This window comes from Runella sp. R5_40 (genome assembly GCF_057652295.1).
This window is the reverse complement of the sequence record NZ_JBYFCH010000010.1, coordinates 1-211,491: the sequence shown is the minus strand read 5'-3', so window position 1 is coordinate 211,491 and position 211,491 is coordinate 1. Positions and strand designations below refer to the sequence as shown.

Sequence of the window (211,491 nt, the reverse complement as noted above, 5' to 3'; positions counted from 1 at the left end):
AACCTGCTTTGAAAGTAGTGGCACCTTCGATGATAACTCCATAATAAAAGGAAAAGGGTTTGGTGAGCTCTCACCGCTACCGAAGGCTTCGTTCAACAGCGCCTTCATGGCTTGGCCTTCGGCCACCACGAAAGCTTAGTTATTGGTGGCAGTAATAATTCAGTTTAAAAAGGTAAGTTGTACTTTCCGTACAAGGCTTTATTTTCAATACTTTTAGCAAAAAGAGGTGTTTCTTCATGGTTGTGAGCGTCAGAAGCCAACTGTCTGTCGTGTGCTGCCTGCGAAAGAAGTATCCCGTGCTTATTGATGAACTCTAAAAATTGGGGTGTGGCAGTAGCATGGATGGTGTTGGTAAATTTTGAGGTTGAGTCATCGATTTTTTCTGCCCTCAACTCCCACAAAACCTGAACTGTCGAACGTCCATTAGCCGTAATGGTATCAGAAATGGATAGCATCCTACAATAATCTGGTTGGTAAATTTTAGCTACATAATGCTGTATAACCAAAGCTGTCCCAACATACTCAACATTTATAGACATGGGTTCACCCTCAAAGTTGGTCGTATTTCCAGCCGCAATATGATTTACGGAACAACGTTGATATTCTGAATCGGGTAAATTCAAAAGCCAGTCTGCGATGTTAATTTTCTCAATTGGTGCATTAATTACGGCAGAAACCGTTGAGGCTGATAATGCATTTTTGGGCGTTTGTATAATTTCCATTTTTGTTTTTTATTTTACTAATGTTTATGATAATTGAATGTCCTGATTATTGCCACCAACTCTCAAATATGCGAAAGTTTTGTAGTACTTTTTGTGTTTATTTGCCTTTTTTGAAGAATCTATTAGACTTTAGATGTCGTATTTATTTTCATCGCAGTCCATAAAGACTCATCCATCTCACGGGCAAAACGACAATATCCGTAACATTCCACCCAAAACGCATTTAAAAGCAAAGGCGGGCGTAAAAGCAAAAGGCGTATGCCGCTTTGTAAATATATCCCAAAGATTAGTTGAATTCAAAACTAACTGCCTAATTCCTAAAAGTTTTTTAAAATTGCTGAGCAGGGGTAGGTTTGTGCCATGGGTGTTAGACCTTTCCTTCGTCGAGGTGACAAAAGTTGGGGGTGACAAAGTTTATTCTTTGGAGGTGGTGCCTAGTAGCAACGGAAGCATAAACGCGTTTCGTCCTTCGGGTTTTACGGAGGGGAGGAGGGTTAGGTACGCAGGTTGGTGGTATTTTTGGGAGGCCAACGTAAAAATAGCCGCGCTGTGTTCGTACGATTTGGGTTTAATCTGCTGGTACGTCCACGCTTTTTGCCCTTCTACAAAAGGCACCAAAAAGTCAACGCATTTGCGAATCCCCTTCCCGTCGGGCGTTTCGTGCGTCCAAAGGTCGATGTGGAGGTGTTCGGCCAGCCGCGCCAAGGTCATAAATCCCCACAAATTCATGTTGGTATAGTTCCACGACAAGGTTCTTGCCAATTCGTGCGGTTGGCTACCGTCGGGTTTCCATTGGCTTACCATCCGTTCTTTGGTCACGGCGAGCTGCTTTTCGGCCAGGTCGCGGCGGCCACATGCCAAGGCAAGGGCGACGAGCTGCACGTCGTAGTACGTCCCGTGGTTGTTGTGTTCGTCGGCTTCGTCTTTGCCCAAGTCGCTGGTCATCAGCCATTCTAGGTACGACGAAAACCATTTGTTGAGCCCCTGCTGCGCGGTCCCGTCCCAATGTTTGGAACCCGCCAACAGCGCCGACGCGTCGCAGACTTTGCCCAGTTCGCGGGTTTCGATGATGCCAATTCCACGCCCGTTGTTTACCCCAGGAATCCCCTGTCCGTACTTCAAATGCGGGTTCATGCGGGTTTCAGGGTTTAAAAACCACGTTTTGAGCAGTTTTGCCGCCAATTCGGCGTACTTTTCTTCGCCCGAATAAAAATAGGCTAACCCCAACAACTCCGACTCCGCCATGAGTTTATCAAAATGGTCGTGGTCGGTAATGCCATTGATTTCGGGGTTTCGATCCCCGTCGCGGCGAATGTAGGGCTTGCCGTCGGCTTTGGTAGGGTCGGGCCACCAATACGGCGCCTGCGACATGTAGTCGTGTTTATCGCCACTCGGCGGCAACGGGATTTTGTCCATCACCGAATACACCTTGTTGTTTTTCACCAATTGGTCGGCTTCCTGCATCAACTGCCGATAGGCGGCGGCGAGGGCGGGGTTTCCTGCCTTGCGTAATTGCTGGTTATGGGTCAACATTTTGGCGTCTATCAAGAGGGTTGCAGGCGTTTTTTGTCCCCGAACGACGGAGTAAAGGGTGACCAATAGGAGGATGAAAACAAGGCGGTTGGGCGTCATCGGAATGGAGTTAATGGACATACATACCATAAAAAGCCGCAGATGGGTTTAAAATACCTTCTTACTGGTATTTTTGATAACCGACGAATATCCCCTAATTTTAGCGCCGAATCCTAAACATCATTCCATGATTTCTATTTCCAAATGTAAGGTGGCAATCGTCGTGCTTGCCGCCGCCGTATCCACTTTTGCTGTTGCACAAACCTCCAAAAAGACCTCAGGAAACCCCATTTTTGATGGCTGGTACGCCGACCCAGAAGCCGTTATTTTGGGAAAAGAATACTGGATTTTTCCAACTTTTTCGGCCAAATACAAAGACCAAGTGTTTTTGGATGCGTTTTCGTCGAAGGACTTGGTGAACTGGGAAAAGCACCCGCGTATCATCGACACCACGGCCGTAAAGTGGGCCAAAATGGCGATGTGGGCGCCTTGTATTGTGCCTAAAGACAATAAGTACTTTTTGTTTTTTGCGGCCAATGACATTCAAAGTTCGGAACGAAAAGGGTTTGGCGCCAACAACCCCGATAAAGACGATAAAATCGGCGGGATTGGCATTGGGGTAGCGTCGCGTCCCGAGGGGCCGTACAAAGATTATTTGGGCAAACCGCTCATCAATCAGTTTTACAACAAAGCGCAGCCCATCGACCAAGCTGTTTTTAAGGACAAAGATGGCCAATATTACATCATTTATGGTGGCTGGGGGCGCTGCAATATCGCCAAGCTAAAAGATGATTTTACGGGACTTGTGCCGCTCGAAAACGGCGAAATGGTGAAAGAAATTACGCCCAAAGGCTACGTAGAAGGGCCCATTATGTTTATTCGGAACGGGAAATATTACCTGATGTGGTCGGAGGGAGGCTGGACAAACGGCACCTACAAAGTGGCGTACGGCGTAGCGGACTCGGTTTGGGGGCCGTTTGAGAAAAAATCAACGATTTTGGTTGCCGACGAAAAAGTGGCAACGGGCGCAGGCCACCATTCGGTGATTAATATCCCCAAAACGGACGATTGGTACATCGTTTACCACCGCCGTCCTATTCCCAATAAAGACCGCGACCACCGCGTTGTCTGCATCGACCACATGTATTTCAACGAAGACGGCACCATCAAAGACGTAAAAATGACGTTTGAAGGGGTGGAAAAACGGAAGTTGAAGAAATAAGTGGTTAATTAGGAATGACGAGTTAGGAATTACGAATTACGAATCGTTCGCTCCTAGTTTCTAACTCTTAATTCCTAATTCTTTTGTCACTCTTTATAAAATACCCTTTTGACGCGTTCACTAATCCCCGTTAGGATTTCGTACGAAATGGTGCCGATTTGGTCAGAAAGCGTGTAAATGGGAAGTTCTGGCCCAAAAATAATGACTTCATCGCCTTCCTCCACCTGTACGCCCGTACTATCCACCATGGTCATGTCCATGCAGACGTTACCAACCACGGGGCACAAAGCACCATTGATCAGCACTTTTCCAACCCCTTTGCTAAAACGGCGGTCGTAGCCGTCGGCGTAACCAATGGCAATCGTGGCAATCGAGGAGGCTTTTTCCAATACGCCCGTTCGGCTGTAACCGATGGTTTCGCCTGCGGGCAAATGTTTTACTTGGGATACGACCGTTTTAAACCGTCCAATTTGTTGCAACAAACGCTGTTCTTGACGATTGACCTCCACGCCGTACAGTCCAATTCCTAGCCGAACCATGTCAAGTTTATAATCGGGAAAACGAACAATCCCCGCCGAATTGAGAATATGACGCAGGGGGCGGTACCCCAACGCCGCCTCAAGCTGTGCCGCACCTGCCACAAAACGCTCGTATTGGAGACGTGAAAAATCGTTGTGAATGGCTTCGTCTGCTCCCACCAAATGGCTGAAAATGGACGCTACTTTTAAGGTAGGATACTGCGCCAACCGCTCGATGAGGCGAGGTAAATCAGCCTCGGTAAACCCAAGACGGTGCATTCCCGTGTCGAGTTTGAGGTGAATGGGCAAGTGGGCAGCCGATGGTTTTTCGGTGATAAATTCGAGCCATTCGGCCAAGATTTTGTGGCTATAAATTTCGGGCTCCAACTGACATTCCAACAACTTATCGAAGGTCGAAAGCGACGGATTCATGACCATAATGGGAAGTTCAATCCCGTTTTGGCGAAGCGTAACTCCTTCGTCGGTGTAGGCAACGGCTAAGTAGTCAACGCGGTGAAACTGTAGCAGTTGTGCGACTTCGGCGCTGCCACTTCCGTAGGCAAACGCCTTCACCATGACCATGATACGGGTATCGTTGCCCACCCGATTGCGGTAAAAATTGAGGTTGTGGGTAAGGGCATCGAGGTTGATTTCTAGCACCGTTCCGTGAACGCGCTGCTGTAGGCGGTTGACAATCCGCTCAAACTGAAAGGGGCGAGCGCCTTTGATAAGCACAATCGCGTCTTTAAAAGCATTGGTATCTAAGCTGCCCAAAAACTCCGAAGTGTTCGGGTAAAAGTCGGCAGGGATGCTGATGAGGTGCGCATTACGAGCAAACGCATCGCCAATGGCAACGAGTTTTTCTACCCCTTTTTGTTGCAAAAGGGTATTGATTTGGGCGTACAACTCTTCTTCTTTTTGTCCCGTTTGAAGCAAGTCAGAAAGAATCGCGCATTTGTGCGGGCGTTGTTCTTGCTGGCCCAGAAAATTAAGGGCAATGCTTAGGCCAACGAGGTCGTTGTTGTAGGTATCGTCAATCAAATAACATTCATTGATGCCTTCTTTGAGTTCAAGCCGCATCGAAATGGGCTTTAAACGGGAAATTCGCTGACGGATTTCGCCCGAAGGAATGCCCATTTGAAGCATCAGAATCAAACAATGAACGAGGTTTTCGACGGAAGCATCGTCGGTAAACGGCACTGAAAAGAGTTGGTCGTCAAACTTGTTCACCTCCGATTTCATGACGATATACGTCTGGGTAGCGTCTTTGTGCCAATCCACGTTGACGGTACAGCTTTCCGAAGTTCCCCAGCTTATTAATTCACAATTGGGGTTAACGGGCTTGAGTATCAGTCTTATTTCTTCGTCAATGTCGGCATAATCAGCCCGATAAATCAGTTGCTGACTTTGGGTAAACAACCGAAGTTTTTCCGTCGCTTTTTGTTTGCGACTGCGAAAGCCTTCGTCGTGGGCGGAGCCAATGTTGGTAAAAATACCGATGGTTGGGCGGATGATTTCTTGCAAAGCCTTCATCTCGTGCGACTGCGAAATACCCGCCTCAAAAATGCCAAGCGTATGATTTTCATTGAGTTGCCAAACCGAAAGCGGAACGCCAATTTGTGAATTGTAGCTTTTGGGGCTTTTGGCAATCCGAAAATCGTTGCTCATCAACTGGCTCAACCATTCTTTGACAATGGTTTTTCCGTTGCTTCCCGTAATACCAACCACTGGAATCTCAAACTGGGCGCGGTGGCGTTTGGCCAGTTCTTGGAGGGCTTTGATGCTATTGTCAACTTCCCAGATTTGGGCATCTTCAAAACTTTCTAATTGGTCGGTAAGGGCATTGGTGAGGGCTTTTTGCTCGACCACAAATTGCCGTACGCCTTTTTGGTACAAATCACCGAGGTAGTGATGACCATCGTGGTGCTGCCCTTTGATGGCAAAAAAGAGCGTCTGATTCGGAAACACCAATTGACGGCTATCGGTCAGCAAATAGGTAGCTGAAGTTTCAATGGGTGTATGTAAGAACGTGGTGGTTGTCATTTTCAATAAAAAAAGTAATGCGCCAAAATTAACGTTTCTCTGAATCACCTTTTTGATTATCTTTCGAATAAATTACACTTTACCCAATGTCGCCCGAAAATTATCTATCTAGCAAGGATGCTACTTTGGCGTCTATTATTGAAGCTACTCCTACTTTTAAAAAAACGGATTGGAACAAAGATTTGTACTTGGCACTCTTGGAAAGCATTGTTTCTCAGCAGATTTCGGTCAAAGCTGCGGATTCGATTTTTGCCCGTTTTAGGGCTTTATTTCCAGAGCACTATCCACATCCCGACCTGCTTTTAGCTCAAACCGACGAAGAGCTACGAAGTGCAGGGTTGTCGTTTCAGAAAATCAATTATCTCCGCAATGTGGCTAGGTTTTCGCTCGAAAAAGGCATGGATTATGCGCATTTGGACACGCTGACGGACGACGAAATCGTTGATTATTTGATTCCAATCAAAGGCGTTGGGCGCTGGACGGTTGAAATGCTGCTGATGTTTGTGATGAATCGTCCCGATGTGTTTCCCGTGGATGATTTGGTGATACGCCAAAAAATGGTGAAAGCGTATCAACTGACCGAAACAGGACGACCTTTGTACAAACAATTGCACGAAATTGCCGAGCAGTGGCGCCCGCATCGCACCTTGGCTTGCCGCTATTTGTGGCGCTGGCAGCCAAACGCGAACTAGTTTGGTCTGTTTTTTGAGGGGAAATTAATTTAAAGAAAAACTCATCGAAACTATGGAGGTAAAAATCTTGACCAGTAGTCAATATTTCAGGCTTTTGATGTTGATTTATGGAGTCATGCTGTTAGCGCAGGTGGGAACGGGAGCGGTCTTCTTTTTTTTAAGAAGCACCCAAGAGGAAGTGATGCAAAACAATGCCGAACTGGGCGAAATCTTTCAATATTTGATACCAATTTTGATTTTAATGCCCTTTTTGGGGTGGTTTTTGTCAAAAAGTACGTTGAAAAAATTGAAAGAAAATGATCCACTTTCTGATAAACTTCGCACGTATCAAAGTACCATTTTGGTCAAATATGCCTTTTTTGAAGGGGCTTCTTTGTTTTCGCTGATTGCTTATTTTTTGACGGGAAAAAACATGTATTTGGGCATAGCAGCGGGGTTAGTGTTGTTTTTTTTGAGTCAAATTCCAACGCCCAAGCGATTGTCTGCTGAAGTGCCCTTATCGCTCATCGACGAATCGAAATTGAACGACCCCGACGCCGAAGTGGCCGAAGTGCCACTGAAGGATTGAGGATTTGTTTGTACTTTTGTCCGCTATGACGCGTCGAGTAACATCATCTACACCCCAAAAACGTCCCCTTCCGCCCGTTGGGTGGGCCATTTTGGTGGGGCTTCTTGTGCTGATTGGCGGAGGAATTTGGTATTATAACCGCCTGAATATCAATCAATGGAGGCATGTGTCGAAATTAGGGATTCGTTTGCCCATGAAATTTCAAATTCATGGTATCGACATCTCAAAACACAACGGTCGCATCGATTGGAACAACCTTCGGGCGATGCGGTTTGAAGACATTCGCCTGCAATTTGTCTATGTAAAGGCCACCGAGGGAACGTCATTGATGGACAAAGATTTCAAAACCAGTTGGCAAAAAGCCGATGAAGTGGGCTTGTACCGTGGTGCGTACCATTTTTATATTCCGTGGAAAGCACCAGAACCGCAGTTTGAAAATTTCAAAAAAATGGTAAAACTAAAGCGCGGGGATTTGCCTCCTGTGCTTGATTTTGAAATTGGAACCAATGTCTATACCCGCGAACAAGTCGTTGCCAACGTCGCTACGTGGCTTCGGTTGGCCGAAAACTACTACGGTGTTCGCCCTATTATTTATACCAATGCCGACTTTTATCGCCGCTACATCAAAGGAAATTTGGATAAGTATCCCCTTTGGATTGCCGATTATTCGGGTTGGACGCTCGATCGCTACGACGATGCCCGCATCCATTTTTGGCAACATTCAAAAAGTGGCTACGTCAACGGCATTCGCGGTACGGTTGACTACAATGTTTTTTTAGGTGAAGTCGAAGACCTGAAGCAGCTTTGTGTAAAGTAAAATAGTTAAGAAATAAGGTTCTCAAGGTACTTATATCCGCTTCCCGTATTCAACATAAGTATGTTTTCTGAACGTTGAATTTGCTGGGTTGCCGTCAATTGTTGAAGGGCAACAAAAAGAGCAGCTCCTTCGGGGGCAATGAGTAACCCTTCGGTACGGGCGATTTCCTTGACGGCAGCAACCATGTCAGCGTCTGAAACGGCGATAGGGCAACCGCCCGATTCTCGCATTACTTCCAACATCAATGTTTCGGCAAACGGTTGAGGCACAGCTAGTCCGTTGGCCAACGAAGCCTTGCCCTGATACTGAGAAGCGTTGGGTTGCGTATTTTCCCACGTTTTAACGACGGGGCAGCAGTTTTCGGCTTGTACGGCGTACATACGCGGAAGTTGGGCGTCTTTCGCAATCCAGCCCAAGGCTTTGAGCTCAAAAAAAGCCTTCCAAATGCCAATCAGGCCCGTTCCGCCGCCAGCAGGATAGAGAATAACGTCGGGCAATTGCCAGTTTAACTGTTCCGCAATCTCGTATCCCATCGTTTTTTTCCCTTCCAACCGATACGGTTCCTTCATCGTAGAAACGTCAAAATAAGGGGCTTTGCCTTTCATCTCGGCTACTTTTTTACCACAATCGTTGATGAGGCCATCGACCAAAACAAGTTCGGCCCCGTACAGTTCGCATTCGTCTTTGAACACCTGTGGGGTGTGGCGTGGCATGACTACCGTTGCTTTGATGCCCGCACGGGCGCAATAGGCTGCCATAGCACCCCCTGCGTTTCCTGCGGTGGGAATGATGCACGATTCGACGCCAAATTCTTTGGCTTTTGAAATGGCCATGCTCAAGCCTCGTGCCTTAAACGACCCCGTTGGGTTGTTGGATTCGTCTTTAAGAATCAATTGTTTATAGCCGTACTGACTTGCCCATTTCTGTAATGGTAATAGGGGCGTTCCACCTTCGCCGAGTGATACGATATTGTGGTCATCAAAAACGGGAAGCATTTCACGATAACGCCAAAGCGTATGGGGCCTAGTTGCCAACAGGGAAGGAGACAACGGCGCCGAATAGTCGTAAGTAGCCCACAAAGGTTTTTGACAACAGGGCGAAAAGGTAGCAAGATGAGAGGACGAATAGACTTTCTGACAATGGCTACATTGCAACGCAGCAACCCGACTTACGGAGGTGTGGGAGAGGAGCATGGTGGTTGTTTTTCGACAAAACTACTACCCCAAACCTCGCGGTGGAAAGTCAGATTTTTGATAGGGTATTCTAAAAGTTGATACCCTGCTGGCAATGTTTGATGAACAGTCGCGGGAGTTTGTGGTTTTCTGCCCCTTGGCGCTGGACGATGTAAAAATCACGGTGAATGTTCAAGCCTGGAATTTCAATTTTGGTTAACTCCCCGTTTACAAGTTGTTTTTGGACAGATAATTGAGGAAGAAAGGCTAATGAGCCATTTTCTAAAATGAAATTTTTAAGCGCTTCCGTTCCGCCAATGACCGCTTGAATGGGCAATTGGGGAAGTGCAATTCCTTTATTTTTTAACGCATCAACCACTACGGCGAGCGTTCCTGAGCCTTTTTCGCGAACCGCAATGGGCGTACGAAGGAGTTGTTCCAACGACAGGGTGGTTGTTTTAGCGAATGGGCTATTGGAGGCACAGACGGCCACTACCTCGTCGCGAAGCCAGAATTGGTAAGAAACCGAGCTAAGTTTGTGGGCTCCTTCCACAATCCCTACATCTACTTCGTGGTTGAGCAAGGCTTTTAAAATATTGTCTGAATTTCGATTAATAAGCTGTAACTGAATGTTAGGAAATGCTTGGCGGAAAGAAGAAAAAATACGCGGCATGAGATAAAGTGCGACGGTGGTACTTGCCCCAACAACGAGCGCACCTTTGGCGTCGGATTGGTTACGAAGTGTCGAAATTTCGAACTGCAATTCTTGGTTTAACTGATGGGCCTTGGTAAGAAAATCAACCAAAATATGGCCTTCTTCGGTCAGACTAATGCCGTTGGTTTTACGTTCAAACAAGGCCACTCCATAGACCCCTTCCAAGTTTTTGATGTGTTTGCTCACCGAAGGTTGCGATAAGTAGAGCTTTTCGGCGGCTTTAGAAAAGTTGAGTTGTTTGGCTACTTCCAACAATACAAGGTGAGCAAAGTCAATCATGGCATTTGAAGATTTGTTGCCAAAGAAACGCAAAAAATAGGCTCAGTTGTTACAAATAAATTTGTAACTCAGCTTGTTTTTATGGTCGGTAGCCAGCTACTTTGTTTTTTTTAAATGGATACACAATTAGAATTTTCTCATGCTCAAAGCCCGCAATATCGTTCGTAATTATGGTAATCTGCCTGTATTAAAAGGAATTGACCTCGATATTCATCAAGGCGAACTGGTGACGATTGTAGGGGCTTCGGGGGCGGGAAAAAGCACGCTTCTTCAAATTGTAGGAACCCTCGACCGACCCGACGGCGGACAAGTTTGGATGGACGATACCGACGTTTTTGCGTTGAAAGAGAAAGAGTTAGCCGCATTCAGAAACCAAAAAATAGGCTTCATTTTCCAGTTTCACAACCTTTTTCCTGAATTTACGGCCCTCGAAAACGTGTGTATGCCTGCTTTCATCGGGGGAAAATCGCCCGAAGCTGTAATTAAAAATCGAGGGGGCGAATTGCTAGAAATGTTGGGGCTCAAAGACCGTATGCAACATTTGCCTTCGCAGTTGTCGGGCGGGGAACAGCAGCGGGTAGCCGTGGCGCGGGCGCTTATTAATAACCCTGCCATTGTGTTTGCCGATGAGCCAAGCGGAAACTTAGACTCAAAAAATGCCGAAGATTTGCACCAGCTTTTCTTTAAACTTCGTACCGAATTGCGCCAAACGTTTGTGATTGTAACCCACAACGAACACCTCGCCGACTTGGCCGACCGTAAGTTAGAAATGGCCGATGGCCTTCTCCGTTTGTAGCTTAAAAGTAAAAACTATTGTTCTCCGCTTAGCTGAAGCATGGCTTTGCGAATGGCTTCATTTTTGCGTTTGCGTTGCAATACAGTAGGAGCAGCCATCCGTTCTTTGCAGTCAAACGAAGGACAACGTTCGCACGTTTCGTTGACTTCGCGTTTGGGGATGTCGGCATTGTTCAAAAACTTAATCTTCGCCCGCACATTATTGTCCAATCGAATACCCATGGAAACGCTTACGTTGAGGTTGGGAGTTGGAGACATCGGCTTGGCAAAAGCTACCACAAAGTATTCGTCTTGGGTGTCCATGTAATGCGAAATCTGCATTCGGCACAAGGTATGTTGGTACTGGCTTTTTGACTGTAAATCAGCGAGTTCCTGTAAAATCGTCAGCGCTACCCAGCGGCGGCAGTAGTGTTCGTCGCGTACGGTATGGGGGTTGTGTTTGCGAGCGATGTGCATTTCTTTGGTGAGGTCAAAACGATTTTGACCCGCAAAATTGTTGAAACGCAAAAAGAACAATTGGCTGATTCCAAAGTGCTTAGGGAGAATATTGCTCAGTCGATAGCAGAAAGACTCGGGGGTACTGTGGAAATATTCGATTAGTTGGACGAGGGCTTCGCCGTCAAATTGGGGTTGCTCAAAAAAGTGACTTAGTTTTTTGGCAAGCACCTTTCCTTTGATAATGATTGCACTCGCAAAATACGAGGCTTTGTAGTTATTCAGAAGCTGCTCAAACGACTCGGCTTCCACTAAGTGCGTGGTATTGAGGCGGTTCTTGAGCTTCATGTATTGGTAGCCTAGTTCCCGACCATAAATAAAAGCGCGCTGATTGGCGTCGAGTTGGGGGCTTATAAGTAAGCGTAATTTATCACCTCGCGGAACCAACATCGACCGAATACCGATGAGTTCGGGGTATTTTTTTTCGTCAATAAATTGAATTTCGTAGGGGTAGTTTTTAACCAACAAATCAGCCAAGTATTTGTCGTTCAAAATCAACTCCTCGGGGACATGGTAGTGGGCCAAAAACTGCTCAGCTTCTTGTTCCAAATCCTCAAAATAATTGTCGTACATCTCTTGGTACGTGCGCAAAGCCGAGAAGTAAAATTGCTCAACCGACATGTTGTAGTTGCGGGCAATTTCGATCAGCGTTCCGATAAAAGCACTGAGCTTCGTGGGGGCATCGGAGAGCATTTCGAGCAAGTCGGCGGGATCGATGCCAAACAAATCTAAGGGAAGTTCGGTCAGGATATTTGACTGAAGCAGCTCCGAAATAGGTTCTAATTTTTTACTGAGCTTAATCGAAACCAACGAATCATATTCTACTTCAAGGGCACGTGAAAGTGCAATGATTTTGTCAGATTTAGGGTATTTTTTCCCTTTTTCAATTTCATTGATGTAAGAAATAGAAAGCCCCGTGCGCTGTGACAAGTCGCTGAGAGACAGTGATTTGTCGAGGCGAAGTTGTTTTAGTTTAAGTCCAAAAACGAGGCGAATATTATCTTGGTTCAGTGGCACTTGATGAGCGGATGAGTAAAACATGAGGAACTCGAAAACCTGGGCTTCGCTTTCCTATTGATTGATTTGGGTAAATTTAGCACTTTTTCTTTAATCGCCATAGCCGCCGCCCCCTGGGGTTTCGATACAAAGCGTATCGCCCGTATCGACATCGATGCTGCAAATCCCCGCCAACACTTCTTGCGTTCCGTTGGTACGGGTCAGGGTTTGCTGGCCTACTTTGCCATTTTGTCCTCCCGCCAGCCCATAAGGAGGCACAACGCGGTGCTGGGTAATGAGCGTCACGCGCAGCGGAGCCAAAAAGGCCACTTCGCGGATGATTCCATCACCACCTTTCCAGCGTCCTTCCCCGCCCGAATGCGTCCGAACAGCGAAGTTTTTGAGACGGACAGGATAGCGCCGTTCGAGTTCTTCGGGGTCGGTGATGCGGGTATTGGTCATGTGTTGGTGAACGGCCGAACGGCCGTCAGCACCTTGGCTGGCACCTGTCCCGCCGCAGATGGTTTCGTAGTAGCCAAAAGCACTATTTCCAAACAAAAAGTTATTCATTGTACCTTGACTACAAGCCGATAACTCAAAGGCTTTGAGGAGGGTATCCACCAATCGTTGGCTGACTTCGGTATTGCCCCCCACAACGGCGGGGCATTCGGTGGCTTCATCGCTAAAAATAGGATGCAAAAAGCTGTTTTCGGGCAAACGAACCTCTACGCCTTGCATTAATCCTTCATTGAGCGGGATGTTTTTGTTGACCAGCAGACGAAGGACGTACAAAATGGCGCTGTAAATGATGGAGACGTTGGCGTTGAGGTTGTTAGGGTGGCAATCGGAGGTGCCCGTAAAGTCAAACACAATTCCTCCCGCTGCGTTTGGCTGTATTGACACCTGAATGCTATGCCCGTCATCGAGCGATTCGGACGCCTCAAAAACGCGGTTTTTATACGGTAAAAAAGCCTGTTGGAGGGCTTCAAAAGCGTTGCTTTTCAGTAATTTCATGTACCGATGGACCTTTGCCAAACCATGCTGCTCGACCAGCTGTTGGAGCGCCCATTCGCCCGAGCGAAGGGAAGCCAAAGCGGCGTTGATGTCGGCAATATTTTCGGTCAAAGCGCGGGTAGGGTAGGGCGCATTGGTAAACAGTTCGGTAACGGTTTCCCACTGCATTTCACCATTTTTAACCAAATACGTGGGCAATAAAACAACTCCTTCTTCCACCAACGAGGTTGCATCGGGAGGCATAGAGCCTGGCGTTTTTCCGCCTATTTCGGCGTGGTGGGCGCGGTTGATGGCATAGCCGATGAGTTCGCCTGCGGGGGTAAAAATCCCCGACAAAAGGGTCACATCGGGCAAGTGAGAACCGCCGTACTTGGGGTGATTGGTGATGATGACATCACCTACGCCAATGGTGATTTTTTCGCGAACCAGCCGCGCGCAAACGCCCAAACTCCCCAAATGCACAGGAATGTGCGGGGCATTGACCAACAACTCGGCATCGGCATCTAGCAACGCACACGAAAAATCAAGGCGTTCTTTGACGTTGACTGAAAACGCCGTTCGCTGAAGCTGTGCGCCCATTTCCTCCGCAATCGCCATAAAACGATTGGTAAATAGTTCTAATTCAATGGCTTCACTTTGGGCGTCAACGACACTGTTCCGTTGTCCCACCAAAGTGACTACTACGTCAGCGGTGGGCGTGAAGACGGCTTGCCAACCTTCGGGGATAAAACTGGTAGAAGTAGTATTGAGCAATACCGCAGGCCCCGAAAAGTAATCGCCTGGGTTCATTTGATTCCAGTCGTAAGCAGGGTATTTTGCTTGGTGAATGGGGCTGGCAAGTTGTTGTAAGTGAGCGGTTTCGGTTTGCACTTGGCGGGGGGCTTTTTCCGAAACAACAACTTTGATGCTTTCTACCTCAATGGTCAGGTTGTTGGGACAGTAGCCAAACAAACGGCGGTATTTATCGTAAAAATGTCCTTCAATTTCGTCTAAAGTAAGGGCTTTCTGTGCGGCGACGGCGACCTCTATCGTACTTTCTTGGCCTTTGAAACGTAAATACAACAAAGCGAGTGCATTTTCTTTGTCAACCAGTTCCGTACCGTCTTGCTGGAGAAGCTGAGAACCTTGTTCCGTGAGGTAGGTCAAACGGGTAAAAAGCGACTCGTTTATTTCGCTTAAAGGTAAAAGTACTTGCTGAGTAACAATGCGTTGGGCAGAAGCTTGTCCCATCCCGTAGGCACTCAAAAGCCCCGCATCGTAGGGGAGAATAACGGTTGAAATACCGAGAATTTCGGCCAACTGGCATCCGTGCAACCCACCTGCTCCTCCAAAAGTAAGTAGCGGGTATTCTTTAGGTGAAAAGCCTTTGGCAACCGAAATACGGCGGATGGCCTCGGCCATTTTTTCGTTGGCAATTTGTTCAAATCCCCGCAGCAATTCTTCTTCCGAAATTAGTTGCTGATTTTTGGTAAAAAGCTGGTGTTGAATGGCTTGAAGAGCTTCCTTGGCTTTGTCAAGACGAACGGGAATTCCAAAGCGAGAAGTGTCGAGTTTGCCTAAAAGTAGGTTGACATCCGTGATGGTCAATGGCCCTCCTGCACCGTAACAAGCGGGGCCAGGATAAGCACCTGCGCTTTCGGGACCGACGCGTAGTTGATGCCCGTCGAATCCGCAAATGGAACCACCGCCAGCCGCCACGGTTTCGATGGCGAGGGTGGGATTGTGGAGTTCGATGCCTTCGATTTTGGTGATAAATTCTAAATCCAATTTTCCGTCAAAACGCGCGGTGTCAGTGCTGGTTCCACCCATGTCAAAGGTCAAACAGCGTTCAAAACCAAGGCGTTTGGCAATGGCCGCCGCGCCTACCATTCCGCCCGCTGGGCCGCTTAGGAGGCTGTCTTTGGCCTGAAAACTTTCGGCGCTTACCAAGCCACCCGCGCTGGTCATTACCCTGACCGAGTGATTGGAATGGACGCTGTTTTCTGGGCGAAAAGAGGCAGTAATGTTGTTTAAATAATCCGAAAGAATCGGTTGTAGGTAGGCGTTGACGAGGGCCGTTTGGGTACGTTTTAGGTAATTAATCCCCGCGTATAAATCGGTTGAACTACTGACGTAGCGGTGGCCTTGCGCCAAAAAGTGACGTTGGACAGCTTGTTCGTGCGCTGGGTTTCGGTAACTGTTGAGGAAAGAAATAGCAATGGATTCACCCGCGTTTTTCTTAGAAACAGGCAGTGTCAGTGCTTCTATTTCAGTGCCTGAGGCATCGAGTCGTTCTTCAACCTCAACCACTTGCTGGTACAAAAGCGTGGGTTCAGGAATGGCAATTTGAAACAAATTGGGGCGTTGTTGTGTCCCGATTCGTAGTAAATCTTTGAACCCTTTGGTCACAAAAAGGGTGACTTTTGAACCTTTTCTCTCCAAAAGCGCATTAGTGCCTTTGGTCGTGCCAAGCCGCATCGACAAGGGTGGAAAAGCGCTGCCGAGCGGCGTTTGCGTCACAATCCTTGTCGCCAATACAGGCGCTTCTTCGTGGGTTGTAATTTCAAAATCGACGGAGTCGCCATCCAAGTAAAGGTCATGAGAAAGCGTTAGTACATTGCCTTCAACCGCCGTTATGTGGAGAAAATCGGTTTGACCAACGATTCGGAAGGAAAAACCAATAATTAATTCAGGGGGAAATGCCCAAGATGAGGAAATTTGGACTTGATGAGAGGCTACTTTTTGTTCAATTCTACCTCGTAAAAAGCTGCTACTAAGTACTTTGCTTCGGAGAAGGTCTTGAGAAGGAGTAAGCGCAAGGCAGTCGGTAAAAGTACCGCCTGTATCAATCCAAATGTGCCACATAATGAGGGGGGTATTTAAAATAACTTCCCGAAAGTAGGCTCACTTTCGGGAAGTTTAAAGGATGATTCTGATAAAAAATTACTTTCTTTTTCGATGTACTTGCCCTTGCGTGAGCCAAAGAAATAAAACGGTGACACTTACCAAATAAATCACGTTGCGGGAGTCAACCAAACCACGCCCCAAATCGGCGTATTGTTGGTCGAGCGAAATCCACGAAATGGGATACGACAAAGAACCCCAAAAATCAAGTTTGGCCACGGCGCCTATGCCCGCAAAAAGTAAAAAGCTGATAAAAACGCCTAACACAAAAGCGACGATTTGGTTGTCGCTCAGGGAAGACGCCCATAGTCCAACGGCGACAAAAACAGCAGCCAATAAAACCAAACCAATGTATGAACCAAAAACGGCGCCAGAGTCCACATTTCCCACAGGGCTACCTAATTGATACACCGTGATGTAGTATAAAATGGTAGGAGCTAGGGTGAGAATAATCAATACCCAATCGGCTAAAAACTTCCCAATAACAAGGTGCCAATCGCTCAATGGTTTGGTGAGCAACAACTCTATCGTCCCGTTGCGAAACTCTTCAGCCAACGACCGCATCGTAACGGCAGGAACAAGAAAAAGCAAGACAAAAGGAGTAAGGTTAAAAAACGAAGTCAGGTCGGCATACCCATAATTGAGGAGATTGGTGTCGGGAAATACCCACATCAATAGCCCTACAGCGGTCAAAAATACCGCCATGACAATATAGGCCGTCAGCGAGCTGAAAAAGGCATTGATTTCTTTTTGGAAAATGGCAAACATTAGTAGCTAATTACGAATTGGGAATGAGGAATTACGAATGGAGGTCTTTTTATTCAAAATCAAAGGGTTTATCTTTTTTCATAATGGCAGAAACGATCAATGAAATGATGAATCCCATAAGGATGGCCATAAAGATGCCAATTGCGAAAGTGATGCCAGGTGTTGAAAATTTGGAGCTCATTTCTATCGCAGCATCAATCTGGGCATCATCCATGCCACGGTTTTCTAAGTCTTCTCTGGTTTTATCCAGAATTTGTTGGCGTAAAGTAGGATCCACAAATTCGTTGTAAATATAGTTGTAAACACCTGCTAAGAAACCACCAATACCCGACAATAAGGTTCCGATACCAAGACCTTGGCCATAAGACATAAAACCACCATTTTGGGTGCGAAATTCTTTCATTCCCATGACCATCGCAAGTATAGGAATGATGATGCCCAGCCAAGCAAGTCCTGGGTTGGTTACTTGTCCAGTTACATAAATAAGGGTACTAAAAATCATTGAACCAATTCCTGAAATAGCGCCCCATTTTAAGGCGGCGCGGGCTGTAGTAGGTTGTTGTTCCATAAAGTAGCTTAGTTTAGTGGTAATTAATCTTGAAGTTTGCGTTTCAATTCAAAACTTTCTCCTAAATACAAACGACGCACTTGTGGGTCGGCGGCGAGTTCTTCGGGTGTTCCCTGTTTTAAGATTTTACCTTCAAACAACAAATAGGCGCGGTCGGTGATGGAGAGGGTTTCGGATACGTTGTGGTCGGTGATGAGAATGCCGATGTTTTTGAATTTTAATTTTGAAACAATGGTCTGAATGTCTTCGACGGCAATGGGGTCAACGCCAGCAAATGGTTCATCGAGCAAAATAAATTTAGGGTCAACGGCCAGACAACGCGCAATTTCCGTCCGCCGACGTTCGCCACCCGACAGTACCATCCCTTTGTTTTTACGGACGTGGGTAAGGCTAAATTCTTCCAGCAGTTCTTCACATTTGGCTTTTTGGTCGGCTTTGCTCAGGTTGGTCATTTCAAGGACGGCGATGATGTTTTCTTCGACGGTCAGGGTTCTAAACACAGAAGCTTCCTGCGCCAAATAGCCAATGCCCAAGCGCGCACGCTTGTACATGGGCAAATCGGTGATTTCTTTATCGTCGATATACACATGGCCGCTGTTGGGTTTGACCAGCCCCGTTGCCATGTAAAACGATGTCGTTTTACCTGCGCCGTTTGGTCCCAATAATCCAACAATTTCACCTTGCCCAACTTGGTAGCTGACGTTGTTGTTAACAAGGCGTGAACCGTATTTTTTTATCAAATTTTCTGTTCTGAGAATCATAATTTTCTGTTCAACCTTCTTCAAATCGTATGTCTTTCAAATACAACTGTAACGTCGTCTTATCGCGAAACGTATTTTCTTCGATGGTATAAGCGATTGAAAATGGCTTGCCCGACATAAGTTTTGGGTAAAAATCGACCATGCCAAAGCCAATCGCAGTGTATTTGGTGGGGCCTTGCGGACTGGGCTGAAACACTTCCAATTTTAAATGCTTTTCCTTCATCAACGTCGGATTTCCGCTCATTCTCACTTGGTGACTCGCAAATACGGGTGTCATGTTTTCGGGACCAAAAGGTGCCATCTGCTTGACGATGCCGTAAAATTTGGGCGTAATGGCGTTGAGATCCAAATCCATATCAATCTCAATCAGCGGTGTAAGTTGCTCTGGGCGAATGCGTTCACTTACAATGTCATTGAACTTTTTGCGGAACGCATCAACGTTTTCAATGGGCAACGAAAGCCCTGCGGCAAAGGTATGACCTCCAAATTGTTCTAATAAATCGGAGCAGGCTTCGATGGCTTCATACACATCAAATCCAGGGACGGAGCGCGCCGAACCCGCCGCTTTGCCGTGCGAATTGGTGAGGATAACCGTTGGGCGGAAAAAATGCTCGATGCAGCGGCTCGCCACAATTCCCACGACGCCTTTGTGCCAATCTTCCTTATAAAGCACCGTACTGTTGGCCGATAGCATCCATTCATCTTCACGAATCATGTTCAGGGCTTCGTCGGTAATGCTGGTGTCAAAATTTCGGCGGTCGCTGTTGTGTTGATTGATTTCTTGGGCAAATGCTTCGGCCTCCGTTTTATCTTTTGACAAAAGAAGTCGAACCGCCTCTTTGGCGTGTGCAATCCGCCCAGCGGCATTGATTCGTGGCGCTAGTCCAAAAACCACACTGTTGATGTCGAGTTCGTTGCGCAGTCCTGCCAGTGCCACGAGGGCATTGATGCCAGGTCGTTTGTGTTTATTAAGCTCTTTAAGACCCAAAAAGGCCAACGCACGGTTTTCTCCCGTAATATGCACAATATCAGCGGCAATGCTGACGACCAATAAATCAAGTTGTTGGTACAAAACCTCTTCATCCCCCATTCCTTGTTCGCAAAGGGCTTGTAAGAGTTTAAACCCGACGCCGCAACCCGTCAATTCTTTGTAAGGATAAGGGCAATCTTCACGTTTGGGGTCAAGAACGGCCACCGCAGGAGGAAGATGCTGGTCGGGGCGGTGGTGGTCACAAATGATAAAGTCGATGCCGCGACGTTGGGCTTCGGCTACTTTATCGGCCGATTTGATGCCACAGTCGAGCGTTACAATGAGCTTAACCCCTTGTTGTTCGGCATAATCAATTCCTTGCCACGACACCCCGTACCCTTCGGTATATCGGTCGGGGATGTAGTATTCGAGCTGTGTGTAGTATTTTTTGAGAAAACCATAGAAGAGCGCCACCGACGTAGTGCCGTCCACGTCGTAATCTCCATAAATGATGATTTTTTCGTTGTTTTCAAAAGCACGTAATAATCTCGCTACGGCTTTGTCCATGTCCTTCATTAAGAAAGGGTTATGGAGGTGAGCGAGCGAAGGTCTAAAAAAGTCTTTGGCTTCGTCGAAAGTCGTAATACCACGTTGCACAAGGAGTTGTCCCAAAAATGGATTGACATTGATGGATTTGGCAAGGGCTTCCGCTTGGATTTGTTGCGATTCTGAAAGTGTCGTTCGGTATGTCCAACGTTTGGTATTCATAGCTTGCAAAGTAACGAAAATATAGTCAATTCCGTTTAGGTACCCCAGAATCTATTCCGAGTTGTTTAGATATTTTTAACATTCCCTTGCCAAAATAGGTAAGGGTTTTTACATTTGCTTTACAATGAATCCTGACCTCAAAAAATACCTCGCTCGACTTGCCTACTTACGTAGCGCTTGTTCATTTGTTCCCTAACGAGCAAGGTTAAAGCCCCTCTGTGGGCAATTCTTTTTCTTCCCAATTTCATTCCAAAAATCAACAAACTACCATGCAAAATGTATTAATCATTGGCTTGGGGAAAGTAGGCTCATTGGTGGCTACTTTGCTCCACAAGCGTTTTAATGTCAAAGGGTTAGATAAGCGCAAGCCTAGCCGAAGCTTTGCTTTTGAGGTGATTGAAGGCGATGTAACCGACGAAGCCTTCATCGAACGTACCTTGTCGGAATTTGACGCCGTTGTATCGTGTATGCCTTACAACCTCAACTTGCCGATTGCGCGGGCAGCCTTTAAAAACGGTATTCATTATTTTGACCTCACCGAAGATGTTCCGACCACAACGGCAATCAGAGAAATGGCCGACACTCACCGTGCTGTGATGGCGCCGCAATGCGGATTGGCGCCAGGGTTAATTGGAATTGTGGGGGCTGATTTAGCCAAACGTTTTGAGCGTTTGCGTGATATTGAGCTTCGGGTGGGAGCATTGCCAAGGTACCCCAATGGGTTGCTGGGGTATTCTTTTACGTGGTCGCCTGCGGGAGTTATCAACGAATACATCAACGACGCTGAAGTGATTCAAAACGGCGAGCGCAAAATGGTGTCGTCGTTGGATGGTATCGAAGTCATTAACATCGAAGGGCAAGAGTTTGAGTCGTTTAGCACGTCGGGAGGGTTAGGAACCATGTGCGAAACCTACCTTGGAAAAGTGGATACCCTCAACTACAAGACGATTCGTTATCCAGGTCATGCCAAGCTGATGCGCTTCATGCTGTACGAACTAATCCTGAAAAACAACCGTCAGCAGTTGGAAGAAATCTTGACTGCGGCCAAACCACCCGTCAAAGAAGACGTCGTGTATGTCTATGCCGTTGTGGAAGGTTGGCAGGCCGAGGGGCTTGCGCGCGAAGAGTTTTATCGGGCGTATCATCCCATAGAAATAGATGGCGTACATTGGCGGGCTATCTCGTGGACAACGGCGGCTTCGGTAGCGGCAGTGGTAGAGATGGTAGCCGATGGCACATTGCCGCAGCAGGGATTTATCAAACAAGAAGAAATACCATTTGAAGCTTTTTTAGCGACTACCAATGGTAGCTTTTTTAAAGAGCGATAATGCGTATTTAAAAATATAGTGTCTTATAAGTGACTTTCAGATAGAGAGTTCCGTATATGATTGTAAAACGTTAATAAAAAACCATTTCTAGATTCGAGATAAAAACCTCATGACAAAAAAAATAAATCGTCAGACTGCACTTCGTGCCTTGGTTGGAGTAGGCGGAACACTCCCCGTGTTGGGACAAGAACGTTCCAAAAAAGAGTTAAAAGAGTTTCAAGAAGAGTTTAGCGTGGCCTGGCGCCGTTCGCTCGACTATTCGTTGACGATTATTGGGCAAATGCCCGAAGAGCATTTGGACTTTCATTATACCCCCGAAGCCATGACTTTTCGCGGGCAGTTTGTGCACTGTATTGTATTTACTGCCATGCAATTTGCGGGAAGGTTCGATATCCCTAACCCTTACGATACCAAAAATGATTGGCAAAAACTATCAAAAGCCCAACTCATCGAAGAAATGAAGGGTTTTTATGCGTGGGTTGAAAAGGTCGTTGGCGAACTTCCCGCCGACCGACTTGCTCGTCATGAAGGGTATGCAGGTGGAAAAATTCAAGCGTGGCGTTTCTTCTACGCCATGGAAAACCATATTATTCACCACCGCGGACAAGCGATTTGTTACTTACGCCTGAAAGGTGTCACTCCTGAAGGATACGTAGGTTGGTAGGTATAATCTTGGTATGTTAAACCTATTAAATTGATTTTTAGTAGGTTTAATTATGAATTTTTAGTATAGTATGTATATATGTATAGTATTTTATTTAACCATTAATTACCCATGAACCAAAGCTTACTAAAGTTCCGCCAAAGAATAAAGCTAACCGTTGCGTTGGTTTTGTACGTTCAACTCGTGTTTTCCCAAAACTTAGTGGTTTGGGAATTATCAGGAGCGACGGGGAGTCAAACAAGTAATACCCCTTCAACCCTTACAACTGGGATAAATTCGGGTCTCTTAAACCGTGGGGCAGGTATCACAGCCGTTACAAATTCGGGGTCTATCAATGCCAATGGCTGGTTTAGTTCTACTGCGACAACCACATTGACCGATGCGATAACCAACAACGATTATTACGAATTTAGCCTCACCATTGCTGACGGATATAAAGCAAAACTGACGGGGGTTGGGCTTGTACTTCGCTCATCAAATACGGGGCCAAACAAAGTCACTTTACGAAGTAGTATTGATAATTTTGTGACGGATTTGGGAAGTGCAATAGTGACCACCGAACCTCTTTGGGAAACAATTACTTTTGCCAATGCGCTGACCAATGTTGCGGGTACGATTACCTTTCGACTATATGGTTATGGTTCGGCAGCTAATGCGGGCTCAAATCCTGGATTAACAGGAACGCTACGAATTGGTGCAGGGGCAATTGCGGCTGATAATGATTTGATAATCGTAGGAACGGTTGCCCCAACCGTAAGCCTGGCAGCCAGTAGCACTTCGGGAAGTGAAGCGGATAAAACTGAAATAACCTTGACGGCAACAACCAACTCTAATGTAGCAGGCGACCAAACGGTGGAAGTAGCTGTTTCGGGAACGGGAGTTACAACGGGCGACTACACATTGTCGGCAACCAAAATAACGATTCTGAATGGTAAAAACTCAGGAAGTATCACCTTCAAAGTTGTCGATGATTTTATTGCAGAAACTACCGAAATCGCCACTCTTACCGTCATCAATCCTTCTTCGGGGGTTAGTTTGGGAGAAACCACTTCGCAAATGATTACGATTACTGACAATGATGTTTCAGGTATTATTTTGACAGAATCGGGAGGTTCTACGAAGGTAAAAGAGGTGGCAGAAACGGATAGTTATACAATAGTGCTCAAAAGTGAACCTATGGCGAATGTTACGATTAACATCACTCCTGGAGGACAAACCACTACCAATCCTACAAGCGTTGTTTTTACACCTGCCAACTGGAATGTTGCTCAAACAGTCACAGTTACGGCGGTGGACGATGCCCTGATTGAGGGTAATCATACGGAAACAATTACCTATACAACTAGCAGTGAAGATGCAAATTATAATGGAGTTGTTATGCCAGCAATGACGGTGACAATTGCGGACAACGATGAAGCATTTAATTGTCCAACATTGATTGCTTCAAGCAGTACAAATGTAGAAATATGTTCAGGTGACAATTCGACGGATGTTTCCTTGACTTCCACTCGAAATGATTTGGATGTAAAACTTGTCTATTTTACCTCGGTACAGACAGGTACATCTATGTATTCGGGAGGTACTTCGCTCGGGAGTTCGTTGACGCCTACAGGAGCAAGTTCGCCCTATCTTCTCAGTTTTAATGACTTGACTTTTCCAGTCAATTCGACGGGGGCTGCTGTTAACTATTACGTGTATGCCATTCTTGACATAACAGATGCCCAGTTGACCGAAATTGCATGCCGACCTTACCTTTCTTTTGAAATAACAATCAAGCCTCTGGTGACAGCTTCGGTGGTAATTTCATCGGACGATTCAGATAACAGTATCATTGCAGGAACAACTGTAAACTTTACGGCAGTAGCAACCAATGGAGGCGATGCTCCGAGTTTTCAATGGAAGAAAAATAACCAAAACGTAGGTACTTCTAGTACTACTTATACGGATGCGCAACTGGCAGATGGTGACGTCATTAGCTGCGTTTTGACGAGCAATGTTACTTGTGCCGTTTCTACTACGGCGACCAGTAATGAAATAAGCACGAAAGTGATTCCTGCTGAGGTGGTGTGTGTGCTCCCAACGGCTTTTGAAGTAACTGGTGGGGGGAGTTTTTGCGCTGGTGGAGATGGCGTTGAGATAGGGTTAGCTAATTCTGAAACGGGAGTAAAATACCAATTAAAGAAAGGAGATGATAATGTAAACGCCCCCATTGAAGGCACAGGAAGTGCAATTTCGTTTGGAAAAATAGCGATTGCAGGAACGTACACCGTTGTCGCAACGCGCACAGTCGGCGGATGTTCAGCCACTTTTTCAACCAAAACAGTGACAATTGAAACAACACCAACTCGTTTTACCGTAAGCGGAGGAGGAAGTTATTGTGCAGGAAATGAGGTAGTTATTTCATTGAGTAATTCGGAAACAGGTGTTTCGTATTCGTTAGTCAAAGATAATGCGGTGATTTTAAGCTCAAATGTAGCTGGCACGGGCAAAGGAATAAAGTTTGCAGGAGTGGCGACGAGTGGAATATATACCGTTGAAGCATCATTGGGCAATTGTAACATTGGTATGGAAGGAAGTGCGGCTATCGTGTTCAATGAGCCCATCAATGCGAGTATTTCGGGAAACAGTGAAGTTTGTAAAAATTCACCGTCACCATCGGTAACTTTTTCAGCGACGGGTGGAACGAGCCCATATACTTTTGTTTACTCGCTCAATGGAGAACCAAACCAAACGACCACAACTTCAACGGTATCAGTCCCAACCAGCACTACAGGGGTATTTACCTATACGTTGGTAAGTGTGACGGATGCCAATGGTTGCACTGGAACAGTGAGTAATACAACTGCCAAAATTTCGGTGGTGGGTGCTCCTCGCATAATTCTTTCTGTGCAACAAACGACTGTTAATGAAGGAACTTCTCACGTTTTTTGTGATACCGATTCGAATCCTGTGAACCTTTTACAGTTTACGGTTTCGGGTTTGTGCGTTTCGGGTTCGTCTGTTGTTTGGCGTGTGCAAGTTGGCAATGGCGCTTGGAGCGATTGGTCAGGCACCTCACCAGCTTCCCAATTGTCGAATAACCAACCTTACCGTTACCAAGCCGCCTGTGATATTAATTGTCCAGCTACGTTTACAAGTCCAATGGAGGTTACAATCAACCAGCGTGCTTCTGTTCCTCAAGCGGTTTCTCTGACGGCGGATGGTGTCAACGTTGCGGCTGGTGAAACCAAGGAAGTGTGTAGCTCGGCCAGCCAAGGGCTATTATTTCATGCCACTTGTGCGGTTGGAGAGGTGGTTGTTTACTCAGTTGATGGGGGTGAGTATAGCGCCACAATCCCAGCGGCTTTGATAGACAATCAGTTTCATAATTACCGTGTGCGTTGCCGAAAATCGGACGGAACGGCTTCGTGCGTTGAAAGTGAGTCGGGGGTGATGCGCTTAAAATTGGTAGCGATTCCAGCGGCGCCAACTGCGGCACTGTCATCAACCGTAAGCTGTCAAGCGGGCGCAAATTTTAGTGGACAAGCTTCGTGCGGAAACCTAAAAACGGTATGGTACAATGCCCTCACGGAGGCTGCACTGCCTAACCTTCCTACGACGATTCCAGCGGTGACTACTTCGTATTATGCACGCTGCCAGACCGAAAATGGGTGCTTGAGTGGAAAAAGTAACGTCGTAACATTCACCGTAAACCCAGTTCATATTGCTCCAATCGTAACGGTAAGTCAAGCCTCGGTTTGTATGGGGACTACTGTGACTGTCTCGGCCAATTGTCCCGCTGGCAGTAGTACTTTTTGGAATACAGGCGTGACATCGCCAAGTTTCGACGTATCGTTTAACAACGTAACAAAGCAGTCTTATTGGGCCAAGTGCATTTTTGAAGGAGGTTGCCAAAGTTTGGAAAGTGCGCATCAGGACATACGCTGGAATGCTTTTGTGTTGACGCTGATTAACCTAGGCCAAAGTCAGTCGGCAGTAAAGCCAACAAACAACCGCGATGACTGGAAAAGTAACTTCATTGGCCGTGATGGTGGGGCAGAATTGGAGCAAAGTACGCAGCAAAATCCGACGTTGTATTTTGTCGAAAATACCAATAAAACCACGCCTCGTTACTGGACAATCAACGTGGATGCTTGTGGCTTAGGTACAGGTGGCTCATTGACTTTTGATTTGTTGGCAACGCCAGAAATGGGCGTCATTCGTTCGTACAATACCCATGAAAACAATGCCCCGTACTTTATGTATGCCAACCGCGAAGGCTGGACGGAGCTTTACGGACCCAATCATCCCGCGTATGGTTTTTATGAGGACAATGGAAGTGGCGGGAACGTTTATGACGCTGGGCTACCGAAAGGTTTGTACAAATTGAGTGTGCGTTATTGGGACATGAAAGGCTGGGGAAGCATTTATCCTGCTACCCGTAAGCCACAAGGCAACGTGTTGGCGTATCAGGAATATTGGTTCAGGATTCAGTCCAAAGATGGAGTAGGTGTGGGAGGAGCGCGGACAGCGGATAGTAATCAGCAGGTAGCAGTGAGTGAAGGGGCAAAAAGCAAGGGGCAAATGGCAGGGGGCAAGGAGCAAGCATTTGCTACTGTTCTCCCCAATCCAGTCACAAATATCCTCCGCCTTCAGGTGCAAGACCGCAAGGGACAGTCGGTGCAAACAACACTGACCGACGTTTCGGGCCGTGAAATTTTGAGTCGTCAATTTGTGCCTGATACCAATAATCACCGTGAAGAAATGGCTACTGAAGGACTTGAGTCAGGAGTTTATTTCTTAAAAGTTGTTGCCAACAATCAACAAACTACCCTGAAAGTGGTGAAGATGCCGTAAAAGAGTTGGATTTTACCAAAATGAATTAACAAGGCCCGCTACGGCGGGTCTTGTTGTTATAAAAGCTCGGTTGGGTCAATGAGCCTGTGTTTGATGGCAAAAAGAACCAAACCCGCTGAGTTACGAGCGCCTGTTTTTTCGAGCAAATTGTTGCGATGCCCATCGACAGTACGAACGCTAATAAAAAGTTGGTCGGCAATTTCTTGGGCAGTTCGTTGTTTACAAATGAGGCTAAGTACTTCCATTTCCCGCGACGTAAGGGTAGAAGGGATGTTATCGGTGAGCGTAATTTTTTGACGCTTGTTCGTCAGCCGATTTTTCATGGCGTTCAGAAACGCCTCATTGAAGTAAAAATCTTTGTCAATAACTGTCCGAATGGCTCGTTCTACTTCTTCAGGTTCAACGTTTTTGAAAAGATAGGCATTTACCCCCAGTTCCATCAAATGAGTTACAAAACGGTCTTCGCCATAAACCGAAAGTATAATTATTTTGATCGAAGGATAGTGTACGTGGAGGAGCTTGGTGGTTTCAATTCCATTCAACTCAGGCATCGACAAATCAAGCAAGACCACGTCGGGAATGGGTTCAAAATTTTGAAGAGAATCAAGTAGAATACGGCCGTTATCAGCCTCTAACACAATCGAAATATTCTCAAAAGTATTGATAATTGACGCCATTCCGCGCCGAAAAAGTACTTGGTCGTCGGTAATGGCTACGCGAATGTTTGCCATAGAATTAGTATGCGGAAAGAGGAACGTTAACGGTCACTTTGGTCCCTTGATTGGGTTGGGTAATAAACTGCAATGTACCATCAAACATACGGGCACGAGTTTCGATATTTTTAAGACCTAAGCTTTTTTTGCGATACGCCTCGTCAAAATCAAAACCGCGCCCGTTGTCGATGTAAAGTAGGGTAAGTTGGGTGTTTTGCTTTTGAACTGTAATCTGAATTTGAGTTGCTTGTGCGTATTTAATGGTATTATTGAGCAATTCTTGCACAAGTCGGTACAACATCAAGTTGAGCGAAACGCTGGCTTCAGGAATGTCCTCAATTTGCCAGTCGATGTCGGCCTCAGTCAGTTCAAGCGATTTTTCGCACAACCCTTCGATGGCATAACTCAATCCAAACTCTTCTAATCCGCTGGGGAGTAGGTCGTTAGAAATACGTCGAACGCTATCAATGGTTGCGTCAATCAGTTCTTTGTATTTTTTGGTTAAGGAAACGATTTCGGGCGAAATTTTTGACTCAGCAGGCATTTGGCCTACCAACAAGCGCATGGCCGAGAGTGCAGCCCCAATTTCGTCGTGCAAATCACGGGCAAGCCGTTTTCGCTCCGACTCAATCCCCTCCAACGTACTGTTGATGAGTTCTTGTTGGTATTTAAGTTCCATTTTTCTATAGTTTAATTCTTGACGAAATAGACGGCGTTGGTAAAGTACAATAAACCCTACCACGCAACCTACCAGTAAAATCATCACAAACGACCCACCGAAAATAGCAAGGTATAAATCTACTTCTGATGAGGACTGTTCCATAAACCTATTCCAATTAAGATGTACAAAAGGGCTATCAGGCACGAATGTAACCCCCACGACATGTAATTGAAAGCTTTATTTTCTTTTAAAATGACGTTGCTTAGGATAAACAAAACGAGGTTGCCCGCAAAGTAGAGCAAGAAACCCGTGTTTATCCAAAAAATGGGTTGTTGAGTAGGGTTTTTAGAACTAAGTTCAATCAATAGTTTGTAAAAACATAAAAGCGAAAAAATAATCACCAAAAGGGCTTCTAATCCCCGAGAATAGGTGTTGAACTCCGTGATTTTTTGAATAAACAAGGAGTTCAACACAGCAAATCCCGTAAAGAAAACCATCAAACTAGGCACTAAACGACGACTATAGAAATAGCCAAAAAAGCTAAAATAAAATAACGCAATGAGGTTAAATTCTAACACAGTATATAAATGAAGTATGGGTAAATTGGTGCCAAATACTTCACTAAACCACGTGGCAGTTAACTCCGTTAAAAGTCCAAGACCTAGAAATGCAATGACGTACGTACGTTCTTTCTTAATAAATCTATATCGGTAAAGTGCAATTCCGATTGGAAATATCAAGAAGTAAATCGTATGATAGAGCATCCATGTCAAGAAATCTTGTATCATTTATTTTATAGCTAATTTTTAATCGCAAGATGAGCCATCAGGGGCTGGTATAAAAAGAGGGCTTTTGGGGTCGCAAATAGGCGGACAAGGGCGACTCACATCGAAAACTTGGTAATCACCTCGAACTTCTTTCCCTGTAGCTATATCATAGACTGTTTGCTCTCCAATCAAATCAATGATGACATCTTTGTCATCGCCGTCATAATCTTTAATGGTTGTTCCTTTTACCGCTGCACTTGCAATGATAATACAAGGTTCATATCCAAGTTTTGTGTCAGGGTTTGGTTTGAGTCCAATATAGATACGGGCATATTCGGTGTCAGGTTGAGCAAGGGCTTCAACAAAATCGGCGCGGCGAACTACAAATGCGCGTATGTCTGAAGGTTTAAAATCAGGGTCATTGGCAGGGTTAGCATTGATCCAGTTTGATACCCACGACTGGGCGTCGGCTAGGGGTACTGCTACTGATTGCCATTCGTTTTCTTGGTCTTTGGTTACGTGCGTACTCATGAGTCTTTTTTTAAGTTGAGGGATGATTGATTGAAAAATCTAAATATAAAGAAAACGTACAAATCTAGGGGCTTCCCCAGCTAGAATTATAGGTAAAAATGCCTGTTTTTGGTATATAGGTAAAATTACGGGGTTGGTATAGGTTAAAATGCCCGTTTTGAAAAAAGGGTATTTTAACGGATACGGAGGCGGCAGATGTTTTTCAATTTTGTATCGGCTTAAACAACTAAGTCATGGTTAATTGCTCAACATAATTTTACCCAACGTTATGAAAAACTCTTCAAAATTTTAAACTATTAACTTTTCACGTTATGAACTACACATTTAACAAGACCACTTTTCGGTCGTTTTATCCTGATTGCGAAGAAACCAATGACGGTACCGCAATTGAGTACAAAGTGGAAGACTCAAACTATCGGGTTTATTATCCAACCAATGTCGTTAAAACATCAACGACGATGCAAATGACGGTTCAGCTTGACCATATCAGGGGAGGGGCAACCGATGACCACGTGATACTTGTCCTCAATTATGACGATAAAGCCCATTTATCGAGCGTAAGTTATACGTGGGAAGCTGGAAATGACGGGTACCAAATTCCAGAAACACTCATCAAGGCCGTCGATATTGCCTTCGACGTAGCGGGTTTACTGGGTGCTTTTGAAACAGCAGGAATTTCGGAAGAAGTAGCCGAAGGAACAAAAGAAGTATTCGACGTATGTTGCAAAGCGTACAACGATATTTCCAAAATTGTGGTGAAATGGAGTGACAATGGAGGACGTATGTACTTCATCCCTGTGGTTTGTCACAGTATCATTCGCCTCACTAATTCGGTATCAGTTTAATTCACCCTTAACTTCCTATTGTCATGAACTTCAACTATGATACTTTTAGCTCGACTTTAGATACCTACGATGACGTAGATGTAAAACATAGCAGCACAAACCATGGCTGGTTTTACAAAGATTCAAAAGATGATTCTGATTTTAACTTGGTGGTAGAATACTCGTACGACGATGATCACAACTACCGTACGTGGCGCCAAGAATTGACCAAGATGGAAGGCAATTCTGGCCTGTTGGTTTCTACCAAAATCGACCATATTCGCGGAGATAACCAAGACGACCATTTGATCTTGATGGCCTGCTACAACGCCGTTGGAGTGATTTGTTATGCTCAGGCGTTTGTGCAAATGAAAAACGAAGACCCCATTCAAACCGATATTATCACAACAGGTGACATTCCTGATCAAATTCACGACCAAATACAGGCGCACATCAAAGACGATTATGGTATTAATGGAAGTACCGATGGTCGCAAAAAAATTCCACACATAGCCAAAGTGAATCTTTACAGCATGGCGGCGGCAGTTAGTGTTTAATTATCAATTGGTTTCATTTTTATCTTTACTCAACGTTATGGCAAGTTTACAAGACAGTACCCCGTTTCAAAACGTGGTGTTTAAAGCATCGCACAATTCGTACGATCGGAAGGAAAGCCTTTCAGAACAACTCACCTTGAAATCTCCCATCTATCAATGTGGATGCAGAGGGATAGAACTCGACATTTGGCGACATTCAAGTGATTCGATGAATGATGGGTATTTTACCGTGAATCATGCGACGAATGGAGGGCCAAAATTATCTGTTTGTTTGGATCAGTTATCAGATTGGCATACCAAAAACCCTGACCACGATGTAATTTGGGTCATGTTGGACATCAAAAGTGACCAAGGTGATGAAGGGCTATTTCCAGATGAGATAGATAATTATCTGACAACCTATTTTGGTCGTGAATTGATAAAAACACCACACGACCTTTTTCCAGGTTTAACAGATTCCAACAAACTCTCAGATGTAGTCCAGGCACAAGGCTGGCCCACCCTTGGCTCGTTAAAAAATCATTTTATCTTTTGCCTGAGTGGCAACGAAGATTGGAAGAAAGTCTATTATCGAAACAACCGTTCGCAGCGTATCTGTTTTGCCGATTGTGACAACGCAGACCAGCTAACTGTTCCAAATTCAAGGGTTGTTTATAACGTAAAGTCAGGCAGCGGAAAACAAGCTGATTTTAATGAGTTGATGCAGAAAAAAATCTTAATTCGCGTCTATGACGTGGATAGTGAGGGTGATTGGGACAAGGCAATGGGCATGGGTGCTAATATTTTAGCGACCGACAAAGTGTCAGATTACTCTTGGGCGGAGGTATCACCACGGGATTTATATGCGGCCCAAACGCATTTGTAGAAATAGTTAACCGTTTGCAAAAAGCGACTTGGAGAGATTTCAAGTCGCTTTTTGCGTTTATTGACTTCCAGTGCTTATTTCAAAGGGCGTAGGTAATAGTATTTTCGCAGATTGATTATGATGTAAAATGTAAAATAGTATAGCTTTTGAAAGAAATTCCAGTTAAAACAACGTCGATAAACTGTTGCCCAATGGTACTGCGCTACTTTCCACTTATTCCATGATTTGTTGTGGGGATGTAAACGATAGAAAGCCAAGGGGATGTCGATGCCATAAAAATGATACTTTGTTTGTTGCAAAGTTTTGGCCCACAGCACATAGTCTTCCTGAAAAAAAAGATCGGTTGGAAAATATAAGTTACCTACTTTGTTTCTGTCGTACATGACTGTCAGGCAGCCGATGGGGTTAGAATAAAAAAAATCGTGGTATTTTATGATCGGTTTAACTTTCAGAATGTGAGGATGAATTTGGCCTTCGTGGTTAAATGTTTGATAAGAAGTAACGCACAAGGCATGGTTATTTTTTTGCATGAACTCATACTGAATTTCTAATTTTTGGGGTAGCCAGCAGTCGTCAGCATCTAAAAAAGCAATATAGCTACCAGCGGCATGTTGGGTGCCTAAGTTGCGCGCTCCAGCTGAGTATAATTTCTGGTGACTACAAATAAGTCTGATTCGGGAGTCATTTTTGGCGTATTTTTGGGCAATTTCAGTTGTTCTGTCGGTCGATACGTCATCGACAATCAGCATTTCCCAATCTTGAAATGTTTGGGCAATGACGGAGTCAATGGCTTGTCCTAAGTATTTTTCACAGTTATAAGCTGCTGTAATGATAGAAATCATTGGTCAAGAGGTAGGGTAGGGGTGTTATGGATTACAGCTTCAAAATCATCAAAATATAAGTAAGGCGTAACGACAAATACTAGAATGACGATGAAGTTGAAGTAGCTACACATATACGTACTAATCATTGTATAAATAAAGCAAAGGCATAATCCACGGTAGGTAGGATTATTAAATTCTTTTTGAAAATGGTTAATTTTATTGAAAGTAGAAACATAAAACCACATAAATAACAAAAATCCCCAAATCCCGAATTCGGAAGCAATCTTAGCGGGTAAAAATTTAACAGTAAAATGGGCATCCAACTGCATCCTTTCAGATAATAGTGGATTGGTGAGCATATTGGGGAAGTAGTCGGACATCAGTTGTGGGAAAATGTAATAGAAACTTTCTCCGCCAATTCCTAAAAAAGAAGAATCATAGAGCGACAGAAAACCCAGTAACGGCGTGCCAAAACGTTCGAGAAAAGAATAATCTTCTTGTAGCCAATAAGTGAGTCTATCGGCACTAAAGCTACTTAGCAAATCACCTACGATACTGAGGTGATGAACCGTGTATTCGATAAGAAAATAATCTCTAAGTGAATAGGCTAACCCGATAAAAATAAGGCCAATGCCCACGTTAGAAAATAACCTCCGAAAATTGATTTTTGTGCAAAATAGCCAGTATATAAATAAGCTACCAATAAATGCTACGTACCCAATCGAGGAGCTTATCAACAAAAATAATACGAATAAAACGGTTAGATAGATACGTCGAAAGGTAGGGTTGTCGTGATAAAACGAATAGACCCAAAAGAGAACAATTAGTACATAAGTTGCCGCGTGGGAGGCTTCGGTAGTGGTAAGTTGCGGACGGTCGAGTAAGGGGCGATAGCTGAATAAACTGGTAAATAAATTGGCAATGGGCATGGGTAGCAGCCCTTGAATAGCAAAAAACTGAACGTAACCAATGCCAATTGGAAGAACAGAAGATAAAATGAGGCTATAGGTCAGGAGTCGAATAACTTCAGTGGTAGAAAACCGTTCGAGCAAACCTTTTAAAAAATGGCGGCAAGTAGCAATGGTAATCACTGATAAGGTGCCTGTGATACAAAACTTGAAGAACCCCCGAAAATCGTGGTAAACAAAGTAGGCTTTAGCAAAAGTGAATAGTAGGAGTACCAAGAGTCCTAGCCATACACGGATTTCAAAGACAGAAATACTTCTGGATTTTAATTTTTGTAAAATCCAGTAAACCAGCAAAATAACGGTAGATAGGGGTCTGTTTTCGTTGTTGAGTGGTAAAAGTGGAAAGCCATCGACTGAAACGAAGAGAATTGCCCACACAAATAGTTTTTCTAATTGTGTCAGTTGTGTCCGCAAATAAGCTAATTGGTAAAGCAGTTCTCTCATTAACACCCTTTTAACTAGTCACAGCTTTCAACGTTCGGACCATAATGGCGGCCATCGTAGTCAAACGTAGATACCATGATTCTTTCCACGAAAAGTACCGTTCTATTACTTTCCAACGTTCAATGTTACTTTTCCGTATTCCTTTGGTGGTAAAACCCTCGAACATAAAATTGGCTAAGTATTTTGGAGCACGGACAAAGACGCTTGGGGTGATGGTCCACACTCTTAGGTAAAATTCATAGTCGGCTACGTAACGATAAGACGTGTCATAGCCCCCAAAAGTACGGTAAATCTCGCGGCCAATGAGCGTCCCTTGGTGACAAATACCATTTTTTCGGTTAAAATTAAATTCAGCTTGGCGGTGTATCCTTTTGGTGGAATTTAAAAAAAATACGACCCAGTCGCAGCAAATGATTTTGTTATTCACGTTTCCCTGTGCCCTTTGGACCATTTCTTCAATGGCATTGGGTTGAAGAAAATCCCCAGCATTTAATAGCAAGATGGCATCACCCGTACTCATTTGTATGCCTTTGTTCATCGCATCATAAATTCCCTTGTCTTTTTCGCTGACCCATTTTGTAATGCTTGTTTCGTACTTTTTAAGTATATCCAAGGTCCCGTCGGTCGATTGTCCATCAATAACAATATACTCAATGTTTGGGTAGGTTTGACTTACAACACTCTGAATAGTGGTCGTCAAATGTGCCGCGGCATTGAGACAAACGGTGACAATACTTATGCGAGGCTCTGTGGTTTGGGTAGGAAAACTCATACGTTGCTTACTTTATGGCCGTAGTTCATATACCGTTAGTTGCTCTGTTTTGGGCTTTTTGTTTGGGGTTCGGTATGTGGAAATGACAGATGTTGGATTTTGGTATATGATTTTGCCAGTGCGGTAGTTGCGGTGTTGTATCGAAAGTGGAAAAGATAACGGTTTATTTTTAAACTCTAGTGCATAAACCGATGGACAATCGCAGACATCAAGGCTATCGCGAAAGATACGACGAGGGGCATGGACAAGATTTATCCTTTCTTGGGTATATAAACACGCATTTGTAGGAAGGATGCGATCAAGTGCCCGAAAGTCGTCATATAGGGGCAAAAAACGATGGTAAAAATGTGTGCGCTGCGCTGTAGTAAGTGGAAAAGGTCGTAAATTGTACAAATACAAGTACGTCATGCCGAGATAGGGAAGTACAGCTACAAAAATTAAACCTGCTTTGAGGTAAAAATATGTTGGTTTTGTAGCCCATTGTGGCAGAGAAAGTAGGGTTGCTATGAAAAAACACAACGGTAAATTCCCCCAAAAGCGTGGGCTGTAAAGCAAGTCGAATTTGTACAGAATCAATAAAAATAAAATGGCGATGAGGTACATTTTAATTTTATCACGCCGAGGGTAATTGCTCCAACCAAACACAACAAACGAACCCAAAACAAGGTATGGAAAGTGCAACAGTGCGGTTTGAGTATGTTCTAAAAAAGTAGGAGTATTAACGACTTCTGCTTGTAAAGTTGAAGCAAGTAAGTGCTTGTCTATGAGTGTAGTATCGAAGTATTGAGATAAGATTAAACCGAAAGGTGAATGGGTTTGTGCATACGTCCAAATGACGATAGGTAGGTAAAATACCAGGGTTGGCCAAAGGAGTAACAACAGATTCCGAACAGAAAATTGTTTTTGTTGATACAATTCAAAGATTGCTGCTAAACCAACCAACGCCGCATAAGGTGCAAGCGACATTTTTGCACCCAGAATTGCGGGTAAAAGTAAACCAATTCCGCTAAGCAGACTTTTAACCGACTGCGTTTGGGAAAGTTGCGAAAAATTAAGGGTGAGATAAAAGGCTGCAAATGCGGCTAAATCTCCAAAATGATGGCTTCCTGCGGAAGTAAAAACCAAGCGATACATGCCTAAGCAAGACAAAGATAAACCTATGCTTATCCAAAACACAGGTGTTTCTGCTTGGCGCATCCATTGGTATATTGACCAGAGAAATAATCCCAAAAAGCAAAAACTTACCACATTGGGGGCATCGGTAAACCCAAGACTGACAAGCGGAACTTGCGAAAAATTGTAAATAAGATGCGGAGGAATGGCGGCTTCCCAAGGTTGGCGATAGAAAATAAGTCCACCATCCATCACAATTCGTTGCGCCACCAACTGATGATAAAACAGTTCGTCAATTTTGGTAGAAGGCAACAAGGCGTATATGAAAATGGGCAATAGACAAATGAAACCAACGCCAGCTAAGATTAATTGTGGGGTTGAAAAGGTAATTTTTGAGGTTGTAAAATAAAAACTAAAGCGGCTTACTGAATAGGCAAGACCCGCCGCGAGCATTCCATACAGCACGTTGATTGCCAGAGGCGTTAGCCAAAAACCAAAGGCGAGCAACTGAACAGTAAGACTTACGGCTAAAAAACCCAAAATAACCGCAATGATTTGTTTTAAGGGAGTGGGTAAATAAATCCCAAACAAATCTAAAAAGGCTAAACCCCAGCCATAAACCGCCCAAAAAAATGCCAGTCCAACCAAAAAGTTGCTCAAAAAAAAGTATTGCTCAAGGTACAGAAAGGAGGGCATGGAGGATTTATTCTTTTCGCGCGATGAAACTGTACAATTTACCTGACAAGTGTTCTTGTCGGAACATCAATGCTTGCCAACCAATATCGACAAGCCATTGCTGATTAGCAAAAATACGACCTATTTTGTTGCCAATGAGGTCAGAGAGGCGCTTTTTATTCCAGGGGTCATAGTTGATGACCGATTGGGAAGGGCTTAAATCTTCCACAATTTGCATGGATGCTTTGGCAAAAGCCTCGCGGTATTCAGTCAGGCGGAAAGCGTTTTCTCCTCTGTAAAAACCGTGCAAAGGGTGTTTTTTTAAAAAATTTTGCTTGTCTTTTTCGTCCTTAATGACGTGGTCGCGTGTTGTAAAAAGCAGCCCTTTTGGTCGAAGTACCCGAGCGGCTTCTGCCAAAAATTTGGGTAAATGGTGGGCATGGTGCATGACTTGACGACCATAAACGATGTCAAATGTCTGAGTATCAAAAGGTAATTCTTCGCCAAATGCTTCGACAATTTGCACATTTGATAATTTATACATAGTCACCAACGTTTTGATAGCCCCACTTCCCACCATTGGGCTTGGATCGGGCTCAAGGGCAACGACCCGAAAACCTTCGAGGGCAAAAGCAATACTCGCAATGCCATTGCCAGCGCCGATGTCTAAAAGATACGGGTTAGGAATAGGGCAATAATGCCGAATTAAACGCAAAGTTTCTTGGAATTCAGCACTTTGACGAAACCGTTCTACATTGACGCCCAGCTCGGGGAGAATGTAGGTATTGGCTACAATCTCGGCAAACTGTGGGTTGCTTTGGATGTATTCGATGGTTTCGTGCCAAGTCATACGTTGTTACAAAAATTTGATTTTATTGAGGGCAAAAAAGGTCATTTTGAGCAAAAGCCACCCGTGTTTGAAGCGAGAAATGTTGGTTTCGCCGTACGTTCGGGCACGATAACGGATGGGGACTTCAATAAATTTGAGGTTGAGTTTTGCCGCCCCGAAAATGAGGTCAAAGTCGCCAAATGGATCAAAATCACCAAAATAAGAACGGTTGGCCGCCAGTTTGAGGTAGTTTTCTCGCGTCATCACTTTCGTGCCACAGAGCGTATCTTTCAAACGTTGACCTAATAACCAAGAAAAAGCAATGCTAAAAAACTTGTTGCCCAGTAGGTTGAGGGTTCGCATGGCTTCTTTTTCCATCGGATACACGAGCCGCGTTCCGTTGATATATTCTCCTTTGCCTGTAGCAATGGCTTCAAAAAATTTGGGCAAATCTTCGGGGGGAACCGTCATGTCGGCATCCAAAATCATCAGAACGTCGCCCGTAGCTATGCTGTATCCTTTGCGAACGGCATCTCCTTTCCCTTTACCTTCTTGTTGAATCCATTTTAAAGGTACTTGCCCCTGGTATTTTTGGCAAATACGTTGAATTTCACCCCAAGTATCGTCGGTCGAATTGCCTTCTACGAAGATTATTTCGGTTTCTTTCCCCATCTTGGGGGTACGTTGTACGAGCGCTTCGATGTTACCCTTTTCATTTCGGGCAGGAATCACCACGCTTACAGTCAAGTCTTCAGCCGCTTTGAATGGTTTTTTGACACTTCGAGCGACCAAAAATGTGACCAATCCAAAGAAGTTAAACAAGGGTAAATTGCCAACGTATTTGTTTAAAAACCACGATACCAAAGGAATATACCGAGGGAAAATAATTTTTTTTGTTTGCCGAACAACGTCAAAATTTGCCAACGTCAACAAATTGGCTATGTCGCTAATATCAAGCCAATTCTGGCGTTTTTGGGGCATTTTGAGGCCAATAATTTCGGCAAAACGCAACAACGGCAACCAAAAAAAATTGGTATAACTAATGATAACTCGGGTTTGGGGAGAACATGCTTTTTGGACTTCCTGAAAGACTTTTTGAACGTCGCCAAAGTACCCAATGGTGTCGCTAATAATCACATAGTCAAAGGTTTCGGTCAGTTCGAGTGCTTCGGCATCCATGTGAAAATAATCGTGCTGGCCACGGTGTTGGCGGGCGTATTCAATCATATCTTTCGAGGAGTCAATACCAACGCCACGGCTTGGTTGTAGCTTTTCGAGCAAATACCCCGTGCCGCAGCCTATTTCTAAAATAGAGGCATTGGAAGGAATGACAAATCGAAGATATTGAATGAGGCAGGTATAATAGTAACGATTTTGTCGTATCCACTTCTCGCGTTCTTCGCCACTCATTTGTAGTGTTGATTGTACCATACAGCGTCTGCTAAAATCAAAAATTGAGGGTGCGGTACGGTCGTATAACCCTCTTTTTTGGGAAAAATGTATTTTTTGTTCGTTTTAAGGTCTTTTTTCTCGTAAATATACAAATATGGCCGCGTCAAAATGCGCAAATCATAACTCCATTCGTTGGCATATACATTCTGAAAAATCCCTACATACTCAGCGGGGCATACGATTTCGCAGCCTTTGGGGAGTTTTTGGGCCAATTCATACAGCACCTTTGCGGGGCTTTGGGCATAGGGTTTTGTACCGAGTCGATTGTTGTGAATAAACAAGAAATTCTTTTTGATACTAAACATTTGACCGTGAATTGACGAGGCGTTACTGACGGCCATTGGGGTGATAAAAAACTGAAAAAGCCCCGCCCAAAGCAGCCATTCGCGCTGATTGGAATGGGGTTGGAGCTTGGCTTCGACCAGCCGAATGGTCATAAAAACGTAACAACTCATCATAAATGCCCACCAGCTTCCGACGCGTGCAGGGTAGCGAATACTCATGTTGGGTTCGGGGAAATACAACATGCCTTCCACAAAAAAAACGGTGAGTAACACAAAGCAAAACCCTAAAAAAACGCCGATGATGACTTTCGGTTGGGGAATAACCCGCCACCAAGGAATGAAAAGTAAACAAGCCGCAGCCAACGTTACACTTGAAAAAAAAGCAACTAAACTAATGTAAACGACCGTCATGGAGATAGATGCTTTTTTCTGAATGAGCAAAACAGCTTGTCCCAATCGACTAGGGTGGGGGCCATTGAGGTACGACAACCACCACATTCCTGCAACAAAAACAACGATTGAAATTCCAACGATGAGGTAGTTATTTCGGTTGAAAAAATAACGAGGCCATTTTTGGGTCGGATGTTGAAGGAGGTTTGATAACACCGAAGCAAACAGCGTCACTCCACAAAGCAAAACCACCGCAGTTTCTTTGATAGAAAGTGTCAATACCCCCCAAAAAGCGACTTCTATCCATTTGCGTCGGGCTAAACTGAGCGAAAAAAGGCCCAACAGGGGCAAAAAATATTGCTCAGGATGCCAACCATAATTGTCCAAATATACGTGATAGGCAAGTGGCCCTACGCCAAAAAGAATAACGATAAACCAGTCATTAAGCCAGTTTCTTGTGCGGATACTACGGTAGAATTTGAGAAAAAAAGTGGCTAAAAGCCCCAAATAGATAAGAAATAAGCCGTAAAGCCCCGTAAACTTGGTGACAAAGCCCGTCAACAGTATAAAATAATAATTGTGGTGAAGCCAGTGAGAACCGTAATAGGTATCAAACAATATGGGTCGTCCTTCCAACCAACCACGGCTCAATTGGAGGGCAATCAGTCCATCAACGAAATTTTCATTTAGGTACTGAAATTGATACACCTTTAAATAAAACCAGCCCAAAAGTATCGCAAACGGAAAGCCAACAATGAGGTAGTTGAGAAGTTTACGAAAATTGGATAACGGCATTGAAACAAGAGCTTAGGCGATAAAAAAGCGAATCTAAGAGTTAATCTTGAAAGATTTTTACAAAAGTATTCGCAAATGTTGAAATACGTTGCTCAAAATCATCAAAAGTAGGTTTTGGTGCAATGGTATTATCCAAAAATCCTTCCATTAATCTGATTAATTCATCAACATCATCGGGAGAAAAATAAAAGCCACGTTCTTGCATTTGTTCTTGGTGAACATCAATGTCCGACAAAATTAACTGAACTTGGAGGGTTTTTGCATCTTCCACAACGGTACTCCAACCCTCAAATTTACTTGGCTGGACTACCGCAATAGATTGGCTCATTAAGTAAAGCTGATGCGTTCGAGGGATAACTCCAAGAAAACGAACGTAGTCTGACAGCCCTTTTTCGGTGACAAAATCTTTGAGTCCTTGTACAAAATTGGTGACTTTATAATCTTCTTCTTTGCCCGTAAAAACAACGATAAAATCATTTCGACGTTGCTTGAGCTGCTCAAGGGCTTTCAGTACTACCCAATGATTTTTATGGATGTAGAATTGATTAGAAACAATAAAATAGCGTTTGGGAACTTGGTAAAGCTCCGTAATTTCGTCAAATGACAAATTCTGCGGACGCTCAACTTGCGAAACAAAACGCAAAATATGAACGGGTAAGCTGGCGGGAACGGCGTAAAATCGTTTGAGGTGATTGTAAGCGTCTTGGCTTGATAATACCAGCGCATGTGTGCGTTGTAACAAACGTTTTACGCGGAGTTCGCGAAAAAAAATATTGATTTTAGAGAAATACTCGGGGTAAAATCGGTGCTGAAAGTCAGGAAACCATGAAACTACTTTACTCGAAAGGGCGGGTTTTCCCAGTGGAAAATCCATGAGCGGATAGATACCTTTGAGTTGATATTTTTCGATAATATCTCCAATGAAAAAATTCTTACGCGAAAGCCACGATTTTACGTAATTGAGGTAATTGTTAGCGGGAGCTTTATGATAAACGTAGGTAACGTAAGGGTAGGAGATAAGGGCTAGCGAACTTTCGACTTTATGATCGTAAAAGACAAAAATATGAGGGCGACGCGCGTCGGGAAGGCTGTTCAATGAATTGATGATGTTGATAAGGTAATAATGACCTCCAATCCAGTCGGTAGCAAAGTAGGTAAATAATATTCCGATGCGTGTTCGATTCGCTAACTCCATTCTATCTTTATTTTGACGACTAGGTTTGGAAGTCGTACATTTTTGCCAAAATATCTTTCAGCGCATCTTCGATGGTGAAAAATAGTTGGGTATTAAACTCCGTCAATACTTTTTGATTGTTGCCAATTTGGCTAATTCGGTCGTATTTTCTAATTTTCTCAGGGTCAATCTCAATTGAAATGGGTTTGTTCATCAACACCCCAATTTTCTGAACAATTTCCTCAACTGAATATTCGACCGAAGTACAAACGTTATACACTTTCAGCCCTTTTCTGGGAGCAGAGGTGGCCATCAGCATGAGCAAATTGGCCGTATCTTCTACGTGAATATAATCCCGACGGCTTTTTATATTTCCAAGCTTGACAATCGCATGACTTTCTTCGGGGTCAATTTGCCGTAAAATATCGGGAATCAAATGGGCATTAGGGTCATTGGCTCCGATGGTATTAAACAAACGGGCAATACACACATCGGCCTCAGTACGCTGCTGATAAAAGCGAATCTGTTTTTCATTTGTAAATTTCGACAAAGAGTAATTATCAAACGGATCAACGGGCGTTTCATCCTCATTCAAGATTGGGAAGTCGGGTGAATACACCGCACCTGTGGAGGCAAAGACCAATTTTGAAACCTGGTGTTTTTCTATGCTAAGCAGGAGGTTTTCAGTACCGATGACATTGACCTCAAGCGCATAATTACGTTCAATTTCACAAGTGGGGACGTGGTGAATGGCCGCCAGATGCACAACACAGTAGGGTTTGTAAGCCCCAATAATTTCATCTAATGCCGTGGCATCTCGGACGTCGAGGTTATAATTGGTAACATTTGGTAACTGGACAAATGGAAGATTACTGGTCAAATTATCAATCACAACGACTTGAAAGCCATTTTCAGACAGCATTCTTACCAACCGACTCCCGATAAACCCTGCCCCTCCAGTAACCAGTATTGTGTGCTTCATTAGAAGATATTAAAGTATCGCATGTACTAACCTACGTTCAACAGGGTTGGCCAAAAGCTAAGAATTGGTGGATAACCGCTTTAAATTTTGAATAATGTCCTGAGTGTAGGTCAACTGATTTGCAAATTTAGCAGTTGAATTGGATAAAATCGCCTTTTGGAGTGTTTGATTGTTGAGGACGTTTACACTATTTTCAATAAATTCCTGCCAATCATCAGGTTGTTCACTTTTTAGAATGACCGAATTTACCATGTTTTCGCCATAGTTCGCGATTTCGCCAACGTTTCTCAGAAAGCATAAGAGCCCAATTTCCATTGCTTGCACAGTAGAAATCGACATGCCTTCATAATCACTCATAAGTACAAATGCGTCGTATTGAGAGAGTAGATTTGGAGTTTCTTCAAATGGGCATATTCCTTTATACTTAATGAGATTGTTGAGATTTAATGCGTTAATATATTTACTTAAAGACTCCCAAGTCTGATTATCAGGGCCAAATATGTCTAGTGATATGTTTAATCCTCTTTGTTTTAATTCATTGATAAATTTTACTGATAAATCTAATCGTTTCTCCTGGGATACTCTTCCCAGAAATATGAATTTAAATTCTTTTTTTTCCTTTTGTGATTTTATTTTTGGAGTATAATGCTGTAATAAAAAACTTATTTTTTTTGTTGTTTTTTTTGAAGATAAATATGGGGAAATAAATTTTAACGTTGATTGAGAGTCTGCCCAAATCTCACTGGCAAACTTTAGGCCAATCAATATTCCTAAACGATCAAGTAAATGAGCAAACTTGGCACTATGTAGTATAACAATAGAATGTGACGGATTTAGCAGGAGATTTAGTACTCCATGGAATAAATGAGCTTTCCAAAGTGAGGATAGTATTATTGGGTATTTAGAGTTTTTTTTTATCATTACTAAACATTTGCATAAATTAGTTATAGAGTTTATCTGGAATGTTTTTTTTAAAATTTCCGAATTTAGTTTAGATAAAATATCTGGTTTAATACTCCCAATACAGATTAGAGTAAAGTCAAAGTCAATATTCAAATCATTTAATGAAGATAAAATGGCAGTTTCTACTCCTCCAATCTCTAGATTATGAATTATATGAATAACTTTTATTTTTTTCATGTGTTTTTATTGGTTTGATACTCAGCTAAAGTACCAATGTACGTTATGAAAGCACATATAAACCAGTACCAAGGGTACCAGTAATTACTAATAAAAAAGTAGTGCAAAATTCCTAATATAAATGAGTAGAACAAAAAGAAATTTAGAGGAAATATTATGTTTCGGATATTTAAAAATACTACCCATAGAAAAGAAATGAAAATTAAAAAGCCAATAATACCAGACTCAAAAATGAAGGTTTGGTACAGAACTAAGAAGCTGTCTGAGTCGGCTTCCATACCCGCACGCAGGTAGCCAGAAGGGCCATAGCCAATTAATTTATTAACAATCGGGGCTTTAGTAAAATATACCTGAAATAAATAAGATCTTAAAGAACGATCATCCATCGAGCTACTATTGTTAGCTTTTTGGTCAATGTCAAGCGCAAGCTGTGTGAGAATAGGAAAATAATTATCCAAAATAATGGCAAAACAAAGTAATAATATTCCTGCAAAAATAATTTGAGGTAAGTAAGTTAATAGGTGTTTTCTGAAATACCCAAACGAGATAAATAAACCTATAGGTAACGCAAAAAAAGCTGCAGTACTAAACGTAATTATTATGGTTATAACAAAAATTAAAACGATAACAACTTTAAGACTTTTTGAAAATGTACACTGATGAGAGAAGTACAAATAATACGCAGCAATTGGTAGAAATAAATCAACCATAAATGCAAAATGTCCAGGCTCTTCTGATAGTCCACGGGCACGAATAGATTTAAAAATATCTCCTAGAGCTAGTGCATTCATCTTCTCAACAGAAGGATGTGGTATTATTCGGTCAAAATCAATCTGAAATACATTTTTTGCAACAAATTCAACAATAGCAAATAGGCACGAAAATAACAAAATCCAAGTAATAAGCGTAGCTATTTTGTTTGGATTTAATTTGTCACTATTTAAATTTAATAAAAATAATGAACTTATATAAAAATTTATAAATGTAGCAATGTAAGCAAAAAGGTGATTTATTGATTTGCCAAAAATAAAGCTACTAGGAGGGGAAAGTATATCGTTAATGAAAAAACTTAAAGATATAAATAGTAAAAAAAAAGTAATTAATAAGACGGGCTTTCTATTTGGAATGCTTATTTTGTTTCCTGATATAAAGAAAATTAGTAAAAAAAAAGTGCAAAAACTGCTAATTATCAGCGGCCAAGACAAGCTGCTACTGATACAAAAAGCACTTGTAAAAGGCATTGATATTAGATAAATATTAAGGAGTAGCTTTTTCAAGACTTTGTTGTTATGCGGGCTTTTACTTTGTTTTAAATTTAAAAATCTTGGCCAAAGGGAATCGCCGATTGAGGATTAAATAATAGAGCCAGCTGGTATATTTTATTAAAATTAAAAATGAAGCTTGGCGTTCTTTTATATATTTTTGAATAATTTGAAGCCTTTCTTCATCCATTTTTTTAGCTAATCTATTCGTAATTGACCCTTCATGATCTCGAAATACTGTGAAAGATTGTGGAATATTTTTTACCTTGTAAGCTTTTGTAACTCTTAAAAAATAATCATAATCAGAAGCGTAACGATAATTCAAATCAAAATAGCCAATAGTATCAATTACTTCTTTGAGTAAAAAAGTAGAGGGTTGAGGCATGAAGGTACAGTGACCTGATGCCAATAGTGTGGAAAAATTGGTAGTAAATAACTTGATTTTACGAAAATTATTATTTTCTTTTTTTATAATGTTTCCATAGTAAGCCCCATATGCTGAACCATTTGCTGAATAGTATGCAGCGACCAGACTGACTACTTTTGGAGATACGAAATAGTCGTCTGAATTAAGAGACATCCAAAGGTGTCCTGTTACTTTGGTTAAACCTTTGTTGATGGCATCGTACATATTTTTGTCAGGTTCACTTTGCCAAACACTCAAATGGGATTCATATTTTTTTATAATATCAATTGTTTCGTCATTACTTCCGCCGTCAATGATTATATATTCAATATGAGGGTAGTCCTGCCCGATAACCGAAAGAATTGTTTCTTCAATTGTAGCAGCACTATTGTAACAAACAGTAATTATACTAATGAGTGGTAGGGTCGACATTTATTTATTTTAAAAATACGTACGGATGTACTTCTATTATAAACGTACAAAAAAACCTTCCATTTCGTACATTTGACCAGTATTATAATTGCGAAAACCGCTCATAATTGAGTAAAGGACAAAACCTGATGAACGAAGTTTGGCAATAATTTCTTCAAGATATGGACTTTGTTCGTAAGAAGGGGTCACGGCAAGTTCAATTTGTACAACTTTAGCACGTTTTAAGGTTTCATTTGCCCCTTGTAGTACTTCACGTTCAAATCCTTGAACATCAATTTTTAACCAAAGGTCGTCTTGCCATTTTTGAGTAGCGAGCAAATTGTCTAGTGTATTAATAGTTACCATCTCTGTATTTACAACAGCAGTGCCAGCTTCAACTTCTACAGTATGGCTATAGACTTTTCGCAGAGAGCTACTCACAGAATTTTTGGATATATTTATTGGCAATGTACCTTTGGAGTCACCAACAGCACTTTGAATTACGGTCCAATTTGGATTATTTTGGCTATTTTTCAATAGAATATTGTAAGATGAAGAAACAGGTTCGAACGAGATAATTTTACCGCTATAGTTGTTTTTTTTGAACAGTTTCCTAGCAAACTGTCCTTTATTAGCACCTACATCTATAATAGTTTTAACATTGTATTTACTTAATAAGTAATCAACAAGCGCTATTTCTGAATTAGACGGATTGTAATATTGAAGGTGCAAACCAAAAATACGGAAAACTGACTGTGTAAAATCAATAAGTGTACTGCGAAAGTTATTTGAAAAATTGCTCATAGAGTCGAAAATCTAATAAATTATTTAAATCGTAGGTTAGCGAACCGTAATCGTATTTCAAGAATAAAGGGAGTATTTTTGATTATCCAAGCAAGCCATCCAAGGTAGATGATACAATAACAAACCAAAATTATAATCCAATGCGAGTAGTTTCTTGATAGAACGTAATTAGCAATAGAAGCTCCTGCTATTAAAATAATTAATGAAATAAAATAGCTTAAATCACCATCAAAACGAAGAATTTGAAAATTAAGCTGATTTTTTTTATGAAATAGGTATATAAGAATTACAGAGCTAATTGTTAAGCTTAAAGACCAGGCGCTGACTACACCATAACCTTTAAGAAAATACCCACCTACAATTCCAAAAATTACATTTAGAGAAGCTGTCGCGATATGCTGAATAATATTATGACGGAGTTGGCCAACTCCCATATTGCTAATATAAGCAGGTACACTGAGTGTATTAAGATACCAGCCAATAACAAGTGTATATATACTTAGAACAAAAAAAGTTTCAATTTTCCCAATCCAAATCAATGAAATGAATGGTGCAAAAAAGTAAAAAAGGAAAAGAAGCGGAGTACTAGCGATTGCTAGCAAGCGGAACATCAGAGTATATAGGCGCTGAAAGTTGTTGGCTGAATTGATAGATGTTTCAACTATTTTAGGAACCATTACTTGGTTAGCGGTTACTATTATACTTCGGATTTGTGTCACAAGTCGATTAGCCATTTCATAAAAACCTACAGCATCTAGAGAGCTATATTTGGCCAAAAAAAACTTTGTAATAGGATCATATAATAGTGTAGTAATAGATGCAATTTGAGATTTAATAGAGTATTTAAAGAATTCAATGAATAATTTTTTATCAAAATGACTACTTAATATAAAAGGTGTTTTAAGATAATAAATTATTAATAAAATACTGCCTACTAAAATGAAAAGCGTATATATGAGATGGGCAATAGCAATACCCCATAAGCCTTTATGTAAAAAGAAATAAGCTGCAATAAATAAACAGAAACTAGCCGAAATGTTTAAAATAGAACGTAAATAGTTTGCTTGAAAACCATCTAGTGTAAATAAGAATACATTAGCAATGTTTAATAACCAAAAAGCCCCTAAAGCAGTGGGGAAAATTTCCAAAGCTGTTGCTGCTTCAGAAGGTGAGGAAATTAAGAAATGAAAAAGCCAAGTAGCATTAAAATATAATATAATACAGATTGCGAAATTTAACAGAGCAGTTATCCCAATTGACATTGTGATGATAGAACGTGCTTTTTGCATATCTGTTTGTACGTGTGCTTCTGCGATGAATTTCACGATTCCGACAGGAACTCCGCTGTTTGCCATAGCAGCAAAGTAGGTAGTTGTCCAAATAATAGACCAAATACCGAGTTGTTTAGCGCCTAACTCTCGAACCCATATCCCATAAAGAAAAAAATAGGTAAGTCCTGAGAAGACAACTTGCCCGACTGTAGAAAGTGCATTAATGAAAAGCCGGTTGTGCATGTAAAATCTAATTTAGCTCCAAATTTTTAAAGTGTTATTTTTTAATATACTTATGGCAGTTCCTATGATTATACCAATTAATCCAAAGCCTAAAACAATCAGAGACCGTTTCGGCTCACTCCTTGTTAAGGGGATTGTCGCAGGTTCAAGTGTTTTAAAAACGGGGGTTTCTTCTTCCACACGAATTTTTGCTTGTTCGTACTGCTGAGATAAGTTATTGTATAGATTTTGGGCTAACATATAGTCTGCTTGCAAACGTTGTTCTTCTATCTTTGCTGTTTGAAGCGCTAAAAAACGATTTTGATCTCTAAACTGTGCAAGTTTTGCCTCGGCATTTTGGTAACGTTTTTTTGCATCCGTAACTTGTTGCCCTAAAAATTGAACTTGATTTCGTGCTTTGTCTGTTCGGTAACTCGTAACATAGTCTTTTAAGTAGTCAACAGCTTTTTGGGCTGCTGTGGCTGCTACAACTGGGTCAGGCATTTTGGCATTGATAGCAATAACTCCTGTTTTTCGGTCAAAGGCAACATTTACACGTTTTTGTAAATCAGTTACTATTTCCTGTTGTGCTTTTGTTAATTCAAATGCTTTGCTTGATTTTTTAGGGTCTAATAACTCTTGTTGAGTTTTCGATGAATTACTAAATAGGTCTGAAGCCCATGTTTTATTTTTGAGAATCAAATAACTTTCAATAGTCATTGTTTTTTTAAACTCTGAAACATACACAGTTTCTTTAAGTAGATACAATGAAAAAGGAAGGCTTTGCAAAATATTCGGATACAAATCTGGTCGAACTGCATCTGTCGAACTCATTTGATTTAAGTCTATCCCAGCTAATCCAGCTAATGCACTTAGGCCGCCCATTTTTCCTAAAGCACTTGTTGATTGAAGCTCAGGCATTAATTGAGTCTTTGATTCAAATTCCTTTTGAGCTAAAAGTGCATACACTACTCCGACAATTGCTAGAGAAATACCCCATATAGCAATTGATTTTTGATTTTTTTTAAAAAAAGATATTATATCCGTGATACTGATTTCAACATCTGCGGATGATTTAATAGGTTGGCGATCGTCAGTGTTCATTTATAGAATCAGAAACGTTAGATAATTTGCTCATTTAATTACGAAGAATCGTAGCGAGAGCAATAATCAATGTACTCGTAAAAGACAAAATAACGGGAGCTGTAATATCCGAACGTTTGTCATCAATTGGTTTAAATGGTACGTATATCGTAGCACCAGGTTCTACTTTTGGATATACTTTAAAGAAAATGAACTTATGAGTTCTTTGTGTAAAACCGTTAGCATAAGTAATAAACGCCCGTCCACGCTGAGCTCGTTCATCATACCCTCCAGCTTGTGAAAGATAATCTCTGAAGTCATATCCTTTTGTAAAGTTAATGGAAGAAGGGTTAAGAACTGCCCCTCCAATACTTACGATTTCAGAGCGTTTTGGAACAATGAGTGTATCTCCGTCTTCTAGCGTAATATTTCCTTCTACTGAAGGATTATTCATAATTTGAGCAATATCAATCCCGATTCGAGCACCTTTCCGTTGAAACAAGGCGCCAGGTAAGTAACCTGTAACTTTGATTCCTCCTGTACGCTCAAGAAGATTGGAAATTTTTTCATCGGTATTGACAATGGCATACGTACCTGGGTAATTAACTTCTCCCATCACGTGTACACTTCGTTGCTCCTCATAGTTAGGAGCTTTTCGGATATACACAATATCGAAAGGCTGTAGTTTGAATTTGGAGTCTTCTGGCGATAAATTGAGCTTGGGGTCAATATTTAACCGTATGATTTCAACCTTATATTCTCGGTCAGAGTTTAACTCTTTTACCCGTCGTGCGATTTCAATACGAGAACCAATGGCTCCCTCTGTAAGGCCGCCTCCAATAAGCACCAAATCTGCAACTGTCATTCCTTCTGCATAAGGAGCATCTCCTTCACTATTGGTTTCTCCTAAAAGAGTCACAAAAGCTTCTTCACGTAGCTCTTTGATAGTTTTGATGACAATACTATCTTGGCGTTGTAACTCAATATCAGGAATTTCTCCTTTTAATATCTTGTTAATGTCAACAGAAACAACCTGTGGTTCACCGTTTTCTTTTTCACGAAAAATAACAGCTCGGTTTCTAAAAGCATTTTCTTTGAGCCCATCCGCTTTTTTTAGGAGTTGTCCAAATGTTTTGGTTTCTGGAGTAAGAGCATAGTCGCCAGGGCGAAATACCGCTCCTTGTATTTGAACGCGATTTTGATAACGATCAAGAAGGATTTTTCCCACTTCAATCCTGTCGCCATTTTGAAGTTTAAAATTCTTTAATTCTCCTTGAGGGATATTTAATACTTCGATTTCACGATCTGTCGGCCTACGACCTGTCACGTAGGCTCTGTAAGCCATACTTGTAAAGCCACCAGAAAATTGAAGTAATTGCTCAAGAGATTCGTTTTCTTTAATTTCGTAGATGGCGGGGCGTTTAATTTCTCCATCCAATTCAATTCGATTGGTAAAAAACGGGACTTGAATAATGTCTTGGTCTTGCAGTAAAATATTGTCAGCCTGTTCGCCTGTTAACAAGAATTGATAAAGATCAATCGTTCGGACTACTTTGTTGTTTCTTAAAACTCGGATATTTCGATAAGTCCCCATGCTATCTGGTCCGCCACATAGATACAAGGCATTGAATGCGGTCGCCAAAGAAGAAACGGTATATGAGCCAGGCTTTACAACTTCACCGATAATACTCACTCGAATGCTTCGAATATTGCCCAAGTTTACAACGGCATACGTGCCTCCCCCCGAATTTAAACCCGAATAAGCTTGACGTAGGCGAGAGACAAGACGTTCCTTCGCCTCTTCAATAGTCAGTCCACTAACATATACGGGTGCGAGATTTAAAACTTTTACTGTACCTTCTGGACTAACTTTTAAACGATAACTGTCAGAGGCATTGCCAAAAATATCTATAACAAGTTCGTCATCAGGGCCAAGTTGATAGTTCTTGGGTGTGGCGATACGTAAGTTGGGTTCAAATGTAAGGTCAGTGCTTTGAAAAAGCTTACTACCAAAAATTTCAAGCTTTTTGGGCTTAACTTGTTTCAACGTATCTTCATCTTCCTTTTTCTTTTTAAGGATTTCTCGTTTGCTAAGGTCGCCCAATTGTTTACGTCCGTTGAGTTTAGAAGTGGTATCAGAAAGGTCTTTTTTATCTGCCGTAGTTTTTTTAGTTTGCGCTTCCGAAATGCGTTGTCGCATTCGAGCGATATCTGAAAGGGTATAACCCCGTTCAAGGGCAGCTTGCTCAATTTGCATTTCGGAAAGGCCACTGGCTTGAGCTCTACGATAAAATTCTAAGACTTGGTCATCGGAGAGTTGGTTAACACTGGTCGAAGTCGATTTTTGACTTTGGGCAAAAAGATTAAACCCTATGAAGAATAGAAAAAAAGAGAGTATCCAAATTCTCTCAGTTACTTTCGATAGTTGCATACAACTCGTATTTTGATCATCTACTTTGGAAGTAGAATAGGAAAACTTCCAAGGTTCAAAATTAGGGAAGACTAATTGCATTGCCAAACTTCTAAGTAAGATTTTGGATTTTGCTAAGTTGAGTAAATGTTAAATTTAGTAACTTTTTGAGAAATTACAACCAATGAAGGAGTAGTGATTTGAATAAGTGTTACATAATTAAGTGAAAAACACCAAGAAAGATTAGGGTGCAAGCCTTAAATCATTTTTCTTTGATTGATTTTTGAAGGTAAGTAAAAAACATGAAAATAATACAAGTAATCACGCTCGGTCACGAACTCTATGGAGCGCAAAGACACGTTTTAGATCTTTGTGAAAGTTTGAAGAAAGAAGGGCATGATGTGATTTTGTTGACTGGAAATACTGGAAAAATGGATAGTTATGCACGTGCTATCGGAATTAAAACAATTCAGCTAACACATCTTAAACGTTCGATAAATCCATACCATGATTTTTTAGGGATTATTGAATTAGCAAAGATTTTTATAAAATTAAAACCTGATGTTATAGCATCTCATTCTAGCAAAGCGGGAATCTTGGTTCGCTTAGTTGCATGGTGGCTTAGAATACCTAACACATTCACAGTACATGGCTGGTCTTTTGCCGAAGGTAGTGGTTTTTTAAATCGAAAAATTTATCAATTCATTGAAAAAATAATTGGAAAAATTTCTTGTAAAGTTATTGTAATTGCAGATGCAGACCGCCAATTTGCTCTCAAAATGGGTGTTATTGATGCCAATAAGATGAAGCTGATTTATCACGGAATTAAAGTCCCAAATGATGTCAGCGAAGTAAATCGGGAGCAAAATGCACTCTTTACGATGGTTATGTCAGCTAGATTTCAATCACAAAAAGACCATGAAACGCTGATTTATGCTCTTGTTCCGTTGAAGCATTTGCCTTGGCAGCTTTTTTTGTTGGGTGACGGTGTGCTGCTCGACGAAATTAAGCAGAAAGTAGAGGAATTGGGACTAGGAGATAAAATATATTTTGAGGGTGCAGTTGATAATGTCACTGAATATCTCCAGAAAGCCCATTTGTTCCTACTAATTACAAATTGGGAAGGGCTTCCGCTGTCGATACTAGAAGCAATGGCGCATAGTTTACCTATTATTGCAACTGATGTAGCTGGTATTAAAGAAGAGGTTTGGCATGGCAAAAATGGGTTTTTGGTTTCTAGAAAAGATAGACAGGAAGTAACAGAAGCAATAAGAACACTTTACTTTGACCGAGGTTTGAGAACTGAGATGGGAAAAAAATCGAAAGAAATATTTAATTTACGATTCAGAATGGATTTAATGACGGAGAAAACAATTGAATTGTATAGAGAAATACTCTAGCCATATAGATTTTTGGGGAGAGAAAAGAGGCTACTACCAAAAAGGGCGACTTCATTACTGAGTCGCCCTTTTTGGTAGTAGTTAAACGTGTTATTTTTTGATTTGTTGTTTCAATAGATTGTTTTCAGCTTTTAATGCTTTAACTTCTTTATTGAGTTCAATCATATAAAGTGTCAACTCTTCAATTTTTTCCATCAATTTTGCCGAGGTCTTAGAAACGTCTAGTCCGTTACTCGCCATTTCATCAGCAGATGGAACGTTTGGTAAGTGGTTATTTGCCTTGATAAATGTTTCTACTTCTTCCAAAGGGGCAAGTTTATAATCAGGAGCAAAAACATAGTCAGCCCAATCAGATGAATTACGAAGAGCTACTTTGAGTTTTTCTGTTAGAATTCCATCTTGTACATACAAGCGATATGCACCAGCAGTGAAACTACTCGGTAAGCCAAGACCCCCAGCGCCCGCACCTGCAGGTGCTGTATCAAAGTCACCAATTGCCAAATAACCAGTAGTTGTAGGAGTTGGCGAACCAGGAGCTGCTTTTACGTTAAATTTAACCCATGGTGCTGTTGAGTGAAAGCTACCTTTGACAAGTGGGTTAGCAGTTTCATTGTTCGAGATATAAAGCATATTACTGCCAGTCTCAAACTCACCCGATCTAAAACCAATGAACACATTACGATTTCCAGCTATGTTTCCAGCCCCAGCACGTCCCCCGATGGCAATATTTTCACTACCACCTTGGTTTGCCACTAAAGCCTGACTACCAAGTGCAACATTTCGATTTCCATCTATATTTGCCTTTAACGCTTCAAAACCGAGGGCAGCGTTAGCATCCCCTACAGTGTTACTTTTAAGTGCGAAAGTACCATATGCCATATTAAAGCTACCAGAGGTATTGCTATACATAGATTCTTGACCCATAGTAGTGTTAGAGCCTCCTGTATCGTTTGTATAGAGAGTTGACGCCCCAATTGCAGTATTCCCACCACCTTTATTGTTAAAAAGTGACGCAAAGCCAATTGCAGTATTATTGGAACCGCTGATATTATTATAAAGTGCTGCTCCACCGACTGCTACGTTATATGAACCAGTCGTTGTTGCCTGTAAAGCTTGATTTCCCTGTGCTAAGTTATTTACTCCATCACCACCAGAAGGAGTAAGTGCAACACCCGCACGATAACCAAATAATGTATTTCCAAAGTTGAAGTCGATTAAACCAGAACGCAGGTTATTTACTTTAAAAACCAACGAAACACCATTCGTACTACCAATGAAGTCTGTTCCGTCAATGACGTTTCCTTGTTTGTCCCATGTCCCTACTGAACTAGTCTCTCCCAGACGTGCGCTGGTAGGTAACCAAGCTGTACCATTGTATAAATAAGTACCAATCGCTTTGTCGGTTTGAAATACAATCAAACCAGCTACTGGATTTGAAATGGCATCACGTTGAGACTGAGTCATTCGAGGTAACAAAAGACCTTTTGTGGTTGAACTCAAGTCAAGGATAGCTGATGGGTCTGGACTTTTTGTACCAATACCAACATTTCCCGATTGCTGGGCCAAAGCTCCCAATGAGCCCATTGCCAATGCTAGAGTAAGCAGTCTTTTCATATAATGTTTGCAGTTAATTGGATAGATTTCTGTTTTTCGAGACGAAAGTTAGAACATTGTGAGCGAATTAAAAAGGTGTTTGCACAAAAATTATCTAACGGTACTTTTTGTGCCCTATATAATTGGTACTTTTTGATTAAAATTTTAAGATAATTTTCTTTCTGGAAATGACCGTTAGATAATTTTTGGCGAACTCTGTAGGTAACCTCAAAAATCTAACTTATTTTTGGCTAATTGATGTATCAGTTAAACGCTTGAAACCGATTATGAAAAGATTTTCTATAGCAGTTGCAGGATGCTTGGTGACGTTGGCGGCACAGGCACAGATGGTTTCGTCAACCGATGTTACAGTAACATCTGGGGTGATAATGACCGTCAACGAGGAATTAACCAATACGGGTACGTTTCAACTTGAGGGTGATTTACACCTTCGTAAAGGGGTAATGAACCAAGGGCAGATGGTTCTTAATGGCCAAGTCGTACTTAATGGAAACGGTACTCAGTCGCTTCAAAGTATGACCCCACTTCAAATGAACGCGCTTGTATTAGGCCAAACTGGCAAAGTTCTTTTGAAAAGTCCGCTGCAAGTTAACAACCAGTTGGTGCTTGGAGATGGTATTTTAGAGAATTCTGAGTCGGCATTATTGATGTTGGGCTCATCTGCGAAAGTGATTGGAGGCTCAAACAACTCCCATATAAAAGGATACATGGTGAAACAAGGAGCTGAGGCATTTCGTTTTCCTGTTGGTGATGGAAGCCGTCTGCAAGCTTTTTCAATTTCCAAACCAGCATCATACGAAGAAATTCAAGTAGGATATGTTCGTCAACGCCCAGAACGTTTATCTACTAAGCTCTCGGCAGAAGTAGAGGAGTTTGGAAGTGATAGTTACTGGTCAGTTAAAAATGCAACAGAAACCAGTGTGCAAATAACTGTACCCGCTGATGATAGCCGTTTTCAGTTGTTGCAGATGAAAAACAATCAGTGGGCTGTGAATCCTAGCACGCTTTCTACAAATGCAGTTTCTTCGGAAGCCGTTTTGAAAGGTACAAGCTATTTTACTGTAGGTTCTCAGCGGGCTGAATTGGCTGGCAAACCAGAAATTGGCGTTTTTCCAAACCCTAGCAATGGTGTGTTTGAAGTTAAATTAAAAGGTTTTGGTGCGGACGAGACAGTTGCCTTGGACATCGTTGATATTACTGGTAAAACCATTGTGAAACAAGAAGGACAAGTAAAAAGCCTGAAAACCAACTATTCATTGGATAAAGATGCGGCAGGTACTGGTAATTATTTCTTGCGCGTTGTAAGACCTGAAAAAAATCAAGTATTTAACGAGAAAGTTTCTATCAATCGCTAAGTACATACTTTTGTAAAATTTTGTTGAAAGGGCTTCATACTTATACCGTATGAAGCCCTTTTTTACGATAATCTCCCACTAGCGTGGTATTTTTCGTTAGTTTTGGGGCAAAATTTTGTGATTACCCATGCCCCTGACACTTCCCATTTTCTTAATCATGGCCCTTTCCTCGGTAGTAGTGGGGGTCTATTTAGAACGTAAAATATCAGCCTTTATCCAAGACCGCATGGGGCCTATGGAGGTAGGGAAATGGGGCTTGTTGCAGCTTATTGCTGACTTGATGAAACTCCTTCAAAAAGAAGATATTGTTCCTGCTGCTGCTGATCGTAAGCTGTTTTTGCTGGCCCCTTTAGTGATATTTACGGCTATTTTTGCAGGATATGCGGTGCTCCCTCTAACCCCTGACTTGCAAGGTTCGCGGACTGCGATAGGGCTCTTCTTTCTGATGACTATTATTTCGGTGGATGTGATTGGTATCTTAATGGCAGGGTGGGGGTCAAACAATAAATTTGCTCTCTTTGGGGCGATGCGTTCTGTAGCACAAATTGTCTCCTACGAAATTCCCCTTGGATTAGTTATATTGTGTGTAGTAATGACTGCACAAACGCTCGATTTACAGGCGATTAGCTACCAGCAAGGTGTATATTCTGATGAGCCAGTGTATTTGTTTGGGCTGAAATCGCTAGGAATTGATATTTCTCAAGTCGGCGGTATATTAAGTTGGAATATTTTTCGTAACCCGTTTCTATTTTTAGCGTATATCGTCTTTTTTATTACCACTTTGGCAGAATGTAATCGAGCACCTTTTGATATCCCAGAAGGAGAGTCTGAGTTAGTTGGTGGTTTTCATACGGAGTATTCGGGGATGCGCTGGGCGTTGCTGTTTTTGTCTGAATATGCCATGATGCTCTTGGTATCGCTTTTGGGGGCAATTTTGTTTTTAGGTAGTTGGAATACTCTTTTACCCAATATTGGACCAGTACGGCTGGCAGATTGGACAAGCGGAGCACCTGGAACTATTTGGGGGAATTTAACCGCGGGGTTTTGGTTGATACTAAAAGCTGGTTTTGCGATTTTACTGCAAATGTGGGTACGTTGGACGTTTCCCCGACTACGTGTCGATCAGCTTATGTTTTTGTGTTGGAAGGTATTAACACCCGTTGCGCTTGTGCTTTTCTTTATTTGTGGCGTATGGCGTTTAATGATGGTGTAGTGGTGTTGGCTGCTCACAACCAACACACACCTAGTTGACAACCAATGATTAGTCTTCCCAAGCGAAAGAACGTTCAACTGCTTTTTTCCAACCTTTGTATAGCTTAGACTTGCGGTCTTCGGTCATTTGAGGATTCCAAGTTTGGGCTACACCCCAGTTTTGACGTAAATCGTCGAAGTTTTTCCAGTATCCAACGGCTAAACCTGCCGCATAAGCAGCACCCAGCGCCGTTGTTTCGGTAACTGCTGGACAAACCACAGGAACATTGAGCATGTCGGCTTGGAATTGCATCAAGGTCTGATTGGCGACCATTCCTCCATCGACGCGAAGGGATTTTAGCTCAATGTTTGCATCTCTTTCCATGGCTTCCATCACATCTAACGTTTGGTAGGCAGTTGCTTCTAAGACAGCCCTTGCAATGTGATTTTTATTTACGTAGCGCGTCAAACCTGCAATAACACCGCGCGCGTCGGCTTTCCAATAAGGAGCATATAACCCAGAAAAAGCAGGTACAATATAAGCTCCTCCGTTGTCTTCAACGGCTTTGGCAAGCTCTTCTACATCGCTACTTTTTTGAATCATGCCAAGGTTGTCGCGTAGCCACTGAACAAGTGCACCTGCAATGGCCACACTGCCTTCAAGTGCATAACAAACAGGTTGATTACCAAATTGATATGCCACGGTGGTCAGTAGCCCTTGGGTTGAAACTTTTAATTCGGTGCCTGTATTTAAAAGCATGAAACAGCCCGTACCGTACGTATTTTTAGCCTGACCAGGCTCAAAACAGGTTTGGCCTACCAATGCAGCATGTTGATCTCCGAGGTCACCTGCAATGGGGACATTGGGCAAAACATCCAAAACTACATTTCCATAGACTTCACTGCTACTTTTAATGGCAGGTAACATTGAGTGAGGAATCTCAAAAATTGATAACAGTTCGTCATCCCATTGTAGTGTTTCGAGGTTCATCAACTGTGTTCGGCTGGCATTGGTAACGTCCGTCACGTGGGTGCCTCCGTTGGCTCCCCCCGTGAGGTGCCAAATGAGAAACGTGTCCATGTTTCCGAAAATGGCATCACCTCGCTCTGCATCCTCGCGAAGGCCAGCGACATTATCTAGCAACCAACGAAGTTTTAAACCGCTAAAATAAGTTGCTAACGGAAGTCCAGTTTTGGTACGAAAACGGTCTTGGCCACCATTCTGGGCAAATTGGCTCACCAGCTCACCAGTACGAGTATCTTGCCAAACAAGCGCATTGTAGTAGGGCTTTCCTGTTCGGCGATTCCAAACGGCGGTAGTTTCGCGTTGGTTGGTAATGCCCACCGCGGCGATGTCGCTGGCTTGAATCGAAGCACTTATGCGTGCTTGAGCAATAACTTCGAGCGTGTTTTTTCTGATTTCTTCTAGGTCGTGCTCTACCCAACCTGGTTGAGGATAAATCTGTTGATGTTCTTTTTGACCTACTGAAATGATATTTCCTTGTCGGTCAAAAATAATACAGCGGGTACTTGTAGTACCCTGGTCAATTGCGGCTACGTATTTTGACATTTGGTTAAAGGTTTTACCCTATAAACTTATACAAACTTTCGATACCGAAATAGCAACAGTATAAAAAAGCTAGGCAAATGATTCCCAAACTACTCAGTTTGAAGAGAAGCGTGGATCGAGCTTGTAAATACGACAGCCCGGTATAGAGCATGGCTAAGAGACTAAAAAATGATTGTAAAAATAACCGCCCATGAAAACAAGACCAGGCATCGTATTTGAATCCAGCAATCAGTACCAAAGCTACACTCATGAGTAATAAGGCCAACCAAGTCGTTTTTTCTAGCGCACTGATGGCTTCATTGCTGGATAGAGTTGAAAAAGATGTCAAAAATTGAATTGATTGAACGATTAAAAGCCACAAGCCAAGCAAAATAACTAGGGTAGGGATGAGCGCAACTAGGTAAATTAGACTCCCGATGTATTTAAAATTTGTTTTTACGCCCAAGTCGTAATCATTTTCAAGGTCGGCGTATTTGTACCAAAAAGTAGCATACATCACGATGGGATACACGTGTATTAAATCAAAATCACGGTTATAAATCGTAGGGCTTTTCATCAATTTTGGTAAATTGAACGCATAAAAACTTTTTGGCCCTTGGTACGTTTTTTGACTATTTAAGGGGAAAATATCCATATTGTGTACAACGGGACGGCCTTCATAGTACCAGTTTTCGGCAAATTTATACCCTCCAATGGCGAGGGTAAGTATCCCAAAGATAGTGAGACGAGAGATAATTTGTTTCCAATCTATCTTTAAAATATATAGAGTTAGTGCAATGACTCCAAACACTACAGGGACAAATGCTAAAAATGTGCCTTTGGCTAAAAGCCCCAAACCAAGGGCAAACGCTAACCAATATTCTTTTTTCCTTGAAGGTGCTTGAAAGTATTTTGAAAGTAGCCAAAAGCACCATGTCCCAAGCAAAAACGAAAGGCTGTCGTTTGTGACATATAACGAAAAGGTAATGTAAGAATGAAGGAATATCGCCAACAGAAAACTTATGTTCAGAATCAGGGTATTTTTAAAATAATGTTTCCCTAATAAATACAACAAATAAAGATTAAGAGAGGAGATTAAGACAGAGAGTAATTGCGTTATTTTTTGGTTTGTTAGGCTATCAAATGCAAAGAAAGGTTGGGCCAATAGGTAATAGAGAGGAGGGTGCATAGCACAAAAAACTTCTCTGGTGATTGGAAGTCGATGATGGGTTGCAATGAAATTGATAATCTCTCCGTGGGCATCAGCACCATAGGGAGAAAGCGTAAAATACAAAACGATTCGTAGTCCTATCCCAAACCAAAGTAAAAATTTGAGGGTTTGGGCACGTTTAAAAAATGAAATTAGCATCTGAAATTTGGTAAAATAATCATTAAGCGCCTACTTAGTTAGCTTCTTTGGGTCTGTTGGGGTGCAAAAGTAAGGAATCGTCGCAGGTATTTTGCACTTTTTTCTTGCAAAACCCGTTATTTTGGTAGAATTTCGCAGGCTTTTTGCACATGTTTCACCAAACACCCTTTTTATGCTTCTAAGGCAAGATGAAAAGCACTTACACAAACTTAATTGAGCAGACGTTTGAATTTCCTACGCTGGAGTTTAACGTCCAAAACGATGAGCTATCGTTTAATAATGTTCCCCTCATGGATATTATTCGCCAGTATGGTACTCCTTTAAAACTTACCTATCTGCCCAAAATTGGCGAACACATTGGTAACGCCAAACAATTTTTTAAAAACGCTTTCAAACGTTTTAACTACAAAGGGTCATATACGTATTGTTATTGTACCAAGTCCTCCCATTTTAGTTTTGTGCTTGAAGAAGCCCTCCAGCATAACATTCATCTCGAAACTTCCTCGGCATTTGACATTCCGATTGTGCGCAATTTGTACAATACAGGAAAGATTGCCAAAAGTACGTACATTATATGTAATGGGTACAAATTGCCAAATTATCAAAAGGCTATTACTGAGTTAATTAACGAAGGTTTTAACGTTATGCCTGTACTGGATAATTTGCGTGAAATTGACTATTACTCAAAAAATGTAACGGCAGAGTCGGTGAATTTTGGGATTCGGATTGCGACAGATGAGGAGCCAAATTTTGCTTTTTACACCTCTCGTTTGGGCGTTCGGTATGCTGATATCAATGAGTTGTACAAGGAGAAAATTCAGCATAATCCTAAGTTTAAACTGAAAATGTTACACTTCTTCATTAATACGGGTATGAAAGATACTGCCTATTATTGGAGCGAGTTGACACGCTTTATGTTTAAATACTGCGAATTGAAGAAAATCTGTCCTGATCTTGATTCAATTGACATTGGTGGTGGTTTGCCAATCCAAACTTCATTGCAATTTAACTACGATTATCAGCAAATGATTGACGAAATCGTGGAAAATATTCAGTGGATTTGTAATAAAAACAATGTACCTGTTCCGCACTTGTTTACTGAGTTTGGGAGCTATACAGTGGGAGAAAGCGGAGCCGTTATTTACCAGATTATTGACCAAAAACTCCAAAATGACAAGGAGATGTGGTACATGATTGACGGATCGTTTATCACACATTTGCCCGATTCGTGGGGAATGAACCAAAAATATATTATGTTGGCGGTAAATAATTGGGATAATCCCTACCAAAAAGTAAATATTGGAGGTCTCACCTGCGATTCTCAGGATTTTTACAACACTGAAGCACATAGCGCTGACTTGTATTTGCCCGTGTTTGACCTTGAAAAAGAAGAACAATTCGTAGGATTCTTTCATACAGGAGCTTACCAAGAATCATTGGGTGGATATGGTGGTATTCAGCACTGCTTGATTCCTGCCCCTAAGCATGTGTTGGTTGATCGTGATGAACAAGGAAATATCGTTACGCGTCTGTTTGCGGATCAGCAAGGAAGTGATAGCATGATGTCAACCTTGGGATATGCACGCAATGAAGAATCAATACCCCTCAACCCTGCTGAGATGGACATGGAAGCAGTGGAAGAGATGGCGCATAGTTGACAATAAATTCGGCACGATTTTCGTAATAAGCTACATAAAACACCAAGAGCAACTTATTTCGAAGTTGCTCTTGGCTAAAGATTTACAAAATACCATGAAAAAACTACTTTCCTTCGCACTAATAATGCTCGTTTTGGGCGCTGCCAGCTGCAATCGTAAAGGATATTGTCCTGCGTACGACAGTTCGGTAAAGGTTCAGAAAAAAGCCTAAGACACCGAATGTAATACCAATTGAGTGGCGGCTAAGAAATTAGTGGCAAATTGGTCTCCTGCTGATTCTTGAGGATTCGTACCTAAATGAATGGTGCGAACTCCTGCGCGCTTGCCCGCTTGCATGTCGCGGGGGCGGTCGCCAACCATCCACGAATGGTTGGGGTCAATATCATATTTAGCCATTGCTTTTTCAAGCATCAACGACCCAGGCTTTCGCATCAGCGAATGACTGTCAAAGTCGGGATGATGTGAGCAATAGTATAAGTCATCTAGTAAATGCCCACACTGTTGTTGAAAGTGGTTGTGGCATTGCCATACCGCTTCTTTTGTATATAGCCCTTTGGCTATACCAGCTTGGTTGGTAATGACAATCAACAGATAGCCAGCTTGTTTCATCTGTTGTAGGCCCTCGATTACCCCATCAGGAATAACCATTTCTTCTGGACGATATAAATAACCGTCTAAATCTTGGTTGAGCACTCCGTCTCTATCCAAAAAAATGCACTTCTGTTTCATAAATCTTACGGTGTATCAATGCTTGAAAATAATACTATTAGATGATTTATTTGTAAAATACGTAGTTATTTTTTTGTAAAAATTTATTAAACGGTTATTGATAATTTTATAAAAGTTGTTTTTTGTTTTGTTTTATAGAATAAAAATCCCTATTTTTTAGAAAATACTTCCGCAAAATCATTACATTTGCAGTATAATATTTGTTTGCCAGTTTTTAAAAATTAGCTTCACACATGAAATTAGACCAGATAGACCGCAAGGTTTTGGATATTTTGCAAGCGAATGCAAAAATTACCAATGCCCAACTTTCTAAGGAAATAGGTCTTTCCCCTGCGCCCACCCTTGAGCGTGTTAAAAAACTTGAACAACACGGGATCATCCAGAGCTATCACGCTCAATTGGACCGTGAAAAAGTTGGTCTTGGCGTAACGACGTTTATCCAAGTTACTTTGGTGGGCCATAAAAGAGATGTGACAGAGTCGTTTGTGAAGAGGGTAAATGAAATTCCAGAAATCATAGAATGTCACCACATTACGGGCTCGGGCGACTTTTTGTTGAAAGTAATTTCAAAGGACATTGCGTCGTACCAAAAGCTGCTTCTTGAGTGTATCAATGAAATTGAAGAAGTAGCCAATACCCAAACGATGGTGATTTTATCGACCTTCAAGGAAAGCAAAGTTTTGCCAATTCCGTACTAGTTTCTCTCTCTTTTAGAGGCAATACAAGAAGCGGGGCCATCAGCCCCGCTTCTTGTGTATGTGCCGTACAAGCTAAATCAATAACTTATGATAGCACTGAAAGATTTTAATGTATTGCTTATCAGGCTTTTTCTGGGATATTTGTTTACTTCATCGGGCCTATGTAAACTTACCGAAGGGCATTTTGGCCAATTGATTGGCCCACCATTGTTGATTCAGCAACTGACCCCGCACGGATTACGTACTTTTGGCTTTTTTATTGCTACTTCTCAGGTAATAGTGGGGGCGTTGGTCATGTCGCAGCGGTATTCGGTGCTAGGGCTTATTATGCTTGTACCAATGAATTTGGGAATTTTGATGGTCACAATTTCCCAAAATTGGCAAGGAACTCCCTACGTTGATGCAGTTTTTACATTGTTAAACCTAGCGGCCTTGTTGTACGAATGGCACAGCCTGAAGTTTTTGGTGCTACCTGAGCAAACCTCGTTGTTGTTTCCTCCAAAAACAAATGTATTTTTCCCCGAATGGAAAATGCCAACCTTAGGCATTCTGTTCTTCGTTGTTGCTTGTATTTTAAGTCGTTTTAATGTAGTGGTGACGAGTAGTATAGCCACTATAGCTTATGGCTTAATGTATGTAAATGTGTTTGGAAATGAGTCAGTTAAGTTGCTACAGCGCTTGGTTCTCGGAATGTCGTTTGTTGCGATAATGACTTTTACGTGGGTAGGGCTTTTTCATAAATCGCTGCCTTTTAATCCCATGATTGCCATTGGGTTTGCGGTGCTGGGGACGATGGTTTCGTACTCGATTTTGATTATTGGAACAATGGTAGGTAATTATAAAATGAGCCAAAAATAAATGCACGCGGAGTGCTTCGGCGTGCATTTAAGACTTATTTTCTTGAAGATGGCAGCAGTCTGACTATCGTCTGACTGCTGTTTGGCTATCCGTCAGACGGTAGTCAGACGCGTATTAATCTCGCTAATTCGGTCTGACTGTCGTCTGACCTTTAGCTGAGACGAGCCAAGGCTTCTTGAATAGTGACAATTTTAGCGTCGGCATCGGCTAGTTTTTGACGTTCTTTTTCAACGATGTCTGCTTTGGCATTTTGTACAAAACGTTCGTTTGAAAGTTTAGCTTCTACCGATTTTTTGAAACCAAGCGTATATTCGAGTTCCTTCTGAAGGTTTTCGCGTTCGGCTTCTATGTCAAGTTCACCTTCCAAGTTGACAAAAAACTCGTCGGCTTTTACCAAGAACGACATGCCTTCTGCTTTGCCCGTTGTGTAACTGATGTCCGAAATGTTCGCTAACTTCACAAGCAGGCTTTCAAATGGTTGGTAAAGTGCTTGATTTTCAGTTTTGATGGTCAACGGCAGCTCTGTTTTAGGGCTGATGTTTTTGGTGCTGCGTAGGTTGCGAACGTTGGTAACAACCTCAAAGAAAATCTCAAAATTAGCCAACATCGTTGCATCAAATGGCGCAACTTTGGGGAATTCGGCTACGCAAAGGCTTTCTTTTTCGCCGCGTGGGCGGATGTCTTGCCAAATTTCTTCGGTAATAAACGGCATGAACGGATGCGTCAACGCCATCAATTTATCAAAAAAGCCGATAGTTGCCTCAAACGTAGCTTGGTCGATAGGTTGTTCAAACCCAGGTTTAATCATTTCGAGGTACTGCGAGCAGAAGTCGTCCCAAATGAGTTTATAAATCACATTGAGTGCATCTGACAAACGGTATTTACTGAATAAATCGTGTACTTCGGCGATGGTTTGGTTCAATTTTGCCTCAAACCACGCAATGGGGAGGGCAGCTACTTGACCGCCTTCATTGGAAGAGGGGGTAACTGTCCATCCTTTTACCAAACGGAAGGCATTCCAAATTTTGTTACAGAAATTACGCCCTTGCTCACACAGTTTTTCGTCAAAAAGAAGGTCGTTTCCTGCTGGCGAACTGAATAGCATTCCCGTACGAACTCCGTCGGCTCCGTAAATATTAATTAAGTCCAAAGGGTCGGGTGAGTTTCCTAACGATTTAGACATTTTACGGCCTTTCGCATCACGAACAATCCCTGTTAGATAGACATTACGGAATGGTAACTCGCCTTTAAATTCATACCCTGCAATAATCATCCGTGCTACCCAGAAAAACAAAATCTCAGGTGCTGTCACGAGGTCGTTGGTAGGGTAGTAGTAGTTAATGTCTTCGTTGTTAGGGTCTTTCAAGCCATCGAAAACCGTAATCGGCCACAACCACGAGCTAAACCACGTATCTACTACGTCGGGGTCTTGGGTCAAATCTTCTTCCGTGAGGGCAAACAACTGGTATTCGTGCTGTGCTTTGCGTAGAGCTTCGCGTTTGGTTTTAGCTACAATCACGGTGCCATCTTGGAGGTAATACGCAGGAATTTGTTGCCCCCACCACAACTGACGGCTGATATTCCAGTCGCGAACGTTCTCCATCCACACGCGGTAGGTATTCTTAAACTTAGGCGGTACCAACTGAATATTGTCGTTCATTACGTTTTCGAGGGCTGGTTGGCAAAGCTCTTTCATCTTCACAAACCATTGCAACGACAAACGAGGCTCAATCACAGCGTTGGTACGTTCTGAATGTCCTACGTTACTTTTGTAGTCTTCGATTTTTTCAACAAAACCCGCTTCATCAAGAAGTTTGATGATTTTTTTGCGTGCAATAAAACGGTCTTCACCTACCAAAATCTGGGCTTTTTCATTGAGTGTACCGTCTTCGTTCAAAATATCAATGATGGGCAAGTTATGTTTAAGCCCCAATTCATAGTCATTTTGGTCGTGCGCAGGAGTTACTTTCAAACCACCCGTTCCAAAATCCATCGTAACGTATTCGTCGGTAATGATTGGAATTTCGCGGTTGATGAGAGGAATCAATGCTTTTTTACCGTGTAGGTGTTTGTAGCGTTCATCGTCGGGGTGAACACAAATGGCCGAGTCAGCCATGATGGTTTCAGGGCGAACTGTTGCGATGATGATGGCGTCGTCACTGTCCACTATTTTATACCGCAAATAACACAATTTGGTCATTACCTCCTTGGTCAATACCTCTTCGTCCGAAACGGTTGTTTTGGCTTGAGGGTCCCAGTTGACCATGCGGTGGCCACGGTAAATGTATCCTTTATTATAAAGGTCGATAAACGTATCAATAACGGCATCGTACAAAGAGGGTTCCATCGTAAAACGTGTACGATCCCAATCGCAGGATGCACCTAATTTACGCAACTGCTGAAGAATGATGCCGCCGTACTTGTGCGTCCATTCCCACGCATATTCGTAAAATTGGTCGCGGGTCAAGTCGCGTTTTTGAATCCCTTTTTCTTTGAGCATGGCAACCACTTTGGCTTCGGTCGCAATCGAAGCGTGGTCGGTACCAGGAACCCAGCAAGCCTCTTTTCCTTCCATGCGCGCTTTGCGGACAAGGACATCCTGAATGGTATTGTTGAGCATGTGCCCCATGTGTAAGACCCCCGTTACGTTGGGCGGAGGGATGACGATGGTATAAGGCTCTTTGTCAGGATTGGGCTTTGAATTGAAATAGCGGTTTTCAATCCAATAGCTGTACCATTTGTCTTCGATGTCGCGCGGATTGTAGGTTTTTGAAATCATGTTTGTTGGTTTATAAGTAACCCCACTTAAATCGTTCTTAAAAAAGGGAGATTTAAGTAATGATAATAGTTAATTTTAAAGCGTTTCAATTGTGGTAACAGGAAGACCTGTGGCAATGGCAATTTGTTCGTTGGAAAGACCAAGATTTTTAAGATTTCGAGTGGTTTGCAACACTAACTGTCTTTTCTCTTCCTCCGCCCTAGCTCGCTCTTCCGCAATTCCTTCCGCAATTCCTTCGGCTCTGCCTTCAGCTCTGCCAATATCAATCCCATCCATGACTGCGGTGTCGATGACACTTCTTTCAATGCGTTTGTTTTCGATGTGTTTGAAGTACGCATTCTGCTCGGCTTCGGGGAGGTTTTGTATTTTTAAATATTCTGCCACCTCTTTTAGTCCTTTTGCCTTAGAGTTATTGAGAACTTCGTCATTTTTAAGGTAATAAATCCATTCATCAAGGGTGTCTTTGGCCAAATCATTAAAATTGTTGATTTTGATGACATAGAACTCTGGGAAAAGTTGATAAACAGCCTCTTTTTCAAATAATTCCTTTTGTTTGGCAGAAAGCTCTAATAAGTCGCCTTGATGGATGCCCACAAAATCAGTTTTTCCGTAATAGACGTAGTCCTTTCCTTGCCCTAAATCAAAATAGACGATATTGATTGAATATACTTTTTTGATTCGACTGTACCTTTCGCCCAGTCCAAGGTACTCGGTGGTCACTCTAGAGACTCCGTAAAGCATTCGTTGGAAATAATCAACCTGCTTGTTGTTTTGGATTTCGAAAATGACCAACTCTTTCTTACTATTCAACGCCAAAATGTCCACCCGATTGAACTTATCCTCGTAGCTCTCTTGATTTGACTCACTTTCGAGAATTTGCTCAATGATGATGTCCTCTTTGAGAAGTTCAGACAAAAATCCTTCCAAAATCACAAAATTGGATTTTTGACGAAGGAGGAGTTTCATAGCCCAGTCAAAACGAATCAGCGGCTTGGTTGTCATTCTATTTTTTTTGCAAAAGTACGGAAAAATCCCCTTATCCCTGTCAGCGCCTCAAACGCGGGTGTACGAATAAATGCAGGGTTTAGTAGTATTCCTTTTAAAACACATAGAACATATTAGTATGAACACATAGAAAACATAGAACATAGCTTTGTTTTCTATGTGAAAACTCTATGTGAACTATGTGTTCAACTTCACCCTGCTTTTTAATCTTCTCGGCCTTCTTTTCGGTTGGCGTCGGCCATTCGGACGATTTTAGGACTGAATTTTGCCAAAACCTTCACCAAGTCTTGTTGGGCCGCAATCACCGTTTCGATGTTTTTATAAACCATCGGTGCTTCGTCTAAGTCCCCGCCAATCAATTGGATATTGGTCTCTTCTAAAATCTTATTGAGTTGATGACGAGTAATGTTCTCAAACGCTTTGGTTCGTGACATGACTCGCCCCGCTCCGTGAGAGGCCGAGTTGAGTGCGGTGTTGTGCCCTTTTCCTCGTACGACAAATCCTGGCTGCGTCATCGAACCTGGAATGATTCCGAGGTCGTTGGGACCTGCAGGCGTGGCTCCTTTTCGGTGAACAATTACCTCTTCGCCGTTGGAAAGGGTTTCTTTCCAAGCGAAATTATGGTGATTTTCGACCATTTTTAGGGGCTTTTCTCGCAATTCCCGCGCGATTTTTGCGTGAATTTCGTGGTGATTGGCCGAAGCATATTCGCCCGCCAAATTCATCGCAATCCAGTACTCTTGTCCTTCTTCGGTGTTTAAGTCGAGCCACGCCAAATGCGCCGCTGACTTTGGCAAACGCGTTTTTTGCATGGCGAGTTTGGAGTAGTAATTTGCAACTGTTCCTCCAAAACCTCGCGAACCCGAGTGCGACAACAAAGCTAAATAGTTGCCAACGGGTAGGCCGAGGAGGTCGTCTTGTTCAAAGACTTCCACAACGCCCCATTCGACAAAGTGATTACCCGTACCCGACGTTCCTAACTGACGGTAAGCTTTGTCTTTCAGGTCGCGGATGATTTTGGTCGCTCGCCATTCGGGCAAGTCCATCACACTTTCGTCAAACTTTTTACCCGTTTCTCCCCCCATTCCGAATTTGGTATTTTCGACCAACGTTCGTTTTAATAAATGAGGTTCTCGTTTAAAAAAATCGGCAGGTAAGTCGAAAATCGACATACACATTCGGCAGGCAATGTCCACCCCAACTGCGTACGGAATGACCGTTTCTGGATGGGTGGCCAAAACGCCGCCAATCGGCAAGCCGTAGCCTTGATGGGCATCGGGCATAAGCGCCCCCGCGATAGAAATCGGCAAACTCGCCGCCGTTTTCATTTGGTCTAATGCCCCTTGTTCGATATGCTCCCGTCCAAAAATGGCGTAAGACAACGGTGCTTCACGCAAGTTGAATTCTGTAACTTCTTGTTTTTCAGAAGTATTTAACACAAATGCAGGTTCAGGTGGTGGTAAAAATGACTTACCTGTTTCCGAAAGGGGAATAAACACCTTTTCCTTTTGCAAATCGTAAATAGACTTGGCTAAATTGGTTACTTTGTTTTTGGAGTAGGCAAACTTTTTAGGGTTTTCCAACATTCGAGCGAAAAGCTCAAATACCTTTTCTTTGGGATATTCGGCATGTTGGTGAAGCCCGTTGGCAATTCGCAAAAACGTAGTATGCAATGAGGCTGGAATGTCAGCCAGCACTAAGATTTCTTCGATGGTGAATAAACTGTTCATCTGAATAGTTTTGAAAATTTGAAACTTGTTGGGCCAGTTATTCCAAACAGGAGAAGGTAAATTGTTAAGAAAAAAATGGCACAAAAAAAGCCCGACTGGGAAGAGTCGGGCTGGGTATGTTGAAGGAGGAATTTCGCTCTAAAACACATACTTGCCGACTCGCATAGCATCGCTGACGCAGAAGCCTGCGACTTTGCTGATTGCTATATTTTGCGAATACCGTAGCATAGTTGTGTTGGTTAAAATTTGTGCCACAAAATTAGGAAAAACAAAATTGTATTTTCCAATGATTTGTTGGATTTATTTTTTTTGAGTATTTTTTTATTTTATTAACCTTCAGATAATCAAAGGTTTGGTAGGTTGTTAAGATGAACATTAGCTTGCTCCAAGATGGCCTGTTTTTCAGCGTTGGACATTTTATTGAGCAATTGATACATCATCCCAATTCGCGGATTTTTCTCCAACAGCGCCCGATTTCGCTCATAAAAATGCCAGTAAAGGCTATTGAATGGGCAGGCTTTTTGGCCAATTTTTGATTTTTTATCGTAAAAACAAGACGCACAATAATTGCTCATTTTATCGACGTAGTTGGCCGAAGAGACGTAAGGTTTAGAACCAACTATCCCTCCGTCGGCGTACTGGCTCATGCCTCGGGTATTGGTGATTTCTACCCATTCGATGGCGTCTATGTAAATGCCCAAGTACCATTGATCTACCTCGTCGGGGTGGATGCCTGCCAAAAGCGCAAAGTTGCCCGTAATCATCAGCCGCTGGATGTGGTGTGCGTAAGCATAATTGAGACTTTGACCGATGGCATGTTTGAGGCAATTCATCTTCGTTTCACCCGTCCAAAACCAATCGGGAAGCGGACGCTCGTGTCCAAAGTAATTGAGTTGCTGATAATCGGGCATTTTGGCCCAATAAATCCCGCGCATGTACTCGCGCCAACCTAAAATTTGGCGGACAAACCCTTCACATTGCTCAATACTGACCCGCTCGGGATGCTTTTCCCAGTACGCAACGGCGGCGTTGACCACCTCCGCAGGGCTGATCATTTTGGTGTTGAGCGAAAACGAAAGTTTGGAATGAAACAACGACCAATGGCCCGTGTGCATGGCATCTTGGTAATTTCCAAAATGGGCAAAAAGAAAAGTTAGAAAAAAATCAAGGACTTCGAGAGACTGTTTGCGGGTCGTGGGCCAAGGAAAACGGTCGGCGAGGGGAGTGCCCAAATACCGAACTCCTGCGCGGTCAATTTCCTCCAAAATATCCCGATAATCGTGCGAAAACGCATGACTAGGAATTTGAACTGGGTTGCCCTTGAACGGTTTACGGTTGTTGCTGTCGAAATTCCAACGCCCACCAACGGGTTCAGCGCCCTCCATCAGCACTTGGTGTTTTTTGCGCATGGTTCGGTAAAAACTTTCCATGAGGTAGTTTTTTTTTGAACCAAAAAGCTGCGTCACTTCCTCGCGGGTCGTGTAAAAATGTTCGGTGTCATAGACTTTACTCTGAATGTTAAGTTGCTGACGGTAAGTGGTTAGTTGTTGGTCGAGGCGGTATTCGTCGGGGAGTTGGTACTCAAAACATTCGATGCCATTTTGCTCAATAAGCCAGTCAAGATTTTGGGTCAAACTTTGCGTATTGTTGGGGGCATTGATGCGTAAATGAACGACACGGTGCCCTCGTTTTTGTAAATAAGCTGCAAAATTGTACATGGCTGCAAAAAAGCCAATGACTTTCTGGACGTGATGCACCACATAATCGGTTTCTTGTCGCAGTTCCATCAGCACATAAAGCGTATCGGGCGAAGCCTGAGTGTACCAACTGTGCTGATAATTGAGCTGGTCACCTAAAATAAGTCTAAGTGTTTTCAAGGGTTTTCTTGTTTCGTTGACTGCGGCAGCGGTCGCTGCAATACTTCACTTCTTCCCATACTTTTTCCCATTTTTTGCGCCATGTAAAAGGCCGACCACACACGAGGCAGGTTTTGGTAGGTAAGTGTTGTTTTTTCAAGTTGAAAATGAGTTTTGATGTTTCAACCTTTGGTGGAGGAAATTGTTTGAACGAATCCCAAAAAAGAACGGCAGGAGGAAAATCCCTGCCGTTGCTTTGATCAATTAGACCGTAAGAACTTACTTTACCCACATTATACTTTCTCTCTTACGATAATAAGTCTATCGAATTCTCGTGTTAGGTTAGATGATATTTTACACACAAACACTTAAAAAAATACACACAAATACTTAAAAAAACCGACGCTCAACAAACGGACGTCGGTTTTATTTCTTTCAACTATTCTTACTGTATAAGAAAACCATTACGTCACAAATGTACGGTGGCAATGCTTAAAAAGTCATTAAGAACTTACTAAATTGTCGTTAGTTTTTGAATAAGGAAGCACGATGGTGAAAATTGTCGTACGAGTAGCTTGGTCTGAGGATACATGAAGCCAGCTTTCGTGCAATTTTATGATGCGTTCTACCAACGATAGCCCTACCCCGTAGCCTTTGATGTGCGAGGCACCGTCTCGTCGATAAAAAGGTCGAAAAATAAGCTTCATTTCTTCAGAGGCGATTGTCTCACCTGTATTTTGAAACTCCAATTGAATACCTTCTTTGGTGAAAAATACGTGCACATTGACGTGGGAATTGTCCGAAAATTTACAACCATTTTCCATCAAATTCACAAAGGCAGTTTTGAGCAAATGCGGGTTGCCGTTGACCAATAATTGGTTTTCGCTACTGATGTCTTCGTCAAATTGGACGGTAATTAGGTAGTTGGGCTCGGCAGACAACAAAAGACTGCGTGCGTCCCAAAGCACTTCATCTATGCGAACTTCTCCGTAGAATATACGCTGAGATTCGTCGTTTACTTTGGCTAGGTCGAGCAGGGTTTCGGCAAGGTGACTAAGTTCGCGGATGTCTTGTCGAACAGAGACGATAAGTGATTGATAATCAACGGTACTCCTTTCCTTGAGCATCGCTACATCAAGCTGGGTTCCCATGCGCATAAGTGGGTTTTTTAACTCATGCGACACGTTCGATATGAAAAGGTTTTGGAGCCTAAACGCTTCGGACAAACGGCCTAATAAATCGTTGAAGGTGAGGGTCAGTTGTCCAATTTCATCTTGTGGATTTTCGACCGTAAGGGGTTGGTCAAGTTGGTTGGGAAATAGCTGTTTTACTTGGTTGATAATACGCGTAATGGGCGACATAGCTCTTCCCGAAAAGTACCATCCTGCAAAACCAAAAAGAATAACTTCGAGCAAATAAAGCCACACCAAGATTTGGCTAAGACTTTCTAGGTTTTCCCTGCCCCATAAATCTTCTGCTCCAATGATGGTTGTTACGCCGCCGTACGAATCGGCAAAAAAAAGTCCCAGTGCTAATTGATGATTTAGGGTAAGTCGAACTTTTTTCTCCTGACGAATGCGGTTTAATAATTCAGGGGTAATTTGATAGGTAATTGTGTCGTTGTTGGTGTAAATTTCTTGGTTTTTGGCGTTGTAAACGACTAATTTTTCGTTAATAAATACATCGTAATTTGACTTGTCAATAATTCTGAGTAGGTCGGAACTTACTTCGTTGACCTTCATTAAAAGTTCAGTCGTTGTTTGCGCTTTTTTTTCTAAGCGGTCAAAAAATTCCTCTTCTACGTATTCGACTCTTAAAAGATAAATAGTTAAAAAGGTGATGAGTAAAATACTTGATACCAGTACCGTGAACTGGACGGTAAGTCGTGTCCTGATGTTCATTATTGGTCAAGTTTTAAAACATAGCCAACGCCGTAAACAGTGTGAATAAGCTTTTCCGAAAAATCTTTGTCAATTTTTTTTCGGAGCAATGTGATATACACCTCTATGACGTTGGTTCCTGTATCGAACCGAATGTCCCAAATTTTCTCCGCAATATCAACTTTCGTCAAAACCCGCCCCGTGTTTTTAAGCAAATATTCAAGCAAAGAGAACTCTTTGGCCGTTAGGTCGATACGTTTTCCTTGCCTTTTGACAATTCGGGTGTCGATATTCATTTCCAAATCGTGGTAGGACAGGGAAGTGGAAGAGGTAATGGGAAACGAATCGGAAGTGCGGTTGAGTAAAGCACGAACGCGGGCCAATAATTCCGAAAAATCAAAGGGTTTTACCAAATAATCATCGGCACCTGCGTCAAACCCCATTAATTTTTCTTCGATTGCGCCCAAAGCCGTAAGCATCACAACTGGGGTGCGAATGCCTTCTTGGCGAAGTAATTTACAAAATTCAACGCCGTTGAGCTCGGGCACGATGACATCCGTAATGATGAGGTCATAGCTTGACCGCTTGGCTAAAAGGTGGCCAATTTTGCCGTCGTAGGCAATATCAACTTCATAGCCATTTTCTTCTAGTCCCTGACGGATAGATTGTACCGTTTTTACATCATCTTCAACAACTAATAGCTTCATACACAGTTGAATGGGTGGTGAATTGGCCTGCAATTAAACAAATAATGCTTAAAAAGTCATTAAATGACCACTTGACCTTCGGAGGGCTCTCCAATAATTTGGTGTTGGTGATGGATAAAACGATAGCCCGAAAGCCACGCAAGCAGCGAGTCAAACTGATGTTGGTGGCGCGGATATTCGTTAAAAAGTACGCTGGGATACTTTGAAGTAAGCAAATCGCAAAGGTTTGGAAAGTCAATTTTAGCCAATTTTTTGTGGTATTGGTTTTTTAATTCGAGTTGAGCTAGGGCTTTTGGATATACTTCATATACCGAAAGGGCATGTTTTGTAGTGAGCGTTTGCCGCAATTCCATCGCCCTTGCTGTGAGGCCGCCCAAAAACATCGGAGACATGGCTTTGAGGGCCATATCGCACTGCCGATAATGGAAATTGGTGCAGCCTTGTTGCTGCGTATAAACTCCTGGTAATGAGAGAGGCGCGTCGATAAAGACGTGTTGAATGGAGGATGGTTGAGGTTGTTCAATAAAGCGTATGATAAACGCATCGGCATCGCGGCGGTCGGCATCGTAAAACTGAAGCACCTGTCCGTCGTGGTGACAAATGACAGTATTGCCTGACGTTTTTGAGCCGTAATCAATTCCAATCCAGTGAGTTAATGTCATCGTTTTGAAACTTTGTTAAGACTAATGCTACGCTGACGAGAACAATGGAAACGGTCTATTTCGTCGGTGCGTAAGGATTGGTGTTTGGTGCTGCGGCCGTTCATTCGTTTGCGCCACATTTCAAAACTACTTCGTTTCATGTGGGTACGCATGGTCGCAATCACTTCTTTTTCTTTTAGTCCAAACTGTGCTTCGATGGCTTCAAAAGGAGTTCGGTCTTCCCAGGCCATCTGAATGATTCTATCAATATCTTGTTCAGTCAACATGCTTTTTTAGGAATACAGCGGATGAGGTTAGATGAAATCAAAACATAGTTTATGGATATTTTGTTTGAAAAAGCCGTTTCGGCGCGCCGTTATTAGTATAGTTTGTTACTGGAATTTTGGCACGCTTGTTGATGACACGCTAGGCACAGTTCGAAAAGTTGTAATCGAAAGCCAAAGCCGTCGAATGAAACATTATTTCTATAAAGCCATTGCGTTGATAGTTTGTTTGTTAGCTCTTTCAGTTAAAGAGTCTTATGCACAACTTGTCAATAGCTTCACGAGCGAAAGCCCCGCCATTACTTGCCAACCCAACGGCGCCGAAACCGTCGTCACCATTACCAATGGCAGTACAGCCCTGACCAACGCGACCATTACGATTCAGTTGGGTGTGGGCATTCAAATGATTCCAACTTCCACGCAGTCCTTGCAAGGCCCAGCGGTGGTCGGAACGGCAGTGAACTTAAATGCACCTAACTTTACGGTAGCTTCTTGGCCTGCCAATACGACTTTGAAGTTTTCGTTTCGGAAAAAGGCCGTATGTGCTGCGCGTGCCCAAAAAATCAGCGGCGGTGGTTTCCAAGATGTGATTTCTATTAAAAATAGCAGCGGAACAACCCTCTCCATTTTAGGGACAAAAACGGTTAATTATGACGTGATTTATGCGTCGTTGAGCATCACATCGGCCAATACTTCACCCGTCTCGATTAATCCTGGACAAACCGCTACCCGTAGCATGACCATCAGCAACGGGTCATTTGGGCAGTTAGAGGAGTTTCTTTTTGCCGACATCACCAGCGCTGGCAAGTTTACCTACAGCGATTTTCGCATCAACCCCGCCAATACCAACATCAGTATTCCCGTGTCGGCCATCAGCACGACGGGCGATTCGGTAAAAGTAGCTTTCAACAAGGCGTTGATTAAATTTATTGGCGACGGGGATGAAGCGTTTGAATTGAATGAAAATTTTGTTTTACAATATAAAATCACCGTAAACCCTTGCTGTCCAGCCAGTACTGTGACGTCGAAACTCATTGCGCAATGGGGCTGCGACGGGCAAATTTGCCAAACAGCCACTGACAATACCCCCTCAATTTCGGTCACAAGCGTGCAGCCAACGTTGACATTTTCAACCCGAACGACCACGCCGCGCTGTTTTGATACCCCCGCCAAACAAACCATTGTGGTGGCTAATACAACGGCCTATGCGGCCACCAACGTAAAAGTGCAGTTTGGAACGGTAAACAGCACTCCTAATTTTGACAATACCCAGCAACTGTATTTAGCAGGGCCATATTCCTACCGAATCAAAAATTTTGGAACACCCCAAACGGCGACGCCTACCCAATTAGCTACGGCAACCAATGCCTGCGCCCCCGCTAATTCCCCGTCACGAATGGAAATCACTATTCCGACAATAGCACCTGGCGATACGGCTTTCATTGATTTTTATACCGTTTCTTGTTGTATTGCTACTTGTAACGCGGCTTACACGCCTCGCCGTTGGGGGTATTCGGGTACTTACAGTGGTGCTTGTGCGACCACAACTTACACGCGCACGATTCAGACGGGACAAAGCGAAAGTTATACTGCCAATACTTTTACGTTAGATTCACCTTTGCAAATCTATGATGGTCAAACGTTTACGATGGAGGTACTTTCAAACAGCAGTAGTATTCCTTCAAACTACAACACCGCGCCTGCCTATTTGGAATACAAATACACGATTCCTGACGGTTTTCTGTTTTCGGGAAATGCCGCTGACTTTTCGTTCATTGATGCAGGAGGGGTGACTCGAACGCCCAACTTTTTCAATTATACCGCGGGAGTGCTTACGGTGCGCTTCAATGCCCCCATTAGTTTTAGCCAAACCCGCGCAAGGGCACTTCTAAAACTCACCGCTAAATGCGGAACGGCGGGAAATAAAACGATTAGTTTTCAATCTCAATTTATAACTGACCCAAGTTGTACAACGGGCTGCGGGGCTTTGCCGCCGCAGTGTTCGAGCATTGTCACCGAATTGCTGTGCCCAGGCGGTAGCTGTACGCATGGAATGAACTGGGCGCTGTACGACATCCGACGCATAACAACGGGTAGCCCCGATAACAATAACGACAGCAGTCCCGATGCCACAGGAAACCTTGATTTGGCAAAATTAGACCGTTTTGTGGTCGGCGACACCCTTCGTGCCATCTATGCAGGAAGGGTAAAAACGTCGGCAACCATCCCTAGTTTTACTTACGGATACGCTACGGCTTCCATCACCAATGCCGACGAAATCGCCGACGCGCGTTATACCGTCCAAATTATTCGAGGAGCTAATTCTTATACTTGTACCAACCTCTCGGCAACGGTAACAGGGACGACGACCAAGGTATTTACGTACGATTTTAGCACAACTACCTTGATTTCAAGGTCGTGTTTACCCGCAGGTTTTACATTTGCCAATGGCGATTCGGTGGTGGTAACGGCTAAATACATTGCCAATAACTTAACTGCCAATTCGTCGGTAGAAGAAGTGTTGGACATTACACCTGAGTTTTATGTAGCCAATGTCGTAACTCCAACGGCTGCTCAAAAGTACCAATGTGGAACGCGCAAAGGGCGGATGCGGCACTTTGATATTTTTAACAGCACTACTACTTCCAATACCAATTTGAACGGTTGTGGCAGTTTTACGTTGGTCAACAACTTCAATTTTAGCGTTGGAACTTCTACCAGCACCACTGCAGGTGCTAACATTTTTACCAACGAATACCGCATTTTCCAAGTACCCGCTACTTCCAAAACGCTGGCTTCGCCTGCTACTTATACCATTAATAAAGTCGATATATCGTTGACTCGCTCGGTAGGGTATAACACCACGACGACCAACATTACCATCCCAAGTTCTTATTATTTTTATTCGGGAGATACCCTGGTTGTCAATCTTCAGCAACTTTTTGTGAACGGGCTTTTGCCTTATCCCGAAGAAGGCTACGCTTTCCGCGAAACCCTCACGCTTACGCCGATTGGGGCGGCAGGTTACGTCAATTCTTCCAGCTCAATTCGGACTTTTACGCAATACCGAAATTTGTCACCACTTTCGTCTTTGACGGGAGCGACTGTCAACAGCACTACCTTGAGTAGCACAGTAAGCTACAATGCGCCTGTCTTAAAATTAAGTACTTCACAACCTACGGTCAATGCAACGTCGAGTTCGGTGTCGTGGGATGTGGTGGTGAGCAATACCTCCACCTTGGCCGATGCGCCGTTTCCGTGGCTGACAGTTAAGAGCAAAAACGGGACGTTTGTTTTGACCCAAGTCCAAGACATTACGGGTACGGCGGTTACTATTTCTCCCAATGCGGGCGGAATTTATCAAGGAAACTCAACCATATCGCGGAACGGAAGCAGAAGATACCGTATCACGGGGACTACCAATTTTTGTGGAAGAGATACCATTCAAGTTTTCACAAGTTGGTCATGCTTAGGGCTTTCCAGTGGCACCACTTTAGGGACTGTTCCTTATGTTTCCGACTCATTATCGCTTTATTACGAGGTAAAACCTTCTCAGATTTCGGCTACCGTTACCAAAGCCACTGGGCCTTTCGACATGTGTCAGCCGTTTGAGGTAGAGGTACGCATTGTGTCGGGGCAGCCTACTTCGGTCAATAGTATTTTAGCTAACTTGGAGTTGCCGACCAACAACGGAAAGATTGGGTTGGATTACATTGCGGGGTCAGGCACGATTGAGTATCCCAAAGGAACAACAAAACGTATTTTCAGTACGGCAGGCGATAACTTGATTATTGCAGCCCAAAATGCCCAAAATTCGACCTTGCCGTTTGATTTGGGCGTCATTGACCCTACCAATTTTGGTACAGGAAAAAGCTTATCAGGGGTTGGGTCAGCTCCCAACAACGAAGCCGTTATTCGCTTTAAACTTCAACCTAATTGTGATTTATTATCTGGACAACCCTTTGGATTGCGGGTGTATGGAAAAGACCCTTGTGCGAATCCAGCATTAGGTAATTCAGAATACGTTCAAGGATTTGCGGTCAATATTCGGGGGGCAAATACCCCTTACAAAACGCAGGTGAGCCTCTCATTACCTTCCATTAATGCCTGTGCCAATGTTAATTATCCGATTGGGGTAAGCGTTTTAAATTTGGGTTTGTCAGCCACCAACGACAGCGGTTTGGTGGAGGTACAACTTCCTGTGGGTTATTTGCCCGTAGCGGGTTCGGTGGTATGTAGTTCAAGTTTTTGTCCGCCCAATTTGAACAGTTACACGGTGGTAAATTTGCCCAACGGTGGTAAATCACTGACGTGGCGGGTGGCGGCTGGAATGCCCATTGGAGGTGCCATGAATTTTACGTTCCAAGTGCAGGTAAACTCTTCAACCTCTTGCAACACCGAGCAAGTGGTTGCCCAAACTTCCTTGCCATTTGACGTATTTTGTGGAACAACGCTTTGCCCCGATTTTAGGGTACTGACGGGGCTGATTTCGGATACTATTTCGGTCAAAAAGGCCAATTTTACGTACGTTTCTCACAGTATTGCCTTTACGTGTAGTAGTGCGACGGGGCAATTTAAGTTTAAAAATACGGGCGCTCCCGTAGCCGCTGGAAATGCCACGACTGTGGAGCTTTACCAAGACAAAGATAAGAGTGGCACTTATACGGCAGGCGACGTTCTGCTGCAAACCTATTCGACAACGCAGGCCATCGCCACCAACGAAACCATGACGTTAAGCGGGGCTATCCCTTATTCAGAACCGATTCCGTGTCCGTTAGTCGTGTTGGTAAAAGGCTGTGCCTGTACGACTTATCAAAAGAATTTGGGGGGTGATTTTAAATATGAAAACGCGGGTGCCGATGCCATTACTTGTAGCAATGCCCCCGCCCAACTAGGTTGTAGCGCAGGTTTGGCGGGTTATACGTACGAATGGACGCCCGTAGGTGCGGCTTTGCTCAGTGAATTGAGCAGTACGACTGTGGCCAACCCAACTGTAACGGTGGTCAACAACGGTACGACGCCAATCGTTCGTAAATATTTACTAAGCACCACCCACGCGAGCGGTTGCGTTACGACCGATGAGGTGCAAATCACCATCAATCCCGCACCTGTTGCCTACGACGCGACGCTCGAAAAATGCGACGACGGAGACGGTCGAGTTGATTTTACTTTGACCAATGCCAACGCCATGGTAACGGGTGGTCAGGCCAATATGCAGGTAACTTATTTTGCGACTCGGGCCAATGCCGTTGCCAACGTAAGTCCTTTGGGAAATACGCGTTCGGCAGTGAATGGAGATTCGGTTTTTGTGCGCGTTTCAAGGCTCAACGAAAACTGTTTCAGCGTTGGAAAAGTGACGTTGGTGGTCAATCCTTTACCTGCTGCTTCGGCAATAGCGACGAATGCTTCTTGTTTTGGAACAGCTACGGGAAGTGTTAATTTGACGCCAACGGGTGGAACGCCCAATTATACCTTCTTGTGGTCAAACGGAGCTACTTCAGAGGATATTAGTAACGTCGCCGCAGGAAATTATTCGGTGACCGTGACGGATGCCAAAGGATGTGCCGCCACGACGTCTGCCACCGTAGGGCAGCCTTCTCAGTTGATAGCTTCAATCGCTCGAACTCCCATTACATGCAATGGTTTAACAAACGGTAGCCTCAATTTGACGGTAACGGGCGGAACACCCAATTATACCTTTGCGTGGTCAAATGGCGCAACGACCGAAGACGTATCGGGTTTATCTACAGGTGTTTACAGCGTCACGGTGCGCGATGCCAACGGATGTACGGTAACCCAAAGCGATACCATTACGCAGCCAACCGTTCTGCAATTGTCAACGACGCAAGTAAACGTAAAATGCAACGGTGCCGCAACGGGACAAATTGATTTGACCGTCACGGGTGGAACGGCTCCTTACACCTACCAATGGAGCAATGGTGCAACAATCCAAGACATAACGAGTTTGTCAGCAGGTACTTATACAGTTACTGTAACCGATAAAAATGGTTGCCAGAAATCGACTCAAGTGAGCATTACTCAGCCTTCTGCTCTGGCAAGTAGCAAGGCAGTGACTAACGTAAAATGTTACAACGAAAACACGGGTGCCATCGACTTGACCGTCACGGGAGGCACAGAACCTTATACCTACGTGTGGGATTCGGGACAAACGTCGCAAGACATCATAAGCCTGAAAGCGGGTACGTACCGAGTGACCATCACAGATGCCAACGGATGCGTAAAACGTGATTCGGCTACCGTGACTCAAGCGCCTTCTTTCTTTATTTTTGGCAGCCAAACCAACGTAAAATGTTTCGGCGAAGCCACAGGAACCATTACCCTTGATGCCGTTGATGGTGCAACGCCTCCTTATACCTATTCGTGGAGTAATGGGGCCACAACGCGTAATTTGACCAACTTGGTAGCGGGAGATTATACCGTAACCGTGACCGACGCCAATGGTTGTACGGTTAAAGGAAGTAATCAAATCAGCCAACCTGCGGAGCTAGTGGTGGGGGTTACGTCCAACGATGTTACCTGTCCGAATGGCTCTTCGGGTACGCTCATTTCGTCGGTATCGGGAGGGGTAAAACCGTATCGATACGAATGGAAAAACGCCAGCAACGCCGTGATTGCGACTACGCCCAACGTCTATGGCTTGCCCGTTGGAAGCTATACCCTTACGGTAATTGATTCAAATAACTGTGTAAAACAAACGGCCTCAACGACCATCAGTCAGCCACCATCTTTATCAGCCCAATACGAAACTACTCCTGTGTCGTGTTCCAATGGGAACAACGGTACCATTACTGTCAATGCCAGTGGCGGAACGGGGACACTTACCTATACGTGGTCAGATGGCGGAATGGGGGCAACCCGTACGGGCTTAGTGGCTGGAAAATATTCCGTAGAGATTTCGGATGCCAATGGCTGTAAAATTACGGTATCGGACATTGAGATTACCCAACCTTCGGTACTTGCTGCGTCAGGAATTAGCATTGCCACCAAATGTTACCAAGGGGCCGACGGACGCATTGACTTGACGGTCACGGGAGGAATGCAACCTTATACTTTTGGCTGGTCAAATGGAAGCAGCATCGAAGACCCGCAAAACTTAGCAGCGGGGACTTATAATGTGACGGTGCAAGATAACAAAGGCTGTACTGTAACGACTTCCGTAACGGTTTCGGAGCCTACGCCTTTAGACGTAACGATTGTTCCCCAAAACGCCACTTGTGCGGGAAGCAGTACGGGACAAGCCAACTTAACCGTAACAGGTGGGACGGGGCCTTATACGTATTTGTGGTCAACCAATGCCACCACCGAAGACGTAACGGGCCTAGCGGCAGGCGTTTATACCGTCAATATAACGGATGCCAATGGTTGTAAAACCAACGGACAAACGACCATTGCGCAACCTGATTCCCTCAAAACGTCGGCCACGACCGAACGCGTAAGTTGTTACAATGGCAATGATGGGAAGGTGGATTTGACCGTTCAAGGTGGAACGTCGCCTTATACGTATCTTTGGTCGTCGGGTGCAACGTCACAAGACTTGACGGGCGTAAAAGCAGGTTCGTATTCGGTGGTAGTGAAAGATGCCAACCAGTGCGAAACTACATTGTCGGTGACGGTAACTCAGCCTGATTCGTTGCACATTTCGTTTACCAAAAACGATTCCCAGTGCCGCAGTAAAAACGACGGAAAAATTTCAGTTTCGGTAACGGGCGGTATAGCACCGTATCAATACGCGTGGTCAAACGGAGCGACAACTGCCCAACTTCAAAACTTGGAGGCAGGTTCTTATACCGTTACTGTCACGGATTCTAATCTTTGCCAAAAACAACTGACGATTACCGTAGCCCAACCTGATTCGTTAAAAATTGAAACGCTGTTGACAGCCGTCAACTGTTACGGAGGTACCGACGGTAAAATCGACGTGAGTGTATTTGGAGGCACGCAACCTTACACCTATGCGTGGTCAAACGGCGCTACTTCTCAGGATATTTTGGCCACCAAAGCAGGAAATTATACCGTGACCGTCACCGACGCCCAAGGCTGTGAAAAAGGAGTCAATGTGACCCTGACGCAGCCCGATTCGTTGCATATTTCGGCAGTGGTGCAGAACGTTCACTGTAAAAATGGCACCGATGGTAAAATCAATTTGACTGTTACAGGAGGTACTACTCCTTATCAATACACTTGGTCGAACGGAAAGACGACCCGAGACATTGAATTGCTGGCCGTAGGCACTTACTCTGTCACGGTGCAAGATGCCAACGGTTGTAGTGCCGTTTTCCAAACTACGTTAACCGAACCTGATTCCTTGATAGTGACTTTCCAAGCCGCCCCAATTTTATGCAAAGGAGCGACCACCGACGTCAACGTAAGTGTGCGCGGTGGAAAAGCACCCTACACCTACCAATGGGCGAACGGAATGACGGTGGAAGACTTATTGGCAGCCAAGGCAGGAACGTATTCGCTGACGGTGACGGACTCGAATCTGTGCGTTAAAACGTTGCAGTTTGTCCTTACGGAACCCGACTCGCTTAAAATATCGGCCACTGCCCAAAGCGTAAGCTGTAAAGGTGGAGCCACAGGAAGTATTGATTTGTTGGTAACGGGTGGCACGATGCCTTACAGTTATGAATGGTCAAATGGTGCGGTGGTTCAAGATCTTGCCAACCTCAGCGCGGGCTCTTACAAAGTAAAAGTGAAAGACGCCAACGGTTGTTCTGATAGCCTGACGGTGGTCGTTTCGGAACCTGACCCGTTGAAAGCGACTTATGCTTCCAACGATGTAAAATGCAAAAACGATAACACAGGTCGCATCGACATTACAGTGACGGGCGGTACTCTTCCTTACAGTTATACTTGGTCAAACGGAGCGGTAAGCCAAGACGTTTCGAGCCTTGCAGGAGGGGTTTACACGGTGGTTGTGACCGATAAAAACGGTTGTAGCACCGACCTGCGCGTAGTGATTGGTGAGCCAGATTCGTTGAAGCTGTCGCTCTCTCCCGAAAACGTGACGTGTAAAGGACTAAGCTCAGGGACGATTTTATCGACAGTTTCGGGCGGGACAAAACCGTATCAGTATTCGTGGTCGAACGGCTCTACTTTGCCAAACGTCTATGGACTGCCCGCAGGAACTTATACCTTGACCGTCGTGGATAGTAACAACTGCGTAGTATCAGCGTCCGCAACCCTGGCCGAACCTGCCGAATTAGCTCCTAACGCTGAAATCAAGCACGTATCGTGTTTTGGTGGAAACGACGGCAGCATTGATTTTAACGTTCAAGGCGGAACGGGCGTTTATACCTATTCGTGGTCAAACGGCGCAACTACCCAAGACATCACGAACCTGAAAGCAGGCGTATATCGCTTGACGGTGAAAGACGAAAACAATTGCTCGATTGACATTAATTTCACCATCACCCAGCCTAATAACCCACTTTCGTTGACCTTAACACCTACTGCACCTACCTGCCACGATGGCGAAAACGGTAAAGTAACGTTGACCATTGCGGGTGGAACAACGCCGTACAAGGTACGCTGGTCAAACGGTGCTGAAATGTGGGACATTGCTGATTTAAAGAGTGGTTGGTACAAAGTAGTGGTTTCGGATGCCAACGGATGTACGACTACCGACAGTGTTCAACTGGCAAATCCTGCTTTGTTGTCGTTGGTGGCCAAGGGCGATACCGTTTGCGAAGGTGATACCGTGAAGCTTTCGGCTACGTATGACCCAATGGCACAAATTAGTTGGACGGGGCCTGTGGGATATGCTTCGGGCAATCCTAACCCGATGATTATCAATTCGCAATTGTACCAAGCGGGAACTTACGTAGCAACCGTGACCAAAGGGGAATGTTTTCGCACTGATACGGTTCAGGTGGTGATTCACCAGCGCCCGTCGGTGATGGTGATTTATGCGGGCTGCATTCCTAATTCGTACGAAATACGGGTGCAAGTTTCTCCTAATGCCCAATTTTCATCCGATGAAGGAACGGTCACGTACGAGGGCGACAACAAGTACTACATTCGTAATATTCCCAACAACAAGATAGCCACGTTTACGGCCACCAATCAGGCAGGATGTTCGATGTCTCAAAAAGTGGATCGTACCATTTGCGACGCCAACCAGCCAAGTCCATGTACCAACAATCCTGCGGGACCTAACGCGGTTATTTGCGAGCCAACCGAAACACACCAATTGCCCAAACCCACCAATAGCCGTTATTGGATTGCGTCGGCATCGAATCCAAGTTCGGCCTTCGCAGATACCACGGGCTTAGTGACGGGCATGACGGCCAATGGCCAATACCGCTTTATTTTGGTTTCTCCGTTGGATAACTGTACCGATACGGTAAGCATCACCCGCAACGCTTTACCGACGTACCAGTTGGTAGCTTCCTCGCCCCAATGTGCGGGCGACAGCGTGGCGGCCAAAGGATTTATTCAGTTGAAAAATTTCGCAGCTACTTCGCAGTACGGGTTGACGGTTGGCAATGTATATGATGTCAACCAAACGCCTGCGCCAATCCCTGCCGATGGTTTGGTGTTGAAAAATGCAGGCAGTGCCACGGCTGATATAACTTATACGTTGAGGGTTTATTCAGAAACGGGCTGTTTTGTGGAAGAAAAGATAGTGTTGAAAAAAGCGCCAGAACCGTTGGTGTTGGTATTGACTCCGCAGGTGGTAAATTGTACAACACCTCAATCGGGAGCCATCAACTTAGAAGTGTCGGGTGGAACGTCGCCGTATAGTTATGTATGGTCAAATGGCGGGATTACGCAAGATTTGGTTTCTATTGCTAAAGGGAAATACAGCGTAACAGTGACTGATGCCAACGGCTGTGTAAGGAAAGATAGTGTTGAAGTAACAGGCCCAACGTTACCGACGGTGGTTGCTCAAGGAGATACCGTTTGTGTGGGTGAAACTATTCAATTGTTGGCCACGGTGAGCGATGGTGCAGTTATCAGCTGGACTGGCCCTGCCAATTTTACTGCATCTATAGCAAACCCCGTGCGTCTCAATGCGCAGCTAACGCAGGCAGGGAAGTACATCGTAAAAGTGACGGATGGCTATTGCGAACAAAGCGATACGGTGGAGGTGGTGGTAAATGAATTGCCATCGTTGACGGTAGAATCGGCGCAATGTTCGTTGACGAGTTATTCGGTGCGGGTAAAAGTAACGGCGCAAAGCACGTTGCAGTCAAGTTTGGGAACGGTTACTTCGGAAGGGAACAACACGTTTTTGATTTCCAACATACCGATTGCGCAAACGGCGAGTTTGACGGTGAAATCGGCAAGCGGTTGTACGTTTGTCAAGCAAGTGGATCGTACTTTGTGCGACGCTAATCCACCGCAGCAATGCGTTGATAACCCAGCAGGCCCCAACGTGAGGATGTGCGAACCTACTTTTACGTATAGTTTACCCAAAGCCAGCAACGGCCGCGTATGGAGTGTCGTGGGTGGAAATCCGTCGTTTACAACGATTGACAGCACGGGTTTGGTGAAAGGGTTGAATAAAACGGGTACGTACCGATTTGTCTTAATGTCAACGCTTGAAAATTGCGTGGATACGGTAAGCATTACGCGGTTGGCTGCGCCGACATTTGGCGTCTTGTTGTCTCCTCCGACCTGTGCGGGCGATAGCGCGAAAAAGGACGGCTATTTGCAAATTACAGGCTTTGACCCAACGGCTACGTTCGGACTTACAGTAGGAGCCACTTACGATGAAACGGTGGTTCAGCAGCCGATTCCTGTCAATGGAAGGTTGTTGGAAGCGATTACTAATCCAACGGCGGCGGTTACTTACGTGATTCGAGTAATGACGGTCAACGGTTGTTTTGCCGAAAAGAAAGTAGTTTTGCAGCCAGTAAACTGTGAATGTCCTGAAATACCTTGTGTACCGTTACAGATGCAACGGAAGCGGAAGAAATAAAATTAACCTCCCGAAAGTTCTAAAATTAACCTCCCGAAAGTTTTAGAACTTTCGGGAGGTTGGTTGATTTACTTCTCAATTACAATATCATACTTCTCCAACAACCCCGCCACACCCAACAGCGAGAATTTCGCTTTTTTGATTTTGTTGGTTTCGGGATTTATCACGTAGTTGTACGACGACCTAAAATCGGCCTTTTCAAGCAAAGTACGGTCAAAACTGGCAAGTTCAAGGTTGCAATTGTTGAAAACCGCCTGAGTCAAATCACATTCTACAAAATCAACCCCTTGGAGTTGGGTATCTTTAAAGTGCGTTTTTTTGATTTTTGTCCGAAAAAACGAGGAGTGGTTAAGTTGGCAGCCTTCAAAAGAGAAAGAAAGGCCAAAACCATTGCAGTTGTCGAATCGTAGTCCCAAAAGCTTACAATCTTTAAAAATCACCCCATTCAAGGTCGTATTTTTTAGATTTGCCATGCTCAAGTTGCAGCCTTTAAATTCGCAGTCGATGAATTTTATGCTTGATAAATCGCCGTCCGCAAAAAGGCAATTTTGAAACACACAGCTTTCGTATTCGCCTTTGGGAAGAGGTGTTTCGGCGAAGTTTTGTTTATCAAACAATTGGTCTTGTATGTAGCTTTCTTGCATAGTGGCAGACTTTCCAAGTTTTGTCCCAAAAATAGACTAAAATCGTATGCCAAAACAATATTCTTATCTGTGAAAAATATTGGGGTCAATCTGTGGGCAAAAGAAGTTGAAACTCAAATGGGAACTTTACTGCTTTTATCCAACTTAATTTAACATACGGTTCAACGTGTCAAAGCAGTGATGCAAAGAACCATCAAGAAACGTCCTTGTCAAACGTGAAAAATAATTTCTCTCCTTCTTCCTCAGGCTTACTTAGTATGTTGTTTGCGGCATTTTGCTTCTCGGTTTCGGGAGCTTGTACGCGGGTGTTAGGCAAGCACATTAGCTCCGTCGAACTGGTTTTTTTTCGGAACATCATTGGCGTTCTTTTTGTGCTGTTTAGCGTTTTGCAACGGCCGTTGGTACAGACGGGAGGAAGGCTGGGATTGCTTGTTTTTCGAGGGATTATCGGAACCTTGGCGCTGTATTTGTTCTTCTTTGCCGTGACCAAGATTGGCTTGGCCGAAGCCATTACCTACCAGCAATCGTACCCCGTTTTTTTGGCACTAATTGGCGTTTTGTTCTTAAAAGAAAAACTATCAACACCCGTTTGGTGGGCTATTTTTATTGGATTTTCGGGCATTTGTTTTATTTTTTTGCCGCAGTTTCACACCGATTTTTTGAGCCTAAAACACCACGCCCTCGGTCTTACCAATGCCATCATGACGGCCTTGGCATACATGAGTATTGCGCAGTTGGCAGGGTATTACGACTCCCGCAGCATTGTACTGTCGTTTATGCTTTCAGGGATTTTGATGCCAATGCTTTCACTCGGATTGGGTGAAATGGTAGATGCCCCCGAATGGTCGTTTCTCATCGCAAAATACGTGCAACCTGCGGGTACCGATTGGCTGTGGATTGCGTTGTTAGCAATTTCTGCTTTGTTGGGACAAATCTTTTTAACCAAAGCTTTTACGTATGGTAAATCGGCGGAAGTGGCAGCTATTGGTTATTCCAACATCGTTTTCTCGGTCATCTTCGGCATTTTTCTTGGCGATGCACTACCTGCCACGTTGAGCTGGTTTGGGATTGTGTTAATTATCGTTTCGGGAATATTGATTGCCTTTCAGAAAGGGAAAAAAGTGGCTCACTAGAATTTACCTCAGCAACGGTTTGGCTTGTAACGCCTGTACCAGTGAAGCCACCGCAAGTAGCCCATACAACGCCGCGACAACGACAGTGGCTTTGGTGTCTTTGAGTAAATAAAAGGAAAGAATGGGCACCACTTGCAAGGCGTGCATCCCGATAAAATGAGCAACCCGAAGGTCGCCGACGGTTTTGCTCCACCCCAACACAAACAAATTGGAATTGTCGTTGTAGGCACCTACGCTGTGGTTGAGGCGCGAACCCATCGCAAAGCCCTCAAATGCAAAAATCACAAACAAAAGAATACCCAACCGAATGGCCCACAGATAGTGGAGTGGGAGGGTAGGGAACTCCTGCTGCAAGAATAACCAGCCGATGTAAGCCGTGTAAACGGTGGTGGCGCTGGCGGCGATGGCCATCAATCCGTACAATAATGAATAGATTGGGCTGCTGACGTTGTAGTGCGACAACTGACCTTTGCTTGCCTGAAAGGCAATGTAGAAGAGTTCAAAACCAAGCAATAAAACGGTAGTCCAGTTGAAAAGCGATAAGTTAAATTTGGGTAAATAGTAGCAATACCAAGCCATCGTCCATGCGTAAGCTCCAATGGATAAAGCGAATTTCAAAGGTTTGTTCCACGCGTTTACCTTAAAAACTTGAACTGCAGTCACTTGGCTAAGGACCAAAAAGGCCAACGTCAGTAGGTTGCAGATTAAGCCAAAGTAAAAGAGCGTTTCGTTGCGCGATTTGAGTTCAGTAAGGAAGTTCATGGGAGTGAAAATGACGTTTTCAATGCCAAAAATACCGCATTTGCCAACGTTAGGCACGTCAATAGGGGTTCAACCAGCAGATGCTGTCGGGGAAGTGTATTTTTAGGCCGTTGAAACGTGGGTAGTTTATTTCTTCTCAATATCTCCGTGACCTTTGGCGTAAATGGCCTTATTTTTATCATAAAAGGCGTAGTAAAGGCGATAGGTTTTTCCTGCTATTATTTGGGGGTCAGTAAAATCAAAAGCGGCTGCGAAATTGGGACTTTCAAGCCGAAAAGTTCCTTTACGAAGCACATTTACTTGTTTATCCACCAGAATACACTTCATAATAGTAGGTTTACTGGAAGAAACGATAAAAATAAATTGAGAAGTGGCAGGATTGGGGTAGGCGGAAATTAAATTGATGGTGCCTACTTCGTTATTGACGGCATAGTTTAGGGTGTCTGAAAAGTTAAACTGCGACGAAACTAGGGTTGGCCAACTGCTTTCGGTAGTCCAGTCATCATTATCAGCCGTTCCAATCGGGCTGCCAAACTGATTTCTTTGGGTAATCCCCGAGATGGTGATGGTTTCAGGCGCGTCTGATTGGGATTGGCAAGACCATTCTAAAAAACTGAGGCAAAAAATGGGTAATCGAGCAATTTTCATAACAGTGTAATTCTATTCTTTTTTAATAGAAACGACGGGCAGATGAATTCGGTATTTTTGAGCAATGATTCGGACAAAAATTACTACAATCGCGGCGATGAGTTGGGTAAAACTGGTAGAAAAACCCACTTGAAGCCCCGCATAATAGACCAATCCACCCGCAACGCAGGCCAAAGCGTAAATGTCTTTGCGCAGCAAAAGGGGCACTTCGTTGAGCAATACATCGCGAATGACGCCGCCAATCGACCCCGTGACGGTGCCCATGACGATGCACACCCAAAATGGCAAGTCCATGGCAAAACTTTTACTAATCCCCACCGTAGTAAACAGCCCCAAGCCAATGGCGTCGAATAAAAACAACGCCCGCTGCCACTTGAAAATGTGGTCTTTGAACAAAAGTGCTGCCACCAACGCGACGCCCGTCATAACAAAATAGTGGCTCTCTTGCATCCAAAATGGTCGAATACCCAGCAACACATCCCTGACTGTACCACCCCCAATGGCCGTAACCAGCCCAATGAGATACGCTCCAAACCAATCCACTTTTTTGTTGGAAGCAAGTTCGATGCCACTGAGGGCAAAAACAAACGTGCCAATAAGGTCGATGGAGGTGAGGAGAAGCGTGTTGGGGGGAAGCATTTTTTTAGTGTCGAGTGTCGAGTGCAGAATGTCGAATTTTGTGCTGAGGGTTGTTGAATTGTGCCGAGGGTTGCTCACAACCTGATTTGAGTTGTGTTGAGGGTTGCTCACAACCCGATTCTAGCGCACTAAAGTATCCCTTTCTCTAACTCCTTCAAATAAATAAAATCGGGGGATTTTACGCCTGCTTCTTTTCGGATTTGTACCAATTTAGGAGACTCAAAAAAGGCTTTGGCGTTTTCTAGGCTATTCCAAACGGAGAAGTGGACGATTTTGTTGGCGTCGTTTTCGTACTTTAAGACTTGGTACGATTGCTCGCCCGCTTCTTTTCGGATGCCTGCGGCTTGGTCAAAGATGACTTTCCAAGCATCATAGTCGGCTACTTCGTGAATGATTAGGACGTATTCCATGAGTGAAGATTAAAGGTTGTGGTATGCAGATGGTCAAATATACCGTTTAATTTTATTTTGTTCCAAAAACTGCGGCTAAAAGCAAACTCAATAAACCGATAATATTGGCAATTTGACGGTACTGAAAAATGGTAAACCATTGTTCTCGGACGCTTTGCCAGTTCGCAGGAATCGTATGAACAGACCAGCTGTTGATGACATCATTAATCGGTAAACTGCCTTTTAGCGTGAGTAAAATATCGGCAATTAAAGCGACAAAAGCGATGCTTGCACTGATAAATAACCAAGTTTTGGGGGTTTGAATGGTGAAAATTACCAGCAACAGATTGGCCAATAACGCGGTATAAATCACATATTTGAAATTGGCTCTCATCAGTGTATCAGTCAGTTTTCTGATTTCGAGGTATGATTCCGCATTCAGACCTAACTGTAATTGTTTTAGGGAAAGAATGTACATAAAAGTTTGGCTTGCAATAATGCTGTACGCCAACATGGTGATGAAGAAAACGATTTTTGCTGCCATTTTTTATTGAATTTTTAGATTAAATCACTCTTTTTAATGAACATACTCCCGATAATAATGAGCCAAATGAGCCAAAGTGTGCTACCAAGAAACCCAGCCAAATCCCACACAGGAAAACCGTTGATAACGGTTGCAAATAATTCGGCTTGTGCCAAAAGATAAATCACCGAACTTACTATTCCCAACACATTGACCCATTTGGGCATTAGTTTTAGTTTTGAAAATGCGTAGGTCATCATCAATGTCCAAGTAATGGTAAAAAGTTGCCCAAGATGTTCGCCCAAAATCACCCCGCCAAACTGATGAATGGTTTTGAAAGACACAATAGCCGCCGCTTTGGTAGCTTCGTCCGTAGCATTCACAAACGTATCGGAAAGAACGGGTACTACAAAAGTCCATCTCAATAAACCAATCATTTGCACCACCAATCCAATTATGCCAATCGAGGTAGCTGTGCGAACTGACGGAATTTTATTCTCCAATTTTTGACCCATCATACTATACGCAGGAATCAGCGGCAAACCCGTAACGGCAAACGCAAACCAAGTCCAGATTAACGAATTGCCACCTTCGTAAAATCGTTGTAAAACGCTTGCGGTATCTTTTCTCAAAATATCGGGATAATCAAAACTCATGGTGAGCATTGTGTAAGGAATGAGCAATGCAACGGCAGCTATAATCAGTAAAATACCGATTGTTTTTGAATTATTTTTCATAGACTTAAAAGAAAAATGAATAACTAATACCTGGTGTTGGATTAATTTTTAAATCGTGGCCTTTAGAAGCGACTGCTATTCCGCCGATGCGCAGGTTAAGACCTTTCCAAACCATCCATCGGAAACCAGCTTCCATTCCCAACGCATTTTGGTCTTTGTAGTCTAAATTGATGCCTCGTAAATACGAAACGCCTGCATAAAAAGAAGAAGGATTTTCTTTTTTACCAACGGGTAAAAACCAAGCAGTAACGCCTGTTTTGATGAATTTTGTGGTAACGCCCGATTCAAAAGCAGTGATGTAATAACCCGCGTGAACCGAAATTTGTTTGTGACGATATTCTACGCCAATAGAAGGATTTCGGAAACCATTAATGCTGATTTCATTGTTTGAAAAACGGCTTTGCGAGAAAGCGACAGACGATAAAAGAAGTGCGAATAATGTAAAAAATACTTGTTTCATTTTGATTTGCATTTTGATTGTTAATTGATGATGCAAATTTCCTGATTCAAGATTTCTTTCTACTAGACAAATGTCCAAAAGCGAAAATCAGCGGATTTTATTTCTAATTCGGCTCAAATGTCGCGGTGTAACGCCCAGCATCGACGCCAAATGTTGTAGCGGAATGTGTTGCAAAAGGTGCGGTTCGGTTTTGAGAAGTTTTTCGTAGCGTTGTTCGGCAGTAAGCACAATCAAATCGTGACGGCTTGCATCGATGCCACAAATACTGGCTTCTAACAAACCGATGTAGAAATCCTTGAAAGCTGGAATTTCGGCCACCAACATTTTTAGGTTGGTCTTAGAAACCAAGCTAATGCTGCTGTCTGTTAACGCTTTTACGTTTTCGAGGGCAGGTTTTTCGCCGATGAAACTATACACCGACGCAAAAAAAGTATTTTCGATAGACACATACGAAGTTACTTCTTCGCCGTCTTTGATGACGTAGTATTGAAACATTCCACTTTCTACCAAACCGATGTGTCGGCTTATTTTGCCTTCTTCCACCAGGAAATCGTTCTTGTTGAAATGCCGCAATTCAAAGGCGTTAAGAATTTTTTCAAGGTCTTCCCCCGAAAAACCAAGTGACTCGAAATAGGATTGTACTTTTCGCATAACTTAAATTTAATGGGGGAAGTGGTGAATTAGTATCAGTAATTCTCTTTAAGTTTTCGCATCAAAAGCCGCACGCCTTGTTGGGTGTCGGGGCTGAACGAGTTGGTAAAAATAAGGTAAGCTTTGTTTTTGAGTCGGTCGATGTGGGCAATGGTATAGTAGGTGCCAACTGTACCCGAATGAGTCGAAAGTTCGTTGCCGTTTTCGTAAATGTTGTACCAGCCGAGGGAGTAATTTTTAATACCCTTGTGAATAAACTGATAGGTGGCAGGAGCGAGGTAGTTTTTTTTGCCACTTAGCCCTTGCAAATTCAGTTGGATAAACTTGACGTAATCGGTGAGACGCATGTTGATGTCCCCCGCAGGTTCCGTATAGTCCAAATGGTAATCGAAAGTGGAGGGGACAGGCTGCAATTTGCCGTTTTCAAAGCTGTGTCCCCACGTATCTTTATGTTTCTGATTTTCGGGCCAAGACAATTGGACGTTTAGCTTGAGTTGTTTGTTCAATTCTTCGTCCACCAACTGCTCCCAACTTTTGGCAGTTACTTTTTCCAGCATCAGGGTCGCTAGGGTATAACTTGCGTTGGAATAAATAAAGGGAGTATTTTCGTCTATTTTTACGGGGTCGAGGGTAAGAACAAAGGCCCCAAACTGCTTCCTTTTTTGCGGATTTGTCCCCTTAAAAGCGGGAATTACGGGGTCATTTTCTCCCTGAAAAGGCAAAATTCCTGCTTTGTGTGAGAGTAAGTCCTGCAAAGTAATGGCGGCATAGGCAGGTTTACTTTTCTTTTTCCATTCGGGAAATACCTCAAAAAACTTCATTGTCCATTTTAGCTTGCCTTTTTCCACATACTTGGCAATGATAAAAGCCGTCATGGCTTTGGTGTTGGAGCCAATGTGGAAGCGGTCGGCTAGGGTAGCCGTGTCGGTGAGTGCGATAGAATGCCTTCCCAGTGCGGCGATTTCTAAGGTAGAATTAGCATCGACGACGGCATAGTTAATTTCGGGAATGTGGTAAGCTTTGCGGATTGAATCGGCAAAAGAAACCGTTTTTTGGGCTAAGCCACAAGTGGCACTTAGCAAAAAGAAGGCAGCGATTGCAATTTTCATTTTGGTTCTGTCGGCTGTTTTCTGTTCCACATTGCAAGTTACGGACGAATGATTAAAAATTAAACCCAAAATGAAAGCCTGGTTCTCCCCAGACGAATTTCGACCATTTATCATCCAACTGTTTGAATCCATCAGGTAATGTTGTGTGATAAGCACGGTGGGTAATGGCAATGGAGGGTTGAATAAAAAACTTGTCCTTGAAAAGTTTGATGTGATAACCAACGCGGTAGGTGTTGAAAATCTGAAAGCCATTGTCAATGTTTTTGCCGTCAGTATTCACGAATTTTTGCAACGTTGGCATGACATTCAGTTCGGCGTATAACCCTTGCCACAAAAAACGTTGGTACGCCACCGAAACGCCATATTCACGAACATACCCTGGGAATTTTTCTTCTGGTTTTCCGTAGGCTTTGTTTAAAAAGGGGTGAATCCCATTCGGCCAAGCATATTTCCATGTTTTTGGTTCTAAGGTAATTACATCTTTTCCCGTAATACGATAACCAATGTTGAGTTGGGCAAAGTTGGGGGGATTGGTCGTGGCCAAATTGCCCAATAAAAATACCGTACTGCCAACAAACCACTTTTTATAGGTGTTTTCTTGGTTGGCATATTGTGCCTTCACCTGTGAACTAATTACGAGCACTAAGGCGAGTGCAATCCATAAATTTTTCTTTTGCATGTCTGTTTTCATTTGTGTTAAACGATGCTGCAAAAGTAGAAGTAGGGATTGCCTAACCTCGTTCACTTAAGTTAAGAAATACATCTCAGCTTTTGTCTTTTTCTGTAATTCTGGCGCGTAGTCGGCTCAACGATTGGGGTTTAATACCCAAATAGCTGGCTAATTGGTGTTGTGGGACTCGCTGAATCAGGTCGGGTCTTTTATGGAGTAAGTTCAGGTAGCGCTGCTCGGGGGAAGAAGTCTTGAACTCGTCAAAGTCTATACGTTGTTTGGCCAACAATTCTTCCGATAACATCCGACACATGATTTCAAACTTAGGAAACTTGCTGTTGACTTCTACCTCCATGTCCGAATTTGAAACGGTAAGAATGCTGTCTTCTACGCAACTGACGTAATAGTCGGATGGCATTTTGTTTATCACGCAAGGAGGCGTTAAGGCTTCCATTTCGGTGTAGAAAGCAGTGGTTTTTTCTTCCCCGTCCAAAATATAATAGCTTCTAATACAGCCTTTTAGTACGAAGTAGCTCTCTTTCGATTTTTGACCTTCCTTGAGTAAAATCGTCCCCTTCTTGACAGAGTGAAAGAGGTCTAACGAAAGCAGGACGTTTTTTTCATCGTCGGTCAGAGTGATGTATTTTGAAATAAAGTCAAACAGGGTGTTTTTCATGATTTGGCTGTTGCTATTGTTGGTTATACTTGGTGCAAAGGCGTTGCATTTATCCATTCGTTGACAATCTCTATCAATTCCGATTTTCCATTTTCGATGTCCTCCAGACTTTTGAAAGTTATAATTGCGCGGTCATTTTCTTTCCAGACCAACCTCTTACTTTTATTCGCAATTAGTTTGTCTTCAGGCTGTGCTTGTTTGCTTACACCTCTATGAAAAATCAATTGAACTTGTTTCGTGGGAGGTTGAATTCTCATTGTAATTCTATCCGCATTGCCAACGCAGTAGTTGGGGCCATTCCATTTTATATTTTCTGTTAAATCTGGATTTGCAGATAAAAGGTAGTTTCTTAATTCCTCTATTTCTTCTCTGAACGGATGATTTTGCTCGTCCAAGAATTTTGTTACTTCAGTATTTTTCATTTTGTTAATGCCTTATCTCTTACAGAATACGCTAAGGTAGTTTAATTTGATTATTTTCCGATAGCGCGAGTGTTCCACTCGTGCTTACTATCCCAAGGCTTCTAGCCTAGGTTAGGAACCGAAAGGCTAGAAGTTTGTTGATAAAGGCCACTTGTGGGGGGCACGCGGTATCGGAGGTTGGGAGCACTCACTGCCAAGCTAGCCGCTCGCCCGAGTTCCGTTCAATCCCAAACACTTTCAGGAGTTTCATGGCGTGGTTTTCAGCTACTACGAAACCTTAATTATTGGGCATAGTGCATTTTGTCCTACAACTTGTCGATTTCGTCTTTTGACAAGCCTGTATATTTCATTATTTTGTCAATAGGCTCTTTGTCTGATTTCATTAATCTAGCCATTTCAATTTTTCCTTCAATTTTTCCTTCAACTTTTCCTTCGCCAAAAGCGGTGTCAATAACACCTTTTAAGTCTCGATACGTTTTCAAACTGTTTTCATAATTGTCCAATTCAGCTTGGCCAAACTTGGCAAGTTCTGCTTTCTCAAAGGCTTGGATAAATACTTCATCCTTGAAAATTGTTGGAATGGTTTGAAAATCCTCCAAATGCTTGATAAAATACAACCACTTGTCCAAACGGGTCTTTAACTCATCTTCCTTCTGTTTGAAATTAGGCATTTCAAGGTAGATATAGGTCAGCTTGTTATAAAAAGTCTTACCGTTTTGATTTTTCAACTTGATGGTATGAACAACTTCGCTTTTTTTAGGTTCATTTTCGTAGTTGTCAAACGTAAAGTCAAGAATGCCAACACAATAAACAGCTTTTAGATTATAATTCCAGTCACCTTTTTCGGCTTGTTCTCGAATAGGGAAAGTCGAATAATAGATAGTCCTTTCCTTAAAATAATTTTGTTTTGCTTTTTGTAGTTCTACAATGAATTTTTCGCCCTTTTCGTTTTCACAATAGATGTCATAAATAGCTTTACGGTCAGCGTCGGTTTGTCCTAAATGTTCTGTATTTTTAAAGTTCAGGTCAACGATTTTGCTGGTTTGAGGCAAAAGAGCGTTCAAAAAGTCAATCAATAATGGTTTACTTGCTTCTTCTCCGAAGATTTTCTTAAATCCAAAGTCAGTAAAAGGGTTTACATATTTTGCTTTCATCGCTTTATCTACAATTAGTAAGCAAAGATAACCAACTTTCTGATAGCGCGAGTGTTCCACTCGTGCTGACTATCCCAAGGCTTCGAGCCCAGGCTGACAGTCGAAAGGCTTATAAAGGCCACGTGTAGGATGCACGCGGTATCGGGGGTTGGGAACACTCACTGCTATAGCTGGCCGCTTCTTGCTCCAGAGGAACCAAATCTTCGTAGAAATAAATAATTTCCATCTCCTAAAGCCCCGTCGGTGCGGCCGACGGGGTTTTAGGGAGGGGTTTATTATTTTTCCTACTACTACAAATGTTTTGCCTCTCCGAGGCTGTTTTTTTTAATGCGTTTAACCTATTAAAATAGATAATTCACTATAAATACCAAAAGAGCATTTGTAATGCTCTTATAGTGAGGTGTTTTTCGATTGTGCAGTAGCGACGAATAAACCCAAAATGCGCAGCCCTTTTTCATCCCGTCCCAACCAGCAAGTTGGGGCGGGATGTTCCTTTGTCCCCTAACACTCAGCTACTTTTTCCCCATGTTCTGCCTAATCACAAAGGAATTGTTATCAGGGTCGCAGAAGAAAAAGAAAAGGTCAACGTAGCCTTCGTCGGAGGTGTTGGAAATGATGTATTTGTCATCGCCTTCGCCACCGCCCATTGGCATCACTACCACCCCTTGCTGGAGCAAATCCTGTAAAGTCGCCTTTATATCGTCCACGATAAAACTCGGCACCGTGCCGTTGGCAGGCATGGATGGATAAGGCGCGTCAATGTCTTTGTACAGCCCAATGGTGAAAGTCCCTCCCTGTGCGCAAGGGGCATTCATTTCGACATAGGAATTGGTGCCGTAGGTGCCTCCGTCGCTGATGGTATAGCGTTCATCCACGGTAAAGCCAAGCACATTCTCGTAAAATGCCCGTGAGCGCAGCACGTCGCTGACTGATAGTTTGGTGACTAATTGTTGTAATTGAAAGTTCATAGTTGGGTAGTGGGTTGCACAAATTCATACGACGGCCCGATGGTGTAGCCATCCTGCCCTGGGAAAGGCATTTCGGCGAGTTTTTGGCAAGCAAGCCGCAAATCAAACATAAGTCCGATGGTGTTATTGAGGTTCTCGGGATGGCCGTTGAAAGTTTGGTGCAGCCCAAAAAGTAGGTTACTGTACGTTTGATTAAACGAGTCCAACAACCGACGTTCTTCGGAGCCTTCGGGCAACATCTCCGCTTTGGTGTTGGGGTACAACGGAAGCACGTTCGAGGGGTCAAACGGGATAGCGGGTCCCGTAAACGAATAACCGTTGGGGGCATTGGGGTCTCTGACGAGTTCTCTGCCTTTGTACAATTCCTCAAACTTATAATAGTGGGCGAGTTCGTCGTCGGTGCCCAACGGCGACACTTCGCTTCCTTCGCCTTGTTCTACGATGACGTTGATGGCATTGATGGCGTCCGTTTTGGTCAGGATGGGGTAGAGGAGGTCGGAAGAGAAAAAGCTGGAAGTCACTTGTTTGGCGGGATTGCCAGGCAATTCGTCGGGGGCGAGCTCGGCTATTTTGGCCTGCAATGCCCGATAAAAATCGCCGATGGTTTTGTAGGTAGCCTCGGTCGCTGCCAGTGCCATGGTTTTAAACTCGATGGGGTTTTCGGGTTCTTCAATTTCCATAAAAACGTTTTGTACCACATCGAGGGAGTATTTTTCGATGCCCACAATGAGCGAACCGCCAATGCCCATGGGTAAATGCGTGGGGTAATTGGGGACAAAATCGGGGCGTGAAATGGCGGGGCATCCGCCCACGGCATTGAGGATGTTGGCCGCAATGGTCATGTGCAACATCTCTTCAATCACAATCGAGTGGATGACCTTTCGGATGTCAGACTCGGTATTGGCCTTAAACGAAAACAACGCGGTTAGGTACGGAGGAATGGTGGAATGTTCCAACTCAATGGCATTTTGCAGCATCGGAAAAAGCTCCGCTAAGCTTTTGGCATTTTGAACCGCACTTACAAATTTTGGACTTATCTTGAGCATGATGGTTTTTCAGGTTTAGAATTCAAACAAATTGGTTAACGCTGGGAAATTAATCAAAGAGCCATTTTTGGCTTTGGTGGCCTCGGCCAACTTTTGTTGCTGCTCAGAAGGCGCTGCTGTATCGAGCTCGGCGTTGGCGTCAACGCTTTTCAGTTTTATTCCTTTGGCGGCAGCGGTGGTGGGGTCATCAACGATGGGGTTGTCCAACCACTTCAAAATTGTGAGTCGTTTGGTCTCTGATAAGTCCCGCGTGGCAGGCATGTAGATGGGGTCGTGGATGTCGCGGGTAAAGGCAAATTTCAAGATGTCCTTTTTGGCAATCATTGCTTGTGGATCAGCAAAATTGATGAAGTACTTGCTCATGATGGGGTAGAGGTTGGCAAACTGCGTCATCATGTCCGAAATGTCGCTCCAAGTGGGGGTTTCGGGGATGGGGAAATCGTCCCGTAAATGGATAGAAATAGACATGGGCGCGGCTCCAGGAATGGCGCTGTCGGGTTGCTGATTGGCCAAGGTGTAGTCCAATAGGTAGATTTGCCCGTCGATATACACCCGTGGCGAATGGATGCTGTTGCCCGTGATTTCGATTTGGGCCATGCCTTGGGCGTTGGTTTGGCACGAAGGCGCAAAACTCAACCCGTCCTGAGGTTTGTTGTTGCCGTAAGTAATAGAAATCGGGGGCGAATTTTTGTCTTTGGGCGTATCGGGCGTGGGCGGCTCCATCGTAATCGTTATTTCGGTTTGCGGTAGCGGCTGTCCGTACTGATACGCGTAGAGGTTGACCGTCACTTTTTGGTTGGTGTCGATGCGCTGCACAAAATTATCGGCGCGGCACACGATGCCGTCAATGGCTTCACGGGCAATCAGCAGGTATTGGGTAGAACTGCTACCCGCTGCTACGAGAACCAACTGGTTGTTTTTCAGGTTATTCACTACGTCTGCCGACAGCAGATTGAAATCGACAATGCCGCAGGTGCTATTGAGCCAAGTGGAACCTTGTTGGTACGGGACTTTGCCAATGATTTCAAGCTGACTGCTGTCGATGAGTACGTTTCTGATGGCGGGCGGGTTGGTAAGTGGTTGCTTGCTGACCGCCAAGTAGAAATCATTGGTCGTATTGATGGTTCCGATGGAATCGGCAATGGGAAACGAACCGCCCAAGTCAATCGACAAGCGGGCGTTGGCAGCATCGAATAGAAAATTGGAACCGCCAAAGACTTGGCCTCGTTGATAAACCCCGTACAATCTCCGCGCGGGGGCAAACAAATCAGGCTCATTTTCAAACCACGGGCCGATGCTTCCCAGAATTTTTCCGAGCGAAAAGCGCCCGTCGGCGTGGGCGTAGTAGTAGCCAAAGCCGTTGAGGTTGATGCTGATTTTGTTTTGTTGGGTTTTGGCCTTCAATGCCATCAAAATGGGTGATTTTTCGGCCAATTTTCCGTACTTGACGTCTTCCAGCACCGACGTCCACGAAGCACCCATGGGTTGACCGTTGGGTTGTCCGCCGTTGGTTTGTCGGCGTTGCAAATCTCGAAAACCCGTGGGTTTGATTCTTCCTTCGAGCAACAACTCATTGTGGGCCGAAAGGATTCGGAAAGTCACGCCCCAAAGCTCCGACACCATTTGTTGGTCGGGGTCTAAGTCCACCATTTTGCCTGAGTTTCGCCCTTCGGCGCCCGTCACTAGCTGCCCAATGATGCCATCCAAGGCAGAGTCGGTAATGATCGTGCCGTTTTCGTTGGTGGCTTGCTGAATCGTGCAGTTTTGAAAGCCAAAGGTAGCACCGCCTTCGGGGTTCCACCAGCCGTTGGTCGCTCCTTGCCCAGGAAGCTGAAAGCTCGACTCAAACGTAGCGTTGTTGTAGTGCTGCGTGTCGTTGTTGACGGTGGAAACATCCGAGGAAAAGTCTCCAGAGAATACAATTCTAGGGAAATGTAAATAAGACATGTTTTTTTGGTTATTGGTTATGGGAATTACGAATGACGGGGGGGAGTCCATAGTCGATAGACCATAAGTTTTAGTCCACGGTTGATAGACCATAGTCCATGGTTTTTGGTCGATAGACTATAAGTTTTAGTCCACAGTTGATAGACCATAGACCACGGACTATCCAATATGGGACTATAAACCACGGACTATCGACCATCGACCACGGACTATCGACCATGGACTATCGACTATGGACTATTATAAAAAGTTTGTTTGGGTTCTTTTTCATAAAACGTTGTTAAAATAAATTAGGGAAAATGCCCGTGAGGGCGGGGAATGTGCATAGGCGTATGTAAGCCTAAGCGAGTAGTACGGGTTTTTTCTAACGTTGTTGTGTTGAGTTTTTTTACAGTGCTAATATAGAAAAGCTTTTTGAATAAAAAAACATATAACTACAAAGAATTTGCCGCCGAGGTGGGAATGGGGATGGCTATTTCTTTCTACGAAGATACAGATGTTTTCTCGTCCGCTATTTTCGGTATTCTTATGTTTTTTGGACTTATAATAATGTAATTTGTTTTCTTTCCACTGTCTTCTGCTTTCAACATTTCTTTTGCGACCAAATCTTGCAAATCACGTAAAGCTGTGTCTGAGGAGCATTTGGTAAGTTTGGCGTAAGTGGATGTTCGTAAAAATCCCACTTCTTTGCCGTAATTGTCATACAGATAATTGATTACAAGTCGTTGTCTGTCGTTAATATTTGTTGACTTGTGTTGGTCCCAAAAGTGTGCTTTGTCCAAAATGATTTCCAAATTTTGCTCACTTGCCATTAACGCCCTTTCAAAACAGCCGAGAAACCATTCTAAATATAGTGTGATGTCTGATGTTCCTTTTTGTGCTTTTTCAATAATGTTGTTATAGTGTTTATGTTCTTTGAAAATTTGGTTTGATAAGCTGTAAAAACGAATTTTACTATTATCGCTTTTTGCTAACCACATATCTAAAATGGCCCTCGCTATCCGTCCGTTGCCGTCATTAAAAGGGTGAATGGTAACAAACCAAAAGTGAGCAATGATAGATTTCAGAACCAAATCCAACCTTTTTTCACTATTCAACCAATTTAAAAATTGTTCCATTTCGTGTGGAACTCTGTCGGCTGATGGTGCTTCAAAATGTATTTTTTCTCTGCCAAAAATGCCCGAAACAACCTTCATACCCCCTGAACGATAGTTGGCAACATCAATTTGCTGGTAACCGCTAAAACCTGTTTGAAAAAGTGAGTGATGCCAACCTAAAAGGCGTATTTCTGTGAGTGGTTTGTCGAAATTTTGGGTAGCATCCAAAATAACATCAACAATCCCTTCGATGTTTCGGGGTGTCTGTACAAAATCAGCATTTTCAATACCTAATTTTCGGGCAATAGACGAGCGAACAAGTTCAGGATTTATAAATTCACCTTCAATTCTTGATGTATCTACAACCTCTAAAATAAGCGATTCTAAAGTGGCACGTTCTATAAAATCGAATCCTAAACTTTCCATACGACCCAATAAACGTCCTTGTAAATGCCTTACAGAGGCCAAGACAGGCGATAACTTGTCGTTATCCCAAACAAAGTTTGTCCAATTTTCTCTTTCGTGTATGTACATAATTACCGCCGCAAAATATGCGGTGAAAATAGGGCTTTTACACCGCAAAACAATTTTTTGCTTCTAAAATGTTGAATTTAGCACTTCACTTTCATAGTAAAATTGAGCATGACAAAAAAGAATACTGATATGCTACAAGAAAATACGCTCATCCATCGCGCCATTGGATAAGTGCTTGATTTTAAAGGGATAGTGTTTTGTACGTAGTGTTTCGATACTTGGCCGCAGCTCAAGTACGTCCAAAGGAAATTCCATACAACTGCTAGGCTAGCCGCCCGCCCGAGTTTCGTTCAAGACTGGGCGCTTTCGGGAGTTTCATGGCGTGGCTTTCAGTCGCCACGAATGCTTAGTTATTGGGGGTTGTGCTTTTCTTTGCCAGCCAAGTGCCAATTAGCAAAAAAGTCCATCAAGTGTTTATTTTGATGTAAGTCTTTGCTTTACAGATTTAACAAAGTCCACCGAAACACCAGCAATGTCCGCAATTTGTTCAAGACTATAATTTAGTTTTGTCAAAAGGCTTTCAATAATTTTCTCCTGTCCACGAAGATAGAGAACGTCTCTTTCTTCTTTGATGTATTCTGCGATGCTGTCCATAGGTCCACTTGATGGGCGTTTTTTCTTTTTGGCTTCCATGAAGCAGAGTTACTAAAAATAGTAAGTGTATTAATTGGCTTTAGTATCCACTGGTGGCACGAGCGGGACATACACGCTATCAGCGTAGTTACACACCCGACGATAACTCCATAATAAAATAAAAAGGTTTGGTGAGCACTTACCGCTAGGCTGGCCACCCGAGCTTCATTCGAGACTGGGCGCTTTCTGGAGTTTCATGGCGTGGCTTTCAGCCACTATGAAACCTTAGTTTTTGGTAAAAGTATTTTAAAAAGGCGAGCCATCTAACTGTTCATTATCTTCAAGAATGTTGTTTGTCGATTTCCAGTTTGTCGTATTTTGTGAATTATCAGTTTCTAATCTTTTACAATAGCCACACTTTTTAAATCCTAAAGCTTCTAGTAAATTTTCAGCAAATTGAAGTTCAGGATTAAGTTTTACACGATAGTATTCTAGTAAAAGTTTTTTAATTGGAAGTTTAAACTTCATGTGATAGTCTTTCAGGAACTCTTTTACTTCTTCGTTAGAATACCTAGTATTGTTATTGAATTGCTTGTCAGTAAAAGCAGAACCTGAACTCTTTCCAAATGCCTTTAATAGTGTTGTGTTCTTGGGGTTAGCGTAATAAAATTTACCAGCATCTTTAAGTAGTTTGTCAATTTTTTCTTCTAATTCTCTTAATGAATAGTTCTTGAATTCATCGAAACCAGAATTTTCATAATTTATTGCTTTTGGATTGTATGTTATTCCAAATGCCATCTGTAACCTCACAACAAATATATCTGGCTTTTCTAGTAAATAAGAACTCTGCTTGAACCATTCACGAAATCTTTCAATTTCTGCTTCCCCTCTCTCTTTAATTTCATTAGGTAGTTCAAAATTTCGAAAATCGGAAGATAATCGTTCGCATTTGCTGTCTGTATGATATGCTGGCTGCTGCTCTTTATAAACATATTTCTTTGTGTCGTATGCTACAATAGGGTCATAGATTTCATTAAAATACTTTTCTGGGTCTTTCATTAATTCTTGAACTGCCAACAAACAATTTTCTTCATACTGGCCAAATATGTAAATCTTGGCCTTGTATATTTCTCCATCAAGTTTCACTTTTTTGAAATTATTCCTTGCTACGATTCTATAGCTGTTATGCGATGTTATGTATGCCATAGTATTTCTGTTAATGGTTTGGATTTTCATGAATAGAGTGATGCTAAAACCAAAATTTTTTGTCTACCATGTCGCTCAATAGTATTCCTATTTATGAAATTATTCTGTTTAGATTGCCTTTTTTTAATACTATTTTTATTGTAGTTATATTTTGAATTTTATTTTGTCAATAGGAATTTTTAAATTTCCACAAGCTTTCATTGCGTGAGGAAATAAATTCATAAAATCTAATGTAAAAAATGTATCATTAAAATAAAAATCAACGCTAGAAGAATATGCATAAGTTGAATGTTTTTTAAGTATTTCTTTACAATCATCTTCTCCATATTTTTCTATCATTTGAAATAAAAAATTTTCCAAGCTAGAAAAATCACTATAGTCTAAAATGTCGTATAGAGAAATTTTTCTTTCTGGTTTAAATGCAAAATTTATACTATAAATATAATGATTTGGGTAGGCTCCACCGAAATAATCAATACGTCGGATTGTCATACTTAGAAAGTTTTCATTTAAAGTATGAATATTGTAGCCCACATCAAGATAAAAATCTATCTCATTATCTCTTGATATGGAATAATTATTATCCTCAGTTACAAAAACACGGATATCACTTATGATTGAATATCCTAATTGTTGAACAAATGTATTGATGAAATTATTATTGAAGTACTTGTTTTCATTGAAAAATGGTATTTCAAAGGTGCTATTAATATTTAATTCTTGATTAATTTCTAATGGGATTTGTATGGTTTTAATAATAGTAGAACCTTCTACCTTCCGTCTGAAAAAAAACATTCCTCCTTTGTCCCCTGAATTTATCAAAGAGCCAAACTCGGGTGTTTGCGCCCTTTTTTGACTAAACTTCAATATTGTTTTTTCGGAAAGTTGGTTGAATGACAATGTTTTTGAAGTATTTTCCTTTAATACATTTATTAAAACTGTATTAAATGGACTATTTTCAACTCCGTCGCTAACCTTTTCTAATCCTCCCGAAGTTAATGCTTGTCTTGAACACTTTCCTTCTAAAACTGTTGTACCACCACCTCTATTTAGTTCAAATATTGCACCTGAAAAACAGCTATCTGAGATTAAAGCAATATGTTTTGCAGGTGAGGCATTAAAGAATTTTAGTAAGTCATTAAGATTGAACCAAGTTGTAACATCACTCTGTTTTGAGTCATAGCATAACCAATACGTTGTTCTTAAAATGGGATTGAACTCGCCGTGTCCAGCGAATAATAAGAGTATATTGTCTGAATCCAAAGAATTGATAAACTCATTATATAGTTCTTTGTACAAAAATGATAGTGTAGTTTGTTCAGGCCTTGTGAATAGTTCAATTGAATCAAACTCATATAAATTTGTTAATGTATCTATAAGTAAGTTGATGTCTTTCGAGCAGTTTTGAAGATTCTTAATTGACGAGTCAAAATATTCATCTATTGCAATTGCTATTATCTTGTTCATTTTGGTGAGGTGAATAGTTGCAGCTAATTTCTAAATACATGAAATTTTTGTCGTACTTTTTGTATTGTCCACTCCCTTCTTCCGCTCAAAAATACCCGTACAGATAAAACAAAACAATGCCTTTCGTTTTGTTTCACCAAAAACTTATCAAACGGTCATGCGAGGGTAAAATAGGGTAAGGTACTGGTAGGTGATAAATTTCATAAAACGTTGGCAATTATTTCAACCACTCTTGCATCCCTCTTTGGCGGATGTTTATGTTGGTTTGTAAATACGTACTAAAGGGTAGCCGCTCTAAAAACTAATCGTCTAATTCCTAAAAAATTTTTCAAACAGGGTGAGTGGAGTAGCAGGGGGTAGGTTAACTCCCCCCTACCAAACCGTCATTTCGCCCACAAGTGGCTGGGCGAGGAGGGTTTTGATGCGGTCGGGGTCAGTTTCTTGGCCAAAAACCCACATCATTTTGGTGATGGCGGCTTCGGTGGTGATGTCAGCGCCGCTGATTACCCCAATCTTGTCAAACCACGTACTGGTTTGGTAGCGTCCTTGCATCACGCGCCCGCCGTCGCACTGCGATACGTTCATAATCACCACGCCTCGGTCGGTAGCGTCTTTGAGTTCTTGCAAAAACCACGGCAGCGTAGGGGCATTTCCTGCGCCAAAAGTCTCCAAAACAACTCCTTTTAGGTGGTTAATCTCCAAAATCGAGCGTACTACGTTGGGCGTAATGCCAGGAAACAGCTTGAGAATCGCCACGTTTTCGTCGAGCGTGGGGCACAGTTCAAAAATACTGCCCAAGGCGGGCGTGGCAATGTAGGGGAGGTGGTACTCAATCGTCACGCCCACTTCGGCCAACGGCGGGTAATTGTCGGAACGAAAGGCGTTGAATTGCGAGGTTTCTTTCTTTTTGGCGCGGTTGCCACGGAGCAGCACATTCTGAAAATAAATGCACACTTCGGGGACCATCGGTTGGCCGTTGTGCTGCGCCGCCGCAATCTCCAAGGCCGTAATAATGTTTTCGCGGGCGTCGGTGCGGGCTACCCCGATGGGCAGTTGCGCACCCGTCAAAATCACGGGTTTTTGGAGGTGTTGGAGCATAAAACTCAGCGCCGAGGCGGTGTAGGCCATGGTGTCGGTACCGTGCAAAATCACAAAACTGTCGTAAAAATCGTAGTTGCGCCGAATCAACTGCCCCAGCTCTACCCACACGTCGGGGCGCATGTTAGAGGAGTCCATGATTTGCTCCAAGCTGGTAAAGGTAATCTCAAAATCGAGGCGTTTGATTTCGGGGAGTCGGTCCAAAATCTGCTCAAAATCGAACGGGACAAGCTGCCCTTTTTCATAGACCATTCCTAGGGTTCCCCCCGTATAAATAACCAAGACCGAAGCCCGTGGGCGGTTGGGCAGTACTGGATTGATGGTGACGGTTTTGTAAGAAAACATGATAGCGAATGACGAGTTGATGAATGACGAATGACGAATGAAAACGTGCTTACATTTTTAGCGCATTTTCGGTGGTTTGTTGGGCAATGGTCTCGACGCTTACCTGCATCAAATCCGCGACGCGCTGCGCAATGAGCGGGATGTAGGCGACTTCGTTGCGCTTGCCTCGGTAGGGGACGGGTGCTAGGTAGGGGCAGTCGGTTTCTAAGACGATGTGCTCTAAGTCGATGTAAGGGAGGACTTTGTCGAGACCGCCGTTTTTGAAGGTTGCTACGCCTCCCACGCCTAGTTTAAAGCCGAGTTCGATGGCTTTTTGGGCTTCTTCCAACGTACCCGTAAAGCAGTGGAAAATGCCTTTGAGCTGCGGATTGGCTACTTTTTCTATCAGTTCCACCACTTCCCAAAAGGCGTTGCGGCTGTGGATGTCAATCCAGAGGTTGTGTTTGAGGGCGAGGCCGCACTGTACCAAAAAGGCTTCTTTTTGCTGTTCGACAAAGGTTTTGTCCCAGTACAAATCCATGCCTATTTCGCCAATGGCGACAAATTTTTGAGCGGAGGGGCTTTCCTGCGCTTTGTTAAGCCACTCTTCAACGATGTATAATTCTTGCTTAAAATCTTCTTTGACGTAGGTGGGGTGTAGGCCCATCATGGGCAAACACACGTTGGGGTATTGCTCGGCCAAGGCCATCATGCCGTCGATGGTCGTGTGGTCGCAGTTAGGCATCCATATTTGCTGAATACCTGCTTGAAACGCCCGTTCGAGCATGGCTTCGCGGTCGTCGTTGAATACTTCGTCGTAAATATGTGCGTGGGTTTCTATCATTTTATAAGTTGTAATTTTTTTAGTGTCGAGGGTAGAGTGTCGAATGGAAGGTCGAGTGTAGAGTGCAGAATGTCGAGTGTTTCTAATCCACGTTGGGTTGTAAGCAACCCTCCCCACGGAATGTCAGGTTGTGAGCAACCCTCCTCACTAAAACTCGACATTCTACATTCGACATTCAAAAATAGTTTCTTCCTTTCCACTGGGTGTTTTTGGTTGTATAAAAGTTAATCAGCATGGTAAAGTTCATTCCGAGGTGATAAAACCAGAAAAACGGTGCTCCCAGCATCAGCGTGTTGAGCTGCAACCAACTGAGGCTACCCACAAGCCAAGCGGTGGTAAAAACGTAGCTGGCAAAGGTTAAAAAGAGGGCCGTTTTTGGGAAAAAGAGGGCTAAAACGAGCAAAATTGGAATCAGCAGGCCGTTGAGATAGACCCCAATCCGCTGTCCCCACGGCAGCGACATGGCTCCGTACATCCAGCGTTTGCGTTGGATTAATAATTCTTGAAAGGTCGGAACAGGCTTTGAAATCGTCAACACGCGGCGGTCGAAAAGTTGTTCAAACCGAAAACCCTTTTCCAAAATAGCCCTGAAAAGTGCGTAATCTTCGGTGATTGAAAACGGGATGCCTTCGTAGCCACCCACGGCGTCGTAGGCTTGGCGAGTGGTGGCCATGTTGTTGCCCATGGCCGTGACGGGGATGCCAAACAGGCCAAAAAGCCGCATGAGCGAGAGGTAAAAAAGCCACTCCATGCCCTGAAAGACCCCTAACCCCCAATGAGGAAATGGAGGTATTTGCATGGTGGTGATGCCCGTTACTACCCCCACGTTGGGTTTAAAATGCCGCAGCATTTCTTGGATCCAATCGGTAGGTACTTCGATGTCGGCGTCGGTAAAAAATAGGTACTCGCCCGTGGCATGGTGCGCGAGCTGGGCCAACACGTTGGTTTTTCCTTTTAAATTAGGGAGGGTATGGGCGATGCTAACTAATTTAAAATGAGGCTTGTTGTGAATAAAGTTGCGAACAATGTCTGCCGTTTCGTCGGTCGAGGCATCGTCGCCCACGAGCACTTGGAGGTGCGATTTGGGGTAGGTCAGTGCTTCAACCGACTGCAAGCATTCGAGGATATTGGTTGCTTCGTTGCGTGCTGCAATGAGAATGGAGACTTTCTTCACAAGTTCGTTTTTTCGGCAAAGGTAAACGACTGTCGTGGAACAAAAGTGAAGGATTTCGGATTTATGTATTCAATCCTCTCTAAACCATCCTTAATGTACGAACAAACAATGAAAACAAATAGACTTATCAATTCAATTAAAAAAAGTGCGCTTTTGGAGCGCGAAGAACAGCGGGTAGAACTTGGTTTTGGAACGCAGCTCACTGGTTTACAGGGCAGATTGGTCAATCCCGATGGTAGTTTTAATGCCAAACGGGTCAACGTGTCTTTCTGGGCGTGGGCTGATATTTTTCACCGACTGACGTTGTTGTCTTGGCCGCGTTTTTTTGTGGTTGTTTTTCTCATCTACTTTGTGGTTAACTGCCTATTCTCGCTTCTTTACTTGGTCATTGGGGTCGAAAATTTGCAAGGTATTCACGGGACGGGCGTGGTGGATAAATTTTGGGGAGCCTTCTTTTTTAGCGCCCAAACGCTCACGACGGTAGGATATGGGCACGTATCGCCTGCGGGATTGATGGCAAGTGCTTTGTCGTCGGTCGAGTCGCTGGTGGGGGTGTTGGGTTTTGCCATTGCGACGGGTTTGGTTTATAGCCGTTTTTCTCGCCCTGTTCCTAAGATACTATTTAGCCAAAATGCTATTTTTGCACCTTATCTCGACATCAACGCGTGGATGTTTCGGATGATTAACGAGAGTCCCAATGAGTTGGTGGACGTGAACGTGTCGGTGTCGTTATCGCGTTTAGAAACCCTACCGTCGGGGCAGCGAACGCGTAAGTATTATCCGTTGAAACTGGAGCGAAACCAAGTAAATTTTTTCCCCATGCACTGGACGCTCGTTCATCCTTTGACGGAAGAAAGTCCTTTGTACGGCGTCACCGAAGAAGGGTTGAGAGATTCGGATACGGAGATACTGGTGTATATTCGCGCTACGGAGGAAACATTTTTGCAGCCGGTTCATGCCCGCTACTCGTACCGATACGAAGAGATTACGTGGGGGGCTAAATTTAGACCCATGTTTGACGGCACCAAAGTGGACGGGATTGTCAGGGTGGATGTCCAAAAAATTCATGAATTTGACAAGGTTTCTCTCAACTAACGCTTTTAACAAACAAACGAATGAGCACCCCTACCGACCCTAAGCAGGAGAAACGTTTTACCTCTAACTATGCCAAATATTCGGGCATTGCGTTCCAAATGTTGGGCACAATAGGCTTGGGGGTGTATGCTGGATTGAAGCTCGACGAATGGTTGGCCTACAAGTTTCCACTTTTCACGCTGGTGCTTTCGTTGGGTTCTGTAGGGGCTTCTTTATACCTTATGATTGTGCAAGTAAAAAGCGAATAAGAAATTATGCTTCGGACAATATTATTTTCTGCAATTATTGGAATTGTATTTTTTACAGCCGAATACTTTGGCTTTGGTGCCATTTTGCCAAAAGAAAAATGGTTTATTTTAGCCTTCTTTTTTACGTTATCTATCCTTCAGCACAGGATATTATCCTTTGGTTTTCAGGACGATAACGACAAATTTGTGCAGTTTTATTTGGCATCGGCAGTGATAAAGCTGATTTTGTGTATGGTATTTGTTGCCGTATTCGTCTATTTGCAAGTAAATGAGGTAGTTTCGTTCATCATTACCTTTTTTGCATTATATTTATTTTATACTTGCTTTGAAGTTGTCGGAATGTATCGTAACTTGCGCCGCGATTTGAAACCGTAGAGCAATAATGAAACATATTTCAATCCGTCTATTTGTACTTTTCTTATTTTTAGCGGCCATCGTATCGCCGCAAGTAATGGCCGAAGAACCTCACAAACACGGTGAGAAAGAGAAATTTAACGCAGGTGAAATGATTATGCACCACGTGGCAGATGGCCACGAGTGGCATTTTGCAACCATCGGTCACACGCACATTTCAATTCCGCTTCCAGTCATTATTTATGACGAAAGCAAAGGATTCAAAGTTTTCTCTTCAAGCCACTTCTACCACAGCGAAGACGGTACGTACGAAGGATATAAACTAGAGCACGAACACATCACGGCATTGGACGGCTCACACGTGAAAGATTTCTCAATCACAAAAAACGTAGCATCGTTGATTCTCAGCTTTGTTTTGTTGTTGACTATTTTCTTGACAGTTGCCAAGTCGTACAAGGAGCGTACAGGAAAATCGCCAAAAGGTTTGCAGTCGGTTCTTGAGCCCATCATCATTTTTATTCGTGATGAAGTGGCGAAAAGCAACATCGGTGAAAAACACTACCGTCGTTTTACGCCGTATTTGTTGACCTTGTTCTTCTTTATTTGGATCAACAACTTGCTTGGTTTGTTGCCAGGTGGCGCCAACTTGACAGGTAATATTGCCGTGACGATGACGCTTGCGGTGATTACGTTCATCGTTGTCAACTTCAATGGTAAAAGCACGTATTGGACGCACATTTTTGCCATGCCAGGCGTTCCAAAATGGATGTTGATTATCCTTACTCCCGTAGAAATTGTTGGTTTGTTCATGAAACCATTCTCATTGATGGTTCGTCTTTTTGCCAACATCACGGCGGGTCACATTATCTTATTGAGCTTTTTGAGCATGATTTTCATTTTTGAAAGTCTTGCAGTAAGCCCAGCGGTTGCCATCTTCTCTACCTTTATCAACCTTATTGAGTTGTTGGTAGCGGCTTTGCAAGCGTACATTTTTACGGTACTTACAGCTTCGTACATCGGTGCAGCCGTAGAAGAGCATCACCACTAATTTTTGTAAACTTTATTTTTTCATATATAATCAATTACAATCATGTTGCTTAACATTTTGCTTCAAGAAGCCGCTCAGAGCAGCGCATCACTTGGTTACATGGGTGCCGCTATCGGTGCTGGTCTTGCTGCTATCGGTGCAGGTTTGGGTATCGGTCGTATCGGTAGCTCAGCTATGGAAGGTATCGCTCGTCAGCCAGAAGCTTCTGGAAAGATTCAAGGTGCTATGTTGATCGTTGCGGCCTTCGTTGAAGCCGTTGCCCTCTTCGGTGCCGTTATCGCCTTGTTGGTAGTTTTGTTGAAGTAATTCATCGTCCTACCAAAAGTGGTTTCTTGACCGTTGTGTACATTAGGTACCAGCATCCGTTAGTAACTGCTTAAAGATAGACCATTCTCCAGTTGCAAGCAGTAGGCAAGCTTCTGGAGAATGATTAGTAAATAGAAACTCATAAGCTATTTCAATATCATGGAATTAGTAACCCCCCAACTCGGCCTCATATTTTGGCAATTAGTATTCTTCGGAATTTTGTTGTTCTTGTTGGCTAAACTTGCTTGGAAGCCAATTTTGTCAAGCTTGAGCGAGCGCGAACACCAGATCCAAAGTGCTTTGGACTTGGCTGAAAAGACGCGCGCCGATATGGCAAAATTGCAAGCTGACAACCAACAATTGTTGGCAGAAGCCCGCGCAGAACGCGATAGCATCTTGAAAGCAGCAAAAGAATCTGCGGATCGTATCATTGCAGAATCTAAAGACAAAGCAACAGTAGAAGGTAAGCGTATCATCGAAGATGCCCGCGAAACCATCAGCAACGAACGTGCTGCCCTTGTTGCCCAAATGAAAAAAGAAGTTGTTACCATTTCGCTTGAAATAGCAGAAAAGGTACTTCGCAAAGAATTGAGCGATAAGTCGGCACAAGAACAACTTGTGGCTGATTTGGCAAAAGAAGCTAGACTTAACTAAGCGCCGAAACAAATGTCTGAATCTACCGTAGCTTTACGATACGCTAAGTCATTGATTGATTTAGCAGAAGAAAAAAATGTAGTGGAAACTGTTTATAAAGACATGGTTCTTTTTAAAACCGTTTCCGACGATAATCGTGGGTTGATGTTGGCGTTGAAAAGCCCCGTCGTTCGCCATGATAAAAAACTCGCTATACTTAAAGGAGTGTTTCAAGATAAAGTAGATCCAGTTTCTTTTGGTATCTTCAATATCATCACTCACAAAAACCGTGAAGGTATCATGCACAGCATTGCCGACGCATTCATCAAATTGTACGATGAGCGTAAAGGCATTGTGAAAGCCTACATCACTTCTTCTACTGCATTGACGGATGCGTTGCGTAAGCAGTTCATTACGATTGTGGCAGAAGCTACTGGTAAAACAGTAGAGCTGGAGGAGAAAGTGGATGATAAGTTAATCGGAGGGTATATCCTTCGTGTAGGCGATCGCCAGGTAGATGCCTCGATTCGTAAACAACTGAATGACTTGAAATTAAAGTTACTCAATTAAGGTATTTTTTTATCTGCTTAGAGTGACAGAAGCCCTCTCTGCTTTGCGGAGAGGGCTTTTTTTTTGCTACATTTCGTCAAAAATAGCTTCGATGGCTTCGGCCAGTGCTTCGTCTTTTTCGGTGACTGTATTGCCCGCGTCGTGGGTAGTAAGCTCAATCGTTACTTTGTTCCAGACATTGGACCACCATGGGTGATGGTTCATGGCTTCGGCTACTTCGGCTACCTTGGTCATAAATGCAAAGGCTTCTTTGAAGTCTTCAAATTCGTATTCACGAACTAGCTTGTTGTTTTGTTCTATCCACATATCATTTATTTTGTTAAGAAACTGTATCATTAACGGGGTTGTGAGCATTTGAGTGCCTCTGGTTTCTCAAAACCAGAGGACATTGCGCGCTTCACTGGGTTGTGAGCAACCCTTTTTGAGGTTTTGAGAAACCTCAAGCACTTTTGAGTGCCTCCCTATGTGCCACTGGTTTCTCAAAACCAGAGGACATTGCGCGATTCATTGGGTTGTGAGCAACCCTTTTTGAGGTTTTGAGAAACCTCAAGCACTTGTTTGTGCCACTGGTTTCTCAAAACCAGTGGACATTGCGCGCTTCACGGGGTTGTGAGCAACCCCTTTTTGAGGTTTTGAGAAACCTCAAGCACTTGTGAGTGCCTCCCTATGTGCCTCTGGTTTCTCAAAACCAGAGGACATTGCGCGATTCATTGGGTTGTGAGCAACCCTTTTTGAGGTTTTGAGAAACCTCAGGCACTGTTGAGAAACCTCAAGCACTTTTGAGAAACCTCAAGCACTACAGCACTATAGTGTACTTCTAAATAATTTGATGGAAATGGCGATGAGAATTAACCCAAATATTTTGCGCAATACGTCAGTGCCCGCTACGCCCAATTGTCGCTCAATCCATGCCGATGAACGCAGTACCAGGTAAATAAAAACAAGGTTAATGAGGATACCAACAATGATATTTATCTCTTGGTAAGCAGCTTTGAGCGACAGAATGGTCGTCATAGTACCTGCCCCCGCAATCATGGGAAAAGCAATCGGAACGATAGAGGTGGCATTGGTATGAACGGCATCGTGTTTGAAGATGTTTCGCCCAAGAATCATTTCAAGACCAATCAAGAATAAAATCAGGGCACCTGCAACGGCAAAGGAGGCAACATCAACGCCAAAAAGCTTCAAAATTTCTTTCCCAACGTACAGAAATGCAATCATCAAGCCGCCCGAAACTAGGGTAGCTCGGCGGGCATTGATGCTGCCTGCCTTTTTTCGGAGGTCGATGATAATGGGAATTGCCCCCAAAATGTCAATGACAGAGAATAGAATCAGCGTGACTGAAACGACCTCTTTGATGTTGAAGGAATACATGGAAATGGTTTTTGTGATGATGAGAAACAAAGATAGTACATTATTTTGCCGTTTATCCTTGAATTTTACCGTTTCAGTGAGTTTTGAAAATATTTTAGCCAAGTACCTTGCATCGCAAAGTACCTTATATTAGCTTTGTACCATGGATTACCAATTAACAGCCAATTGAAAACAAAAAAGGAAGTGCTGAGTGATAAGTGATAAACGATGAGTGATAAGCTGAGGCAAACTACTCATCACTTATCACTCTTAACTCATCATTCTAACAAATTCAGCCATGACGTTTAATCAAAAAATTCCAAAACATGACAGTAGCATGAATATTGAGAACGCTCAAGTGCAAATGCGAAAAGGGATTCTAGAGTTTTGCATTATGCACATCATTTCTCGCGGCGAGGTGTATGCCTCGGATATGCTTGATGAACTCACCTCCGCCAAAATTATGGTCGTTGAGGGAACGCTTTACCCGTTATTGACTCGCCTCAAAAATTCGGGTTTGCTCGACTACAAATGGGTAGAGTCGCAGTCGGGGCCGCCACGTAAATACTACGTACTGACCGAAACGGGGAAAAAGTTTTTGGACGAAATGCAGCAAACGTGGAACGAGCTTTCGGACTCGGTCAATACGATTGTGCAGAAAACGCAGCATTTGGAGAACGAAAACAAAGAGTCATCTACTAACTAGATTTGCCATGAAAAAGACTATCAGCATCAACATCGCCGGTCTGATTTTTTATATTGAAGAGGACGGATACGATAAATTAAAAAATTACCTAAACTCCATTCAGAAGTATTTTTCGTCGTACGAAGACAGCAAAGAAATCATTTCTGACATCGAAGGCCGCATCGCCGAAAAGTTTTTAACCAAACAAAAATCAGCCGAACAGCAAGTAATTGCCCTCGACGACGTGGAGCAGCTTATCAAAAGCATGGGTACCGTTGCCGATTTTGAGGCCATCGAAGAGGAGGAAGACTTGGCGGATACAAAAGAAACGGTGGAAACTGCGGGTGAACCAAAACGCGAAAAAACTACCACCGAAGCTCCATCGGTGCCATATGCGCCCAAAAAACTCGTAAGAGACACCAAACGTAAATTGCTCGGTGGCGTTTGTGCAGGCATTGCCCACTATTTCAATACCGATCCACTTTTGATTCGTTTAATCTTTTTGTTCTTCTTTTTGGGGCTTCCCGCTGGAGGTGGCATGATTGGAGACGAAGTAGCAGAGATATTTGGCCCGATCAGCGGATTTATTTTTATTGTTTATATCGCGTGTTGGGTGGCTTTTCCAGGGTCAACAACGCTGGAGGAAGACGTAAATTTGAAGAAATTTTACCGCGACCCCGATAAAAAAGTAGTAGGTGGGGTAGCCTCTGGGGTAGCCGCTTATTTTGGAGTGGACTTGGGTGTGGTTCGGTTTGCGTGGGTGTTGAGTATCTTATTGTTTGGCTCGGGGTTGTTGTTGTACATCGTTTTATGGCTCATTACCCCGAGAGCCAATACGTTGACCGAAAAAATGGAAATGACGGGCCAGCCTATTACGCTCGAAAACATTGAAACAAACGTCAAAAAAGCCCTTCAGCCTGAACAACAAAAAGAAGAAAGTATTTTAACAAAACTGTTGCTTTTGCCTTTTCGTGCCATTGCGGCCATTTTTAGTGGATTGACGCCCTTGATGCGATTTTTGGTAGTGGTAATGCGCATTTTTGCAGGTTTAATTTTAGTAATGGTGGGCGCAAGTGCGCTGATTGGTCTTATCACTGCGTTGTTTGCTGTGCTGGGCTTAGGAACGTGGGATTTTGGGTCGATTGATAGCGATTTTATGCCGCTCAACTTCTTTTTTGGTGAAGTAACCCCCGTTGCTTACGTGTTTTTGTTCATGGCGATTGGCGCTCCTTTTGCAATTATTGCATGGTTGGGAGTGTCGTTGTTGACCAAAGAAAACAAATTTACGGCTTCTATTTGGCAAACATTGCTCGGTCTGTTTTTGGTGGGAATCATCGGAAGTACCGTTTATGGCGTACGATATGGCTCAAACTTCCGTCGGAATGGTAGCGTAGAAAAGGTGCAAACCTACAAACTTCCTGCTAACCCTATTTTGCTGGAGTTGAATGACAACGGCGACAGCGATAATTACAACAATACACACCTTGATTTGGATGGTTATGATGGAACAGAGGCAAAGCTTGAGCTTGAATTTCGTTCGCAAGGACGTTCGCGTCAAGATGCGGAGTTTAATGCCTCCAATATCCTTTACAACGTAAAACAAAGCGACTCTTCGATTGTGTTTGATGAAGACTTTATGTTGTCAGACAAAGCGCCGCGCTTTAGAGGCCAAAACGTGAGAATGCAATTCTATTTGCCTTACAATAAGGCGTTTAAGATGACCCGCGATTTTTACAACCACTTTTGGGGAGTTCGTCAGCGCAGCCAATACGAATATGATTTGGAGGTAAATAATGAAATATTCAAAACGTTGAAGTGGACTATTAAATCAGACTCAGGCTTGGTTTGTCTCGATCGCCCCATTTTAAAGGAAGAACACGATGGAAGTTACGGTGATAATGATAGCCACATTGATGAAATCAGCGGGGGAATCGAATCTGGATTGAACGATGCGTTTGATAAATCGTTTGAGGCTAGGGGGGAAATGGTAAAACAATTTGACCTCAGTGGTTTTGACAAAGTGCGAGTAGGTGGGGCATTTGTGGTTAAGATAGAACAAGGAACTGAGTTTAAAGTAACTGCCGATGGCCGTGAGGAAGATTTGGATGAGGTTGAAGCCAAAGTAAATGACGGGGTTTTGAAAATCGAAAATCGTAAAAAAGCTAAACTGTTTGCAAATAATAAGCGGGTGGGTATTACCATCACGATGCCTAAACTTGAATCGGTGGATTTGTCTGGGGCAACGTTGACCAAAATAACAGGATTTACCAACAGTAACGATTTGAAAGTAGAGATTTCGGGTGCGTCAAAAACCTTGATTAATGTCAATGTAAAAGAACTGAAGCTAGATGTTTCGGGAGCATCTAAAGTGGAACTCCACGGTAGAGCCAATACCCTTGAGGCTGATTTGTCGGGTGCTTGTACGCTTGATACCGAACAAATGCAGATTCAAAATGCCAACGTGGAAGCGTCGGGTGTTAGTAAGGCAAACTTAGGGTCGATTCCAAACCTTCAGTCGTCGGCGTCGGGAGCAAGCCGCATTCGTCGCCAAGGAGAATAAAATATCATTTTTGTAGTGTGGGAGGGATGGCCGTTGGTCATCCCTCTTTTCGTTTGTTCAGATGGGCAGACCATTTTGCTAAAATAAATCTAGGAATTACTATTTTAGGCATTTTTTTTGTGGAGAGAGGCAAACTCCATTAGAAACATGTTGCTTGATGGGTTTTTGAGGGTATTTTACCTAAAAAGCCCCAATAGGAAATAAAGGTAAGACTTGGCATTTTTTTTGATGGAGATTTAAGATAGTTTTGACTTGGTCATAACCAACCTATAGATATGTTAGATAAATCAAGATATTACTGGGCGGTTCTAGTGATTTTACTAGGAGGTGTCGCTCTGATTGACGCGTGCCGTCCAAGAGGAGGAGACGACGTAGAACCCATTGACTCTACTGCCTTGTCTTCGTGTATTTTACTCAACGAAAAAGTGAATGGAATTTTACTGCGTACGTACGAATTCGACTCAACCCGCCGCTTAGAGCGAATGGTTGAGTATGCGGGGATTGAACCAAACAATAGAATTATCAAAAGATATACTTTTGAATACACTTCTAAAACCCGACTCATTCGTATTCGGGAGACAAATTTGGCTGTCAAAGACAATAGCTTTATTTATGAATTGGACTACGACCGCGACTCCAAATTGAAAACAATTCGGCCGTTTAGGGTCTATAATTCGGGGCCTAAGTTGGAAGATTCGTTGAAAATTACCTACGGAACCAACAATCGAATTTCGGAAATAAAGTCAAGAACAGGACTTACGTCAAAGTGGGAATACGATACAGCGGCTAACGTCAAAAAGTGGTTTATTCGTAAGCCATTGAGCCAAACAGATAGCTTGGTGGCCGAGTACGGTTCGTACGACGACAAAGTAAATATTTATGCGTTTGCGGAAGGAATGCAGGTAGTTAATCTGCTTAATGGGCGTCCTCACAGCCGAAGAAACCCGTTGACGTACGTGACGGGGGGGCAGAGTGTGGAAGTTTCGTATCAGTACAATACCAAACGGGTTCCGACGCAGGTAGTGATGAAATTTAAATCAAGCGACAATACACTTCGAGAAACGGTGTATTTGTATGAGTTGAATTGTAAATAATGGTTGGAGTTCGGAATGAGCGAATGGATAGATTGTCATTCACTCATTCCGAACTCGACAGCATTTTACTTCATATTGGTATAGACGTTCTGAACGTCGTCGTCTTCCTCAATCTTCATAATGAGCTTTTCAACCTCAGCTGCTTGTTCTTCGGTAAGCTCTTTCATCTCCGTCGGAATACGCGTAAATTCTGCACCTTTCAGTTCGTAGCCTTTTTCTTCCAAGTATTTTTGAAGGGCACCAAAGGCCGTAAATTCGCCATAGATGTTGATTTCATTGGTTTCTTCGTCGATGAAAAGTTCTTCGGCGCCAAAATCAATCAATTCAAACTCCAATTCTTCCAAGTCAGCACCCGTATTGGCGATTTTGAACACGCATTTGCGGTCAAATAAGAAATCAAGCATTCCCGAAATCCCCAAAGAACCGCCAAGTTTGTTGAAATAGCTACGTACGTTGGCAACAGTTCGGTTGTTGTTGTCGGTGGTGGCTTCAATCAAAATCGCAATTCCGTGTGGGCCTTTTCCTTCCAAAACTACCTCTTTATAGTCTTCTTGGTCTTTAGAAGTAGCCCGTTTGATTGCTCTTTCTACGTTATCTTTAGGCATATTTGCCGCCTTAGCGTTTTGGATGATTGCCCGCAAACGTGAGTTGTTTTGAGGGTCAGATCCACCTGCTTTTACGGCCATTACAATATCTTTTCCGATGCGGGTAAACGTCTTAGACATCATCCCCCAACGCTTTAGCTTACTAGCTTTACGGTATTCAAACGCGCGTCCCATTGGGTAACTTTATTTTATTGATTAGAATTTAGATTAGCATTATTGGGCAATCTCTTACAACTCAAGTAATACTTGGTTTCTTAGAATGTCGTCCATCGTTTCGCGTTCACGAATTACATGGGCTTGCCCGTTATAGACGAGTACTTCCGCAGGGCGATAGCGGCTATTGTACTGGCTACTCATGGTAAACCCGTATGCGCCTGCATTGAGCAGTGCCAGAATATCCCCTTCGCGGACTTCGTTTAGTTCTCGGTCTTTGGCAAAGGTATCTGTTTCACAAATGTATCCTACGACGTCGTACGTGCCTTTGCTTTCCGTTTCAGGGTTTGACACGTTGACAATGTGGTGGTAAGCATCGTACATCATTGGACGAATAAGGTGATTTAACCCCGAATTTACCCCTACGAAAGTACGTCCAGGGGCTTGTTTTACCATGTTGGCATGTACCAAAAGCACCCCAGCTTCACTTACCAAAAACTTCCCAGGCTCAAACCAAAGTTGAAGCTCTCTACCCAGCGTTTCGCTCAGTTTTAAGAAGGCTTCGCTCAGTTTTGCGCCTAATTCGGGCATATTAGTCGTGTAATCGCCTTCTTTGTAGGCTACTTTAAAACCACCGCCTAAATCTATGATTTGAAGATTTGGGAAAGAATGAGCAAAGTCAAAAATCACATCGGCAGCTTTCACAAAAGCTTCGGCTTCTTTGATGTCCGAACCAGTGTGTTGGTGAAGTCCAACAACGTTGATATTGTATTTTTCGACGATTGCTAAAATTTCATCGCGTTGACGAATATCAATTCCAAATTTAGAGCCTTCGTGGGCGGTCATTATTTTGGCGTTTCCTCCTGCGGCGACGTTCGGTTTGATACGAATCATGCAAGGCACACGATTGCCGTAGCGTTGGCCAAATTTTTCGAGCACATTCAAGTTGTCGAGGTTAATGATAGCGCCTGTTTCGACGGCCGCCTCGATTTCGTCAAACGAAACACCGCTGGGCGTAAACGTGACTTGGGTGCCTTCAAAACCCGCATGAAGGGCTAGTTGAAGCTCTTGGGGAGAAACGACGTCGATTTCAACCCCGTTTTGGCGCATAAGTTTCAGAATCGAAACGTTGGTGAGTGCTTTACACGCAAACTTAATTTTAAGCTTGACGTTCGGGAAAGCACTTTTAAGCTCGTCGATTTTTTCAACGATTTTGTTGGCGTCATACACGTATAGCGGTGTGCCAAATTGCTGTGCAATGTCAAGAACAGCTACGTTTTGAATCTGGTATTGGTGGTTGATAATCTGCATGGGCTGAAATTTCGAGCCGCAAAGATAGTGGATGCCAGTTGCTTTGTCAAAAAACAAATCTTTCATAAAATGTTAAACTCAGCAAGCGGCGACCAACAGGTGTTTGTATTAACTTGCACCAAAAATACGCCTAATCATGATAAAAAAATCTTCATCACTCCTAATCTGTCTTTTTATTGCGCTTCGTTCCCTTGCGCAAGTTCAATCGGGTCCCATGGTGGGTTATTCCGAAATGCGTGAAGTTTTGCTTTGGGTTCAGACCAAACAAGCAGCCAAAGTAAAATTTATGTACTGGGAACAGGGCAATCCTACCCAAAAAATGAGTACGGACGAATTGTTAACCCAAAAAGACAAAGCGTTTGTCGCGAAACTAATCGCCGACCAAGTTCAGCCTAGTAAAAAGTACGATTACGAACTGTGGGTTGATGGTAAAAAAATGAGTTTTAGCTATCCACTTTCGTTTCAAAGCCAAACGTTGTGGCAATGGCGCACCGACCCACCTGCTTTTAAATTTGCCTTTGGAAGTTGCGCTTATGTCAATGACGCCCCCTACGACCGCCCTTCGGCTTATGGTGGTGATTATGACATTTACACTGCTATATACCAACAAAAACCCGACTTTATGGTATGGGGTGGCGACAATACGTACCTACGCGAACCCGATTGGAACACCCGCACGGGTGTGTTGTACCGCAATACCCACACGCGTTCGTTGTCGCAGTTGCAGCCTTTGTTAGCCTCTACCCACAACTACGCCATTTGGGATGACCACGATTTTGGGCCAAACGACTCTGACCGTAGTTTTGCTCTTAAAAACATGACTTCAGAGGCGTTTCGTTTGTTTTGGGGAAATCCCAATTACGTTTTTGAAGGAGCTTGTACCAGCACTTTTGAGTGGGGAGATGCCCAGTTTTTTATGTTGGACGACCGCTGGTTTCGTTCACCCAATAACCGAAAAGACGACCGAACGTATTTTGGGGAAGCGCAACTCCGTTGGTTGATTGATGCCTTGGTAGGAAGTAAAGCGACGTTCAAGTTTATCGTTGCAGGTGGACAAATCCTCAATACGGCCGCTTTGTTTGAAAATTATGCAACGTATGGCGAAGAGCGGGCGTTGTTGCTTCAAAAAATAGCCGAGGCTAATATTCCAGGCGTATTGTTTTTAACTGGCGACCGCCACCACACAGTGCTTCACCGTTTGAATCGTTTTGGTACCTATCCATTGTACGATTTTACAGTATCTCCGCTGACATCGGGGGCGGGAAAACCAGCCGATGCTGAAAAAACAACCGAAACGTACGTAGCAGGTACCAATGTAGAGAATAAGCGTAATTTTGGTATGTTTGAAATAACAGGGCCAGAAAAAAATCGTGTACTAAAAGTAACAATTTACGATGCCAAAGGAAGCCAACAGTGGCAACGCGAAATCAAAGCGAGTGAATTGAAATAACAGAAAAGAGACCTTCCAAGATGTTAAAACTTGGAAGGTCTAAAAGATACAAAAAGATGGATTTAAGAGTAGCGCTGATTCAAACCGATTTATATTGGGAAAATGCAACGGCCAACTTGGCTTCAATGGAAGAAAAAATAGCCAACATCACCGAACAAGTGGATGTCATCGTTTTACCCGAAATGTTTACAACGGGTTTTACGATGAATCCTGCTTCGGTGGCCGAGCCCATGAACCTGACTACCACCAAGTGGATGCAGCAAATGGCCGCGCAAACGGGCGCAGTAGTGACGGGAAGTTTTGTCGCCAAAGAAGGAACAAACTATTTTAATCGACTGCTTTGGGTAGAGCCAAACGGTGCATACGACCATTATGACAAACGACATTTGTTTCGAATGGCGCGGGAGCATGAGTCGTACGAGGCTGGTAGTAAGCGTATTATCAAAGAATGGAAGGGCTGGAGAATTTGTCCGCTGATTTGTTACGATTTACGTTTTCCCGTGTGGTCGCGCAATGTAGCCCTCCAATACGACTTGCTGCTGTACGTCGCCAACTGGCCCGCTGTTCGTAGCCATGTTTGGAATACGCTACTTCAAGCTCGTGCCATTGAAAACCTGAGTTATGTTGTTGGAGTCAACCGCATTGGCAATGACGGGAATGGTATTCCACACACAGGCGACTCCGCCGTAGTTGATTTTAAAGGGGAGGTATTGGAGCGGACATCAGGGGAGGAACGCATTATTATTTATACATTACAAAAAGAATCATTGACTGCTTTCCGAACGCGTTTTCCCGCGCATTTGGATGCCGATGAGTTTGTTATACGTTTATAAACATATACCATTACCGCTAAATAAATTTACATTTTTTTAGCATAAGTAAAAGAGAGGCATTGTGTATCTTTGGTATCTAAAGTACACAATGCCTCTCTTTTTGTGCTTTTGCAGTGCCATTTACACATTCTATAAATCAATTTTTTCAACCTCTTCCCATTAACTTTAACAAGAAAAAGTATGGACAATTTTTCTACTTTCCGATACGTCTGTCGGGTCGCTCTTTTAACGATGACTCCCAAAAAGGAGATGCTTATATGCTTGTTGTTTTCTCTATTAAGTAGTATTGCTTTTGGGCAAACTCGAACATGGGACGGGTCGGATAGCGATGATTGGAATACTGCTGCAAACTGGAGTGGGAATGCTATTCCCAATTCTTCAAATAATGTGGTTATTCCTGCTGCTCCTTCAAATCAACCTAAAATTAGTGCTACTGCTAATGCGAGAACAGTCGAGGTACAAAGTGGAGCTACCTTAACGATTACATCTACGGGAACGCTTACGACCAGTAATTATAGGTTGATTGGGATTATTTCAGCCTCGGTTCACAATTTGGGGACAATTAACAATGAGGGCAATTTTATTCTAAGTATTTCGGGAATTGTAGGACTAGGCTTTAGAAATGTTGGAACGTTAAATAACAAAACAACGGGAGAATTAAAAATTGATAACTCGACGGTGAGTGGATTTACAACTGAAAGTGGGAGTACAGTCAATAATGAAGGGAAAATAGCAATAGGAAGTACTGGAAATATTGGTGCTACGGGGATTTTGATTGGTGGAAGTAATACTTTTAATAACAAATCAACAGGAACGATTACCATCGACCGAGCGGTGACAAATAGTATCAGCAACGGCTCGACGCTGACTAATGAGGGTACTATCAAGATAGGGTCAATTAACATTGGCGGATTGGTATCTGTCCTTAACACTGCTACATTTACTAATAAGGGTATCTTAGAAATAGACCGCGCTACGACTAATAGTATTAGCAATACAACAAATACCTTCACAAATGAAGGCACCATAAAACTAGGGGCAAATAACGGAAGTGGTATAACTGCTTTGTCAAACACTGCTACGTTTAATAATAAACCCACCGCTTCCATTTTGATTGACCGCGCGTCCCTTTCAAGCTTGTCTAACCTTCCTGGTGGTACTTTTACAAACGAAGGAAGCATTACAATCGGTGGAACAAACAGCGGTTCGCCAACGGGTATTGTAAATTCCTCCACTTTTAACAACACGGCGGGTGAAATAAAAGTGGATAAAACGACCCTTGTTGGGCTTTCAAACTTATTGGGGACGTTTACAAACGCCGCTAAAATTACGATTGGTAGTGCTGATGACGTCGGCGCAACAGGTTTGGCCAATACGGCTACTTTTAATAATAACTCAGGTGGTGAAATCAGTATCGACCGTGCAACAGGGAATGCCTTAAACAACCTCGCAGGAACCTTTACGAATAAAGCGAAAGTTGTCATAGAAGCGTTGGCTAGTGTGGCAGGAACGGGCGTTAACAATGCTTCTGGAGCTACTTTCGACAACAATGGTTGCGGTGCTTTGTTAAAATTAGTGTCTAATAGTGTGATTGCCAACGCAGGAACGTTTTCCAATTCAGGGCAAATAATTGAAAATGCGAGCGGAAACAGTGCCATTAGTTCCAATGCTGGAATTGTTCAAAATTTCAACGGTGGCACTTTTACAATCGGTTCAGGAACTCCTGTCTTTGCTACGGCTGCGACCAACCTCACAACCTGTGTACCCACCAACGGAATCGTTGATATTACGGGCTTGCACGCCTCTACAAGTTATACGGTAACTTCAACCAGCGGCCCAACGGTCAATGTAACAGCCTCCAGCGATGCTACGGGCAAGTTGTCCTTGACAGGTTTGGGAGCAGGCACCTATGCCCTTACGTTGAGTGGTAGTTGCGTTCCAGAAAATATATCGTTTTCGGCTACATTGACGGCTCCAGCTAATCCAAGTTTATTTACGGTAGCAGGTAGTGGTAGTTTTTGCCCCAATGGACTAGGTTTAGAAATTACTTTAAGTGGTTCGGCAACAGGGGTGAATTACAAACTCATGGAAGGCGTAAATTTAATTTCTACGGTGGCAGGAACAGGGAATCCGCTTTCATTTGGAAATATCCTTCAAGCGGGTACTTACACTGTAGAGGCCGTAAACGCAACGACGAACTGTTCTTCGACGATGACGGGCTCGGCTGTTTTAGTGGCGTACTCCATCCCAACGGCGACAATTTCGGGAGCAACAACCCTCTGTAAAGATGCAACTGCACCCGTTATTACTTTTACAGGTGCCAATGGGTCAGGGAATTATACGTTTAAATACACAATTAATGGTGGTTTAACCCAAGAAGTAACTACGAGTGGAGGAAATACGGCTACGGTGACTGTGCCCACCACCACTGCGGGCGTTTATACTTATACTTTGGTCAGTGTGAGTGACGCAAACTGCGGACAAAACCAGACGGGAGATGCGGTAGTGACCATTAATGGCAAGCCTACCATTAACCTGTTGTTGAATACCCAAACATTTATCGAAGGATCAACAACTGTTCTTTGCGATGCTGATGCAAATCCAGTTAATAATTTGTTATTCTCGGTGGCTACTTCTTGCGTAACGGGCACATTGATGTGGCGTACTCAGGTAGGAAATGGTGCTTGGGGCAGCTGGAGTTTAACCCCACCTGCAACTCAACCATCGGATGCCGTTGCGTATCGTTATCAAGCTTCGTGCGACGTAGCTTGTTCATCAACTTTCTCAGGTATAATCAATGTGGCAGTGCAGTATCGTGCTGCCGTACCTCAAAATGTTTCGATGGTGGCAGACGGAACAACCATTGCGGCGGGTGAATCAAAAAATGTGTGTGATATTGAAGGAAATACCCTCACTTTTAACGCAACTTGTGGGGCGGGAGAAATTGTTTTATATTCTGTTGATGGAGGTGATTATTCGTCGGTTGTGCCTACACAAATGGCAGATGGCGCAGTACACAATTACCGTGTTCGTTGCCGTAAATCAGACGGGACAATTTCTTGTATTGAGTCTGAATCGGCGGCGATGAGTTTGCGTCTGACGCCTGCTTTGGCGGCTCCTACGGTGAGTATTAGCCCAATGAACGGCTGTGGAACACCAACGGCAATGACAGGAGTTACTTCTTGCGGAGCGCTTCAAACAATATGGTATGATGCTACTACCCAACAGGCCATTAGCTCATTACCCGCACAAACCCCAACGGCTACTACTTCCTATTTTGCGCGCTGTCTATCGGCAACAGGTTGCCTAAGCATGGCAAGTAATACGGTCACTTTTACTTATTTCTCTACAACCACCGCTCCAGTAGTAACTGTCAGTTCAGATATCGTATGTGCTGGAACAGAAGTAACGGTTTCCTCTAATTGTCCTGCTCCTTCGGTGGCATTTTGGAACACGGGTGTTAAGGAAAGTAGCTTTAAAGTGGCCTTTAATAACGTGATTAGTCAGTCATATTGGGTAAAATGTATTTTCCCTAATGGTTGTGAAACGGCTTCTAGTACGCCCAAAGAAGTGCTTTGGAAAGCGTTTGATATTACCATTATTAACGTTGGACAAAGTCAATCAGCAACCAAGGAAGATAATAAATTAGCATGGGCGGGTCAATTTCTTACACCTGATGCGGGGCCATCGTTAGACAAAAGTTTGCAAACGAACCCTACGGTTTACTTCACTGAGCGGGTTAATAAAATGGCCCCCCGTTTTTGGACAATCAATGCGGAAGTATGTGCATTGGGGACAAGCGGGTCGTTGACGTTTGATATGTTGTTGACACCAGAAACTGGAGTACCGCGCTCTTTTAATACCCACGAAAACAACGCGCCTTATTTTATGTATGCTAATCGCGGGGGCTGGACAGAATTATATGCTCAAAATCACCCAGCGTATGGTTTTTATGAAGAAAATGGAAGCGGAGGTAACAAATATGATGAAGGGCTTCCGAAGGGCTTGTACAAGCTAAGTGTGCGTTATTGGGATGCAAAAGGGGAGGGTAGTATTTATCCTTCAAAACGCCTGCCTGTAGGAAACGTATTAGCTTACCAAGAATATTGGTTCAGAGTGGTTTCGGAAGAAGGGCCTGGCAAAGGAGCCGCGCGACAAGGGGTAATAACATCCGATAATGGTACATTGGCCGAAGTGATGCCTAACCCAGTGAAGAATGTTCTACAGGTGCAAATCAATGACAGCAAAGGCCAAACGTTTGACCTTCAGTTTACGGATATTTCAGGCCGTTTGATGCAATCAAAAAAGATTGTTGCTGAAACAAACCAACACAAAGAAACCTTGGATGTAACAGCACAGGGGGCTGGTATGTATTTCTTAAAGGTAGTAGGAGCTACAAAAAGTCAGACATTGAAAGTCTTGAAGATTGATTAAAAATGGAGAATAATAAAAAAAGGAGCTGCCTAGGCAGCTCCTTTTTTTATGCTAACTCCTGCAATCGTTCGACGGAATAGGCCGTGGGCTTGTCCGCAAAGAGGACTTTGGTTTTGGCCCAAGTTGTTTTGAATAATTCAGAATCTCGGTACGCATTTAGGGCAGCTTCATCGTCCCAATAACTGTATGTTAGATAAACATTGGAGTGGTTTAAGTCGCGTAAAAGCTCTAGTCGATGGCAGCCTTGACGGGCTCTGATTTTTTCTTTTGATTGCTCAAAAACGTCTAAAAAATCAGCCACTTTTTCAGGCTGAAACGTCATTCGTACGATTCGGATAAGCATATTGATTCTATATTGAGGAAGTTATTTTCCACGATACGCGGCCTTGCGTTTTTGCAAAAAAGCCATAATTCCTTCCGCTGCGTCGTGCGTGCGGCCAAGTTGGTCTTGGTGGGTTGCTTCAAGCTCAAGCATTTGGTCGAGGGTAGAATACATGGCCTGGTTCATCACTTGTTTCATCGCCCCAATGGCTTTTGTAGGAGCATTTTGGTAATAAGAAACAATGTCGGCAAGTTCTACATCTAGCTCGCTAGCAGGCACAGCTTTGTGAATCAGTCCAATCTGAGCGGCTTCTATGGCAGATACTTTTCGACCAGTACTGGCTATTTCAAAAGCCTTTTGCATTCCGACCAATCGAGGTAAAAAGAAGGTAGAGCCAGCGTCGGGCATGAGGCCGATATTGACAAAAATTTGACTTAAATATGCTTCTTCGGTGGCTATAACAAGGTCGCAGGCCAAAGCAAGCGAACAGCCAGCCCCCGCCGCTACGCCATTGAGCCGACAAATGACGGGTTTGGGCAATGACCGTATGGCTAAAATAAGCGGGTTGTAGTTTTGTCGTAACGAATCCCCAAGGCTATTGGCGCCCCCCATTCCTTCTTTGAGGTCGGCACCCGAACAAAATGCTTTATCGCCAGCGCCTGTTATAACCACCACACGTACTGTTTCGTCGGCGGCTGTAGTTTCAATGGCGCGTGTCATTTCTTTTAACAAGCCTGCACTTAAAGCATTGTAAACTTGAGGGCGATTGAGCGTAATGCGGGCAACGCCATCGTTTACTTCGTAGGTTAAATTCTCAAACATGGTTTTTAGGTTTAGGATGAAGCAGAAAATACGTAAATGTAATAATCTCAGACAAACCACCAAACAGTTGCTAAACTTACCACCAAACCTAGCAGAACGCCCGCGCTAATTTGAGCAGGTGTGTGGGCATTGAGGTGAAGGCGTGCACTCATTAAAAGTCCTCCCAGTACGATTAACCCTAAAAGAGGATAGAGGAGAATGTGTTCTCCAAATTTGATAACTATACCAAAAGTAGCACCCAACAACCCACCAAAGCCAGTGCCGTGCGCGCTAATTTTCCAGTTTAAACTTATAATGGCGACCAAAGCGATGGAAACCGTTACACTGGCGAGAACGATGCTAATTTGGGGGGCTAACTCTGACAATTGGGCGAGTTGATACCGAAAAAAATACGTAGCAAAGCCGTAAAGCAACACTGTAATAAAATACGGAAGGCGTCGGTCGGCAAGATTATCTAAGTGGAGACTTTGAATATAACCTGCTCGGTATAAATAGTAAATTCCTAAGGCAGGAATCACAAAAGTAGTCATGCCCACAAACCCCAAAAGGGTAAGGCGAATGGGCGGGGAGAACATATCGACGCCAACAACGGCTGGTGTGGTAAAAAACAACATGCCCAACAATAACGTGGGCATCAGAAGTGGATGAAGCAGAACCGAAAGAGACTTAGCAAGTGGCGTATTCAAAGCGAATGTATCTGTTTATTGCCGACCTTTATTTTGATTATCACAAAGGTAACGAATAACAGACGATGTCACTATAATTGTTTGCGTAATCGTGCAACAGGTATGTTGAGCTGTTCGCGGTATTTGGCCACCGTTCGACGGGCAATGTTATAGCCTTTATCGTTAAGAAGTTTCTCTAACTTATCGTCCGAAAGCGGATTGCCTTTTGGTTCGTGGTCAATCAAATCTTTCAGAATAGACTTCACTTCACGGCTACTTGCGTCTTCGCCGTACTCAGTCGAAATCCCTTCAGAGAAGAAATATTTCAACGGATATACCCCAAATTCTGTTTGGACAGCCTTACTGTTGGCCACGCGCGAAACCGTCGAAACGTCCATTTCGATACGTAGCGCGATGTCCTTCAAAATCATGGGTTTTAAGCGGGTTTCGTCGCCATCTAAAAAGAACTCATATTGGTACTGTAAAATGGCATTCATGGTGCGTTGAAGCGTATTTTGGCGCTGTTTGATGGCATCAATAAACCACTTTGCGGCATCGAGTTTTTGCTTCACAAAAGTGACGGTCTCTTTGATATGTCGGTTGGATTTGTCGCTTTTGTCGTAGGTATCCAGCATTTCGGCAAAAGACCGACTTATGCGTAGTTCTGGTGCATTTTTTGAGTTGAGGTGTACTTCAAGCTTGCCGTTGTTGTTGTGAATCCAAAAATCGGGCAAAAGATATTGTGCTAAGCCGTCTTCGCCTTCTACTGAGCCAGGTTTTGGGTTTAGTTTTGTGATGAGCGAAATGACGCACTTCATTTGGTCGTCATTGATACCGAGGCGTTTTTGAATTTTCTCAAAATGCTTTTTTGAAAATTCATCAAAATAATCCTCAATGATTTTGATGGCATAGTTAACATAGATGTCCGAAGCATTTTTACGATCAAGCTGGAGCAACAAACATTCTTGCAAATTGCGGGAACCAATGCCTGGAGGGTCAAATGTTTGGATTTTTTTCAACACAACCTCCACTTCTTCCACCGAGGTATAAAACCCTTGCGAAAGGGCCAAATCATTGACAACAGCTTGCATAGAACGACGGATATAGCCATCGTTTTCGATGCTTCCCAACAATTGTAAGCCGATGACCGACTGGCGTTCATTGAGTTTCAAATACCCAAACTGTTGCTGTAGCGCATCTTGTAACGTATTGATGGTAGCAATTGGTACCTCCCGATCATCCTCTGGGAAGTTTCCATCGCTATACATTTTATAACCGCCATATTCGTCATGGTTGAGGTAGTCGTCAAGACTAATGTCATCACGGGTCGAATATTCGTCATCATATTCACTGTCAGATGAATCATCATAGATGTCATCTTTCTCGTTCATTTCCTGTTCTAACCCCTCTTCCAATGCTGGATTAATCTCCAACTCCTCCTCAATTCGGCTCTCTAATTCTGCCGTCGGAATTTGGAGCAGCTTGATAAATTGTATCTGCTGCGGCGAGAGCTTTTGTTGTAATGTTTGGTTTAGGCTTAACTTCTGCATGATAGAGTGGGGTTATAAAGCTTGTTCCATGCGATGTTTTTTGGATTATCGTCTGTTTACAGAAATAGCCTCTATCAACAGTCGTGCCAAAACTACATTTAACTTCTTTTTTTTGGTTGATTTTTAAAAAATATTTTTTGATTTAACTTTTTTTGGGAAGAAAATTATGTCTTTTGGGAGACGAGATAAATGATGTAAGTTGCTAGTAATGAGCATTTTGTGTTTTGGTATATATTTTACTGAATATTTGGTAGTTTATTGGACGTAAAGAATGCCAAAAAGTGACAAAGCCAAACACCTTTTTGGATGTTTGGCTTTGTAGAGGGGTAAAAAATGGTAATAAAAAGGCGCTTATTCGACCACGATTAAGTGATTTTTTTTGCCTTTAGAAACCAACAAAAATTTATTTTGTAACAACTCAAATGCAGGTTGTGCATTGGGGTCAGCGACTTTGGTTTTGTTGATGCTTACAGCGTTTCCCTGGATAGCCCGCCGTGCCTCACCCTTCGATGCGTATATTTCGTTGTTGGTTACTACCGATACTAAATCAGTGACGTTAGTACACTCAGCCAATGCGGTTGCGCTGATGACACTTTGCGGCACTCCATCAAATACCGCTTCAAATGTCAGCATATCCATGTTTTGAAGCGTTTCAAGGGTTCCTTTTCCAAAAAGAACTTCAGAGGCAGCTACTGCCATCTCATATTCTGATAATGAGTGAACTCGAATGGTCACATCCTTTGCCAAAGCTTTCTGCATAACGCGTAGGTGAGGAGCTTGGGCGTGTTCGGCTTCAAAAGCCTCTATTTCATCCTTTGTGTAAAGCGTAAATACGCGGAGCAAGCGCGAGCAGTCAGCGTCGGCGCAGTTAAGCCAAAACTGATAAAACTGGAAAGGAGAAGTTTTGGAAGAATCCAGCCAAACGTTTCCACTTTCGCTTTTTCCAAATTTTGTTCCGTCCGATTTTGTCACCAAAGGAGTTGTCAGAGCAAAAGCACGGTATTCGGCGGTTTCGTCGTTGTTATTTTCTTTTCGACGAATCAATTCTGTACCCGTCGTAATATTTCCCCATTGGTCCGAACCACCCATTTGCAAACGAACATCGTGGTGTTTAAAGAGCCAATAAAAGTCAAACCCTTGGAGTAGCTGGTAGCTAAATTCGGTGAAAGAAATGCCTGTTTCGAGGCGTTTTTTTACGGAGTCTTTCGCCGACATATAATTGACTGTAATATATTTCCCTGCTTCCCGTAAAAACTCAAGGAAACCAATGTTTTTGAACCAGTCGTAGTTGTTTACAATTTGGGCTGAGTTATCGCCGCAGTCAAAATCCAAAAACTTTTCAAGTTGTTTTTTGATACAAGACTCGTTGTAGCGAAGCGTTTCTTCTGACAAGAAAGCGCGTTCGGCGGCTTTTCCTGAAGGGTCGCCCACCATTCCGGTAGCACCTCCCACCAGAGCAAATGGCTTATGTCCGCACAACTGGAAGTGTTTTAGGAGCATAATAGTTGCCAAATTTCCGATGTGCAAAGAGGACGCTGTGGGGTCAAAACCAATATAGGCAGAGGTAATTTCTTTTTGGAGTTGTTCTTCTGTGCCAGGCATCATGTCGTGGAGCATACCACGCCAACGCAATTCTTCGATGAAATTCTTAGTCATTTTCTTGCAATCTTGACGGCTTATCTGTATTTTAGAGCCGCAAAAGTACGGGGATTTTTGCTTTGGTTGGCAAAAATGTTATGTTCTATCCACATCAATCACATAAAATAACAATCATGTTATCTCTTCAAGCTTGTTGTAAACGTCTTTGGTACGTATTTTTTCTATTCTTAGGTTTATCAAATGGATTACGTTCTCAGAACATTCCTGACGATAATTTTGCATTTGCTATACGAATAGCGTGCCCCACCTGTATAGATAGTAATGATAATCTGTTGGCACCTGCTCAGAATATAACTTTGCTTGATATGCGTTTGAAGGCCATTACTGATTTGACGGGAATTGAAGGCTTTACTAATCTTCGAACGCTTTATCTTGGTGAAAATTTGTTAACGGTATTACCAAGTTTGCCGCCGAAGTTGACTTACTTAGACTGTGAAGGTAATCAGCTGACTACCTTGCCCGCATTACCAAGTTCGATTTTTAATTTATACTGTAACAATAACCAACTTACAAGCCTCCCAGCTCTTCCGAGTGGGCTGGCTTATATAAATGTTAGTAAAAATAAATTGGTTAATTTACCCACATTACCAACTAGCCTAAAAGTTTTAGACTGTTTCAATAATTTATTGACTGCGTTACCAGAGTTGCCCAAAAGCATACAGAGTTTAAATTGTTCTAATAACCAAATCACGTGCCTTCCACTTATCCCTGCTTCGCTTCAGACTTTTGTGTATTCAGGAAACAGCATCACTTGTTTTCCGAATAAAACTAATTTAAATAGACCATTATCCGTTTGTGGATTACCTGACGCCAATTTTACACTTGCCATTCGAGATGTGTGTCCAGCGTGTCTTGATGCTTGTTTTAGATTAGTGAAGTCTGTTGTCGATACGTTAACGTCATTGAACATTTCCAATCATAATATCACTGATTTAACAGGAATAAACACTTTTAAATCGTTAAAAAGTCTTAACTGTTCAAAAAATCAACTTATTTGTCTGCCATCTTTACCATTAACCTTGACAACCTTGCAATTAGATGCTGATAAAATAAGCTGTATCCCTAACGGAAATGCAAACTTAAAAGTCTATGATGCCTCAGGAACGCTAATAACAACACTAGCTGCTTGTGATCGATTTATTCCTGATGAAAATTTTGCACAAGCTATTAGATACCAATGTCCTACATGTATAGATGATTGTAATAAACTTTTACCTTACGTTCAAACAGTCACGAGTCTAAACTTAAACTTAAGCAACTTTAAAATTAAAGACTTAACAGGAATTGAGTGGTTTACGTCACTTCAATACTTGGATTGTTTAAATAATCAACTAACATTCCTCCCAGCATTACCAAGAGGTCTAATTATACTTAATTGTGACAATAATTCATTGACGAGTTTACCCCAGTTACCATTGGGCTTAAGTGTGTTACGGTGCGAAAATAATCAACTAGAAGAATTGCCCCCACTACCTTCTCGTTTAACGAACCTCTTTTGCTCCAATAATCGATTGAGAGCTATACCTACATTACCTAGTAATTTATTGGTGTTAGCTTGTAACAACAATAAAATTACCCAACTTCCAGTTCTGCCATCAAGTTTAACGGGGTTGTTTTGTAGGAAAAATAATTTAATAACTTTGCCAAGTTTGCCTTCTAAACTTAATGCCCTGAATTGCCTTGAAAATTCACTTACATGTTTACCAATGCTTCCATCTTCTTTGGTTCAACTTTGGTTTGATATGGATAAGATTAAATGTTCTCCAAACACGGTCAGTGGATTGACAATTTATGATATAAATAACACTGCTGTACCAGCTCCACCACTTTGCCCAGCCTCAGTAGTTCACTCGTCTGGTACAATCCCTAGTGGCAATTATGTTGCGATGCAAACCGTGGAAAGTGGCGTAACAATATCGTCTGGAATTACAAGTTACCATGCGTCACAGTCGATCGTGTTAAAGCCTGGTTTTCAGGCAGTAAATAATACTACTTTTTCCGCAGAAATCCGAAAGTGTAATTAAAAAAAAAAAAACGAAGGCTTTCTTGGTGGTTTCTATTAACTTAGCCAATGCAATCGCATTTTGAGGGGCTTAGATACTCTATTTACAATTATGAAACAGCTTTGTACATTTTCAGAAAAATTAATTCGGCCAACTTTTGGTAAACTTTTTCTTCTGTTTTGGATGGTGGGTGCTTGTGCATACGCACAAATTGCAGTTCCAGATACCAATTTCGCAAATGCTATACGAAGTGCTTGTCCAACGTGTATTGGCAGTGATAATAAATTGTTGCCACCCGCAGCAGACATGAAAGGGCTAGATGTATCTAGCAAAGGCATCAAAAACTTAGAAGGAATTCAGGGTTTTACTTCGCTAGAAACGTTGATTTGTATTACGAATAGCTTAACCACCTTGCCGCCGCTTCCTTCTACACTAGTTTCGCTCTATTGTGATTTGAATAACTTGACGAGCTTGCCGACTTTACCTTCGGGGTTAGTCATGCTGAGTTGTAAGTTTAATAAATTAACCGCACTTCCATCGCTTCCTGGGTCGCTGACTCAATTGGCATTTAATAATAATGAGGTCGCCGTTTTACCTGCCCTGCCATCTTCCATGATTTATTTGGACGCGAATCGCAACAAATTAACATCGCTTCCAACGCTTCCAGCAAGTTTGCGGTATTTTAGCTGCACAGGCAACGAACTTACATCATTGCCAAGCTTGCCATCGGCACTTGAATATTTGAGTTGTTCAACCAACAAACTGACCGCTATTCCAACGTTACCATCGGTCTTGACTACATTTTATTGTGCCGATAACCTATTAACATCCTTACCCCAATTGCCTGCTAGTTTGACGCAGGTGCTGAACTGTGCCAAAAATCAACTCACAGCCCTGCCTGCTTTGCCTGCGGGCTTAAAAGAGATTGATTGTGGATTTAACGCACTTACGACACTTCCTACATTGCCGACAAGTCTCAATACTTTGGTGGCTGAAAATAATCAAATGTCTAATTTGCCGCCTTTTCCTGCGTCATTGTCAGTCGTTTATATTAAAAATAATCGTTTGTTAAGTTTGCCAGCTTTGCCCGAAAGCTTGTACTTTTTGAATATTCAGAACAACTTACTTACCTGCCTTCCAGAGTTGAAAAATGGCTCAATGTATTTATACATAGATGCGGATAAGATTACTTGTTTACCAAACATACCTGCCAGTATTATTGTATTTAATGCTTTGAGTATTCCAATTCCAACTCCGCCTGTTTGCCCAACTAACATTAATCATCCAACTGGATCAGTAGCGGCAAACTCGTATGTAGCAAAAGAAAAAATAGAAAGTACAGCTACACTCTCGTCGGGTAAAACAAATTATTTTGCTACCCAATCCATCACTTTAAAACCAGGTTTTGTGGCTTCGAATGCGACTACATTTTTGGTAGAGGTGCGCACGTGTAAGTAGAGAAATCTAAACTTTGGGGAATGGTGTAACAAATTGAACGTTATGAGATTACATTTTGTATTCCTCCTTTTTCTGGGACTATTTATACCTGTTTCAAAAAGCGAAGCACAAATAGTCCCAGACTCCAATTTCGCCCAAGCAATACGTATTGTTTGCCCTGATTGTATTGACAGCACAAATAAACTTTTGCCAGCTGCGGCAAATTTGAAAATTTTAAATGTTTCAGAGAAAAATATTCGCAGTTTGGCTGGGTTAGAGGGATTTGCTGGATTGGAACAATTAATTTGCAACGCAAATCAATTAACTAGCCTACCTGAATTGCCAACTACATTAGAATGGCTATTTTGTAGCAACAATAAAATTACGCAACTCCCAAAGCTTCCTGAATCGCTGCAACTACTTTTTTGTGCAGGAAATGAATTAGAGACCATACCAACTTTGCCTACTTCATTAATACGTTTAATATGTGGTAATAACAAGTTAAAGGCATTGCCTGAAAATCTTCCTGCTACACTAGATTTGATTGACTGTAGTAGAAATCAAATTACACACTTGCCTCAAATGGATTATATTCCCTATTTAAGATTTTTAACCTGCAATAATAACCAACTGAAACAGCTACCTAAACTATCTCAATTGTTTACGCTGAAATGCGCTAATAATCAATTAAAATCATTGTCTCGGTTGCCCGATACCATAAGAGAATTGGACTGTAGTAATAACCAAATCTCTTTTTTAACCAATTTGCCTAGGGTAGGGATATTGTTGAATCTTTCTTCTAATCAATTGACTTGTTTGCCGACTATCCACGTTGAATATTTGTTTAGACTTACCATTGATACAGATAAAATAAAGTGCCTTCCTAATGATTTAGGCACTATTGTAGTGACAAATCGTGAGGGAGTGCAAGTCCCTACTCCGCCCGTATGCCAAGAAAATTTGACCCATGCCACTGGAAATTTGGCAGCAGATACGTACGTCGCAACCAAGAAAATTGAAAGCGCTGCCCTGCTTCTTGAAGGGACTACGAGGTACCACACAACACAATCGATTACCTTAAATCCAGGTTTTTCAACGGCTGCTACCACGACGGCTGCTACCACCACTTTTGTGGCAGAATTACGTACGTGTAATTGAGCTAAACAGTGCCAGCCGAGGAGTAAAACACATTTTCCAGTCGCATTATTTTTCTGTTAATTTTGGTATAGATTTTCAATTCACCGAAATTTCTACTAATTTTACGCGGCAAATAAGGAATCGTTTATTTGCTATGCTCTCAGACACATCCAAATTCCTCTACGAGGCCCTCACGTACGACGACGTTCTGCTCGTCCCTGCTTATTCCGAAGTGCTCCCGCGTGACACAACCACGCAAACACAACTCACTCGAAATATTCGATTGAATGTTCCACTGTTATCTGCTGCTATGGATACCGTTACTGAATACCAATTGGCCATTGCCATGGCGCAAGAGGGAGGAATCGGGATTATCCATAAAAACATGACTGTTGAAGCCCAAGCTGCGCAAGTACGTAAAGTAAAACGCTCCGAAAGTGGGATGATTGTTGACCCTATTACATTGAACGAAGACGCTACCTTGCGTGATGCGCATCGTATCATGTCGGAGTTCAAAATCGGGGGGATTCCTGTGGTTGATAAAGACAGTAAATTGATTGGTATCATCACCAACCGCGATTTGCGTTTCCAAAAGGACTTGACAAGAGGTGTAGTAGGAGTGATGACCAAAGACAATCTTATCACGGCAAGAGAAGGTATCACGCTCGAAGAAGCTGAAAGTATTTTGCAAGAGTTTAAGATTGAAAAATTGCCTATCGTTGACAAACACCATAAATTGGTAGGTTTGGTTACGTATCGTGACATCATTAAACGTAAAGACCGCCCAAATGCCTGCAAAGACAGTCTTGGACGCCTTCGGGTTGGAGCGGCAGTAGGTGTAACGCCCGATTTGATTCGTCGCGTTGAAGCACTCCTTAAAGCGGGCGTGGACGTGGTAAGTATCGACACTGCCCACGGTCATTCATTGGGTGTCATTGAAGCGTTGAAAGGCGTGAAAAGCCAATTTCCTAATTTGGATGTATTGGTTGGAAATATTGCGACTGGCGAAGCTGCTCAGGCATTGGCCGCAGCGGGTGCTGATGGGGTAAAAGTAGGCGTTGGTCCTGGAAGTATCTGTACGACGCGTATCATTGCGGGAATCGGGATGCCACAGTTGACGGCTGTTTACGAAGCAGCCAAAGCCATTGAAGGTACAGGAGTTCCAGTGATAGCCGACGGTGGTATTCGCTATTCGGGTGATATTGTAAAAGCAATTGCTGCGGGTGCAAACACCGTCATGATTGGCTCGTTGTTAGCAGGAACGGAAGAAGCACCAGGGGAAGAAATTCTTTACGAAGGACGTCGCTTTAAATCATACCGTGGAATGGGTTCGGTGGAAGCAATGGAAGATGGCTCGAAAGACCGCTATTTCCAAGATGCGGAAGACGACATCAAGAAACTTGTGCCCGAAGGAATCGTCGGCCGCGTTCCGTACAAAGGAAAAGTAGCCGAAATCATTTACCAATTGGTAGGTGGTTTGAAAGCTGGAATGGGCTATTGCGGTGCAGCCGATATTCAAACCCTCCAAAAAGCGAAATTTGTTCGTATCAGTGCAGCGGGGATGAAGGAAAGCCACCCTCACGATATTCACATTGCGAAGGAAGCACCAAACTATACTACAAAATAGTTGGAAGCTAGTGGATACAAAAACGGCCACTTGGACTTGTTCCTTGTGGCCGTTTTTGATTTTAAAATCAATGAATTACATCATAATAAAGACCAGTGCTCCCGCTACGTAGCCAAGAAGTGCCAATAGACTGATGCGTTTGAGATACCAAAAGAAACTGATATTTTCCATGCCCATCACTGCTACCCCAGCTGCTGAACCAATAATTAGCATGCTGCCACCTGTACCGGCACAGTAAGCCAAAAACTCCCAAATTCGATGGTCTTGAGGATAGGTAGCCAAATCGTACATGCCCATAGAAGCTGCTACTAATGGTACATTGTCGATGACAGCGGAGGCAATCCCGATAATAAATACGATGGCGTCCAAATTCCCGATGGTATCGTTCATCCAAGCAGCTAAACCAGAAAGCGTGTGCGTTGCTTCAAGGACGCCTATAGCCAACAAAATTCCCATGAAAAACAAAATACTACTGGTATCAATTTTGCTCAACGCATGGGCCGCCGTAAAAGGTTTGCGGTCTTCTTCGTCTTTTTTGGAGTGAAGTACTTCGGAAACAACCCATACCGTTCCGAGCGCCAGTAAAACGCCCATGTAAGGGGGCAAATGGGTCACCGTTTTAAAAATGGGTACAAAAAGCAACATACCTATACCCGTAAAAAACATAGTATTTCGCTCAAAAGTAGTAATTGTGTCGTCGATGTCTTTTTTACGGGGTTTAGGCGGCTCAAGCGAACCTTTAAGGCGAAACGAAAGATAAACCAGCGGTACAATCAAAGAAACCAAGCTTGGAAGAATCAACATTTTCATGATATTGACGGCAGATACTTGTCCGCCAATCCAAAGCATGGTTGTTGTTACGTCGCCCAACGGTGACCATGCACCGCCTGCGTTGGCAGCGATGATGACAATTCCCGCAAAAAAGCGGCGCATATCGGTATCACGAATGATTTTTCGCAACAATGATACCATTACAATAGCCGTAGTGAGGTTGTCGAGTACGGCCGATAGAAAAAAAGTAAGAATGCTGATAATCCAAAGGAGGGTTCGGGTGTCTTTGGTATGAATGCGTTCTGTGATGACTCCAAAACCTTGATGGGCATCGATAAGTTCAACAATTGTCATGGCACCAAGTAGGAAAAAAGCAATCTCGGCGATGCTTGCTAAATGGTGTGATAACTCTTCTCCAACCTGGTGTGAATCAACCGAGCCAAATGCATACAAAGACCAACAAATCACGCCAGTGAGAAGGGCGGTTGCGGTTTTATTGATGTGAATACTATGCTCAATGGTAATGAAAATGTAACCGATAATAAAAATTGCAATAATGGTCGTAATCATACAAGCTAGTTGTTAGTTCGTATTCAAAATAAGTACATAAATCTTAAAAAGTTGTTAATTATTGGCTATTTTAAGGAAAAAGGCCGATTTTGCAACTTCCTAAATGCTTCAACACATGCTTATTAATTGGATTCTTGTCTTTATTGCAAGCTTGGCAGTGCTACTTGTAGCAGCCCGTTTTTTTACTACTGCTGCTGAAGCTGCTGGACAACTGCTCAAACTTCCAGCATTTGTTACAGGTATTTTTATTGTAGGTATTGGTACCTCATTGCCCGAACTTGTAACAGGATTTTTATCTGTTTCATCAGGTCATGCTGAGATTGTAGCTGGTAATCTAATTGGTTCTAATATTTCAAATTTGTTCTTGATTGTAGGTACTACGGCTTTGCTCAATCGTCGAACCATTGAGCTAGGCAAACGCTACATGATGATCGATTTACATTATCTTTTGGGAGCGGCTTTGGTTTTCTTCTTGTTTTTTCAAGAAGGTGTGTTGACTTGGAAAGAGGGTATCTTTCTTATACTTATCTTTTTGGTATATAGTATGTATTTGCTAAAAGCAGGGAATGAAGAAGAAGAGGAGGAGGCTTCGACGGAATCGTATTCGTGGACCAAAGTAGGGTTGATGCTGCTGGCATCAGGGGTAGGAATTTATGTTGGTGCGGATTATACCGTGATGAGTATTACTAAAGTGGCTGAAATTTTGGCAATCCCCTCTTCAATTATTGCATTGACCGTACTTTCGTTTGGAACGACGCTACCAGAGTTGGCCGTAAATTATTTTTCGGTGAAGAAAGGAAAAGCTGCGTTAGCCATTGGTAATGTAATGGGATCGTGTATCTTCAATATACTTGTTATTCCTGGCTTGGTAAGCTTTGGTGGAGATTTGACAGCTACTGGACAAGTACTTACGTTGGGCTTACCTATGCTGTTGGCAGCATCCGCTTTTTTTTATTTATTGGCACAGGATAAGCGCATATCTACCTGGGAGGGCGCATTATTCTTGATTCTCTACTGCGTTGTTATGGCCAAGACATCAGGATTGATTTGAGGCTAATGTCTTGGCTGATTTCATTACGACTCTTACGCTGTTTGTTCCTTAAAATAGCGTTTGAGCCAGGTATGGTCGGCGCGGGTTTTCCAGCGGCTCATCCATTGGGCTTTGGTCGCTACGGTATTGTCAAACACGGTTGTATTGGGTTCGATTTCTTCGTTTAAAACGGCATTTTTGATGGCGGAGACAGGAACGGTTTGGATATTCCCTTGCGCATCAAGGTAAGCCAAAGAGCGATCAAAAAAATCGACATTTAAACGAGGACCAATTTCTTGCAGCCAGCGCGTTGACTTGTCGATAGAGCAACCACTCGGCAAAGTTTCACTTTCATCCACCGCAATCACCACAAACCGATGGTGGAATATTTTCCCCGAAGCCGTAAGGGCTTCGCCGTGGGCTTCCCAACCTTCCAACGCGGCCTTGAGGGTTTCGGTAAGGGTTCCTACTTCGTCGTCAGTCAGGTTTCGATTGGCCTGATAAATCCAGACGCGAGCTTCAAAAGCAATATCGTGAAATGGTATGTACATGACAATTGGCGTTTATATGTGAGTTTTCTTCGACACTCAAAATAACGTTTTTTGTGGTTTTTTGAGTTCCGTTTTTATGGGTATTACATCGATTGCGCTACCAATTCTGCCAAATCAAAAACCTTCACTGACTCTTCTTTTTCTTTGTTTTTGACGCCGTCGGTCATCATTACCATGCAGAAGGGGCAACCCACGGCGATGGTTTCGGCACCCGTGGCAAGGGCTTCTTCGATGCGCTCGATGTTGATGTCTTTTTTACCTTTTTCGGGTTCTTTAAACATTTGAGCACCGCCTGCTCCGCAACAAAGTCCCTTTACTTTCGCACGTTTCATTTCCACCAAATCGGCATCCAATGCTTCAATAACCGCCCGTGGAGCTTCGTAGATGTCGTTGGCACGGCCCAAATAACAGGAGTCGTGGAATGTGATTTTTTTTCCTTTAAATGTTCCTCCACCTTCAATTTTTATTTTGCCCGCGTTGATAAGCTGTTGCAAAAACTCCGAATGGTGAATAACTTCGTACGTTCCGCCGAGGGCAGGGTATTCGTTTTTGAGGGTATTGAAACAGTGTGGACAAGCCGTCACTATTTTTTTTACGCCGTACATATCGAGTACTTGAATATTGGCCATGGCTTGCATCTGAAAGGTGAACTCGTTGCCCGCCCGTCGTGCAGGGTCGCCTGTGCAGCCTTCTTCAGTACCCAAAACGGCAAATTTTACCCCAACGGCATTTAAAATTTTGACAAATGCGACTGTCACTTTTTTATAACGGTCATCAAATGACCCCGCACAGCCTACCCAGAAAAGTACTTCGGGGGTTTCTCCACTTGCGGCCATTTCGGCCATGGTTGGTACTTTGATTTCAGACATTGGATTGGTTCGTAGGTTTGATGAAAAGTGGTTTTTCGGTGATTCTATGTTGCAAAATCTACATTTTTATTAAAAACTCAAAACCATTGCCAAGGGTTGATTACATTTGCTATTGATAATGAGAGAATCGTCACTAACCAAAAATAATAATAAACTTGAAAAGCGTTTATAAGTCTCACCCTTGGCATGGTATTCCCATCGGTGAAAATGCCCCAGAAACTTTAACGGCCTTTATTGAAATTGTACCTACGGATACGGTTAAGTACGAAATCGACAAAACAACGGGTTATCTGAAAATTGACCGCCCGCAAAAATATTCTAACATCGTTCCTGCCCTTTATGGTTTTGTTCCAAAAACCTACTGCGGCGATACTATTGCTGAATATGCCCGTCAGCAGTCGGGACGTAATGACATCAAAGAAGGCGACGGCGACCCGTTGGATATTTGTGTGTTAAGCGAAAGCAACATCCCTCACGGTGACATCATTTGCCAAGCGATTCCTATTGGTGGCTTGCGTTTGATTGACAAAGGTGAAGCTGATGATAAAATCATTGCGGTGTTGAAAGATGATTTGCTCTACAGCAAATACCGCGACATTAGCGAGCTTCCTCGTAGCGTAGTTAACCGTCTTCAACACTACTTCTTGACTTACAAAAACTTGCCAGGCGAACCAATGACTTGCGAAATCGCCAATGTATATGGTCGAGAAGAAGCGCATCAAGTGATTCGTAACTCGGTAACGGATTATTTGAACAACTTTGGTATGCTTTAATTTATAACCCTTCCAAGTTTCGGTTTCTGCGAATAAAAAACTTGGAAGGGTTTTTTGTACAGGTTGTAAGCAACCCTTTTCACGGAAACCCTTCCAAGTTTCGATTTCTGCGAATACGTAAACTTGGAAGGGTTTTTTGCGGGTTGTGAGCAACCCTCTTCACGGAACGGTTAACTTGTAACGAATGTAAACTTGGAAGGGTTTTATTTTCGTTTGTGTTTCCAGCGATTGTGCGACCAGAGCCAATCCGACGGATGTTGGCGAATACTTTCTTCTAATTTACTCTTATACATTTCCGTAATACTTCCCTCCGAAAGCGACTGATAGGGCGGCAGGCCAATAAGCTGAAAAGAAACCGCATAATAACCGCGTCGTTTTCGATAAATATCCGCAAAAACGATGGGCATTTCGGTCGCCCGTGCGATTTTTTCTGTTCCAGGGAAAAAAGCGGTATCTTGATGCAAAAACGAAAACCAATGTGCGTGTTCAGGAGAGTGGGGCGATTGGTCCGCTACAAGTCCAATGAGCCTTGGTAGGTGTTTTCTGGTAACAATTTCGCGCATCAACCGTGGCATCGGAATCAGGTGAACCCCAAACGATGCGCGTAAAGACTGCATAAATTTATCAGATTTTTCATTGGTCAACGTTTTATAAACGGCATCTACAGGAATTCCGCGCGTTGTCAAACTTGCGGGAACCCATTCCCAGTTGGCCGTATGCGCTCCAAACGATAAAAAAGGCTGATTTTTAGCAATAAAACCCTGTAATAGCTCAATGTTTTGAACTTCTACTCGCTGTTGTATTTCAGTTGCGGAAAGGTGAGGAAGTTTGAGCGTTTCTACGAAAATATCGGCTAAATGTTGGTAAAATTTTCGGGCAATTTGCTTGATTTCCTGCGACGATTTTTCAGGAAATGCGTGTTGAAGATGCTTGAAAACGAGTTTTTTGCGGTAACCGACAACATAATAAAGCAGAAAATACACAAAATCTGACAATAGATACAGCACCGACAGAGGTAAATACCCCATCCAACTCAAAAATCTCATGGCCAATAATATAAGGTGGAAACTTGTTTGATTAGCACAAATGTAAAAAGCTTTACTACGTAATCAAATACAGAAAATTTGTACTTTCCTTACTTACTGTGCCCGTTTAAGGGCTTTTTGTAAATTTTTTTGTGATTTTTTTGATAATATTACTCAAATTGCTTTACTTACATAATCACATTTATTTAAGTAAAAGCATTGTCAGTACGAATAGAGTTACAATATTTACCGAGTCTCGATTATTTTGCCTGTTTATTGAAATACGGTGAAGTGTCGTTGGAAGCTCAGGAGCATTTTGTGAAACAAACTTACCGAAATCGGTGTCACATTTTGGCCGCTAACGGTGTTGATACGCTCATTGTTCCCGTGATTCATTCAGCGCCCAAAATGCCGATTCGTGAAGTGAAAATTGATTATTCGCAAGGTTGGGTACGGCGGCATTGGGGGGCAATTGTGGCGGCCTATGGGAAAGCACCCTATTTTGAATATTTTGGAAGCGATTTTGAACGAGTGTATCTCAAAAAGCCTAATTTTTTGTTTGACCTTAATTGGGAGTTGCTGACAATCTGTCTGAAATTACTACGGCAAAAACCGACAATACGGCTGACAGAGGTGTTTGAAACGAGTCTTCCTGAGGGGCATTTTGACGCACTGTCACAGATTTCCCCCAAAAATCCATCGGGGCACAACATTTTCAGTAAACCCGTTGTTTATCAACAAAATTTCGGAACTGAGTTTGTTCCTAATTTGAGTATTCTTGACTTGCTGATGTGCCAAGGAGCAGATGCAACGCGTTTGCTGAAACAGTCGGTAATGGTGGAATGAAAAACACACTATTTTTGTATATAATTTGGACACCTATTTTCTGTTAAAAAAAGGAGGAAACAAAAGAAAAAAAGGGGAATTTAATGAATTACGTCGTCGATTACGTTTTTTTTTCTAAAAAAACTAACCTACCTTACGTTTCACAACAGCTTAACTCCAACGAATGGAAGCAAAATTTTCAAATCGCGTAAAAGAAGTCATCGGATTCAGCCGTGAGGAAGCCCTCCGTTTGGGACATGATTATATCGGTACAGAGCATCTCGTTTTGGGGATGATCAGAGAGGGTGAGGGCGTGGCATTGGCCCTGTTAAAAAAACTGGGCGTTTCGTTGGACGAATTGCGCGTGACAATTGAGCAAGTTACCAAAGGAACCGCGACCAACAATATCAAAAACTTGGCCAACATTCCTTTGACCCGCCAGTCGGAGAAGGTGTTGAAAATAACCTACTTAGAAGCAAAAATTTTTAAAAGCCCACTCATTGGCACGGAGCACCTACTCCTGTCCATTCTGCGTGACCCAGATAATTTGGCCTCGCAGATTTTAGCCAAGTTTAATGTTAACTACGAAATCGTTAAGGAAATGTTAGAGTATCAATCATCAGGCACCAAACCCCACGCGGGTCCCGATACTGAGGACGACGATGAACGGAGCATGTTCAGCGGCGGTTCGCAGCAAGGAAAAGACCCCAAAAGTGCCGAAAAGTCGCGTACACCAGTATTAGACAATTTCGGCCGTGACCTTACGAAGATGGCCGAATTGGGTAAGTTAGACCCGATTGTAGGCCGTGAAAAAGAAATCGAACGTGTAGCCCAAGTACTTAGCCGCCGTAAGAAAAACAACCCAGTTCTCATTGGAGAACCTGGCGTTGGTAAAACGGCGATTGCCGAAGGTTTGGCACTTAGAATTGTACAAAAGAAAGTATCGCGTGTGCTGTTTGGCAAACGCGTTGTGACGCTTGACCTTGCTTCGCTCGTGGCAGGTACCAAATACCGTGGCCAGTTTGAAGAGCGTATGAAAGCCGTGATGAACGAATTAGAAAAATCGCCCGAAGTGATTTTGTTCATCGACGAGTTGCATACCATTGTAGGCGCAGGGGGGGCATCGGGTTCATTGGATGCTTCCAATATGTTCAAGCCAGCGTTAGCTCGGGGCGACATCCAATGTATTGGTGCTACCACGCTCGACGAATACCGTCAATACATTGAGAAAGACGGCGCTTTGGCCCGTCGTTTCCAAATTGTGATGGTGGACGCGCCAAGCGTAGAGGAAACGATTGAAATCCTCAATAATATCAAAGATAAGTACGAAGATCACCACCACGTAAACTATACCGACGAGGCCATAGCGCAAGCGGTGAAATTGTCGGAACGATACATTACCGACCGTTTCTTGCCCGATAAAGCCATCGACGTATTGGACGAGGTAGGTGCGCGCGTACACATCAGCAACATCACCGTACCAGAAGACATTGTGGTGTTGGAACAACAAATCGAGGAGGTGAAGAAACAGAAAAACCTCGTCGTGAAAAGCCAGAAGTACGAAGAAGCTGCGCAACTCCGCGACCGCGAGAAGAAGCTTCTTGACCAACTCGATCGTGCGAAGATTGCGTGGGAAGAGGAAACCAAAAAGCGTCGCTATACCGTAACGGACGATAACGTGGCGGAAGTAGTAGCGATGATGACGGGAATTCCAGTAAACCGCGTGGCTCAAAACGAAGGTCAGAAGTTGTTGGGAATGGCCGACGAACTCAAAGCGAAAGTGATTGGTCAAAATAGCCCCATCGAAAAATTGACTAAAGCCATTCAGCGTACCCGAGTAGGTTTGAAAGACCCTAAAAAGCCAATTGGTTCGTTTATTTTCTTAGGCCCAACGGGAGTAGGAAAAACGGAATTGGCCAAAGTACTTTCGACTTACCTTTTCGATAAAGACGATTCGTTGGTGCGCATTGATATGAGCGAATACATGGAGAAATTCAGCGTATCTCGCCTCATCGGAGCGCCTCCAGGCTACGTTGGGTACGAAGAAGGTGGACAGTTGACGGAGAAAATTCGCCGTAAGCCTTACAGCGTCGTATTGTTGGACGAAATTGAGAAAGCACACCCTGATGTGTTTAACCTCTTACTCCAAGTACTCGACGATGGTATTTTGACGGATGGTTTGGGTCGTCGTGTGGATTTCCGCAATACGATTATTATTATGACGTCAAACATTGGGGTACGTGATTTGAAAGACTTCGGCTCGGGTATTGGGTTTGCTACCAAAGCAAAAACCGAAAACCAAGACGATATGATGAAAACCACGATTCAGAATGCTTTGAGAAAAGCATTTTCTCCCGAGTTTTTGAACCGTTTGGACGATGTGATTGTGTTTAATACGCTTCAACGCGAAGACATTCATCGCATCATCGACATCTCGTTGGGTAAACTTTTCAATCGTATCACTACTTTGGGATATAAAGTTGAGTTGACTGAGAAAGCAAAAGACTTTTTGTCAGAAAAAGGATATGACCAACAGTACGGTGCGCGTCCGCTCAATCGTGCCATCCAAAAATACCTTGAAGACCCCGTTGCGGAAGAAATTCTCAAGGGCGATCTTCGCGAAGGAGACACATTATTGGCTGACCATGAAGATGGAAGCGATAATCTCGTGATTACGGTGAAGAAAAAAGAGGAAGAAGTGATTAACTAATCGCTTGAATCTTAGCGGAAACGCAATTTTCTTGAAAAATATATAGTGAAAAAACCAAAAAGGGTACGGTCTTTGATTGTACCCTTTTTGGTTTTATAATGTACTAGGCTATTGTGTAGAGGTTTGCTCACAACCCGATTGATTTACTATTAAATGTATGATTGAACGTTTTCTTGATTCATTTTCTAAGATTTCGCTCAACGATATGGAATCAACGCGTTTGATGAACCGTATCGACTTTAAATACATGTTTCGTAAAGATGATTTGGGCGATGTACTAGCACAATTGCAACCCTATTACCACGTTTTGCGGATGAGTTCCAAAACGGTTTTTCGTTACGATACCCTTTATTTTGACACACCCGAACGCTTGTTCTACCACCAGCATTTGCACGGAAAGCTCAATCGATACAAAGTGCGAGCTAGGCGATATGTTGACACCGACGCACAGTTTTTGGAAGTAAAATTAAAGGACAATAAGCGACGAACCATAAAAAAACGGATTGCCATCGAAGAGTTGTCCCTGGATTTGTGCCCAACCAGTACAGATTTTTTGGATAATGTAGCGGGCGAATTTTCAGCAATGACCCTAGAACCAACGGTTTGGGTGTATTATCACCGATTTACGCTGGTGAATAAAACCTGCCCTGAGCGCGTCACGTTTGACCTCAATATGTGGTTTCGTTGGCAAGACCAATCTGGAATTTACCCGCATATTGTGGTGGCAGAAGCGAAGCAGCGTACGTATTTTCAAAGTCCTTTTACCCTGTTGATGAGGGATTTGGGCATTCGAGAAGGGGGATTGAGCAAATATTGCTTGGGTTTGATGAGCGTTGAACCAGGCATAAAGGCAAATCTTTTTAAACCCATGTACTCAAAAATCCATCGATTAAACGAATATTGAAACACCACGGATACCTAACTCATTATGTCGAACGATTTACCATACGAACTGTTTTTTCAACTTGGCCTTGATTTGATGAGCATGGCCATTTTGCTACGTTTGATTTATTTTCCAATCTATCGCAACACTGAGTTTGTCTTTACTTTTCTCATTTTCAACCTTATTATCTTTTCGGTTACGTATTTGCTGAACAAGGTGGAGGTATCGATGGGGGCGGCTTTTGGGTTGTTTGCGGTGTTTTCGATGCTAAGGTATCGAACGGAGGGTATTTCGACTCGGAATATGACGTACCTGTTTTTGGTCATTGCCTTAGGGCTAATTCACGGCATTTCGACCAATTCAGCAGGTATTACGGCCATCATAACGACGCTGTTGTTGTTGTTGACGTTTATTCTTGAAAGCAATTTCTTGTACCGTCGCCAATCGATGAAAGAGATTATGTACGATAAAATCTCGTTGACGGCCAAGTGTCACCGACAAGCGCTGATTGAAGATTTGCAAGAGCGAACGGGCTTGCGAATCATTCGGGTAGAGGTAGAAAAACTCGATTTTTTGCGAGACATGGCTTATCTTCGGGTGTATTATTACGAATAACATTTAACCAAAGTCCAATACCACTACTTTTTCACAATAAATTTCCTTCAAATTACTCCGATTGACGCGCATCACCATCACAAACGGTGCATCTCCAATTGGTAAGTCGCGCTCAGTATCGTGTTTTTGTGAGAGGTTTTTCCAACTTTGGCACAGGTACATGGTCATGGCGAGGGTCGCTTTATTTTCGAGTCCACAGAAGAAATAACAAGGAACGGTGCTTGTTCCAAACTGAATGGGGAGTTTGCAAATAAAACCTACATCAAAATTGTCGCTTCCTTGGTAAAAATCACTCCAAACGGTCTGTTCTAAAATAGTATGAAAATACTTTATCCGAAAGCGAATGTTTTTATCATCAAATTCGAGGTAAGGATAGGCGTAATTTGCCAATACCCAGCGGAAAAAGTAATTGGAATAGAAGCCAATCGAGAAGATACAATTTGTTTTATTTAGGTTTAAAATCGTTTCGTTAAATTCGTATTTGTCGCCTTTGTGGGTAATTAATTCTTGGTCATAGACGCGTTGTGGAAGGATTTGATGATAGCTGTGAAACAATTGAATTAGCTCCAACAAACATTCCGTGTCCCGCGAATCGACGGTTTGCTCGTTGGCACGCGGAAATTTTCCTTGCATATCGGGCGGTGGTACGTCTTTATTGGCGTCAAAAATGGGTTGAACAACCACAATTTTTCCTTCGTTTTTAATACCAAAATAGTTGTGCAACGTCAGTGAAAACTCGCTTATGTACGATTGTGGGTTGGGATACCCCAGAAATTTGGTAAACAACTCTAAGTAATCCTCCTGAAAATTAACCACTTCGCGACTTTGTACCTCGTTTCTTTTTCGCCACAGATACATGGTATTGAAAGTGGTAGAAAACGATAACTGCGTATGTTCTTCCAAAATCGTTTGAAAATAAGTCTTGTCGGTGCTTGGGTTGACCAATTTCCAAATGGAAGTTTCAGAACCACGGTAGGTCATACCTCGCTGTATAAACTCGTTTTGAAGCTTGGCTTTTACTTCCAAATACAGTTTTTCGCACAGGTTTTTATTGATGTTCATTTTGGAAATTTTGTGCTAAATTGTTCCAAATATATTTCAATTTTTTGTTATAAATTTAATAAAATTAGACTGAGAAGAATAAAATTGTGGTGTAAAGAGCTATTACCTTTGTTACACAATAAACCTATGATGAACGATAAACGATGGGCTGTTTGAAGGTGTGAGCAAACAGCCCTTTCGTTTTTACTTCTAACTGACTATCACTCATGAATCTTAATTTAACCCGAATTCAGCATGTAGGAATACCCGTAGCAGACTTGGTGCGCTCAGAGGCATTTTATTATCGCTTAGGTTTTACTAATGTGATGTCTTCTACGTTTCAGCACGAAGGAGGTCAAGGGAAAGTGGCCATGATGAAGCAAGGTGACATCATCATTGAGATTTATCAAATGCCAGACCCCGCCTTAAATGAGATTCGCTCCCGCAAAGACGGTCACATCGACCACGTAGCGTTTGACGTGGAAGACATTGAGGCAACATTTGAGCTTTTGAAAAAAGAAGGCTTTAACATCATCGAAGAATCGCCCGTTTTTCTTGCTTTTTGGCAGAGAGGCTGTAAATATTTTAACATCACAGGCCCCGATGGAGAGCGCTTGGAGTTTAACCAAATTTTGTAAAAAGCCCTTCCAAGTTGGTTATCGCCGAAGTTGAAACTTGGAAGGTATTTTAACCCACTAAAACTGATAGGTAAGCATGAAATACAATAGTAGCGAACTTTTGTAGGGCGCTACTATTTTTTGTTTGTTATTTCTCACATTGGTTATACTGATTTTCTCTCTTTTTGATTTCATAATTTAATCCACGTAAGAGATTTTTTCTTATATTTTTGGGTAAAATAGTGTTTTTATTCTCAAGAAGAATGGCTTTTATCTGGAATAATTCTTGAATACTAGCCTGTTTTTTGAATTGTAGTATAAAACTGCCTGCTTCCAACGCTACTTCAAAATTATGGCTTAAAAGAAACGTAGAAATATCAACAATATAGTGGGAGGCATTCATTTTTGAAATGGCATAAATGATAGTCCCTTTGTCAGTTATTGACTTACTGTTCAGTACTTGTATCATTTCTGGCAAGAAGCTATCCCCTTTCAAGTCGCTGATAATCATTGCTAAATCATTTCTCAGGATAGTAGAGTCTGTTTTCTTAAATAACTCAACCAGTTTAGGTAAGTCCTTTTTATTAGGTTGAGTAGTTAAAATTTCATCTTGTGAGGCTAGGTTCATGGTCAGTGAAAAATTTAAAAATATTTATTCAAGATAAAAATCAGAGGTGGGTAATTTTCTAATATTGTCATTTTTAAGGAACAAGTTTTCTATCATTGTTACAAGTTCATTTGCTTTTTTTACTCTAATAAAATTAAACGGGTAATAACAAGGGTCACAATAAGATATGATAGATACAGATTTATTATTGAATATAGTAATTGTTGTTTCTGAAACGGGCAATGCCCAGTGAAGAGAATAAAAGTCTTTTTTCCCTTCTTCAAGTAAAAAAATGTTTCTATTGAGATAATTCACAATAGTTTGTATATCTCCTTTAGAAAGCTTAAAAATGGCTTTTTGATTTCCGTCTTCTCGAAAAACTTCGTACTCACCTTTCATCAAATCAATTCTATGTATATCATCTTTAATCAAAATATTGAAGTTATCAGTATCAACCGATTGGTTTGAACAACTCAGTAGGGTAAGAATACAAAATAATTGAAGCAGAATTGATTTCATCTTATTTTGGCTTTATTGTGCATTATTTGTGGCCTAAGCCAAACCCTTCCAAGTTTTGTTAACGCAGAAGTCGAAACTTGGAGGGGTTGTGACTGCACTATTTGTGACAGTCAGTTTCTTTATTTTAATAGATGACATGTCTTTAGTAAAAGCCTGAATCATAGGGAGATAATTTAAATATACAAATAGTCGGAAATGATTGCCTGATTGCTATTAGGAAGCAGGTATTCAAATTGAATTCGTACTTTTTTATTTTTAATTACATTTCTTAAGGCATAAATAACATTAAAGCTAAAGCTGATTTTAACCTCCTTATGCGGTATTAAATCTGTCTTGTAGAAAACTTGTTCTTTATTACTCACAAGAGTATCATTCCTATAAAAAGGCATTATTCGACCATTGTTGATTGCTTCCTCAGATTCAAGCCATTCATATTCAATCCACGAATTATCTTTCAAAAATTCTACTTTTATGAAAAATTCAGGAGTTTGATGAATACTAACTAACGTATCCATATGATTTACCAAAACTAATTCTAGTAGATTATTTTTAATATCATTAACCTCTACCAGCTTTATTTTAACATCAATGCTATCCATTTTTTTTACATTCTTTGATTCTTGATGTTGTTTATGGCAGCTCATTGCTAACAAAATAATCGCTAATAACTTTTTCATTGTTAAACTTGTCTCATAAAAAATATACCGAATCACCCTGTTCTAGCCCGAAGATAAGCCGCATAATGCAAGAGAACAAGCTAAGCCATAGCTAATGAAAGGATAAAACAAATTATCTACTTTGTTGCTTTTTTCCATGCCTTATAGTTGGCTTTATCACACCAGAACCACTCACTTTTTTTTAGCCAGCTTTTATCAGAATTGGGCAGTGTATCTAAAGGAACAAACTCCCCTAAAGATGTTTCATCTTTTTCCTCTCTTCGTTTCTTTTGATATTGCTTTATTTCTTCTGATGTAATATTTTCGGGCGAACCGTAGTATATCTCCTCAAGATGGCTTCTATCTTTAATTTTAAACCAAATTTGATTTAAGCTCCATGACATCCCGCCCGGGTCTTCAATAAATTGTGCTTTTATGGTATCATTATTTACAACATATCGCCCCCAAAAACCATCTTGAGACTTGACATTATAATTATAAATGAAAATGCCATCTTGGGCAAAAAAGAAATTAATCTTATCCCTAACTACTTTAGGAACAGATGGAAATCCCAAGTTCATAATAAAAGTTCGAGAAAAAACATAGTACCCATTTAAACTTAACTTTGATTCAATTTCTATATCTACACCATCATAACAAAATTGTGTATTTGCAAAACGGTTTCTTGTACTCTTGATAGGGCGGCAAGAAACAATGGCCAGCAATAAGCCAATAAGTAGATAGGTTTTCATAGTATTTATCTCCCCCAAAGCGAAAATGGATTGTAAAAGCCAGTATATAAATAAGAACCATAACGGAATTGGGAATCTCTACATAAAAATTTTGATGCCCAAAAGGTAAATAGAAAAAGCCATTTCGATGTACCCAGTTTTGAGTTCGGTCTTGTACTATAGGATGGCTGTAACAATTTTCTTTGGTAAGCCTATAAAATTGGTCATCTTTTAGTCTATTATCAGGCAGTTATAAAAATGCCTCCAATTAATATTTTAACAATTCGTGAATACCAGCTCAAAATTTTGATAATGCGTTTAATCTGGTCATTTGTGGCCTAAGCCAAGCCCTTCCAAGTTTTTGTTATCGCCGAAGTAGAAACTTGGAAGGGTTGAGGCTGCGCTATTTCAGACAATCGGTTTCTTTATTTGTAAGTGTACTGTCCACTTTTCCAGCTTTGCCATTCCCTCCCGCTTGGATCGGATAAAAGCACCCCTTTTTGACTTTCAATTCCTTTGTGCCAGGCTCGCAAAGTACACTACAGGCTTCTCCTTCTAATAATCGCAACTTAAAATCTTTACTGATTACCCGCATCCCGTATTTGAAACGGCCTCGGTAAAGCGTTCCATCTCTTCGCAGACCGTTCCAAGCAAACTCATTCAAGCGGTCGTAAAGTACCGTGGGGCGTGAAAAAATGACCGTATCACCACTGGCACTCAAAATGGTAAAACCTTGTACTTCTAGGATTTCGTCGCTAATGAAAGGGTAAAACAAATCATTGATGCCATCTCCATTTGGCGTAAATACATTGGGCATGTAAATAGACCCGTTGCTGTGCTTAAAATCAACGGGTTGAAGGCCGCAGCAGGCTTCGTATTCTTTGGGCAAGCCGACATCCACTCGGTGATCGGCAAAGCAGGCTTGTAGAAGTAACCCTAGTAATAATAGTTGAGAAAACGTTTTCATGGTTTGAACGGAGAAATGGGGGATGTTAGTTGGTTTGGCAATTTACATTTTTCCCAAAATCAATTGCTGTTGCAGCGAGTAAAAAATGCCTTATGCCAGATTTATACCCTAAACGTGTATTACCAAACATGAACTCAACTCACCTTAAAATGAGCCTTTTGGGCTTAATGATGGGCTTTGCACACCTTGCATCGGCCCAAGCCACGACTAGCTGGGAAACTGCTCAGACCGCCAATAGCTGTACGGCTCGTCACGAAAATGCGTTTACCAAAGTCGGGGATAAATTGTACCTGATTGGTGGACGTGGCACACGCCCCGTCGATGAATTTGACCCCAAGACCAATGCGTGGAAACAACTCGCGGCTCCACCCGTGGAAATGAACCATTTTCAGGCGATTGAATACAATAACGAAGCCTACGTCATGGGGGCATTTATGGGACAGTACCCGCACGAAAAACCGTTGACTTCCATCTATATTTTTAATCCTGCCAAAAACGAGTGGCGCGAAGGGCCTGCCATTCCTGCGGATAGGCTTCGTGGTGCGACGGGGGCCGTAAATTACAACAATAAGCTCTATTTGGTGTGTGGTATTCAGGATGGGCATTACGACGGGCACGTGGGCTGGCTCGATGAATTTGACCCTAAAACCAATACGTGGCGTAAACTTCCCGACGCGCCACACGTGCGTGACCACGTTTCGGTGGCCGTCATTAACGATAAACTCTACGTGGCGGGTGGCCGCCGCTCGACGGCGCGCATTAATCAGGTGCTCAACCTTACCGAACCCGCCGTCGATGTCTTTGATTTTAAAACAAATACGTGGACGACCTTACCCGCTGACCTAAATTTACCAACGCAGCGGGCGGGAAATATGGCGGTGCCTTTTGGGTATAAATTGTTGATTATGGGGGGAGAAAGCCCCGCTCAAGTGGAGGCCCACGCGGAAGTTGAGGCACTGAATACCAAAACGATGAAGTGGGAGAAATTACCCAACCTCAATAAAGGGCGTCACGGAACAGGCGCGACAATTTATAAGAAAAAGGTGTATGTAGCGGCAGGTTCGGGCAACCGAGGGGGCGGGCCTGAACTGACATCAATGGAAATTTTGAAATAAAAAGAAAAATTGCATTTTCGCATCGGAGATGCATCTTGAATTTAAGTAACCTTTGTAAACTTGACTCATAATGATTATTGATTCGCACCAACATTTTTGGATATACGATGCCGAACGCGACGCGTGGATTAACGACGAAATGACGCGCATCCGTCAGAATTTCCTTCCCGAAGACTTGAAACCAGTGTACGAGGCGAATGGTGTCTCGGGTTGTGTGGCCGTTCAGGCCGACCAATCGGATGCTGAAACTTTGTTTTTGTTGGCTTTGGCTGAAAAATATTCCTCATTTGTAAAAGGAGTAGTGGGGTGGGTCGATTTGCAGGCCAATGACCTTTACGACCGACTCGATTATTATTCTCAATATGAATTATTGAAAGGATTTCGGCACGTGGCGCAAGGCGAGCCCGACGATTTTTTGGCGCGTCCCGAAGTCATCAAAGGAATACGGCAGTTGAGCGCATTTGACTATACCTATGACATCCTCATTTATCCGACCCAATTAAAAGCGGCGTTGCAGTTGGTGCGCGAGGTGCCTGAAGTGCAATTTGTGGTGGATCATATTGCCAAACCCTACATCAAAGACAAAAAAATCAATACTTGGTCGAACTACATGCGGCAGTTGGCAGCGTTTCCCCACGTACAGTGCAAAGTATCAGGAATGGTGACGGAAGCTGATTGGAAAAACTGGAAAACCGAAGACTTTTTTCCCTACTTAGACGTGGTTTTTGAAGCTTTTGGCGTTGAACGATTGATGTTTGGCTCCGATTGGCCCGTTTGCTTGGTAGCTGCGGAGTACGAACAAGTGCTTGGCATCGTCCAAGAGTACATGAAACGGGTAGGTTTCTCAGAAAATGACCAAGCCAAAGTTTTGGGTCAGAATGCCGCTCGTTTTTACCGTTTGGAGGAGGTGTAGGCTTGTTTTTAAAAAAAATTATTATTTGTGCTATATATTTTAAAAAAATAGTATCAAATTTGAGTTAAAATTTGGGTGCGAGGTTTTCGATAAAATCGTATTTTTGTTGAAAATCGAGCGTTCAGTTAGTTAGCTCATTCATTTCTAAATCCTTTCAATTCTCATGAACACCACTCGCCGTGAAGTGCTAAAATTGGCAGGTGCTGCTTTAGCAGGAACTGCATTTCCATCCATCATTATTCCGAACAAAGCGTTTGCTGGTATGAATTCGGAAACACTTAAAGTAGGTCTTATTGGTTGTGGTGGACGTGGCTCGGGAGCTGCCATGCAAGCTTTGAAAGCCGATCCAAACGTTGTTCTTTACGCCCTTGGCGAAATTTTCCCAGAGCGTTTTAATACCTGCCTCGAAGGTCTTCGTAAAGTACACGGCGACAAAGTTCAGGTGGACGAAGGTCGTAAATTTGTAGGTTTTGATGCGTACCAAAAAGTAATCGACTCAGGTGTGGATGTCGTTCTTTTGGCGACGCCGCCGCATTTCCGTCCGCTTCACTTGGAAGCTGCTATCAAGGCGGGAAAACATATTTTTTGCGAAAAACCAGTAGCGGTTGATGCCCCTGGTATTCGTAAAGTATTGGAATTGGCAAAATTAGCCAAAGAGAAAAATGTCTCTTTGGTATCGGGTTTCTGCTGGCGTTTCCACGAGCCAAAACGCGCTGTATTTGGTAAAATCAACGAAGGGGCAATTGGCGAAGTAATGTCTATTTATAACACCTACAACACAGGAGGTGCGTGGTCATTCCCGCGTCAAGAAGGCTGGAACGATTTGCAGTTTCAATTGCGCAACTGGATGTATTACACCTGGTTAGCAGGTGACCACATCGTAGAGCAAGCCGTACACAGCATCGACATGATGTCGTGGGCAATGGGCGATGTTTTGCCCGTCAGTGCGGTAGGTACAGGTGGTCGCCAAGTGCGCGTTGATCCTTTGTACGGACACATTTTTGACCACTTTGCCATTACGTACGATTATCCAAACGGGGCGAAAGGGTTCCACTTCTCGCGCCAGCAAGAAAACTGCGAGCGTAGCTATTTGGTAGAAACCTTTGGTACGAAGGGACGTGCGATGGCCAACTGCTCACGCCCAACGCACAAAATTGAAGGCGCAAATCCTTGGGAATATTCTGGTGCTCAAAACGATATGTACCAAACAGAACACAACGAACTGTTTGCGTCGATTCGTAACAGCAAGCCCATCAACAACGGTGAGTGGATGGCCAACAGTACCATGCTTGCCATTATGGGACGTATGGCGGCTTACACAGGGAAGAAAATTACGTGGGACGAAGCGATTAAGTCGAACGAAGTATTGGCACCAGACATTACAAGCTGGGATATGCCTGCACCAAAGGTAGAAGTAGCTCGCCCAGGTTTTACGCCATTCTTCTAATCACCTCATGCAAAGAAGAGATTTTTTAAAAAACTCCACCATTGCAGCTACGGCTGCAGTGGTGGGGATAGATCGTGCTGCCCTTGCGGCAAAGCCCGTAGCACGCCCATTGGTAAAAAAGAGCCTTAAATACGGCATGGTGACCGAAAAACTTTCGGTGCTTGACAAGTTTAAGTTGCTTAAAGACCTAGGATTCGACGGCGTGGAGCTTGATTCTCCCAATGAGTTAGACCCGAAAGAAGTCTTAGAAGCCCGTGACAAAACGGGGTTGTTGCTTCCTGGGGTGGTCAACTCGGTACACTGGAAATCGCCACTTTCGGACGCAGACCCTAAGGTGAGAGAAACCTGCTCGAAATCAATGATTAAATCGTTGAACGACTGTAAGCTCTACGGCGGAACGACGGTATTGTTGGTACCAGGCGTGGTCAATGCGGGTACAAGCTACCAAGATGCGTACCAACGTGCTCAAAAGGAAATTATCAAGTTAATTCCTGAAGCAGAAAAAACGGGAATAAAAATTGCGCTCGAAAACGTTTGGAACAATTTTCTCATTAGTCCCGTAGAAGCAGCTCGTTTTGTCGATGAAATCAACCACCCACTGGTAGGCTGGTATTTCGACGTAGGTAATATTCTTCGCTATGGTTGGCCTGAGCATTGGATTGAGACGCTCGGAAAGCGCATCATGAAAGTCGATATCAAAGAATTTAGCCGTAAAAAACAACAAAACGAGGGCCTTTGGAAAGGGTTTGACGTGGAGTTGATGGACGGCGATTGCAATTGGCCCGTAGTCAATAAAGCCTTGGCAAAAGTAGGCTATTCGGGCTGGGGCTCGGCCGAAGTTCCTGGCGGTGACCGTAAGCGTTTGCAGGTCATCAGCGAACGCATGGATGCGGTTTTTAATGCTCAATAAACTTCATAACTTCCCGAAAGTTTTGAACTAACCTCCCGAAAGTTTTTAACTTTCGGGAGGTTGATTGGAGGATAAGTACTACAAATACACTTCTGCCTTGTTTTTTCGCTTCAAGATAAGCGCACTTACCAGCGCCACAATCAGCCCCACGGGTAATACCTCTGTATAAGTGATTAGGGTGACGTACAATGGACTTTTGTACATTTCTTTAAATTCCTCCATTTCTTTGGTTTTGGCTGCCAACGCCGCCGTGTCAGTTTGGGCAACTTCTTTGAGCACGTGCTTGATGTAGATGTCGAGGTAATCAGGCACAAACAAATAGTAGTAAAAAAGCCAAACAAAGACGTACATCGTTGAGCCAATGAGGGCGATAAACGCCCCCGTTTTAAAAGCTTGTCCAAACGAGATATGCCCACCTAGTTCTTTGTTACGGTAGTTGCGAACGCCAAAAAAGATAAGCGAAAAAATAAGCACCATGGCCGCATACCCCATGAGCTCGTTGCCGCTGAAATCGGGGTTAGTGTAACACAAGTTGACCATGTAAACCATGTTGGCACACAGAATCGTGCCCAGTACAAGTCCGAAAATGAGAATGTAGCGTTTCATTGTTTTTGAGGGTTTTATTTTCGGCAAAACTAGGTTGAGTACGTGGCTCAGGACTCATACTAAAGTACCAAAATGCGTTTTTAGGCCAAATTCAGACTAAAGTAGGAGCGGATGCTAGGTGATGATATTCAGTCGCTTGGCTTTTTCAATGGCCTGCGTTCGGCTTTTGACGTCCATTTTTACAAATAAATTGGACACGTGCGTTTTGATGGTACTCAGCGACAAAAACAACCGTTCGGCGATTTCGGCGTTGCTATATCCTTGCGTCAAAAGCTGCAAAACTTCGTATTCGCGCGTACTTAAATTAAGTTTTTGCAGTTCATTTTCATTGATGGCTGATTGACCTGCAACGACCACTTCTTTTTCGATAACGACGGTTTCAACGCTGGGTTTGATAAGTTGTTTGGCCACCCACACACCAAGTAATAAGAAAAAGACCGCAATGAGTCCTACGTAAATGTCAATGGAATTGTCCATGATTAAAAACTTCCATTGCAGCCATTTCAGGGTAAATACCAAAATAGCCATGAGGAAACCGTACAAAGCAAAATGACGTGTTTTAAGAAATAGGGTTTTAAAAAAGCTCATGGCAAAGCGTAACGGGGTTGTTTATTTTTGACGAATATAGGTTTCGATATTGAGGTGATTGACACCCAATTTTTCTACTTTTTCGATGCCCGTAATCGTCAACGTATCTCCCGAAATGTCGTATTCAAAGTCAAATTTTCCGCCTTCCCACTCCCGTACGTTGAAGTAATCCAAGTATTCGGTGTAGTTTTTTTCGCCAATGGTCACGCGGCCACCCCCTGCGCTGTAGTCGGCGGTAGAGTCTTTGCCGTGTTGGAGGTCGTGGCGTAAAAAAGCAAAGTGCGTTGGACTAATGATCTTAATCATTTCTTGTCCTTTGGTATAATCGGTTCGGGTCGTGTCATTGCCTTTGATGGTCGTACCCGACAAAAGTTTCCAAGTCCCAATAATGGGAAACTCAGCAGTTGTTGATTGATTTGGGTCGGGAGAACAGGCAATTAGACTACTAAGTAAGACACAAGCAATGGCGATTTTTTTCATTGAAGATAGGTTTGAGGATTAAAGTTGCGAAGATAGGTAAAACCAAAGCCTGATAAATGGGATGTTTTGAGTTAATTTTGCAGAAATTTTAATTAAAAAATCATGGCTCCTTTTTGGACAAAAACACTGGTTCGAGACGCACTTATTGCCGTTGGAACGAGCTTGCTAGTCACGGTATTTTGTTTTATTGGCCCAACGATTCACACGCCTTTTCTGGTGGGAATGCTTTCGGCCTTGGGGCTAGGCTGGCTTCAGCCCAAGAAAGGCTGGCTTTTGGCCATTGAACAAACGGTCTTAATTGCGGTGTTTTATTTTGCGTTCAATACGTTCAAAATCATGACTCCGCATGATGCCGAAGCGACCCAATTTACCGCTTTATTGCAATTTTTCCCTGCGTTCACAGGAAGCTTTTTAGGAAGTTTTATTCGAAAAATATTCAAATAAACAAAGGCAATCGTTGGGTATGACCCTGTTCTACTATCCTGATTATAATCAGTTTATCGGAAAAAGAATCGTAAAAAGTGCAACATTTTTTTTAATTTAAGCGTTAGCTTTTTTGTGAAATAGAAATGTGAATCTCGAAAATGGAGTTTATGAAGTCATTACATGCCCGCCTATTTATTTTTTTATTGGTACTTTCTTCCCTTACAGTCGCCGCCAAACCTCGCTTAACCACCTACAGTTCGTTGGTAACCATTTACCAAGAACTCAGTTTGGGCGAAGCAGGACTTAGCCACAGTGTTTTTGACTATGCCATTCGCGGAGTTCAGAAAGTCAACCCCGCCAAAGCCATTCTGGCCATTGTGGATTTGAGCCAACCTTCGGTGAATAAGCGTTTGTACGTCATTGATTTGCTCAAACGGAAGCTTCTTTTTCGTACTTACGTGGCACATGGGCGCAATTCGGGAGATTTGTTTGCTCAAAAATTTTCTAATGAAGTCTCATCACTCCAATCGAGTTTAGGTTTTTACCAAACCTTGGGGACATACCAAGGCAAACACGGCTTATCGCTGAAACTCAAAGGGCTTGAAAATGGCTTTAACACCAACGCCCTCGACCGTGCGGTGGTTATGCACGGCGCCGATTACGTAAGTGAGGATTTTATTCGTAAAATTGGTCGTTTAGGGCGTAGTTTTGGCTGCCCAGCCGTGCCGTATGGCGTTCATAAAGACATCATCGAAACGCTCAAAAACGGGGCTTGCCTGTTTGTTTTTTCTCCCAATCAGAACTATTTGAAAAAGTCAACTTTTTTGCTGTGATCCCAGCGCCTAGTTGCTAGACGCAAAAAACGACTTAGATTTTATCTTTTTCAATGGCTTTTGAGGCGGAATTGGTCAAGGCATGAACGCCCATCAATAAGGCTCCAAAGCGTTCGTCTTTGCTAAATCCTTTTTTCCAGCGGGCATAAATCTGCTGAATGACAACGGTATTTTTGAACAAGCCAAACACGTAGTAATACAAAATATTCGATAAATCGCGGCCACTTTTTTCGGCGTATCGGTCGGCAAATTCTTGACGCGTTAGGTTTCCAGGTAGCCACGTTAGGTTAAAACTTTTCTCAAAGGGGCCATCGGTGGCTTGTGCCCAGTAAGAAAGCGATGTCCCTACGTCCATGAGTGGGTCGCCGACGGTGGTCATTTCCCAGTCTAACACCGCCAAAATTTCGTTTAAATTCTGGGCATTTAGCACGACGTTATCGTACTTATAATCGTTGTGAATAAGGGTAGGGGCATTTTCAGCGGGGAGGTTTTCTACCAACCACTGATACACTTGCTCAAAAGCAGGCACCTCGTCGGTTTGGGCGTTTTGATACCGACGATACCAGCCTTCTACTTGGCGCTGTACGTATCCTTCAGGTTTTCCAAGTTGAATCAAGCCCGTTTGCTGAATGTCTAAGCCGTGTAAAACCACCAAATTGTCCACCAATGCCTCCGAAAGTTGCCGCATGGTTGTTTCGCTCAACCCTAGTTTGGGGGCAGAATGCGCCCTTAAAATCACACCTTGAACGCGCTCCATGACGTAAAATGGGCAATCGAGGACACTTTCATCGTCACAAAAAACAATACGCGTAGGGATTTTGGTGTACCCTGCCGCGTGCAGCATTGATAACACCCGAAACTCCCGCCCCATGTCATGTCCTCCTTTGATATTTTTAGCCCCAAACGGTGGGCGTCGCAGCACGAATTCTTTCCCTGTATCGGTTTTTAGGAAATAGGTCAAGTTGGAATATCCTCCAGGAAACTGACTTACTTCCGTAACCGTCCCGATTGCGGGTACTTGCGCCTCAAAATAGGCATTGAGGTGGGATAAGTCAAGCTGCTCGCCTTCCCGTACTGAGGTTGGAGTATCGTTTTTGATGCTGGACATTAGGTAGCTGATTGTTGGAATAAATGCTAATTTTTAGGATGAGCTTTATAAGCAAACTTGCCCTTTGCTTATTTGCCCCTTGCTCATTTGTTTTTTTTAAACTTTCGCGCCAAAGGACAAGTCGCCAGCATCACCCAAACCTGGCACGATGTAATAATGAGGGTCAAGTTTTTCGTCGATAGCACCAATCCAAAGACGACATTCTGGCATACGGCTTTGCAGGTATTTTACCCCTTCGGGACTGGCAATGACGGCGGCAATGTGCGTTTGGGCGGGAATCCCAAACCGTAGGAGCGCATGATATACCTTTTCAATCGACCGACCTGTGGCCAGCATGGGGTCCATCAGAATGAGCGTACGGTCTTGTAAATCAGGGGCGGTAATGTAGTCCATTTCTACTTGAAAGTCTTCTTCGCCAATGTGGTGGCCTCGGTAGGCGCCAATGAACGCATTGTCGGCTTGATCAAAAATATTGAGAAAGCCTTGGTGGAAAGGCAGACTTGCCCGCAAAATAGTGGCCAAAACGGGCGCTTGTCGCAACAGCCTAGTTTGAGCGATACCGAGGGGCGTAGTCACTTGAGCTTGACGGTATGGCAACGATTTAGAGATTTCATACGCCAAAAGTTCCCCCATTCGCTCAAGATTGCGTCTAAACTTCATGCGGTCTTGTTGAACGTCAACGTCACGAAGTTCGGCTAAAAAATGGTTGGCTACGGAGGGTTGTTGGGTCAAAACAAACATGAGTAAGTAGGTGGTTTGGTTTTAGGGCACTACATTTGCCGCAACGATAATACAAAGACATTCATAGAAAACCAAGTACCCGTTGTAACAAAAAACAATGGAGTTTTGGGGATAGTAAAAGTTGAAAATTTTGGGGATGAAAAAACTTATTTTTTTTCTTCTGGCAGGGGTGTTTGTCTTGTTGCTGGGCTGCAATCAGGCACCAAAACAGTCACATGCCGCAGGATTTGCGTTGACATTTGACGACCGTTACGTAGAAGAATGGACGCGACTTCGGCCATTGCTAAAAAAATACGGTGCTAAGGCGACGTTTTACGTGACTCAGTTTGACAGTTTGAGCCCCAACGACGTTCGTCTATTGCACGAATTAGAGAGCGACGGACACGAGATTGGAGCGCACGGCGCAGCCCATATCCGAGTATTGGATTGGATTAGAGGGGGAGGAGCTTTGGATGATTTTTACAAATTTGAAATAGAAGGCGAATTAAATGTTATGCGCAAAGCAGGTTTTCGGCCCGTTACGTTTGCGCACGTGGGGGGGCAACAAACGTGGTGGACTGATCGACGACTACTTCGTGATTATTTTAAACTCTTACGCGATGTTTCGATGACCGAGCGACATTTGCCTTTTATCACGATTCGACAGCCAATTTTTGCCATCGACGATATTTATTATCAGTTTGATGGCTCACAAAAGGTTCACGCGTTGCTGATTGATCAATATACCCACCTGACTCGTTCACAATTGAAAGATGGCCTGATTCGAGCTAAAAACACCCATTCTGTGCTCATGTTGTTGGGGCATCGCCCACTGTTTACGCCTTCGGAAGAACCCTACGCTTTTTCGGTACAATTGTTAGAAGAGTTTTTGCAAGACGCCCAGCGCATGGGTCTTAAATCCTACACGATGCTTGAATTGGTCACGGCCAAATAGCGGGTGCGTTTGGGAAGGCTCGAAAACAAAAACGCCCCAAAACTTGTGGTTTTGAGGCGTTACGTTTCGCGCTGCGATTGTGACCCGTAGGGGAATCGAACCCCTGTTTCAACCGTGAAAGGGTCGTGTCCTAACCGCTAGACGAACGGGCCGACTGGTCTCATTGTTCGCTGCGTTTGTGAAACGTGGTGCAAAGGTACGATTATATTTCACACAAAAAACATTTGCACCAAAAATATTTTTATTTTTTTGAAAGTACTCGAAAACAAAAACGCCCCAAAACTTGCGTTTTGAGGCGTTACGTTTCGCGCTGCGATTGTGACCCGTAGGGGAATCGAACCCCTGTTTCAACCGTGAAAGGGTCGTGTCCTAACCGCTAGACGAACGGGCCGACTGGTCTCATTGTTCGCTGCGTTTGTGAAACGTGGTGCAAAGGTACGCCGATTTTTGACACTGTCAACAGTTAGATTATTATTTTTTTGGAAATAATTTTTTAATCACTGACAATCAGTAGATTTGGGTCAAGAAAAAAAGTAGAACGTGAAGCATCTTTTGAAGGAAATCCCATTTAGGGTATCAGGAAGTCTTTGGATAGAAAGTGATGAGCAGCGATTTTTAGGGCCAGGTAGGGTAGAGTTGTTGGAGCGCATTGCCGAGACGGGTTCTATCAACCAAGCTGCCAAGCAAATGGGGATGTCGTATAAAAAAGCGTGGGAGATGGTCAATTCTTTAAATGCGCAAGCCCAAAAACCATTGGTAGTTACCCAAACAGGCGGAGAGAAGGGCGGCGGGACGACTGTGACGGAGGAAGCGTGGGTGTTAATCGCAGCTTATCGCCAAATTCGGGAGCGGTTTCAGCGTTTTTTAGAGGAAGAAAGTCAATTTTTAAGGGAATAATTTCAGTAAGAGTTGACACTTATCAAAAAATAAAATACTTTTGCTGCCGCTTTTAGCGAAAGCTAACGGTAAAGTTTCGGGATATGGCGCAGTCCGGTAGCGTACTTGTCTGGGGGGCAAGGGGTCGTGGGTTCAAATCCCGCTATCCCGACAACTGAAAATCAAGCACTTACGATCAAAAAACGTAAGTGCTTTTTTTATTGGTTTAAATATAGTTTAAACATTTTTCTTCTGGTTTAAACTGATGCCTGGGTAATAAATAACCAAAATCAACCAACTGCTTCATTTTAATTGGCCAACGCATCTAGGGAAAGTTGACTATTGTCTGAGAAAATTTGGGACTGGGCTAGGTAAAATTGTTAATTGGGACAAATTAGGCAAATACCTATGCAAAAAAGCACGGACATTACGCTGTCCGTGCTTTTTTGTTAATCTAGTAGCCAATCTGCCTTCTTTTTTTGCCACCAATACACTACTCCTACTAATCCGAACAGTGTTAAGAAAATAAAAAACCAAGTTGACCAATTGGAGTCTGAAGGCTTCGAAGGAGTCGATGCTTGAAAAGGCTTGGCGCTCAGCAAAAAACTATATTCTTGCTGAATCTGCGGAAATGAAGTTTGAGGAATCATTGTCTTTGAGGAATAAAGCTGTTAATTAAAATTGTAAAAATGTCCATTACCTGCTCAATGCGCAGTGTTTTTAACGCACCCTCAGGAGTACGATAATTAAAAATTTGCCCTGCATAGCTTTCAAAAAGTTGAAGCATAATTGGGTCTTCTTCGTAAAAACTCAGTTGAGTTTTGTGCATGTCCAAGTCAGTTTCCAATGAAAACACCTCCTTCTCAAGCAATTGAATGTTTTCATTGGCATTTTTTAACTGGCTACTGTCTTCAACCTCCTGAGTATGTCGCAATGAGATGAGGGTTTCGACATACTCACTAAGTGTTAGACCACATTGATGCGCCTCCTGAGCAAGTTCAATTTTGGTTAAAGGTTCACACTTAAAACCTACTGTCACTTTGTTTCGAGCGTTTTCAAGTCCTTCCAACTGTAAAGCTCTACCTTGATTTTGATGAAATATCATTTTATTTTTATTTAGATTTGCTTCAAAACTAATTAACCCCAATCGCTCCACTGTGGATTAAGCAGGGTTAATACGAGTTGTTAGGTGTTAATTGAAATTAACCTCGTTTTTTATCACATAACCCTCCTCAACAACGTCATCTCCACTAAACCATTTTTTAGGGTTTTCTCATAGCCTAATTTGTATGTCACGTAATTTATCGCCCCTTCTTATCATTGATCAAGCTAATCCAGAGCACTTTGTCAGTACCTACTCTGAATCATTTGCAGACTTTAACATTTGGGAACGTAAACATATTCAAGAGTGGATACGAAAAGAACCACGCATACTAGGAGAAGAATTATTTATAGTAACTATTGAATTTGATAGGTTTAAAGAGTCATCAGACCGACTAGATGTCTTGGCACTGGATAAAAAAGGAAATTTGGTAGTTGTCGAACTAAAGAGAGACGAATTTGCGGGCTATGCCGACCTCCAAGCCCTCCGATATGCAGCAATGGTATCTTCAATGACTCTTGAAAACCTAATCCATTATGTAGTGGACTATCGGCGAAAGTATTATCAAGAATATGACTATAATTCTGATCGAGCTCTTGAAGAATTAAAAGAATTTGTGGAAAAGGACGACTTTAGTGAACTTTCTAACCGACCACGTATTATTCTGTGCTCTGAAAACTTTTCTTCAGAACTTACAACGACAGTTTTATGGCTTAACAAATGTAGCTTAGACATTACCTGCGTTAGAATTAGGCCCCACCGAGTTGGTGATAAAATTGTAGTCGTACCTAGCGTTATTATTCCCGTCCCCGAAGCCAAACAGTACCAAATCGAGGTGCAACGCAAAGAGGAAGCCAAACAAGATAGTTCGGCCCGTACCAAACGGCCTACTACCATAAAAATTTTGCTTGACAGCGGTAAGCTGAAAGCCAACGACCGTTTGATAATGGCAGGCTACTTACCTGATTATGTAAAAGCAAAGTACAATGAACTTGACTCCTATTTTCAAGCAGAAATTACAGGCAAGCAGGGAAAGGCAAATGCAGTCAAGTGGCTACACGACGGGAATGAGTACTCTATATCAAATCTAACTCAAATTATACTCACAGCCCTACATCCTGAAAATCAAAGTCCAACTGCAACCGCAGGAGGAAGCTATTGGAAACTATTGGGAACGTTTCAAACCCTCTACGAATGGGCAGACGAAGTATGGAACGAACAAAATCAATAATTCAGTCGATTAACTTACTACGACATTCTTTTATAATTCAACGAATACATTGCTCCTAGAAGCGTATCAAATAACTATTAATCAAAAAACTAAATCTAATTTGCTCAAAAATGAAACCCAACAAACCTAACACATATTACCAGCCAAACGAAATAGATTCAGGATTCATTAACAGTCAACTATCATATTTTAAAAATGAATACCCACAAGACGTTTTAACTCTTTTTAAAGGCTCCCTAATGACGCTCTTAATTCAAAAGGAAATTGTAACAATTGCTTTTTCAGAGGAAAATGCTTCGATAATTGAACAATTAGATAAAGAAAATACTGCTGATTTAGCAGCTATGGCATTTTTTAGATATTGGTATGAGGGAGGAAAATTAGATCGGAAACCGTACATAACTCATTTTAGTGAATCTTGTGTAGTAAACAAAGACGAGGAAATCTTCGGGTTTGACAGTTTCGATCTCTATTTCGCTCTTCGGCTTAATCTTACGGACTTAATGCAGCTGTTTTCATTTTTAGATTTTCAACTTGATAGAAATTTTGGGGGAGATTTTACACAATTCAAAGCGTATCTGGAACAATTAATAAGAAAATACAAACCTGTATTTTTGAAACCACTTATCATTGAATCTATCGAAAGTTGGCTAACTCAGGACAGAAAGCCCCTTCCAGATAAGACGATAACAAAAGTATCTGCTGAAAATGACTCCTTCAGTAAAAAATTAGAAATAGGATTGCCCAAATTAAAGCCTAGAGATAAAAACGATGGTATCACAAGTCTAACCATAAACCAAACAGCTTTACTATTCAGCTTACTTCGAGAGCATAAGGTAATTTTTAAAGACGAAAGTTATCAGTCGAAAGAAAATATCTATAAAGCAATACAAGTACTCACTGGTTACAATAGGCAAAATATAAAAACTGCAATGCTCGATGACAAATTTTCTGAATCAGACAAAGAGGTAGTCCAAAATTTAATCAATAAATTAACTTTTTGATTTTCAAGAATTTACACACAAAAAAAGGGCTACAAATTTAAAAAGTAGCCCTACAAATCGACAAATAACCCCAAAAAACCCTAAAAACTTTGTGACGTTCGATTGGGAAAATGCCATTTAACTTAACCCCCTAATTGAACGTTATAATGATAGCTCACTTTGTTTTATTAACAGCTCAAGAACTCACAGAACTGATTGTAAAGTCAGTCAGAGAAGCGCTTGTGGAACAACAACTTCCTACAACGTCGCCCTCCAAACCTCTCACTATTGATGAGGCAGCCGCTTATCTGAGGCTCCCAAAAGCCACCCTCTACCAAATGACCTCCGCTCGTGAAATTCCCCACCAAAAACTGGGAAAACGACTGGTTTTCTTAAAAGAAGAACTGGATGATTGGATTGCTTCCAAACGACAAAAAACTCGCTCCGAAATCGAACGTGATGACATTTGCCACTCCTCTAAACAGCGACACAAATGAACCGTTCAGACTTCACATCCCCTAATGTACTCATGTTAAACCAATGCATTGAGGACTCCAAACATGTTGATTATAAACTCAACTCCTCTATTGTTTGGAAACGACAGATGCACGTTAATGAAATTATTTTTCAATGAAATTCACCTTTTAACAACACTAGAAGCGAGAAAGACTTACTGATAGATATTCTCGTTTCTAACGTTTCAAAGCACAGTCAAATGGAAACAAAAAAGCACAAACCTACCACCCGAATTGAACTAGCCAAACGATACGGTGTCAGCCTAGAAACCCTCAAAAAATGGCTATCCAAAATACCCGAACTTGATATTCAGGTGAATGCACGAGTATTAACTCCCAAACAAGTTAGTGTGATTATTGAACACCTCGGTGAACCCTTTGAGGATTGATAAATCACTCACCAAAACTTGAATTAATTCAAATTAACCCTGATTAACCCAATACACGGCCCATCAGGGTTAATTTGATTATAACAGATCAGTGTCAGTAGTGAGTTGATTATTTCAATAAAATTGAGTAAAACTTACATTAAATTGTAAGCAGTGAGGTACATCGAGCCGTTTGCATTGGCTACCATAGCATCTTTGGTATCTATGAGTGACATCCCTCCATCGGAGTCAAGCATCTCTACGTAAGATTGGGCGATTTGCTCGGCCAATTGCCGACCTGTAATCCGATCTCCCACAAAAAGAAATTTAATCAAAAAGACCAACAGAATAACTCCTACGCCCAGCCCATAGAACCGTAAAGGACTGAGGGAGTTGCGCTGACCGAAAAAAGATGTTAGTGTCATGGGTAGTTCAAGTTAGGTTTTAGTGTTGTTTAAATAGCTTACGACTTATTTTTACCATTAATCCGAGCAAAAAAAATATCTCTAAAATCATCTCCAAGGGGTATGTGAATCTCTTCTCCAATATGAGCTTCCTTATTTGATATAGGCCTGAATACTTTAATCTTATTTCTTTTATATCCTTTTATGTGCTTTATCCCTACTAAATAGCTTTTGTGAACTTGAAGCAAAGAGCCAGAAAGGCGGTCATAAAAACTACTTAATGTTTCATTTGGCATGTATGGTTTACTATCATCAATCGTGTAGATTTTTATAAAATTTCCAGCTCCTTCTACATATATAATCTCATCTTCACGAATTAAAACCTGACTTCTTTCAACATTAATACTTACCAGAGCAGGCGTAGACGAAATCGGAGGTAAAAAAACTTTATCATATACTCGCTGAACAGCTTTTCGTAATCTACGAAAGTCTGCTGGCTTGGGTACAAAATCAGATAATTCATAATCAAAACCAGGCAATGCATATTCTGGAAAGCCAGATATTGCGATCACCATGGGTCGAACCTTCATAGTCTGTATAATATCTAAAAACTGAATACCATTTAGTTCAGGCATTTCCATATCTAATAAGATAAGATCAATGCCTTGAAGTTCGTTGCTTGCCTTCTTGGGGTTAGTATATGTCTTGACAATAGTCATTAGCTCAATCTCCTTGGCTATCGTCTCAATTCTATCGATTTCATATTGCTGATCATCAATGATGATGGCACGTAGTTTTTTCATGAAGTTTTAAAGTTGGATGGTAAGAGAAACTGTGTAAAAATCGGGTTCGTCAACAATCTGCAACTTGTGAGCATTAGGATAAGATAGCTCTAATCGCCTTTTATTGATTTCATTTCCTTTTTTGCTTGATATTACTCCTTTATCATGGTTTTTTTTGTTGTGAACATAAAAAACCAAATTATCCTGTTCGACTTTTACTCTGATGATAATCGGATTATCTACATCCTCACGTACGCCATACTTGATAGCATTTTCCACGTAGCCAATTAATATTAGGGGAGGAACTTCAATTATTTCTTCGCTTCCATCGCAATCGCACTCAAATTTTATTTGCAGCTTGTTAGAAAGCCGCAACAGATTAAAGTCTATGTAGTTTTTTAGGTGTTCAAGTTCATCTTTTAAGTAAACTTGTGTATTTGTTCCATCATTTGAATCTTGGCTCGTGGCTCCTATTAAGCTGTAACGCACAATAGCAGCAAAAAGCACTACTTGATCTGACAGTTCCTTTGAGAATAGCAAACTCTTTGAACTAATAAAGCTAAGGCCATTGTAAATAAAGTGGGCATCAATTTGGCTTTTCTTCGCTTCTATCTCTAAGTTATTTGCTTCTATCTCTAAGTCTTTTTGCCTAATGACCGCCTTGATTTTTTCTTCAAACAATTCCTCTGTGCGCTTGGCATATCCTACTGTGAAACTGATGACGCACAATAAAAAGTTGTACTTAAAAAGCTGTCCATCAATACTAAATATTTTTCGGAACGTAATTATTGTATATAGTAAATCTTCGGCAAATGTTATAGCAAAAATCAACACTAATGACCAAAATAAACCTGCCAGGTATTCTTGATTTCTTAAAATCTTTAAAGACGTTTGTACATTAAGATTAAACAGTAGTAGTGACCCCAATGAAGTCATCAAGAAAATCAACACATATTGATCGGCAGATAACTTATCAGATATACCATTGACCAATATCAACTGAAAAATCAAAAAAAGGGCTGTAAAAAGTAACCAATATTCTATTTTGTTATTACGCTTTTCTTTTTTGACTTGTCTTTTTGTGCTATCCAGTGCTTGACTATCATCTTCATTAGCTGTACTATACTTTTTACTGACATACCCCCAAATACCCAATAAAAAACAGCTAAATAGTGAGAAAATACTTGATAAACCGCCAATCATCAAAAAGAGTGCAAATCTCAATCTATTAATATCACCACCTGCCCATATACTCAGGTTGCTGTAAATTTGGTTTAATGTTAGAGACTTGTTCCCTTCTTTAATTTGGCGTTTAAAATCCTCCGACATTTCTTCAGTTTGCAGCCACATTTTTAGGCCAACACTAACATCAGATTTTATAAACTTATCATCGGGCAAATAGGCCAACACTCCCCCTCTGATAGAATTAGCAAGTACCCATAATACTAAAAATTTTCCAATCATTTTGAGATAAAACCTCTTTTTGATTGTATCATAGTTCCACCTTTTATGGAGAAAATAAAATATAAGTGAAGATGTAAAAAAGACAATAATTATTAGAAATAGATATATGAGCACTAGGGGGTACTTATCAACTAAATCTTCACCAATTTGTGTACTGTTATTAAAAACTTTGGAATACTTTGAAACGTCTAAAACAGCTTTTTCAAATAAAGCAAAAGTAAAATAAAGTAAATACAATAAATAAAAACAAAAAAGAAAAAATGTAGCAATACCAATTGTAAAGCTTCGGCTCAAGATTGCGTACTTAAACGAAAAGCTGGCCTTTACATCTGTTATATTGTCCTGTCGTTTCATCGTTGTGTTTTTTCTTCAAAAGTAGGTCACTACACCGTATCAAACCCAAATACTCCATGAATCAGCGTGGAATCAGGGTGAATTACGCATTTTTAATGACGAAAGCCTTCTCTTGGGCCTGTTTTTTATGAGCTGGTTTGGAGCGAATCTGTGCAAGAGCCAACTTCATTCTTGATAAACAACGTACGATAGTTGGATTCAGAAGAGTAGCAAACGCCATTGCACATTGCTATTGCCTTAATTATAATGAGTCTTTCATGACTTTTTGTACTTCAAAAAGTCTATTAATTGTGGCTGACTTTTACTCAATTTGCTCGTAAGAGATGCTGTACTTTTTACTCAAATAACCCCAAACACCAAATAAAAAACAACTAAAAATTGAAAAAACACTTGACATTGCACCGACAATGAAAAATACTAAAAATCGAATAGATTCAACATTTCCTCTCACCCATTTCCTTGAAATGTCTGCCGCTTTATTTAAAGTCACAGACAAATTATCACCTTTCTTATTTTTAATCTGATTCTTTTGACCCTGACTGTAAACCTTCTTTATTTCATTACTTTTTATGAGTTCAAAAAATATTTTCATGTAAGAATCAGCTTGCGTTATTATTGCTTGTTCATTTGGTTTATATGCGACTACTAATCCTCTGATAGAGTTAGTGAGAATCCACAATAAAAGAAATTTACTAATCATTTCAGCATATCTTCTCTTCTTGATGGAGATATAGTTCCATTTTTTGTGAAGAAAGTAAAAGATAAACGTAGAGATAAATAAAGCTCCCCTTAATACCCCTATTAGTTCTTTATTTTCAAATTTTTTTGACCAATTTTTCATTTTTTTTTCATAGTCATTGAGTTTTTTCACAGCATCGTTGAATTCTTTGTCACTAAGATTTTTAAATCTCTCACTTCTCCTTAGTTGCTCGTTTTCTAACTCAGTATGAGGTGCTTCAGAATGATTTGACATTATAAGCTTTTCTATTTGAAAATCAATCCAATAAAAATACAGACTAAAAAATATAAGAGTAATAATGCTTATGATGAGGTTTCGGCCTGTAAAATTCTCCCTCAAAAAGACGCTTAGCTTTGAGTTGTTCATGTTGCTAAGGTGTTCCATTTTTTATTATTTGATTCAACTACGTTTGCCATAATATCACGGTGACTTTACGGCCTTTACCTGCCTAAAACCAAACCCAGCACCATTTTGTTGAGATGCCTCTCAATTGCTCTTCGGTCCGTCTTCCACTTCGGCGTGGGCTGTTCACAAAGAAAAATACAAAACACAAAATTTTAAAGGCTTGATTAAGAAAAATTTCAGGAGATTTTTCAAGTTCTTCATTGGCCTCTCGTCAGCCTCTTTTTCCACAAGGCTAATTTTTGTCTCATCAGCCTAAAAGCGGATTTCACCACCTTTTGGCGGCAATTCAAGGAGTTTTCCAGATGGATATTAGGCTCTGTTCTACTTTTGATTCGTCAATCACTAAGAAAACGAATAGAAACGCCTAAACAAAGAAAACGATGGAAACGGCAAAAAACACCACATTTACCCTCCTATCAGTACTGGGTTTCATCATCATGAGTACCTCCTGCGTCAACCCTAACTCTCCCTACGTAAGAGGTCGGCAGTTCTGCAACTGCCTGGACGAATCACTCAACAGCAACGACCCCGTAGCGGGCGGATTGGTGTACTGGCAGTGCAAAGAGTATTACAATGTCAGTATGCGCCAACTTGCTCCACAAGACACAACTACTTTTCAGAACATAGCCGATACTCGGGAAGCATTATTCTGGGTACAAGTGGTGGGCAAAGGCGTTGACAAAGTCATAGAAGCGCAAAAGACCAGCGAAGCCCCGCAAAATCCTTCATATTAACAATTTACCTCATTTCTCAACCTAAAACAATTAACAATCATGAGCCTTCATCATTTCATTCACATGGCACATCAAGCTATGGACAATATGCCTAAGCTAAAAAAGCACAAAGATCCTACCGTTGCGGCAGTATTGGGCTTTCTATTTGGGCCGTTTGGTATCGGTCTCTACTTTCGGAGCTGGTCAGACTTTGGGGTACTTTTTCTACTCCTAATCCTTTTGGGTATCATGATTCCTGGTGTAGGAGCCATAGGAGCGTGGATATTTGCGGCCATTTGGGGATACGCAAGGGCTTCTCATTAGCAGTAGAGGAGGGTATGCAGAAGCCTGCATATCCTCTAAGCCCACGCTATGCCAATGAATAATGTCAATCTTGCTTTTGGGTAGATGGTTAACCTTACAAAAGGATAGCCATCTACTGCGTATCAACAGTCCGTTTTGGGATATTCTCGTCCGCTTAAAACCGAGTTTCATCAGCTTTTGGCAGGGGTTCAAGGAGTTTTCCAATGAGACGGTCTGTTCTCATCTACTTTTGAATTGTGAAGCAATCAAATTCTCAACTTTAAAACAACAGTAATCATGAAGGCTATCAAATTAATCATTCTCTTCATTTTTGTTCTTTTTACAACGAACTCGTGTAAAGAGGGGACAAAACAAGACGTTTCTCCGAACGCCAACCAAACTCAAATTGCAATTTACACTATTGGGTTCCAAGAATTCAATAAAGATCAGGGCGTAGTAGTGCTTTCTATTATGCAAACTCCTGACAGAAAGTTAGTTGTAGAAAATTTTACATTTAGGTATAGTGAAAAAAACATTGAAAATGTCAGGAAATTGTGCGAAGGATTTAATCGGAAATTAATAGAAAAAAGCCCTCTGCTGTCAAGTTTCAAAAACATGGAGGACTACATCAAGCAAACGTTCCAATCCCCCACCACGTTTAAAAATATCACTAAATTGAAGAACGAAGACATATACAAGTTAGTAAACAAACAAAGTTTCAGTTTCGCATCTCTCAATACTCAAACTGATAGTAATGATTTTCTTCTATCATTACTGAGTTCGTTTATACCTTCCGCAATGGCACAGAGCAATGTTCAGGGTACTTTAATAACGGTTTATGGAGTACTGGTTGGGGTCATGGCGGGCTCTGTAGCTACCCTTGCAGGACTTCCTATGATTCCAGCAATTGCTTTTGGTGCAGCTGTAGCCGTAGGGTTTAACCTCGCAACAGGGCAACCAACCACAACTTATGATATTTTTCCAGGTGTTGGAAGTACTATGCAAACAGTATCAGGAATTGCATTTGGTGCAGGCGAAGTTGCAAATGCGTTCAACAAAATGTTAGAACCTATCAATCGTGCCTTAGGAGGGCCAAATTACTCCCCACCTAATCCATTACCCGAAACTTGGGAGGATTTAGTGGACGACTTTCAAAAGTGGCTTGATGATTTGTGGGATTTTTTGGACAACCCAAATAATGGAAATTTTGGATCCCCCGAAGGATTCAGTTGGGGAGACCCCCATTTGACTACTTTTGATGGTTTGGCTTATGATTTTCAGGCTTGGGGAGAATTCATCGCTGTCAAGTCCACTACTGATAATTTCGAGGTGCAAGTTCGGCAAGAAGGAGTTGGCAATGGGCGTATATCATTTAACCGAGGCTTTGCTGTTCAAACGGGGCAAGATGTAGTTTGCTGGGTAGAGAAGAAGTTGTACATTAATAACATTCTTACCAACACAAACTTTACAAGTTTACCGTTGAAAGAAGGGGCTTCGTTAAGCATTACCAAGGACAAGAGGAATAACAATATCCTCAACATTAAAAGCAAGTACGGCGATTTAGTCACTGTTCCAGTCAACAGCTTTGATTATACGGTAAAGTTGAGTGAAACACGCAAGGGGAAAATCATGGGATTACTCGGAGACTTTGACGGTAACAAAGAGAATGACCTCAAAATGAAAAATAACGAGGTAATTACGTTAGAAAGCGTCAAAACCAGCGGAATTTCTGTCAAAATACCCTTTAACAAACTCTATCCGACATTTGCTGACAATTGGCGCATAGAACAAAAGAATTCTTTGTTTTATTACGATTCCAATAAAAACACTGAGTCTTTTACCAAACGAAATTACCCCCAAGGCCCTATTGAGCTAACAGAGGAAAAACGGGCCTGGGCGACAGGCATTTGCAAAGCTACTGGTATTGATAAAGAACCCTACCTTAGCGCCTGTATCATCGACGTTGCACAAACCGATGACCCTAACATGGCATCCGCCTCCCTCTGGATGCAACAAAATCAGCTAAAGTCGAACACTCTGCAAGTCGCCACCGATTCAGATGTAAACCATTTTAAAAACGTAAAGGTGACGATTTCGGAAAGTCAGGGTAATCTCGAAGATAGCTGTTTGGTGAGTTTTTCAACGGGACAAGTTTTTCAACTTAAAGATGGCGCAAAATATGCCAACCTAATTGATGGTCTTTTTTTGAATTATTGTAGCATTAGTCTGAATACTCCACAAAATATCATTACATGTGGTTTTAGTTGTGGAGTGGGCAGGATGAACAGTGTATTGGTTGCTCAAAAGTGGACTAAGTACAGAAAAGGAACTATTGAATTTATCGGGTTTGTCTCTGATGATAAACCAAGTGACCCTAATCGGGTTGCAAGTTCAACTTGGGACACTATAATTACCTCAAATGACATTGAGAAGTCCTTTGAAAAGCATTATGGGTCTTTTAGAACAGATAGTAATAGTTCATCAACTAATGTAGTTCAAACAGCAAGTAATTGTGTGCCAAGCCTATTTATTGACAAAACTCTCCGTAGATTTTTAACGGAAGATGGCAAAAAAGGGTTGATTAAATTCAACAGTTGGGGCAAAGGAAAAAGCGGCTGGTGGATTGAATTTGATATTAAAATACAAAAGTGATTGTTTGTTACTCAAAATGAGTTTTAAAATCAAGTAGCTTTGTTGCATGGTTCTTTTTCAATTACAACATTCAATAAAAATTTAGCTTTTTTCTATAGATTTTGTATTGATAAGGTAAACATGCAACATAGCCTAAATTAATACTCATCCACTACTCAGGCATAGTAAAAATCGCTGTATTTTTAGCAAATGGCTCCATCCATCTCCATTTACCTCAAATATTGGCAAAATTGAGTGAGTGTAAACTCACTCAAGGGAATTCCCTCAGCTCTCATCTTTTTACTCGTGATTTTACTTCTAAGAATAGATAAACCTTTGCTAAAACCTAGGAGGCAACCAATGTAACGCTTGCCTAGTTGCGTACCTTAAGCAATATCTGCTATTTCAAAGTCTAATCGTACTTGCAACTATTATTAGTTTTAGCTTAAGTTGACATAAATCTGTAAAATTACATACCTAGTCTATCTGCCTCAATTGGACAGCTTTATTTTGATTAATATTATTTCTGTCATTTTAATAGTAAAATCTATCAAAAACAAATTGCACCACGCATAATTACCTAACTTTACCGATATACTTATATGGGTATAACTTTTCATTACATTGACTAATTTTTTTTCAAAATTTTGTTTACTTTTTTTCATATTTGGTGTCTTCTCCATTGAACATATCAAAAATTTATTTCAAATAGCCTTGTTATATGGCTACTTTCTCAACAAAAAAATTATTGAAAATAGTCTTTGGATACCTGAACAACCAAGATTTTAACAGTTTTTATATTTTGTGCTTTTTTAATATTTTTTTGTATTATAAAAACAAAAAATCATACACTAGAGCCATATCAACTTGACAAAGTGCTACTAAATTAAGGCATATAATATAAATACCTTTAAGATATATATATTATATACTACATAAGTTTAAATAAACTATTTTACCACTCGATAAATTTTTATAAAAAAAAACATGTAAAAATTCCATCAATATCAAAATAATACTACATTGCTAGAAATTTATTTAGACTTAACGTTTTCCTAAATTTATATACCAAACCTAAGCTTTTACTCATCAAATTAATCTGAGATTATGTTAAAAATAACCTCACAATCCATTTTATTATGGTTAGTCCTTTTCTTCTTTTCTTGTAAAAACCGTAATACGGGTGAAAGTAGTACTGAAGAAATAGCTAAATTTGAAAGCAACTCCAAAGCTATATCTAGTAATACAACAATTATTCCTAAGCTTTATCTTGAGCATAGTGGTAGTATGTTTGCTTATGACACTCCTAGATCAAATGGTCAATTTAAAAACACGTTGGTAACTATTTTAAATAACTTTAATGAGTTAAAACCTAATTCATCTTTTGTCTATATTGTTAACAATCAAGTTTATAATTACTCAAAAGATTTTAAAGGTCTAGTAGAATCAAATTCAATTTTCCAAAAGAACATTGGAGATGCTACTTTTACAGATTTCGAGGGTATTTTCAGCACTATTCTCAAAGATGTCAAGCCTAACCAAATAGCGATATTATTTTCCGACCTGATTTACTCTGGGAAAGGAATGCAAGCTCAAGCTTCTCAAAGAATCTTGGATGCGGCCCAGCAACTTAGCCGTAATGCTTTTGCCTCTAAAGCAGGGAGTGTCTCAGTCCTTATTGTAAAATTACAATCTGACTATGAGGGGCGTTATTATCCATTTAACATGCCGAAAAATGGAATTCAGTATTCTGGTTTACGCCCTTATTATGTATGTTTATTTGCTGAAAATGCAACCATGCAACGATTTTTAACTGAAGAAAAATACACAAAGACAAGAGCCTTTATTAACTTACCCAATTATCAAAACGCCCTTTTTTTTGGTAAAGGATCATTTATCGCTAACCCTTATTATACTATATCCGAAGGTGATGAGGATACCCAAGGACGATTCAGTGCAAGTAGAGACCGTGAAAATTCAATGAACGGAATTCACTCCATTGAAAAGGTGGAATCACCCAGAGATGGGTATCTGACTATCCCTGTAGTAGTTTCACTACCTGAGTGGGCCTTTGACCAAACTTATGTCTTAAATTCTACAAATTATGAGGTAGAGTCTATGAAAGACCGTTTCAAAATTCTACGTATTGAAAAATTATCGGGAAAGAGGAAAGACGGTACAACCCACAAAATAATCCTACAGGCGACCGTTTTAACATCAGGTGAACGAACAGCAGCTATACGACTAAAAAGGGTAACATTACCTTCTTGGGTCGATGCTACTCATAGTGCTGACGACAGGAACTTCACATCACCAGATTTTTCAAATCAGACTTTTGGGTTCAAAAGCATTATGCAAGGTATTGCTGATGCCTATGAGCCAAATAGTTCTGATAACAAATATGTTTTTACTCTTAAACTAACTTTAACCGATTAATACAACATGGAAGGATTTTTTGCTGATTGTTACGACTATTTTGTTGAAAAATCGTTAGTAGATGACCTCTACAATACTGTTTTGTGTACTCCCACTGCACTTACTACCCTTATTGTCCCTTTAATAGGAGTCATATTGTTCTATTACGTAATTAATACCATTCGATTCGGAAAGCTGAAACATTGGTTGCTGATGATGATAGGTAGTGGCTTACTGGTTTTTACCGTTATTTTTCTGACCTGCATAGGAATGCAGGACAAAAGAATTCTTATAAATCAAAATGAACCCCAATCGCTTACTAACCTGAGATTCAGTCAGGGTGGATCCGTATTTTTTATGTTTGCGACAGAAATGTTTTTTATTGCCTGTTTCTTCTTCTTTGTTTATTCGGTATGCCTCAAATGGTGGAGTTCACGAGTACACAAAACACCATTTTAAACCTTAACTATTAAGACTAATGAGTAAATTATTCCTATTTGCGATTGGCGGTACCGGTTCAAGAGTTGTAAAAGCCCTCACCATGCTTCTGGCGTCGGGCGTAGAGATGAAAAATGTTTCGGAAGTTATTCCCATTATTGTTGACCCTCACCGATCCAATGAAGATTTGAAGCGTACAGAAACTCTGTTAAAAACATACAAACGTATCAGGGATGGCTTACCCAATAAACCCTCAAAGGGTGATTTTTTTGGGACAGAAATCAAAACCTTAAAAAACATCATTCAGAATAATGACAGGATGTCGGACACTTATACCTTCGAATTGAAAGGGGTAAACAACGAAACTTTCGGTAATTACATAGATTACGACAGTCTTGATGGGAAAGCGGATGGGTTTTCACCTTATCCTGCGAATCTTGCCTTAGCTAATCTCTTGTTTTCAAAAGAAAATTTGGAAACTTCGATGGAGATTGGTTTTGTAGGTAATCCCAATATTGGAAGTGTTGTTTTGAATCAGTTTAAGGAATCAGAAGAATTCAAGCAATTTGCGTCTAACTTTTCGAAAGATGACCGAGTCTTTATTGTGAGTTCCATTTTTGGGGGAACAGGTGCTGCCGGATTCCCAATCATTCTCAAGAATATTCGTGGTGCTGAAGCTGGTGATCTGGACAATCCTGAATATTTGAAAAATGCAAAAATTGGAGCACTTACAGTACTTCCGTACTTTGGTTTAGAACCCAACGATGAAAAACGGGTCGATAAGGCTACTTTTTATTCAAAGACTAAGGCGGCTCTTCATTACTACACAAGAGGTGTGAACCGGGCAATCAATAAGTTCTACTACATTGGTGATGAATTAAATCAAAACTATAAATACGACCCTGGAGAAGGTGGGCAAAAGAACGATGCTCATTTTATTGAAATGGCCGGCGCTATGGCTATTGTTGATTTTGCAGCAACTGGAGACCACGAATTGGAAAATGAAGATTACCTACCCATCACCCCTATCTACAATGAGTTTGGAATAAGAAATGGTCACGAAAAGCTCGGTTTTGCTGATTTAGACCCTAAAACTTTAAAAGTCATTTGTCGTCACCTTTCTAAAATGACATTACTTAACTTATACATTGAACACCGCATTGATAAATCAGTTGGCCAAGCGTCCTGGCTGAAAGACAGTCCGATTATAGATGCCTCATTTTTAGGTGGGTCTTTTTTTAGAACTTATTTAGGAGATTTCAAAAAAGCCTATTTCGAGTGGTTGGAAGAGATGGCTCGTAATAGAAGGAGCTTTGAGCCATTTAGGCTTCAAGCAGATTTAAGTCAAGTCATCGTTGGTTTTGAACCTAAAAAAGGTTGGTTTGGAGGCAAGCCTGATTTCTCTCATCTTGATGATATTCTAAGTACGTATTGCCATCGAAAGAACTTTACCAATGCTTCCGATAAGTTTATTATGGCGTTCAGTAAAGGGGCTGACAAGTTTCTAACTGAAAAATTCCCCGAGCTTTACAACAATCTATAATTTCATCAGCATTAAATATTTTGGTTATATGTCACAGAAAACACTTACTATTTATTCTAATGGGGCTTTTAACGGTACCCATTGGGATAGTCGCGGTTCAGCATACAATAGAGATACCATAGATAAAATTGAAGATCCCGAAGGCGGCAATACAAAAGAGCCACCATCCTCTATTCCAAGCCCATTTGCACGATTTGACTTGGTACGTACTGCCTTTGCCCGCTTAGCCAAAAGTGAGCAACTCAAAGGAGAACCCAACGATGAACGGTTAGTATCAGAGGCTTTAGACGTTGGTCAATTATTTTTTAATTATGACAAGCTGAAGGACAAAATTGAAATTATCAAGTGGGACAAATCGTCTGGTTTAGATAGTTTGCTATCTTCCCCATTTAAAGGCCATAATCGTTTTGGGACAGCCTTGAAGCTGTTTTTAGAACAGGATGGGGGAACGGCCAAAATTACCGATGACGACAAACGAAGCGGGGGATATAATTTTGATTTAATGAACGAAATTTATATTCTTCGATACGCGGACTCAAGTGGCTCAGGCATTATTGGTGGAACTTCCCCTTCTACAGTTTTTTTCAGTGCACCAGGTAATTTAGGTTTTGTCAATGTGCAGTTCGGTAAAGACCGGTTATTTGACAATGACTTTTGTCCGCTTCACAAGAGAGAACTGGATTATCAAAAGTTTTGGCAAGGATTTGCGAAACAGCCAAACTTTGTTAAATATTTTCCTGAGGTAGCATCGTACTTAAAGCGAAGTTTAGAATTACTTCAAAAAGAAAATCATGCTTTTTGGAGAGAGATTATTACATTCAATGTAGATAATTACCAGAGCGAGTTTGAGGATTTAAGAACGCAGGCAGATGATTATCCCGAAGTTTTGGAAGGGTTCCGACTAAAAAAAGTCAAAAGTAATCCTGCTAAAATGAGTAATAGTGAGTTTATTCTTAACTCAGAAAAGTACCAGCGGTTGCACGCCGATAGATTACCTCCTTTGATTTTACAGGACAATTACCAAGGTAAACTTAAGTATACAACCGATTATTGGGATAAAACCCAAAAGGTGGACACGTACCATGATAAGGGCTGGAACGGCAGTAAGGAAGACTACGAAACCAAAACGGGGAATGTTAGAAAGCTGCCTGGGCAAGAGGACTATTATCCTTGGTTAACGGTCAGTGATTTCTTAGAACCCTATATTATTCGGTTAGTTTATCCAATGAACACCAATTGTTTTTTTGACGGTAATTTGACAGATCCTAACTTAAAATGGAGCTATTTGTTACCACTTAAAAAAGATTTTTTTGATTTTTTTGACGTAGAAGATTTGACTATAGGGCAAAAAGTTAGCCTACAAATAGAGAGTCGGGTGGCCGAAAGTGTGAAAGTTACATTGAAAATACCCCTTAAAATTGGCGAGCCGCCCGTTGTTTTTGAAAGAATTTATAAATCATCTGTTGGCACAATCCCATTAACTCCCGATGAACGTAAAAAAGACGGAGGAGTCGTAACAGAATACCAGTTTGGGATGAGCCTGATGCCTTTTGTCAGGGTAGAAAATGTTAATCCTATTTACCGAGTTCAGTTAATAGACCGAGATCTTGAGTATTCGACTTATAATAACAGTTATTCTTTAAAATTTGTAGATTCTGGAAACAAATTTCTGACCGTTAATTCTCCCAAGGAACGGAGCAAAAAACGACAAAATGTTGGAGATAGTGCCACTACTAAGTACTACGAAATTGACGAGAATTTTGATTATATTCAAGTAGAAGTAGCGGGTAAGCAGGGGTTGATTCTTCCCCATTTCGGTAAAGTTACGAAGCCTCAAGGAAGTGAAAAATTCACTTTTGCAGTGGACTTTGGTACGACCAATACACACATTGAATATAAAACTTCAAAAAATCCTACAGCCCGACCTTTTGAGGTAACAGATGACGATGTTCAGTTGGTAACGCTTCATGATTTGGAGAAAAGTCGACTTTATTTTGATAATTCAGGTGCAGCACCCATTGAAAAATTAGTTTCAGTAGAGATGTTGCCCAGTAAAATTGGGAAACAGGATAAAGCTTCTTTTCCAACCAGAACAGCACTACTGGAGAATAGTCCCCAATGGAACGAACGTTTGGTAAGTTTTGCGGATTTTAATCCTGCCTTATTGTATGAAAAAGAAAATTTAGACGACAAAATCTACCACATTGCGACTAATTTGAAGTGGTCAAACTACAATGCAGATAATAAGGAAGAACAACGAGTGGAAGGGTATATCCAATCGCTTCTGATTATGATTCGGAACAAAGTACTATTAAATGGAGGCAATTTAGAGGCAACGGAATTAGTCTGGTTTTATCCGTTGAGTATGGTTGAAACAAGAAGGAATCACTTTGAAGAAATGTGGAATAAGCATTATAAAAGCATAATTACCTCTTCCAATTACCCACAGCGTATCCCCGAAAGTACTGCACCTTATTATTGGTATGGATACGGTTCGAGTAAGTATGAAATTTCGTCGGCCTACTATCCTGCTGTTTGTGTAGATATCGGCGGAGGAACAAGTGACGTGGTTATCTTTGAAGACGATAAACCTATTGGATTGACTTCTTTTCGCTTTGCTGGAAATGCGGTTTTCGGTGATGCTTTTGCTCCTGAAGGTGCCGCTAACCGAAACGGATTTGTAAAAAAATACGAAAGTCAAATATTAACTATCTTAAAAGACAATGGACTTTCTTACTTGGGCAGTGTGGATGAAGAAGGGAGCTACGAAGGTGCTTACAAAGAAATTAGGAATCGCCAGCACTCAGAGGATATTGTCGCTTTCTTTTTTTCTTTAAGGGACAATAAGGACGTAAAGAAAAAGACGGACAAGTTGGATTTTGGAGAAATATTGGGCAAAGATGAATCTTTGAAAATAGTTTTTTTGATTTTCTACGCTGGTATTATTTATCACATTGCCAAGTTGATGAAGGCCAAGGATGAAAACTTAAAGATGCCTCGATACTTAGCCTTTAGCGGAAATGGTTCGAAGGTTTTGAGGATTCTAAGCAGTAAACCTACAGTCCTTTCAGATTTAGCGAAGTTAATTTTTGAAAAAGTTTATGGTGAAAGCTATCCAGAAGATGGATTAACAATTATTTTGGAGCAGGAACAACCAAAAGAGGCAACTTGTAAAGGAGGATTAAAGCGGAGTAGGGACCTTCGATTTGACACCCCTGATGACGCGAAAGAAGATGCAGCCATTGATAAGATAAAATTTGTATTATTAGGTACGGATGACAGCAGATTTGTAGTAAGAACAGATACCTACGAAAAAATTGACGAGGTAATACTTTCGCAGGTAGCTACTGAAGTGAGAAACTTTGTTGATTTGGTCTTTTCGCTGAATGAAGAATTTAACTTTAAATCAAGATTGGGAATTAACACGAGTAATCTTGATGATTACAAGAAAATTCTATTGAAAGATTTGACGCAAAATGTAAAAATAGGCTTTAACAAAAAGAAGGCTGAATCAGATAAGAAAGATCCTGTGGAGGAAACATTATTTTTCTATCCGCTTATCAAAGGGATTAATAATTTAGCTACCGAGCTTGTAAAATAGAATGTACTATGAAAAAGTTTAAGTATTTGCTTTTTTTAGCTTTTTGGATTTTTGCTTACATTGTTGTTGGGCAGTGCCCAAATAATTCAATACCTGTTGAAGGCACTAAATTTAAGAAGATTTATGGCGACTACTATCTTCTTTTTGATGCATATAAACTTGAGAGTACGGTCGTTATGAGTACTACGGTCAACCCTTTCTTCAAATCTTATGTGAGCCAAATCGAAAATTCTATCATTTGTTTGGATAAGAAAAAGCTGAGGAAATGTATCGATGACTTTAAAGTAGTATTAACTCAGGCAGATGGACTTCGTGATGGAACTACTAGCGATGGAAGAGACAGATTAGAGGTATTAAAAGCAGTGATATCTGAACTACAAGAATTAGATACATCTGTTTTACAAAAGAAAGTTGAAAAGTCTTCCTTTGATCTTGCCGATCAACCAAAAACAGAATCTTCTCGAACAAGCACAAATGTAATAAGAAATCCTGATGATAACGAAAGTGACAATTGGGCTTGGTTTGTCGCAGTGTTTTTTGGATTAATTACACTAGGGTTGGGTTTCTGGCTATGGAAACTTTTGGATATGCAGAAACAAATAAATTTGACGCTTAGCCATCTTTCTGATAAATTAGTCGGATTACTCGGCAATAGTGATAGCGCATACCAACCCAATAGTAATGAGAATCAGCTGGAACGGATAGAATCATTAATCCGTACTTTGGTAAATAGAAATTCCATATTTAGCAGGGATAAGCAAGAAATAGAGCGGCTCATGCAAAATATAGAGCGGTATAAAAAAAATGAAAAAGCCCTTTTAGATCAAAAAGAGGCCATTAGCTCAGAATTTGAAAATTATAAAATCACTGTTGCTAAGTCTATGGGCAATAAAACGAGTTTGGCACCTGATAAGTTAGGTACCTTCCTTCAAAATTTCGAGCAAACTCCCCTACCACCAACTAAACTGTTTTACCTGTCATATGCCTCTCCCTCGTCTGACGGCATGGGAGAGTTTTATGATAAACGCCAACCTCAACCGAATTCTGCTAACTCTTATTACAGATTTGAAATGGAGCCAGATGAAATTAATGCTAAGTTTTGGTTTCATGACACAGCAGGTACAGTAGAAGGAGCAACTCGCAATCCCGATACCTATTTAAGCCCTGCCTGTGAATATTCAGCTATGGACCGCAAAGCAAAGCATATCCTTACTAAGAAAGAAGGAATAGCCAAGCGAACAGGGGATGTATGGAAAGTGTATAGAAAGGCCGTGATTGAATTCAGTTAAACTTACTACTACCACCAATGATTATGCGTTCAACTTTCCTCAACCTATTTAGAAAATCATTACTAATTACGTTTGTTCTCCTCACCTTTCAGGCTTTGGGCCAAGAGGTCGAAAATGTACAGCAAAATCCGACGACGACCTCATGGCTACCGTATTTCGAATACGCCATCATTGGCCTTATTCTATATTTTCAAATACGGTTTTGGCGAGAGACCCGCGCTAAAATAACTATGTTTAAAGAGACGTTCCCTGATCGCTCTCAGTTTAAGTTGCTGGAAATTAAAGTACTTCTCAGTGATTTACGCTCTGTTGCCCCAATGGAGTTATTGGAAAATCTTAAAAATTACGTAAGCAGAGCCTCCATAGAGCAATCAGATATTGCATTGCATTTTTCGCAACTTACTTCCAAGTTACATGACGAAATGCCCGAGGATAATAAAAGTTATGAAAAGGCATCCAGTGAAGCAATGGCAGAGATTAACAAGCTCTATGGCCCCAACTGGAAAAAGGGCTTAGAGAAAGCAACCATTACGTTGTTGGCAATTGGAGGAGAAAAAAACGAGATTTTGAGTAAGATTACCCGTTCAATCAACACGTATTTATTGCGAAATAAAGGCGCAGTGTCTGATTTTAATCTTTTACGAGATATTGTACAGCGTAATTTGGATACAGTTGAAGAGGAGATTACGACGACCATTCCGGTACCTGTCTATTTGGGATTGATGGGGACAATGATGGGTATCATTGTGGGTTTATTTGGCCTACCCGACGTAGGTTCGAGTGCTTTCTTAGAAGGCGGTGGAATCAACGGGTTGATTGGTGGAGTCAAAATTGCGATGATAGCCAGCTTTACAGGTTTATTGTTTACGGTGAGTAATTCAGGATTTGCTTTTAAGGGAGCCAAAAATCAAGTAGAAGGACTTAAAAATGATTTTTTCACCTTTTTACAAACCGAACTTTTACCCGTATTGACTGAAAATGTAAATTCTGGCATCATTGGTCTTAATCGAAATATTGAACGCTTTGGTACTTCCTTCAATGAAAATGTTCAAACTTTAGATGCTCTTGTTCGTAAGAACTACGAATCATTGATGGCACAACAAAAGGGGATTGAAACACTACAGCGAATGGATATTTCAAAAGTAGCCAATCTAAACGTCAAGGTTCTTGGGGAATTAACCAGAAGTGTGGGCGCACTAGAAGGTTTAGCGAATCACCTCCGAATGCTGGATCAGTTTGTATCGAACTCCAGAGATTTGGTAGAACGCACACAAAACGTAATTGGCTTATCAGAACAATTTGCAGAAGTACTTAATGAAACTAAACAGTTACAAATTTATCTTAATAGCCATTTCAGTCAATTAGAAGAGCGCGGACAAATCATTAATAATACAGTAGTAAGACTAGATGAGATAATTGACAAAAGCTTAGATGGATTAGAGCAGCACATTCATGAGCGTCTTAAAGCGGTTAAAGACATCAAGATTACCGCCGAGGATTTATTACAAAAGGAATTTTCTGAAAATAAAAATGTACTTGGTAAGCTACAATACTTAGAGCCTTTAAAAATTGAATTTAGCAAGTACTCAAAGGACGATTCCGCAAATCAGAAAGAAATTTTAAATTCGCTCAATGTATTACAGCAAAGAATGACCGCTAATAATCAATTACTTGGCAAGGTTTTATCTCAACTCCAAAAAACATCTTTGGCATCACAGATTAAAAATATATTTACGAGAGCAAAGAAAGATAAAGCTGAATAAAGTAATGAAACAAAAAGAATCAAACTTTTTCTGGACGAGTTATGCTGATTTAATGACAAGTTTGTTTTTCGTCATGCTGGCTTTATATGTTTTAACAGTAGCGGTATTGAGGTATCAACAAAAAGCTACTGAAGAGCAACTAAGAAAAATTAAAGAAATACAAAACTCCACTGAAAGACTACCAAAAGAATATTTTAAATATCAACCCGAATATAAACGATTTACTTTAAAGGAGCAGATAAATTTTCCAAGTAAAAGTGCTGACATCCCTAAGTCAGACTATAACTACCTCATAAAAGTTGGTAGAAGCATACAAGAGTTGATAGAAACCCTTAAAGCTAAATACAAAGGTGACAACATCAAGTATTTGATAGTTATTGAAGGAATGGCTTCAAATATTGCTTACGCCGAAAACTATCAGTTAAGCTATGATCGTGCTCTATCGCTTTTTCGTTTTTGGCAAGATCAAAATATCCAATTAGATCCTGCAATTTGTGAAGTAATGATAGCGGGGAGTGGTACAGGTGGTGTTGGTCGATTCAGTGGTATAGACGAAGTAAAAAATCAACGTTTTCTAATACAAATTATCCCTAAAATTGGTAAAATTGAAGATCTAAATCAATAGTATTTTAATGAGACTACTTATTACCCTTTGTATTATTAGCATTGGCTCTTATCTTCAATGTTGCACGGGTTGCTCTAACGTTGACGGAAGGCGAGCTTCCGAATCCGAACGTATACGACAAGAAAGTGAGTGGAGTGGAACAGCAGAAGTTAGAATGATAAAAGAATCCGGTGTATATAAAATCCCCGTTGATATAAATGGATCGAAAATGAATTTTATTTTTGATACTGGGGCCAGTGTTATTTCTATTTCAGAAACAGAGGCCCGGTTTCTCTATAAGCAGGGTACTTTGACCGAGGCGGATTTTGTAGGGGAAGCCAATTTTACTGATGCCAACGGTGACATTAGTTCTGGAATGATTGTAAAACTTCGAACTGTCAAAATAGGCGACAGGACCTTGCATAACGTGCAGGCTTCCATTGTTCCTAATTCTAATGCGCCTTTACTTCTCGGGCAAACGGCATTAGGCCAATTTGGAAAAATATCCATTGATTATCAACGAGGTACGATTACGTTTGAATAGTAGCAACGACATTCTTTCTGAAAAGTCATCGAAATCGGTAATTACCATGAATTGGGCATTAAAAACGTTTGGCGGGATACTATTGGCTACAACCTTAATTGTCAACCAAACTTCCTGCGCTGGTTGCAGTCGAACTGATAGCGAAGGTAGCCAACATAATCGCTCACGTTCAACGAATAATCAGATAAGGGCTGATGTAAAGACCCAAAAGGAGGTTGAAATCTTAACGGTTCTGCCCCAACCCATCGAAGCGGAGGTGGTGGGTATTCAGGACGGTGACACCATAGAGTTGAAGGTCGTGTACGAGGGTGCTGACGCCAAAGAAAGGAGCGGTAAAAATATTAGAATTCGATTATTGCACGTTAATTGCCCCGAAAAGGGTAAGCCTTTTTACAAGAACGCTAAACAGTTTACCTCTGAGGCCTGCTTTCGGCAAGTGGTCAGTATTGTACATGAAGGTGAATTTGACCGTTATGGACGATTATTGGGTGAGGTGATTTTATCAAATGGCGATATTTTGAATAGAGAATTGGTGAAGAATGGGCTCGCTGTACATTTTAAAAAGTATTCCGCTGACCAAGAATATGCTTATTTGGAAGTAGCTGCTCAAAAACAACAAGTAGGCATTTGGAGTAAAGAATAAATTGATCTATTTTTTAAATCTAAAAACCTAAACTAACCAAATGCGTATAACTATTGGCAAAGCAAAAGATAACGATTACCAATTGGAAAAAACTAAAGTGAATGATCACCATGCTGTTTTGACTGTATTTAAAGATGACCTGATGCAAATTGAGGATCTTGATACTGATCACGGAACTTATGTGAATGGCCTTGAAATCAAGAGAAAAGTAATTAAGCCTACTGATCAGTTAAAGATAGCAATTTATGATGTAAGTATAGAAGAAATTTTGCGATGCAAGAATGTTTTGGATTTTACTTCTGAATTTGAAAAAATTCAAACATATATTAAAGATATAGAAAGTGAGATTCGGCATCTTCAACCAAAAATTGATGATTTTAAAAAAAATGCTGAAAGGGCTAAAATATACTTCTTATTGCTTATCCTTTTAATGGGCTTTATAAGTTCCAGTGTTTCAAAAGCTAAGATACCAGAATTAATTTTGCTTGCAGGTGTAGGCATAAGTGGATTAATTTATTTACCACAAATACTTCAATATTTTTTTTCTCCAGAAAGAAAAAAGGATGCTTTTCAAAAAAAGATCAAATCTTTACGAAAATGCCCTAATACGGAATGTAATCATCTTTTCATCCCCACTAAATGGGAGGATGCAGTTAAAGCGAAAGGTTGCCCGCATTGTAATGCAATATGGATTAAATAAAAAATATGGGTAAAATTGTTTACCTTTCTTCGATTCTGTTGTATTAAGCTTTGAAATAGGTTTATAACTTAATAATCAAACAACAATGGCAACACTAAAAGGCCCGGAAATTAAGACTGTGGTTGATGGATCAGAAATAGATACTGAAATTGATAAAATATCAAAGGAAGCAAAAAAAGCAAATGAAGACTCCAAAAGTAATGGATCCGACACGAAGTTATCAAAAGATAAAATATCCATTATTTCGGCAGGAGCAGCAATTTTGGGGGCGGGTAGTTTTTTTAGTTACTGGCACTTCCAAAACAGCAAGGAAGATAATAGTTTACCTTCGTTGCCTAAAGAATCCATCCCACAGTTAAAAAGCCCTACTACGTTTCCTGATTCCATTACTTCAAATACTACAGAAATTCTTCATGAAGTAAAGTCAACTAAGGCAGAAGATGACAAGAAAGTAGATGAAATAATCAGTCCAAATGAGGATATTGATATAGCCACACGTGTTAAAGATTCTATGAATTTCAAAGAAGCTTTTACTGAAGCTCGTGAAGAAGTAGGTATTGGAGGAATTTTTACATGGAGAGGCAATCACTATAATACATTTTTTCAAGAAGAGTGGTCAACGATGTCAGTGGCAGACAGGGAGCTCTACTTGAAATCAGCGGGTTATAAACCCTTTATAGAGGCAATTGAAGCCGATGCTTATGAAATGGAAACGGGAGATACTCAATATCCTAATGCAGAAGAAGAAATCAAAGATAAAGTACTTGAGAAAGACGTTGAAACCGAAAGCGATGCCATCAAGAAAATTACTTTCAAAATAGAAGGTGGACTTGATGCGATGGCGATTGATAAAGATCTGGACGGGAATCCTGATGTGATTTTGGTACTCAAGAAAGATGGGACGATTTATGGTATGATGGACGGAGAAGGAGACCAATCGTTGGAGACTTACTGTGTGTTTGATCCAAATACAGAATCATTTATAGAATCTGGGATACTTGATAAACCGTTTATAGTCACAATGGCCGAAATTGAGAACGAAAGCAAAATTCCCGAACATATATCGAACGAGGAGGAAAATCGTGACGAGAACAACTACGAACAGGGAGAGGATGAAGATTTTCAAAACGATGCCAATGTTTCTGATTTTCAAATCTAAAGAAAAAAATAATTTATGCCTGTCATTAAATGCACTAAATGCAAAGCGCCACTAATGTTCCAACGAAAAGTTGAGAATCACAAAAAAGTATGTCATATATGCGGAACTATCAATCATATGAAATCGGAAGAACCTAATTTAGATCCCGGCTGGTTGGTTTTTAAAACAGAGTCCGTTGAAGAATTGAATTTCTTAAAATTCAAGCTTAAAATGGGCGTTAATGTCATTGGTAGAAGTAAAACCTGTGATGTACAAATTGAATTGCCAGATGGTATAACAGCTGATAAAATAAGTCGTAGGCATTGTACCTTAAAGATTTATGAGAAAAAAGGAGTGCTAAAGCATCTTTTGCAGGATGGAGCCATTGATTTGGAATGCCCAAACAAGGAAAAGATAAAGTACAGCACCAACCAAACTCATCTTAATGGAATTCTGTTAGAACCAAGTGATTTGGTCTTTGCACAAAATGATTATGTCATCAAAATGGGTAATCGGAGTTTTGTTTTGAAAATTCCTCAACCTTCGACGGTAAAAATTGAGGATAAGTAAGCGGGGATATATAAAAACAGTAACTGAGAACGATTATGAGCTTAATAACTATTTTTACCCCTTTGGGGTTTAGCAAAATAGGGCAGCGTGCCAATAACGAAGACAGCATTTTCCCAAAAGAAGGAGAGGCAAATCCTTATCAGCGCTGGTTTGTAGTGTGCGATGGGGTGGGTGGTCATCAAAAAGGAGAAGAAGCAAGTGGTAGAATCAGTAGAGCACTTGGGGCTTATTTTAAGTCTAATTTGATTGAAACAGCTGATGCAACCTACATTGATCAGGCCGTTAATTTTGCTCAAAAATCATTAGATGACTACCTCGCCATTCAGCCTTTTGCTGATGGTATGGGAACCACCATGGTACTTATCTATTTTAATCAAAATAATACTGCAACAATTGCACATATTGGAGATAGTAGAGGGTATCACATCCGACAAGGACAGATATGTTGGCAATCAAAAGACCATTCGTTTGTTAACGATTTGATTGATGCAGGAGTGATTAATGCCGAACAGGCACGAGTTCACCCCAAACGTAATATCATTACCCGTGCTTTGCAAGGTAGTAATGTGCTGGTCAAAGCAGATGTTCAGATTATTGAAGACATAGAGGTGGGTGATTATTTCTTTTTATGTACCGACGGCGTATTAGAACAGGTAACTGACGAATGGCTGGGTCAACTCCTGAAAAAAACCATTTCAAATGACGAAAAATTAGCGATGCTTTTAGAACACTGCCAAGACAAAACCCGAGACAATTATTCGGGTTATTTGATTCAAATTGCTGCTATTTAATCAATTATCTTCATACACTACTAACATTCCTTTTTTATGAAAAAAATCATGACAGGCCTCATCACGGGGGTGGCCTTCCTGCTACTGCATTGCGGTACGGACAAGCAAAAACAAACCGAACAGGCTATTGATTACACTGGTACTGCTCCGTCGAGCATCACTAATAGCGATGATGAGAAAGAGGATAAGAAAGACTGCTCAAGTGCATATCGTTATGCTGACGATGCCTATACTTATGCAAATCGAGCCTACTCAGCGAGCTCACTGAGTGATCTTCAATCTTACGCTCGGCAAGCCAAAAATTCTTTTGATGACGCCAAAAATGCAGCCCGAAATTGTAAATGTGATGATGCACGTCGCCATGCCGATGACGGCTATTCATACGCTAATTGGGCTTATAGTGCTTCTGACGTAAGCAGTGGGCAGTCGTACGCTCGACAGGCTAAAAATGCGGCGGATGATGCAAAACGAGAAGCGCGTACTTGTGAAAATGGATATTAACCCTAACTACTACTGCCATGCACTTCATTGTTGGCCTGTTCTTTCTGCTTTTGTTGATTAAGCTTGTGCTCGAAAGCCCACAAATCTTGTTAGTTCTCATTGGAATTGTGGTGCTTATTCTTCGTTTCTTATTTATAGTTGCCGCTGCTATTGCTGTTATGGGTATTGTTATTTTTGGACTATCCCGGCTATTCGCTTAGACGTACAGCTTCCCTCTTATTGTTCGAGTTGTTATTTCATTTCTTCACTTCTAAAAATTCATCTTATCATGCAACGAATTACAACGTGCATCCGTCGCGGATGCCTGACGGCTATGACCTTGGCCTTATGGATGATTTCTTTGCAAAGTTTTGCGCAAAACTTTGAAGTAAGTGTTTACTTTTCAGACAAAAACAATGTCTTGTTAAGTAACAATGCAGGGCATACGTTGAAAGTCTATACCGATTTTCAAGGGGTAAGCAACAACAGTTTTTATATGGGTATCAACGAAAGAAAATACATCAGCGGACATTTTTCAGCTAAGCGGGTAAAGCGCTCACAACTCCGCTACGAGTATGATCAGTACTGCTTAGAAAATGATATTCGTTTGGTAAATTCAAACGAACGACAACTCCGTGCCAATAAAATCAGTGGTTTCAACATCATAACCACGCTGGCGTCGTTGTTTAGCGAGAACGAAATCATGGACAAAATCATTAAAATAATTTCGGCAGAGATAGGAACTATCACTTCAATTGAATTGGCGGCATTGGAAGAAGAAGTTCGGCAACGTACAAAAGGAGCTGGAATTTTGGAACGTAAAATGATTCGTATTTCGATATTTTCTTCTTATTTTCAAGAAAAAGTAAACAATATGGAATTCCCAAGTTTTGAACGCCAAAGAGAAGAGATGAGGGCTTTTTATAACCGTAATCGCAGTAACCAATCCTCGGCGAATCTTTGGCGTCTTGCTACCAATACAGGCATTTTTCTACCTAAAACTCCGTATTTGATAGCCGAAGGCTACTTTGTAGGTATAGGAGCAAAACCTGACAACCCATATACTGACCAAGACCAAACTCCCCATAATCAACGTTATAATCAACTTTTAGGGCGAGGACTTTCTGATGAATACGGTACTAACTGGGGTGTGGGGCTTTCGATGGGTATTACTCCTTCTCATTTTGTAGGGAAGCGGAGTACGGCACGTCTGTACGTAGTGGGTCGTTACGAGGACAATGGTTTTCGTATTATTTCGGATGGACTGATGGATATTCAACGCCGTACGGATCCGACTGCCTTTGTTTCAATGTATCGTTTTAATGGGAATACGGTTGTAAAACAACAAACAGGCAGCTTAGGACTGCGGTATATGGTGTTGAGCGCCAATGCCAAATGGCGGTATTCTTTGGAAGGGGGGCTAATCAAAACGTTAGGATACCAATATCAATTAAAACCTAAGGATGGCACCGATATTGTGCAGCTACCTACCAACCAAAAAGTATCTACCATTAATATTGAAGGGGTCGAATTACTCAAAAAGCCGAGTGATAACGGCTCCTATGCAGGGTTTAGCCTCGGGTATAATTTGACCCGAAACCGTAAACGAGTATGGGGAATTGACATTGCCAGTCGTTGGAATTTCAGCCCTTTGACTTGGAGCGATAGCCACCGACTGGCGGGGTACACCAAAATCAACGGTAAGGAGACATTTACACCCATGCAGCCCACTCCTGGCCGATTTGTAACCTTCACAATTGGCACTACCATTGGATTCTAAAACAACACTACTTGATATGTCTCGTCAGCTTTTTCATTTGTTTGACCTACTGCCCGCTTGGGTGGGCAGTAGGTTTTCTTTCCCGATTTTTTGCTCAGTGTTTTGCTTGGCCACATACGCCCAAAAACCAGCAAGCCTTGGCCTTGCTCAATATGAGTATCGCTTTTAAATCAATTGAGTAATAAAGTTGAAAAAACAAATAAATGAAGAACTCAGCACTACTCTATCATTTGGTCTTATTAAGCTGCTGTTTGGGTCTTTGGGCTTGTGAAAAACCTAAGCAAGATACTACAGACACGGACCCCGCTTTTTATGAGCAGGTACGCTTGGCCGACAGTTGCTTTATTACTAAAGATTACGCCAGTGCGGAATTGAACTACAGAATTGCTTCCAAACTTATTGCTTCTGTTTCCCATGGGGCGGTTTGGTGTCAGTCAAGACTAGATTCTTGTTATCAACAAGCTTCAAAGGAATGGCAAGAAAATTTTTCAGAAATAAGCTATTCGGAGGGTTTGTATAAAGTAAAGGGTAAAAGTGGCAAATATGGTTTTGTCAACTTAAATGGAATAATTACGATACCAGTTGAGTATGATTACGTAGAAACCTTTGGACTGGGTCTTGCTTGTGTAGAGAGAAAGAAAAAATCCGGATTCATAGATAGGGAAGGGAATTTTGTTATTCCAATGATTTATGATAGTATGAGCGAGGAATATTTGACAAATTCTCAATACTCAACAAATGAATATCCGTTTATTTTCGCATCTACTCTTCATGGGGATTGGGTAAAGGTAAAAAAGAATGGAAAATGGGGTTTTCTTGATAAGAAAGGAAATATTATGCTTGATTTTAATTATGATGAAATCAGGTTGATTGAAAACGGTTTGATTGAAGTATCTAAAAATGATAAAATTGGTATTATTGATAAAAATGGCAATGTTATAGTACCAATCATTTATGATTATATAAGTTACTTCTATGAAGGATTAGCAAAAGTTGAAATGAATAACCGTAATGGCTTTATCAATAGGAAAGGCAAAATAGTTATTCCTCTGATTTATGATGAAATAAATGATTTTTCGGAGGGTATGGTTGCCGTGAAAAAAGATGCAAAATGGGGTATGATTGATACAGTCGGCAAAGAGGTAATACCATTTATTTATGACCGAATCTATGGTTCATTTAACCAAGGGGTTATCAGAGTGAGTAAAAATAAAAGTGAGTTTTATATCAATAAGTTCGGAAATACACCTTAGAAATAGCTATTAAAACTAAACCCTTATGCAAACCTACGAAGAATTCCTATTACGGTATCGTTACGATCCAAAGAAAAAAACGGCTCCTGCCAATGACAGCGATTTTGGCCTTTTGGGTCAGGGGGGCTTTGGTATGGTGTATAAAGGATGGGACAACCTGAAAACCCGCTGGGTTGCTATCAAGATTGCTCCTGTTGATGATAATCATCCCGAACTATCACTCCAACACGAAGTAGAATTGGCAAGGCAACTACCAATCCACTCCAATATTGCCCGCTATGAGGAGTGTCATAGATTTACCTTGGCCAACGGGGACTATGATTTTGCCATCATGGAGTACTACCGAGCGGGGAGTTTGGCACAGCTGATGACCGTAGCAAACCTTTCACAAAGTGATGCTAAAGAAATTTTGGTGGGGATACTAAAAGGTTTACGACACTTACATGGACAAGGGCTGATACATCGAGATCTCAAACCGCAAAACATCCTTATTGCCGAGGCACCCCATGAGACCTCGGGGAAAGTAAATTATATACCTTTAATTACCGACTTTGGGCTAAGTAGGACTTTAAAAGAAGGCGATTTTTTTTCTTCCTCGGTTTTTGTCAATTCGGTGGCAGGAGGTTCGTTGTATTACATGGCTCCTGAGCAGGTGCAAGGAGGTACACGCATGAAATACAACGTGGATTTATGGGCCTTCGGAGTTATCGCGTACGAAATACTAACGGGTGAACGGCCTTTCAAGGTAGATTCAACATCACCCGGGTCTGAATCAGCACGGGCAGCAATAGTCAAAAAAATTATAGATGGGGTAATACCCCCACTTATTGACCAAGTACAAGAACCCTTTCAAAGTGCTATTCGTCAATGTTTGGTAGCAGACATTGATAAACGAATTCAAAGTGCGGACTTATTGCTAAAAATACTGAGCGTACCAGTAGGGTCAGAGGAACCTACAATCGTCAAGCCATTACCTAGGCCATCATTTCCTTCATCAGGGAATAATGATTTTATTATTACCCACATACCTATACCCATAAATAAACAAATCATTAAACTCAAACAAGACTTAATGGTTCTCGAACCCAAGCTTGAGAGTGTGAATAAAAAACTCATAAGAAAAAGCTGGTTTAGAAGTCTCGGTTTTATCTCACTGCCTGGTAGTTTATTGTTATTAATGGGGGAATTTATGATAGGTTTGTTAGTACCTCTTATCGGGATTTGGCTACTAATAGACGGTTACTGGAACTACTCCAAATATAAGAAAGAAAAGGTTTCATTAACTGAAGATATTCAAAATATCAAATTACAACTCTTAGACTTAGAGCATAGTTAGTCTCACTCCTAAAAACTCACAGCCATGATATTTAATTATTTTTTAGTGCTGCTCTTCGGAGTAGTGATTAGTCATTTTTTTGCCTTACTTATCGGATTGTTAGGTTTGGAGCTCCAAGACAAAGCCAAAAAATATACGAACGAACTGAAACGATTAACATGGATCTACAAACACATTTTTACTTATTTTATTTATTTTTTCAATATATTCATCTGCATTCTCTTTACCGTTTTCTGCCTTTTTTGTTACCGTAGTTTTCAACTTAATATCATTCCTAATGACTGGACTTACTCACTATTTTTAATAGCTCTCCTGCTTTGTATGGTAGTTGTACCCATGACTTCGTCCCTATTATTGCCGAAGTTTGGAAAATCCGATGATGTTAGAGGAGAGGATAGTATTTACATTTATAAGCGAGGCTTTTGGGGAGCAATTTTTTGTCTTATACTGGCTTATATTTTGAATATCAACGATGATTTTTTAAACATAAATTTGTTTCTTTGGATAAAGAATTTGATTCCAGTAATGGTCGAATTTGCAAAAGAATTTTGGTTGAATGTTTAAGACAGATGAATCAATCATATTAAAACAGCAGATATTCAAAACCTGTCACAGAAGAATTAGATTTGATAGAATATGGCGAAGAATTTGGGTATATTGAATATAGGGGCAATGAAAAAATAGCATCTGAGTATGAGAGGCTACTTCATTTGAAAATGGCTTTGTCAAAGTACAAAAAGGAAAAAATGGGTGTGTGTAGCTATTTTTGAAAAAGTGGTCAAGGATTTCTAGTCACCTTCGTCTTCTTTGCGTTGAGTTTTGGGGATGCAACTCAAATACAAGGAAAAGCAAGCCTAACTACATTCGCAGTAGTATTAGACAAAGATGATTACGCCAAAATTGGTGATAAGAATAGAGATTTGCATTATGCCGAAAATATCCAAAGGCTTTTGTTCAATTTTTAAAAAGTAGTATGGGGGACGCAGTGCCTCCACAAAACATTATTTTATTACTGAATCGGTAAGCAACGCGAACCAATATTTTAAATGCGTTAAAATTGCTTACCAAAACCACTGAAAATGAAGAAATTATTTGCATTTTTTTCGAAATCCGGTGAAACAGGCAGTTTTATTCCCGCTGACTATGCCATTACAAAAAAATAGCTCAATCACGAGAGCATTAAAGCCGCTTTTCGTCAATTCAAAGCACGTATGAAATGGTGTTTAGCCGATGCCTGCTTGTCGGGAAGTATGCAAAAGGAGTAGTTAGAGGTCAATAAACCCAAGGCAGCAAATACGCAGCAAGCACGCCCTACCAATGTATTGGTTTTTATGTCGTCGCGAAAGAGACAGTTATCTCAAGAAAGTTGCTTTTTACAACAAGGAATGTTTACTTACTTTTTGCTGGGTGGTTTGAAAGAGGCAGCAGATGTTGACAGTAACCGTTTGGTAACGGTGCCAGAATTGTATCGTTACGTAAAAAACAAGGTTACTTCCTTTTCACGTCACCGACAATCACCTTTATTGTACGGGAAATATGACAAAGAAATGATTATGTCAAGGATATAAAATAAGGCAAATAAGATGAAGTCACAAGAACCTAAGGAGTACTTAACTCTTCTCGAATTTCAAAAGGACTATGTTTGGGATAGTAACAATATTGAACAACTACTCGGCGAGGGTGGTTTTGGTCAGGTATGGAAGGCTTTTTCCAAACCATTGCAAAAAGAAGTGGCTATTAAAATTGCAAGGGTAAATCCCGACCCAAAGCAACCTTCGCTCGAAAATGAACTCAAAGTTACTGAAAACATCCCTGAACACGACAACTTGGCTCATTATGATAAATGCCACAGATTCAATATCAGCGGATTAGGGTTGTATGACTATGCCATTATGGAATATTTCCCCGAAGGAGATTTAGCAAAATTGATAAATGGTATTCCCGATAAGCGTCCTGCTGTGAAATTTACAAACGAAGATCTCAATTATTTGATTGAAGGACTCCTCAATGGTATTGATTACCTGCATCGGTACAATATCATTCACCGCGATCTAAAACCACAAAATATATTAATTGAAATCAAAAGGGGCAAATATGTGCCTAAAATTGCTGATTTTGGGCTAAGCAGGGTATTGAAAGAGGGGGATTTCTTTACTTCTGAAGTATTCCAAAACTCAAAAATGGGGGGTTCTCTCTATTACATGGCACCTGAGCAATTGAGAAATGCCAAAATGAGAATCAACGTAGATTTATGGACATTTGGGGTGATACTTTATCAGTTGCTAACCCGTGAAGTTCCGTTTCGCTCAGATGGCGCCGATAGCGATTCGGAGACAGCACGCATAGAGGTAAATCGTAAAATCAATGAGGGAATACTACCCAAAGCCTTGGAAGGGGTGCCTGAACCATACCAAACCATGATTCGATGGTGCTTGGTGACAGACATTAATAAGCGAGTACTCCATGCCGAAGACTTACGAGTAATACTCAGGCGACTACCTGCCAAGATAGAGGAAATAAACAAATTAATCATTTCTAAGGACTACCCTAAGGCGCTGGCGTTGGCAGAGGCTTACCATAAAGAGCTGCCTCATTGTAAAAAATTTGATACCTTGGTGGCTCAATGTCGTCAGATTATAAAATCAGAAAGGCAAGAAAAACCAACGGGAGAGATTTTGATAACACCATCTAATGAACCAACTGTCACGCCTTCTAACCCTACCCCATCTCCTCACCACAACAAACCTACTGGTCAAACGACAGGCAATTCAAATCTTAAATGGGTTTGGAAAACTCTGGGAATAGTTGTTCTTTTTGGCGTATTGAAATGGGCAATTCCCTCCCAAAATGACCCCTCTAACCCATCGTACACAGACTCTACCGCCGTAGATACTACAGCTTGGGTAAATCCTGTTTCCCCTAACGCTACACCTGAAGTTGATACGAGTAGTTTGAGAAAGGAGTTGCCAGCAGAAACTGCTACTGAAAATGAATCATCATCTGAAAGTAGTACAACAGGAGATTATTTCACCTTAGGATCAACGACGGATGATGTATTGGATGTTCAGAGACAGCCTGATGAGATTCATGATTATTCAGGGCTAAATGAAGCAACATGGGATTATGGAAATAGTACAGTTCATTTTAAAAATGACCGAGTCGTTGCTTTTAAAAACTCTAATGATAATCTAAAAATTGTGATGACCCCCAAAATAACTACAAATAAATCCTATTTCTATATTGGCGCTTCAACCGACTTAGTTTTAGAAGTTCAGGGACAGCCTGATGAGATTCATGATTATTCAGGGCTGAATGAAGCAACATGGGATTATGGGAATAGTACAGTTCATTTTAAAAATGACCGAGTTGTTGCTTTTAAAAACTCTAATGATAATCTAAAAATTGAGATGACCCCCAAAATAACTACAAATAAATCCTATTTCTATATTGGCGCTTCAACTGACTTAGTTTTAGAAGTTCAGGGACAGCCTGATGAGATTCATGATTATTCAGGGCTGAATGAAGCAACATGGGATTACGGAAATAGTACAGTTCATTTTAAAAATGACCGAGTCGTTTCTTTCAAGAACAACAATGGTATTCTGAAAATAAAAATGAAATAGACATTTTTTAAGCTTCATTTTTTAGTATATGCCAAACGAACCTCATTACAAGACATTAAAGGAATTCACGGATGATTATGTTTGGGATGATAGAGACCCCAACGCCAAACTTGGCGAAGGGGGCTTTGGGAAGGTGTGGAAGGCTTATCACGAAACTCAAAATGAGTACGTCGCCATCAAAGTCAGCGAATTTGCACCTCACAGGCCATCGTTGATGGATGAGGTACAAACGGCAAAAACTTTGCCTAAGCATCCCAATATTGTCTATTATGACTCCTGCCATCGCTTCAATATCAAAGGCTCTGGTGCTTGGGACTTTGCCGTAATGAAATACTACGAAGACGGCAACCTGTTTCAACTCCTAAAAAAAACACAATTACCTACTGATGATAGTAAACACCTGATACTTTCCTCAGAGTATCGAGATAAACTTATTGTGGGTTTGTTGGCGGGGATTGATCATTTACACAAGCATAACATTGTACACCGAGACCTAAAACCCGGCAATGTATTGATTGCCAAGCACCCCAAAGGTTGGTTTGTGCCCAAGATTACTGATTTTGGACTGAGTAAAGTCGTTTCGGATGACCAGTTTATCAAATCAACCATTTTCAATAATACAATCCTTGGCGGCTCGCCTGCCCACCAAGCCCCTGAGCAACTGGAAGAATCTGAAATGCGCTTCAATGTGGACTTATGGGCATTTGGAGTAATATTGTACGAGATTATGACGGGGGGCGAAAACCCTTTCAATTATAGTACAACCGGTAAATCAGGGTATCCATCTAAGAGTGTGTTGAACAAGCGAATCACCAACGTAATCTTGCCCGGGCGTTTGGCCACTATCGAAGAACCCTACCAAACAATGATACGCCGTTGTTTGGTAAAAAATATTCACAAAAGAGTAAAATCAGCCGCTGAATTGTTTGATATTAAAGACGAGATTCCATCCCAAATGGCAGAGTTGAAGGAAGCCATAGAAGATAAACGTTACCACCATGCCCTTGATTTGGCAGAGAAATTATTGAAGTTACGCCCCCAAAACGAACAAGTATTGGAATGGAAGCAGCAGTGTGAGGATGCGATTAGTGAAGAAGAACGAACAGTCGCTATTAATAAAGTCATGACATTGTTGAAGGTCATTGCTAAAAGCAAGGAGACCTCGAAAATAGCGAAAGTAAAGACAATTAATGTAGCAAAAGCCGAGTTGCCAACAATAGTGGCAACAAGTAAAGAACACCCGAAAAAAGGTGATAAGTCATCAAAAAGTTCGGAGTTAGAGGGTTTAACATTATCAGTCTGGGTTGAGTTGTTAAAAACTCATCAGGGACGGAGAAAGGCATTTCAGCTGCGCACGCTAATTAACGTTGTTCTTATCTCACTAAGTTATCTATTTTTTGGCGGGCTTATGGTTGGGGTTTTTATTGGCGTATCAAAATGTAGTGATGTTGCAAAAACTTCTTTGAATAATAGTGTTAAGGAGATTATTTGGGGTAGAGATTCTCTTCAATCAGTTTACCCTAATGGGAGCACCCTTGAATCTCGAACTCCATTATGCCATGAAGCACTTTTAAATGCACAACAAAACTTGACGAATGGAGTTAATCCCAATACCGTAATGAATGCAATGAGAGAAGTTATAAAGTCCTGTGGAGCAACATATAAAGACAGTACTTCACAGATATTTATGGATAGAGCGGAGAGCTTTAGGGGATTGAGTACAACACAATTTGAGCGTTTTAAAAGTTATGCTGATAGTTTACGAACCCATTAAGACAATGTAGTTAAAATAGAATGGTCAATTATTGAGTCAATTTTATATCTTTGATACTGAAAAGTACTTTGCCTTCTTCGGCATCTACACTTATAATTGAAAAGCTGTCTCCTTTTAATAAACGATGATCTTTAACCTCAATTTTTATTGCCCTTTTCTCAAAAGGGGGAACTATTACGTTGTTCCCCAAGTCTTTTCGGTTCAAAATGTTTAATTTTTCAATTTTTTCTTTTTTTGTAAACAACTGTAATTTTATTATTTTTAAACTTCGGTCATCATCATAAAATATGAACTTGTAAGGAATTGAGTTGAAGTTTTTAATTTGAAAAAGAAACATATCGCTATTTAATCCACCCTTAATTGAACGGAGTGAAATCTTTACATTAGGAGGGCAAATATCACATTCACTATTTAACTCAACAATATCCTTATAATGAATTCCATTTACGTAATAGCTATACGTACCGAACAACACAGCAATAAAAATAAATAGTCGAAATGTTACTTTAACAATCACTTTTAGTGTTTCAAAATTAACATAAAAGTTGAATTTTCCTTGTTTTTTTTCTAAAGTTACCATAAGCCAAGCCCACCAAATGACACATGGATAGATATAATACCAAAATCCTACAAAGGGGTTCCAAAAAATAAAATCTCCCCAAGATTTTGGCTTCAGTAGTATTAAATATACATGTAAATAACTTATAGTTATTGCACCAATTGAAAGGCACAAAGACGCATTTTTGAAATCATTTTTTAAAAAGAAAAAAAAAGATAGTAGTAATGAAGTAGAAAAGGCTATTATCGGAATGGCTACAAGAATAAGTGTAGTTTTATCTGAATATCCTAACATCATTAGGTTAAAGAACTAATACGACTTTTCTACTAAATCCACCCAAGAACTATCATCAATAAGAATAGGGATAAAAAAACCTATGATAGATAATAAAACAGGAATAAAGTTTTTACTTTTTCTCATGTTCAAATTAGGTCAAAAGTGATTTTAAGGTTTGGTTTTATCAGTTTTATGGTTATTTTTTTACCTAAGAAACTTAAAGGAATCCATTAATTATCCCCACTCCACTATTTTTTGATGTATTTTAAAAATGAGTTCAGTTATCCAAGCAAAGACGGGCTTATTCAGCATTTCATAATTATCTTTCCAATTATACATCACCCACGTGCATACAGCAATTGCGAGCGTCATATTAACCAGCATCATCAACCCGTTTAGGTTATCCTCTTCTCCAAAATCAGGGCAAGTTGAATAAGTGACCCATACACACCGCTCATGATACAGGCTGAAAATAGAAGACAAATAGCGGGTATTAGATATTTTAAGTTGCTGAAGTCGCCATTAGCGGTAAAGTAGTTGAAGCAATGAAGGCAAAAAACAGAGCAAAAGGTGCAAAAAGCGATAAGGATAACAAAAGATACAGGCCATAGTATCCCTCTTATTAAACGCTTTGGGATTTTTGGGGATTGGTCAGAGGGATTTGCCACGGGCTCGTCAAGAAGCATACTGATTATAAAAGGGATAAAGCCGAACGTCATTGCTGAAAGGCACACCACAAAAAATCCGAGAAAGAATATGAAGAAAATGTAAGTCCAGAACATCGTATTGTTGTTTGTGGTCAAAATAAATAGACTCTCTATGGTGCCATTTTAGCTCCTTCCATTAAAAATGGAAAATAGAAACAAAGCCAAAACAAAACCTACCCAGTAAGGCCAGCCGAGATTATTTTCTGCATACAAGCCACATTCATAACCTAAAATTTTCAAAATGAATGTAAGATAAATGAATAATCCGTGCTTTAAGCCTGACCCAAACCCGTAACTCTCCATTCGGGGGGCATTATTTTTGGGTGGTATCAAATAGGGCAGCCAACTTTTTATTTTATCTTTTGCCGAAATCCAAAAACCGGACTGAAGCGATGTTTTTTGAAAAACACCCTTAATTCCTAATTCATTGAATGTAAAATAGACATTGTTAGGATAGCGGGGCACGAGTGTTCCAACGCTTTTGATGATTCGAATCTCTCGATTGATTGAATCCAATTGCTGTTTGTAAAAGGTAACCCTAAATGCTTCGCCAATCGGTCTAATATCGTAAGCGATTGTATCGAAACCTCCCGTTTTTTTGGGGTTACTAAATATGACTGTTCCATTTTCGTCGAAGATTAGAGGGGACATTTTTTTGCCCTCAACATTTTGCCACTTTCCCCAAAGCCGTTCGTAGTCATGATTATATCTGCCACAAGAAGCTAACATAAAGGGAGTAAGTACGATGATGAAAATTTTGAATAAACGCATTGCATGGGCAGTTTAGAGGGTTGAGATTCATTTCAGTAACCGTATTGTACTTTTCTTTCCAGTGAATTGACATCACTTTCAAGGCTGCTGAGTTTATAATTGAGACTACCCACTCGGTCTTCGAGTTCGCTGATTTTACAGCCTTGGACAATGACGATTAAGGTAAAGAAGGTGACAGTAATGCCAAATTTTCTTTTGCGGAGGAATTCTTTCATGGTTTTAGCGTTTCGGTTTAGCTTTTTTCAACTTTGATTAAAAGTGTGTATATTTAGTCTCTTTGGATATATTGACGGTAAACGAAACTTACCTTTATGGGTTCTTTTTCCTGGCTTTGGATATAGAGTGAATCACAGTACGCAGACTGATCTAAGTGTACTCCTTCACTCCCTCCCAAATTAAATTTCTTTCCGTTGCATGGATTCCAAAGCGTAAATTTTTTGTCGGTTTTTTCGAGTACAAAAGAGCAGTTATTAATGGGATTGACCTTTTGCCAGCCATTGGTTGGGGCTGTGTTTTCGTAAACTATTCGCTGAAGCATTACTCTTTGAAATGACCATACTGAATATGTTTTCTCATACATTACTCGAATAACGCAATTAAGCGTTTTGTTGGTTTGTTCATCCAAAAGCACGACTGAGGCATCACATTCCGCTCTGTTATCGGCAATGATTGTTTTCAGTATTTTAAAATCCTGAAATTCCGATAGGTAGTCAAAATTCCATACAGGGATGCTATTGCCAATTAAGTCACTTTTGATTTTTTCAACCGGAATTTCCTGCTCTTTATCTTCTTCTTTTCCTCCGCAACCCATCAGAGCAATGGCAAGTATCCCCAGAAAAGCAAGTTTGTTTTTCATTGATTGTAATTGTTAGGTGATAAGGTGTTTTTAAAGAAGGGCATTATGAAAACATAGCATTATGAAAACATAGTAAGCAAAAGGGTATAGAGTTGTTCTTGTCCCAACAGCCAAAATACTGTCCAAGAAACTGCAGTTGGCATGAGTAGCTCAAGGTACTTTTCATTGGACAATAAAGCGATAGTTGAAAGACCTCCATTGTGAATGCCCTGCAAAGTAGAAATGGAGGCAATAATTGCGATGAAAAGAGCGAGTGCTCTTAGGATTAGTAATAGAACGATGAGCCCAGTCATAAGTGTAAGGGGTTAGAGTTATCGGCGGTGACGTGTTGAAAGTAATGCTAAAACTGCGGCCGTGGCAGGATTGATGACGCTGAAAGAAAAAACCAAACAGGCCACCCACCCAAGTCCAGTGCCGCCCAAAAAGATATTGCCCAATAAAATGGCCCATTTGTATTCGTGGGCACGCCACCAAGCAATCACCGTAGGGCTCATAAAAGCCACGAGTGCCGCCGCAATAATCAACCCATCCACAAACCAACTACCTGTAAGCGATTCAGATTGAGGTGCGTATATTTGGGCAATTATGGAGCCGATAACTGCAACTATAGCATACCCCGTTAGGAACTTGACTGCAAAGTGTTGGCTTACGGCTCGCTTCTCTTCCAAATATTGTTCTTGAATCGAGGCAATAAGCTTTTGTATGCTGTCAAATAAGTGTTTTCGGTGTCCAAATGAAGTGATGCCCAGTTTTTCAAAATCATTCTCAGTCAATACCAGCAACTGCTGCATTTCAATATCGTTCTCTCTGAAAAGAATGATATATTGGCTTAATCCATTTGCAGCAAGGAATTGGTCAATTTGGGATGGCATAATTCGTTATTTGCTAAGTACTTTATCGAATGTTGTTGTATCTAATAGTCGCCAAATTCATCATCAGCTTCCTCTACAGGTGGGTTAGTAGGTGCTTCCATACCTGAAGAATCATCGCTATTCTCTACAAGAGGTTCGGAAGGCGAGTTGCCTATAGAAAATAAATCTCCAACTAACGTTTCTATTTTAGCGTCAATTTCATCAAGGGTAAAGAAAAGAGCGTCTATTTCGGCATCTACTTCGTCGAACTCTTCATTATCAAACGCATTTTTTTCTTCCAAGTCGTGGTGAATCAATGCCAGCCGGTCTTTAATGGAAATCACTTCTAAACCATTGAGTAGCTCGGTGAATTCTTTCAGTTCGGGATTTGCCTCAATGAGGGATGCCATTTCGGTAAGTTCGTTGAAAGGCAGTTCGCCCTTCACATAAGCTTCCAATCTATCTTGTAATTCGGGTGTTAATTCCATGGTGTTTATTGTTGTTTTACTTTAGTAAATCCTTTAAATCTTTAAAAGCACGATGTCTTTGAGTCTTGATAGACTTGGCCGTCGAATCTAATTGTTGGGCAATTTCTTCGTCTTTAAAACCCTCCATGAACAGCTGGATGATGATTTGTTCTTTTTCAGTAAGCTTAGCGATTGCTTTTCTAATTTTTTTGGTAAGCCCTGGCTCTTTATTAACCAGATTTTGCATTGGGTCGGGGTCAGAAGAGGCTATAAGAATATTTTCATCAACACTATCAAACTTGAATTTCTTATTCTTCAATTCGTTTAGCCATCTATTTTTAAGGCTACGAATTACAAAAGCCCAAAATGGTACATCTTCCCTAAATCCGTTTCGTCGAATATAAAGAACAAAATAGGCCAGCCATTCCTGAAAAATATCTTCAGCCTCTTCATAAGTTCCTCCGTTTTTGTGAAGCCACTTGCGAAATACAGGAAAAAGTCTTTCGTACAGGTATTGATACACTACGTTTGACTCTTGTTCCAATCTTCTAACGATTTCATAATCGTCCATGTAATTTGATTTTGCCATAGTTATCTGCAGATTTATTTAGGGCAATTTATAAATACCATTTTGGTATTCAAGGGGTAATACAACTGTTATTTAAAAAGGTAAACAAATTAATAAATTTAATTTTCAATTTAATCAAAAGTTCGTAGCTGTTTAGGTACGCTATTTACATAGGTGAAATTATGGAAGAGTTGGTCAAAAAAATATTAGACTTGAAGGCGTTGATTAACCGCTTACTTACTACTTCGTATCGAGAGGTTAGAGGCGGAAAATGCGGATTTGCATCGTCAACTTAGTCAAAACTCCTCAAACTCACACAAACCACCTTCAAGCGAAGGTATTCTAATCGAACCACCGCCGCAGAAGCCGCTGATCAAAGATACACTTCCAAAATCGGCAGGCAAAAAGCAACGCGGCCAGCATGATCTTACAGGCAAAACTATAGTTACCCCTATTTTTGATACTGGCAGTTAAGTTGAAAAAACTTAAATTGCTATATGAAAAACATCAAGCGAAAGTTCACTTCCGATTTCAAGCTCAAGGTAATTTTAGATACCTTGAAAGAGCAGCAGGCTTTGTCTGAATTACGCCAAAAGTACGAACTCCACCCCAACCAAATTTCTGTTTGGAAGTCGGACTTTTTGTCAAAGGCCAAACAGGTCATGGAAACCAAAAGCCAAAATTGGTTGGTTCGGAACAAAATCAGAATGACCTCTTTGCCGAGATTGGCAAGCTTCAAATGGAGTTGGATTACCTCAAAAAAAAGCTGTTATTATTCCAAAAAAAGAAAGGTATGTCATGGTCAGTAATGCAGAGGTTTTGAGTATCCGCAGCCAATGTGAGCTGCTCTACCTGCCCCGTACCAACTGGTATTATAAGCTTAAATCTGAAAGCCCTGTGAACCTGTACGTCATGCGTCTGATGGACGAGCATTAGCTGAAAACGCCTTTTTATGGGTTTGCTCGGATGTTGGATTATGTCCAAAATGCTTGTCCAGCCTGGATATTAAACCCAAAGCGGATCTACCGTTTGTATAAATTGATGGGTCTAAAGTCCATAATACTGGTTCCTCACACCTCAAAGCTTAATCCCAAGACGACTTACAAGTTTCCCTATTTGTTGAAAATCCTTGAAATAAATCGGGCAAACCAAGTTTGGGCTTCGGATATAACCTACCTGCCCATGAGCAGAGAATATATATTCCTCTATGCCATTATTTATCTTCACAGCAGGTTCATCCTTAACTGGGGGCTTTCCAATAACATGACCGCCGACTGGTGCACAACACTCACCAGAGAAGCCATACACAAATGGGGTAAACCTTATATTTAATTCAGATCAGGGTAGCCAGTTTACCTCCGAGACTTTTGTCGGACTGCTCCAAGCATCTGGAATCAAAATCAGTATATACGGCAAAGGAAGGGCTATCGATAATATTTTTCGGGGCCACCCTTTAGGTTTGTACTATGGTAAAATTTCAAGATTGAGTATTTTTAACAAACAGTACCAGAGTGGGCTTCCCTATG

General features: G+C 41.9%; 187 protein-coding genes and 3 tRNA genes. 81 read left to right on the top strand and 109 right to left on the bottom strand.

From position 1 onward, the window contains the following. Window positions 1-164 precede the first annotated feature (164 nt). Both AC23N5_RS18615 and AC23N5_RS18610 read right to left on the bottom strand, forming a co-directional pair. The gene (locus tag AC23N5_RS18615; RefSeq protein ID WP_487756738.1) at window positions 165-722 is read right to left on the bottom strand and encodes a hypothetical protein; all 558 of its coding nucleotides are present in this window, start codon (window positions 720-722) and stop codon (window positions 165-167) included. 414 nt (window positions 723-1,136) lie between these two features. Continuing rightward, window positions 1,137-2,384, bottom strand: coding sequence for an alginate lyase family protein (locus AC23N5_RS18610; RefSeq protein ID WP_487756737.1), 1,248 nt, complete (start codon window positions 2,382-2,384; stop codon window positions 1,137-1,139). Window positions 2,385-2,481: 97 nt separating this feature from the next. Here AC23N5_RS18610 and AC23N5_RS18605 point away from each other — a divergent pair, with 97 nt between their 5' ends. After that, entirely contained in the window at window positions 2,482-3,516 is a 1,035-nt protein-coding gene (locus tag AC23N5_RS18605; RefSeq protein WP_487756736.1) for a glycoside hydrolase family 43 protein, read from the top strand. A gap of 86 nt (window positions 3,517-3,602) precedes the next feature. Here the strand turns inward: AC23N5_RS18605 and AC23N5_RS18600 are convergent, their stop codons facing one another. After that, window positions 3,603-6,077 carry a bifunctional UDP-N-acetylmuramoyl-tripeptide:D-alanyl-D-alanine ligase/alanine racemase gene (locus AC23N5_RS18600; protein ID WP_487756735.1) on the bottom strand — a complete coding sequence of 825 codons (2,475 nt, stop codon included), beginning with the start codon at window positions 6,075-6,077 and terminating at the stop codon, window positions 3,603-3,605. An 86-nt stretch (window positions 6,078-6,163) separates the two neighbouring features. Between AC23N5_RS18600 and AC23N5_RS18595 the strand changes: the two genes are divergently transcribed. Genes AC23N5_RS18595 through AC23N5_RS18585 form a run of 3 tightly spaced genes read left to right on the top strand, consistent with a single transcriptional unit; the run spans window position 6,164 to window position 8,154 of the window. After that, window positions 6,164-6,769: a DNA-3-methyladenine glycosylase family protein gene (locus AC23N5_RS18595; protein ID WP_183971602.1), complete on the top strand. Its 606-nt coding sequence runs from the start codon at window positions 6,164-6,166 to the stop codon at window positions 6,767-6,769. 52 nt (window positions 6,770-6,821) lie between these two features. After that, entirely contained in the window at window positions 6,822-7,337 is a 516-nt protein-coding gene (locus AC23N5_RS18590; protein WP_487756734.1) for a hypothetical protein, read from the top strand. 25 nt (window positions 7,338-7,362) lie between these two features. Continuing rightward, complete coding sequence (locus tag AC23N5_RS18585; protein ID WP_487756733.1) at window positions 7,363-8,154, top strand: glycoside hydrolase family 25 protein; 792 nt, start codon at window positions 7,363-7,365, stop codon at window positions 8,152-8,154. A 5-nt stretch (window positions 8,155-8,159) separates the two neighbouring features. On the opposite strand, the gene AC23N5_RS18580 is transcribed toward AC23N5_RS18585, so the two are convergent. Further along, entirely contained in the window at window positions 8,160-9,347 is a 1,188-nt protein-coding gene (locus AC23N5_RS18580) for a threonine synthase (protein WP_487756732.1), read from the bottom strand. Between the two features lie 70 nt (window positions 9,348-9,417). Beyond that, window positions 9,418-10,320: a LysR substrate-binding domain-containing protein gene (locus tag AC23N5_RS18575; RefSeq protein WP_487756731.1), complete on the bottom strand. Its 903-nt coding sequence runs from the start codon at window positions 10,318-10,320 to the stop codon at window positions 9,418-9,420. Window positions 10,321-10,459: 139 nt separating this feature from the next. Here AC23N5_RS18575 and AC23N5_RS18570 point away from each other — a divergent pair, with 139 nt between their 5' ends. Next, window positions 10,460-11,116: an ABC transporter ATP-binding protein gene (locus AC23N5_RS18570; protein WP_183971607.1), complete on the top strand. Its 657-nt coding sequence runs from the start codon at window positions 10,460-10,462 to the stop codon at window positions 11,114-11,116. A 14-nt stretch (window positions 11,117-11,130) separates the two neighbouring features. Here the strand turns inward: AC23N5_RS18570 and AC23N5_RS18565 are convergent, their stop codons facing one another. The 6 genes from AC23N5_RS18565 to recJ all read right to left on the bottom strand — a co-directional run bounded on the left by AC23N5_RS18565 (window position 11,131) and on the right by recJ (window position 20,338). Continuing rightward, the gene (locus AC23N5_RS18565; protein WP_487756730.1) at window positions 11,131-12,651 is read right to left on the bottom strand and encodes a helix-turn-helix domain-containing protein; all 1,521 of its coding nucleotides are present in this window, start codon (window positions 12,649-12,651) and stop codon (window positions 11,131-11,133) included. Between the two features lie 66 nt (window positions 12,652-12,717). Continuing rightward, window positions 12,718-16,464, bottom strand: a complete 3,747-nt coding sequence (locus AC23N5_RS18560; RefSeq protein ID WP_487756729.1) for a hydantoinase B/oxoprolinase family protein — start codon at window positions 16,462-16,464, stop codon at window positions 12,718-12,720. A 78-nt stretch (window positions 16,465-16,542) separates the two neighbouring features. Then, the gene (gldF, locus tag AC23N5_RS18555) at window positions 16,543-17,271 is read right to left on the bottom strand and encodes a gliding motility-associated ABC transporter permease subunit GldF (RefSeq protein ID WP_183971609.1); all 729 of its coding nucleotides are present in this window, start codon (window positions 17,269-17,271) and stop codon (window positions 16,543-16,545) included. Between the two features lie 49 nt (window positions 17,272-17,320). Next, window positions 17,321-17,839 (bottom strand): DUF4199 domain-containing protein, encoded by a 519-nt coding sequence (locus AC23N5_RS18550; RefSeq protein ID WP_487756728.1) that lies wholly within the window; start codon window positions 17,837-17,839, stop codon window positions 17,321-17,323. A 23-nt stretch (window positions 17,840-17,862) separates the two neighbouring features. Beyond that, the gene (gene lptB / locus AC23N5_RS18545; RefSeq protein WP_028526415.1) at window positions 17,863-18,600 is read right to left on the bottom strand and encodes an LPS export ABC transporter ATP-binding protein; all 738 of its coding nucleotides are present in this window, start codon (window positions 18,598-18,600) and stop codon (window positions 17,863-17,865) included. Window positions 18,601-18,610: 10 nt separating this feature from the next. After that, the gene (gene recJ, locus AC23N5_RS18540; protein ID WP_487756727.1) at window positions 18,611-20,338 is read right to left on the bottom strand and encodes a single-stranded-DNA-specific exonuclease RecJ; all 1,728 of its coding nucleotides are present in this window, start codon (window positions 20,336-20,338) and stop codon (window positions 18,611-18,613) included. A gap of 269 nt (window positions 20,339-20,607) precedes the next feature. On the opposite strand from recJ, the gene AC23N5_RS18535 reads away from it, so the two are divergent. The 3 genes from AC23N5_RS18535 to AC23N5_RS18525 all read left to right on the top strand — a co-directional run bounded on the left by AC23N5_RS18535 (window position 20,608) and on the right by AC23N5_RS18525 (window position 27,166). After that, window positions 20,608-21,666, top strand: coding sequence for a saccharopine dehydrogenase family protein (locus AC23N5_RS18535; RefSeq protein ID WP_183971612.1), 1,059 nt, complete (start codon window positions 20,608-20,610; stop codon window positions 21,664-21,666). Between the two features lie 109 nt (window positions 21,667-21,775). Next, on the top strand, window positions 21,776-22,330 hold the full coding sequence (locus tag AC23N5_RS18530; RefSeq protein WP_183971613.1) for a DinB family protein: 555 nt from the start codon (window positions 21,776-21,778) through the stop codon (window positions 22,328-22,330). A 111-nt stretch (window positions 22,331-22,441) separates the two neighbouring features. Continuing rightward, window positions 22,442-27,166 carry a T9SS type A sorting domain-containing protein gene (locus AC23N5_RS18525; protein ID WP_487756726.1) on the top strand — a complete coding sequence of 1,575 codons (4,725 nt, stop codon included), beginning with the start codon at window positions 22,442-22,444 and terminating at the stop codon, window positions 27,164-27,166. 56 nt (window positions 27,167-27,222) lie between these two features. Here the strand turns inward: AC23N5_RS18525 and AC23N5_RS18520 are convergent, their stop codons facing one another. The 4 genes from AC23N5_RS18520 to AC23N5_RS18505 are packed head-to-tail and all read right to left on the bottom strand — an operon-like array spanning window position 27,223 to window position 29,838. After that, on the bottom strand, window positions 27,223-27,897 hold the full coding sequence (locus AC23N5_RS18520) for a response regulator transcription factor (protein ID WP_183971615.1): 675 nt from the start codon (window positions 27,895-27,897) through the stop codon (window positions 27,223-27,225). Between the two features lie 4 nt (window positions 27,898-27,901). Next, window positions 27,902-28,702: a sensor histidine kinase gene (locus AC23N5_RS18515; RefSeq protein WP_183971616.1), complete on the bottom strand. Its 801-nt coding sequence runs from the start codon at window positions 28,700-28,702 to the stop codon at window positions 27,902-27,904. Beyond that, window positions 28,678-29,328, bottom strand: a complete 651-nt coding sequence (locus AC23N5_RS18510) for a hypothetical protein (protein ID WP_221225539.1) — start codon at window positions 29,326-29,328, stop codon at window positions 28,678-28,680. Before AC23N5_RS18510 ends, AC23N5_RS18515 begins: the two co-directional genes overlap by 25 nt. 18 nt (window positions 29,329-29,346) lie before the next feature. After that, entirely contained in the window at window positions 29,347-29,838 is a 492-nt protein-coding gene (locus tag AC23N5_RS18505; protein ID WP_183971617.1) for a hypothetical protein, read from the bottom strand. A 311-nt stretch (window positions 29,839-30,149) separates the two neighbouring features. On the opposite strand from AC23N5_RS18505, the gene AC23N5_RS18500 reads away from it, so the two are divergent. From AC23N5_RS18500 to AC23N5_RS18490, 3 genes are read left to right on the top strand one after another with little or no spacing between them, the layout of a single operon-like run. After that, on the top strand, window positions 30,150-30,683 hold the full coding sequence (locus AC23N5_RS18500; RefSeq protein ID WP_183971618.1) for a hypothetical protein: 534 nt from the start codon (window positions 30,150-30,152) through the stop codon (window positions 30,681-30,683). Between the two features lie 23 nt (window positions 30,684-30,706). Continuing rightward, window positions 30,707-31,219 carry a hypothetical protein gene (locus AC23N5_RS18495; RefSeq protein ID WP_122929438.1) on the top strand — a complete coding sequence of 171 codons (513 nt, stop codon included), beginning with the start codon at window positions 30,707-30,709 and terminating at the stop codon, window positions 31,217-31,219. A gap of 37 nt (window positions 31,220-31,256) precedes the next feature. Further along, window positions 31,257-32,084, top strand: coding sequence for a Ca2+-dependent phosphoinositide-specific phospholipase C (locus AC23N5_RS18490; RefSeq protein WP_487756725.1), 828 nt, complete (start codon window positions 31,257-31,259; stop codon window positions 32,082-32,084). 74 nt (window positions 32,085-32,158) lie between these two features. Here AC23N5_RS18490 and AC23N5_RS18485 read toward each other — a convergent pair whose 3' ends face one another. Genes AC23N5_RS18485 through AC23N5_RS18410 form a run of 16 tightly spaced genes read right to left on the bottom strand, consistent with a single transcriptional unit; the run spans window position 32,159 to window position 51,816 of the window. After that, window positions 32,159-32,926 carry a glycosyltransferase family 2 protein gene (locus tag AC23N5_RS18485; RefSeq protein WP_487756724.1) on the bottom strand — a complete coding sequence of 256 codons (768 nt, stop codon included), beginning with the start codon at window positions 32,924-32,926 and terminating at the stop codon, window positions 32,159-32,161. Beyond that, window positions 32,923-34,320 carry a hypothetical protein gene (locus AC23N5_RS18480; RefSeq protein ID WP_487756723.1) on the bottom strand — a complete coding sequence of 466 codons (1,398 nt, stop codon included), beginning with the start codon at window positions 34,318-34,320 and terminating at the stop codon, window positions 32,923-32,925. The genes AC23N5_RS18485 and AC23N5_RS18480 overlap by 4 nt, the downstream gene beginning before the upstream one ends. Window positions 34,321-34,330: 10 nt before the next feature. Next, a complete protein-coding gene (locus tag AC23N5_RS18475) occupies window positions 34,331-35,092 on the bottom strand; it encodes a glycosyltransferase family 2 protein (RefSeq protein WP_487756722.1) in 762 nt (253 codons plus the stop codon). A gap of 12 nt (window positions 35,093-35,104) precedes the next feature. Then, complete coding sequence (locus AC23N5_RS18470; RefSeq protein WP_487756721.1) at window positions 35,105-36,901, bottom strand: hypothetical protein; 1,797 nt, start codon at window positions 36,899-36,901, stop codon at window positions 35,105-35,107. A 7-nt stretch (window positions 36,902-36,908) separates the two neighbouring features. Continuing rightward, entirely contained in the window at window positions 36,909-37,730 is an 822-nt protein-coding gene (locus AC23N5_RS18465) for a class I SAM-dependent methyltransferase (RefSeq protein ID WP_487756720.1), read from the bottom strand. A gap of 6 nt (window positions 37,731-37,736) precedes the next feature. After that, on the bottom strand, window positions 37,737-39,140 hold the full coding sequence (locus AC23N5_RS18460) for a glycosyltransferase (protein WP_487756719.1): 1,404 nt from the start codon (window positions 39,138-39,140) through the stop codon (window positions 37,737-37,739). Continuing rightward, window positions 39,116-40,630, bottom strand: a complete 1,515-nt coding sequence (locus AC23N5_RS18455) for a hypothetical protein (protein ID WP_487756718.1) — start codon at window positions 40,628-40,630, stop codon at window positions 39,116-39,118. The genes AC23N5_RS18460 and AC23N5_RS18455 overlap by 25 nt, the downstream gene beginning before the upstream one ends. A 40-nt stretch (window positions 40,631-40,670) precedes the next feature. Then, window positions 40,671-41,825, bottom strand: a complete 1,155-nt coding sequence (locus AC23N5_RS18450) for a glycosyltransferase family 4 protein (RefSeq protein WP_487756717.1) — start codon at window positions 41,823-41,825, stop codon at window positions 40,671-40,673. A gap of 19 nt (window positions 41,826-41,844) precedes the next feature. Next, complete coding sequence (locus AC23N5_RS18445; protein ID WP_487756716.1) at window positions 41,845-42,786, bottom strand: NAD-dependent epimerase/dehydratase family protein; 942 nt, start codon at window positions 42,784-42,786, stop codon at window positions 41,845-41,847. Between the two features lie 57 nt (window positions 42,787-42,843). Then, on the bottom strand, window positions 42,844-43,926 hold the full coding sequence (locus AC23N5_RS18440) for a glycosyltransferase (protein ID WP_487756715.1): 1,083 nt from the start codon (window positions 43,924-43,926) through the stop codon (window positions 42,844-42,846). Further along, a complete protein-coding gene (locus AC23N5_RS18435) occupies window positions 43,923-45,203 on the bottom strand; it encodes a hypothetical protein (RefSeq protein WP_487756714.1) in 1,281 nt (426 codons plus the stop codon). Before AC23N5_RS18435 ends, AC23N5_RS18440 begins: the two co-directional genes overlap by 4 nt. Before the next feature lie 22 nt (window positions 45,204-45,225). Beyond that, a complete protein-coding gene (locus AC23N5_RS18430) occupies window positions 45,226-46,026 on the bottom strand; it encodes a glycosyltransferase family 2 protein (RefSeq protein WP_487756713.1) in 801 nt (266 codons plus the stop codon). Between the two features lie 36 nt (window positions 46,027-46,062). Continuing rightward, complete coding sequence (locus AC23N5_RS18425) at window positions 46,063-46,809, bottom strand: FkbM family methyltransferase (RefSeq protein WP_487756712.1); 747 nt, start codon at window positions 46,807-46,809, stop codon at window positions 46,063-46,065. 20 nt (window positions 46,810-46,829) lie between these two features. After that, window positions 46,830-48,323 carry an oligosaccharide flippase family protein gene (locus AC23N5_RS18420; RefSeq protein WP_487756711.1) on the bottom strand — a complete coding sequence of 498 codons (1,494 nt, stop codon included), beginning with the start codon at window positions 48,321-48,323 and terminating at the stop codon, window positions 46,830-46,832. A 12-nt stretch (window positions 48,324-48,335) separates the two neighbouring features. Beyond that, window positions 48,336-49,406, bottom strand: coding sequence for a GNVR domain-containing protein (locus AC23N5_RS18415; protein WP_487756710.1), 1,071 nt, complete (start codon window positions 49,404-49,406; stop codon window positions 48,336-48,338). A 34-nt stretch (window positions 49,407-49,440) separates the two neighbouring features. Next, window positions 49,441-51,816 (bottom strand): SLBB domain-containing protein, encoded by a 2,376-nt coding sequence (locus AC23N5_RS18410; protein ID WP_487756709.1) that lies wholly within the window; start codon window positions 51,814-51,816, stop codon window positions 49,441-49,443. 281 nt (window positions 51,817-52,097) lie between these two features. Here AC23N5_RS18410 and AC23N5_RS18405 point away from each other — a divergent pair, with 281 nt between their 5' ends. Then, on the top strand, window positions 52,098-53,195 hold the full coding sequence (locus AC23N5_RS18405) for a glycosyltransferase family 4 protein (RefSeq protein WP_487756708.1): 1,098 nt from the start codon (window positions 52,098-52,100) through the stop codon (window positions 53,193-53,195). Window positions 53,196-53,285: 90 nt separating this feature from the next. Here AC23N5_RS18405 and AC23N5_RS18400 read toward each other — a convergent pair whose 3' ends face one another. Then, window positions 53,286-54,809 (bottom strand): autotransporter outer membrane beta-barrel domain-containing protein, encoded by a 1,524-nt coding sequence (locus tag AC23N5_RS18400; RefSeq protein ID WP_487756707.1) that lies wholly within the window; start codon window positions 54,807-54,809, stop codon window positions 53,286-53,288. A 266-nt stretch (window positions 54,810-55,075) separates the two neighbouring features. On the opposite strand from AC23N5_RS18400, the gene AC23N5_RS18395 reads away from it, so the two are divergent. Beyond that, window positions 55,076-56,164 (top strand): T9SS type A sorting domain-containing protein, encoded by a 1,089-nt coding sequence (locus AC23N5_RS18395; protein ID WP_487756706.1) that lies wholly within the window; start codon window positions 55,076-55,078, stop codon window positions 56,162-56,164. A 127-nt stretch (window positions 56,165-56,291) separates the two neighbouring features. Continuing rightward, entirely contained in the window at window positions 56,292-57,377 is a 1,086-nt protein-coding gene (locus AC23N5_RS18390; RefSeq protein WP_487756705.1) for a complex I subunit 1/NuoH family protein, read from the top strand. 48 nt (window positions 57,378-57,425) lie between these two features. Here AC23N5_RS18390 and glpK read toward each other — a convergent pair whose 3' ends face one another. Both glpK and AC23N5_RS18380 read right to left on the bottom strand, forming a co-directional pair. Next, a complete protein-coding gene (gene glpK, locus AC23N5_RS18385) occupies window positions 57,426-58,925 on the bottom strand; it encodes a glycerol kinase GlpK (protein ID WP_487756704.1) in 1,500 nt (499 codons plus the stop codon). A 13-nt stretch (window positions 58,926-58,938) separates the two neighbouring features. Then, window positions 58,939-60,273, bottom strand: coding sequence for a glycosyltransferase family 39 protein (locus tag AC23N5_RS18380; protein WP_487756703.1), 1,335 nt, complete (start codon window positions 60,271-60,273; stop codon window positions 58,939-58,941). Between the two features lie 188 nt (window positions 60,274-60,461). Between AC23N5_RS18380 and AC23N5_RS18375 the strand changes: the two genes are divergently transcribed. Beyond that, complete coding sequence (locus AC23N5_RS18375; RefSeq protein ID WP_487756702.1) at window positions 60,462-61,931, top strand: type III PLP-dependent enzyme domain-containing protein; 1,470 nt, start codon at window positions 60,462-60,464, stop codon at window positions 61,929-61,931. 207 nt (window positions 61,932-62,138) lie between these two features. Here AC23N5_RS18375 and AC23N5_RS18370 read toward each other — a convergent pair whose 3' ends face one another. After that, on the bottom strand, window positions 62,139-62,660 hold the full coding sequence (locus tag AC23N5_RS18370; RefSeq protein WP_183971646.1) for a D-glycero-alpha-D-manno-heptose-1,7-bisphosphate 7-phosphatase: 522 nt from the start codon (window positions 62,658-62,660) through the stop codon (window positions 62,139-62,141). A 233-nt stretch (window positions 62,661-62,893) separates the two neighbouring features. On the opposite strand from AC23N5_RS18370, the gene AC23N5_RS18365 reads away from it, so the two are divergent. Then, on the top strand, window positions 62,894-63,358 hold the full coding sequence (locus AC23N5_RS18365; RefSeq protein ID WP_028526450.1) for an Lrp/AsnC family transcriptional regulator: 465 nt from the start codon (window positions 62,894-62,896) through the stop codon (window positions 63,356-63,358). Between the two features lie 87 nt (window positions 63,359-63,445). After that, the gene (locus tag AC23N5_RS18360) at window positions 63,446-64,216 is read left to right on the top strand and encodes a hypothetical protein (RefSeq protein ID WP_487756701.1); all 771 of its coding nucleotides are present in this window, start codon (window positions 63,446-63,448) and stop codon (window positions 64,214-64,216) included. A 151-nt stretch (window positions 64,217-64,367) separates the two neighbouring features. Here the strand turns inward: AC23N5_RS18360 and AC23N5_RS18355 are convergent, their stop codons facing one another. The 9 genes from AC23N5_RS18355 to AC23N5_RS18315 all read right to left on the bottom strand — a co-directional run bounded on the left by AC23N5_RS18355 (window position 64,368) and on the right by AC23N5_RS18315 (window position 75,101). After that, window positions 64,368-66,995 (bottom strand): valine--tRNA ligase, encoded by a 2,628-nt coding sequence (locus tag AC23N5_RS18355; protein ID WP_487756700.1) that lies wholly within the window; start codon window positions 66,993-66,995, stop codon window positions 64,368-64,370. Window positions 66,996-67,070: 75 nt separating this feature from the next. Further along, the gene (locus tag AC23N5_RS18350) at window positions 67,071-67,997 is read right to left on the bottom strand and encodes an Rpn family recombination-promoting nuclease/putative transposase (RefSeq protein WP_487756699.1); all 927 of its coding nucleotides are present in this window, start codon (window positions 67,995-67,997) and stop codon (window positions 67,071-67,073) included. A 206-nt stretch (window positions 67,998-68,203) separates the two neighbouring features. Continuing rightward, the gene (locus AC23N5_RS18345; protein WP_487756698.1) at window positions 68,204-69,730 is read right to left on the bottom strand and encodes an RtcB family protein; all 1,527 of its coding nucleotides are present in this window, start codon (window positions 69,728-69,730) and stop codon (window positions 68,204-68,206) included. A 344-nt stretch (window positions 69,731-70,074) separates the two neighbouring features. After that, entirely contained in the window at window positions 70,075-71,607 is a 1,533-nt protein-coding gene (locus AC23N5_RS18340) for a cryptochrome/photolyase family protein (RefSeq protein ID WP_487756697.1), read from the bottom strand. Continuing rightward, a complete protein-coding gene (locus tag AC23N5_RS18335) occupies window positions 71,594-71,746 on the bottom strand; it encodes a DUF2256 domain-containing protein (protein ID WP_183971652.1) in 153 nt (50 codons plus the stop codon). Before AC23N5_RS18335 ends, AC23N5_RS18340 begins: the two co-directional genes overlap by 14 nt. Window positions 71,747-72,089: 343 nt before the next feature. Then, window positions 72,090-73,487, bottom strand: a complete 1,398-nt coding sequence (locus AC23N5_RS18330; protein WP_487756696.1) for a sensor histidine kinase — start codon at window positions 73,485-73,487, stop codon at window positions 72,090-72,092. Beyond that, window positions 73,487-74,173, bottom strand: coding sequence for a response regulator (locus AC23N5_RS18325; RefSeq protein WP_122929473.1), 687 nt, complete (start codon window positions 74,171-74,173; stop codon window positions 73,487-73,489). The genes AC23N5_RS18330 and AC23N5_RS18325 overlap by 1 nt, the downstream gene beginning before the upstream one ends. 59 nt (window positions 74,174-74,232) lie before the next feature. Beyond that, window positions 74,233-74,835: a hypothetical protein gene (locus AC23N5_RS18320; protein WP_487756695.1), complete on the bottom strand. Its 603-nt coding sequence runs from the start codon at window positions 74,833-74,835 to the stop codon at window positions 74,233-74,235. Beyond that, window positions 74,832-75,101: a TIGR03643 family protein gene (locus AC23N5_RS18315; RefSeq protein ID WP_122929475.1), complete on the bottom strand. Its 270-nt coding sequence runs from the start codon at window positions 75,099-75,101 to the stop codon at window positions 74,832-74,834. Before AC23N5_RS18315 ends, AC23N5_RS18320 begins: the two co-directional genes overlap by 4 nt. A gap of 184 nt (window positions 75,102-75,285) precedes the next feature. Here AC23N5_RS18315 and AC23N5_RS18310 point away from each other — a divergent pair, with 184 nt between their 5' ends. Then, entirely contained in the window at window positions 75,286-87,045 is an 11,760-nt protein-coding gene (locus AC23N5_RS18310; RefSeq protein ID WP_487756694.1) for a hypothetical protein, read from the top strand. 68 nt (window positions 87,046-87,113) lie between these two features. Here AC23N5_RS18310 and AC23N5_RS18305 read toward each other — a convergent pair whose 3' ends face one another. Beyond that, window positions 87,114-87,689 (bottom strand): pentapeptide repeat-containing protein, encoded by a 576-nt coding sequence (locus tag AC23N5_RS18305; RefSeq protein WP_487756693.1) that lies wholly within the window; start codon window positions 87,687-87,689, stop codon window positions 87,114-87,116. 215 nt (window positions 87,690-87,904) lie between these two features. On the opposite strand from AC23N5_RS18305, the gene AC23N5_RS18300 reads away from it, so the two are divergent. Then, on the top strand, window positions 87,905-88,822 hold the full coding sequence (locus AC23N5_RS18300) for a DMT family transporter (RefSeq protein ID WP_310586963.1): 918 nt from the start codon (window positions 87,905-87,907) through the stop codon (window positions 88,820-88,822). A 3-nt stretch (window positions 88,823-88,825) separates the two neighbouring features. Here the strand turns inward: AC23N5_RS18300 and AC23N5_RS18295 are convergent, their stop codons facing one another. The 24 genes from AC23N5_RS18295 to AC23N5_RS18180 all read right to left on the bottom strand — a co-directional run bounded on the left by AC23N5_RS18295 (window position 88,826) and on the right by AC23N5_RS18180 (window position 109,940). Then, window positions 88,826-89,584 carry a hypothetical protein gene (locus AC23N5_RS18295; RefSeq protein ID WP_487756692.1) on the bottom strand — a complete coding sequence of 253 codons (759 nt, stop codon included), beginning with the start codon at window positions 89,582-89,584 and terminating at the stop codon, window positions 88,826-88,828. A 126-nt stretch (window positions 89,585-89,710) separates the two neighbouring features. Continuing rightward, complete coding sequence (locus AC23N5_RS18290) at window positions 89,711-90,232, bottom strand: hypothetical protein (RefSeq protein ID WP_487756691.1); 522 nt, start codon at window positions 90,230-90,232, stop codon at window positions 89,711-89,713. A gap of 12 nt (window positions 90,233-90,244) precedes the next feature. Then, window positions 90,245-90,871 carry a trimeric intracellular cation channel family protein gene (locus tag AC23N5_RS18285; protein ID WP_487756690.1) on the bottom strand — a complete coding sequence of 209 codons (627 nt, stop codon included), beginning with the start codon at window positions 90,869-90,871 and terminating at the stop codon, window positions 90,245-90,247. Between the two features lie 128 nt (window positions 90,872-90,999). Continuing rightward, window positions 91,000-91,281 carry an antibiotic biosynthesis monooxygenase gene (locus AC23N5_RS18280; RefSeq protein WP_487756689.1) on the bottom strand — a complete coding sequence of 94 codons (282 nt, stop codon included), beginning with the start codon at window positions 91,279-91,281 and terminating at the stop codon, window positions 91,000-91,002. Window positions 91,282-91,333: 52 nt separating this feature from the next. Further along, window positions 91,334-91,804: a hypothetical protein gene (locus tag AC23N5_RS18275; RefSeq protein ID WP_487756688.1), complete on the bottom strand. Its 471-nt coding sequence runs from the start codon at window positions 91,802-91,804 to the stop codon at window positions 91,334-91,336. 14 nt (window positions 91,805-91,818) lie between these two features. Further along, window positions 91,819-92,520 carry a DUF4386 domain-containing protein gene (locus tag AC23N5_RS18270; RefSeq protein ID WP_487756687.1) on the bottom strand — a complete coding sequence of 234 codons (702 nt, stop codon included), beginning with the start codon at window positions 92,518-92,520 and terminating at the stop codon, window positions 91,819-91,821. A gap of 4 nt (window positions 92,521-92,524) precedes the next feature. Continuing rightward, entirely contained in the window at window positions 92,525-92,980 is a 456-nt protein-coding gene (locus tag AC23N5_RS18265) for a hypothetical protein (protein WP_183971664.1), read from the bottom strand. A gap of 87 nt (window positions 92,981-93,067) precedes the next feature. Further along, window positions 93,068-93,631: a Crp/Fnr family transcriptional regulator gene (locus tag AC23N5_RS18260; RefSeq protein ID WP_487756686.1), complete on the bottom strand. Its 564-nt coding sequence runs from the start codon at window positions 93,629-93,631 to the stop codon at window positions 93,068-93,070. A gap of 35 nt (window positions 93,632-93,666) precedes the next feature. Further along, window positions 93,667-94,740, bottom strand: a complete 1,074-nt coding sequence (locus tag AC23N5_RS18255; RefSeq protein ID WP_487756685.1) for a serine hydrolase domain-containing protein — start codon at window positions 94,738-94,740, stop codon at window positions 93,667-93,669. Window positions 94,741-94,792: 52 nt separating this feature from the next. Continuing rightward, window positions 94,793-95,419: a hypothetical protein gene (locus AC23N5_RS18250; RefSeq protein WP_487756684.1), complete on the bottom strand. Its 627-nt coding sequence runs from the start codon at window positions 95,417-95,419 to the stop codon at window positions 94,793-94,795. Between the two features lie 85 nt (window positions 95,420-95,504). Next, entirely contained in the window at window positions 95,505-96,086 is a 582-nt protein-coding gene (locus AC23N5_RS18245; RefSeq protein ID WP_183971667.1) for a Crp/Fnr family transcriptional regulator, read from the bottom strand. A gap of 23 nt (window positions 96,087-96,109) precedes the next feature. Beyond that, the gene (locus AC23N5_RS18240) at window positions 96,110-96,508 is read right to left on the bottom strand and encodes a DUF1801 domain-containing protein (RefSeq protein WP_487756683.1); all 399 of its coding nucleotides are present in this window, start codon (window positions 96,506-96,508) and stop codon (window positions 96,110-96,112) included. Between the two features lie 305 nt (window positions 96,509-96,813). Continuing rightward, complete coding sequence (locus tag AC23N5_RS18235; protein ID WP_487756682.1) at window positions 96,814-97,662, bottom strand: Rpn family recombination-promoting nuclease/putative transposase; 849 nt, start codon at window positions 97,660-97,662, stop codon at window positions 96,814-96,816. Window positions 97,663-98,174: 512 nt separating this feature from the next. Next, on the bottom strand, window positions 98,175-98,630 hold the full coding sequence (locus AC23N5_RS18230) for a VOC family protein (protein WP_487756681.1): 456 nt from the start codon (window positions 98,628-98,630) through the stop codon (window positions 98,175-98,177). After that, the gene (locus AC23N5_RS18225) at window positions 98,627-99,676 is read right to left on the bottom strand and encodes a ferritin-like domain-containing protein (protein ID WP_487756680.1); all 1,050 of its coding nucleotides are present in this window, start codon (window positions 99,674-99,676) and stop codon (window positions 98,627-98,629) included. Before AC23N5_RS18225 ends, AC23N5_RS18230 begins: the two co-directional genes overlap by 4 nt. Before the next feature lie 15 nt (window positions 99,677-99,691). Continuing rightward, entirely contained in the window at window positions 99,692-101,623 is a 1,932-nt protein-coding gene (locus tag AC23N5_RS18220; protein WP_487756679.1) for a hypothetical protein, read from the bottom strand. Window positions 101,624-102,105: 482 nt separating this feature from the next. After that, window positions 102,106-103,254, bottom strand: coding sequence for a Fic family protein (locus AC23N5_RS18215; protein WP_487756678.1), 1,149 nt, complete (start codon window positions 103,252-103,254; stop codon window positions 102,106-102,108). 132 nt (window positions 103,255-103,386) lie between these two features. Beyond that, window positions 103,387-103,509, bottom strand: coding sequence for a hypothetical protein (locus AC23N5_RS18210; RefSeq protein WP_487756677.1), 123 nt, complete (start codon window positions 103,507-103,509; stop codon window positions 103,387-103,389). A gap of 159 nt (window positions 103,510-103,668) precedes the next feature. Further along, a complete protein-coding gene (locus tag AC23N5_RS18205) occupies window positions 103,669-103,887 on the bottom strand; it encodes a hypothetical protein (protein ID WP_487756676.1) in 219 nt (72 codons plus the stop codon). 246 nt (window positions 103,888-104,133) lie between these two features. Next, window positions 104,134-105,033: a hypothetical protein gene (locus AC23N5_RS18200; RefSeq protein WP_487756675.1), complete on the bottom strand. Its 900-nt coding sequence runs from the start codon at window positions 105,031-105,033 to the stop codon at window positions 104,134-104,136. Between the two features lie 144 nt (window positions 105,034-105,177). After that, window positions 105,178-106,500: a caspase family protein gene (locus AC23N5_RS18195; RefSeq protein WP_487756674.1), complete on the bottom strand. Its 1,323-nt coding sequence runs from the start codon at window positions 106,498-106,500 to the stop codon at window positions 105,178-105,180. Between the two features lie 372 nt (window positions 106,501-106,872). Continuing rightward, window positions 106,873-107,943 carry an asparaginase gene (locus AC23N5_RS18190; RefSeq protein ID WP_487756673.1) on the bottom strand — a complete coding sequence of 357 codons (1,071 nt, stop codon included), beginning with the start codon at window positions 107,941-107,943 and terminating at the stop codon, window positions 106,873-106,875. Window positions 107,944-107,992: 49 nt separating this feature from the next. Further along, on the bottom strand, window positions 107,993-108,766 hold the full coding sequence (locus AC23N5_RS18185; protein WP_487756672.1) for a TatD family hydrolase: 774 nt from the start codon (window positions 108,764-108,766) through the stop codon (window positions 107,993-107,995). Between the two features lie 175 nt (window positions 108,767-108,941). Next, on the bottom strand, window positions 108,942-109,940 hold the full coding sequence (locus AC23N5_RS18180; protein ID WP_487756671.1) for a glycosyltransferase: 999 nt from the start codon (window positions 109,938-109,940) through the stop codon (window positions 108,942-108,944). Window positions 109,941-110,048: 108 nt separating this feature from the next. Between AC23N5_RS18180 and AC23N5_RS18175 the strand changes: the two genes are divergently transcribed. The 7 genes from AC23N5_RS18175 to atpH all read left to right on the top strand — a co-directional run bounded on the left by AC23N5_RS18175 (window position 110,049) and on the right by atpH (window position 114,194). After that, complete coding sequence (locus AC23N5_RS18175) at window positions 110,049-111,035, top strand: ion channel (RefSeq protein ID WP_183971681.1); 987 nt, start codon at window positions 110,049-110,051, stop codon at window positions 111,033-111,035. 20 nt (window positions 111,036-111,055) lie between these two features. Then, window positions 111,056-111,283 carry an AtpZ/AtpI family protein gene (locus AC23N5_RS18170; RefSeq protein WP_028527127.1) on the top strand — a complete coding sequence of 76 codons (228 nt, stop codon included), beginning with the start codon at window positions 111,056-111,058 and terminating at the stop codon, window positions 111,281-111,283. Window positions 111,284-111,289: 6 nt separating this feature from the next. After that, window positions 111,290-111,658, top strand: a complete 369-nt coding sequence (locus AC23N5_RS18165; RefSeq protein WP_028527128.1) for a hypothetical protein — start codon at window positions 111,290-111,292, stop codon at window positions 111,656-111,658. Window positions 111,659-111,665: 7 nt separating this feature from the next. After that, window positions 111,666-112,685: a F0F1 ATP synthase subunit A gene (gene atpB, locus AC23N5_RS18160; protein ID WP_183971682.1), complete on the top strand. Its 1,020-nt coding sequence runs from the start codon at window positions 111,666-111,668 to the stop codon at window positions 112,683-112,685. A 42-nt stretch (window positions 112,686-112,727) separates the two neighbouring features. Continuing rightward, window positions 112,728-112,991: an ATP synthase F0 subunit C gene (atpE, locus tag AC23N5_RS18155; RefSeq protein ID WP_028527130.1), complete on the top strand. Its 264-nt coding sequence runs from the start codon at window positions 112,728-112,730 to the stop codon at window positions 112,989-112,991. A gap of 159 nt (window positions 112,992-113,150) precedes the next feature. After that, window positions 113,151-113,645: a F0F1 ATP synthase subunit B gene (gene atpF, locus AC23N5_RS18150; RefSeq protein WP_028527131.1), complete on the top strand. Its 495-nt coding sequence runs from the start codon at window positions 113,151-113,153 to the stop codon at window positions 113,643-113,645. Between the two features lie 12 nt (window positions 113,646-113,657). Then, window positions 113,658-114,194 carry an ATP synthase F1 subunit delta gene (atpH, locus tag AC23N5_RS18145; RefSeq protein ID WP_122929504.1) on the top strand — a complete coding sequence of 179 codons (537 nt, stop codon included), beginning with the start codon at window positions 113,658-113,660 and terminating at the stop codon, window positions 114,192-114,194. Between the two features lie 66 nt (window positions 114,195-114,260). Here atpH and AC23N5_RS18140 read toward each other — a convergent pair whose 3' ends face one another. Further along, window positions 114,261-114,530, bottom strand: a complete 270-nt coding sequence (locus tag AC23N5_RS18140) for a 4a-hydroxytetrahydrobiopterin dehydratase (RefSeq protein ID WP_487756670.1) — start codon at window positions 114,528-114,530, stop codon at window positions 114,261-114,263. A 468-nt stretch (window positions 114,531-114,998) separates the two neighbouring features. After that, window positions 114,999-115,568 (bottom strand): MarC family protein, encoded by a 570-nt coding sequence (locus AC23N5_RS18135; protein WP_122929506.1) that lies wholly within the window; start codon window positions 115,566-115,568, stop codon window positions 114,999-115,001. 316 nt (window positions 115,569-115,884) lie between these two features. Between AC23N5_RS18135 and AC23N5_RS18130 the strand changes: the two genes are divergently transcribed. The 3 genes from AC23N5_RS18130 to AC23N5_RS18120 all read left to right on the top strand — a co-directional run bounded on the left by AC23N5_RS18130 (window position 115,885) and on the right by AC23N5_RS18120 (window position 119,886). Next, a complete protein-coding gene (locus AC23N5_RS18130) occupies window positions 115,885-116,253 on the top strand; it encodes a PadR family transcriptional regulator (protein ID WP_183971772.1) in 369 nt (122 codons plus the stop codon). Between the two features lie 7 nt (window positions 116,254-116,260). Then, window positions 116,261-118,792, top strand: coding sequence for a GIN domain-containing protein (locus AC23N5_RS18125; protein ID WP_487756669.1), 2,532 nt, complete (start codon window positions 116,261-116,263; stop codon window positions 118,790-118,792). A gap of 275 nt (window positions 118,793-119,067) precedes the next feature. Further along, entirely contained in the window at window positions 119,068-119,886 is an 819-nt protein-coding gene (locus AC23N5_RS18120) for a hypothetical protein (protein WP_487756668.1), read from the top strand. A gap of 65 nt (window positions 119,887-119,951) precedes the next feature. On the opposite strand, the gene AC23N5_RS18115 is transcribed toward AC23N5_RS18120, so the two are convergent. Next, the gene (locus tag AC23N5_RS18115) at window positions 119,952-120,665 is read right to left on the bottom strand and encodes a YebC/PmpR family DNA-binding transcriptional regulator (RefSeq protein WP_183971686.1); all 714 of its coding nucleotides are present in this window, start codon (window positions 120,663-120,665) and stop codon (window positions 119,952-119,954) included. Window positions 120,666-120,719: 54 nt separating this feature from the next. Further along, a complete protein-coding gene (lysA, locus tag AC23N5_RS18110; protein WP_183971773.1) occupies window positions 120,720-121,955 on the bottom strand; it encodes a diaminopimelate decarboxylase in 1,236 nt (411 codons plus the stop codon). Window positions 121,956-122,091: 136 nt separating this feature from the next. Between lysA and AC23N5_RS18105 the strand changes: the two genes are divergently transcribed. The 3 genes from AC23N5_RS18105 to AC23N5_RS18095 all read left to right on the top strand — a co-directional run bounded on the left by AC23N5_RS18105 (window position 122,092) and on the right by AC23N5_RS18095 (window position 128,672). Continuing rightward, window positions 122,092-123,405, top strand: coding sequence for an alkaline phosphatase D family protein (locus AC23N5_RS18105; protein ID WP_487756667.1), 1,314 nt, complete (start codon window positions 122,092-122,094; stop codon window positions 123,403-123,405). Between the two features lie 56 nt (window positions 123,406-123,461). Next, window positions 123,462-124,238 (top strand): amidohydrolase, encoded by a 777-nt coding sequence (locus AC23N5_RS18100; protein ID WP_487756666.1) that lies wholly within the window; start codon window positions 123,462-123,464, stop codon window positions 124,236-124,238. Between the two features lie 180 nt (window positions 124,239-124,418). Beyond that, window positions 124,419-128,672 (top strand): T9SS type A sorting domain-containing protein, encoded by a 4,254-nt coding sequence (locus tag AC23N5_RS18095; protein ID WP_487756665.1) that lies wholly within the window; start codon window positions 124,419-124,421, stop codon window positions 128,670-128,672. 46 nt (window positions 128,673-128,718) lie between these two features. Here the strand turns inward: AC23N5_RS18095 and AC23N5_RS18090 are convergent, their stop codons facing one another. The 5 genes from AC23N5_RS18090 to tyrS all read right to left on the bottom strand — a co-directional run bounded on the left by AC23N5_RS18090 (window position 128,719) and on the right by tyrS (window position 133,687). Then, window positions 128,719-129,015 carry a putative quinol monooxygenase gene (locus AC23N5_RS18090; RefSeq protein WP_183971690.1) on the bottom strand — a complete coding sequence of 99 codons (297 nt, stop codon included), beginning with the start codon at window positions 129,013-129,015 and terminating at the stop codon, window positions 128,719-128,721. 21 nt (window positions 129,016-129,036) lie between these two features. Then, a complete protein-coding gene (locus AC23N5_RS18085) occupies window positions 129,037-129,816 on the bottom strand; it encodes an enoyl-CoA hydratase/isomerase family protein (RefSeq protein ID WP_487756664.1) in 780 nt (259 codons plus the stop codon). Between the two features lie 47 nt (window positions 129,817-129,863). Further along, window positions 129,864-130,502, bottom strand: a complete 639-nt coding sequence (locus tag AC23N5_RS18080; protein WP_229601251.1) for a hypothetical protein — start codon at window positions 130,500-130,502, stop codon at window positions 129,864-129,866. Between the two features lie 71 nt (window positions 130,503-130,573). Next, window positions 130,574-132,031, bottom strand: coding sequence for an RNA polymerase factor sigma-54 (rpoN, locus tag AC23N5_RS18075; RefSeq protein ID WP_183971693.1), 1,458 nt, complete (start codon window positions 132,029-132,031; stop codon window positions 130,574-130,576). 351 nt (window positions 132,032-132,382) lie between these two features. Further along, window positions 132,383-133,687 (bottom strand): tyrosine--tRNA ligase, encoded by a 1,305-nt coding sequence (gene tyrS, locus AC23N5_RS18070; protein ID WP_487756663.1) that lies wholly within the window; start codon window positions 133,685-133,687, stop codon window positions 132,383-132,385. 116 nt (window positions 133,688-133,803) lie between these two features. On the opposite strand from tyrS, the gene AC23N5_RS18065 reads away from it, so the two are divergent. From AC23N5_RS18065 to guaB, 4 genes are all read left to right on the top strand, one after another. Further along, window positions 133,804-135,714, top strand: a complete 1,911-nt coding sequence (locus AC23N5_RS18065; protein ID WP_487756662.1) for a leucine-rich repeat domain-containing protein — start codon at window positions 133,804-133,806, stop codon at window positions 135,712-135,714. Window positions 135,715-135,804: 90 nt separating this feature from the next. Beyond that, window positions 135,805-137,151 carry a 3-coathanger stack domain-containing protein gene (locus AC23N5_RS18060; protein WP_487756661.1) on the top strand — a complete coding sequence of 449 codons (1,347 nt, stop codon included), beginning with the start codon at window positions 135,805-135,807 and terminating at the stop codon, window positions 137,149-137,151. 42 nt (window positions 137,152-137,193) lie between these two features. After that, on the top strand, window positions 137,194-138,288 hold the full coding sequence (locus AC23N5_RS18055; protein ID WP_487756660.1) for a hypothetical protein: 1,095 nt from the start codon (window positions 137,194-137,196) through the stop codon (window positions 138,286-138,288). Window positions 138,289-138,421: 133 nt separating this feature from the next. Beyond that, window positions 138,422-139,894: an IMP dehydrogenase gene (gene guaB / locus AC23N5_RS18050; protein ID WP_183971697.1), complete on the top strand. Its 1,473-nt coding sequence runs from the start codon at window positions 138,422-138,424 to the stop codon at window positions 139,892-139,894. 75 nt (window positions 139,895-139,969) lie between these two features. On the opposite strand, the gene nhaD is transcribed toward guaB, so the two are convergent. Next, window positions 139,970-141,235: a sodium:proton antiporter NhaD gene (gene nhaD / locus AC23N5_RS18045; RefSeq protein ID WP_487756659.1), complete on the bottom strand. Its 1,266-nt coding sequence runs from the start codon at window positions 141,233-141,235 to the stop codon at window positions 139,970-139,972. A 115-nt stretch (window positions 141,236-141,350) separates the two neighbouring features. Between nhaD and AC23N5_RS18040 the strand changes: the two genes are divergently transcribed. Then, window positions 141,351-142,286, top strand: coding sequence for a sodium:calcium antiporter (locus AC23N5_RS18040; RefSeq protein WP_487756658.1), 936 nt, complete (start codon window positions 141,351-141,353; stop codon window positions 142,284-142,286). Window positions 142,287-142,318: 32 nt separating this feature from the next. On the opposite strand, the gene AC23N5_RS18035 is transcribed toward AC23N5_RS18040, so the two are convergent. Beyond that, window positions 142,319-142,816, bottom strand: coding sequence for a hypothetical protein (locus AC23N5_RS18035; RefSeq protein WP_183971699.1), 498 nt, complete (start codon window positions 142,814-142,816; stop codon window positions 142,319-142,321). Between the two features lie 83 nt (window positions 142,817-142,899). Beyond that, window positions 142,900-143,685, bottom strand: a complete 786-nt coding sequence (locus tag AC23N5_RS18030; protein WP_183971700.1) for a (Fe-S)-binding protein — start codon at window positions 143,683-143,685, stop codon at window positions 142,900-142,902. Between the two features lie 155 nt (window positions 143,686-143,840). Here AC23N5_RS18030 and AC23N5_RS18025 point away from each other — a divergent pair, with 155 nt between their 5' ends. Beyond that, window positions 143,841-144,458: an inorganic pyrophosphatase gene (locus tag AC23N5_RS18025; RefSeq protein WP_028527154.1), complete on the top strand. Its 618-nt coding sequence runs from the start codon at window positions 143,841-143,843 to the stop codon at window positions 144,456-144,458. Between the two features lie 203 nt (window positions 144,459-144,661). Here the strand turns inward: AC23N5_RS18025 and AC23N5_RS18020 are convergent, their stop codons facing one another. Then, on the bottom strand, window positions 144,662-145,516 hold the full coding sequence (locus tag AC23N5_RS18020) for a lysophospholipid acyltransferase family protein (protein WP_487756740.1): 855 nt from the start codon (window positions 145,514-145,516) through the stop codon (window positions 144,662-144,664). A 186-nt stretch (window positions 145,517-145,702) separates the two neighbouring features. On the opposite strand from AC23N5_RS18020, the gene AC23N5_RS18015 reads away from it, so the two are divergent. The 4 genes from AC23N5_RS18015 to AC23N5_RS18000 all read left to right on the top strand — a co-directional run bounded on the left by AC23N5_RS18015 (window position 145,703) and on the right by AC23N5_RS18000 (window position 150,516). Then, a complete protein-coding gene (locus AC23N5_RS18015) occupies window positions 145,703-146,329 on the top strand; it encodes a WbqC family protein (RefSeq protein WP_183971702.1) in 627 nt (208 codons plus the stop codon). A gap of 163 nt (window positions 146,330-146,492) precedes the next feature. Next, complete coding sequence (locus tag AC23N5_RS18010; RefSeq protein WP_183971703.1) at window positions 146,493-149,018, top strand: ATP-dependent Clp protease ATP-binding subunit; 2,526 nt, start codon at window positions 146,493-146,495, stop codon at window positions 149,016-149,018. Between the two features lie 157 nt (window positions 149,019-149,175). Continuing rightward, window positions 149,176-149,922, top strand: coding sequence for a polyphosphate polymerase domain-containing protein (locus tag AC23N5_RS18005; RefSeq protein ID WP_487756657.1), 747 nt, complete (start codon window positions 149,176-149,178; stop codon window positions 149,920-149,922). A gap of 24 nt (window positions 149,923-149,946) precedes the next feature. After that, window positions 149,947-150,516, top strand: coding sequence for a DUF4956 domain-containing protein (locus tag AC23N5_RS18000; RefSeq protein WP_183971705.1), 570 nt, complete (start codon window positions 149,947-149,949; stop codon window positions 150,514-150,516). 3 nt (window positions 150,517-150,519) lie between these two features. Here AC23N5_RS18000 and AC23N5_RS17995 read toward each other — a convergent pair whose 3' ends face one another. Beyond that, complete coding sequence (locus tag AC23N5_RS17995; RefSeq protein WP_487756656.1) at window positions 150,520-151,578, bottom strand: hypothetical protein; 1,059 nt, start codon at window positions 151,576-151,578, stop codon at window positions 150,520-150,522. A 206-nt stretch (window positions 151,579-151,784) separates the two neighbouring features. Here AC23N5_RS17995 and AC23N5_RS17990 point away from each other — a divergent pair, with 206 nt between their 5' ends. Further along, window positions 151,785-152,195, top strand: a complete 411-nt coding sequence (locus AC23N5_RS17990; protein WP_487756655.1) for a VOC family protein — start codon at window positions 151,785-151,787, stop codon at window positions 152,193-152,195. 127 nt (window positions 152,196-152,322) lie between these two features. Here AC23N5_RS17990 and AC23N5_RS17985 read toward each other — a convergent pair whose 3' ends face one another. From AC23N5_RS17985 to AC23N5_RS17965, 5 genes are all read right to left on the bottom strand, one after another. Beyond that, window positions 152,323-152,802 carry a hypothetical protein gene (locus AC23N5_RS17985; RefSeq protein ID WP_487756654.1) on the bottom strand — a complete coding sequence of 160 codons (480 nt, stop codon included), beginning with the start codon at window positions 152,800-152,802 and terminating at the stop codon, window positions 152,323-152,325. Window positions 152,803-152,826: 24 nt separating this feature from the next. Beyond that, complete coding sequence (locus AC23N5_RS17980; protein ID WP_487756653.1) at window positions 152,827-153,300, bottom strand: hypothetical protein; 474 nt, start codon at window positions 153,298-153,300, stop codon at window positions 152,827-152,829. 173 nt (window positions 153,301-153,473) lie between these two features. Then, on the bottom strand, window positions 153,474-153,977 hold the full coding sequence (locus AC23N5_RS17975; protein ID WP_487756652.1) for a hypothetical protein: 504 nt from the start codon (window positions 153,975-153,977) through the stop codon (window positions 153,474-153,476). A 116-nt stretch (window positions 153,978-154,093) separates the two neighbouring features. Beyond that, window positions 154,094-154,708 (bottom strand): hypothetical protein, encoded by a 615-nt coding sequence (locus AC23N5_RS17970; RefSeq protein WP_487756651.1) that lies wholly within the window; start codon window positions 154,706-154,708, stop codon window positions 154,094-154,096. A 382-nt stretch (window positions 154,709-155,090) separates the two neighbouring features. Beyond that, window positions 155,091-155,654 carry a hypothetical protein gene (locus AC23N5_RS17965; protein ID WP_487756650.1) on the bottom strand — a complete coding sequence of 188 codons (564 nt, stop codon included), beginning with the start codon at window positions 155,652-155,654 and terminating at the stop codon, window positions 155,091-155,093. A 128-nt stretch (window positions 155,655-155,782) separates the two neighbouring features. On the opposite strand from AC23N5_RS17965, the gene AC23N5_RS17960 reads away from it, so the two are divergent. From AC23N5_RS17960 to AC23N5_RS17945, 4 genes are all read left to right on the top strand, one after another. After that, window positions 155,783-156,769 (top strand): Kelch repeat-containing protein, encoded by a 987-nt coding sequence (locus AC23N5_RS17960; protein ID WP_487756649.1) that lies wholly within the window; start codon window positions 155,783-155,785, stop codon window positions 156,767-156,769. Between the two features lie 70 nt (window positions 156,770-156,839). Then, window positions 156,840-157,682 (top strand): amidohydrolase family protein, encoded by an 843-nt coding sequence (locus AC23N5_RS17955; protein ID WP_487756648.1) that lies wholly within the window; start codon window positions 156,840-156,842, stop codon window positions 157,680-157,682. A 163-nt stretch (window positions 157,683-157,845) separates the two neighbouring features. Further along, complete coding sequence (locus AC23N5_RS17950) at window positions 157,846-159,129, top strand: Gfo/Idh/MocA family protein (protein WP_206019626.1); 1,284 nt, start codon at window positions 157,846-157,848, stop codon at window positions 159,127-159,129. Between the two features lie 7 nt (window positions 159,130-159,136). Beyond that, window positions 159,137-160,039 carry a sugar phosphate isomerase/epimerase family protein gene (locus tag AC23N5_RS17945; RefSeq protein ID WP_487756647.1) on the top strand — a complete coding sequence of 301 codons (903 nt, stop codon included), beginning with the start codon at window positions 159,137-159,139 and terminating at the stop codon, window positions 160,037-160,039. A 78-nt stretch (window positions 160,040-160,117) separates the two neighbouring features. On the opposite strand, the gene AC23N5_RS17940 is transcribed toward AC23N5_RS17945, so the two are convergent. The 3 genes from AC23N5_RS17940 to AC23N5_RS17930 all read right to left on the bottom strand — a co-directional run bounded on the left by AC23N5_RS17940 (window position 160,118) and on the right by AC23N5_RS17930 (window position 161,713). Then, the gene (locus AC23N5_RS17940) at window positions 160,118-160,645 is read right to left on the bottom strand and encodes a DUF4199 domain-containing protein (protein ID WP_183971718.1); all 528 of its coding nucleotides are present in this window, start codon (window positions 160,643-160,645) and stop codon (window positions 160,118-160,120) included. A gap of 114 nt (window positions 160,646-160,759) precedes the next feature. Next, window positions 160,760-161,233: a response regulator transcription factor gene (locus AC23N5_RS17935; protein ID WP_487756646.1), complete on the bottom strand. Its 474-nt coding sequence runs from the start codon at window positions 161,231-161,233 to the stop codon at window positions 160,760-160,762. 21 nt (window positions 161,234-161,254) lie between these two features. Next, window positions 161,255-161,713 (bottom strand): hypothetical protein, encoded by a 459-nt coding sequence (locus tag AC23N5_RS17930; protein ID WP_183971720.1) that lies wholly within the window; start codon window positions 161,711-161,713, stop codon window positions 161,255-161,257. A gap of 102 nt (window positions 161,714-161,815) precedes the next feature. Here AC23N5_RS17930 and AC23N5_RS17925 point away from each other — a divergent pair, with 102 nt between their 5' ends. Both AC23N5_RS17925 and AC23N5_RS17920 read left to right on the top strand, forming a co-directional pair. Continuing rightward, window positions 161,816-162,157, top strand: coding sequence for a hypothetical protein (locus AC23N5_RS17925; protein WP_183971721.1), 342 nt, complete (start codon window positions 161,816-161,818; stop codon window positions 162,155-162,157). Window positions 162,158-162,306: 149 nt separating this feature from the next. Further along, entirely contained in the window at window positions 162,307-162,972 is a 666-nt protein-coding gene (locus AC23N5_RS17920; protein WP_487756645.1) for a murein L,D-transpeptidase catalytic domain family protein, read from the top strand. A 34-nt stretch (window positions 162,973-163,006) separates the two neighbouring features. Here the strand turns inward: AC23N5_RS17920 and AC23N5_RS17915 are convergent, their stop codons facing one another. Together AC23N5_RS17915 and upp are read right to left on the bottom strand one after the other, a co-directional pair. Beyond that, complete coding sequence (locus AC23N5_RS17915; RefSeq protein ID WP_487756644.1) at window positions 163,007-164,080, bottom strand: phosphotransferase family protein; 1,074 nt, start codon at window positions 164,078-164,080, stop codon at window positions 163,007-163,009. Between the two features lie 96 nt (window positions 164,081-164,176). Continuing rightward, window positions 164,177-164,821 (bottom strand): uracil phosphoribosyltransferase, encoded by a 645-nt coding sequence (upp, locus tag AC23N5_RS17910; protein ID WP_183971724.1) that lies wholly within the window; start codon window positions 164,819-164,821, stop codon window positions 164,177-164,179. A gap of 136 nt (window positions 164,822-164,957) precedes the next feature. On the opposite strand from upp, the gene AC23N5_RS17905 reads away from it, so the two are divergent. Continuing rightward, on the top strand, window positions 164,958-165,755 hold the full coding sequence (locus AC23N5_RS17905) for a polysaccharide deacetylase family protein (RefSeq protein ID WP_487756643.1): 798 nt from the start codon (window positions 164,958-164,960) through the stop codon (window positions 165,753-165,755). A gap of 80 nt (window positions 165,756-165,835) precedes the next feature. Here AC23N5_RS17905 and AC23N5_RS17900 read toward each other — a convergent pair. Both AC23N5_RS17900 and AC23N5_RS17895 read right to left on the bottom strand, forming a co-directional pair. After that, window positions 165,836-165,907: transfer RNA gene (locus AC23N5_RS17900), tRNA-Glu, on the bottom strand. Window positions 165,908-166,074: 167 nt separating this feature from the next. Next, window positions 166,075-166,146: transfer RNA gene (locus tag AC23N5_RS17895), tRNA-Glu, on the bottom strand. Window positions 166,147-166,295: 149 nt separating this feature from the next. On the opposite strand from AC23N5_RS17895, the gene AC23N5_RS17890 reads away from it, so the two are divergent. Both AC23N5_RS17890 and AC23N5_RS17885 read left to right on the top strand, forming a co-directional pair. Then, a complete protein-coding gene (locus AC23N5_RS17890) occupies window positions 166,296-166,652 on the top strand; it encodes a winged helix-turn-helix domain-containing protein (protein WP_310586967.1) in 357 nt (118 codons plus the stop codon). Window positions 166,653-166,729: 77 nt separating this feature from the next. After that, a tRNA-Pro gene (locus AC23N5_RS17885) sits at window positions 166,730-166,803 on the top strand. Window positions 166,804-167,080: 277 nt separating this feature from the next. Here the strand turns inward: AC23N5_RS17885 and AC23N5_RS17880 are convergent. Further along, on the bottom strand, window positions 167,081-167,281 hold the full coding sequence (locus AC23N5_RS17880; protein WP_487756642.1) for a hypothetical protein: 201 nt from the start codon (window positions 167,279-167,281) through the stop codon (window positions 167,081-167,083). Beyond that, window positions 167,278-167,787 carry a hypothetical protein gene (locus AC23N5_RS17875; RefSeq protein ID WP_183971727.1) on the bottom strand — a complete coding sequence of 170 codons (510 nt, stop codon included), beginning with the start codon at window positions 167,785-167,787 and terminating at the stop codon, window positions 167,278-167,280. Before AC23N5_RS17875 ends, AC23N5_RS17880 begins: the two co-directional genes overlap by 4 nt. Before the next feature lie 133 nt (window positions 167,788-167,920). On the opposite strand from AC23N5_RS17875, the gene AC23N5_RS17870 reads away from it, so the two are divergent. The 4 genes from AC23N5_RS17870 to AC23N5_RS17855 all read left to right on the top strand — a co-directional run bounded on the left by AC23N5_RS17870 (window position 167,921) and on the right by AC23N5_RS17855 (window position 170,851). Continuing rightward, window positions 167,921-168,964, top strand: coding sequence for a hypothetical protein (locus AC23N5_RS17870; RefSeq protein WP_487756641.1), 1,044 nt, complete (start codon window positions 167,921-167,923; stop codon window positions 168,962-168,964). A 110-nt stretch (window positions 168,965-169,074) separates the two neighbouring features. Continuing rightward, window positions 169,075-169,968: a hypothetical protein gene (locus tag AC23N5_RS17865; protein ID WP_487756640.1), complete on the top strand. Its 894-nt coding sequence runs from the start codon at window positions 169,075-169,077 to the stop codon at window positions 169,966-169,968. Between the two features lie 146 nt (window positions 169,969-170,114). Next, window positions 170,115-170,444 carry a helix-turn-helix domain-containing protein gene (locus AC23N5_RS17860; RefSeq protein ID WP_183971731.1) on the top strand — a complete coding sequence of 110 codons (330 nt, stop codon included), beginning with the start codon at window positions 170,115-170,117 and terminating at the stop codon, window positions 170,442-170,444. A 218-nt stretch (window positions 170,445-170,662) separates the two neighbouring features. Then, window positions 170,663-170,851: a hypothetical protein gene (locus tag AC23N5_RS17855; RefSeq protein WP_487756639.1), complete on the top strand. Its 189-nt coding sequence runs from the start codon at window positions 170,663-170,665 to the stop codon at window positions 170,849-170,851. Between the two features lie 134 nt (window positions 170,852-170,985). On the opposite strand, the gene AC23N5_RS17850 is transcribed toward AC23N5_RS17855, so the two are convergent. From AC23N5_RS17850 to AC23N5_RS17835, 4 genes are all read right to left on the bottom strand, one after another. After that, window positions 170,986-171,255: a hypothetical protein gene (locus AC23N5_RS17850; RefSeq protein WP_487756638.1), complete on the bottom strand. Its 270-nt coding sequence runs from the start codon at window positions 171,253-171,255 to the stop codon at window positions 170,986-170,988. A gap of 38 nt (window positions 171,256-171,293) precedes the next feature. Beyond that, on the bottom strand, window positions 171,294-172,037 hold the full coding sequence (locus AC23N5_RS17845; protein ID WP_487756637.1) for a LytR/AlgR family response regulator transcription factor: 744 nt from the start codon (window positions 172,035-172,037) through the stop codon (window positions 171,294-171,296). Between the two features lie 6 nt (window positions 172,038-172,043). Next, entirely contained in the window at window positions 172,044-173,834 is a 1,791-nt protein-coding gene (locus AC23N5_RS17840) for a sensor histidine kinase (RefSeq protein WP_487756636.1), read from the bottom strand. Between the two features lie 301 nt (window positions 173,835-174,135). Beyond that, entirely contained in the window at window positions 174,136-174,957 is an 822-nt protein-coding gene (locus AC23N5_RS17835) for a hypothetical protein (protein ID WP_487756635.1), read from the bottom strand. Window positions 174,958-175,358: 401 nt separating this feature from the next. Between AC23N5_RS17835 and AC23N5_RS17830 the strand changes: the two genes are divergently transcribed. From AC23N5_RS17830 to AC23N5_RS17725, 22 genes are all read left to right on the top strand, one after another. Further along, window positions 175,359-175,712 carry a hypothetical protein gene (locus tag AC23N5_RS17830; protein ID WP_487756634.1) on the top strand — a complete coding sequence of 118 codons (354 nt, stop codon included), beginning with the start codon at window positions 175,359-175,361 and terminating at the stop codon, window positions 175,710-175,712. Window positions 175,713-175,751: 39 nt separating this feature from the next. After that, window positions 175,752-176,015, top strand: coding sequence for a hypothetical protein (locus tag AC23N5_RS17825; RefSeq protein WP_487756633.1), 264 nt, complete (start codon window positions 175,752-175,754; stop codon window positions 176,013-176,015). A gap of 276 nt (window positions 176,016-176,291) precedes the next feature. Further along, a complete protein-coding gene (locus tag AC23N5_RS17820; protein ID WP_487756632.1) occupies window positions 176,292-178,646 on the top strand; it encodes a VWD domain-containing protein in 2,355 nt (784 codons plus the stop codon). 1,086 nt (window positions 178,647-179,732) lie between these two features. Continuing rightward, window positions 179,733-181,061, top strand: coding sequence for a hypothetical protein (locus AC23N5_RS17815; RefSeq protein ID WP_487756631.1), 1,329 nt, complete (start codon window positions 179,733-179,735; stop codon window positions 181,059-181,061). 457 nt (window positions 181,062-181,518) lie between these two features. After that, complete coding sequence (locus AC23N5_RS17810; protein WP_487756630.1) at window positions 181,519-183,021, top strand: hypothetical protein; 1,503 nt, start codon at window positions 181,519-181,521, stop codon at window positions 183,019-183,021. Window positions 183,022-183,049: 28 nt separating this feature from the next. After that, window positions 183,050-186,622, top strand: coding sequence for a hypothetical protein (locus AC23N5_RS17805; protein WP_487756629.1), 3,573 nt, complete (start codon window positions 183,050-183,052; stop codon window positions 186,620-186,622). A gap of 8 nt (window positions 186,623-186,630) precedes the next feature. Continuing rightward, a complete protein-coding gene (locus AC23N5_RS17800) occupies window positions 186,631-187,911 on the top strand; it encodes a hypothetical protein (RefSeq protein WP_487756628.1) in 1,281 nt (426 codons plus the stop codon). A gap of 23 nt (window positions 187,912-187,934) precedes the next feature. Beyond that, window positions 187,935-189,674 carry a hypothetical protein gene (locus AC23N5_RS17795; RefSeq protein ID WP_487756627.1) on the top strand — a complete coding sequence of 580 codons (1,740 nt, stop codon included), beginning with the start codon at window positions 187,935-187,937 and terminating at the stop codon, window positions 189,672-189,674. Between the two features lie 4 nt (window positions 189,675-189,678). Further along, window positions 189,679-190,299, top strand: coding sequence for a hypothetical protein (locus AC23N5_RS17790; RefSeq protein ID WP_487756626.1), 621 nt, complete (start codon window positions 189,679-189,681; stop codon window positions 190,297-190,299). Between the two features lie 154 nt (window positions 190,300-190,453). Next, on the top strand, window positions 190,454-190,822 hold the full coding sequence (locus tag AC23N5_RS17785; RefSeq protein ID WP_487756625.1) for a retropepsin-like aspartic protease family protein: 369 nt from the start codon (window positions 190,454-190,456) through the stop codon (window positions 190,820-190,822). A gap of 46 nt (window positions 190,823-190,868) precedes the next feature. Beyond that, window positions 190,869-191,465: a thermonuclease family protein gene (locus AC23N5_RS17780; protein WP_487756624.1), complete on the top strand. Its 597-nt coding sequence runs from the start codon at window positions 190,869-190,871 to the stop codon at window positions 191,463-191,465. 40 nt (window positions 191,466-191,505) lie between these two features. Then, window positions 191,506-192,165, top strand: a complete 660-nt coding sequence (locus AC23N5_RS17775; RefSeq protein ID WP_487756623.1) for an FHA domain-containing protein — start codon at window positions 191,506-191,508, stop codon at window positions 192,163-192,165. A gap of 85 nt (window positions 192,166-192,250) precedes the next feature. Then, window positions 192,251-193,324: a hypothetical protein gene (locus AC23N5_RS17770; protein ID WP_487756622.1), complete on the top strand. Its 1,074-nt coding sequence runs from the start codon at window positions 192,251-192,253 to the stop codon at window positions 193,322-193,324. A 15-nt stretch (window positions 193,325-193,339) separates the two neighbouring features. Continuing rightward, window positions 193,340-193,873: an FHA domain-containing protein gene (locus AC23N5_RS17765; RefSeq protein WP_487756621.1), complete on the top strand. Its 534-nt coding sequence runs from the start codon at window positions 193,340-193,342 to the stop codon at window positions 193,871-193,873. A gap of 35 nt (window positions 193,874-193,908) precedes the next feature. Then, window positions 193,909-194,664 carry a PP2C family protein-serine/threonine phosphatase gene (locus AC23N5_RS17760; RefSeq protein WP_487756620.1) on the top strand — a complete coding sequence of 252 codons (756 nt, stop codon included), beginning with the start codon at window positions 193,909-193,911 and terminating at the stop codon, window positions 194,662-194,664. A gap of 48 nt (window positions 194,665-194,712) precedes the next feature. Further along, window positions 194,713-195,165, top strand: a complete 453-nt coding sequence (locus tag AC23N5_RS17755; RefSeq protein WP_487756619.1) for a hypothetical protein — start codon at window positions 194,713-194,715, stop codon at window positions 195,163-195,165. A gap of 17 nt (window positions 195,166-195,182) precedes the next feature. After that, window positions 195,183-195,365 (top strand): hypothetical protein, encoded by a 183-nt coding sequence (locus tag AC23N5_RS17750; protein ID WP_487756618.1) that lies wholly within the window; start codon window positions 195,183-195,185, stop codon window positions 195,363-195,365. Window positions 195,366-195,433: 68 nt separating this feature from the next. Then, on the top strand, window positions 195,434-196,924 hold the full coding sequence (locus tag AC23N5_RS17745) for a hypothetical protein (RefSeq protein WP_487756617.1): 1,491 nt from the start codon (window positions 195,434-195,436) through the stop codon (window positions 196,922-196,924). 203 nt (window positions 196,925-197,127) lie between these two features. After that, the gene (locus AC23N5_RS17740; RefSeq protein ID WP_487756616.1) at window positions 197,128-198,177 is read left to right on the top strand and encodes a WG repeat-containing protein; all 1,050 of its coding nucleotides are present in this window, start codon (window positions 197,128-197,130) and stop codon (window positions 198,175-198,177) included. A 25-nt stretch (window positions 198,178-198,202) separates the two neighbouring features. Next, entirely contained in the window at window positions 198,203-199,513 is a 1,311-nt protein-coding gene (locus AC23N5_RS17735; RefSeq protein ID WP_487756615.1) for a serine/threonine-protein kinase, read from the top strand. 1,583 nt (window positions 199,514-201,096) lie between these two features. Then, on the top strand, window positions 201,097-203,136 hold the full coding sequence (locus AC23N5_RS17730; RefSeq protein ID WP_487756614.1) for a serine/threonine-protein kinase: 2,040 nt from the start codon (window positions 201,097-201,099) through the stop codon (window positions 203,134-203,136). 28 nt (window positions 203,137-203,164) lie between these two features. Continuing rightward, window positions 203,165-204,910 carry a protein kinase domain-containing protein gene (locus AC23N5_RS17725; RefSeq protein WP_487756613.1) on the top strand — a complete coding sequence of 582 codons (1,746 nt, stop codon included), beginning with the start codon at window positions 203,165-203,167 and terminating at the stop codon, window positions 204,908-204,910. A gap of 28 nt (window positions 204,911-204,938) precedes the next feature. Here AC23N5_RS17725 and AC23N5_RS17720 read toward each other — a convergent pair whose 3' ends face one another. The 8 genes from AC23N5_RS17720 to AC23N5_RS17685 all read right to left on the bottom strand — a co-directional run bounded on the left by AC23N5_RS17720 (window position 204,939) and on the right by AC23N5_RS17685 (window position 209,986). Continuing rightward, window positions 204,939-205,766, bottom strand: a complete 828-nt coding sequence (locus AC23N5_RS17720) for a hypothetical protein (protein WP_487756612.1) — start codon at window positions 205,764-205,766, stop codon at window positions 204,939-204,941. 809 nt (window positions 205,767-206,575) lie between these two features. Then, window positions 206,576-207,223, bottom strand: coding sequence for a hypothetical protein (locus tag AC23N5_RS17715; RefSeq protein ID WP_487756611.1), 648 nt, complete (start codon window positions 207,221-207,223; stop codon window positions 206,576-206,578). A 32-nt stretch (window positions 207,224-207,255) separates the two neighbouring features. Continuing rightward, complete coding sequence (locus AC23N5_RS17710; RefSeq protein ID WP_487756610.1) at window positions 207,256-207,438, bottom strand: hypothetical protein; 183 nt, start codon at window positions 207,436-207,438, stop codon at window positions 207,256-207,258. A gap of 53 nt (window positions 207,439-207,491) precedes the next feature. Next, window positions 207,492-208,079, bottom strand: coding sequence for a hypothetical protein (locus tag AC23N5_RS17705; RefSeq protein ID WP_487756609.1), 588 nt, complete (start codon window positions 208,077-208,079; stop codon window positions 207,492-207,494). Between the two features lie 59 nt (window positions 208,080-208,138). Then, a complete protein-coding gene (locus tag AC23N5_RS17700; RefSeq protein WP_487756608.1) occupies window positions 208,139-208,372 on the bottom strand; it encodes a hypothetical protein in 234 nt (77 codons plus the stop codon). Window positions 208,373-208,390: 18 nt separating this feature from the next. Then, a complete protein-coding gene (locus AC23N5_RS17695) occupies window positions 208,391-208,951 on the bottom strand; it encodes a superinfection immunity protein (RefSeq protein ID WP_487756607.1) in 561 nt (186 codons plus the stop codon). A 41-nt stretch (window positions 208,952-208,992) separates the two neighbouring features. Then, window positions 208,993-209,418, bottom strand: coding sequence for a hypothetical protein (locus tag AC23N5_RS17690; RefSeq protein WP_487756606.1), 426 nt, complete (start codon window positions 209,416-209,418; stop codon window positions 208,993-208,995). A gap of 16 nt (window positions 209,419-209,434) precedes the next feature. After that, entirely contained in the window at window positions 209,435-209,986 is a 552-nt protein-coding gene (locus AC23N5_RS17685) for an RNA polymerase sigma factor (protein WP_487756605.1), read from the bottom strand. 228 nt (window positions 209,987-210,214) lie between these two features. On the opposite strand from AC23N5_RS17685, the gene AC23N5_RS17680 reads away from it, so the two are divergent. From AC23N5_RS17680 to AC23N5_RS17670, 3 genes are all read left to right on the top strand, one after another. Then, a complete protein-coding gene (locus tag AC23N5_RS17680; RefSeq protein ID WP_487756739.1) occupies window positions 210,215-210,439 on the top strand; it encodes a hypothetical protein in 225 nt (74 codons plus the stop codon). A 23-nt stretch (window positions 210,440-210,462) separates the two neighbouring features. After that, window positions 210,463-210,774, top strand: a complete 312-nt coding sequence (locus AC23N5_RS17675; protein ID WP_487756604.1) for a transposase — start codon at window positions 210,463-210,465, stop codon at window positions 210,772-210,774. Between the two features lie 157 nt (window positions 210,775-210,931). Next, complete coding sequence (locus tag AC23N5_RS17670) at window positions 210,932-211,297, top strand: DDE-type integrase/transposase/recombinase (protein WP_487756603.1); 366 nt, start codon at window positions 210,932-210,934, stop codon at window positions 211,295-211,297. Window positions 211,298-211,491 lie beyond the last annotated feature (194 nt).

Excerpts from the sequence above, each read along its gene's own strand:
- AC23N5_RS18105 (WP_487756667.1), top strand. The coding sequence starts at position 122,092 with ATGATAAAAAAATCTTCATCACTCCTAATCTGTCTTTTTATTGCGCTT.
- AC23N5_RS17675 (WP_487756604.1), top strand. The coding sequence starts at position 210,463 with ATGAAAAACATCAAGCGAAAGTTCACTTCCGATTTCAAGCTCAAGGTA.
- AC23N5_RS17995 (WP_487756656.1), bottom strand. The coding sequence starts at position 151,578 with ATGAACATCAATAAAAACCTGTGCGAAAAACTGTATTTGGAAGTAAAA.
- tyrS (WP_487756663.1), bottom strand. The coding sequence starts at position 133,687 with ATGACTAAGAATTTCATCGAAGAATTGCGTTGGCGTGGTATGCTCCAC.
- AC23N5_RS18090 (WP_183971690.1), bottom strand. The coding sequence starts at position 129,015 with ATGCTTATCCGAATCGTACGAATGACGTTTCAGCCTGAAAAAGTGGCT.
- AC23N5_RS18185 (WP_487756672.1), bottom strand. The coding sequence starts at position 108,766 with ATGATAGAAACCCACGCACATATTTACGACGAAGTATTCAACGACGAC.
- AC23N5_RS17695 (WP_487756607.1), bottom strand. The coding sequence starts at position 208,951 with ATGCCATCCCAAATTGACCAATTCCTTGCTGCAAATGGATTAAGCCAA.
- AC23N5_RS18010 (WP_183971703.1), top strand. The coding sequence starts at position 146,493 with ATGGAAGCAAAATTTTCAAATCGCGTAAAAGAAGTCATCGGATTCAGC.
- AC23N5_RS18205 (WP_487756676.1), bottom strand. The coding sequence starts at position 103,887 with ATGGAAGCCAAAAAGAAAAAACGCCCATCAAGTGGACCTATGGACAGC.
- AC23N5_RS18265 (WP_183971664.1), bottom strand. The coding sequence starts at position 92,980 with ATGAAACAAGTATTTTTTACATTATTCGCACTTCTTTTATCGTCTGTC.
- AC23N5_RS18565 (WP_487756730.1), bottom strand. The coding sequence starts at position 12,651 with ATGTTTTACTCATCCGCTCATCAAGTGCCACTGAACCAAGATAATATT.
- AC23N5_RS18260 (WP_487756686.1), bottom strand. The coding sequence starts at position 93,631 with ATGCGAAAAGTACAATCCTATTTCGAGTCACTTGGTTTTTCGGGGGAA.
- AC23N5_RS18480 (WP_487756723.1), bottom strand. The coding sequence starts at position 34,320 with ATGAGAGAACTGCTTTACCAATTAGCTTATTTGCGGACACAACTGACA.
- AC23N5_RS18460 (WP_487756719.1), bottom strand. The coding sequence starts at position 39,140 with ATGGTACAATCAACACTACAAATGAGTGGCGAAGAACGCGAGAAGTGG.
- AC23N5_RS18445 (WP_487756716.1), bottom strand. The coding sequence starts at position 42,786 with ATGAAGCACACAATACTGGTTACTGGAGGGGCAGGGTTTATCGGGAGT.
- AC23N5_RS18575 (WP_487756731.1), bottom strand. The coding sequence starts at position 10,320 with ATGATTGACTTTGCTCACCTTGTATTGTTGGAAGTAGCCAAACAACTC.
- AC23N5_RS17725 (WP_487756613.1), top strand. The coding sequence starts at position 203,165 with ATGCCAAACGAACCTCATTACAAGACATTAAAGGAATTCACGGATGAT.
- AC23N5_RS18350 (WP_487756699.1), bottom strand. The coding sequence starts at position 67,997 with ATGACAACCAAGCCGCTGATTCGTTTTGACTGGGCTATGAAACTCCTC.
- AC23N5_RS17960 (WP_487756649.1), top strand. The coding sequence starts at position 155,783 with ATGAACTCAACTCACCTTAAAATGAGCCTTTTGGGCTTAATGATGGGC.
- AC23N5_RS17855 (WP_487756639.1), top strand. The coding sequence starts at position 170,663 with ATGGAAACAAAAAAGCACAAACCTACCACCCGAATTGAACTAGCCAAA.
- AC23N5_RS17775 (WP_487756623.1), top strand. The coding sequence starts at position 191,506 with ATGCGTATAACTATTGGCAAAGCAAAAGATAACGATTACCAATTGGAA.
- AC23N5_RS18315 (WP_122929475.1), bottom strand. The coding sequence starts at position 75,101 with ATGTTGACTGAACAAGATATTGATAGAATCATTCAGATGGCCTGGGAA.
- AC23N5_RS18330 (WP_487756696.1), bottom strand. The coding sequence starts at position 73,487 with ATGAACATCAGGACACGACTTACCGTCCAGTTCACGGTACTGGTATCA.
- atpE (WP_028527130.1), top strand. The coding sequence starts at position 112,728 with ATGTTGCTTAACATTTTGCTTCAAGAAGCCGCTCAGAGCAGCGCATCA.
- AC23N5_RS17770 (WP_487756622.1), top strand. The coding sequence starts at position 192,251 with ATGGCAACACTAAAAGGCCCGGAAATTAAGACTGTGGTTGATGGATCA.
- AC23N5_RS18235 (WP_487756682.1), bottom strand. The coding sequence starts at position 97,662 with ATGAAAGCAAAATATGTAAACCCTTTTACTGACTTTGGATTTAAGAAA.
- AC23N5_RS18605 (WP_487756736.1), top strand. The coding sequence starts at position 2,482 with ATGATTTCTATTTCCAAATGTAAGGTGGCAATCGTCGTGCTTGCCGCC.
- AC23N5_RS17755 (WP_487756619.1), top strand. The coding sequence starts at position 194,713 with ATGACAGGCCTCATCACGGGGGTGGCCTTCCTGCTACTGCATTGCGGT.
- AC23N5_RS18570 (WP_183971607.1), top strand. The coding sequence starts at position 10,460 with ATGCTCAAAGCCCGCAATATCGTTCGTAATTATGGTAATCTGCCTGTA.
- AC23N5_RS18125 (WP_487756669.1), top strand. The coding sequence starts at position 116,261 with ATGAAAAAGACTATCAGCATCAACATCGCCGGTCTGATTTTTTATATT.
- AC23N5_RS18475 (WP_487756722.1), bottom strand. The coding sequence starts at position 35,092 with ATGAGTTTTCCTACCCAAACCACAGAGCCTCGCATAAGTATTGTCACC.
- AC23N5_RS18245 (WP_183971667.1), bottom strand. The coding sequence starts at position 96,086 with ATGAAAAACACCCTGTTTGACTTTATTTCAAAATACATCACTCTGACC.
- AC23N5_RS18270 (WP_487756687.1), bottom strand. The coding sequence starts at position 92,520 with ATGAAAAATAATTCAAAAACAATCGGTATTTTACTGATTATAGCTGCC.
- AC23N5_RS18275 (WP_487756688.1), bottom strand. The coding sequence starts at position 91,804 with ATGGCAGCAAAAATCGTTTTCTTCATCACCATGTTGGCGTACAGCATT.
- AC23N5_RS17800 (WP_487756628.1), top strand. The coding sequence starts at position 186,631 with ATGAAAAAGTTTAAGTATTTGCTTTTTTTAGCTTTTTGGATTTTTGCT.
- rpoN (WP_183971693.1), bottom strand. The coding sequence starts at position 132,031 with ATGCAGAAGTTAAGCCTAAACCAAACATTACAACAAAAGCTCTCGCCG.
- AC23N5_RS17820 (WP_487756632.1), top strand. The coding sequence starts at position 176,292 with ATGAAGGCTATCAAATTAATCATTCTCTTCATTTTTGTTCTTTTTACA.
- AC23N5_RS18115 (WP_183971686.1), bottom strand. The coding sequence starts at position 120,665 with ATGGGACGCGCGTTTGAATACCGTAAAGCTAGTAAGCTAAAGCGTTGG.
- AC23N5_RS18030 (WP_183971700.1), bottom strand. The coding sequence starts at position 143,685 with ATGTCTGAAATCAAAGTACCAACCATGGCCGAAATGGCCGCAAGTGGA.
- AC23N5_RS17880 (WP_487756642.1), bottom strand. The coding sequence starts at position 167,281 with ATGATTCCTCAAACTTCATTTCCGCAGATTCAGCAAGAATATAGTTTT.
- AC23N5_RS18210 (WP_487756677.1), bottom strand. The coding sequence starts at position 103,509 with ATGGAATTTCCTTTGGACGTACTTGAGCTGCGGCCAAGTATCGAAACA.
- AC23N5_RS17810 (WP_487756630.1), top strand. The coding sequence starts at position 181,519 with ATGAGTAAATTATTCCTATTTGCGATTGGCGGTACCGGTTCAAGAGTT.
- AC23N5_RS17685 (WP_487756605.1), bottom strand. The coding sequence starts at position 209,986 with ATGGCAAAATCAAATTACATGGACGATTATGAAATCGTTAGAAGATTG.
- AC23N5_RS17815 (WP_487756631.1), top strand. The coding sequence starts at position 179,733 with ATGTTAAAAATAACCTCACAATCCATTTTATTATGGTTAGTCCTTTTC.
- AC23N5_RS17940 (WP_183971718.1), bottom strand. The coding sequence starts at position 160,645 with ATGAAACGCTACATTCTCATTTTCGGACTTGTACTGGGCACGATTCTG.
- AC23N5_RS18595 (WP_183971602.1), top strand. The coding sequence starts at position 6,164 with ATGTCGCCCGAAAATTATCTATCTAGCAAGGATGCTACTTTGGCGTCT.
- AC23N5_RS18255 (WP_487756685.1), bottom strand. The coding sequence starts at position 94,740 with ATGAAAATTGCAATCGCTGCCTTCTTTTTGCTAAGTGCCACTTGTGGC.
- AC23N5_RS17740 (WP_487756616.1), top strand. The coding sequence starts at position 197,128 with ATGAAGAACTCAGCACTACTCTATCATTTGGTCTTATTAAGCTGCTGT.
- AC23N5_RS18170 (WP_028527127.1), top strand. The coding sequence starts at position 111,056 with ATGAGCACCCCTACCGACCCTAAGCAGGAGAAACGTTTTACCTCTAAC.
- AC23N5_RS18610 (WP_487756737.1), bottom strand. The coding sequence starts at position 2,384 with ATGGTATGTATGTCCATTAACTCCATTCCGATGACGCCCAACCGCCTT.
- AC23N5_RS17990 (WP_487756655.1), top strand. The coding sequence starts at position 151,785 with ATGAATCTTAATTTAACCCGAATTCAGCATGTAGGAATACCCGTAGCA.
- AC23N5_RS18035 (WP_183971699.1), bottom strand. The coding sequence starts at position 142,816 with ATGTACATACCATTTCACGATATTGCTTTTGAAGCTCGCGTCTGGATT.
- AC23N5_RS18130 (WP_183971772.1), top strand. The coding sequence starts at position 115,885 with ATGAATATTGAGAACGCTCAAGTGCAAATGCGAAAAGGGATTCTAGAG.
- AC23N5_RS18440 (WP_487756715.1), bottom strand. The coding sequence starts at position 43,926 with ATGAAAAAAATAAAAGTTATTCATATAATTCATAATCTAGAGATTGGA.
- AC23N5_RS18290 (WP_487756691.1), bottom strand. The coding sequence starts at position 90,232 with ATGAAAATTGCTCGATTACCCATTTTTTGCCTCAGTTTTTTAGAATGG.
- AC23N5_RS18430 (WP_487756713.1), bottom strand. The coding sequence starts at position 46,026 with ATGTCGACCCTACCACTCATTAGTATAATTACTGTTTGTTACAATAGT.
- AC23N5_RS17935 (WP_487756646.1), bottom strand. The coding sequence starts at position 161,233 with ATGAGCTTTTTTAAAACCCTATTTCTTAAAACACGTCATTTTGCTTTG.
- AC23N5_RS18525 (WP_487756726.1), top strand. The coding sequence starts at position 22,442 with ATGAACCAAAGCTTACTAAAGTTCCGCCAAAGAATAAAGCTAACCGTT.
- lysA (WP_183971773.1), bottom strand. The coding sequence starts at position 121,955 with ATGCAGATTATCAACCACCAATACCAGATTCAAAACGTAGCTGTTCTT.
- AC23N5_RS17700 (WP_487756608.1), bottom strand. The coding sequence starts at position 208,372 with ATGACTGGGCTCATCGTTCTATTACTAATCCTAAGAGCACTCGCTCTT.
- AC23N5_RS17985 (WP_487756654.1), bottom strand. The coding sequence starts at position 152,802 with ATGAACCTAGCCTCACAAGATGAAATTTTAACTACTCAACCTAATAAA.
- AC23N5_RS18465 (WP_487756720.1), bottom strand. The coding sequence starts at position 37,730 with ATGACTTGGCACGAAACCATCGAATACATCCAAAGCAACCCACAGTTT.
- AC23N5_RS17975 (WP_487756652.1), bottom strand. The coding sequence starts at position 153,977 with ATGAAAAAGTTATTAGCGATTATTTTGTTAGCAATGAGCTGCCATAAA.
- AC23N5_RS17670 (WP_487756603.1), top strand. The coding sequence starts at position 210,932 with ATGTTGGATTATGTCCAAAATGCTTGTCCAGCCTGGATATTAAACCCA.
- AC23N5_RS18085 (WP_487756664.1), bottom strand. The coding sequence starts at position 129,816 with ATGTTTGAGAATTTAACCTACGAAGTAAACGATGGCGTTGCCCGCATT.
- AC23N5_RS18395 (WP_487756706.1), top strand. The coding sequence starts at position 55,076 with ATGAAAAGATTTTCTATAGCAGTTGCAGGATGCTTGGTGACGTTGGCG.
- AC23N5_RS17710 (WP_487756610.1), bottom strand. The coding sequence starts at position 207,438 with ATGAAAGAATTCCTCCGCAAAAGAAAATTTGGCATTACTGTCACCTTC.
- AC23N5_RS18580 (WP_487756732.1), bottom strand. The coding sequence starts at position 9,347 with ATGCTCCTCTCCCACACCTCCGTAAGTCGGGTTGCTGCGTTGCAATGT.
- AC23N5_RS17780 (WP_487756624.1), top strand. The coding sequence starts at position 190,869 with ATGAATTGGGCATTAAAAACGTTTGGCGGGATACTATTGGCTACAACC.
- AC23N5_RS17945 (WP_487756647.1), top strand. The coding sequence starts at position 159,137 with ATGCAAAGAAGAGATTTTTTAAAAAACTCCACCATTGCAGCTACGGCT.
- AC23N5_RS18250 (WP_487756684.1), bottom strand. The coding sequence starts at position 95,419 with ATGCAAAAGAAAAATTTATGGATTGCACTCGCCTTAGTGCTCGTAATT.
- nhaD (WP_487756659.1), bottom strand. The coding sequence starts at position 141,235 with ATGATTACGACCATTATTGCAATTTTTATTATCGGTTACATTTTCATT.
- AC23N5_RS18280 (WP_487756689.1), bottom strand. The coding sequence starts at position 91,281 with ATGGAATACGTCCTAATCATTCACGAAGTAGCCGACTATGATGCTTGG.
- AC23N5_RS18200 (WP_487756675.1), bottom strand. The coding sequence starts at position 105,033 with ATGGCATACATAACATCGCATAACAGCTATAGAATCGTAGCAAGGAAT.
- AC23N5_RS18550 (WP_487756728.1), bottom strand. The coding sequence starts at position 17,839 with ATGGAACAACAACCTACTACAGCCCGCGCCGCCTTAAAATGGGGCGCT.
- AC23N5_RS18615 (WP_487756738.1), bottom strand. The coding sequence starts at position 722 with ATGGAAATTATACAAACGCCCAAAAATGCATTATCAGCCTCAACGGTT.
- AC23N5_RS18585 (WP_487756733.1), top strand. The coding sequence starts at position 7,363 with ATGACGCGTCGAGTAACATCATCTACACCCCAAAAACGTCCCCTTCCG.
- AC23N5_RS17745 (WP_487756617.1), top strand. The coding sequence starts at position 195,434 with ATGCAACGAATTACAACGTGCATCCGTCGCGGATGCCTGACGGCTATG.
- AC23N5_RS18355 (WP_487756700.1), bottom strand. The coding sequence starts at position 66,995 with ATGATTTCAAAAACCTACAATCCGCGCGACATCGAAGACAAATGGTAC.
- AC23N5_RS18190 (WP_487756673.1), bottom strand. The coding sequence starts at position 107,943 with ATGTTTTCTTACAAAACCGTCACCATCAATCCAGTACTGCCCAACCGC.
- AC23N5_RS18140 (WP_487756670.1), bottom strand. The coding sequence starts at position 114,530 with ATGATACAGTTTCTTAACAAAATAAATGATATGTGGATAGAACAAAAC.
- AC23N5_RS17955 (WP_487756648.1), top strand. The coding sequence starts at position 156,840 with ATGATTATTGATTCGCACCAACATTTTTGGATATACGATGCCGAACGC.
- AC23N5_RS18455 (WP_487756718.1), bottom strand. The coding sequence starts at position 40,630 with ATGCCGTTATCCAATTTTCGTAAACTTCTCAACTACCTCATTGTTGGC.
- lptB (WP_028526415.1), bottom strand. The coding sequence starts at position 18,600 with ATGATTCTCAGAACAGAAAATTTGATAAAAAAATACGGTTCACGCCTT.
- AC23N5_RS17760 (WP_487756620.1), top strand. The coding sequence starts at position 193,909 with ATGAGCTTAATAACTATTTTTACCCCTTTGGGGTTTAGCAAAATAGGG.
- AC23N5_RS18120 (WP_487756668.1), top strand. The coding sequence starts at position 119,068 with ATGTTAGATAAATCAAGATATTACTGGGCGGTTCTAGTGATTTTACTA.
- AC23N5_RS18490 (WP_487756725.1), top strand. The coding sequence starts at position 31,257 with ATGGCAAGTTTACAAGACAGTACCCCGTTTCAAAACGTGGTGTTTAAA.
- AC23N5_RS18495 (WP_122929438.1), top strand. The coding sequence starts at position 30,707 with ATGAACTTCAACTATGATACTTTTAGCTCGACTTTAGATACCTACGAT.
- AC23N5_RS18560 (WP_487756729.1), bottom strand. The coding sequence starts at position 16,464 with ATGTGGCACATTTGGATTGATACAGGCGGTACTTTTACCGACTGCCTT.
- AC23N5_RS17925 (WP_183971721.1), top strand. The coding sequence starts at position 161,816 with ATGGCTCCTTTTTGGACAAAAACACTGGTTCGAGACGCACTTATTGCC.
- AC23N5_RS18195 (WP_487756674.1), bottom strand. The coding sequence starts at position 106,500 with ATGAACAAGATAATAGCAATTGCAATAGATGAATATTTTGACTCGTCA.
- AC23N5_RS18240 (WP_487756683.1), bottom strand. The coding sequence starts at position 96,508 with ATGAAAAATACTGAAGTAACAAAATTCTTGGACGAGCAAAATCATCCG.
- AC23N5_RS18305 (WP_487756693.1), bottom strand. The coding sequence starts at position 87,689 with ATGCAAGAAAGCTACATACAAGACCAATTGTTTGATAAACAAAACTTC.
- glpK (WP_487756704.1), bottom strand. The coding sequence starts at position 58,925 with ATGTCAAAATACGTAGCCGCAATTGACCAGGGTACTACAAGTACCCGC.
- AC23N5_RS18135 (WP_122929506.1), bottom strand. The coding sequence starts at position 115,568 with ATGTATTCCTTCAACATCAAAGAGGTCGTTTCAGTCACGCTGATTCTA.
- AC23N5_RS17735 (WP_487756615.1), top strand. The coding sequence starts at position 198,203 with ATGCAAACCTACGAAGAATTCCTATTACGGTATCGTTACGATCCAAAG.
- atpB (WP_183971682.1), top strand. The coding sequence starts at position 111,666 with ATGAAACATATTTCAATCCGTCTATTTGTACTTTTCTTATTTTTAGCG.
- AC23N5_RS18410 (WP_487756709.1), bottom strand. The coding sequence starts at position 51,816 with ATGCAACTATCGAAAGTAACTGAGAGAATTTGGATACTCTCTTTTTTT.
- AC23N5_RS18470 (WP_487756721.1), bottom strand. The coding sequence starts at position 36,901 with ATGCCCTCCTTTCTGTACCTTGAGCAATACTTTTTTTTGAGCAACTTT.
- AC23N5_RS17870 (WP_487756641.1), top strand. The coding sequence starts at position 167,921 with ATGTCACGTAATTTATCGCCCCTTCTTATCATTGATCAAGCTAATCCA.
- AC23N5_RS18220 (WP_487756679.1), bottom strand. The coding sequence starts at position 101,623 with ATGTCTTATTTACATTTCCCTAGAATTGTATTCTCTGGAGACTTTTCC.
- AC23N5_RS18590 (WP_487756734.1), top strand. The coding sequence starts at position 6,822 with ATGGAGGTAAAAATCTTGACCAGTAGTCAATATTTCAGGCTTTTGATG.
- AC23N5_RS17930 (WP_183971720.1), bottom strand. The coding sequence starts at position 161,713 with ATGAAAAAAATCGCCATTGCTTGTGTCTTACTTAGTAGTCTAATTGCC.
- AC23N5_RS17825 (WP_487756633.1), top strand. The coding sequence starts at position 175,752 with ATGAGCCTTCATCATTTCATTCACATGGCACATCAAGCTATGGACAAT.
- AC23N5_RS17965 (WP_487756650.1), bottom strand. The coding sequence starts at position 155,654 with ATGAAAACGTTTTCTCAACTATTATTACTAGGGTTACTTCTACAAGCC.
- AC23N5_RS18165 (WP_028527128.1), top strand. The coding sequence starts at position 111,290 with ATGCTTCGGACAATATTATTTTCTGCAATTATTGGAATTGTATTTTTT.
- AC23N5_RS17785 (WP_487756625.1), top strand. The coding sequence starts at position 190,454 with ATGATAAAAGAATCCGGTGTATATAAAATCCCCGTTGATATAAATGGA.
- AC23N5_RS17705 (WP_487756609.1), bottom strand. The coding sequence starts at position 208,079 with ATGAAAAACAAACTTGCTTTTCTGGGGATACTTGCCATTGCTCTGATG.
- AC23N5_RS17860 (WP_183971731.1), top strand. The coding sequence starts at position 170,115 with ATGATAGCTCACTTTGTTTTATTAACAGCTCAAGAACTCACAGAACTG.
- AC23N5_RS18520 (WP_183971615.1), bottom strand. The coding sequence starts at position 27,897 with ATGGCAAACATTCGCGTAGCCATTACCGACGACCAAGTACTTTTTCGG.
- AC23N5_RS18420 (WP_487756711.1), bottom strand. The coding sequence starts at position 48,323 with ATGCACAACCGGCTTTTCATTAATGCACTTTCTACAGTCGGGCAAGTT.
- AC23N5_RS17690 (WP_487756606.1), bottom strand. The coding sequence starts at position 209,418 with ATGGAATTAACACCCGAATTACAAGATAGATTGGAAGCTTATGTGAAG.
- AC23N5_RS18400 (WP_487756707.1), bottom strand. The coding sequence starts at position 54,809 with ATGAAAAGACTGCTTACTCTAGCATTGGCAATGGGCTCATTGGGAGCT.
- AC23N5_RS17840 (WP_487756636.1), bottom strand. The coding sequence starts at position 173,834 with ATGAAACGACAGGACAATATAACAGATGTAAAGGCCAGCTTTTCGTTT.
- AC23N5_RS18100 (WP_487756666.1), top strand. The coding sequence starts at position 123,462 with ATGGATTTAAGAGTAGCGCTGATTCAAACCGATTTATATTGGGAAAAT.
- AC23N5_RS18295 (WP_487756692.1), bottom strand. The coding sequence starts at position 89,584 with ATGAACTTCCTTACTGAACTCAAATCGCGCAACGAAACGCTCTTTTAC.
- AC23N5_RS18000 (WP_183971705.1), top strand. The coding sequence starts at position 149,947 with ATGTCGAACGATTTACCATACGAACTGTTTTTTCAACTTGGCCTTGAT.
- AC23N5_RS18530 (WP_183971613.1), top strand. The coding sequence starts at position 21,776 with ATGACAAAAAAAATAAATCGTCAGACTGCACTTCGTGCCTTGGTTGGA.
- AC23N5_RS18510 (WP_221225539.1), bottom strand. The coding sequence starts at position 29,328 with ATGATACAAGATTTCTTGACATGGATGCTCTATCATACGATTTACTTC.
- AC23N5_RS17950 (WP_206019626.1), top strand. The coding sequence starts at position 157,846 with ATGAACACCACTCGCCGTGAAGTGCTAAAATTGGCAGGTGCTGCTTTA.
- AC23N5_RS18225 (WP_487756680.1), bottom strand. The coding sequence starts at position 99,676 with ATGCTCAAGATAAGTCCAAAATTTGTAAGTGCGGTTCAAAATGCCAAA.
- AC23N5_RS18500 (WP_183971618.1), top strand. The coding sequence starts at position 30,150 with ATGAACTACACATTTAACAAGACCACTTTTCGGTCGTTTTATCCTGAT.
- AC23N5_RS17790 (WP_487756626.1), top strand. The coding sequence starts at position 189,679 with ATGAAACAAAAAGAATCAAACTTTTTCTGGACGAGTTATGCTGATTTA.
- AC23N5_RS18215 (WP_487756678.1), bottom strand. The coding sequence starts at position 103,254 with ATGTACATACACGAAAGAGAAAATTGGACAAACTTTGTTTGGGATAAC.
- AC23N5_RS18065 (WP_487756662.1), top strand. The coding sequence starts at position 133,804 with ATGTTATCTCTTCAAGCTTGTTGTAAACGTCTTTGGTACGTATTTTTT.
- AC23N5_RS17835 (WP_487756635.1), bottom strand. The coding sequence starts at position 174,957 with ATGGAACACCTTAGCAACATGAACAACTCAAAGCTAAGCGTCTTTTTG.
- guaB (WP_183971697.1), top strand. The coding sequence starts at position 138,422 with ATGCTCTCAGACACATCCAAATTCCTCTACGAGGCCCTCACGTACGAC.
- AC23N5_RS18310 (WP_487756694.1), top strand. The coding sequence starts at position 75,286 with ATGAAACATTATTTCTATAAAGCCATTGCGTTGATAGTTTGTTTGTTA.
- AC23N5_RS18060 (WP_487756661.1), top strand. The coding sequence starts at position 135,805 with ATGAAACAGCTTTGTACATTTTCAGAAAAATTAATTCGGCCAACTTTT.
- AC23N5_RS18375 (WP_487756702.1), top strand. The coding sequence starts at position 60,462 with ATGAAAAGCACTTACACAAACTTAATTGAGCAGACGTTTGAATTTCCT.
- AC23N5_RS17795 (WP_487756627.1), top strand. The coding sequence starts at position 187,935 with ATGCGTTCAACTTTCCTCAACCTATTTAGAAAATCATTACTAATTACG.
- AC23N5_RS18005 (WP_487756657.1), top strand. The coding sequence starts at position 149,176 with ATGATTGAACGTTTTCTTGATTCATTTTCTAAGATTTCGCTCAACGAT.
- AC23N5_RS18040 (WP_487756658.1), top strand. The coding sequence starts at position 141,351 with ATGCTTATTAATTGGATTCTTGTCTTTATTGCAAGCTTGGCAGTGCTA.
- AC23N5_RS18365 (WP_028526450.1), top strand. The coding sequence starts at position 62,894 with ATGAAATTAGACCAGATAGACCGCAAGGTTTTGGATATTTTGCAAGCG.
- AC23N5_RS17920 (WP_487756645.1), top strand. The coding sequence starts at position 162,307 with ATGAAGTCATTACATGCCCGCCTATTTATTTTTTTATTGGTACTTTCT.
- AC23N5_RS17715 (WP_487756611.1), bottom strand. The coding sequence starts at position 207,223 with ATGCGTTTATTCAAAATTTTCATCATCGTACTTACTCCCTTTATGTTA.
- AC23N5_RS17970 (WP_487756651.1), bottom strand. The coding sequence starts at position 154,708 with ATGAAAACCTATCTACTTATTGGCTTATTGCTGGCCATTGTTTCTTGC.
- AC23N5_RS18345 (WP_487756698.1), bottom strand. The coding sequence starts at position 69,730 with ATGAACAGTTTATTCACCATCGAAGAAATCTTAGTGCTGGCTGACATT.
- AC23N5_RS18370 (WP_183971646.1), bottom strand. The coding sequence starts at position 62,660 with ATGAAACAGAAGTGCATTTTTTTGGATAGAGACGGAGTGCTCAACCAA.
- AC23N5_RS18390 (WP_487756705.1), top strand. The coding sequence starts at position 56,292 with ATGCCCCTGACACTTCCCATTTTCTTAATCATGGCCCTTTCCTCGGTA.
- AC23N5_RS18405 (WP_487756708.1), top strand. The coding sequence starts at position 52,098 with ATGAAAATAATACAAGTAATCACGCTCGGTCACGAACTCTATGGAGCG.
- AC23N5_RS17915 (WP_487756644.1), bottom strand. The coding sequence starts at position 164,080 with ATGTCCAGCATCAAAAACGATACTCCAACCTCAGTACGGGAAGGCGAG.
- AC23N5_RS18415 (WP_487756710.1), bottom strand. The coding sequence starts at position 49,406 with ATGAACACTGACGATCGCCAACCTATTAAATCATCCGCAGATGTTGAA.
- AC23N5_RS18515 (WP_183971616.1), bottom strand. The coding sequence starts at position 28,702 with ATGGAACAGTCCTCATCAGAAGTAGATTTATACCTTGCTATTTTCGGT.
- AC23N5_RS18230 (WP_487756681.1), bottom strand. The coding sequence starts at position 98,630 with ATGAACTTTCAATTACAACAATTAGTCACCAAACTATCAGTCAGCGAC.
- AC23N5_RS17805 (WP_487756629.1), top strand. The coding sequence starts at position 183,050 with ATGTCACAGAAAACACTTACTATTTATTCTAATGGGGCTTTTAACGGT.
- recJ (WP_487756727.1), bottom strand. The coding sequence starts at position 20,338 with ATGAATACCAAACGTTGGACATACCGAACGACACTTTCAGAATCGCAA.
- AC23N5_RS17905 (WP_487756643.1), top strand. The coding sequence starts at position 164,958 with ATGAAAAAACTTATTTTTTTTCTTCTGGCAGGGGTGTTTGTCTTGTTG.
- AC23N5_RS18485 (WP_487756724.1), bottom strand. The coding sequence starts at position 32,926 with ATGATTTCTATCATTACAGCAGCTTATAACTGTGAAAAATACTTAGGA.
- AC23N5_RS18285 (WP_487756690.1), bottom strand. The coding sequence starts at position 90,871 with ATGCTTCCCCCCAACACGCTTCTCCTCACCTCCATCGACCTTATTGGC.
- AC23N5_RS18600 (WP_487756735.1), bottom strand. The coding sequence starts at position 6,077 with ATGACAACCACCACGTTCTTACATACACCCATTGAAACTTCAGCTACC.
- AC23N5_RS18175 (WP_183971681.1), top strand. The coding sequence starts at position 110,049 with ATGAAAACAAATAGACTTATCAATTCAATTAAAAAAAGTGCGCTTTTG.
- AC23N5_RS18535 (WP_183971612.1), top strand. The coding sequence starts at position 20,608 with ATGCAAAATGTATTAATCATTGGCTTGGGGAAAGTAGGCTCATTGGTG.
- AC23N5_RS17865 (WP_487756640.1), top strand. The coding sequence starts at position 169,075 with ATGAAACCCAACAAACCTAACACATATTACCAGCCAAACGAAATAGAT.
- AC23N5_RS17720 (WP_487756612.1), bottom strand. The coding sequence starts at position 205,766 with ATGATGTTAGGATATTCAGATAAAACTACACTTATTCTTGTAGCCATT.
- AC23N5_RS18450 (WP_487756717.1), bottom strand. The coding sequence starts at position 41,825 with ATGGAGTTAGCGAATCGAACACGCATCGGAATATTATTTACCTACTTT.
- AC23N5_RS17830 (WP_487756634.1), top strand. The coding sequence starts at position 175,359 with ATGGAAACGGCAAAAAACACCACATTTACCCTCCTATCAGTACTGGGT.
- AC23N5_RS18320 (WP_487756695.1), bottom strand. The coding sequence starts at position 74,835 with ATGACATTAACTCACTGGATTGGAATTGATTACGGCTCAAAAACGTCA.
- AC23N5_RS18095 (WP_487756665.1), top strand. The coding sequence starts at position 124,419 with ATGGACAATTTTTCTACTTTCCGATACGTCTGTCGGGTCGCTCTTTTA.
- gldF (WP_183971609.1), bottom strand. The coding sequence starts at position 17,271 with ATGTTTGCCATTTTCCAAAAAGAAATCAATGCCTTTTTCAGCTCGCTG.
- AC23N5_RS17980 (WP_487756653.1), bottom strand. The coding sequence starts at position 153,300 with ATGAAATCAATTCTGCTTCAATTATTTTGTATTCTTACCCTACTGAGT.
- AC23N5_RS18380 (WP_487756703.1), bottom strand. The coding sequence starts at position 60,273 with ATGCTAATTTCATTTTTTAAACGTGCCCAAACCCTCAAATTTTTACTT.
- AC23N5_RS17765 (WP_487756621.1), top strand. The coding sequence starts at position 193,340 with ATGCCTGTCATTAAATGCACTAAATGCAAAGCGCCACTAATGTTCCAA.
- AC23N5_RS17750 (WP_487756618.1), top strand. The coding sequence starts at position 195,183 with ATGCACTTCATTGTTGGCCTGTTCTTTCTGCTTTTGTTGATTAAGCTT.
- upp (WP_183971724.1), bottom strand. The coding sequence starts at position 164,821 with ATGTTTGTTTTGACCCAACAACCCTCCGTAGCCAACCATTTTTTAGCC.
- AC23N5_RS17730 (WP_487756614.1), top strand. The coding sequence starts at position 201,097 with ATGAAGTCACAAGAACCTAAGGAGTACTTAACTCTTCTCGAATTTCAA.
- atpH (WP_122929504.1), top strand. The coding sequence starts at position 113,658 with ATGTCTGAATCTACCGTAGCTTTACGATACGCTAAGTCATTGATTGAT.
- AC23N5_RS18325 (WP_122929473.1), bottom strand. The coding sequence starts at position 74,173 with ATGAAGCTATTAGTTGTTGAAGATGATGTAAAAACGGTACAATCTATC.
- AC23N5_RS17845 (WP_487756637.1), bottom strand. The coding sequence starts at position 172,037 with ATGAAAAAACTACGTGCCATCATCATTGATGATCAGCAATATGAAATC.
- AC23N5_RS18425 (WP_487756712.1), bottom strand. The coding sequence starts at position 46,809 with ATGAGCAATTTTTCAAATAACTTTCGCAGTACACTTATTGATTTTACA.
- atpF (WP_028527131.1), top strand. The coding sequence starts at position 113,151 with ATGGAATTAGTAACCCCCCAACTCGGCCTCATATTTTGGCAATTAGTA.
- AC23N5_RS17850 (WP_487756638.1), bottom strand. The coding sequence starts at position 171,255 with ATGACACTAACATCTTTTTTCGGTCAGCGCAACTCCCTCAGTCCTTTA.
- AC23N5_RS18360 (WP_487756701.1), top strand. The coding sequence starts at position 63,446 with ATGATAGCACTGAAAGATTTTAATGTATTGCTTATCAGGCTTTTTCTG.
- AC23N5_RS18505 (WP_183971617.1), bottom strand. The coding sequence starts at position 29,838 with ATGAGTACGCACGTAACCAAAGACCAAGAAAACGAATGGCAATCAGTA.
- AC23N5_RS18055 (WP_487756660.1), top strand. The coding sequence starts at position 137,194 with ATGAGATTACATTTTGTATTCCTCCTTTTTCTGGGACTATTTATACCT.